Genomic DNA, 230,686 nt, shown 5'->3' on the forward strand with positions numbered 1-230,686 from the left:
GATTTCCAGTATATCCAGCCAGGGAAACCCACACAGAATGCTTTTATTGAACGATTCAACGGCACCTATAGAAGAGGAGTTTTAAATAAATACATTTTTGAAGACTTGAATCAGGTAAGAGAACAAACTCAAATCTGGATGGATGATTATAATAATCAAAGACCACATGATGCATTAGGAAAAATGGCACCAATAGAATATGCTGAATTTAATTCTCTATTAGCGACTACAGATAAAACCAAAAACAATAATTTTATCCCATCAAGCAGTTCTAATTAGGGGAAGCTTACACGTCCTTCCATAAATTATTTTTTAAGTATAAAGTTGTACAAGAAACAACGGGAAAAATAAGGATTGAAAACAGTGGTCTTTGATGCCAAAGAGCACATTATTTATTTGATTTTTGCCAACGGGCCGCTTAAGCAAGTGCGGAGTTGGAACGGAATTAACTTCTAATTTCTTTTTTGAAGGTACTCAAAAGTGGCATTTTCCGTTCATCTTTTCATAAAGCTCTGGTAATTGTTCTTTGAATGAAAGTCTACAGTCACAGGATCTAAGCTGTGACTTCCCTCCAGAAGCTCAATGATCTACATTTTTCAGACAAATTTGTGCTTCTGTTCGAGTTTCGAAGTCGTCGTGTCACTTTTTTCTGAATCTACCTTAGACCTTATTGCACAGGAAAAGATTTAAACATATTCTTGAGCTGTTTCTTCCAGGATTTCTACTCCTGTTTAGCGCGAAAAAATGAGGATTGGTTCAAACAAAGATAGAATCTTAATTCGAACAGTTAAAGATCAACCTTGCAACGTAATTGGTTCGATCTCTAATCACCATTTCAAGATCATGGGAGAATACGAATAGGTCGTTTTATTTCAAGAATCTAACCAGGCTTTAAAAGAGGACACTCTCTTCGCACTCACTATTTGTTGAAAATCAAGAGGTGGAACCAGTCTGACTAACAGACGATTTTGAAAATATTGCTCAACGACAAGTACAGCCTTTATATTGACGATAAATTTGCGGTTCAACCTAAAGAATTCCTGCTTGTCAAGCTGTTCCTCAAGTTGATCTAGAGTTTGATTTATCAATAATCTTTTATTCTTAAGTGTGTAGAGGAGTACAACTCCCTCCTCTGCTAAAAAGCCAGCAATATCTTCGGTTGGTACGGTTAAGATTGTCTGGCCCTGTTTTACACTGAATCTCCTTCTAGTACCATTCTTGCCTCCTATTTTTCCGATTAGCGACTGCAGATTGCTCAAAGATGTCTCTAAGCTTTTTGCATTTAATTCCTCATACTTATGGAATGCCTGCTCCAAATCCTCTTTGATCACAGGTTTTAATAAATAGTCCACGCTATTCACCTTGAAAGCCTCTAGAGTGTGTTGATTATACGCCGTCGCAAATACTACTGGAATTCTCAGAGGAACATTTCGGAATATGTCAAAACTACTTCCATCTCCCAGCCGAATGTCTGAAATAATGAGATCAGGATCGGGATTGGCCTCAAACCATCCGATAGATTCTTTTACTGATTTTAGCACCTTCAAAATTCTCGCCTCCGGACGTATTTGATGAACAAGATCAGTAAGGCTTTCAGCAGCTAGTTCTTCGTCTTCAATGATCACGATGTCCATTCTTCTTCTAGTTTTAGCAATGGGAGTTTTACTTCAAATTCGTCAGGCGATTCTTTTACTATCACCTCCTTATCAGTCGCCGCCCTATATCTACTAATAGTGTTGTCAAGACCAAATCCTAGAGATTCAATTGGATCGATTTTTCGCTGGATCTGATTTCGGACGACAATGTGTTCTCTTTCAACCAGAACCTCAATGATAAGAGGTTCTTCGGACGAAAAAGAATTATGTTTGATGGCATTTTCTACAAGGACTTGAAGAGCAGTTGGCATTATCCCAGACTTCAATTCATCAGCCGGAATGTCGAACTTGAAGATGAGACCTTTACCGAATCTGGTCTGCATCAAAAAGGCGTAAGAAGTCAGAAGCTTCATTTCTTCCTCAACTGATATGACCGTTCTCCTACTACTTTCGAGTATCACGCGATAAACCACGGAAAGCCTATTAATGAATTCATACGCCTTTGTCGGATCCTTGAAAACGAGCGAACGCAGAACATTCAGACTGTTAAATAAAAAATGAGGATCGATCTGATTTTTTATGGCCTGAAGTTCAGATTTCAAATTCTCCTTCTGTAGCTTCTCCGTCTTGAGAAGCTCTTCACTGAGTCTTTTTCTTGAACTTTGTCTCTCGATAAAGTAGTAGATAAACAAAGACAAAAAGGCTGCCATAGTGAGATTCAGCCTAACCCCTTGAGGAGTGAATTCAACAGTTGGAATAAAAAGGTATTGAGGGATAAAAGTAAAGATAACACTGTACGCTATACTGATAAGTACTACACTTGATGCCTCCAGCAGTAACTTCCAGCCTGAAGGAATTTTCAACCCATTCGAGTTAAAAAAAGCGGCGATTTTTTCATGAGTCCAGAAAGTGAAAAGAAGAAAAAGAAAGAAAAAAATTAGTTCCTTCATTGCCTCAATCTGAAAAAAGAAAATCGTCCCAAGTTTTATAAAAACTAAAACGTAGAACAGTAGAACTGCGGCCAAGGCGGATATCGTAACTCTTCTTAACATTATCAATTAAAATTCATTTTCAGTAGTTGGGGAAGGAGTAGTTATATTGAATTCCCGGTCTGAAATTCAGCTTTGGACATTCATCCCTCATTTTCTTTCATTCATTGAGCCTTTTTCTTCGTTCAACATTTTTTCTTTTTAAGAACCAACATTGCAATTGATCTTTGTTGAATAATCGCTCTCGAATCATGAGCAAAATTTAAAAAAAGAAATTATGAAAAAAATTCCATCTTTCTGTCTACTAGTGCTATCGACTATGATAATGGCAGGGCAATCTGGGAACGTTCCGAAAATAGCAATAAAGAACGTAAATATTATGAACACTAAAGAAGGTACTCTCCAACCAGATCAAACAGTGATAATCCAAAATGATAAAATTTCTGAAATAGGACCAACGGACTCTATGGAAATAAAGGACGGATGGAAAATTATCGATGGAAATGATAAATACCTGATTCCAGGTCTTTGGGATTCTCATGTGCATTTGAGCTATTTAGGCCCTGAAGTTTTACCCGTTTTAGTAGCTCATGGGATAACAGCAGTTAGAGATTTGGGGAGCATTCTACCTGAAGTACATCAATGGGAAAAAAGAATAAAAGATGGCCAGCTTTTAGGCCCTCGAATAAAAGCTACAGGTTATAACATAGAAAGTGGAGAATGGTTAGATGCCGCTAATAAGATTATAAACTCCTCTGACCTCTTGAGGAGCTACGGAATTTTCGAAGCCGCTCCACGGCTGAGGGTCGAAAATTCCCAAGATGCTCAAAGAGCAATAGATTCGCTTATTGATCTCGGCAGTGATATCATCAAATTCCGAAATCTAAAAAGAGAAAATTTTATTGCACTTGCGGCATATGCTGAGAAAAAAAATATTCCTTTAGTAGGTCATTCTCCTAAAGAAATAACCTTAGGGGAAGCGGCAAAGGCTGGCTTGGCAAGTGTAGAACATAGCGAAACCATTCTAAACAGCTTTCAAGGAATGGATAGTCTTCAAAGGTTGGAGGAGTATCAAAAAATAAAAGAAGCGGGAACTATGTTTTCTCCTACTATGATTGCAGACTACAAGACAAAACTGTCTACTGGAGAAGAGATGTTGGAGGCCATTACTGATACAATAGGAGAAAAAGATCCAAGAAATAGATTGATAACTCCGCCTCTAAGAAAGATGTGGAAATTTGCCTACGAGACCCGCTCTCTAGGCAGCTCAACGGACTGGGGCCCTTTCTTTGAAAAATCTGAGAAGTTATTAAAAGAATCAGCTCAGTCAGGAGTGGAATTTTTAGCTGGAACTGATTTAGGAGTTGTGCTAGTTTATCCAGGGAGTTCTTTACACGAGGAAATGATACTGATGCAAGAAGAGCTGGAAATGTCCCCAGGAGAAGTGTTGAAATCAGCAACCCTAAACCCTGCAAAATTTTTTGGAATGGAGGATATTTTGGGAACCGTAGAAGCTGAAAAATACGCTGATCTGGTCATTCTGTCCAATAATCCTCTAGAGGATATTAAGAATGTCAAGGAAATTGATGGGGTCTTTCTGAGAGGCAAATTTTTTTCAAGAACAGAATTGGATCAGATTCTGAAGAGTTCTGAGGAAGACATAAGTAATGAGATTAAAAATTAGGCAACAACTGAATCCCACAACAAAAATAAATCCAATGAAAAAATTATTTTGCCTATGGTTTGTCATTTTTGCTGTCAACCCTAGTTTCACGGCCCAGGAGATTTTGACTGAAAGAAAAGAGAAAGTTATTGATTCTCTGATGACGATCTACATGACAAAGAACAAAATTCCCGGTGCCTCGGTGTCTGTAGTGAAGGGGGAGGAGATTCTCCTTTCGAAAGCTTACGGAATGGCTGATATTGAAAACTTTGCACCGGTGACACCAGGAACTTTATTCAGATTAGCTTCTGTTTCCAAACCCATCACTGCTGTAGCAGTAATGCAACTAGTGGAACAGGGGAAAATTGATTTAGATGCACCTGTCCAAAAGTATGTTCCCGATTTTCCTCAAAAGAAACATCAGATTACCGTTAGACAGCTTTTGGCACACACTAGTGGGATACGCCATTATCAAGGGGACGAATTTCTTTTTAACAAGGTTTACAGTTCACTGAAAGCTGCACTTGACATCTTCAAAAATGATTCGCTACTTCATAAGCCTGGCGCCCAACTGACTTATAGCACCTATGGATATACTCTTTTGGGAGCCGTTATAGAATCGGTCTCAGGAAGAAAGTTTACAGACTACCTGCAAGAGAAGGTGTTTATTCCTGCTGAAATGTCCAGAACAATGGAGGACAATCCCAGAGCGATAATTTTCAATCGTTCCGAAAATTATGACACAATTTCTGGGGGTATAGTCGTGAACTCGGATCCTATCAATTCTAGCTACAAAATTCCCGGTGGAGGATTGATCTCTAATGTTCAAGATATTTCGAACTTTTTGATAGCTCTAAATATGAATCGCTTATTAAGTAGAGAAACATGGGAAAAGATGACTACAGAAACCGAAACGTCTAACGGGATATCAACTAGTTTTGGCCTGGGCTGGATCCTTGGTTTTCCACCTTTGCCAGGCTTCCCTCATTTACCTGACGCTGTCTGGCACGGAGGCGTTCAGCAGGGATCTACTACGGCAATTCTCCTTCTGCCGAAGGAAGATCTCGGTATAGTTATTCTTTCCAACTCTGGAGGGTTTGGAGATGAGGTTTCTTACGCTATAGCACAAATCGGCGATATGTTGAAAAAGGGGATCTAATGACTAAGGAGGGTTTGATAATCCAGAGGTTATGGAAGTCGTAGATACCCGTACATATCCCGCAATTGTGATCAATGAAATGGGAAAAAGGAAGGTGAAGCTCTTTCTTTACAACTTTGACTGAAAATTCATGTGTCAATATTTGCCGAACTTAATCTGAAGCAAAAAATGGTGAAGCAAGATTTATCATATATTTTGTCACCTTTCACGGTTCTACGGGAACATCTCAAAAGATCTTTATTTAAACAGGAATTTTAAAACTGAACACGAAAAGAAAATTATCAAATGAAAAATTACCAAATAAAAAATTATCTCTTGGTTTTTATAACTGGATTCATGGTACAATCCCTGACTTCACAGGAAACTGAAGAAGATTTCATTAGGATAGCAGGAAAAATAGCATCTGCGTCAGATGATATTCAGAAAGTCTGGCCAGATTTCTGGTCAGAAGATGAGCCTTTCTTGTTTATGAAACACGATAGTATTGTGCATGTTTATAATGTTATCAATCCGGAAGGGGACTATGAAAAAATAAAGGCTGAAAAATTACCACAGTCACTGAAGGATAAGGCTTTTAGAAAAAAAAGTTATCTGCCTGAGTATGTGGATTTAAAACATACCTTCCCCGGCCAATATAAGGTCGGGAAAGTAGAGGTATACGCGCTGGAGCCGAAAGGGAGTGATGATTTCCGAAAAATTGATTTTTACCTTCATGAGTCTTTTCATTATTTTCAAAGACCTAATTGGGAAAAAACTGTCGGAGATACAGTCAGCATAAGAATGGGGCAACCCATTCTTGATACGATTGTGCAGGTTAAAAATGAAAAGTTCATAAACCTTTTAAACCTGGAAAGGAATCTTCTTGCTCAAAGCTTAGAAACATCTTCAGAAGACAGCATAAAAGAAAACCTAAAGAAGATCATGATCATCCGCGAACGCAGGGATGCTATGATTCCTGCAAGGGCTAAGGATTTAATGGAGCGGTATATAAGAAGGGAAGGAAGTGCTACATATACCGGCTTACAAGCTTCGGCAATGGCCAACAATTTTCCAAAGGACAGCGTTTATGCGGAAATAAAGCAAGGGCTTTTAAAACCTTTTTCAGAGTTTCCTTCTTTTCCTATGGAAGAACAGCGGTTTTTGAGATGGCCGCATTATGCTATTGGTGCCTCAATTGCTCTCCTAATGGACAAAATTGAAATTCCGGGTTGGAAGAAAGAATTAGCCGAAGGAAAAACTTTTTACCAGATTCTTCAGGAGAACTTGCCCATATCCAAAAAAGAGCGAAATACTCTGGAAAAAGAAGTCACCAGGAACATAAAAAGCTTCTAATCCGGAAGCGGATCGGTAAATCCCCAGAGATTCTATGGCTTCTTAAAACAAATTGAGAATGAGAAGAGGAAATTCATCTTAGTCAGATGGCAGCCTTGTATACCACAGAAGTAAAAATAGCAATATTACTTGTTTAAGAGCCACAAAAAGTGACACAGTCAAAAATGAAAAAACCGTAACTACTTGACTACAAGCTATGTTACGGTTTATTTCAGTGGTCCCACCTGTACACCACGTATTTTTATTCTATTTTACTCTATTTTCTTTGTTTATGCAGGTCGATGGCAGTATTTACAGGGGTAAACCTAACAAGGCAAAACAGGTAAAACAAGATCAAATCAAATTTATTCGTCCCCCCATTCGTCCCCTAAAGGATTTTTGGAATATATTTGACCTATGGCAAATGCAAAATTTATCCTCAAAGAACCAAAGTCAAAAGAAGAGACTTTGATCTATATGCTGTTCAGGTATCAGTATAAAAGATTTAAATATTCCACAGGTGAAAAGATTCTTCCTAAGTTCTGGAATGTAGAAAAACAGAGAGCAAAAGAAACAAAACAGTTTAAGGAATATCCAGAATTTAATGCTCGTTTAAATAATTTTGAAACTGCTATTAATACCGCTTTTCGAAAACTTCTTAATGACGGGGTTCAGCCTAACAATACAATTCTAAAAGAAGCATTTGAAGCAGAATTATCTGGCAACATTCTACAAGGAAGAAAATTAACTCTTCTAAAGTTCATCGAAAATTATATAGAAGAAAGTAAAGCTCATAAAAAAGAAGGCACAGTAAAAGTTTATACTACTGCCTATAGGTACTTAAAAAAGTATTCATCTTACCTGAATAAAGAAATTGACTTTCATTCTATAGATCTGGAATTTTACAATAATTATATTTCGTTTCTATCTCTGGAACATAAATTAGCAGCTAATACGGTTGGCAAACATATCAAGACGCTAAAAACATTTATGAATGAAGCGACGGATAGAGGTTATAATACAAATTTGGAGTTCAAGAAAAGGAAGTTCAAAACAGTTCGAGAAGAATCAGATTCAATTTATCTCACTTTAGAAGAACTGGAAAAATTTGAAAAGCTTGATCTCTCTGCCAGTCCTCGATTGGAAAAAGTAAGGGATCTGTTTCTTATTGGTTGTTATACTGGTTTAAGATTCTCGGACTTTACACAAATAAAGCCTGAAAATATAATAGTTGAAAAATCCATTATACAGGTAAGAACACAAAAGACAGGAGAAAGAGTTTCTATTCCTCTACATAAAACTGTAAAAAAGATCCTAGCTAAGTATGATAATATATTACCTAAAGCCTATACAAATCAGGTAATGAATAGATATTTAAAAGATGTCGCTTCTTTAGCAGGATTAAAAGAAACAGTAGAAACAACAATAACCAGAGGTGGAAAAGTAGAAAAAATGCCTTCTAAAAAATTTGATCTTGTTTCCACTCACACAGCGAGAAGAAGTTTTGCAACAAATCTTTATTTAGCAGATGTACCCAGTATCTCTATTATGAAGATTACCGGTCATAGATCGGAAAGATCATTTTTACAATATATTCGTGTAACCCAAGAACAAAACGCAGATAAATTAGTAAATCACCCATTCTTTAATTAATGAACTTAACCACATTATCAGAACTTAAAAAAGCTTTTCATTCTGCCCTTGAAGAAGCAACAGACAAACAATATTTAATTGAAAATGAACTAAGGGAAATAAACAATTTTATTAGTTATGTCCCAATTCCAAAAGTTCAAAAAAGGCTTTATGTCAAGTATCATTCCGTTCAAAAGGGAACAGAAATTTTTGATTTAAATATTCCCCAGGCACAACGAAAAGATTTTACTGAAGCTTTTAATTCTATCTTAAGAACTGGAGAATTTCAAATTGAAAAAAGTTTTCACGAACCTAACGAAGCATTTGAAATAAGGCTAAATATAAAAAAACAGGCTTTTGAATTTGCAGAATATTACAGGTGGTTGAATGAATTAAAAAGTTCACCGCAAAAAGCAAGTAAGAAAAATGTTCTTACCCATAAACAAAAACTTCTTGCTTTGCATTATTTGGGATTAGATACGAGTAAATTTGATAACTCCGCAGTTGCCAAAATACTCTCCGAAATTCTTGAACTAAGTGAAGATAATACAAGACAGTATCTCTCATACATCTCGGCAGGAAGAAATAATGTTAGAACAAAAACAAATCTTGAAAAAGTTAATCAATTATTTGAAGAACAAGGATTAACAGACATTTCTAAAAAGATCAAATCTGATATAGAAAAAATTTAATCTCAGGTTGTAGTTACTACACTACTTACTACACGCACCACCTCGCAACATATTTGCGCCATTAACAAATCAAATAAGATTAAAAATGGCAAAAGTATTATTGCACACATTCGAACTCTCCGATATAAAAAAAGTCGTTGAAGAAGTTCTAGAAAGAAAACTAAAATCTTTCATTCCTCAAGAGAAAGAAAAACTTACTCTCTTATCTCGAAAAGATACTGCAAAGCTTCTTTGTATATCTCTTCCCACTCTTCACGATTGGACTAAGAATGGCACTATCAAAGCTCACAGGATAGGGAACAGAATTCTCTATAAACTGGATGAAGTGAACGAAGCTCTTAATCAGATTCAATCATCTAAAACAGGAAGGGGGTTCAGATGTTAAAAAAGAAAAACGATTATTCGGTTATAGTCTATTTTGAAGAAGGTACTAAACCTAAGAAATGGACTTATGTACACAAGCTGAACGGGTTTAAAATGTTTCTTACAAAAGAACACCCAACTTGGCAGTATATGAATGTCTACAACAGAAGAACACGTGCTTTTATGCGTCGGTTCCAGAGAGATAGTTTCATTCCGCCATTCATTCAAGAGTAGTTCTTTTTTTTTAACCTTTAAATACAGCACCCTTAATATCTACCCTCGATTAAAAACCTTTAAATGGTATTTATTAATGTGCAACGATTCAGATTATGATAGTTAAGAATACTTATGGAACTAGTGTTGCTTTTTCAACTCGTCAATTCGGAGTAGTGCCTAAAGATGAATTTTCAGGATCAGCATTACAGCGCAAAAAACCAGATCCCGAGAAGAAACCAGAAAAGAAAAAAGTAGTGAGTACGGAGAAAAAAGAAATTAAACTCCGTACTCTTTCAAGAAGATCAAAACAGAAGATCAGGAAAAAAATTACCTGCTTTGCCAGATGTTATAAGCGTCTGAGTTTTGTTACTCTAACTTTCTTAAATAAAGTTTCAGATGAAGAAGCGGTAAATATTCTTAGAAAGTTCCTTGATAATGCCAAAAAGAGAAGTAAAGATTTTGAATATGTCTGGATAGCAGAACGGCAGACTAAAAATGATGCTTTCAAAGGGAATGTTCACTTTCATATGATTACTAACAAATATTGGAGAGTTGAAAAGTGGTGGAACTATTGGATAGAACTTCAGATAAAAAACGGAATTAAACCAAGAAAGAAAGATTTCAAACCCTCTTCAGCCTTTGATGTGAAGCAACTAAATTCGAGTAATATTAGATCCATTGCTTCGTATGTAACTAAGTACGTCACAAAGAATGATGCAAAGTTTAAATGTCAGGTCTGGAATTGTTCTAAGCGCGTTTCAGAGCTTTACACAGACTTCTATACAACTACAGAGTTTACGGATCAGTTTAAGCGTTTAAATGCAGTCCTGAAAGAGTTTGAAGTGAAAGACCATATAGAACGACCCTTTTTAAATGTGAAAATGATAGATCTCAATAGAAAAACATTGCCGCTTTATAGAAGACTAGATGAAAAAAACAGAAAGATTTAGTACTTTCTTTTGGAACTGTAGTCTGCAACAAATAAACTGATTAAAAATATTCCACATAACGTCTCAAATATTTTAAATACAATTTGCTTATCCTCCAAGTTTTCCAAATCATACCTTCCAATAAAATTTAGGACATTATGAAAAATTAAATTCTTAGAATCAAAATCCTCAAGAATCATCATATCGACTAAAACAAAAAATAAAATAAGACAAATTGAAGTCAATACAATCCTGAAAGGCTTTTCTCCAAATCCTCTTATCAAAAAATCTAAAATTTGAACTGTTAAAGTAAAATAATGCTTAATTAAAAGAATAAAGTATTTTGGAGTCAAAAGTGTTTTTATTCGGAAAAACAAAAGTTGGAGAAAATCTAATGAAGCTTTAAAGTTGTTTACCTCTTTACTTTTAAACTTGTAAAAATTAGAGGTAAAATTATGGGAAAACCTGGCATTCCTTGGCAGTGGTAATTGATCTTTTAAATATGTGAAGAAGTTTAGCTTTGAATAAATATTGGCTAATTTTTCCAGATAGTAATAACGTCCAGAATTTTTAAAATCTCCTTGAGTTGAATACATATGCCTAATATTCCTGAACTCTTCTTCTTTATCTTTTTTATAAGCGAATGTGGAATCAAGTACTTTTAAAGAGGAATAATGCTGGACAAAAGGCGTATTAATTAATTTCCAAGAGTGAAGTTGAGAATTAGAAATTAATCCTTTGCCCTCTATACTTTTAACATTACATTCTTTAAGACTCCAATGGGATAAAGAAGAATTTTCTACACTCAATCCTCCAAATGAAGTTTTGTATGCGGAGACAGAAAAACCAGAATTTTCTATTTTCATTCTCTCTGCAGAACCGAAATCCAATCGCATTGAACCTCCAGCTCGAAAATTGAGTAAATGCAAATAATCTAAACAAATAAATTCAAAATTTTTGTTTTCTATATTCCACCCACCCCCTCCTAAATAAGCTCCGTATTCTAGTGTCAAACCTCCTAAATGGAGTAGCTTCAATTTTCTCATTACAAATGCTTCAACATCTTTTGTTTTACTGTTATAACTCTTGCTATCAACAGATAATACAAAGGCAGAATGTTCTAAATTAGAAGGAATAATCTTTTTTATTTTCGCCCAATTATAATATGGTGTCACTTCCTTCTGAATTTTAAAAGAGCCATAAAAATGTTCATTGTTGACCAGAGATTTAAAAAGTTTTTCATCTTCAATTATTCTCTTCGGGTCTTCCATATTTTCCTTCTCAAACAAGACTATTTTAACCTTACCCGAATTAAATTTTAAAAAACGTGCAGGACCAAAAAAAATTAAATCTTCATCGGATAGCCCCTGTTCCTTCTGCCATTCATCAAACTTTTGTAGGTTCTCTTTTAGAAAACGAACAATTCGAGGAAAGTCATAGTGCCTTCTCCATTCATTAAAATAAGCAGGTTTTAATTTCCATAGTTCCATCGGATCTATAACAGGAAAAGTTGTATTATCAGTGGTCTGGAAAGTGGGTGTTAATTCTGGAGGTAAATTCATAGAGGAAATTTACAAAACTTTAACAAATCTAAATCAATTAATGTTCTGTCAAAAGAAATACATTATAAAAGCACATCTATTCGTCCCCTTATTCGTCCCCTGAAATAAAAAAAGCCCCACAAACGTACTGTTTGCAGGGCTTTTCAGAGCTTAAAAGTGGTCCCACCTGGGCTCGAACCAGGGACCACCTGATTATGAGTCAGGTGCTCTAACCAGCTGAGCTATAGGACCGGCTCATTGGTGTTATGAGGGCGCAAATTTAGAGATTTGCCTAATACCTAACAAGCATTTTGAAAATATATTTTTGAGCAGGCTATAAATCCTCCCACACCTCATCTCCAATAGGAATATTCTCCTCCCCTGCCTTAATCTCCTCACATAACTCAACTAACACTCCATTAGCCGATTTTGGGTGTAGAAAGGCAACCAACTTATTGTCCGCGCCCTTTTTTGGTCGTTTGGAAATAAGTTCAAAACCTTCTGCTTTAAGCCGCTTCATTTCAGCTTTAATATCATCAACTTCAAAGGCAATGTGATGAATGCCTTCTCCCCTCTTTGCAAGGAACTTTGCAATGGCACTATCTTCCGAAGTTGCAGCCAGCAATTCAATTTTACTCTCCCCCGTCTTGAAAAAGGAGGTTTCCACGCCTTCACTTTTTACCTTTTCAGTTTTGTAACTTTCCGTCTGCAGTAGTTTAGTATAAAGTTCATTTGCCGCTTTCAGGTCTTTTACTGCAATCCCTATGTGTTCTATTTTATTCATTGATTCTAATTTTGTTATTAAAAAAGCAATTAGCTATTGGCTATTAGTCTTTAGCTTAGTCAATTTGTCAACGGTCAAAGGCTAAAAGCCAACGGCTATCTTTGACGAATTTAATAATTATCATTTTTAAAAATCCTAACTTTGTGTTATGGAAGAAACTAACAGACAGAAAAAAATAGGGGGCGTATTACAGCAGGATCTGGCAGATGTGCTGCAGTCCCATTTGAGGGATGCGGGAAGAACAGGAATTTTGATCTCTGTTTCAAAAGTTACAGTAACCACAGATCTTTCGCAATCAAAGGCTTACTTAAGTATCTTTCCGGCGAAAAATGCACAGGATATATTGAAAGAACTTAATATTCTTAAGCCCAAAATAAAGCATGAACTGGCCATGCGTACGAAAAACCAATTGCGAAGAATGCCCAATCTTGATTTTTACATCGATGATTCCCTGGATTATATCGAGAACATCGAAAAATCCATTAAAGGTGAAGATAATCCCATTGAGCAGCCCGATTTACTTTCGAGGCGGAAAAAATCTTAAGGCTTGAATTTCCCCTTTTACATAGCCCGCAGGTATTTGTTCTCTAAAAGCAGTAACAATGCTATCAACATTATTACCATCATTGCGGGACTGGGGGTTTTTGCAGGGGCTTTCGCCCTGTTCATTGTTCTTTCGGGCTTTACCGGGCTCAAGGACTTCAGTCTTTCCTTTTCAAACGAATATGACCCCGATCTAAAGGTGCTTCCGGCAACGGGAAAGACTTTCAATTTTTCGGCGGAAGAAAAACAGGAGCTAGAAAATATTAGCGGAATTTCAACTTTTTCAGAAGTAATTGAGGAACGGGTTTTTCTGGATTTCAGATCGAAAAATAAGACGGCCTATATCAAAGGCGTGGACGAAAATTTCCTGAAGGTGAACAAACTCGACAGCGCTGTAGGTATGGGTACCTGGTTTCATCCCGAAGAAGCCCAGGTGGTCATTGGAAACACTATTTCACACGAGCTCAACCTCGGTACTTTTGATTATATGAACCTCCTGGAGATCATGGTACCCCGCCCGGGTACCGGACAGATCCTCGATCCCACCCGGGCCTTTAATTCCAAAAGCACAGTAGTCTCGGGCATTTACAGCATCAACGAAGAACTTGACGGTAAGTATGTTTTTTCTTCTATCGGGTTCGCAAGGGGTCTCCTCGACCTCAACCTCAATGAGGTCACAGGCCTCGAACTAAAATTGAAATCCGGTGCAGATCCCGAAACAGTGAAATCTGCTGTACAGGCAGTCATTGAGGATGGAGTGGAAATAAAGAACAGAGCACAATTGAATGATGCTCTTTATAAAATGCTGAATACCGAAAATCTGGCTGTCTACCTCATCTTCACGCTGGTATTGATTATTGCCCTTTTTAATGTTGTTGGTTCAATAATCATGGTGATTCTGGATAAACGGGATAATATTAAAACCTTGCATAGTCTTGGTGCTACGCCGGGACAGATCAAGAATATTTTCTTTGCACAAGGTGTTTTTATGACCTTGCTGGGCGGGAGCACAGGACTTATTTTTTCAATTGTGCTGGTCTTTTTGCAGCTGCAGTATGACCTGGTGATGATCACTCCCACCCTGCCCTATCCTGTTGCGATTACGTGGGAAAATATTGTTGTAGTCCTCCTAACCATCTCGGCCCTTGGAACTATTGCTTCCTATATTGCGGCAAGCCGAAGTAAAAAGGCTTTGAGAGCTTAGAATAAAAAGGTTCTAAAAAAAGTTCTTCAAAATTGCCCCTTTTTGACACCTCTGTAAATCCGGATTTTAGACAAACTCGTAACCCGAGAATTCCTTTTCCACTTCATCAAAGGCAGCAAAGACATCGGCAGCATCGTCACTGGTCACCATCTTTTGTCGGTAATCCTTAAAGTGCGGAATTCCCTTAAAGTAGTTGGTATAATGCCTACGGGTTTCGAACACACCCAGTTTTTCACCTTTCCAGTCAATAGCCATTTGAAGGTGACGTCGTGCTGCGTCAAGACGCTCTTCCATTGTTGGAGGATCAAGATGTTCCCCGGTTTTGAAGTAGTGTTTCACTTCCCTGAAGAACCAGGGATAACCAATACTGGCCCGTCCTATCATAGCACCGTTAAGACCATATTGGTCACGCATCTCCACAGCTCTTTCGGGCGTGTCTACGTCCCCGTTTCCGAAAATAGGAATATGCATGCGTGGATTGTTCCTAACTTCGGCAATTGGCGCCCAGTTGGCTTCGCCCTTGTACATCTGCACACGGGTACGGCCGTGAATGGAAATGGCACTTGCTCCCACATCTTGTAATCTTTCGGCCACCTCGACGATTTTAATGGAATCCTGATCCCAACCCAATCGGGTTTTAACTGTTACCGGAAGTTTTGTATGCTTCACCATGGCTTCAGTAAGAGAAACCATTAGCGGAATATCTTTAAGGATCCCTGCACCGGCACCTTTTGAAACTACCTTTTTGACCGGACAGCCATAGTTGATGTCAATAATATCGGGACCCGATCTCTCTACGATTTCCACCGATTGCAGCATGGATTCCAGGTTGGCTCCAAAGATTTGAATACCAACCGGCCTTTCTTTTTCGTAGATATCCAGCTTCATGACGCTTTTTGCAGCGTCGCGAATTAGCCCTTCTGAAGAAATAAATTCGGTATAAACCACATCGGCACCCTGTTCCTTGCACAACGCACGAAACGGGGGGTCACTCACATCTTCCATTGGTGCTAACAACAAGGGAAATTCTCCTACATCTATGGTTCCAATCTTTGCCAAAACAAATGTTTTTCAGGCTGCAAAAATAATCAAATTAATTCAGTTCGAAAGATAATTGGTTGAATGTCTGGTGGTGCACAGTCGAGACCTCAATCATCTTTAGTGATCCTATAAAGAGCACTTTTACACAAAGCTCACAAAGACAAAAAATTGGATCAGGAAGAATATTGTCACAAATTGGATTTTAGAATTTATCCACCGCTACCTGAAAATCCTGAAGATTTACGACTTATTACATCCTGTAAACTCAATTAGAGAAAAAATTTTCTAAGCACTAAACATTGAAGATAACTGCCAACTGAAAAACTTTAAAATGTTTACTTTAATAAACATTATTCAATAAATAATATACATTTTTCTAAAGTCTGTCCCTCTCCGCTGCTTCTATAGCTCTCTGGTTATCACTAAGCCTGAAATTTCCGAAATTGTATTTAAATCCTACCCGTACGTACCGAGATTCTGGCTGGGCAAAGTAGCCATTGTCCTGGTTGAGGTACCTGGACCTGAGCCAGGTGTTGGTTTCATCCAGAATATCTTCAAAGTTGACGCTAAGTTCGGCCCGGTTGTTCCATAAAGTCTTCCTGAATCCCATAGAAAGTGTAGTAAAAGGATCCATGATGTAGGAACCGCTAAGGAATTTTGAGACATAAGTAAGACTTAATTCCCCAGTGAAAGTGCCGTCTTTTGAAATAATAAAACTATTGTACAGACTTCCGTAGAAACCATCTATTTCAATGGTTACAGGTACGTCTCCGCTTTCAAGGGCAAGAAAAGTTCTTTTTTCATTGAAGCCATTGACATAGGCATAAGTGTACCACCAGTTAAAAAGGTTCCTTCCGTGGCTAAACTGCATTCCGTAGGTTGTGCTTTCCAGCAAATTCACACTAACTCTTCTAATGATGAGAGCCTCATTATCCTGAAAACTCAGTGTCTCAGGGGTATTCCCACTATCAGAATAATAAAGGTCAAGGAAATACTCATTTTTCAGGGCATAACTGAGAGAGAAATTATTGCTTATAGATGCCCTTAGGTCTGGATTACCCGCGTTAAAGTCAAATTCGGTAAGGTAATATCGAAATGGATTCAGGCTTTCATACCGCGGCCGCTGAATCCTTCGGCTGTAATCAAAACCAAGGCTGTGGCTGTCACTAAAACTGTGCAGCAGGTAAAAAGTAGGAAACAATCCAAAATATTCGCGGTTGTCGATTTGTTCCATTGATCGTGAATCCCCCATGCGATCTGTGAATTCCCCTCTTAATCCACCTTTAATGCTCCATTTCTCCCAGTCCTTCGCGAGGGAGAAATATGCCGCATAGATATTTTCATCATAGAGAAAAAGATCCGACTGGTCTCCATCAAAGTAGAATTCACCGGTACCTGGGTACATTCTATAGTAGTCTATTCCACTTTCAGAACTAATAATCGAAGCTTTTAAACCGCTCTCAAAACTGGTTCCTCCAATGGGGGTAACATAATCTAATTGAGTAGTGAAAATATCTATTTTCTGTTTCGCTTCGGTAGTAAAAGCATAATTAAAAGCGGTATTTTCAGAATCTACTATTAAGGTATTTATCCCTTGATCCCTACCCTGATCATAACGGGTATAATGTGCTTTAGCCGAGATTTGCGCACCCGGATTCTCCAGTAAATGCTTATATTCAAGGTCAAAGGCTGCATTGGAAACATCCTCTTCCAATTCCCCATCGGTGATTAGGTTTCCTAACTGATTACTTCTGCCAAAAACCCTTGTAAAAACGTCATTGTCAAAGGTCTTATTTGGTGAGTAAGTAAGGCTGGAAGAGAAATTAAGAATATTGTTATCGTCGAAATTATAATCCAGCAGTACATTAGCACTATGGGCATTTGAGCGGGTGGTGCGTTCAAAATCTGTTTCCCAGCGGCTGAAAATACCTGTGCCATCCCTAAAGTTTATATAGCTCTCATCCTCCTTAAATTCCTTTCGGGGAGAGAAGGTGTAATTTCCAAAGACATTTAGCTTCTCGGTCTTGTAGTAATGGCTGGTCCCTATTTGAAACTTAGGATAGACTGCCTGCGTCCATGCACCGTTAATATTCCCTTTATAACCCGGTGCGATGCTTTTAGTGGTGACAATGTTCAGAATAGCTCCCCCTTCGGCATCATATCGGGCGGGCGGTGTGGTGATCACTTCAACTGATTTTATATTTTCTGCGGAATAGTTCTCTAACAGTGTTTGTAATTCAGAAGCTGTAAGCTGCACCTTGCGATCATTGATATAAACCTGAACGCCCTGGTTTCTCACCATTAAAGAATTTCCGGAAAGAATCACCCCGGGAGTCTTTTTGAGAATATCCCAGGAATTTCCTGTAGAAAGAGTTGTATTTTCCACACTAAAGACGAGACGGTCAACCTCTCTTTTGACTGAAGGGTTTTTATAATTGATCGAAACTTCATCCAATGTAGCTGTGTCTACCTGCAGGACAAGATTACCTAAATCTTTATTTTTCGAAACCTCTATTCTTTGCAGCAGGTCTTCAAAACCCACATAGCTTATTTTGAGCAGATAACTATCTTCTTCTATATTATTTATAACAAATTGTCCGTTTTCAGAAGAGACTGCACCTTTATATACGCTGGTAGAATCCTGCGCATTGAGCAGGATGACATTGGCAAATGCCACCGGCTGCCGTGATGAATTTAGTACGCGACCTCCGACAGAATGTTGCGAGAAACCCGAAAAAGAACATACAAAAAAGAGCAGGAACAGGGAGGAACGGGATATGATAATCATGCAAATTGGTTGGTTAGTGCTTGATAAGATTAAGAAAATCAAACAAATATAGTATTTCTGCCATTATTGTAAAATTTTCTGCAGTAACAGTCTCTAAAAAATAATTAATCTTTTGGGACTCTTAAATAAAAAATTTTCGGCCTTCTTTTTTGAGATTTTTAAAAACAAACGAGAGTTCTTTTATGAAAATATCATTAAACTTTTTTTGATTTGAAGCACGAATATGATTCCGAAATACTATATTCGATTTTAGATCTAAATCTAATTATATGTTTTTGAACACCTTTAAGAACCTGATTTTGTTTTTATTTGTTATAACAACAGCCTCTTGTAGAAATCAGGATGCTAAAGACAAAAATGTTGGTGCACAAAATTCAGAGCCCCTGCATGACCCTATAGTTTTAGGTGCCAACAGGACTGAAGCTTACCTGCCACAGTTGGAAAATAGAAAAGTAGGAATCATTGGCAATAATACAACGGTAATAAAAAAATCTCTGTCGAAATCTCCAGAAATAGAAGAGCAAGAGAAATATACACATCTCGTCGATTCTCTGGTTTCTCTCAATGTGAACGTGGTGAAGGTATTTGCACCAGAACATGGCTTTAGAGGGGTTGAACCGGCCGGCGCGAAAATAACTGACGGGGTGGATTCTAAAACTGGTCTCCCTTTATTGTCATTGTATGGCAGCAATACGAAACCTTCTGACGAACAACTTGAGGATGTGGATGTTCTTATATTTGACATTCAGGACGTGGGGACCAGGTTCTACACCTACATTTCCACACTTCACCTCGTGATGGAAGCCGCGGCTGAAAATAAAATTCCTATCATCGTTCTTGACCGGCCTAACCCAAATGGCAGTTACATTGATGGACCTATACTAGAGGCTGCCCATCAAAGCTTTGTTGGTATGGACCCTGTCCCCGTAGTTCACGGCCTGACGATTGGCGAGTACGCCCAAATGTTAAATGGAGAGAAATGGATGAATAATGGTATTCAGGCAGACCTTACAGTCGTAGAAATGGAAAACTATAATCATAACCTACAATACGCACCGCCTTTCAAACCTTCTCCCAATTTACCTAATGCAACAGCTATTAATCTTTATCCCAGCCTATGCTTTTTTGAAGGGACTAACGTGAATGCGGGAAGGGGAACTTCGAATCAGTTCCAAGTATTTGGTTCCCCTTTTTTAAATCCTGAGGTATATGATTATACCTATGTACCCCGACCAAATGAAGGTGCAAATGACCCAAAACACAATGGCGTCACCGTCTATGGTAAAAATTTGACAGATCATCCAAGTATTAACGAAATTAATCTGGACTGGTTGATCAATGCCTATAATAATACTTCAAATAAAGAAGATTTCTTCAGGGAAGGCTTCTTTACTAAGTTGGCCGGAACGAAAAAGCTGCAGGAACAAATAGAATCCGGAATGACTTCACAGGAAATAAAAGCTACCTGGAAAGAAGGTCTGAAAGATTATGCTCAAATTCGTGAGAAATACCGGATCTATGAATAGATTTCAATGACTTTTCCGCGCATCGGAGAAGTTCTATTATAAGAGCAGGTAAAGTATATAAGGCGCCGAAAAAGCCGTGATAATTCCGTTTAAGCACATGGCAATTCCACTATAGACTCCCGAAGTTTTTCCTTCCTGTAGCGCACGGGCTGTACCAATCCCGTGAGCAGCTGTTCCAAGGGCTGCACCTATTGCTCTTTTATCTGTTATTCCTAATTTCCTAAGAAATATGGGGCCAATGACATTCCCGAAAACCCCAACTGCAATCACAATTCCGGCAGTGATATCAGGTATACCTCCAATTGTTTTGGTGATTTCAATAGCAATGGGGGTAGTCACAGATTTTGATGCTAAAGATTTTATGAGGAATAGGGGCATTTCCAGGAGGAGCAGAAACAAAACCACACTCACAATTCCACAACTCCCCCCTATAATTACAGAAATAGAGAATAATTTCAAATCCCGCCGAAGCTCTTCATATTTTTCATAAAAAAACGCTCCAAGTGCAACCACTGCGGGACCTAGAAAATAGGTGAGGTACTTACCTCCTGCGTTATAATTTTCAAACCTTACATTAAAAATTTTGAGGAAGAGAATGATTCCCACAACAGTTAGTAACACGGGGTTCAGAAAAAACAGGCGCAGCTTCCCAAGCTTTCCGCACAGAAGATAAAACAATATGGTAATTCCTATTCCGAAGATTGGTAACTGCAAAAAGTTGTTCATTTTCCGAATTTTTGGAGAATGATCGCAGTGACATATAAAGTCAAAAGTGTACTGGCTATAATTGCTATTGAAATGGGAAGCCAGTAATCTCTAATGAGGTCAAAATAGACCATAAGTCCCACTCCATACGGAATGAAAAACAAAACTAAAAATTCCAGAAGTTTATCTGAAGCAGGTTTGATCTTATCAAGATTAATCCATTTCTGCTTAAGGGCGATAAACAGAAAGAGCATACCAATAATATTCCCGGAAATTGGTAGTTTAAAAACAAATCTCACTAACTCACCTATTCCAAGAAAAACCAGAATATAAAGAAATGCTTTTAGCCTTTTCAATGACACCAGGTCTTCTATATAGTGTCTAATGTTGTTCAAAAATTTGTACCTGCTCAATGGAAAAAATTTTATTCCTTTTTATAAAGTGCGTGGACAATAATACTTCCCAACCAGGAATCTATTGCCAATCCTTTTTCTATTGCTCCTTTATTGCATCGTAAAGCACCTGGTGGATCTCTGTCCTGGTATTGAGAGAATACAGCCGGTGGTTGTCTCTGGTGGGATGAACTCTGTTGGAAAGAAACAGGTACAATAAATCTGTTTCGGGATCCATCCATACCATTATACCTGTAAAACCGGTGTGGCCAAAACTTGCCGCCGATGCATCCTGTGCGGTATTTCTACTTTCTCCTTCCTCGTTATAATAAGGTTTATCAAATCCAAGGGCGCGATGGTTATCTGAATCCGTAAAGGTTCGTGCGGTAAATTTTTGAAGTGTTTCTTCTTCCAGATATCGCTTTCCGCCGTATTCACCCCCATCAAGGTACATTTGTAACAGCTTCGCAAGGTCATTGGCGTTGGCAAATAGGCCTGCATGCCCGGAGACACCTCCCATCATAATCGCTCCTTCGTCGTGTACCGTACCGTGAATAGGTTCCTGTCTAAAAAGAAAGTCATGCTCTGTAGGCACAATTTTATATGGAGGCAACTGCGGATTAAAACCCACAGAACTGGCTCCTAAAGCATCATAGAAATTTTCCTGAAGAAATTCCGGAAATGAAAGATCTGTTCGACTTTCCACTACCCTGGGCGCAAGAATAAAAAAGAAATCTGAATATCGATATTCCTTCTTCTCCCTCAAAGGAGAATCTCTAATTGCTTTCACAATTTTGTCGGGATAATCCTTCTGCAGGTACATCCCTTCACTGATCTTTATCGGGTAATCTTCTGAAGCAGTACTCTTGATAGTCCTACGTTTAAAGCTGCCGTCCTCTTTCAGAATGTTTCGCCAGAAGGGAATCCAGGGCTGGAATCTGGCCTGGTGCGTAAGTATATCTGAAAAAGGAATATCGGCCTTATTTGATCTTCTGAATGATGGAAGGTGATCGGCCAGTGTTCCGTCCAGTTCAAATTTCCCCTCCTCATACAATTTCATAAGCGCTGCCATGGAAGCTGAAATTTTTGTTACTGAAGCCAGGTCATAAATATCATCTTTTTTAACTTGTATGGTATCAAAGTAAGTATGTTCCCCATAAGCTTTATGAAAAATTACTTTCCTGTCCCTCGCCACAAGGATCTGTGCTCCCGGAGTGGCTTTCATTTGCATTGCCAGGTTCATCAGGGAATCGATACGCTTGTTGAGGATCTCAGAATCCATTCCTGCAGCTTCGGGTAGAGTATAACTAAACCGGATTTCTCCCTTCAATTCCATACCTTCCCCCGCTTTAAACTTTTCTCCCACACTTACCGGAAGTTTTCCATTGGCGCCTATACCGCCAAATATGAGTTGAGCCGCAACTTCCTGGGTTTCCTTACTATCCTGGTAAGCAACAACAAGACCTGCCGCCTCTTCGATCCCTTCTATTTTATCCATCACATAAGGATTCTTGAAAAAGGCAAAAATCGCGTTGTCTTTTTCCGCAAGTTCTTCTATCAGCAGCAGCACATTTTGATTTAGCCGTAAAGTGTTCCGTGGAAATTTACTCTGGTCATGGATCCCTGCAATTATCAAATCATAATTTTTTAATTGATTTCTAAGGGTTTTAACCATAATTTTTGAAGCGTTTACCGGCAGGTAAAAATGTGTCATTCCCGCATAAAGATCAAGGTTTTCCTGAAAGACTGTTTTATTTCCCATTCCAAAGGATACTGAGGCTATGCGTAGCGTGTCAAGATCCTGTACCGGCAATAGGCCTTCCTTGTTTTTTAATACAGTAAGGGAAGCTTCTGCAAGTCTGCGGTTAAGATACTCAGCTTCGGGAGTATTGAGTTCATCTAAAATATTTTTTACTGGCGTGGGTTCATAATGGTCTAATCCCACCCATTGCTTAACTGCCAGTATCTTTCTTACCCGGGTGTCAATCTCCTTTTGAGAAATTAAACCCTGGTTAACAGCCTTTCTTATTTCGAGTATTGCCCGGGGCACATCTTCTGTAAATTCCAAAAGATCATTCCCGGCGAGAATAGCATCTTTATCCACAACTCCGGGTTCATTGCCTTCGGTCACTCCTTTCATGTTCATTGCGTCTGTCACAATCAGACCTTCAAAACCCAATTGCTCCTTTAACAAACCAGTAATAATAGGTTTGGATAAAGTAGACGGTACTCCTGTAGAATCCAGGGCAGGGATGTTGAGATGCGCTACCATTACGCCGCCTATTCCTGCTTTAAGAATTTCTTTAAAAGGGTAAAGCTCAAGAGAATCGAGCCTTACCGTAGGATGATTTATTTGTGGTAGTGCGTAATGAGAATCTGTATCTGTATCTCCGTGACCCGGGAAGTGTTTTGCAGTGGTGAGTAATTGCTCGTCCTGCATCCCTTTCATGTATGCAGTGGCCTTTCGGGCAACGTTGTATTTATCTTCACCAAAAGAGCGATAATTAATTACCGGGTTGTTAGGGTTATTATTTACATCAACCACCGGGGCAAAATTTAGGTGCAGCCCTGTTCTTTTGATCTGCCTGGCAACTTCGGTTCCAAGTTCATACAATAGATCTTCATCCTGTATTGCGCCTAAAGCCATTTGGAAAGGGTAACTTATGGTATTATCCAACCGCATTCCCAATCCCCATTCGGCATCAATAGCTCCCAGTAAAGGCACTTCTGAAGCCTCCTGATATTCATTCATCAACTTCACCTGACTCGCGGGATCTCCCTGGAAGAAGATAAGTCCGCCAATTTTCTGCTCATTAATGAGCTCAAGGATCTCCTGCCTGTGTTCCTCTCCCCTGTTAGAATAAGCTGCTACCATGATAAGCTGCGCAATACGCTCATCGGGCGTGAGACTTTTCATAATTGAGTCTACCCATTTACTCTTGGTGTATTTTAAAAATGGAGGTTCAGTATTTTGAGCCTGCATTGGCAGGTTTATCATTATTGTAAGTAGTAGAAAAAGGGAAAAGAAATTTCTCATTTTTGAGTATTTATACTATTTATATTTTTGAAGCATACATTTACACCTTGATATAGATTCGTTTTTTATCCATCGAGTAGCCCATAAGCCACATGAAGAGCAAATATGTAACGGCAAAAAGCAGGGATGCATTATATGGATCAAGCCAACTAAGGAAAAAATTATCATATAACCAGCCTTTCATCGAGACACCATCTATCCAGATCACATTCATAAGCATTACGACAAGCCCGGACATGACGAAAATAAATAAAGGGTTCTTTCCAAAAACCTCAAAAAAATAAGTCCAACGCTTTAGCTTTATCACTTCAATTAGCCAGATTAAAATTCCTATAAGCACAAGGCTCCACCCGGTGGTGAGCCCAACATAGGAGCTGGTCCAGAGAGGTTTATTTATAGGAAACACCATATCCCAAACTTCTGCTAATAAAACAGAAATCAAGCCGGCAATTATCAGTTTCATAACCGTAGTGAAGTTGTTACCTGATTTCTGAATAAAAATTCCGGCGAAATATCCTGCGATAACATTTACAATAGCAGGAAGTGTGCTTAAAAGACCTTCAGGATCAAAAGGAAATCCAAAACCCTTCCACAAATTTTCCGAAGGAATAAATAAGAGGTCGAATTTTAAGGCTGCATTTCCTTCTTTAGAATATGGTTCCCCTGTATCTCCAAAATAATACATCAATCCCCAATATAGGAAAAGAATGATTACACATATTATGGCAGATCCCTTCAGCTTAAAATATTTTATAATTAATGAGGCGAAGAAATAGCACAATGCGATACGCTGTAAAACTCCCATAGTACGAAGGCTAGTAAGATCTTTGAGCAGTAATTCCCCGCCAGACCTGTAAACAAAGGGGAAAGCACTTAAAAAAAGACCAATAAAAAATATTAAAAAGGTCCTTTTTAAAATCTTTTTCCAAACGACAGCATCTGGTTGTGCGTCAAATTTTCGCATGCTAAAACTCATGGCATTTCCAACTACAAAGAGAAAGGCAGGAAAAACCAGATCTGTAATGGTGAAGCCATGCCAGGCAGCGTGTCGAAAAGGGGCGTATATTGTACTCCAGCTACCCGGAGTGTTTACCAAAATCATTAAAGCGACCGTAAGTCCACGCAATACATCAAGAGCGAGATACCTTTTCCCTTTACCGGACAATATTGCTTTTGTTTGATTACCCATGCTTATTTCCGAAATACTGCCCATTACTCATAAATTGTCAAAAAACCAATTCAAAAAAAATTTTATAAATAATCCGAATTATTTCCAGATCTAAAAATATAAATTTTTATTAAACAAAATATCTTTTATAAAAATTTAAGTAAAGTTCTTGGCGGTATTCTCTTTTTGTCCTATTTTTAGAGCTCATAAACCAGAACCGTATTAAAAGCGGCTAGAAAATAATGGATATTCAAAAACTACTCCTTAAAACCGAGCAGCTCAAAACTAGCAGTAATGTAGAGCAAAAAAAGCACCTGCAAAAGATAAAAATCATTGAGAACCTTTATTTCCAGGGTCCAAAAACGAATACAGATATCTGTGAACAATTTGGTATTAGTTCACCAACGTCCATAAGGCTACTTAACCAGTTAATAGATGAAGACTGGATAAAGAAAGAAGGGCAAGGAAAATCTGCCGGGGGAAGGAAACCAGATCTTTACAGGCTTAAAGAGGATAGCTTTTATGTGATGGGTATACAACTGGAGCGGTCTAGGATCAAAATGGCCATTTTTGACAATCATAATAAAAAAGTGGCCGAATTTGAAGGTTTGTTTCAGCTGGAGAATGAGAATGGCCTCGTGGATCACCTTTTTGAGGAAGCAAGTGAACTTTTAAAAAGTTCCAAAATTAATTTGGAAAAGCTTCTGGGAATTGGGGTTAGCATGCCCGGACTTGTTTCTTCTCAGGAAGGAAAGAATTTCACTTATTTTATCAAGGAGGAAGAATCGGAATCCCTGGAAATTATCCTTAAGCGAAAGTTTCAAAAACCGGTCTTTATTCTCAATGATGCAAAGAGTGCCTGTTTGGCCGAATTAAATTTTGGGCTGGCAAGTAAAAAAGAAAATGTGCTGGTCATTTCAATGGATTGGGGAATAGGTCTAGGGATAATCATAGACGGGAAGGTTTATCAGGGCTCCACAGGTTTTGCGGGAGAATTTGGACATATCCCGATGGTAGATGATGGTCTTCTTTGTCACTGTGGAAAAAGAGGATGTCTTGAGACAGTATCTTCGGGGCTAGCACTAACCAGAATGGCTCAGGAGGGTATCAAGGCAGGAGAAAGTACCAGTTTAAGCCTTTTATCCAGGAAAGAAATTGAAGGCCTGCAGCCACGAACTATTATTGAGGCTGCAAACATGGGCGATCAATTCTCTATTAATATCCTGTCGAAACTGGGGATCAACCTTGGAAAGGGTCTGGCGATTCTCATTCAGATTTTTAACCCGGAACTGATTATCCTTGAAGGAAGATTTTCACGCGCAAAACAATTCATTACTGTTCCTATTCAGCAGTCTATAAACACCTACTGCATGGCTCAACTAAGAGCCAAAACAAGGATTTCACTTTCTAATCTGGGAGAAGATTCGGTTTTATTAGGATCTGTAGCAACAGTGATGGAAAACATCTTTGGGAAACAAATTTCCCTCATAAATAAAAATTGAACTGAAGAAGCATAATAATTATCACCACTACTATAACTATGGCAAGATTAAACCTTCTCGAAGAAACACGTTTCGAAAAAGTACCTGTAACTGTTTATGAAAATGCTCAGATCGCTTCTCTTAAGGTAGCCGACCGTATTGCAAATCTCATAAAGAGAAAGCAGGATCGGGGCGAAATGGCGGTATTGGGTCTGGCAACCGGGGCCACTCCTGTGCAGGTTTACGAAGAGCTGGTGCGTCGTCACAAGGAGGACGGCCTTAGCTTTACTAACGTGATTACCTTCAATCTTGATGAATATTATCCTATGAACCCCGATTCAAGGCAGAGCTATGTGACTTTCATGAAGGAGAATCTTTTTGATCATATCGACATCAAAAAAGAGAATATTCACATTCCCGACGGCACCCTTCAAAAAGAAGATATTGCGCCATTTTGTATTGCCTATGAGAATCAAATAGAAGCTCTGGGAGGTCTGGATTTACAGATCCTGGGTATTGGTAGAACAGGTCACATTGGTTTTAATGAACCGGGATCTGCTCCAAACTCGGGTACCAGATTGGTAACTCTGGACGATCTCACAAGGCGGGATGCCTCCAGAGATTTTGGAGGAAAAGAGAATGTCCCTACCAAAGCTATCACCATGGGGATCGGAACAATATTTAAGGCAAGAGAGATCATCCTTATGGCCTGGAACAGGAAAAAGGCAACGATTATAAAAAAGGCCGTAGAAGGAGAAATTTCCGGGGAAGTGCCGGCCACATATCTTCAACTTTCAGAAAATACAGAATTTGTTCTGGATGAAGACGCAGCCGCAGAGTTGACCCGTTTCAATACGCCGTGGCTTGTCAAAGACTGTATTTGGGATGATGATCTTATTAGAAAAGCAGTTATATGGCTTTCACATGAAGTTAAAAAGCCAATCCTTAAACTTACCGATGAGGATTATAACAACCACGGAATGGCTCAGCTGGCCACAGAAAAAGGTCCGGCATATAATATCAATATTAACGTTTTTAATCAGCTACAACATACCATCACCGGATGGCCTGGTGGTAAGCCCAATGCCGATGATTCACAGCGTCCAGAAAGAGCCGAACCCGCTCAAAAGCGTTCCCTCATTTTCTCCCCGCACCCAGACGATGATGTTATTTCAATGGGAGGAACTTTTATAAGACTGGTAGACCAGGGACATGAAGTTCACGTTGCTTATCAAACATCAGGAAATACAGCTGTATGGGATACCGATGTACTGCGATATGTGGAATTTGCTATTGACTTCAATAAAAGTATTGGTGAAGACAGCAGTAAGCTGGAGAGCATCTATGATAAGATGCGGGAGTTTCTTAAGACTAAACAACCAAATCAACTTGACCTTTCAGAAATAAGGGATGTAAAAGGATTTATTAGAAAAACTGAAGCTATTGCCGGGGCTCGTTTTGCAGGATTATCAGATAAGAATATCCATTTCATGGCCCTTCCGTTTTATGAGACAGGAAAGACTATGAAAAATCCTCCAACAGATAAAGATGTTGAAATTACTATGGAACTGCTAAAAGAAATAAAACCTCACCAGGTCTTCGCAGCAGGTGATTTTGCAGATCCACACGGTACGCATCTGGTATGTTTTAATATTGTGTTGGAAGCCATGAGCCGTCTTAATGAGACAGAAGACTGGATCAAGAATACCTGGTTATGGATGTATCGTGGAGCCTGGCATGAATTCGAAACTCATGAGATCCAGATGGCTGTACCTCTTTCTCCTATGGAAGTGCAAAGAAAACGCAACGCTATTTTCCAGCACCAGTCACAAAAAGACAGGCCTGTTTTTCCAGGAGATGATGAAAGAGAATTCTGGCAAAGGGCCGAAGACAGGAATCGCGAAACAGCCAGAGATTATCACAAGTTAGGTTTGGCAAATTATGAGGCTATGGAAGCATTTGTTAAAAGGAAATATTAGATGAGAACCTTTTCAATAGTGTGGGTAGGTGCGTTCGTGTTAGCCATATTGGTTGGCTGCAGCGCCAATCCCTATTCAAAAACCAACCGGGATCATAAAAAACAAGCCCGGGAGTTTGCAAGGGAATTAAAAGCTTTTCCCCAGCAACACCTGGATGATACACTGATCAATTATGGCCCCTACCCTGTAGGCACAACTAATTTTAGCCTGCGCAAACCCAATTACGTGATCCTGCATCACACTGCGCAGAATTCTGTTGAGCATACATTAAACACATTTACACTACCCCGCACTTCAGTTAGTTCTCACTATGTGATTGGAAAGGATGGAGATATCTACCAGATGCTCAACGATTACTACCGTGGCTGGCATGCGGGAGCCGGAAAATGGGGAAATAACACCGACCTTAATTCTTCTTCTATAGGGATTGAGCTTGACAATAACGGTTTTGAACCTTTTGCTGAACTCCAGATGGAAAGCCTTCTGGAACTTCTTAAGGTGTTGAAGGAAAGACATTCCATCCCTACCGCAAATTTTATTGGCCATTCAGATATTGCACCCTCCAGGAAAGTGGATCCCAATCCTACTTTCCCGTGGGGAAGACTGGCCGAAGAAGGTTTCGGCTATTGGTATGATGAAATTGAAGCCAATCCAAAAGTGGTAGGTGATAGTATTGTTCCTTCTGAAGCTATTAGGGAAATTGAAATTGCCGGAAATGAAATTCACCAAGGCGGAAGTGCTTCAGACAGTATTCACCTCACTATAGATCCAAAGCTTGCACTGCGGGTAATTGGATATGATGTGAGCGATCTTGACGCGGCAATCAAAGCCTTTAAATTACACTTTATTCAGAAGGATATAAATTCTGAATTAACAGATGAGGATCTTAAAATCCTGTATAACCTTTATCTCAAATACCTTTAGAAAATGCGACTTCTACCACTCTTTTTCGCCTTTGCAGTTCAACTTCTCCTAAGTCACACCGCAAATGGGCAGGTCGAGGTGGAAGAAATCGATATGATCGCCCGTGAGGAATGGCAGGCAGAACCTCCCAAAATGGAAGTTACGAGGCATATTCCGCGCATGATCACCATTCACCATACAGGAACATTTAAGAATAAAGATCGAAGCATTAAAGAAAAGCTGCAGGCACTTCAAAAATTTTCTTATAGCGAAGGAGCTCTGGGCGACGGAACTCCAAAAAAACCATGGCCGGATGTCCCTTACCATTTCTATATTGCGGTTGATGGCAGTGTAGCTGAAGGTCGGGAATTGCAGTATCAGGGAGATTCAAATACAGATTACGATCTTGACGGTCATGCGCTTATTGTGGTGGAAGGAAACTTCAATGAGGAAAAAATAAATGAAGCCCAGGTAGATAAGCTTGAAAAACTGGTGCTGGCTTTAGCTGAAAAGTATAAGGTCACTGCAGAAGCTGTCTCCGGACATAAAGACCAGGCCAAAACCACCTGCCCCGGTACGGAACTTTACCGCCTGCTGCCAGGAATTCGAAAGAAAGTCGAAGAATTGAATAACCCGCGGGTGAAGATTGGCGCCGAACAACTATTATCACCAGCCTTTGCACATTTGGTGGAAGGAAAACGTGTGGGTCTGGTAACCAATCACACGGGGATATTGCCCGATGGCACTCACCTCATCGACCTGCTAAACAACAACCCGCATGTTGATCTTAAGTTGCTCTTTGGACCCGAACATGGTTTAAGAGGCGAAGAAGACACTCATGTTGCCGATGAAACAGATCAAAAAACTAAACTCCCTATTATTTCTCTTTACGGAAAAACACGAAAACCCACTCCCGAAATGCTGGAACAAGTGGATGTGCTGGTTTTTGATATTCAGGATGTTGGAGCACGCTATTACACTTATATCAAGACTATGCTCCAGGTGCAGGAAGCAGCCGCCGAAAATAATATTCCTTTTATTGTACTGGATCGTCCTAACGCTCTTTCTGCTAATTATGTGGATGGCCCGGTGGGAAGAGCATTAGATCCGGAAACTGGAGTAGGAGTAATTCCTGTTACTCACGGTATGACAGTTGGGGAACTTGCATTGATGTACAATGGTGAAAGAGAACAAAAACGACTTAAAAAGGCAGATTTGACTGTGATTCCAGTGCAGAATTACAAAAGACATCATTGGTATGATGAAACGGGACTTCCCTGGATCAAACCTTCTCCCAACATGCTCAGCCTCCAGACAGCGATAGTTTATCCCGCTACCTGTCTCCTCGAAGGCACAAATTATTCTGAGGCAAGAGGAACTATGTATCCTTTCGAACATTTTGGTGCCCCATGGGTAAAAGGGCACGAATTAGCTGACCAACTCAACAGTTATAAAATGGAAGGTGTGGAATTCCGTCCGGTTACTTTTGTTCCTGATAGTATTGTGGATGGTATTAAGATTTATCCTCCAAAATTTTTAGGCGAGCAGGTGAATGGAGTGAAAATGATGGTTACTGATCGTGACAAATTCCAATCGGCTGAGGCCGGGATCTACATTCTTCATGCATTGAAAACCCTTTATCCTGAAAATTTTAAGTGGCGACAGGCCCGCATCGATGGGCTTTTAGGAACTTCTGAAGTTAGAGAGTTGTTGGATGCAGGAAATTCCCCCGAAGATATTATCTTGAAGTGGAAGACCGACCTCGAAAGCTTCAGGCAAAAAAGAGCCCGGTTTCTCCTATATTAACCTAAAACATACCGGAATGAAAAAGGTCTTTTTCGCAATCCTGTATTTCATAAGCATCACCCTGCAGGCCCAGGAATTTAAATTCGCGTTTGTCACAGATACTCACATTGGTTCTCCAAACGGAGTGGCCGAAGAAGATCTGCAAAGAACGGTAAATGACATCAATGCCCTGGAAGACCTGGATTTCGTTCTGCTCACCGGCGACATTACAGAGATGGGAACCGATGAAGAAATTGAACTGGCAAAACAGATCATTGATCAACTGGATATTCCCTGGTACATTCTTCCCGGCAATCATGACACCGGGTGGTCTGAGTCAGGTGGAGTTAGTTTTATAAGGGAATTCGGCTATGACAAATTCGCTTTTGAACACGAAGGTTATAAATTCATTGGTTGTGCTTCCGGGCCTTACGTAAGAATGTCCGACGGTCATATTCCGAGGGATGCGATCGTATGGCTGGATGAGGTGCTTGCAGCAACTCCTAAAGAACAACCCATAATTTTTGTTAATCATTATCCACTGGACAATAGTCTAGACAACTGGTATGAAGCTACAGAACGGCTAAAAAATTACAACACCCAATTTGCCATTTGTGGTCACGGCCATAGAAACAAGGCTATGGATTTTGAAGGAATTCCCGGCAGCATGGGAAGATCCAACTTGCGTGCAGGCGACTCAGTTGGCGGATATAATATCGTAGAAATAACTCCCGAAAATGCCATTTTTAGAGAGCGTACGCCGGGAGGAGAAACTGCAGAAGCCTGGAGAAAAATTACGTTGGGAAAAAGAAATTTTGAAAATGACAGCATCTACGAAAGACCTTCCTATGCAGTAAACGATTCTTTCTCTCAAGTTGAAAAGAAATGGGAATATCATTCAAATGCTAATGTGATCTCCACTCCGGCTTATGTTGACGAATTGATAATTTTCGGTAACAGCACTGGCCTGGTGGAGGCGCTTTCCTCAGAGTCAGGAGAAGTTGTTTGGACTTATGAAACTCAAGGTGGGATATTTTCTTCTCCTGCCACGTTTAAAAATTCGGTAATCCTTGGGTCGGGGGATGGAAATATCTATTCCTTTGATGCAGCTACAGGAAAATTAAATTGGAAAACAGAAACAGAGCATTCTGTATTAGGATCTCCGGTAGTTCAGGACAGCATCGTGTATATAGGTGGAAGTGACGGAAAATTCCGCGCTCTTGATGCTGAAACCGGCAGTGAAAAATGGACTTTCAAAGGCCTTGAAGGACCTGTAGTTTCTACTCCACTTTTATATGAAGATCAGGTCATCTTTGGAGCATGGGATAGACATCTCTATGCACTGGATAAAGAAACCGGAAGTCTAAAGTGGAAGTGGAACAACGAATCTCCTAACCGCATGTTCTCACCTGCCATGGTTATCCCTGTCGCTAATGAAGATGTGGTCTATATAGTGGCACCGGACAGATATCTTTCTGCCATCGATGCCAAAACAGGAGAATCCCTCTGGAGAACAAATGAAGCTACCGTAAGAGAATCCCTCGGAATTTCTGAAGACGGAAACCGGCTATTTGGTAAAACCATGAACGATGAAGTGGTAATCTTTGAGACCAACAAAAAGGAGCCAAAAATACTGAAAAGGATCAACAGTAATTTCGGTTACGATCACGTGCCTTCCATGCTGTATGAGCAGGACGGGCAGGTACTTTTCGGCACCAGGAATGGAGTGATATACAGCATTGATCCGGCAACCGAAAAGATAAATTGGAAATTCAAGATTGACCATTCAATGGTCAATACCATAAGGATTATTGACAGCAATAGTTTAGTCGCTTCCACAATGGACGGTAAAGTGATACTTTTAACCTGGAAATAGTAAATTATGTACAAAAGAGTCTTTCATCTTCTCCTTTTCTTCTCGTTAGGAATAAATTGGTCTTTTGCACAGGAGATCAATATCCAATGGCAGCCGAGAGAAGACCTCAACATCCTGCTACCGGCTTCGGTGCAGGTTTATGATGGCTTCGGAAGTTTGGTAGATGGCGAACCTGTAAGAGGAGTTTATGCAAAAATTGACCTGGCTGATAAAAACCTGAAGTTAAGAGCCATTGGCAGCAACACCCATCGCGAAACCACAGAAGAAACTCACCTTCGAAATAATGGAATTCTCTCCATCAACGGCGGATACTTTGCCGCAACCTCTTCTGTAAGCCTTTTAATCTCTGACGGCGAACTGGTTGCTTCCGGAAATGCCGTAGACGTTCCCAGAGGAGCTTTTGGGATGATTAATGGAAATCCCGAGATCACCTGGACAGGAACTTCAGAAGATAATAATGTTCTGATTAACTACGAGACACCCGGAGCAAAAAACGGACAATCTTATTCCGCAGCTCAGGCTGTAGGTGGTGGACCTGTTCTCTTGACGAATGGAGAAATTAATGTTACTGCTAAAGAGGAAGGTTTCGGAGGCAGTCATGTGATGCGGCATCCCAGGACAGCAATTGGGTACGACGCCAATGGAAATTTGATCATGATGGTCATTGACGGCAGACAAAAAGCCAGTGCAGGAGTAACATTACCCGAACTTGCTTTTCTCATGCAAACGGCGGGAGCCAAAGAGGCGCTGAATCTGGATGGTGGCGGCTCTTCAGCAATGATAGCTGCCAGTGAGGTGGTGAACATACCTACGGACATTCCCGGCGGAAACCGCAACAGTCTCAGAAATAATGCAAGTGCCCTCGTACTTTCAGAATATATTCCTTCCGAAGGAAAAGAAGTGGTTTATTATGATACTTCAGATGATAATTATAAAGAATATGGGCTTTGGAAGAACTCTAATTCAGTAAATTATTACGGTGATACTCCCTCCCGCAGTACATCCGCAGGGCAATTTTATAACAGAGCGATCTATAAATTCAAGGATCTTCCGCAGAAAAATTATCAGGTGGCGGCATGGTGGGCAGTAAACGATGATCAAAATACTTCAAAGGCGGCTTACGTGGTGCATAGGTACAAAAGTAGTGACACCATTTACGTGGACCAGAGCAACCTGCATACCGATGGAAAATGGAACATTCTGGGTAACTTTAATGTCGGCCCCCGGGATTCTTTGGAGATCCTAGGAGGCGGTCAGGATGGCAATTTGGTAACAGATGCCATCAGGCTCGTGCCAACACAAAATTCACCACAACTTCCTGTGCGTGGAGATGTGAGGATTGCAGTGATTAGCGATTTGAATTCAGGATTGGGAGCTGCAAAATACGAGTGGCAGGTAGATAGCATAATTAAAAGGATTCCGCGCTTGTGGAAGCCCGATCTTGTAGTAAGTGGCGGGGATATGGTGGCGGGAATGGGCATTGATGATACCCTGACGTTACAAAAGATGTGGGCGGGCTTTGATGAACATATTGCCACACCTCTCAAAAATGCCAATATTCCGTTTGCTTTTACGCTTGGGAATCATGACGGCCCCCGCTCTTATGAACTGGAAAGAAAAATGACCGCTCAATATTGGAATGAAAATTTGCCAGACCTCAATTTCGTTGACAGCACACATTTTCCACACTATTACTCCTTCGTGCAGGATGGTATATTTTTCGTTTCCTGGGACGCCTCTTCTTCAGAAATAACTTCTGAGAATTTAAAATGGATGGAGGAGCAGTTTCGCACTCCTGAAGCAAAGAATGCCGACTATAGATTCGTGTTGGGTCATATGCCGCTTTACAGTGTGGCGCAGGAAAGAGACTCTAGAGGAAATGTTTTACAGGAGCCGGAAAAACTACGTAAGCTGCTGGAACAAAACAATGTCCATACCTATATAAGCGGGCACCAGCACGCCTTTTATCCAGGAAAAAGAGGATATCTTAAGCTACTCAACACCGGTGCGGCAGGCTCAGGTCCCCGTGGCTGGCTCACCTTAGAGGATCCGCCGGTAAATACGGTGACAATTATGGATATTTTTAAGGATAAAGATTCCATCGCCTACACCACTTATGAGATCAAGACGAAGGATGCGGGAGATATGAAACTGTTTGATGAAAGCAGATTACCATCTTCGGTCTTTGGAGTCAATGGACATATTTTAAGACAGGATATTCCTGTTATTACTGAAGCCAGTGGCACTTTCAATCCGGTTAACGATAAGGAAAAAGGCAGCGGTACTTTAAAAGCAGAAATCAAAGACGGAAAGCTCATTTTTAAAGGTAAATTGGGTGAGCTCTCAGGAAAACCCTTGGATGCAGGCCTCTATAAAGGCAGAAATACAGAATCTGGTGAATTTCTTACTTCCTTAAATCTAAAATCAAGGCGAAGAACTGGGACCCTTACCGGAAGTTTTACTTCAAACAGGGATCTAAAGGAATTTTTATCGGCAGGTGCTTTGCATGTAATTGTAAGGACAAAGGCAGGAGAACTCCGTGCGCAGTTATATCCCAAAAACAATAGATTCCCGCCTGCCCCTAATATTATTTCTCATGAAGAAAAGAATATTTACGGAGTACGGGACCTTCAAGCCCTGTACGAGCTTGAATGGGAAAAGGTCAACGATCCCGATGGGGATTTTGTCTCTTATCAATATGAACTGGCTACAGACAGGGACTTCAAAAATGTCATTTTCAAGGAGCTTTCCGGGCGCAGCAACAGCATCAAACTTACAGAAGAGGATTGGTTTAGTTTCCTCGGAAATGCTTCGGAAGGGCAGCCGGTAACTTTTTACCACCGCGTGACAGCAACCGACGGTGAAAACACCACACAAGGACCGGTAACTGCTCTAAGACTGATAAAAAGCACTCAGCCCCTTGACGATTTCATCGAAGTTCCCGCTCCAGAAATAAAATTTACCGGCAAGATCCATGCTTCGGGAGCCGGCTATGGTGCAGAATGGGATAACGAGGGAAAAATTTGGCTGGCCGACTATAATAATGGTTTGATCGTCAAAAACAAGGATGGAAAAGAGGTCTCTTTCTCCCCTTTAACTCATGTAAGCATAAAGGGTCAGGAATTCAGCCTGAGGCCAGTCAACGGCATTGGAGTTGACCTCGACGGAAATATTCTCGTAGGCAGAAACCGTCATCTCCTTAAGATCGACGCCAAAACTGGAAAAGGCATTGCTGCCTGGGAAGTTCCCGAAGGAGAAAGAGCCATTACTGCTCCCCGGGCATCAGCATCGGGAGAAATTTATGCCATGTCACTATTTGGGGATGATCCAAATTATGTGCTCAAGCAGAGCACAGAAGATCCTTCTTCCTTTGAACTGGTAAGAACCCTGGATCTTAACGATCGCATTCTTTCCCGGACTTTTGATATGACAAGGGATGGAAAAATACTTTATTTCCCCGATCCGGGAAGTCCGGTAATCCAAAAATATACTTCAGATGACGGAATTCGTTATCAGCGGGAAAAGGATATCAGCAGTACAGCATCCGGTTCCAGCGCCATCCAGGTAATGGAAGACGGCCGGCTCTTTGCTGCAGTGCGGGCAAGTGGCATCTCCCCTTCAACCTTTCATTTTCGGGATGAAAACGAGCAGAGAATGTGGACTGTAGAACTTCCGGAAGTTAATGGTGCAGAACCCCGGGGAATCGGCGTTTCTCCCGATGGTAAGACGCTCATCTTTGGAAGCTGGGATAAAGGAGGAGGATTTTATATATACAAAATGGAGTAAAGAGTTTTGTTTATTGTTTGTAGTTTAAAATGAAAGCTTTATCCCTCACTCTATCTTTTATTTTTCTACTGATCTTCACATCAACTGTCAGGTGTCAGGAGATCCGGGAGGACCGTAATATTATAAGGGTGCTTACCTATAACATCCTGCATGGAGCGACTACAAAAAGAGACAATGATCTGGATATAGTAGCTAAAGTAATCAACGATCTTAAACCCGATCTTGTGGCACTTCAGGAAGTGGATTTAAGAACAAATAGGGCGCAGAAGCGGGATATCAATACAGAACTGGCGCTAAAAACCGGTATGTCTTCCATTTTCGCCAAAGCAGTGGATTTTGACGGAGGAGAATATGGACAGTCGCTGTTTTCCAGATGGACCTTTCTAAAAACAGGGAAGATCGAGCTGCCCGGCTCTCCAGACAAAGAGCCGCGGATCGCCGCTACAGCCACCATCATCCTTCCTGCAGGAGATACCATAAGGTTACTTGGTACGCATATGGATCACCTTGAAAAAAGCCCCGACAGATTAGCCCAGGCAAGAAAGATCAATTCCTTTATAGAAAAAAATACAATTCCTACCATCCTGGCAGGAGATCTGAATGATGTACCGGGCAGTGAGGCTATCGGGATATTGGAATCCATGTGGATTTCCACTTATGACAAAGTAGCTCCCGAACCCACTTTCCCTTCCAATGCTCCCGAGAAAAAGATCGATTACATTATGTTCTACCCTGCAAACCGCTGGAAGATCCTGGAGAAAGAAGTGCTTTGCCACAAGATAGCATCAGATCATTGTGCCTATTTTGTGGTACTGGAATTACTGGCTGAGAAACGATTTTAAATTCTTTCTCTAAATTTTAATTTGAAAGATTGGGATAATGTCCTTTTTTATATATATCCTGTACCTCCGACTAAAGCTAGAGACAAACCATTTTTTGAAGTAATTGGTGATTAATGGGTTTTAAGAATAGTCCGTAGCTTCAGCCGTGGGTTAAGGGACCCATATTCCATCGAGCTTTAGCCCAAATCTTCACCACCCCCTTAAAAACAAATGATTTTACTATAAAAAACATATTTTAGACTGGTATTATTTCTTCGGTTTGGGATCAACATAAGTGCCGTATTCACTGGCATTTCCCATTCTCCAGAAATAATTGTACAGAATCTTAGATACGTCTTCCATGACTTCTTCGGCTTCACCACTAACTTTGTGACTTTCCATAATGGCTACGGCATAAGGGCGCTGCTGCAGATTAACAATAGCCCATTCTACTGAAACTCCGTTAATAAACCCCGGCTTAAAAGCTATATCAACATTTTCGGCTATCCCGGCAGCAAGACGGCTGTCCTCTCTATCGGTCATTTTAAGGATGTCAACAATTTCTTTGGAGACATTGGGATTAATAAATTCACCTTTGTACAAAAGCTGAAGAATCTTAGCCGCTTCTGCAGGCGTTGCAAGATTCTCCTCTCCTCTCGCAGAAGCCGTAGAATTCATCATTTCCCGCTGTAGCAATGTTTGTTTCATTCCTAGGCTTTGCAGAGTTTTATTGACTTTTGGAATCCCTACCAGATCAATAAGAGAATTTGTAGCCGAATTATCGCTCAGGGCAATCATTAAAATTCCGAGATTTTTAATACTTAAAGGTGCAGGATCATCAAGATTTTTAAGGATGCCGGTACCTCCCACTAAGTTGGTCGAATTGACAGGCAACCGATCTGAAAGAGAATATTTCCCTTCACTGGCCTGCTTAAAAACTTCAATTAAAATTGGAATTTTAATTGAACTGGCCTGCGGAAACTGCACATCGGGATTCCAGGATATCTTTTCACCGGAAGTGAGATCAACTGCTACCAATCCTGTGATTGCAGGAGAACTTTGAAAAATCTCCTGAAGCTTTTTTTCTGTTTTCTGCTTCAGCATTTGCGCATTATTTTCCTGGGAGAAAAGAGCTGTAGAAGAGCAAAGGAATAGAATTGCTAAGAAAGGTCTTAATGTATTCATTGTAAGTTAAGTTTTAAACTTCAGATCTTCCAGGGATTACCAAGATGAGAGTTAGTGTACTTCGAGGGATTAAATTAAAAAGCGGCCGAAAAGCCGCTTTTTGAAGATCATTCTTTGAAGTCTGTATTGCGATCTGTAAAAAGATTGCTTTCTGCCAGCCGGATTATCTTTTCGTCATCGTGACCCAATACTCTTTTGGTTCGCAGGTACCTGTTATAATTATATTCGTCAAAATCTTCTGCTGCAGTATCCATATTACTTATGTGCACCTCGCCCATGGAATGGATGAACTTATTGTCTCCAATCCACATCCCTACGTGTATAATACGTTCTGAAGTTGTATCTGTTGCTTTTCTTCCGAAGTATAGCAGATCTCCAGCAGCAAGATTTTCAAAATTCTTTGTAGAATCAACCACCACTCCGGCTCTTATTTGCTGAGAAGCATCCCGCGGAATCACCATTCCGTTAAGGAAATAGATCGTTTTTGTATAACCGCTGCAATCCACTCCTTTTGGAGAAGTACCGCCCCACAAATATGGAAGACCTTTTAGTGTTTTGGATGTTTCAATTAAGGATTCTCCAGTAGGATCAAGAGAGGCAAGCCACTGCTCGTATGGCTGCGCTTCCTGTTTTTTAATAAATGCTGATTTATCACTCGGATATTTTACCTCGTAAAATCCTGATTTTTCCCCCACCAGTTCCAGGACATTGCCCGCTACAAGATCTGAAACTATTCCGGCTTCAGCGTTCGGCTCTTCATAAGAAGAACCTGCAGTATGAAGATACATTACCTTATCTGTAGCTTTCCATTGGGCCAGTTCTTCCGGAGTCATTGGGGTGATACCACCATAATCTACCCATGCGAGATAGCCCTCGGGTGTTTGGACATAATACCAGCCACCGTCTTTCTTGTAAACTTTTAAAGGCATTCCTAAGGTCGCCTGGGTAACAAGTTCGGAAGAATGGGCCGGCTTTGATCGTAGATTAGCCACAGAAATTTTTACCACTCCCTCTGTTTTTCCTTCAAGATCGGCAGAAGGAAGAAGAGCAATGCTATCTTTATAAGAGATATTCTGTGCTTCAAGTTTTTGTTTTAAAGAAGAAACAGCCTCTGGCATATTAGATTCTCCCTTTAAGACATATACTTCTCCTTCATCATTTGCTTCCACATCAAAAAGAGCAATTCTGGAATCGGGAGCGTATTCATCCCTAACTTCTGTAATATATGGGTCTACTTCATTTTCTGCAGAAGTTTCTTCCTTTTCGGTTTTACAGGAGTAAAGAGACACCAAAAGGAGGAGTGCCAAAAAGGTCAAATTTTTAATTGATTTCATTATTTATCTGTTTAATTCTTAACTAAATATAGGTAATTATTTTTCTTAAATCCTTTCGTAAATGACGGTGTTTACTAACCCTGCTGTTTAATGATTTTCATCACAGCATCAAGATCTGCATTTTCTATTAACTGCAAATCTTCTTTTTCAAGGCAGGTTAATCCTTTTGTGTTTTTTATTGCCTGTTCTTCTGTTCTTATCCCCGGAATGACCGTTGATACTTCAGGATAGCTGAGAATATAACTTAGCGCCAGCTCAGTCTTAGTTAAGCCATATTTTTCACATAACGGCCATATTTTCGTCACCGCTTCTTTATATGCTTGAATAACTGCAGGAGTTAAACGATTATTTCTATGATCGTTATCTGCAAATTCTGCACCGCTATCAAATTTCCCGGTAAGAAGCCCGAATTGCAAAGGCATGCGTGCAATTATTCCATAACCCGCCTCTGATGCTCTTTTAATGAGCGGAAGGGCTGTTTGATTAAGGATGTTCAAAACAAGCTGAAAACCATCTACAAGCTTATTTTCGATAAGGTATTCTGCTTCAGGAAAAGGTTCGTATGTGTTAAGGGATATACCCCAGTTTCTTATTTTTCCATGCTTTTGAAGCATTTGCATTGCTCCTATACAATCTTCCTGCTGCAAATGAGTTAGACGTGCCGTGTGCAGCTGATAATAGTCAATCGCATCCCGGCGGAGTCTTTTTAAACTGGCATCACAGGCTTCTAGGATATGCTGTTTTGAATAATCTACACCAAATTTTCCTTCTCGTGCTACATTCCCCACTTTAGAGGCCACAATTACATCCTCTCTGTTTCCAAGCATTTTTCCAATTAATTCCTCGGAGTGTCCTAATCCGTAAATATCGGCTGTATCAAAAAAATTAATTCCCTGGTCCAGGGCCTTAAAAATGGCATTTTGAGAGGTTCTGTCATCTGCCTCTCCCCAGCCAATAGCTGTATCGCCTACCATGGCACCACCACCAATGGCCCATGCTCCAAAACCTACTTCGCTGACAAATAGATCTGTTTTTCCAAAACGTCGTAAGTTCATAGTTATTAATTTTTAATTTTAGAGTATAACTCTGCACCGGTCCCATTTCTATCAGGAAAATGTATTTTTTCATCATATACCTTCACCCCATCTGCAATATCATTCTTGATGAGCATACCACCGTCCATATCCACGTAATCCAGTAAAGGAAGAAGATGGCCAATTGCCGAAAGTCCTACGGTAGATTCTGTCATACAGCCAACCATAACTTTCATTCCTAAACTAGTCGCTTCGGCAATCATTCGACGTGCGGGAGTAAGACCTCCGCATTTTGTAAGTTTAATATTCACGCCATGATATAATCCGGCACATTTGGCTACATCAGCTTCTGTAATGCAGCTTTCATCAGCTATGACCGGAAGAACAGAGTGCTCATATACTTCCGCCATCCCTGCTGTATCTGTAGCCTTAAGAGGTTGTTCAAGAAATTCAACCCCCAGATCTTTCATTAAAACCGAATAATCGATCGCCTGCCGCGCCGTCCAGGCTCCATTCGCATCAACCCGGAAAACGGCTTTGCTGTGTTTTCTCAATTCACTTACGATCTCCACGTCTTCGTCGGTACCCAGCTTAATTTTATAAATTGGCCAGGGAAATTCTTTCATTTTCTGAAGCATTTTTGAAATAGAATCTATTCCAATCGTGTAGTTCGAAAGCGGAAGGTCCTTTAACTCCAGTCCCCATAATTTATATAAAGGCATACCCATTCTTTTACCATGAAAATCATGCATGGCGATATCCAGGGAACACTGAGAGAAAGATTTGTTTTTAAAATGTGGTTTTAGAATTTCCCACATTTCCTCGGGGGTTAAATGCAGATTTTCGTCAACTATTGGCGCCACGGATTTTATGTCTTTAGCCATTCCCTCCACAGTCACCCCATAATAAGAAGTGGCAGCTGCTTCCCCGTAGCCGGTGAATTTACCATCGGAGAGTTCTACTATCAATGTTGGCTGTACATCACGGCTAATGTGGCTAATCCTGAAAGTATTTTTGAGTTCGAGGTTGTAGCTGTGAGTTTTCAGTATCATTCCTGTAAATTTTTATTAGTTGAGACTTCCCTGAATAAAGCCATCATAACTTCTGAAGCATCTATTTTTTCACGGGAAATTTTTAATAATATCCTTCAAACCAAATTTAATTCTATTCCTAATTTACACCCCCTTCCTCAATAGAAAAAGACCAAGACAGGTAATAGCAGCATTTACTAAAAGTATTTCAAAACCAAATTTATAACCGTTGAACCAAACTGTGGAATTGATATCCAGTAATACCGAAATAAGCGGAGAAGCAATACACACCAGGGGCACGAATTTGTCCTTAACTTTTACTTTTGACAGTAATCCAAAGGCGAAAAGACCGAGAAGCGGACCATAAGTGAACCCGGCCACTTTAAACACCGAATTCACCACACTACTGTCATTGATCTCATTAAAGATCACAATAACACAAAACATAAGAAGTGTAAATCCAATATGTACCATTAAGCGGGTTTTCTTCTGATTTTCCTGTTTTTGCTTTGGTATGTCCAGAATATCCACGCAAAAGGAAGTGGTTAAGGCCGTCAAAGCGGAATCTGCACTGGAAAAAGCAGCGGCAATAATACCCAACAGAAAGACAATCCCGGCGAGAATACCGAAATGATTTAGAGCCAGAAGCGGATAGAGATCGTCTGTACTTCCGGGAATTTCAATCCCCTGATCCATGGCAAATTTATAAAGCAATACGCCGAGAGCAAGAAAAAGCATAGTAGAAAAGAAGAAGGTAAGAGAGAACCAGAAAATGTTCTTTTGAGCATCCCTTGTCTTTTCAATTGTAAGGTTCTTCTGCATCACATTCTGGTCCAGCCCGTTCATAGCGATGGTGATAAAAATACCGGCAAGGAATGTTTTAAAGAAGTTCCGGTCAGACCTCCAGTCCCAATCAAAAATTCTGGACATATCACTTTCGGCAATAACATTTACCACATCTGGCGCACTTAAGTTCATTTGAGCGGTGATCATGTAGATGCTAATTAGTACAGCAAGTAAAAGAAAAGTGGTTTGCAGCGTATCTGTCCATACGATGGTTTTGATCCCGCCTCTAAAAGTGTAAAGCCAGATAAGAGCAATTGTAACAAACACTGTTACATAAAATGGAATTCCAAAGGCGTCAAAAAAGGCAATTTGGAGTACCAGTGCTGCGAGGAATAACCTGAAGGAAGCTCCAATAGTTTGCGAAACAAGAAAGAAACCTGAACCTGTGAGGTATGAATTTTGCCCAAATCTGTTCTGTAAATACTGGTAAATAGAAACTAGTTGTAGCTTATAGAATAAAGGGATCAACACCAGAGCAATAACTGCGTAACCTACCATATTTCCCATTACGAACTGCAAATACGTCCATCCCGAATTCCCAACTTCCCCCGGAACTGAAATAAAAGTTACTCCCGACAAAGTGGCCCCCACCATCCCGTAGGCCACAAGGAACCAGGGCGATTGGCGGTTTGCAGTAAAGAAGGTTGAATTATCGGCTTTCCGGGAGGTAAAGTGACTTATTGCCATCAAAAGGAGGAAATAACCCGCGATAATACCAAAGACCAGTAATGGAGTCATAGGTTTAATTTCAGAATTATTGAGAAATTATAATTTGCTGTCTATTAGGATCTCTTTAAAACCACTTTCATTCCCTGTCCTATCTACTGTGGTCACTGCAAGAGCTTTTAAATATACTTTGTCTCCATTCTTCCTTTCTACAAAACGACTGAATTTAGTTTCTATAGTGTTTCGATCAAAAATCTTATAGTCCCAAATTTCTCCATATCGAAAATACACTACATACCTGAACCCGTCTTCTGCATTTGCCGGCGCTATCCATGTGAGCTTTACAGACTGCCCATCTACCATGGGCACAGCTACTGGACTTTCAGGAGCTTTATTGTCAAGCCATGGACTGGCGGGAACCAGAGCCGGTTTTTTATAAGGTCCCTCAAGGATTGCAGTAGCAAGTTCCTTGCTCTTCACCATCGGGGCAATGCTCCAATGCACCACACCGGGGCTTTTTGGCAACATTCCCCGTGTGATCATAATTTGATTTATTACTTCATCCTCGCCCAAAGCAGCATTTATTCCCGGCCATAAATGCCTTTTTTTAAGGTTTTGTTCAGACCACCATCCCAAAAGAACCGGGAAACTCTGTGGAATTTGATTTATTTTCCAATAAAGCTGTGGGGTGTAATAATCTATCCAGCCTTCATTCAACCAAAGCTTTGCATCTGCATAAAGTTTATCGTATTGATCGTATCCAGCAATAGATTTGGGATAGCCAGGCCTCCAGATTCCGAATGGGCTCAACCCAAACTTCACATGTGGCTTTTTAGCTTTAATTTCTTCATACAAATTCTCAATAAAGCTGTTCACACTTTCCCTGCGCCAATCACCACGGCTAAGTTCCCCTCCCCCGGTCTGGTAGGCTTTCCAACTTATGTCATCGGGAAAATCGCCGCCGTGGTAAGAGTCATAAGGATAAAAGTAATCATCAAAATGGATGCCGTCAATATCGTAACGCTCTACAACATCCATTACCACAGCTGTGGAATGATCTTGTGTGCCCTTTTGTGAGGGATCCATCCAATAGTGTCCATCTTTTAATTTCACCACAAGTTCAGGATTTGTTTTGATGATGGATTGTTCGCTAATGTTTTTTCCCGAAGTATGGTGTGCCCTATAAGGATTAAACCAGGCATGCAGTTCAAGGCCACGATCATGAGCAGCTTCGATCCAAAAGTGCAAGGGATCATAAAAAGGATCTGGTGCTTTTCCCTGTTCGCCGGTGAGGAAATAAGACCACGGCTCCAGCTTGCTCTCATAAAGAGCGTCCGTTTGCGGACGAATTTGCAGGATTACCGCATTAAAGTTATGTTTCTTTAAAAGGTCCAGCAGGGCTATGGCTTCCTGTTGTTGTTCTTTGGAACTCAACCCTGGTTTGCTTGGCCAGTTAATATTTGCCACACTGGCAACCCACGCCGCCCGGAATTCTCTATTGGCCTGGGGGTGATCTGCAGGTTCTTCAATAACATCCTGGACAATTGCCTCCTCTTCAATGGGAGGAACAGGGGTTGTTTGAAGTTCAGCAGGCTCTTCAGACACAGCAGGCGCTTGGCTATCTTCGGCAGGTTCACTCGAGGGAGTGGTAGTGTTCTGTTGGGTTTTACAGCCTAATAACAAGAGGAGGAAACACAAAAGTATAAAACAAGGGGTGCGAAAAAATGTCATTTTTATGAGGTGTATGGGATAAGAATAAGCGACACAAAAAAAATATAAAAAATTGCCCCCAAGGCTTTCACCAAAGGGGGCTAACTTTACTTTCCACGGATCTGGGAAAATTTACCAGCCCGGATTTTGTTCTAAATCTACCCCTTGATCTTCATAAAGTTTTATTTGATCAAGTGGGATTGGTGCAAGATATACTCTTGGATCTGTAAATTCTCGCTGCAACTCTTCTGCCGCAGCTGGAACAATATAACCTTGAGTCGCATCTGCCGGTAAGTAGATTCCATTTTCGTCTGCTAATTGCACCGCACTCAAGTCGGCGTCAGGATAATCGGTTTTATCTATCCATGCTCCCATATTTATTTCAGTAGCATTTTCAAAACCATCTGTTGTGTCAAGATCCTCAAATTGAGACCATCTTCTCAAATCATCATACCTGAAGCCTTCCATCATCAATTCGATTCTTCTTTCTCTCCTTACTTCCCAAATAAAAGATGGAACACTTGGATCTCTTTCAGGATCATCATAAACGACTCCATCAACAGCAGGTTGACCACCAATAATTTGCAAGTGTGGCAGATCTATTCCAGGACGGGATCTCAGGACGTTGACTGATATGTCAAGATCTTCCTGGGTGACCTCAGGTCCCCCCAAAGTAGCCAATTCTGCAACGGCTTCAATGTAATTCAACAGGACTTCTCCATATCTAATAATAGGTGCATCAGTAGGGTTAAGATTAGAGCTACCAATAGGTTCATCTGCGATTTCCTCATTTAAGAACTTATGAATTGCATATCCCGTTGTAGAATAATTCGATGATACTCCGTCCAATCTTAATTCATAGGGAACCACAGTTTGGTATAAACGTGGATCCCGCGCTGCCATCACAGCCTCGATCCCATGATCGTCATAAGTGGCCGGATCAATTGGAAGACCTTGTGCTGTCAAATAAGCTTCAACGGCTTCTTTTGACATTCCTGTTTGAGGTTCTTTATTCACATAACTATTTAAAGAATGAGTAAGCATTCCCGGTTCATATTCACGGAATAAAATAACTTCAGGATTTCCTGCAAGACTTAAAGAGCTAAATACATCCCGATAGTTACCTAAAGAAAATTCCCCGGATTGGATAACTTCTTTAGCAGCCCATTTTGCAGCTTCAAGATACTCTCTTGCTTTTTCAGGATTCTGAGCGTGATATTTTTGCCAGGTACCTTCGAATAAAAATATGCGGGACATATATGCAAGGACAACACTACGATCGACCATTTGTTGCTCATTGGCGACATTTTCCCTAACATTCTCAGCGGCATATTGAAAATCCTCTAAAACCTTATCCATAACAAAAGTTCTCTCATCGCGTTTTTTATAGAGCATTTCGTTATCATTTTCAGTCAATTCAGCACCATACCATGGCACATCACCAAATTGTTTTACCAGATCAAAATACTCCAGCCCACGGAAAAATCTTCCTACGCCAGTCCAATGCTCAACAGCTTCCTCTGGCATTGGGACATCTTGTACTCTGTCAATGAAGATATTCGCTTTTCTCACCCAGGCGAAAGACCATCCACCTCCCGAAACTGGTACATTTTTAAGGAAAAGTGGTGGTGCAGTTGGTGCAAAGTCGTCATTGAAGGATTCTCCCGAGAAATAATCGCCCCATGAGTAACCTGATCCATAACCTACGAAGTACGCAGGATAGAACCCATAAGAAAAAGTTTCTACATTCTCTTCGGAAGTCCAGTAAGTTTCATCTGTAAATCGATCTAACGGAGGCGTTTCAAGAAAATCTTTCTCACAACCTGTCAACCAAAGAGACAGAAAAACAATTGTTAATAATTTTGAAGTTTTCATATTCTATTTTTTTATATTATAAAGAAACCTGCAGTCCAACAGAAAGTGATCGTCTAAAAGGATACACCCTTCCAAAAGTGTTAGGATCGTTCCTTCCAGAAGGGGTTAAATCAATTTCAGGATCTACAGGAACATGTAAGTTTGTGAATTCGAATAGGTTTTCCCCACTAAAATATATTCTGAATTTATTAAATCCTAGACGGTCGATAACATTTTCTGATAACGAATATCCAAAAGTTATATTTTTCATCCTTAGATATGACATATCTAGTAGATACTTCGTCTGGGGCATAAAGTTCCTAATCTGATTGGACTGAGACTGGTCTGTTGGACGTGGATAAAAAGCATTAGTGTTTTCGGGTGTCCAGTAATCGAGTTGATGTGCGTACCAACCCTCAGCATATCTGTATCCCGGAATGACTACGGGTCCATTTGCCCACATGTCCCTTTTCCCAACACCTTGCATAAATGCGCTTAAGTCGAACCCTTTCCAGTCAGCACCAAGTGTAAAGCTATATTGATACCTTGGCGTGGTATTTCCTATGACTCTTAGGTCCCCATGATCATCAACGGTATTTGCACCATAAGTTATTACTCCATCTCCATCAAGATCAGCATATCGAATATCTCCGGGGCCGTATACAAACCAACTATTCTCATAAAGCGCCTGGGAAGGAATTCCTTCTACAAGAGTACCATCTGGATTAAAGTCATCTTCAGAAAAGAATCCGACAGTTTCATATCCCCAGATTTCCCCGAGCTCCTTACCTTCATAAAATGAATTGATACCCATTGTTGTGTTAGCAAATTTTGTTATTTCTTCTGTGAAATCTGAAAGAGTTGCTCCAAAGGTAATATTTAACCCATTGTCAAAAAGATGCCTATAAGAAAGGGCCGATTCCCACCCTGTTGTAGTTAACTCTCCAAAGTTCCTAACTGGCGACCCGGTTCCAAAAGTGCTCGGGAGAGTGACACCGGCAGTGTGCATGTCACTCACAGTTCTTTCGTACCAGTCAAAGGTGAAAGACAACTTATCGCTAAAGAATCGGGCATCCACACCAAAATCCAGCGTTGTAACGGTTTCCCATGTGAGATCTGCTGGTAAAGCTCCTGGAGTACCTGCGGTGACCATTTCCTGACCCCCTATTAACCAGTTGGAGCCGTATGAACTCATAATTCTATAGATATTACTCATATAGGAGTTCTGGTTTCCAATTGATCCGTAAGAGGCTCTCAATTTCAAGAATGAAAGGGTAGGATTTGCAAATTCCATATAGTTTTCTTCTGTAAGAATATACCCTACAGATCCTGATGGAAAAAATGCCCAACGATCCGTCGCCGATAATTTCGATGAACCGTCGTAACGGCCATTCAACTCAAAAAGGAATTTTTCCAGGTAAGCGTAATTAATTCTACCAAAGACTCCTAATGTTGCCCATTGATCCCGTGCCCCATTGACAAACATATCTCCTGTAGCCAAGTCAATTTCTCCCATTGATGGATCCATTAACTCCCTTTTCTGTGAGCTGTGGTACCAGTACTCATAATCTACCATATCTCCACCGGCCATTACTTTAATAGAGTGGTCTCCTATTTCATTTTCATATGTAGCAAAAACTTTGGCAGTATTACGGAGACTCCATGCCGAACTATACTGCACCCGGTCATAAGATGCACTACTGTAGGGGCCATACTCAAGATCTGGTCCGGTTGCCCAGAAGTTGTAGGCGTAATAAGTTCCACCCACCTCATGAATATGTTCATTCATCTTGTCATGCGTATAATCAAAATTTACTTCCAAACCTTCTAAAGGTGTTAGAGTGGCGCCCAGTCCCAGTCGAGCAAGAGCACTTGACTCTTCTGTCATAGTACCCTGAGCTACTTCAGAAATATGATTTCTAAAAGGATGGCCTTCATACGTTCCATAAGGGTAAGTTCTGGGCCAACGAGTAGTATAGTACCAGGCATCATAGGTCCTGTTTGCATCAATGGGGTATGTCCGGTAAGTATCGGAGTATAGAAGATTCGCACGGGCCTCAAACCAATCAGTTATATTTGAACTAACATTCAAGTTGAGGTTATACCTGTCATATTGATCAGGGTTTGCCGCCAACACACCTTCCTGACCTAGATAACCAAGACCAAGATAATAATTAGTATTCTCACTTCCACCAGAAACTGACAGATCATGCTTTACTTGTGGTGTCCATTCTCTAACAAATAATTCCTGAGCATCCCATGGTCTGTAAAAGAAGAGGCGGCCATCTCTAATTTCGAAATCCCTTCCCAATACCATTTCTGGTCCTAAATCCTGATCTCCATAAAGTTCTTCCCATTCGCGCATTTTCTCAATGGCCAAATCGTCAAAATACATTCCCACAATACCGTATGAAGGAAGGCCTGGTATTCTTCTTCTCACAGCAGCCAAAGACATTTCGGCACCTTCTGCAGCCGGCGCAAGCTCTGGCGTCTCTGTAGGAGTAGCCCATGAAAAGTTGTTCGAATAGGCAACTACGGGATTTGTATTTCTAACTCCTTTCTTTGTAGTAATAAGAACAACCCCCCAAGCGGCTCTTGATCCATAAATGGAAGTTGATGCCGCATCCTTCAAAACCGAAATTGATTCTATGTCTTGAGGATTAACCATATTAAGGTTATCTATCTCCACGTTATCAACAAGAATTAGCGGTTCTGCCCCCCCACCGGTACCTAGTGTACCAATATTTCCTCTCAATTTTATCGATGGAGAAGTTCCAATTCGTCCACTGGGTGAGGTAATCGTTAATCCTGGCGTCGTTCCCTGAAGTCCACTTGCAACATCTGTAATTGGACGAGCTTCCAAAATTTCAGTATCAATCGTGGATACTGCTCCCGTCAGGTTTGCACGTTTTTGACTTCCATAACCAACAACAACAACCTCATCAAGTCTTTCTACATTAGGAGAAAGAATGATTTCTTGAAAATCCTGATTATCAATAATGATTTCTTTTTCCAGAAAACCTACATAAGAAATAACCAAAGTAGCATTTTCTTCTGCGACTGTAAGGCTGAACTCTCCGTCAAAATCTGTTGTTGTACCAATTGAAGTGTTTTTGACGTATACCGAAGCACCAGGAATTGGCATTCTTTTTTCATCAATTACTCGTCCGGTTACTTCGCGATCCTGCGCAAACGTTTGCGACACGATACCCAGAAACAGAAGGACAAGAAGTAGCTGTAATCTTCTCATAATTATAAATTTGATTAATTAGGTCAATTTTTGATCTGATTATAAAATAAGTGGTAGCAAGATAATGCAATTTATTCTAAATATAAAAAACTTTATTAAAATTTCTCAGTATTATTTGAAAGACTTTTATAAAATTTTCATATAAGTTTATAAAAAGTAGCTTCAAACTTACTCCCTACTTCGGGAAAATTTTAAAACTTTCCTAACACTGCGGTACTCCTCAAGCAACCTCCTGGCTTCATCTTCATTGATGTCAAGTTCCTCCATAATCATTTTAATTCCTCTATGAACCAGTTTCTTATTAGAAAGCTGCATATCCACCATCTTATTACCTTTTACCCTACCCATCCTGATCATACTTGCAGTCGAGATCATATTAAGAACAAGCTTTTGAGCAGTTCCAGATTTCATCCTGGTGCTGCCGGTGACAAATTCCGGTCCCACCACGACTTCAATGGGGTATTCCACTTCCGCGGCCAATGGACTATTTTTGTTACAGGTAATACAACCAGTAGCTATTCCCATTTCCCTGGCTTTTTTTACTCCTCCTATTACATAAGGAGTAGTTCCCGAAGCGGCTATTCCTACAAGCACATCCTTATCGCTAATATGAAATTTATCCAGATCTTTCCAGCCCTGCTCAAGGTCATCTTCGGCATTTTCCACCGCATGTCTTAAAGCATTGTCACCACCTGCAATTAAACCTATTACCCAATCTTCGGACACCCCAAAGGTTGGCGGACATTCAGAAGCATCAAGAACTCCCAACCTGCCACTGGTTCCTGCTCCAATATAAAAAAGTCTCCCTCCTTCCTGCATCCTGGAAACCACCACATCCACAAGTTTTTTAATGGAATGAATCTCCTTATCCACTGCAAATGGTACAGTTTGGTCTTCCTTATTAATATTGTTGAGCAACTCAAGGCTGCTCATCTTCTCGAGATGATCGTAATTAGAAGCACTCTCGGTAGTTGATTTATTTTCCATGACTATTTATATTATTCTGATGAAGGTCTGAAACTGGAAAAGACTCCCGGGATGGTCTTTTCGGGACCCCAGTCTATACCCGGAGTTCTGAAGAAGTTAATATCCAATGCTCTTAAGCGGTCACCGTGTTTTCCTAGTCTTTGTTTAAAGGATTCAAAATTTCTTTTTTCTCCTGGCGTCCAACCTACTTCGGCAGCTGCCATGGCACGGGGCCAAAAGCGGTTATCCATCATTTCATCGCTTAGCACGAATTCACTCCAAACCGGAGCCTCAACCCCAATTACATTAGGATTATCATTTATAAAACTATAATTGTCTTCAAGGCTTACTCCATCCTTTTTGCACCAATTATTAGTGTTCTCCTGTCCCGGTACATTTGCATGGTCAAAATAGAATTGAGAACATAAGGAGTGGATCACCTTAAGTTCTTTCACAACACTTTCCACAGTTCCTCTCCAAACCTGACTGATAAGATTAGAACTTACTTTCGCTTTGGTCACTTCTTCCCAACCAATAGTGGTTTTTCCATAAGTTTGGACTATAGAATCTGCCTTAACCACAAATTCCTTATACCTTGGATCTTCTATTTCATCTCCACCAATATGTATCCACGGACCCTTTGTGATCTCTGCCATCTCCCCTATCACATCTGAAACAAATTGATAAATTTCTGGATTTTCCAGGCAAAATTTACTCCAGCCAACATTGTAATCCTGAAACATTTCTGGTGGGGTTGCACGTTTTGGAGTGAGATTGGAATATTCTTCACAGTTCAATTCAGGATATGAGGCCAAAGCCGCATAAATATGGCCCGGCATATCTATTTCCGGAATAACTATAATGTTTCTTGCCAGTGCATAGTCCTGCAGTTCCTTATATTCTTCTTGTGTCAGGAATCCAGATCTTCCTCTTCTCACAGAACCTTTAGAACCTATTTCTGTTAGCTTAGGCCAATCCTTGATCTCTATTCTCCAGCCCTGGTCATCGGTAAGATGTAAATGCAGACGGTTCATTTTATAAAGAGCCATCCGGTCCACATGGCGTTTCAGGTAGTCCAGACCAAAAAAGCTTCGGGCGACATCTACCATCGTTCCTCTCCAGGAAAACTCCGGTTGATCAATTATACTGGTCTGCCTTAGCACAATTTGTCCATTTAGTTTCTCATTTTCAATTGCAGCGGGAAACATTTGCCTAAGCGTTTGGATACCGTAGAAAAGCCCGGCTTTTGAAGCAGCTTTAAGGTGAACTCCTTCAGCTGTTATATCTAATTGATATCCTTCTTCACCTAAAGCATTTGCTAATGAGGCATCTTGTTCTATTTTCCAGTTTCCGCAGTTTCCAAAATTCTGAGTAGAAACTGCAAAGCCGGCTTTTGATAGCAGTTCGTTCAACCATTGAGAGGCTTCCAATCCTTCTCCCTGGTAACAAATCGTATTTTGTGAAGGAATAACGTACACTCCATTTTTCCAGGTCACCTGTGCAGGAAGAGGGATTAAAGCGGGCTCTTCAGCAAGAGCAACAGGTTGTGGGGTTTCAATAATTTCTGTTCCCCCACAGGACAAGACGACTATGGCAAGAAGTATGAAACTAAAGCCTTTAAAAATGTATTTCATGATGATATTTTTATTTGACGTGATGGAGGGGGCGGGAAAAAATTTAATTCCCATAACGATCTATATTCTCAATTTTATCCATATCTAAAAGTAAATTTGCCACTTGACGGGTAACTGCCTCAAAAAATTTCTTCCCTTTTTCTTCGGACGCTTTTTTTGGATTTCCAATACCGGTATCTGCCGAAACCATATGCCACTTACGTTCGGACCAGGCCCAGCCTTCTTTTATTGCAGTGAGTCGGGACTTTTTCTCTTCCCCATTTCCTGCTTCTTCCAGTGGAAGCACAAGATCTGGTATTAGATGCAGCATGAGGCTGGTCTCCATCTCATCTGCATGATCGCCTGCTTCTTCAAAGTACTGTTTCCGGTCTACTGCTTGAAAAAAATTTGTGGTTATAAGAAGCATTTTTGGATACCTTGCTCCCACTTCTCTCAGGAGTGCCTTAAAATTATTTCCGCCGTGACCATTCAGTAAAAGAAGTTTATGAATTCCCTGGCGGTTTAGAACCTCCACAATATCATTCAGGATGGCCAGTTGCGTGGTAGGATAAAGATTTATGCACAAATCGACATCTGCCTGACCGGTATTAACTCCAAAAGGAATATTGGGAAGTACCAGCACTTTTGCGCCGGCATTCCAGGCTTTTTTAGCAGCTTCTGCTGCTATGGCTTCAATCTGATAATTATCTGTAGCGTAAGGTAGATGGTAATTATGAGCCTCTGTGGCACCCCAGGTGAGTACCGCTACTTCAGTTTTTTGTTCTTTTATTGTTTTCCAGTTAGATTCAGCTAGAACATAAGGTCTCATGTCTTTCTTATTTTATGTCCTGCGACGGCGTAGTAAAGAATGAACAAATAAAGGGGAATGGCTACCAAGTATGCATCCTGCTTATCCAGGATCTCTGCCAGGCCTCCGTAAGCAAGGGGGATAATAGCTCCTCCAGCAATTCCCATTACCAGCAAAGAGGAAACGGCCTTTGTAAGCTTCCCTACATCTGCCAGGGCTAAAGGCCAAATTGCAGGCCACATTAGGGAGTTAGCCAATCCTAATAGTGCGATAAAAGCTACAGATAGAAAGTCTGAAGTAAATATAGCCCCCAGTGTAAATAACACTCCCAAAATTGCACATACTTTTAAAGCATTTTCCTGCTTGATATACTTCGGAATAGCCACGATACCTATTAAATAACCTACTATCATTGCTACCATTGTACCGGTGGTGAAACCTTTAGCTGTCTCAAAATCGAATCCCTGAAAAATTCCATAATCAATAATAGTATCGACAGAAATTACTTCCACTCCCACATATATAAAAAGAGTAACAACACCTAATATGGCGTGTGGATAATCTGAAACCTTTTTAGTCGTCTTTTGAACAGCATTGCCCTCGACTTCGTCTTCTGCCTCCACTTCGGGAAGACTTGATTTATACACCCAAAGAGCCAAAAGAAGTAGCACTACAATAATTCCTATATAAGGAGGAATTACCCTAAGAGCCATTTCATCCAAAGCCGATTCATTGGTGGTTCCAACAAGTTCCTCAGCTTTGTCTAATTGTAAAAAGAATCCTATGATGATGGGAGCCGCCGCACCTGCAAGTTTATTGCAAATTCCCATGATGCTTATTCTTTTTGCAGCACTCTCTGCCGGTCCCACTATAGTCACATAAGGATTTACAGCAGTTTGAAGAATGGCCAATCCACCTCCCATAACAAATAATCCTAAAAGAAAGATCAAATAAGTGCGATTCATCGCCGCAGGAATGAATAGGAAGGCTCCAACAGCCATTACCCCCAAAGCGACTGACATTCCTTTTTTGAACCCGAAATGATTTAGTGTTCTGGTAGAAATAGGTGCCATAACTACATAGGCGATGTAAAAAGCAAAGGTTACAAAATAGGACTGGAAAGTCGTTAGTTCACACGCAATCTTAAGGTAAGGAATCAGGAGGGCATTAAGCCAGGTAACGAATCCAAAGATAAAGAATAAGACTCCGATGATAATTATGGAACGTGTGGTGTTGCCGGAATCTTTAACGGCTGAATTATTTGAAGTAATAGTTGATTCTGCCATATTTATTGTTTAAATCCTGCCGGTTCAGGTTGATCAGCCAAAATGAGAGCCGCAGCTCCTAAAAGGGCAATATTTGGAATGTTTGAAGGTTGTATTACCAGTTGTTCCCTCACTTTCTTAAAAGGAAAACTTTTCATTGTAGTTTGCATTGATTTTTCAAAAAATGGATAAGCCTCACTAATTGAACCACCCAAAAGAATGGCCTGTGGAGAAAGCACATTTACAATAAGTTTGATCGCATTTCCTAAGTGTTCTCCATACTCTTTAAAAAGCTTAAGGGCGACTTCATTTCCTGTTTTTGCTTTATCAAAGGCAGTGCTACCAGTCATTCCGTGCTGCTGAAAAAATTTACCGCTGCAGTAATCCTCAATAGTCTTATCCAGATAAGCCAGGTTTCCAAATTCCCCGGCACTTGAAAATGCTCCGGAATAAAGTTTGTTGTGGATAATTACTCCGCACCCAAAACCGGTCCCCAAGGTAACTCCTACCAGATTTTTAAACGGTTTCCCCTCTCCAAACATTTTTTCACCAACTGCAAAAACGTTTGCGTCATTGGTTATGCGAACGGGTTTTTGGAAATGTCGCTCCAAGTGGTCTTTAAGATGAACCTCCTTTAAAGCAGGAATATTGAGCAGGTCGAACAAGACCCCATTCTCCTCATCTATGAGACCTGGTACTCCGATTCCTATTCCAGAAAAGTCACTGCCAGCCATCTTTTCAATTTCAAGAGTTAGATTTTCTAAAATCTGTTGTTTTGAAGCTGTTGATGAGGTGGGGAATTCAGCTTCATTAATAACACGTGCATCCTGAATAACACCAATTCTCGTTTTGGTTCCTCCTATGTCTACACCTACTACTATTTTGTTCATACAAGGATATTTACTGGCTGAAAATGTTGTAAATTATCGCATCCATTCTCCCAAATTCCTTAACTTTTCCTCAATTATGAACGGAAGACACACAAAGTAGCTCCATTTTTTTGTCACATGCAAATACTTTTATAATTTTTTAATAAAAGATATGAACAAAAATATCGCTTTTGCTCTGATTCATGACTCTTTGCGCTTTCTTATTAAATTTTCTTTTGAACTTTTTAAAAAACTATATTTGTATCTTTTAAACAGAAAGGTTTTCTGCCAAGAAAAATACATTTGAATTTGACACATGAAGAACATTCGCAATTTTTGCATTATAGCCCATATTGACCACGGAAAAAGTACCCTGGCCGACCGCCTGTTGGATTCTACAGGATCTGTCACAGACCGCGAGAAGCAGGAGCAACTTTTGGACAGTATGGATCTTGAAAGAGAAAGAGGGATCACGATAAAAAGTCACGCGATCCAGATGGATTACACTTATAAGGGAGAGCAGTATATTCTTAACTTAATAGATACCCCGGGGCACGTCGATTTCTCCTACGAAGTTTCCCGTTCTATTGCTGCCTGTGAAGGAGCATTACTCGTTGTAGATGCAGCACAAAGCATACAGGCACAGACAATATCAAATCTTTACCTGGCTTTGGAAAATGACCTGGAGATCATCCCGGTTCTTAATAAAGTGGATTTGCCAAGTGCAAATCCCGAAGAAGTTACAGATGATATTGTAGATCTGTTGGGCTGTGACGCATCAGATGTTATTCCTGCCAGTGCAAAGACGGGGCTTGGAATCGACGAGATCCTGGCGGCCATTATTGAACGCGTACCACCACCAAAAGGAAAAGTAGATGCACCACTTAGAGCACTTATTTTCGATTCTGTTTACAATCCTTTCCGTGGAGTTGAGACATACTTCCGGGTGATCAATGGTTCGATCAAGAAGGGACAACATATTAAATTTGTCGCTACAGATAAAGATTATTACGCCGATGAAGTCGGAACTTTAAGACTGAAACAGTTCCCCAGGCAGGAGATTAAAACCGGAGATGTGGGTTACCTCATCACCGGAATTAAAGAAGCCAAGGAAGTTAAAGTTGGGGACACCATTACTGATGCAAAAAATCCTACGACTGAAGCAGTTCCCGGTTTCGAGGATGTGAAACCCATGGTTTTCGCCGGAATTTATCCTGTAGATACCGAGGATTATGAGGATCTGCGGTCTTCTATGGAAAAACTGCAGTTAAACGACGCCTCATTGGTCTTTATTCCTGAAAGTTCTGCGGCACTTGGTTTTGGTTTCCGATGTGGATTCCTCGGAATGCTGCATTTGGAGATCATTCAGGAGCGTTTGGAGCGGGAATTTGATATGACGGTAATTACTACTGTTCCTAACGTTTCTTACCATGCATACACGCACAAGAACAAGGAAGATGTAATCCTGGTAAACAATCCGTCCGACTTGCCGGAGCCTTCGAGCCTGGAAAGAGTTGAGGAGCCTTATATTAAAGCCACAATCATTACAAAAGCAGATTTTGTTGGCCCTGTAATGTCGCTTTGTATCGAAAAAAGAGGAGAGATCACTAATCAAACCTATCTGACTACCGAAAGAGTTGAGTTAAGTTTCGATATGCCTTTGGCTGAAATCGTTTTTGATTTCTATGATCGTCTCAAGACAGTATCAAGAGGCTACGCTTCTTTCGACTACTCACCTATTGGCATGCGCCAATCCAAACTGGTAAAAGTTGACGTACTGCTTAATGGAAATGTAGTGGATGCACTTTCTGCCCTTTTGCACGTTGATAATGCGTACGACATTGGGAAGAAAATGTGTGAGAAGCTGAAGGAATTGATCCCGAGACAGCAATTCGATATTCCAATACAGGCTGCAATCGGCGCTAAGATTATTGCCAGAGAAACTGTAAAAGCATTGCGTAAAGATGTTACCGCCAAATGTTATGGGGGAGATATTTCCCGTAAAAGAAAACTTCTTGAAAAGCAGAAGAAAGGTAAAAAGAGAATGCGCCAGGTTGGGAACGTAGAGATTCCGCAGGAAGCATTTATGGCTGTTTTAAAGCTGAACGACTAAGAATATTAAGAGTAAAAATCTATAGAAAAGGCTATTCAAAAGCTGTTAAACCGTCATTCTGAATTTATTTCAGAATCTTATTGATCTGAGTGCGGAAATCAACAGAACCTGAAACAAGTTCAGGATGACGAACTTAACTTTGAGACAGCCTCTTTTTCTACTTCTCTTCAGGATTGGCATCTTCTACCATTTCTTCATAATTCTCCTCCATTTCCTCCTCTTCCTTCTGGATCTTCTTACCAAGATAAACTAACTGGTATCCACTATTAATTTCCACTTCGGCACTATGAGAAGGAATTATCATGAGTTCGCCCGCACCCTTCTTTACGAACAGAGGAACAATATCAGGATCGGTTTTGGAAATTTCCAGTAACCCTTCATAATGGGCCCTGCTGTTGAGTACCACCTCATGAATTGTAGGAAAACTCCTGGCCACTTCAGATAATTTTATGTAATCATCTGTATGGGAGAATAAACCTTCTGAAGGATTTGTTTCAGGATCATTCATCTCATCGGAAGATATTAACCTGAAAGAACCTTTTTCACCATATTGGCTGGTAAACTTCCTGATGGCAGTTTTATTAATATCGCTATTTCCGGTCATAGCCATTAGGTAACCCACATCATTCAGTTCAATATTATTAAACAGATCATCTTCATAAACACTGCCTGCAATGGCATCCAGCCCGAGATCTTTTGCTTTCATCACATTATCACCGTTATTATCCATAAGCACCACATGACGTTTATTGTCCTGTAAGTATTTCGCGATAAGTCGGGAAACTGAGGATGCTCCGATAATTAGAATTCCCTCGGCATCCTTTACAAAAACACCTACCATTTTTGCAAAAATTCTGGCCGTAGTGGCATTAAGGAGAACGGAAAGTAGAACCATCATAAAAACCAGCGGAGTGATATATTCTGCCCCGGGCACCCCTTCGCGGGCAAGTCTGAGACCAAAAAGCGATGCGATACCGGCCGCTACTATCCCACGTGGTCCAACCCAGCTTATAAAGGCTATTTCATTCCACTTAAGGTTTGATCCAAGGGAACTGAGGACTACACCTATTGGTCTCACTAAAAACATCACGACAGCAAACAACAGGACAGCTTTCCAATTGAAAATAAGCATGAGCTCTTCAATTTCTATATTGGCAGCTAAAAGAATAAAAAGGATCGAGATGAGTAGGACACTAAGAGATTCTTTAAAGTAAAGTAGTTCTTTAATATTTGGAAGATCCTTATTTCCCATTACCATTCCCATAACGACAACTGCCAAGAGTCCGCTCTCATGGGCAAACGTTTCTGCCAACACAAATACTCCCAGTACCGTCGCAAGTGTAAAAACGTTTAGCAAATAATGAGGAATAAAATTTCGCTTGATGAACAAGGCCAGAATATGGGCGAAAGTGAATCCAAATGTAAAACCGAACAGGATAATTTTTCCAAATTCTGTTAAAGCTGTCATGGTAAAGTTCTGTCCCCCTTCTACACGAATGAATTCATACATCAATACAGCGATAAGAGCACCAATAGGATCTATTAAAATACCTTCCCATTTTAGGATGGAGGACACATGTGTCTTGAGAGGAATATTACGCAAAATGGGTGCAATAACGGTAGGGCCTGTGACTATAATAAGGGAGGAGAACAAGAAAGAGATCTGCCAGGAAAAGCCGTAGATAAAATGAGCTGCAAGGCCTGCACCAAAAAATGTGACTACGACCCCAACGCTAATTAATTTGACAATCACGGGACCTATATTTCCTACCTCACCCCTTCTAAGGGTTAATCCTCCTTCAAAAAGTATAATGGCAATAGCCAGGGAAACAAAATAAAACAGGCTTTCACCGGGAAATACTCCTTCTTCTCCATTCCAGATAGGTTCCAGCCATTTTGTTCCGTCATCGGACAAGAGCGTAGAAACAGGACCTACAAAAAGACCAATTAGTATAAGTGGTAGGATTGCCGGAGTTTTGGTTTTCCAGGCAACCCATTGGGCCAGTATCCCCAGAATTACTAAACCTGCAAGTTCTAACATGTTTTTTAACCTAAATTGGCCGCAAAGTTAACTTTTTACGCGTTAACTGAAGAACTTCTATAGAATTGTCTGGTATTACCACTAATTTCTTCCGAAGATTCTAAGGATACACTATGATACGACTCTTATCATAGAAATACTTTTCAAGCTTTGCAGGAATAGAAGACAGGATATTTTGATAGGATGGGGAACCTTTTCGGGCAGATACAAGTATCACAATATCCTCTTCCTGCATATCTCTCCCCAGAATAAGAAAATCATCCCATTCAGAAAAGATCTTGTAATTGACAGGAGTATCGGTCTTTAATTTTTTGAATTCTTCCGAAATCGCCGTTTTAGTTGTTTCATTACAGTTGATAAGGACAGGTACACTGAGTTCCTTTGAAAGTAAGTCTATCTTTTTTAGCCATAGCAGAAAACCTGCCTCCTTCTCGGCAAGTGCCGGTACTACTGCAAAAATCCTTTTATGTGTAGCTAAAGGCTGTCCAAAATGAGTAATAAAGGAAGTTTTAGTGTTGGCCGCGATAATGCGCTCCATCTTTTTTCCTATTAATTTGTCCATTAAACCTTTATCTGAGGGCCATCCAAAAATGACAAGATCGGCAATAATTTCTTTGGCTTTTCTGGAAATTCCCTGGGCAACATTTTGATCGATGGTGGCATGAATAGTAACTTCGGCTTCGGCGGCAGATGCTTGTGAAACAAAATCTTCAAGCTTTCCGGTAGCCCGTGCGATATTAACTTCGGCTTCGGCATTATTGGGAACTACAGATAATATGGAAATAGGGTTTGGTGAGGTTTTGTCTTTAATTAAAATAGCAAATTCCAGGAGTTTATCGAAATTGAGGATGTTCGCTAGTGGTAAAAGAATGGTTTCATTTTTAAAGGAGTCGGTTTTTTGTACTTCGGAGGTCATGTTCTTTTCTACTTCCACCTTTAATTTTGTAGCTGCTCTTTGGGTGGCGAGAGTAGCCACAATGGAGGTAACCAGAATAAGGATTATAGTTCCATTAAGGATATTTTCGTCTATAATACCTGCATTATACCCCACAATGATAACCGCCAGAGTGGCTGCGGCATGACCGCTGCTTAAACCAAAGATCACCTTTCTCTGTGCTGCTGAATACTTAAAAGTTAATTGGGTGAAGAAAGAGGCAAGCCATTTACCAAGTACGGCCACAGCACTTAATGTCCCTGCCACGATTAGTGCGGTAGGACCACTAAAAATGACACTTATATCCACCAGCATTCCAACACTTATAAGGAAGAAAGGGATAAATAATGCATTCCCGATAAATTCAATTCGATTCATTAAAGCCGAAGAATGAGGGATCAATCTGTTCAGGGCAAGACCGGCAAGAAAGGCTCCAATTATAGGCTCTACACCCGCAAGTTCGGCAAGAAAAGCAGCAATAAAAACTACGGTAAGAACAAAAATATAATGTGAGTGTTTTTCATTCTCCATTTTGGTGAAGAACCACTTTGCTATTCGTGGTACAACCCAAAATAGGATAGCGGAAAAAATAGCCAGTGAAATTCCCAGCCTTTGCCAAAAAGCAGCATCCAAAGTTCCCTCGTGGTTACCCATAATAACAGCAAGAACTATAAGTACAGCAGTGTCTGTAAGAATAGTTCCTCCAACTGTAATAGCCACAGCTTCATTTTTTGACACCTTCAGCTTACTCACAATAGGATAAGTAAGTAAGGTATGAGTGGCGAACATACTGGCAGTCAAAAAACTTGCATTAAAATCGTAATTCAGCAGGTAAAAACACACCGGAAAACCAATTCCCAACGGAATAATAAAGGTAAAGAACCCAAAAAGAAAGCTTTTGTTACGATTAGCTTTGAATTGATTCATATCGAGTTCAAGACCGGCAATAAACATTATGTACAACAACCCAATGGTCGAAAACAGATCTATGGCCGAATTCTGCTCCAGAATCCCTGTCCCATAGGGGCCAATAACTATCCCGGACACGATTAATATAATAATTCCCGGAATATTCAACCTCCGCAACACAATGGGAGATACAAGAATAATGAGAAGAATGAGGGAAAATACCAGAACAGGATTTGTTAGCGGCAATTCAAATTCGTGGTGCAATATCTCCAGAAAGTCATTCATAATTTTTGTTATATAGAGGCTAAAAATAATAGATAATATGAGCCTGAAAATAGAAATCTACTAAAAATGCTATTTTTAAGGGATTTTTGGGAAAATGCAGGCTATAATAATATCATGATTTTATAAAATTTTTCTATTTTCTGCACCCGTTCAAAATGCAAAATATAAACCTGTCATTTTTAAACGCTAAATATTATCTAAATACAGTTGTTTATGGAAGAATTTAACATTCTTAATTTACTCATTATTCTGGCAGGAGCATGGGTTGGAGGTGCTGCGGCAAAGAAATTGGGTTATCCTGCCATTCTCGGAGAATTGGTTATAGGTATTATTCTAGGTCCGGCCATATTGGGGATGCTGGAAACTTCTGAAATGATAAGTGTACTCGCCGAAGTTGGGATTATTCTTCTCATGGTTTACATTGGAATGGAAATCAATTTCAGAGACCTTGGAAAGGCGTCCTGGCCGGGACTACTGGCAGCTATTGGTGGGTTTATTGTGCCTTTTGCCCTGGGTTACTACACGATAATCTACTTTGATGGAACACAAATGGCAGCCATATTCGTAGCCATTGCGGTGGGCGTAACCTCCCTGGCCACAAAGAGTCGTATTCTGGTGGATCTAAAGCTGCTAAATACAAGAATTGCCTATGTGCTAATGGCGGGAGCACTGATATCCGACACTTTGGCTCTAATCATTTTTGCCGGTCTTATGAGCTTCGTAGATGCCGGAAATATCGATACCTGGGGATTAATATGGGTAGCCGGTAAAGCCATCCTGTTCTTTATTTTCACTGCTGTAGCGGGAATATATCTTCTCCCGTTGCTGGGTAAAACTTTAAGTCGGGCAAAAATTAAGGATCGTACTTTGCATTTCACCCTAATCCTCATAATAGTTTTTGGTTTTGCTGAACTCGCCGAACTGGCAGGTCTCCACAGCATTCTTGGAGCATTTATGGCAGGACTATTTATAAGAGATGGGGTTTTCAACAGGCAGATCTCCAAAGAAATCAATGATATTTTTCACGATGTTTCTATTGGATTCCTTGCTCCAATATTCTTTGTTTCAGCAGGATTCAATGTAACTCTGGAAATCTTCCAGACCAACCTTTGGATGTTAATTGCAGTTACCGTAGTTGCCATGGTGGGAAAAATCGGTGGTACGGCACTTTTTTATCTTCCCAGTGGTTATGGCTGGCGGGAAGGGATCACAGTTGGAACAGGAATGAATGGGAGGGGAGCTGTTGAAATAATTATAGCCGGGATCGGTCTGGAAATGGGAATAATTTCACCCGAAATTTTTTCTATTCTGGTATTCATGGCGATTTTTACTACCCTCACTGTACCACTATTTCTTACCTGGACCACCAAATGGCTTAAAACCAGAGGTGAGCTTATCCATCAGGAATCCAGGAAAGGCTTTCTTATCCTGGGGGCAAATCCACTCGGAATCTACCTTGCCAAACACCTGAAGGAGGAAAATGACGTAACCTTAGTGGATGCAAACAGGGATATGGTAGAATTGGCGAAGAAAGAAGGTTTAAGTGCTGTTTTCGGAAATATATTAAAAGAAGAGACCATGGAGCAGGCTAAAGCTATAGATAAAGGAACTTTTATTGCTCTTACGGCAAACAGTGAAATCAACCTATTAGCAGCACAGCTGGCCAATGATTCTTTTTATATTCCTAAGAAAATTGTTCTTATGGACCCCAAAGAATCGGGTGCGGGAGTAGACCTGTTGGACAGGATTGATGCTTCCTCAATGTTTGCCGGTAAGACAAAACTCGAACCATGGGTTTATAAAATTACCACTCGGGAGGCTATAGAGAAGACAGTACTTGTAGAAGAGGAAATTTCAACCCGGCAGTGGGTGAAAGAACAAAAAGAACAGAATAAAGAATTCCTTCCTATATTAATTGTAAATCCCGAAGGCCATAAAAGACCATTCCAGTACCACGATACCATTAGCCCCGGTGAAAAAATAATATATTTACAATGAATTTATCAGGAACTTTAAAATCACTTTAAATTCATGAAAATACACACAATTGAGGCCGGTAATTTTAAATTGGACGGAGGGGCCATGTTTGGTGTTGTACCTAAATCTATCTGGAACAAAACAAATCCTGCCGATTCGAATAATATGATCGATATTGCCGCCACCTGTCTGCTTATAGAAGATGGAAACCGGCTTATTCTCATAGACACAGGGATGGGAGATAAGCAAAGTGAAAAATTCTTTGGGTACTATTATAAATGGGGAAATGACAATCTTGAAAAGTCTTTGAAGGAAAAGGGTTTTTCCAGGGAAGACATTACAGATGTTTTTATGACTCACCTGCACTTTGATCATTGTGGCGGAAGCATTCAATGGAATAAAGATCGTACAGGCTATGAACCTGCATTCAAAAATGCAACCTTTTGGAGCAATGAAGAGCACTGGGAATGGGCAACTAATCCCAATGCAAGAGAAAAAGCTTCTTTTCTAAAGGAAAATATCCTCCCAATGCAGGAAAGCGGGCAACTAAAATTTATAAAAAGACAGGGAGAAACCTATCAGGATTCATCTGAAATGGACTTTGGAATCCTTTTTGTAGATGGTCACACCGACAAGCAAATGATCCCTCACATTAAATACCAAGGAAAAACATTAGTGTTTATGGCCGATCTTTTGCCAACCGCCGGACACATTCCGCTACCATTTGTAATGGGATATGACACAAGGCCTTTGCTTACCCTTCCTGAAAAGAAAACGTTTCTAGAAAAGGCTTCAAAAGAAGATTTTTATCTTTTCCTGGAACACGATGCTCACAACAAGCTTATAACTTTAGAGGAAACAGAAAAAGGACCAAGATTAAACGAAGTATTTAAATTTAATGAAATATTTAATTAGAAATAAAATTATGAAAATACCTATTTACAGGCCTTTGCTAATAGCCGGATTGGCAGCTGCAATGGCATCCTGTGGAAGCTCGGCTCCCGCAATTGTTTCTACCCCTATTGAAAATATTGATGAGATGCCACTCAAAGTGGATGAACTTACCGAAGTAGAACTTCAGGGTTGGGGAGGTGCCGATCTTGTTTCAGATACTATTCCGGGAATGAGTGTTCAAAAGGCTTACAACGAAATCATAAAAAATAATAAAGGAAAAAAAGTAATTGTAGCAGTCATCGACAGTGGAGTTGATATTGAGCATGAAGATCTTGATGGAGTAATATGGATCAATGACGATGAAAAGCCGAATAACAACCGGGATGACGATAACAATGGCTATGTAGATGATATCTATGGATGGAATTTCTTAGGAGATGTAGTGGAGGAAAACCTTGAGTATACCCGAATCTATAAAAAACTAAAACCAAAATACGGTAGCATACCTACAAGTGCCGTAAAGCCAGAAGACCGTGAGGAATTTGAGCGGTACCTTGAAGCAAAGGCCGAGTATGAAAAAGAGTATAATGAGACTCTTGGTATGAAAAACCAATATGAAGGAATTGTACAGCAATTAAAATTGTCTCACGATGCTGTTTCTACCCAACTGGGGAAAGAAGATTACACTTTAGAGGAATTACGAGAAATGCCTGCAAATACAGAGGAAATGCAGCAGTATAAAGGTTTCCTAAGTCAGGTGATGAGCAATGTGGAAGGGACAATCCCGGAGGCTATAACGCAGTTGCAGGAAGCTATAGACTATTTTGACGGTCGTCTTTCTTCTCATTTCAATCTTAACCTTGATGCCAGGGCAGTAGTGGGTGATGATGTTGATGACATTACAGATACCGACTACGGAAATAATAACGTGATGGGTCCTACTCCAGACAAGGAGGATATCAAACACGGAACGCACGTAGCAGGAATAATTGCTGCGGAAAGAGAGAACAATATGGGAATTAACGGAGTTGCCAATAATGTGGAGATTATGGCAATTAGAGCCGTGCCTGACGGTGACGAATACGACAAAGATATTGCCCTGGCTATTCGTTATGCAGTAGATAATGGTGCAAGCATCATTAACACCAGCTTTGGAAAATATTTTTCTACTCACCCCGAATGGGTAAGAGATGCAATTCGATATGCAGATGAAAATGACGTCTTGATAGTAAATGCAGCCGGAAATGAAGGACTAAATCTTGATCAAAAAGCTGTTTTTCCAAATGATCAGGATCCTGAAAATCCGAATGAAATTTCAGAAAACTTCCTAACAGTTGGAGCTCTTAATTATGAGTATGGATCTGGGTTGGTGGCAGGTTTCTCCAACTTTGGTAAAACTAATGTGGACGTTTTTGCACCGGGAACCAAGATCTGGTCTACAACGCCAAATAATGAGTACGAATTTTTACAGGGAACATCCATGGCAGCACCCGCAGTTGCAGGAGTTGCAGCTATGATTCGCTCCTATTACCCAAAACTTTCAGATGAGCAGGTAAAAAGAGTTATTATGGAGAGCGGACTTACAAGTAATGCAACTGTGATCATTGGGGGAGACCCTTCAAATACAATAAAGTTCAGCGAATTATCAACTTCAGGAAAAATGGCAAATCTGTATAACGCACTTATAATGGCTGATAAAATTTCAAACTAAGATTATGAAGAAAGGAATAATAACACTGGCATTTTTTACATGTCTGACAGTAACTGCCCAAAATAACACGTCCTACTGGCAACAGGAGGCCAATTACGAAATGAACGTGGATATGAATGTTGAAAATTTCCAGTACACCGGGGATCAGGAACTGGAATATACCAACAATTCCCCGGATACTCTGAAGAGAGTCTTCTTTCATTTGTTTTATAATGCTTTCCAGCCGGGAAGTGAAATGGATGTGAGATCACGTACCATTGCTGATCCTGATTCTAGAGTAGGGGATAGAATTTCTAACCTTACTCCGGCACAGCAGGGATATCTTCGGGTAAATACCCTTACCAAAAACGGGAATTCTCTTGAATTTGAAGAAGTAGGAACTGTACTCGAAGTAGACCTTGATGAGCCAATTCTACCGGGTGAAACTGTAAATTTTGAAATGAAATTTGCAGGTCAGGTTCCGGAGCAAATTCGCCGGGCAGGAAGGAATAGTAGTGAAGGCGTAGCACTTTCCATGGTCCAGTGGTATCCCAAAATAGCCGAATATGATTTTGAAGGCTGGCATGCAGATCCTTATATAGGCCGCGAATGGCATGGAGTATGGGGAGATTATGATGTAAAAATCAACATAGACAGGGATTATATTCTCGGAGCATCCGGAGTGCTTCAAAATGCCAATGAAATTGGTTACGGTTATGAAGATGAAGGCGTGAAGGTAAACCGCAAAAGAGGAGACAAACTTACATGGCACTTTATAGCCGAGGATGTTATTGATTATGCCTGGGCTGCAGATCCCGAATATATTCATGACAAGCGCACAGCACCTGATGGTACCGTGCTGCACTTCCTTTACAAAGACAATCCGGAAATATTGGAAAACTGGAAAAACCTTCAGCCGAAGACTGAAGAGCTACTCCTGTACTTTAACGAAAAGATTGGCCCTTATCCTTGGCCTCAATACTCTGTTATCCAGGGAGGTGACGGCGGAATGGAGTATGCTATGCTAACGCTCATTACAGGAGAAAGAAACTTTGGAAGCCTGGTAGGAGTGACCGCTCATGAATTGGCACATGCATGGTTTCAGCATTTATTAGCGACTAATGAAAGTAAGCATGAATGGATGGACGAAGGATTTACAAGTTACATTGCAGATCTTGCCATGAATGAAGTAATGGATATGAATGAAGAAAATCCTCATACTGGATCTTACAGAAGTTATTTTAGACTGGCAGGTTCAGGAGTAGAGCAACCTCAAACCACTCATGCCGACAGGTACACTTATAACGCAGCGTATGGCGCTTCAGCTTATTCCAAAGGTGCAGTCTTTCTTTCCCAACTGGGTTATATAATTGGAGAAGAGAATTTGGAAAAAACCCTAAAGAGGTACTATGATGAATGGAAATTTAAACATCCAACTCCAAATGATTTTATAAGAGTGGCCGAAAAAGTTACAGGTGCAGAACTCGATTGGTATCTAACCGATTGGACTCGAACCACGAACACTATAGATTATGGAATTCAGGCAGTAGAAGATGCAGGCAATGATACTCGTGTGATCCTTGCGAGAAATGGCGTTATGCCAATGCCCATAGATGTAAAAGTCACCTATAATGATGGTACTTCAGAAGAGATTTACATTCCCTTACAAATGATGCGCTGGGAAAAACCAGGTTTCGAGGAAGATCAGATAAAAGAAGATTGGGCATGGGCATATCCTACCTATTCCTTTACTCTTGAGAAGCCAAAATCACAGATTTCCTCTATTGAAATCGACCCAAGTCAAATGATGGCCGATGTCAACAGGGAGAACAATGTTTTTTCTGAAGAACAACAATAGGTTCTAAAAATGACATTCTTGAGCCCCTTCTTTTGGAGGGGCTTTTTTATTGTCCTGTTCTGGTCGCCATAGTATTCAATAGTTTAATGTTTCAGGTCATCTCCATTTTTCCTACCAAAAACTTATTTATAAATGATAATTTTACCACATGGATGAAAGCTTCGGAAAGAAGGAAAAGCTTAAGAGCAAGATTATAATTGACAGATTATTTGCTGAAGGTAATTCTGTGAAAAAGTATCCCTTGCGTCTCATTTATCTTCCGCTGGAGAAGGCACCCGAAAAAATAAATAAAGTTGCAGTATCCGTTCCGAAGAGAAGTTTTAAACGTGCGGTAGACAGGATCAAATTGAAACGCCTATTGCGGGAAGCATATAGAAAAAATAAGTATCTTGTAACCAATAATTTACCCGGTCAATATGCGATAATGTTCATCTATACAGGTCGTGAGATCTGGAGTTATTCAGAGCTTTTCCGCAGCAGCGAGGAACTTCTTAAAAGATTTGTGGAGCAAGAAAAAATGAAGGAACATGAAAAAGACATTCTCTAAAATAGCATTTTTAGCAGCCATTCCCGTGCTGTTCTTTACTACCGTTAGTTATAAAGCAGATTTCTTCGAGATCGCAAAGCAACTGGAGATATTTACTACACTCTTCAAGGAACTTAACATGAATTATGTTGATGAAACCAATCCTGCAGAATTAATGGATACGGCTATTAATTCAATGCTTGAAGATTTAGATCCATACACTCACTATTGGAATGAACAGGAGGTACAGGCAGCAAGAATAGACAATGCCGGCGAATATACAGGAATAGGTGCCACTGTGGGTATAAAACCCGATAAAATTATCATTATAGAACCTTATAAAGACTATCCTGCAGATGAAGCCGGTTTAAAAGCCGGAGATGAGATCATTAAAATAGGCAATGTATCTATAGCCGATTTTAGTGAAGGGGCGGGAGAACTGCTAAAAGGTGCTCCAAACAGTACAGTTGAATTAACCTATAAACGTAATGGCCAGACAGAAACCACCACCCTTACCCGTGGTGCAGTGGAGATCAAAGCTGTGCCTTATTACAAGCTGCTTGAAGATAAAACCGGTTATATAGTTTTGTCCCAGTTTAACCGTAACGCTTCTGCAGAAACTATCCAGGCTCTTAAAGATCTAAAAGAAGAAGGAGCTGAAAAGATCATTCTTGATCTTCGCGGCAATCCCGGAGGCTTACTTTCTGAAGCTATTAATGTTGCTAATATTTTTGTGCCGGAAGGAGAATTGATTACCAGTACAAAATCGGCAGTTGAAAAGTACAATCAGACGTTCTCTACAACCCGCAAAGCAATTGATACTGAAATTCCTCTTGCAATTTTAATAAACGGCCGAAGTGCTTCTGCCAGTGAGATTGTTGCAGGATCTCTGCAGGATCTTGACCGGGCAGTCATTCTTGGTGCCCGAAGCTTTGGAAAAGGTCTTGTACAACGGCCTAAAGATCTTACTTATGGCACTCAGTTGAAGGTTACTATATCAAGGTATTTTACCCCCAGCGGTCGTTGTATTCAATCCCTTAATTACCGAAAGCGTGATGAGGATGGAAATGCTGTGCGTTATACTGCGAGTGATTATAATGAATTTGAAACCCGTAATGGCAGAAAAGTCTATGACGGTGGAGGTATCTCACCCGATGTAAAACTGGAAACATCAGAATTTAGTGACATCACCAATGCAATACTGCAGGAAAATGCCATTTTTGACTATGCTACAAAATATTATTACACTCACGATTTAAATTCTCCAGAAGAATTTAATTTAACAGAAAAGGATTATTCTGAATTCCTCAGATATTTGGACACTTCAGGGTTTGAATATAAGACCGCCACAGAAAAGGAACTGGAAGATGTAATTTCTGCAGCCGAGAAAGATGGTTATCAACAGAATTTATCTTCAGGTTTTGATGAAATAAAACAAACTATTTCCAGGTCAAAAGAAGAAGCTCTTACTGCCAAAAAAGCTGAAATTAAAGGTCTGCTTTCTGAAGAGATCATAAAAAGATATTTCTATAAGGAAGGTCTTTATGATTATTACGTAAAGCAAAATCCTGAAATATTAAAAGCTAAAGAAATTTTGCAGAACAAGGACCGGTATCAGGGAATCCTTAAAGGTTAATTTTTTACCATGGCGATGTGAGGAATCCCATCTTCCAGGTATCCTTCACCAATCTGTTCAAAACCATGGCTTTCGTAAAAGGTCGTGAGATATGTTTGTGCAGATAATTTAATCTTTTGAGTATGGAATTTTTCTTCTACAGCTCTTATTGAAGCTTTTAATATCTCGTGACCGTAGTTTTTCTTTCTATGTCCCTCCTTTACCACCACCCGGCCTATAGCTGCTTCACTGAAGTAGATCCCGGGAGGAAAAATTCTGGTGTAGGCAACTAATTCATCATCTTCAAATCCTAATATATGAAGGGCTTTTTCGTCCTTTCCATCTATATCCTGATAAACACAATCCTGTTCTACTACAAAAACTTCCGCCCTAAGCTGAAGTACCTTGTATAGTTCCTTAAGATTTAATTCTTCAAAAGTGGATATTTTTATCTGCATTAATTACAAGCGATCTTTTCAACACGACGGCTATGGCGACCACCGGCAAATTGAGTATCAAGGAAGACCTGCACCATTTCTACAGCCTGTTCTTTTGAGGTATATCGCGCAGGAATACTTAAAATATTGGCATCATTATGTTCTCTTGCCAGGGAAGCGATCTCTTTGGTCCAGCAAAGAGCAGAACGAACGGGCTGATGTTTATTCGCCGTCATATTGGCACCATTGCCACTACCACAGATGATAATACCAAAATCTGATCTTTTGTTAACCACATCTTCTGCAACAGGATGAACGAAATCTGCATAATCAACACTTTCTTCACTGTCGGTTCCGTGATTGGTCACTTCTATGTTCCGGGATTTAAGATAATCAACTACAGCTTTTTTATAAGTAGTACCGGCGTGATCATTACCAATGGATATTTTCATAACTCGACTTTATATTGAGCTACAAAGGTAGAAATTTGGCTTATTAACTTCTATTTTAGTCTTTGTTAATTAAATGTTACAATACCTTTAAAATTAAGGTTTTACTAAAGTTGATATTTTGTTCATAAATGAGATTAAAAAAATCAAAATCAAATTTGGTAATATGCCTAAAATTACCAATAGCAAAGAATTCCCGACACAGAGAAATAATTAATTCACTTTTTTAGACAAAGTTTTCAGCACCATTTTTTCAGTTCTACACATTAAAAAATGGTTAAGTTATTAAATCCTGGTATTCACATTTTCTTATGAACAGTTGTTAAGAAAAACAAAACTTTCAGTATTAATCAAGGCCTTAAGATCATCTGCTGCTGTTCATAAGTTGTTACCTGTATACTTCTAACTTATTTTCCAAAAAAGATTCAAAAAAGTTATTGTACATATCAACAGACTATAATACTCCAACATTTTAATTTTTTAAAAAAGAAAGAAAAAGAAATATATAATATAACTGTTGACAACTATACGATCTTAAGGGGTGCTGAATGATCATTAAAACTGTCCAGGATTTCCTGCGCCCTTGTAATATCAAGACGATGTACTTTTAAATGAATTCCCCCCAGGGCGTTGGAATAAAAAGGGAATACCCCAATCATTGTCTCATTTTGAAAAAAATATTGAATTTGTTCCTGTTCCAGTAAAAGCTTTAGAACCTGATATTCGTGAGGGTAAGTAAAAATTGCAAGAGTGATAAATTTTTCCATAGCAAAAAGCTTGCTATTAAGATACTATATTTTAGATTGAAAAAGAAGAAGTATCTACCGGTAAAGATGAAGAGTCCGGATTATTAAGTGATTTATTTATAGAGGCTACAAGAGTTAGTATCCCAACGACGAAAATCAAAACGAAAATAATTGTAATTCTGGTTGATTTACTCATGTTGTAGCTCTGTGATGATTATGAACAAAATTAATATAATTTTAAGATTAATGAGATTTTAATGTTAATTTTTTCTTATTAAAAAATGAACTTATGGTAAAGAATAAGCTATGAAAATGGGAAAAACTTCTGATTTCAGGTAGATGTTAATTATAAGGCTTAATTTTATAGCTTAATTTTAGAAATGAGTAAACAGAATAAAAAGAACAAATCAACCAATTCCGAAAGTTTTACCCAAAATATCCTCGGCATTATGCGCAAGGAATCGGGAAAGGATTTTAATTACAAACAAATTGCTGCAAAAATGGGAGTGGATGATCCTACCAATAGGAATAAGATCATTCGCACTCTTTCTCAGCTCGCCGCCAAAAAGAAAATCGAAGAAATTGATAAAGGAAGGTTCCGTCTTAATGCCAGTGTAGACCGCTACCGGGGATTTTTAGACATGACAGCAAAAGGTAGTGGTTATGTGGTAGTAGAGGAACTAAATGAAGATGTATTTATTCCTTCCAACAATATCAACAAAGCTTTTGATGGCGACGAAGTTGAAATATATGTTTATAAAAGACGGCGAAATAAAAAATCTGAAGGAGAGATTACAAATATTCTTACCAGAAAGAAAACCCAGTTTGTAGGCGTACTACAACTTCAGGAAAATTTCGGATTTGTTGCCATTCAGGATGGAAAAATGTACACCGATATTTTTGTTCAGAAAAATAAGATCGGGGAAGCTAAAAATGGTGATAAAGTGGTAGTCGAAATGGAAGAATGGCCCGAAAAGGCAGATTCACCTTTCGGCCGTATTGTCCAGGTTTTGGGTAAGCCGGGAGAACATAATACCGAGATTCATTCAATTTTAGCCCAATATGGTTTACCGCATGAATTTCCGCAGGAAGTGGAAAATTTTGCACAGGGAATAGATACCAGCATTCAGGAAACTGAAATAAAAAATAGACGGGATATGCGGGAAGTCTTGACTTTCACCATAGATCCAAAAGATGCCAAAGATTTTGATGATGCCTTAAGTTTCCGTGAACTGGAAAATGGTAATTATGAAATCGGGATTCACATTGCCGATGTTTCCCATTATGTGAAGCCGGGAACTATTCTTGATGAAGAAGCTTTTAACCGGGCCACCTCGGTTTATTTAGTTGATCGGGTGGTACCTATGTTGCCCGAAATTCTTTCCAACAATGCCTGTTCACTAAGACCGAATGAGGAAAAATACACTTTTTCTGCAGTTTTTGAAATGAACGGAAAAGGGGAGGTTAAAGATCAATGGTTTGGTAAAACTGTCACCTATTCCGATGCACGATTTGCTTATGAAGAAGCACAATATGTCATTGAAACTACAGGTGGCGATATTCCTGAAGATATCTCAATAACTGGCAAAAGCTATAGAACAGATGATGCAATAGTTACAGCTATTCTTAAGATGAACGAAATCGCTGAAATAATGCGGAAAAAGAGGATGGGCGAAGGAGCAATTTCATTTGATAAGGTAGAGGTTAAATTTGAGCTGGATGAGAAAAATGAACCCATCGGTGTTTTCTTTAAAACTTCAAAGGAAGCTAATAAACTTATTGAGGAATTTATGTTGCTCGCCAACAAAAAAGTAGCTGAATTCATTGGGAAACAGAAGCCTAAAAAGACTTTTGTTTACCGCTGCCACGATGAACCGGATACCGAGAAGTTGAATGCTCTGCAATCTTTAGTAAGCAAGTTTGGACATAAATTGAATCTGAAAGATCAAAAACAAATATCTCAATCTCTTAATAATTTATTGAGCGATGTCCAGGGAAAGAAGGAACAGAATCTTATTGACACCCTTACCATTAGAACGATGAGTAAGGCCTACTACAGCACAGACAATATTGGTCATTACGGGCTCGCCTTTAGTCATTATTCTCATTTTACCTCACCAATAAGGAGATATCCAGATGTTATGGTCCATAGATTACTACAGCATTACCTTGATCAGGGTAAATCTGCTCCCGAGGAGGAGTACGAGGCTAAATGCCAGCACAGTAGTAATATGGAAGGTTTGGCCACAAGTGCCGAACGGGATTCTATCAAGTACATGCAAATTAAATTTATGCAGGAACACAATGATGAAGAATTCCTCGGCGTTATTTCAGGTGTTACCGAGTGGGGAATCTATGTTGAAATCATTGCCAATAAATGTGAGGGCATGGTGAGGCTGCGTGATATAAGAATGGATCACTTTGATTTTGATCCCGAACAATATGCTATCATTGGCCGTAAAACAAAAAAGGTTTACCAGTTAGGTGACGAGGTTTATGTCACAGTTAAAAATGCCGATCTTGTTAAAAGGCATTTGGACTTTAATTTAATTGGAAGCAAAGATGATGTCGAAAATCAAAATTAGTAGAACCCTTTTTACCTGTTTATTTATTTTCATAGCAATTTCTGCCAAAGCGCAGGATGTAGAGGAGGATCTGGAAAGCTTTTCAGAGTTAAAAACATTTAATGCAGTGGAAGTGGAAATCATTCCCTCTACCGAAAACCGCATCGTGATCACTGGACACAGTAAAAATGATGTGAAGTATGAAATTGATGGAGACCGACTTGAAATAAGGCTCTCTCTCGACAATATCTGGTCAGAAAATAACACTCTAATCACTTTGTACACCAAAGATTTAAATACAATAGATGCCAATCAAGCTTCTATTATTGAAATTACGGACGAATTAAGGGGTGAAGAATTAACTTTCCGGGTGCAGGAGGGTGCTGTTATACTTGGCAGGGTGAAAGGCCGTAAAATCAATTCAAAATCTATTACCGGGGGAAGAATAACCATTGAAGGAGAAGCTGAAGAACAGGTGGTTGAAATTAACACCGGGGGACATTACTACGGAAAAAACTTACGTACTGAAGTAACTGAAGTTAGTGCGGGTACTGCTGGTAAAGGAGAAGTTTATGCCACAGAATATGTAAAGGCCACTGCCAGGCTTGGCGGAACTGTAGAGATCTTTGGTAGACCTGCCGAAGTTGATAAAAAGACCAGCCTGGGCGGTAGAATTTTGTAAGTAAAGTAAAATCCTATCTTTGTGAAACTAAAAGAGCTGAATGTTTCAGGATATACTGGCTGCAATACCTTTAGGATTTTTTCTTGCTTTTTTACTGGGGCCGGTATTTTTCGTACTCCTGGAAACCGCTGCTATTAAAGGTTTTAGAGCTGCAATCTCATTTGATCTCGGAGTTGTTTTTGCTGATATTGTTTTTCTTATAGTAGCTTATTTAAGTACCACAAAACTATTGAACAGGATCAAGGATGATCCGGCGCTTTTCATTTTTGGAGGAGGTATTTTGATTACCTACGGAATCATTCAATTTGTGCAGAATAAAAAGATTTTACCGCACGAAGAAGTTCCTGAAATCCAGAAACTCAACAAAAGAGATTACTTGGGACTGGCAGTCAAAGGATTCCTGCTTAACTTTATTAACATCGGGGTTCTTGGGTTTTGGTTGGGACTTATTATTGTTTTTGGTCCTCAATTGGAAATGGAAACCAACAGAATGGTCGTCTTCTTTGGAACTGTCCTGGGGACGTACATCATAATTGATATTTTTAAGATCCTGGCGGCTAAAAAGCTTAACCAAAAGCTTACTCCCGACCGCATTTATAATATCAAAAAGATAATTAGTATAATTCTAATAGTATTTGGTGTATTTTTAGTTGCTCAGGGCCTCGTTCCACAGGAAATGAACCAAATCCAGGATCAGATTGATAACATTACACCTGAATCTGGTGCTTATATTCAATACTTAGAATAAAAGAATCCAAAAATGGTATTTTTGAGAGGTAATTAGGGAAACTTCAAAAAATCAAGCACCAAATTCCAAAGGAAATTTACCAATGGGCGAATGACCAAAAATACTTTCCTAATATGGCATTTTGAAGAGGTAACTTCGAATTTCCGACCTATAATATAATGCCAAATAAGATTTTAAAATAAACTCAAAAGAAAAAGGAAGTCTTTGACTTTAATAATCCAGTCTTGCCTCTGAAACCTTCTTCCTTTGTTAAAGACAAAAACGCCCTTTAAAAAAGGAGCTTTTAGAGAGGCATCGAGCGTCACGATGCTTCGGGAGAACCGCTGTACGCCGTTAGTAAATTATTATAAATTCTTTTTAAATAAAAAAGCCCCTTAAAAAAGGAGCTTTTAGAGAGGCATCGAGCGGATTCGAACCGCTGTACGAGCTTTTGCAGAGCTCTGCCTAGCCACTCGGCCACGATGCCGTTTTTGTTACGGAAGGCAAATGTAATAAAATTTCTTTTTTCATAGGCCTGCCTTTTCGCCTACTTTGGCAATTTATAAGAAATTATCTGCTTTTACTTCTTCTTACGGTGACCATAGCTACGTTACCACCTATGGGAGGGTTTATTTTTGACACATCAACTGTTACCTTTTGCACTATGATAAGTTCCTCAAGAACCCGATTAAGGATTCTCTCAGCCACCGTTTCCAGTAATTTTGATCGTATCGCCATTTCTTCCTTCACGATCTTGTTTAAATGCACGTAATCAATAGTGTCTTTTAGAGCATCGGTTTTCGCAGAAAGTGAAAGATCTCCGTTCACTTTAAGGTCCACTCTGTAATCACTGCCTATCTGCTCCTCTTCCTTCAGGCATCCATGATAGGCGAAAACTTTTATGTTTCTCAGCTTTATACTTCCCAAAACTAATTTTTTGCGAAGATAGGAACAATTCAGAAGACAGGCATCTAGCGGCGGAATTGATGTTTATTTTCTTTAATTTTGCCTCCTTAAGATGATTCCAGAAACTATGGCTGAAGAAAAACGATCCCTCAATTTTATTGAGCAAATAATCGAAGAAGACTTAAAAAATGATTATAAAAAAGAGGAACTCCAATTCAGGTTTCCACCAGAACCAAATGGGTATCTTCATATTGGCCACGCTTCGTCTATATGCCTCAACTTCGGGTTGGGAGAGAAGTACAATGCACCGGTGAATCTTAGATTTGACGATACCAATCCAATTAAAGAAGAACAGGAATATGTTGACGCTATTAAACACGATGTGGAGTGGCTTGGCTTTAATTGGGCAAAGGAATGTTATGCTTCAGATTATTTTCAGCAGCTCTATGACTGGGCGGTGTTAATGATAAAATCCGGTGATGCTTATGTCGACAGTCAGCCTTCCGAAGCTATTGCCGAACAAAAGGGAACTCCTACTCAGGCGGGAAAAAACAGTCCTTACCGGGAGAGATCTGTAGAAGAGAACCTTGAACTCTTTCAGAAGATGAAAGATGGAGAGACAAAGGAAGGAGAGCACGTATTGAGGGCCAAAATAGATATGGCTGCGAAGAACATGTTGATGCGGGATCCTGTCATGTACAGGATTTTGCATCGAAAACATCATCGTACGGGCAATGACTGGATGATTTATCCGCTATACGACTGGGCTCACGGGCAAAGCGATTTCATTGAAGCTGTTTCTCACTCTTTTTGTACACTGGAATTCTTGCCACACAGGGAACTTTATAACTGGTTTCTCGAAAAGGTTAGTTTTGCGGAAGATTTTAGACCAAAACAACGAGAATTTGCACGTCGTAATCTTAGCCATACTATAGTAAGTAAAAGAAAGCTTCTACATCTTGTGGAGAAAGGAATAGTGAAATCCTGGGATGATCCCAGAATGCCTACTATTTCCGGACTTAGGAGAAGAGGATATACTCCGGAATCTATCCGGAAATTCGCTGAAACAATTGGAATTGCAAAAAGGGAAAATATAATTGATGTTTCTCTGTTAGAATTTTGTATTCGGGAAGATCTTAATAAAACGGCACCTCGGGTAATGGCTGTTTTAGATCCTGTAAAGGTGGTTATTACTAACTATCCTGAAGGGGAAGAGGAATGGCTCGAAGCCGAAAACAATCCTGAAGATGAAAGCGCAGGCTCAAGAGAAGTACCTTTTTCTAAAGAATTGTTTATTGAGCAGGAAGATTTTAAAGAAGAAGCTAACCGTAAGTTTTTTAGGCTCACTCTTGGAAAGGAAGTAAGGCTTAAGAACGCTTATATTATTAAAAGCGAGAAAGTGATTAAAAATGATGCAGGAGAGATCACAGAGATCCACTGTACCTACGATCCAAAGAGCCGAAGCGGCAGCGGTACCGAAGAATCCATGCGCAAGGTTAAAGGAACCTTGCACTGGGTTTCCGCAAAACATGCAATTGAGGCAGAAGTAAGGCTGTACGATAGATTATTTAGTGTAGAATCACCCGATGCCGATAAGAAAAAAGATTTTCTGGATTTTCTTAATCCTGAATCCTTGAAAGTTATCACCGCATTTATTGAACCCAGCCTTAAAAATGTTGAACCTTTGGATAATTTTCAGTTCCAAAGATTAGGATATTTTAACGTTGATAAAGAAAGTTCAGAGCAGCATATTGTCTTTAACCGTACGGTAACATTGAGGGATTCCTGGGGAGGCAAAGAATAATGTCCGTAATTATGGTATTTCCAATTAAGAATAATTTAGCATAGGATTTTAGATATTAACCGGTTATTAACAGCGGTACAGCCCTCATTGAAGTATATTTGGTTGTAGTATTAATCTTAATAACAACGAATATCATGGCAAAATCAGGAAGTACATTTTTAGCATTGCTAACAGGGGCAGCAATTGGAGCCGGCCTTGGAATGTTATATGCCCCTGAGAGTGGAGAGGAAACCAGGAGAAAACTTGGTGATAACGCGAGAAGAACTCAGGATGATTTAAATAAGCGATATAAGGAGACCTCTTCAAATCTCAGTCAAAAGGCAAAGAAAGCAAAATCAGATTTTGAGCAGAGACTTGAGGAAACTTTATCTTCAGCAAGTTATAAAGCGGATGAAATTCTGAGCAGCCTTGAAACTAAGCTTGATGAGCTTAAAAGACAGAACGCTAAATTTCAGAAGGATCGACAGAGTCTTTCCGATTCCAACACCAATACTGGAAGTGGATCCAAAGCTAACAAAGACAATGCTGATATTGATTCGTCTGTAGCATCCAAAGGAAGTAAGAACACAGGTAGTGCTACAGTCTAAATCTTATGGCATTCGAAAGAATATCTGAAAATTTAAAGGAATTAAACGAAAACATCAAAAACTTCGCACAAAGTAGTGCGGAGTATTATAAGCTGGATTTGTTTAATAAAACCATGAAAGGAGCTACTGCCACCATTAAAGGTGTGGCAATAGCTTTTTTTGGTTTATTTTTTTTACTTTTCCTGTCCATTGCTATCGCTATAGCTTTAAGCAACTGGCTGGATTCTCCAAGTAGCGGATTCTTTATTGTAGCGGGACTATATCTTCTTTTCGCTCTTTTCTTCGTTTTCTTTGGCAGTAAATTACTTATGAAAGCATTATTGCCACCTGCCTCTAAAAAATTCTTTGAGGAGCCCAAAAAAAGACCTAAAAAGACTCATCCCGAATTTACTGAACAGGTAGATTACAAGACAGATGAGGTCATAATTAAAGAAAAAGAAAAAGTCTCAGTTCAGGAAGAAGATACGGTCATTATTGAAGAAAAAGACGGAATTACAATTAAGAAAAAATAATGAGAGAATATAAAAATTTTAAGGAAATAGAAAGAGACCTTAAGCTTCTTGAGCTCCAAAAGGAGATTGATAAAGAAAAGGTATTCCTTAGCTATAACATGACTAAAGAAAGCCTTTCCCCTAAACGTATTCTCAAAAGTGCGGCTGGCAGTATCTTCAAAAATTCAATGATTCTAAAAGGAACCACCTCTGTTCTTGGTTATATTGGTGATAAATGGAAATAATTATTCCTCCACATTGTCCTCATTGTTCTCCTGTTTAGGAAGTTCCGGAGGTATGTGTCTGTTCTTACGTGCTTCTTTTTCCTTTCTTTTCTGCTCCCTGAGAGCATTTTCTTTTTTCATAGCTTCTCCAATTTGATTTGAAGCAGTGAAAGATGCGATCATATTATTAAGCATATCGCTTCCCGTTTGAGGGGAATTAGGTAATAAAATAAGGTTACTTTGTGTTTCCTCTCCAAGAGATTGTAGAGTGTCGTAATGTTGGGTAACTACAATAAGGGCAGAGGCTTCCTGTGAATTGATTCCTACATTGTTTAGTACATCCACACTTTCTTCCAAACCTCGGGCGATTTCACGACGCTGGTCTGCAATTCCCTGACCTTGAAGACGTTTGCTTTCTGCTTCTGCACGGGCCTTGGCAACGATCTTGATCCTTTCTGCTTCGGCTTCATATTCTGCAGCTACTTTTTCCCTTTCTGAAGCATTAATGCGGTTCATGGCCGCTTTTACCTGTACATCGGGATCAATGTCGGTTACGAGAGTCTTAATGATGTCGTATCCATATTCTTCCATGGCTTCATTTAATTCCCTTTTTACCGCTATTGCGATATCATCTTTTCTTTCAAAAACATCATCCAGTTTCATCTTTGGAACTTCCGCACGAACAACGTCAAATACGTAGGAGGTTATTTGATCATGGGAGTTTTCAAGTTTGTAGAAAGCGTCATAAACCCTTGCTGCGATCACCTGAAATTGGACGGAGATCTTCAGTTTTACGAATACATCATCTTTTGTTTTTGTTTCTACCAGTACATCCAGTTGCTGTACCTTTAAGTTAATTCTACCTGCTATTTGGTCTATAATTGGGACTTTAAAATGCAGTCCGCTGTTACTTATACGCTGGAATTTTCCAAAACGTTCAAGAATTGCTGCAGTTTGTTGTTTTACTGTGAATACTCCGGAAAAGAGTATTATTAACCCAAAGACTACGAAAAATGCGGTTAAAACTGTGGCTATCATTTGGTGAAGATTAATTTTAACGAAAGATATAAAATTAATCTCCTACATTTAGTCCCTCAAAAATAAATTCCTACTTATGAATTTGAAGAAAATCTTCTTTATGGCAGGTGTGGTGTTATTCTCCTTTCAGGCGAATGCTCAACGTGAAATTTGGGATGGACAGTATAACAGGCTGGGATTACAGGCTGGTGCCAATTACTTTAATATAGCAACAAATGACCTGCCGGTGACACCTAAGGTGAGCTGGACAGCGGGTTTTACTGCCCGGGCCTCTTTTTATGAGGACTTTCAGTTTATATATGGGATCAATTTTTATGATTTTCAGCTGGACATAGACGGCAGGAAAAAAGTCGAACTTACCACGCCTTTGCAGGCTATAGAGTATAGTATGGTTGGGGTACAAGGTAGTTTTCTGGGAAGTTATAAGCTCCTTGACCACCACCTAAGCATCGAGGCAGGACCGGTATTACAGGTGAATGGAAGGCTTGAGCCAAGACAGGATAAAGAACTTTGGTATCTGGCCAACTATAATATTCAGGCGATTGAAATTGAAAAAGTGACCCCCGTTAATGTAAACTTTGCGATTGGAGTTAGCGGCGGATTTGAAAAAGTGAAGTTCTGGCTACAATATCAATACGGGCTTAATAATATGCTGAAAGGTCTTGAAGATGAAAATCTCCAGGAAAAAGATGCGGGATTTACAAACCCAAAAGGCCATCTGAGTATAGTTGCTACCGGTATTACAATGTTCCTGTAGTCTGGTAGAAACTAAAATGAGAAAAGCCATTTTTGAAACCTTTCAAAAATGGCTTTTTTTATTATACATTCTTTAAAACTATAGTTTCTCTTGCGCTGTTCTTAATCTGGCAATGGTTTCATCCTTTCCAATAGCGGCAGCAATGTCAAATACATCGGGACCCTGCATTGCACCAACAAGAGAAAGCCTGAAGGGCTGCATTACCTTTCCGAAACCTATTCCTTCGGAAGTTATCCACGATTTCACCTTTTCCTGAAGGTTTCCTGCACTAAAATCTTCAGTTTCTTCCACAATCGAAATAACAGAATCCAAAACTTCAGAAGTATCTTCTTTCCAGGCCTTTTTTACAGCCTTTTCATCATAGTTTTCGGGTGCAGTGAAGAAGTAGCTCCCCAATTCCCAGAAATCGCTTAAAAACGTCACTCTTTCCTTTAGAAGGGCAATTACCTTGGCAACATATTCTTTATTTGAGTTCACACCTTGTTCTTTTAACAGCTCGAGGAAATCACCGGCCAGTTCCTGATCCTCGGCCTGCTGCATATAATGATGCTGAAACCATTTTGTTTTTTCTGGATCAAATTTGGATCCGCCTTTAGAAACATGCTCAAGGGTAAAGGCTTCTGTAAGTTCTTTTAAATTATAGATCTCTTTTTCGGTTCCGCCGCCGGCATTCCAGCCTAGAAGGGCAAGCATATTAATTACAGCTTCAGGAAAATAATCTTCTTCCCGGTAGCCGGTAGAAATGGCACCCGACTTTGGATCTTTCCATTCCAGCGGGAAAACGGGAAAGCCCATTTTGTCTCCGTCACGTTTACTTAATTTTCCTTTGCCCTGGGGCTTTAGAATAAGTGGGAGGTGGGCAAATTTAGGAGCAGTCCAGCCAAATGCTCTATACAAAAGGACGTGCAATGCAAGGGAAGGCAGCCATTCTTCTCCGCGTATCACATGCGTGATCTTCATGAGATGATCATCCACAATATTTGCCAGGTGGTAAGTGGGCATCCCGTCACTTTTAAAAAGCACTTTATCATCAAGGATTTTAGTTTCAATAGTCATTTCGCCGCGAATCTCATCCTTTAGATGAAGCGTTTCATCTTCGGGACTCTTAAATCGTATAACGTAAGGTTCTCCTGCTTCTATTTTCTGCTTTACTTCAGCCTCAGAAAGCGAAAGTGAATTCTTCAGCTTTTGGCGATTGTGCCAGTTGTAGATAAAAGTCTTTCCTTTAGCCTCATGATCCTCCCGGTGCTTGTCTAATTCTTCGGTCGTATCAAAAGCGTAGTACGCATTTCCGGAAGCGAGAAGTTTCTCAGCATATTCCCTGTAAATATATTTGCGCTCACTTTGACGGTAAGGACCGGCATCTTTTTCCTTTCCGGGGCCCTCATCAAAAGGAATGTTGCACCAGTTGAGGGATTCGATGATGTATTTCTCAGCTCCTTCCACATAACGGGCCTGGTCTGTATCTTCTACGCGAAGAATAAAATCTCCGTCGTGTTTTTTTGCAAACAAGTAGTTAAAAAGAGCGGTTCTAACTCCTCCAATATGTAACGGCCCCGTAGGACTCGGCGCAAAACGCACCCTTACTTTTTCTGTAGACATAACGCTGGTTTTATTATGCAAAGATAAAGGATTCTTTAGGTTATCGAAATGGCACTGAATATGTGGAGGTTGGAATACAATCTCGAATAAAATTGTAATTTTATGAGATTGAAAAAGGGGATGAGCATGGATAATTTTGAGATTTTACGAAAGAAGCTGGAGGCGTTCATAAAGAAGTTTTATCTCAACGAACTTCTAAAAGGCTTCATATTTTTTGTAGCCATTGGGTTGCTGTATTTTATTCTAACACTTTTTATTGAGCACTTGTTCTGGCTCAATTCTACGGGCCGTAGTATTTTGTTTTGGAGTTTTGTGGCGGTAGAGGTCTTTCTCTTCGGAAGGTTTATCGTCTATCCACTGCTGAAGTTGTTCCGCATCTCCCGAGGAATCGATTACACCGATGCTTCAAAAATTATTGGCCGCCATTTCCCCGAAGTCAATGACAAACTCCTGAATTTACTGCAGCTCAACAACAATGATCGAAAAACAGATCTGCTTATTGCTTCTATTGATCAAAAGGCCGGGGAATTACGCCCTGTACCTTTTTCTATGGCTGTAGATCTGCGGAAAAATGTACCATACCTTAAATATGCTGCCATTCCTTTGATCATTATTATACTCGTGGTGCTTTCGGGAAGAACTGAAGTCTTTTCGGGGAGTTATGAGCGGGTGGTTAATTATAAAACGGCTTATGAACCGCCTGCACCTTTTTCTTTTCAGCTGCATAACGATCAATTGCAGATCAAAGAAAATGAGGCACTAACCATCCAGGTGAGTACCAATGGAAGAATCGTTCCCGAGGATGCCTCTGTGCAATACAACGGACAAACTTATTTTATGAAGCGGGTTTCTCCGGGCACCTTTGAGTATTCTTTCGAGCCGGCTCAAAATTCTTTCGACTTCAGTCTTTCCGCAAACAAAGTTAGCTCGGGGACCTATGAAGTTGAAATTGTAGAGGTTCCAAAAATGCGGAATTTGAGGATGATTTTAAAATATCCTGCACATACGAGGTTAGGGGAGGTGATAGTTGATGGTACCGGAAATGCTACCGTGCCCGAAGGCACATTTATTAATTGGGAGCTTGAAACCTCGACGACTAAAGAAGTTGAAATGCAATTGAATGATACTCTACAAAGATTCGAAAAACAGGGAGACCTTTTTAAACTGGAAAAGCGACTGAATTCTTCGGTAAACTATGAGATAAGTACTTCGAATGATAAAGTAAAAAACTATGAAAATCTGAACTACCAGATAAGAACCGTAAAGGATGAATATCCCGAACTTGTTCTTGAACAGCAGGTGGATTCTTTAGATATGGAAATCCAGTATTTCTTCGGAAAAGTTTCTGATGATTACGGAATTTCTGCTGTTAACCTGGTAGTACAGCCAACAGAATCTCCGGGAGAGGAGAGATTGGTGCGTCTCCCTTGGGGCAAAGGTAACATTGGTGAGTTTGTCACCAGTTTCCCCGATACTCTAAACCTTGAAAAAGGTAAAGCCTATCAGTTTTATTTCGAAGTTATTGATAATGACAGGATTAACGGTTATAAAAGGGTGAAAAGTAATCTTTTTACTTACCATAAGAAGACAGATTCTGAGGAGAAGCAACAAAGACTTCAGGAACAACAAGAAGCAATTCAGGGTATGGATGGTTCCCTGGAAAAGATGAAACTTTCGGAGAAGGAATTAGAGGAATTGTCAAGGCTTCAGAAGGAAAAGAGGGAGCTTAACTACAACGACCGCAAAAAGCTCGAAAATTTTCTTGAACGCCAAAAGCAGCAGAACCAGCTTATGGAGAATTTTACGGAAAAGCTTAAACGAAATCTGGAAGAAGAATCCACGCCTCAAAATGAAGATCTAAAAAAGAATCTCGAGGAAAGACTTTCCAACCGTGAGGAAGAGTTGGAGGAAAATGAGAAACTTCTTGAGGAGCTGGAAAAATATTCAGAGAAAATACAGGAGGAGGGACTTCAGGAAAAATTAGAAGAGCTTTCTAAAAACAACAGGAATCAGGAAAGAAGTTTGGAGCAACTTCTGGAATTGACTAAGAAATATTATGTACAGGAGAAGACTGCCAGGGTAGCAGAGAAACTGGAAGAGTTGGGAGAAAAGCAGGAAGAATTAGCCGAACAAGAAAAGGCGAATACGGTGAGTGCGCAGGATTCCATTTCAAAAGAAACGGAGGAAACTTTTGAAGATCTTGAAGATCTCCAAAAGGAAAACAAGGGGCTTAAGAAGCCACTGGAAATACCTGAAAGTAAGGAAGAACAGCAGGACATTAAGGAGGGACAACAAAAAGCGGAGGAAGAACTAAAAAAACAGAATAAGCAAGGTGCGAAAAATGAACAAAAGAAAGCCGGAGAAAAACTCCAGGAAATGAGTCAAAGGATGAAACAGCAAATGCAACAGGGAGGAATGCAGCAAATGCAGGAGGATGTTGCAATGCTGCGGCAAATACTTGATAACCTTGTAACCTTTAGTTTTGGACAGGAGGAACTTATGGAAGATTTTAAAAAGTTAGGTAGTGATAATGCTTCTTTACCGGGGAAGTTGAGGCGACAGGATCTTTTGAGAGAAAATTTTCGTCATGTTGATGATAGTTTGTATGCCCTGGCGTTAAGGAATGAAATGATAAGTGAACCAATTATAAAAAATCTTGTTGATGTAGATTACAGTCTTGATCAGACTCTGGATCGATTAGCCCAAAATGATATTAGAATGGGAGTGAGCAGTCAGCAGTATGTGGTAACAGGTGCTAACGATCTTGCCTACTTATTAAGTGACATCCTGGGTAACATGGAAGACATGTTAAGTTCCTCGTCTTCCGAAGGACAGGGGCAAGGCCAACAACTTCCTGATATTATAAAGACGCAGGGGGAACTCAATGAGAAGATGCGGGAGCAAATGCAGAAGAATGAGCAAGAACAGAAACAGGGAAAGAGCGGAGAATCAGGTGAAGAAAGGAATGGAGAGTTATTTAAAATATACCAGGAACAACAAATGTTGAGACGGGCTTTAGATGAGAAGCTAAAGGAGGAAGGAAAAGATGGTCAAGGCAACGGAGTTAAAAAGGAAATGGAGCAGATAGAAAAACAGCTTCTTGAAAAAGGTTTTGATCCCGGGGTGCTACAAAGAATGCAGCAATTGGAACACAAATTGCTTGAACTGGAAGAGGCAAAATTACAGCAGGGTAGAAAACCGGAAAGGGAATCTACAACCGGTAAGGATGAGTATATTAATGAGACTAATGCCGCCAGAGATCGAGCTAAAGAATATTTTAATACCACTGAAATTTTAAACAGACAAACCTTACCTTTGCGCCCCATTTATAAGCTTAAAGTAAAAGAGTATTTTGAACGACGAGATAATTAATTTTTATTCCGAAAATGATTTTGAACTGGAGAATATTCCTGCTCATGAAAATTGGGTGAAGAAAGTGGTGGCATCTGAAGGTAAGAAAACTGGTGAAATTAGTTTCATTTTCTGCGGTGATGAATACTTGCTGGAGATGAATCAGAAGTATCTTAATCACGATACTTATACTGATATTATCAGCTTTGACTCTTCCGTGGGCAATATCCTCAACGGAGATATTTTTATTAGCACCGAAAGAGTAGCAGACAATTCTGAATCTTATAATGTGGATTTCTCTGAAGAGCTTAAGCGGGTAATCATTCACGGAGTTCTTCACCTGTGCGGATATAAGGATAAATCCGCGGAAGAAGAACAACTAATGCGAACTAAAGAAGAGGAAAAAATGAAAATGTTCCACGTGGAACAATAGAAGGAAATTTATGTTTCAGAACGAATATGATGTTATTGTTGTAGGAGCCGGTCATGCCGGAAGTGAGGCCGCAGCTGCGGCAGCCAATATGGGCGCCAGTACACTTTTGGTGACCATGAACCTGCAAAATATAGCCCAAATGAGTTGCAATCCTGCCATGGGCGGAATTGCCAAAGGTCAAATCGTAAGGGAGATTGATGCTCTTGGAGGTTACAGCGGACTCGTAAGTGACACCAGTGCGATTCAGTTTAAAATGCTGAACAAATCAAAAGGACCTGCAATGTGGAGCCCCAGGGTGCAGAGTGATAGAATGATGTTTGCAGAGCATTGGCGTTTACGACTTGAAGCAACAGCAAATCTGGATTTTTATCAGGAGATGGTCTCTGGACTTCTTATAGAAGGAGAGAAAGTTGTAGGGGTGAAAACCTCGTTGGGATTGGTGATTAAAGCTAAAAGTGTAATTCTAACCAATGGTACTTTTTTAAATGGTTTGATCCACATTGGAGATAAACAATTTGGAGGCGGTAGGGCAGGAGAAAGAGCTGCAACCGGAATTACCGAGGAACTTGTACAATTAGGTTTTGAAGCCGGAAGAATGAAAACCGGAACACCACCCAGAGTGGATGGACGATCTTTGGATTATTCAAAAATGATCGAACAACCCGGGGATGATGTACCTTCAAAGTTTTCCTATTTAGACGAAACAAAACCGCTTACAAAACAGCGATCGTGTTATATGTCTTACACCTCGCCCCAGGTGCACGAATTATTAAAAGAAGGTTTTGATCGTTCTCCAATGTTTAACGGAAGGATTAAAAGTATCGGTCCGAGATATTGTCCTTCAATTGAAGATAAGATCAACCGTTTTGCCGAGAAAGACAGACATCAACTGTTTATTGAACCTGAAGGTTGGAATACTGTGGAGATGTATATAAATGGATTTTCCACTTCGTTACCCGAGGATGTTCAATTTAAAGCGCTTCGTTCAGTTGCAGGTTTTGAAAATGTGAAATTCTTTCGACCAGGTTATGCGATCGAGTACGATTATTTCCCGCCGACACAATTGAAGCACACCCTCGAAACAAAACTGGTTAACGGACTTTATTTCGCCGGCCAAATTAATGGAACTACAGGTTACGAGGAAGCCGGTTCCCAGGGATTGATGGCAGGAATAAATGCCGCTCTAAAAGTGAAGGAGAGAGAAGAATTTGTATTGCAAAGGAGTGAGGCCTATATAGGAGTTCTTATTGATGATCTTATCACAAAAGGAACTGAAGAGCCATATCGCATGTTTACTTCAAGAGCTGAATACAGAACTTTATTGAGACAGGATAATGCCGATTTCAGGCTGACCGAAAAATCATATAAAATTGGTTTGGCTTCTGAAAAAAGGATGCAAAAGATGGAGGAAAAGAAAACAAAATCGTACGCTTTTGTAAACTTCCTGAAAGAGACCAGTGTAGCTCCGGATGAGTCTAATCTTGTTTTGGAAGCAAATGATTCTGCGCCCATGAAGCAAAGCGATAAGATCTTCAAAATATTTTCCAGACCTAATATTGCCATGCAGGATGTGCGGACTTTTAGTGGAGTAGAGGAGTATATTCAGGAGAATGATTTGAATGAAGAAGTACTTGAGCAAACCGAAATTCAGGTTAAATATTCGGGCTATATTCAGAAGGAAAAGAACAATGCCGATAAACTTCACAGACTTGAAGGAATAAAAATTCCGGGGGATTTTGACTACTCCAGGATCAAATCCATGTCCTATGAAGCACGTGAAAAACTGAAGAAAGTAAAACCAACTTCTGTATCACAAGCTTCAAGAATTAGTGGGGTGAGCCCAAATGACATTTCAGTTTTGCTGGTTTATATGGGAAGGTAAAAATGTAATAGTTCCACGTGGAACAACTGCTAATAATTTTAAATGTTTCCAATAGAATTTTCTGAAGAACCCTTCCTCGTATGTAAAGATCACACAGTAAGTGGAGAGTCTTTTGAATTGAGAAAGGCAAATGATCTTGAACTCTTAGCTACTTTTCCCCGCCCTAATCTTGATAAGCTACCAGGTTATTATAAGAGCGAAGAATACATTTCACATACCGATTCAAAAAAGAGATTTCTGGATAAAATTTATCAGCAGGTAAAAAGCCTGATGCTAAAAAAGAAATTAAACTGGATCCAAAAAGGAAAAACTTCCGGAGGGAAAATTTTAGATATTGGTGCCGGAACGGGAGATTTTTTACTGGCAGCAAAAAGACGTGGTTGGAAAGTTTTTGGAGCTGAACCCGATTCAGGAGCCAGAGAACTTGCTTCAAAAAAAGGACTGGGCCTGCAGAAAGAAACTTCTTCTTTTCAAGATAATAGTTTTGATGTAATTACTATGTGGCATGTTTTGGAGCATGTGCCCGATCTTCAGGAACAGATAACAGAATTGTATCGGCTTTTAAAACCTGATGGTCTTCTGGTCATCGCGGTTCCTAATTTTAAAAGTCATGATGCGCAGAAGTATAAAGAAAACTGGGCAGCTTATGATGTGCCCCGACACCTGTATCATTTTTCCCCTTCGGCAATTAAAAAAATATTTGCCGCACAAGGTTTTTCTCTTAGCTCTCAAAAAGGACTTTTTTTCGACTCGTTTTATGTTAGCCTTCTTTCTGAAAAATATGCTTGTGGTTCGGCAAACCTTCCTCGGGCAATAATGAGAGGGGCTACTTCAAATTTTAAAGCCAGGACCACCGGAAACTTCTCTTCCCTAGCCTATTTTTTCAGGAAAACCTAAAAAACACCTTTTACAGACGTTTTAAGCCTATTCTAGACAGTGATTGGCTCTTGGGTCGGGTTTTTCCTTTTATAGCTTCATTGGGGCTCAAAAATGACATTTTTTAATAGATAATCTACATTGTAAAGTATTTAACCATATTTTATTCCTATAGTATGAGATTTTTGCCATTTTTGAAAAGGAATAGAATTGCTTTCTTACTTTTGCTACAAACTAAATAAAAATTAAAAATGAAGAAATTAATAATGGTCCTTTCGTTAGGGGCTATGTTTACAGGATGTAACAACGAAAAAACTGCGTATGTAGATACTACTGTTTTAATTCAGGAGTATTCAGAAATGAAAGAAGTGGAAGCAGATTTCAATGTGAGATCGGAAAGTTTGAAGAGAGAACTGGATTCTGCTGCACAGGCTTTTCAGCAGGAGGTAGTGGAATTCAGAGATAACATGGCAACAATGTCTGAAGCTGAAAGACAAGCTGCCCAGGACGAGTTAATGCGCAAACAACAAATGCTTCAGCAACAACAGCAAATGCGAAGTGGCCAGTTGAGACAGGAAGGGGATGTGGTTATAGATTCTCTCATCACAAAAGTAAAGGATTTTGTAAAGGCTTATGGTGAAGAGAACGACTACACCTATATTTTTGGTTCAAATGAATCTGCAAATATTATGTACGCCGAGGAAGGTCTTGATATTACTCAGGAAATCCTTGAAGAGCTAAATGAGAGTGCTGGAGTGACCAAAACTGATGCTGCGGTTACGGATTAAGAAATACATTTCTTAAGATATAAATAAAGGGTTCCACATGGAACCTTTTTTTATGCCGTTACCAGAAAGATTCCAAAAATAATGACAATGAAGTATCCTACTATGGTAAACGCACCGGCATAGTCATTTGCTACCCGTTGTCCAAACAGGAGCATAAGCAGGGTTACTGCTGCAAGAACAAGTGCCCAAAGTGCCAGGCTTGGATTGTCATTCATATAAAGGGTAAATATAGCTATTAGGGCCAGCAGTCCTGTAATGATTTCCAGGAGAAGAATAATTCCCAAAAGCAAGGAAACCATTCCTCCCATAAAAGTGCCTTTAAAGTGGCCGGTAAGCCATTCATAATTACCACTCCAGTTCATCATCTTGTCAAGACCCGACTGGAGAAAGGTAATAATGGTAAAAACCAAAATGAGGTAAACAGGGATATTTGGAATTAAATGGTCCATAAGGAACTAGTTTTTGTGAATAAGTCGGGTTAGTTTTATAGATAGGTCTGTGAGGATGATTTTGGCATTTCCATTTCTCTCGATATGGTAGACGGCATCTTCCAGTTCTTTCGTTATGCCGGTAATATTATTCCCGGTTATAAACGGAGCAAATTTGTCTAATTTAAAGCCTTTAGTTTGCGGCTCCATAAACACGAGATCTTTTGCCTTGTAATTATACATAAGAGCCTGCCTGAAAAAATCCATACAGTAGAGCAGGAATTTTTTCTGTGGCTCTCTGCCCGTTCCGGCGATCATTTCACTCCAGGCAATTAGTTCGGCTAGAGCAGTTTTATCTCCTTTAGCTTTGAAAGCTGTTCTTACCCAGGAAATAAACCATTCCTCAAATTGCTCGTCCCCCGAGTTATGTTTCAGGATGTGGAGAGCACTATTGAAGTTGCCATTAGCGCGGTGAGCAATAGTCATCGCTTTTGGCCTATCACAGTGTTCTCTAGCAATTAAACCTTCAGCAATTACTGCTTCATTAAGGGGAGGAAAGTGCAATGCCTGACATCTTGATCGTATAGTCTGTATGATATTCTCTTCTTCTTCGGTAATGAGTAGAAATAGAGTTTTTTGCGGAGGTTCTTCTATAAGCTTTAGTAATTTGTTAGCGCAGCTATCATTCATCTTTTCGGCCATCCAGATGATCATAACCTTATAGCCTCCTTCGTATGATTTAAGAGAAAGGGATTTTACAATGTCATGGGCTTCATCCACACCAATTTTGCCCTGCTTATTTTCTATTCCCAATTTCTGGTACCAGTCAAAAAGGCTGCCGTAGGGCTCCTGTTCAACAAACTGCCGCCATTCCTCGCTAAAATGAGAAGCAACAGCATTCTTTTTGACTTTATCATTATTGGCAACAGGAAAAGCGAAGTGCAGATCGGGGTGAGCCAATTTGTTCATCTTTATGTTACAGGCTTCCAGTCCGGTATTATTCTCTGAGCCCGTATTGCCGCAAAGGACGTATTGTGCATAGGCGATCGCCATAGGGAGCGTTCCGCTTCCAGATGATCCTATGAATAATTGAGCATGAGGAATCCTGTTGTTATCTACCGTTGTAGTAAGGTGATTCTTTATGTGCGGAAGGCCTAAAACTTCAGAAAATAGCATAAGCAAAGATAGAATTTCTTCACACTTTATTATCTTAGGGAAAAATTTAATTTAAGCTAAAACCAGCTATATGAAAACTATTAGCGATTATAATTTTAAAGATAAAAAGGCCCTTATAAGAGTAGATTTTAATGTTCCTCTTAATGAACAACAGGAAGTAGGTGATACCAGCCGGATTGAAGGAGCCAAGCCCACAGTCGATAAGATTTTGAATGATGGCGGCAGCGCTATTCTCATGTCCCACCTGGGGCGTCCAAAAGGAGTAGACAAAAAAAATTCGCTACGGCACATCGTAGCTAAAGTTTCAGAAATTCTTGGCGTAGATGTGCAATTTGTAGATGAATGTGTAGGGGAGAAGGCTCAACAGGCCGCTAGAAATTTGAAACCCGGAGAGGTGCTCCTATTAGAAAATCTTCGCTTTCATGCAGAAGAAGAGAAAGGAGATGTAGGATTTGCTAAAAAACTTGCTACACTGGGAGATATTTATGTAAACGATGCTTTTGGTACTGCACATCGTGCACATGCTTCCACCACTATTGTGGTTAATTATTTTAAAGAAAAAGCAGTGGGTTCTCTACTGGGAAAAGAAATTGACAGTCTTGAGAAAGTGTTGGGAAGCTCAGAAAAACCTGTGACCGCAGTTTTAGGTGGAGCAAAGGTTTCAACAAAGATCACCGTTATTGAAAATATTTTTGATAAGATCGATCACCTCATCATTGGCGGTGGAATGACTTATACTTTTACTAAAGCGCAGGGAGGTGAAATTGGAGACTCTTTGGTAGAGGAAGACAAATTGGAACTGGCACTTGAGATCCTTAGGAAAGCCGAGGAAAAAGGGGTTAAGATACATCTTCCAAAGGATTCGGTAATAGCCGATTCTTTTTCGGAAGATGCAAGTACCAAAATAGTTTTGGTAGACGAAATCCCGGATGGATGGATGGGACTTGACATAGGACCCGAGACCGTTAAAAAATATGGAGAGGTTCTTGAGAAATCTAAAACAATTCTTTGGAATGGACCTATGGGAGTATTTGAAATGCAGCCTTTTGCAAAAGGAACGATTGCTGTTGGAGAACATATTGCTGCAGCCACGAAAAAAGGTGCTTTCTCTCTTGTAGGAGGAGGAGACTCTGTTGCAGCCGTTAAACAATTTGGTTTTGAAGATAGAGTGAGTTACGTTTCTACCGGGGGTGGAGCTATGTTGGAAATGTTGGAAGGTAAAAGTTTACCGGGAATTGAAGCCTTGAAAAGGTAAAGAGGTACGATAATTGAAGGAGAAAATCACCGCTTGTTGAGAAATGACTTTATGATGAAACAAATTTTGCCAATTTTGATGCTGCTCATGTCTGTAGCTGCATTTGCCCAGGAGGTTAAAACTGAGGCAAAGAATGTTGAAGGACAGGAGTATGGAGAAACAGGCGATACCATAAGGCTTCCCGAGCAGGATTTTTTCCTTTTGCTCGATAGTGATGATGTAGATCTTGCCAATAATGTCCCCGTTCATAAGATCGTCAAAGACTCTCTTATTTTTGCCCTTTTAGATGATCCGGGGGCAGCGATGATAGATTCCCTTTGGCAACAGGAACTTTTTGAATCCAGTTTATATATGGATCTCAGAGATTCCCTGTTAAACCAGGAATACAATGATGTAGTTTTTGATGATCTACCCACAGATACGCTGAAATTAAGACTTCAAAGGCTCAATGCTAAAACACCATTTAATGTTGAATACAATCCATTGCTTGAGAACGTCATCAAATCTTACCTAAAGAGGAATAAGAAGGGAATGGAGCGGTTAATGGCTCTGAGCACTTATTATTTTCCTCTTTTTGAGCAGAAACTTGATATTTATAATATTCCACTTGAGATAAAGTATCTCGCCATAGTTGAATCGGCTCTTAATCCCCGCGCAAGATCCCGCGTAGGGGCTACTGGTTTGTGGCAGTTTATGTATCCAACAGGCAAAATGCACGGTCTGGACGTGAGTTCTTACGTAGATGAACGAATGGATCCCGTATTGGCTACTGAAGCCGCGGCTCAGTATCTTTCAACTTTGTATAGAGTTTTTGAGGACTGGGATCTGGTTTTGGCCTCCTATAATTCTGGACCGGGAAATGTTTCCAAGGCTATAAGACGGAGTGGTGGTTCTACCAACTACTGGACTTTGAGGTCTTATCTTCCGCGTGAAACTGCAGGGTATGTGCCGGCTTTTCTGGCCACCATGTATATTTTTGAATATGCTGAAGAACACGGTTTTCAGCCACCACATCCAAGAACGACGTACTTCGAGACCGATACCATCCATCCAAAGAAGATGCTTACTTTCGAAGAGATCTCACAGGTAACAGGTGTGGAAAAAGAGATGTTACAGTTCCTCAATCCCAGCTACAAACTGGATGTCATTCCTTTCCTGAAAGATGAGAGGTATAGCCTTAGATTACCCCGAAACAGGACTGGACTTTTTGTAAATAATGAAGAAGCTATTTATGGTTACACCAAGGCCTTAAAGGAACAAAAAGAGGAGAGCGAAACGGACCTTGTACAACCGGAATCTACTATAAGATATCGAGTAAGACGTGGAGATTATCTTGGAAGAATTGCCGAAAGACACGGAGTAGGAGTAAGCCAGATTAAACAATGGAATAACTTAAGAAGCAATAATCTTAAGATTGGACAAAGGCTTTTAATCTATCCTCAGAAAAATTCAGCAACAGCCGAGAGTTCCACTTCATCTCAGATTTACACTGTGAAACACGGTGATTCTCTATGGAGCATTTCCAAAAAGTTTCCGGGGGTAACCGTACAGGAGATCAAAAATTTAAACAATATGAACAGTAACCGGTTAAAGCCGGGGATGAAACTTAAACTTTCCGGCGGATAGTCTTTCCGCCTTAAATTTTATCTATGAAAAAACTTTTAGCATTCTATTCCGTTCTTTTTATTTTAACAGGATGTGGTGATGGCCAGAATGACCCGGTAATAGTATCGAACTCCTCCGGAAATATTAATAATGTTACAGTGGTCATGGAAAACGAACTTTGGACAGGTGAAGTAGGAGAAGCAGTACGACGCCATCTCGCTGCCCCTGTTGATGGCCTGCCACAAGAGGAACCGTTATTTTCTCTGAGTCAGATGCCGCCTGAAGCATTCTCAGGTTTTGCCAGAAAGAACAGGCTCTTTTTACAGGTTCAAAAAGGACAGGAGCCGGAAATAAAAATGGCAGATGATGCCTATGCCAGGCCTCAAAAAGGGGTTTTGGTCACCGGGGAGACAAATGATCAGATCATTTCCCTTATTGATGAAAATGCAGATAAGATTATTTCTACCTTTAAAAGAACTGAACTTGCCGAGCAGCAACGTCGGATCAAAAAATCCTTAAAGAACGATGAACAGCTGGAAGAGAGACTTGGGGTCTCGTTGAAATTCCCTACTGCTTACAGATATGCTAAAGAAACGGATGACTTCTTCTGGATACGAAAGGACATACCTACAGGTAGTATGGAAATTCTTGTTTATGAGGTGCCAAGACACGTTATTGAAAAGGATACCAATATTATAGGAAACATTATTGAAATGCGGGACTCCATTGGGAATACTCACATTCCCGGAAGAGTGGAAGATAGCTATATGATAACTGAAGCTGCTTATGCGCCTTACCTCTTTGAATCTCAAATCGACGGTAAATTTGCATGGGAATCGAAAGGAATGTGGGAGGTTAAAGGAGATTTCATGGCCGGACCTTTTATCAACTACGCAGTACTTGATGAAGAGAATGACAGATATGTGATTTTAGAAGGATTTGCGTTTTCACCTTCGGCAAGAAAAAGGGAAAATATGATGGAACTTGAAGCCATTCTTAGATCTGCCAAAATTCAATAGAGAACTAAAAAACCCAACTCTTGAGTTGGGTTTTTTTAAATATCAGAAAGACGATTTTTTACAATCTCTTCTTGTCTTCTTCAGATTTACTGGCAGGAGCGTCCTCTTTGGAAGCGTCTTTAAATTCTTTAATTCCGCTGCCTAAACCTCTCATTAATTCAGGGATCTTTCTTCCTCCAAACAACAACAACACAATGACCACGATTAGTATAATTTGTGGTGCTCCAATCTGTAACGGTATAAAAACTGCACTCATAATGATCAATTTAATGTGGCAAAGTTACTAATAAAACTTTGATTCATTTGTTTATGAAAGGATAAAACCTCTTTAAAATATCTTTATTATATCTTTGCCCAAGGCAGCACGTATGACCAGAAACACCGAACATAAAAGAAATTTCAGGCAAAAACTCCTGCACAAATACCGACTTGTTATTCTTAATGAAGACACTTTTGAAGAAAAAGTGTCTTTTAAACTTACTCGTCTAAATGTTTTTGTGGTGGTAACCCTGTCGGCAATATTGTTGATTGCAGGTACAACCGTGCTCATTGCCTTTACAGGCCTTAGGGAATACATCCCCGGCTACTCCTCCACCGAGCTACAACAAAGAGCTTTGCACCTGGCTTATAAAACAGATTCCCTTCAAACTGTGGTAGAGCTTAATAACCAATATCTTGGTTCCATTAAACAGGTACTTTCGGGAGATGTTAAGCCTGCAGAATTTAACCGGGATTCTTTAATGGAATCCCACAGGTTAAATGCCGAAGAGGTAAACCTGAAACCTTCAAAAGCAGATAGCCTGCTTAGGGAAACCGTAGTGCAGGAGGATAAATATAACTTTCTTGAAACTGCCACCTCCCGAGCCAACTACGCCTTGTTTCCTCCTTTAAAGGGTCCTTTTTCGGAAGGATATAACATTAAGGAGAAGCATTTCGGAGTAGACATTGTTGCTTCTCATAACGCTCCTGTAAAATCTGTGGCCGATGGGACTGTAATCTTTTCAGGATGGACTGCAGAGACAGGGAATGTCATTATCGTGGAGCACAGTTACGGGCTAATTTCTATTTATAAGCACAATTCTTCTCTCACTAAAGAGCAGGGGGACAGAGTGCAAAGAGGTGAAGTTATAGCAACAGCCGGCTCTACAGGAGAATATTCGACAGGACCTCACCTGCATTTTGAATTGTGGAGTGAAGGACGCCCCGTAAATCCAACAGATTTTATAGATTTTGAATAAATTTTATGTCAGTTAAATCATTTGCAGCCAAAATATTCGCAGCCTACGTTCGACGCCAGATTGATGTCTGGGCTACCAAACCGGTAGAGACTCAAAAAAGGGTTTTTGAAGGCCTGTTAAAGAAAGCAGCCAATACAGAGTTTGGTAAAGATCATGGATTCAGAAACATTTCGAGCTATAGGGAATATGCAGCCCGGGTGCCGGTGAGAGACTATGAAGACTTGAAACCATACGTTGAAAAGGTGGTGGCCGGAGAAAAAGATATTTTATGGCCGGGAAAACCTATTTTCTTTGCCAAGACTTCTGGAACTACCAGTGGGGCTAAGTACATTCCGCTTACAAAGGAATCCATGCCCACTCATATTGATGCAGCCCGAAATGCCATTTTGTGTTATATCAACGACACGGGGAATTCTGGCTTTGTAGACGGGAAAATGATCTTTTTACAGGGTAGTCCCGAGCTGGACGAAAAGAATGGAATTAAACTTGGAAGGCTCTCCGGCATAGCTGCACATTATGTTCCCGGTTATCTCCAACGCAATCGCATGCCGTCCTGGAAGACTAATATTATTGAAGATTGGGAAACTAAAGTAGAAGCAGTTGTTGATGAAACCGTTAAGGAGGATATGACCGTGATAAGCGGGATACCATCATGGGTTCACATGTATTTTGAAAGACTACAGGCAAGAACCGGGAAAAAAGTAGGAGAAATTTTTCCTAATTTCAATCTGTTTATTTACGGTGGTGTAAATTTTGAACCGTATCGTGCTAAATTTGAAAACCTTATTGGTCGTAAAGTTGACAGCATAGAGTTGTTCCCGGCGTCTGAAGGATTTTTTGCCTTTCAGGACAGGCAGAATGAGAAGGGAATGCTTCTGTTATTGAATTCCGGAATCTTCTATGAGTTCATAAAAGCCAATGAATTCTATTTAGATAATCCCCGGCGATACACAATAGGAGAGGTGGAACTTTACAAGAATTATGTGATGATCATCTCTACTTCCGCAGGATTGTGGGCGTATGATATTGGAGATACCGTACAATTTACTTCGCTGGTTCCGTACAGAGTGATCGTTTCGGGAAGGATTAAGCATTTTATTTCCGCTTTTGGGGAGCACGTGATAGCCAAAGAAGTGGAACAGGCGATGCAGGAAGCTACTGCCGGTACAGGAGTTCAAATCGCGGAGTTCACTGTCGCACCGCAAATAACTCCCGAAGGTGATCAATTGCCTTACCACGAGTGGTTCATAGAATTTGAAGAAGAACCCGAAGATTTGAATATTTTTGCAACAGCTTTAGACCATTCGCTTCGGCAGCAAAATTCATATTACCTGGATTTGATCGAAGGAAAGATCCTTCAGCAGTTAAAGATAAGTCGGGTTTCCGCAAACGGTTTTCATCAATATATGAAATCTATTGGAAAACTGGGCGGACAAAACAAATTACCAAGGCTCTCAAATGATCGCAAGATTGCCGAAGCTTTGGAAAATATAAAAAATAGAAAATAATTTATGGGTAATTTAAAATTACAGGGACGCACAAGGGCTCAGGAAAGTTCTAATGCAATTGAAAGAATGTATATCACGATGCGTCATCTTTTTAACCGTGGGTTCTACAAACCTATGGGAGTGTCCGGTGAAACTTTGCGCGAATCCTTACTAATACTTAGGCCGGAGATATATGGATCTGTAGCCGAAGAAAAAGTGGAATTGCACGGTCTTTTATACGTGATGGACAGGCTCCCGTTAGGGATAGAGGAATGTCGTTTTATTAATCTTACCAGCGATGAAGGCTATGGTAATTCTCATTTTAAACCTATTGTGCCGCCAAAGAGGCGCAGGAACTGCTACAGGATTGATGAGGAGCAAATGAATATTGAGATCACCCGTGGACGATCAGAAATATATGATATTCTTACCCACTTAACTTTTCTATTTATCGAATCTCATAAGGTCATGAGACGGATTCTTATAGATGAGGAAGGAGAAGTTTCCCGGGATTGGCAAAAGCTGGAGATTGCTGTGACTCAAATGGAGCCTCTTAACCAGGCACAGCGGGAAGTTGCTCTCACTCACACAGCAAATATTTTGGGTCGCACCTTTCAGGAAGTGAGCACGATTTATCCATTTTTTAGTACCCCGTCCAGTCCCGAGAGGTTTCTGGATATCATCTATTATTTAGGTAAACTGGCAATAGATGAGATGGTCAACAACAATAAACGGATTGTGACTTTTAGTCCTGTTCTACGAGAACGTTTGGGACATCATATTCACGGCGAAATCTGGGCAAATAAGGTGAAGGAGGTCCTCTTGGAAAAAAATCTTATGAACCGTCCTCTACATATAATTAGTGCAAATATGCACAGTGTCATGAACACATTATATGCTTCGGAATCTTTAAAAACCGAACTGAAGAAAAAATCGCTTTCAGGAATTTACGAGGATCTTAGCAACAACGCCAACGGCCAGCTAAGGATGAAGGTGATGAAAAATGCAGTTTCTGAAGGAATGGTTTTCATAGAAGATACCAGCGGCGCCAATATTGATGTTCAGATATTTGACTCGGCGAAAATGTCTGAAGTTAATTCAAAGTTTAAGCTGGATCGAAAAATGAAGGACGACGAGAAGCCGGTGATCATGGTGATGGATTACGCTTTTGGAGAACAGGCTTATGAAACCATGGACGAAATGCTAAAACCATACGAATCCGAGCATGGAAAAATCCACCTCAATGTAGCCTCCATTTCGATTATGGGAAAAGCCGGAATTCTGGTGGGTGGCAAGGGAGATATTATGATTCCGTCAGCTCACTTGTTTGAAGGAACGGCCGATAATTACCCTTTTCACAATGAATTGTCAAAAGAAGATCTTGAAGGTAACGGAATACATGTATGCGACGGCTCAATGATCACTGTTTTGGGAACTTCCCTTCAGAATAAAGATATTCTTAAGTTTTTCCATGAATCCACATGGAATGTGGTAGGATTGGAGATGGAGGGGGCACATTACCAGAAAGCGGTACAGGCAGCAGCCCGTTTGAGAAAAAACATCAGTGAAGACGTCAAGGTGAGGTATGCCTATTATGCTTCAGATAATCCTTTGGAAACCGGAAGCACTCTTGCTTCAGGGGGATTAGGAACAACGGGAGTGAAACCTACTTATTTGATCACAGAGAAAATCCTTGAGCAAATATTTGAAGTTCCGAAGGAATCAGATAAAAAGAAAAATTCAGAAAAAAAGGAAACAGTAGATGGAGAATAAAAAATACACGCTGATAACAGGCGGTGCCGGTTTTATAGGTTCAAATTATATTAATCTTTTTATCGAGAATAAAGACACTCATATTGTAAATCTCGATTTGCTTACTTATGCCGGAGACCTGGGTAATCTTGAGGTGGAAGGACAGGAGAATTATACGTTCGTAAAGGGAGACATAAGTGACAAGGAACTGGTAAAAAATCTTTTCAAAAAATACCATTTTTCGCAGGTGATAAATTTTGCAGCCGAATCTCATGTGGATAATTCTATTAAAAATCCCGCTGCCTTTGTGGAAACCAATATCAACGGTACTTTTAATGTTCTGCAAACTGCCTATTCTCTATGGATGGATGGACCTTTTGAACTGAAAGATGAGTACAGGGATGCTAAATTTCTCCACGTCTCTACAGATGAGGTCTATGGAACTTTAGGAGCCGAGGGTTTATTTACCGAAGAAACTCCTTACGCTCCTAACAGCCCGTATTCAGCTTCAAAAGCAGCCTCAGATTTCCTGGTGCGCAGTTATTTCCATACGTATGGACTTCCGGTTTTGACGACCAACTGTTCCAATAATTACGGTCCGCATCAGCATGATGAAAAATTGATCCCAACGATTATTCGCACGGCACTTAAAAAGCAACCTATTCCTATTTACGGGGATGGAAAGAATGTACGTGACTGGCTTTATGTTGCCGATCATTGCAAGGGCATCAAGCTGGTGCTTGAAAAAGGTAAATTTGGAGAAACCTATAACATAGGAGGGCGGAATGAGAGAGAAAACATTTATATCGCTCAAAAGATCTCCGAAATTTTAGATAAATTAAAGCCCCGGGAAGACGGCAAGAGCTATAAAGAACTTATTACTTTTGTAAAAGACAGACCCGGTCATGATCAACGATATGCTATTGATGCATCCAAACTTGAATCGCAGCTAGGCTGGAAAGCCGATGAGAACTTTGAATCGGGCATTGAAAAAACGGTACAGTGGTATCTTGAAAAGTATAATGCATGAAGGGTATAATTCTGGCAGGAGGATCGGGCACAAGGCTTCACCCGTTGACGCTTACGGTGAGTAAACAGTTAATGCCTGTTTATGACAAACCTATGATCTATTATCCGCTGTCAACCCTCATGATGACCGGAATTAGAGAAATCCTCATCATCTCCACTCCAAAAGATTTACCGTTATTCAAGGAATTATTGGGCGACGGGAGTCAGTATGGATGTGAATTTCAATTTGAAGTGCAGGACGAACCCCGGGGATTGGCTGAAGCTTTCATTATTGGAGCAAATTTTATAGGAAATGATAAAGTGGCTCTTATTCTTGGAGATAATATCTTTTATGGATCGGGACTGGACAAGCTTCTTCAAAACAACAGCAATCCAGACGGAGGGATGATTTTTGCATATCATGTTCAGGATCCACAGCGATATGGAGTTGTTGATTTTGATAAGACGGGAAAAGTGATCTCCATTGAAGAAAAACCGGCTTCTCCCAAATCAAATTTTGCTGTTCCCGGAATATATTTTTATGACAATGAAGTAATTACTATTGCCCGCAACATAAAGCCCTCCGGGCGGCAGGAACTGGAAATTACAGATGTTAATAATTCTTATCTTCAACAAGGAAAGCTGCAGGTAAGCATTCTTGATAAAGGTACTGCGTGGCTTGACACAGGAACCTTTGATTCCCTGATGAAAGCTGCCCAGTTTGTGCAGGTTATTGAAGAAAGGCAGGGACTGAAGATAGGATCCATAGAAGAAACAGCCTATAAAATGGGTTACATTGACAAACAACAACTTCACCGGCTGGCCGAACCTCTGGTCAAAAGCGGATATGGAAATTATCTATTACAACTTGATTAAAATGCTAGAACTGGAACAAACACCTCTAAAAGATTGTTTTTTACTGAAGCCATCAGTCTTTCAGGACCACCGCGGCACCTTTCTGGAAAGTTTCAGCCAAAGGAGATTTGAAGAAGTTACAGGCCTCCAAATGGAATTCGTGCAGGACAATCAATCGTCTTCCAAAAAGGGTGTTTTAAGAGGACTTCATTTTCAGAAGGGAAAATATGCACAATCGAAATTAGTGAGGACCGTGGCGGGGAAGGTTCTTGATGTGGTAGTAGATTTAAGACCGCATTCTCCTACATATAAAAAATCATATAAAGCCATCTTAAGTGACGAAAACCATCACCAGCTCTTTGTGCCTGCGGGTTTTGCCCATGGTTTTCTTACCCTGTCAGATAAATCTGTATTCGCATATAAATGTGACCAGTACTTTCACAAGGAAGCAGATGCCGGGGTATATTTTAATGATCCCGAATTCGGTATTGACTGGGAATTTCCCGAGGAGCAACTAATTCTTTCTGAAAAGGATGCAAATCTTCCAACTTTAATGGAATTAGGCTTATGAGAATTTTAGTTACTGGTGCAGGAGGACAGTTGGGAAAGTGCTTTAAGCAGGCTTCCCAGAACTATCCCGAATTTGATTTTACCTTCAAAACATCCGATGATCTGGATCTTTCTCAATTTGCTGTTATTGGAGCTTATCTGCGAAGAGAAAAATTTGACATCTGTATCAATTGTGCAGCCTATACAAATGTGGAAAAGGCAGAGAAGGAACAGGAGATGGCTTACCTCATTAATGCAGAAAGTGTAAAAAATCTTGCACAGGACTGTGATGAAACAGGGTGCACACTCATCCATTTTTCGACCGATTATGTTTTTAACGGTAAGAAGAATTCCCCCTATACTGAAGAAGATCCTACCGAACCGCTGAACGTTTATGGAGCCTCAAAACTCCTCGGGGAACAGTATATTCAGGAAGCGGCAAAAAAATATTTGATCTTCAGGACTTCCTGGTTGTATTCAGAGATTGGAAAGAATTTTTTTAATACGATTCGAGCCAAAGCCGAGGCCGGAGAACCCCTTAATATCACAACTTCCCAAAAAGGGACTCCTACAAATGCTCACGATCTGGCTGCTTTTGTCCTGGAGCTCGTGGCAAAAAATAAAATGAAGTATGGTTTGTACCACTACAGCAATCTGGGGGAAGCCACCTGGTATGATTTTGCTAGAGAGATCCTAAATTTGATGAACTCCGACACAGAACTGAATGAAAACAATGACTTTACAACCCTGGCTGTAAGACCAATCTATAGTGTTTTAAACAAACAGAAAGTACAGGATGTTTTCGAGCTGCCGGTTCCAGGTTGGAGAGAGAGTCTTAAAGAGCTTTATCAAAAAGTATAATCTCTTTCAATAAACCATTTAAAGTTTCTTACATCCTCCTCAACCATGTCTTCGAACATGGGATTCAGAATACGTGCGGCACTTTCTCCGGCAATTCCACCTGGAGCGTGATAAGAAATGATTACATGTAATTCGGTTCCATTTTCCACATCGCGAAACTCTACTTTCCCGGCATTTTCAATGGATGAGCCTGGCAAAGATTGCCAGCCGAGCAATTCATAAGGTCGCTCTTTTACTATCTCACTTTTCCAACGCAGTGTTCCTACATGTCCCGGTAAATTTGCCTCCCAGACAGAAATGCTGTCATTGAGGCTTTCTACACTTTCCAGGTGCTCCATGAACAGAGGAAGATTCTCCAGATTCCGCCAGAAGGTGTAAACCTCTTCGCGGGGCTTGTCAACCAAAATTTTGAGCTGAATATTTACATTGCGGCTGCGGTTATCGGGTTTTGTTTTTCCAATCGCATTGTACAGAAAACAGTTCCCCGAAATTCCCCTATAAAGCAAATATCCGGCAAGAACAGCTTCGAGACTGCTTTTCTTTTCTTTTCCCAGGGCATCATAAAGAAAAAAAGCTCCCGCAAGTAAAGAGGCACCTCTTTCTGCCGGGCTAACATTAGTATATAAGTGACGTAAAAAATTCCTCATAGATGTTTTATTTTCTGTTCTTCAGCCTAATTTACTGATATTGCGATCAAAGCTTAGTTTTAGTTTTGCTTAAATTGGGTTAAATTATTCTTAAATGGGGCAGAAACGGGAGCAGCCGGTACCTTCATCAATGGCTTAAAGGGTTAATTTTATTATTTTCGGGGTAAAATCAATTAATGAAGAAAAGAATACTCATCACCGGCGCTGCCGGTTTTCTCGGTTCTCACCTCTGCGATAAATTTATCAACAAAGGTTTCCACGTGATTGGAATGGACAATCTCATCACGGGTGACAAAAGAAATATCGAGCATCTTTTTAAACTGGAAAATTTTGAATTCTACCACCATGACGTAACCACCTTTGTGCATGTACCGGGAAATCTCGACTATATACTGCATTTCGCCTCTCCTGCCAGTCCTATTGATTACCTGAAGATCCCTATTCAAACCCTTAAAGTTGGTTCACTGGGAACCCACAACCTTCTCGGGCTTGCCATGGTGAAAAAGGCGAGGATCCTTATAGCTTCTACTTCTGAAGTTTATGGCGATCCACAGGTGCATCCGCAAACCGAAGATTACTATGGAAACGTTAACACCATTGGCCCCCGCGGAGTCTATGATGAAGCCAAACGTTTCCAGGAATCAATAACTATGGCTTATCACCGCTTTCATGGCCTTGAAACCCGAATTGTGCGGATCTTTAACACCTATGGCCCCAGAATGAGATTGAACGATGGAAGAGTTATTCCTGCCTTTATCGGCCAGGCCTTAAGAGGAGAGGATCTAACTGTCTTTGGTGACGGTTCACAAACCAGGTCCTTCTGCTATGTGGATGACCAGGTGGAGGGGATTTACAGGTTGCTTCTCAGCGATTATTCAGATCCGGTTAATATTGGAAATCCACATGAAATAACGATCAGGGAATTTGCACAGGAAATCATTAATTTAACTGGTACAGACCAAAAAATCATCTATAAACCTTTACCCGAAGATGATCCAATGCAGCGTCAACCCGACATTACCAAAGCTAAAGAAGTTTTGGGATGGGAACCTGAAGTCTCCCGAAGTGAAGGCATGAGAAAGACATACGAATATTTCAGAAGTCTTGGTGAAGAAGAACTTTACCGAAGTGAGCATAAGGATTTCTCAAAGCACATTCGAAAATAGCATTTTTGAACCCATTTTTTTTGGTTGTTGGCCGGGATTTTTTATAATGACTAAAACCTGTTAATGAAGAATAAATCTTTGGTTTCAGTCATCATGCCGGTATACAATTCTGCCGGTTTTATAGCGGAAAGTATTCGCTCTGTACAGAAGCAAACTCATAACGACTGGGAATTACTGGTAATTGACGACGCTTCCAGTGACGGTACTCTTGAAGTCGTGGAAGAACTTAAGACCAATGACGACCGAATAAAGCTTCATGTACTTCCAACCAACCAGGGAGCCGGTTTTGCCCGGAATATCGGTATAAAAGCTGCTACCGGTGACTTTATTTCCTTTCTGGATGCTGATGACCTGTGGAAACCACACAAGCTGGAAAAGCAGCTGAAATTGATGCAGGAGGAAAAAATTCAGGTGTGTTACAGCAGTTATGAACTTATAAACGAGGACGGGCAAAGCTTAGACAAACAAATTAGAGCCCTAAATTCACTTTCTTTTGATAAGCTGAAAAAAGCCAATTACATTGGTAATCTTACCGGCATTTACAATGCCGGGGCACTGGGGAAAGTTTATTGTCCGCTTATCAGGAAGAGACAGGATTGGGGGTTGTGGCTTCTGGCGGTTCAAAAAGCTGGTGGGGCTATAGGTATTCAGGAGCCACTGGCCATTTATCGTGAACGTAGCGGTTCTATTTCTCAGAACAAAATAGAAATGCTACAATATAACTACAGGGTCTATCGAAAAGTGCTGAAATATTCTGCCTCAAAAAGCCTTCTTTGGATGGTTTTATTCCTTTGGGAACAATTATTCATAAAAAGAAGGCGAAAAGTAGCTTTAAAGTAGTGATTCAAATTGCTTAAGTTTTCCTCTTTTGCTTCTATTAAGGATTAGTTTATGTTCGAAGCTCAGGTTTAGTCCTTTTTCAAGGTAAACCTCCATAGCTGTCTCGATATTTTTCTTTTGTGCATCCTTCAGTGCAACTTCAGAAACATAAATGACTGTAAAAGATCCGGGCTTTGTCTGTTGTACAACGAATTCTTTTACCTGTCCGTCATTTTCAATTACGGTTTTTGTGACGTAGTAGAAGGTAAGGCCTGGAACCACTTTTCCGCTGGGCAGGACAGCAACATCATTTGTTCTTCCTAAAAGTTTCTTCAAAATGGGCTTTTTGAGACTACTGTTTTCAGAAAGAGATCCGGTGTCGCCAATATCATAGCGAATAAACGAGTGCGCCTTGTTGTAAAGTGAAGTGATCACTATTCTTCCTTCTTCTCCTGCGGGAACCGCTTTACCTTTTCCATCCAGTACTTCCACAAACATGGTTTCGCTGTTGAGTATCCATTCTTCGTCAGGATTTTGAAATGCCAGCAGTCCCAGTTCGCTGGCACCGTATTCATTTACCACGGGTACTCCAAAAGTCTCTTCTAAAAGTAACTTGTCTTCTTCAAAGAACATTTCACTGGTGACTATACACAGCCGCAGGTTAGGACAAATATCTTTTAATATTAGGTTCTTCTTTTTCAGGAACTTGGCGAAAAGCACAATAGAGCTAGTGTAACCATTAATGTACTCAAAACTTTTCTTCCTAAATTCCTGCAGGAATTCATCCATCTTCTTGTCGCTGAGGTCAAAAATTGGAAAACGATATCTAAACCCAAAGCGGTCTTTAATGCGTTCCTTATAATAACCAAAGCGATCAAGTGGTATTCCATAAAAACGTGCCTGGGCAGACCTGTCCAGATCAATGCCGAACCATTGATAGCGGTCATTAAATTCTGCCCATGAAAGGGCATGACAAAACCTGTCTTTTGCGAAGATAAAAGGATGACCGCTGGAGCCGGAGGTTTTACCAATATAGCTGTTTCGGGCATTATATCCTTTGCTGAAGCGTTCCTCAAGTGGCCTTTGCAGGTCTTTTTTCTGCATGACAGGTACCTCCTCCCAACTACTGAATTCCCGACTTCCAAAGAAATCCTTATAAAAAGAATTATTTTCTCTATGGTAATTAACGATCTCCTGCCTTTTCCACTCTACATAAGCCTTGTACTCCGATTCTGGAATATTTTTGATTTCCTCCAGGGCATTTTTGGCCTTTTTGATGGGGAAGCGGTTAAGTTGTAATGAGAGGCTAAACCAGTTCAAGAGATAAATTAAAAGTGTTTTTTACACCAATTAATTGGTGCTTCAATGTACAAACAATTATTTTTGAGGCAAGAAAGAAAATACACGTCTTATGAATATTCTCATCCTTGGCTCCGGTGGCCGCGAGCACACATTTGCACATCAGCTTTCACAAAGCCCTAACTGCAGCAAACTTTTTGTGGCTCCGGGAAATGCAGGTACCGCAAAATTAGCAACAAATAATCCTCTAAGTGTGACCGACTTTGAGGCTGTAAAAGAACTGGTGCTAAGTGAAAAAATCGAGATGATGGTAATCGGTCCCGAGGATCCTCTTGTTAATGGAATAGTTGATTTTTTTAGTCAGGATGAGAAGTTGAAGAATGTGGCAGTAATTGGTCCCTCTAAGCGTGGTGCATTGCTGGAAGGAAGTAAGGAAAGAGCCAAGGAATTTATGTCGATGTACAATATTCCTACTGCGGCTTATGAAAGTTTTACCAAAGAAAGCCTTTCCGCCGGCAAAGAATTCCTTACTACTCTTAAACCTCCATACGTTCTAAAAGCCGATGGCCTGGCTGCCGGAAAAGGTGTTTTGATCCTCGAATCCCTTGAGGAAGCTCAGCAGGAACTGGAAAATATGCTTACCAACGATAAATTCGGAAGTGCAGGAAACACTGTTGTGATTGAAGAATTTCTCGATGGAATTGAACTTAGTGTTTTTGTACTTACCGATGGAAAGGATTACAAGATCCTTCCCACAGCCAAGGATTACAAAAGAATAGGGGAAGGGGATACCGGACTTAACACCGGCGGAATGGGGGCAATTTCTCCTGTTCCTTTTGCAGATGAGGGTTTCATGAAAAAGGTGGAAGAAAGGATAGTAAAGCCGACCATTTCGGGCTTGGAGACTGAGGACATCGACTACAAAGGTTTTGTGTTTATTGGACTCATTAAAGTAGGAGAGGAGCCGTATGTGATCGAATACAATGTGAGAATGGGAGATCCCGAAACTGAAGTTGTTTTGCCTCGAATAGAGTCAGACCTTGTTGAGGTATTTCAGAAAGTCGCCAGCGGAAATTTAAGCGAGTTAAAGCTAAAGGTGAAAAATGAAGCAGCTGCTACCTTGATGCTGGTTTCCGGCGGTTATCCTGAAGCCTATGAAAAAGGGAAGGAAATCACAGGACTGGATGAGGTGGAAAACTCAATAGTTTTTCATGCAGGTACTGCTGAAAAGAACGGGAAAGTAGTAACTAACGGAGGCAGGGTTCTTGCGATCACCTCATTTGGAAAAGACTTCCCGAAGGCCATAAAAAAATCTTATCAAAATGCTGAAAAAATTCATTTTGATAAGATGTATTTTAGGAAGGATATAGGTTTTGACCTCTAGTCGAGGAAAGAATGTGCGCTGGTTTCGCGTTTTTCTTCGTTACGGTCGTTAAAAATTTTAAGCTGTTTCATCCAGTAAGCAAAAGCTGCAATTGCAATAATAATAAAGATCCAGTTTACAGCGTTTGCCAGCCACCAGCTGTCCAATTCCATATCGGCCAGGCTGTTGAACGGTGCGAACAGGTAATCTTCAAAAATGGTCTGTATCCCCTCAAAAAAATCCCTCATAGTAGTTATATTTAACTCCACAAAAATATAAAAAACCCTAATGCTAACAAGCTTTTTTAGCAATTCCCGGCCAATCAATTTTATTATAGTGGCCGTATATATTCTTATTTTTTATCTTTTTGCCAATCTCAATATCCTGTTTACAGCACCTTTCTGGATCATCCTACAGGAATTGGGCATGTTAGTCGTACTGGTATTAAGTGTTTTTTTACTCAATTTTATTTCGGGCAGAAATGAGTTAACTGGACGTAACGCATTCAAAAGTATCTTATTTGCCGGTTTTCTTTGCATGTTCACAGCTGCCTTGCAAAATAATGATATCATTCTTGCTAATTTGTTCCTGCTGCTTGCACTTCGACGGATATTATCACTTAGATCTCAGCGTGAAACAATAAAGAAGATCTTCGATGCTACTTTTTGGGTTGGGGTAGCTTCTCTATTTTATTTTTGGAGCATTCTGTTTCTGTTTGTAGTTTTCTTCGGAATACTAGTACATGTGGGACATAGATTTAAGAACTGGTTGGTTCCTTTGATTGCTCTTCTCACTTTGTTTTCGATCGTTACCAGTGTAGATCTCTTGGTCACAAATAGTTTTTACACTCTAAGTGATTGGATGCAGACCAGTAACTTTGACTTTCAGAATTTCCAGAATCCTGAGCTTCTTCTACCTGCCGCCTTTTTATTGGCTCTTACTGCCTGGTCTTCATTTTTCTATATATTGATCATTCAAAAAGTAAGTGCTAACGCCAAATCTTCGCTGTTCCTAATTTTATTATGTGCAGGAGTGGCCTTAACTGTTGCAGTTCTGGCACCTACAAAAGATGGTAGTGAACTCATGTTTTTCTTTGCACCACTGGCCATTGTGGTGACTAATTATTTTCAAAACATGAATGATAAGTGGTTCAAGGAAATACTGCTAATGTCAATAATACTCCTGCCGGTATTGCTTCTGCTGCTGTTCTAGAGCTTCAGAAGTTTGGGAATCATCCTTCAAAAAAGCCAAAAATCCGGTACCTTTGCTAAAATTGTTAATCGACATTTCCCATTCGGGAAAAGCTGTAAAAATTTCAGAAGTATGTTTTCAGATAAAGCCAATAAGATTTTCCAGGAAGTAATAGAAAAATATCACGAAATCAATACTGTTGGACAGGAATTTGAAAATCCTTACAATGAGAAGGAGCAGTTGATTGAGCACCTGTTGTTTCGAAAGTGCTGGATTGATACAGTACAGTGGCACTATGAAGACATTATTCGCGATCCAAATATTGATCCCGTTGCCGCTCTTAAGCTAAAAAGACAAATTGATGCCTCAAACCAGGATCGTACAGATATGGTTGAATATATCGACAGCTATTTTCTTGACAAGTTTAAAATCGTGGAGCCAAAGCAGGATGCCAAAATTAATTCTGAAAGTCCTGCCTGGGCTATTGATCGGCTTTCTATTTTAGCACTCAAGATCTACCACATGGATGAGGAGGCAAATCGTGTAGAGGCCGGGCAGGAGCATATGATCAAATGTCAGGCAAAGCTGGACGTGTTACTTGAGCAGCGGGTTGATCTTTCAACGGCTATAAATCAGCTAATAGATGATATCGCTACCGGAGACAAGTACATGAAAGTTTACCGGCAAATGAAGATGTACAACGACGAAGAACTAAATCCTGTTCTAAGAGGGGCTAAAAAATGACATTTTTGGATGGAGAGACCGCGCCACATTTTAGTTATACGTCTTTCGGCCATGGGAGATGTGGCAATGATGGTGCCGGTACTTAAAGCTTTTTCTGAAAATTATCCCGATGTAAAGCTAACTTTGCTCACCCGCAGATTTTTTGTGCCACTTTTTAAAGATCTTCGAAATGTACACGTCTTTGAGGCTGAAGTCAAAGGGAAACACAAAGGCATCACAGGACTCAAAAAGCTTTCTTCTGAACTTCTCGACCTGAAAATTGACGCTGTAGCCGATCTTCATAACGTATTGCGATCTAATATTTTAAAGCTGTTTTTTAAGCTGAAGGGGCTTCCGGTGCGACAAATTGACAAAGGCCGCAGAGAGAAAAAAGCCCTCACCCAAAAGACAAACAAGAGCTTTAAACAGTTGAAGTTTACTCATCAACGATATGCCGAAGTTTTCGGGAAGCTGGGATATCCTGTAAATCTCGATATGGTAGAGGTACTTCCGAAACAAGATCTAAATTCAACAGTATTAGAGGTTACTGGAGAACCTCAAGGAAAATGGCTGGGAATAGCACCTTTTGCGCAACATGCTGCCAAGGCCTATCCTGAAGATCTTATGAAAGAGGTTCTACTGGGGCTCCAAAAAGAGCAAAATTTAAGAATATTTTTGTTCGGTGGTGGCGCAGTGGAAAAAGGTAAACTTGCTGCCTGGGAAAAGGAATTTTCTAATGCCATTTCTGTAGCCGGGAAATTATCTTTTGAGGAAGAACTAGCCTTGATCTCCAATCTTGATCTCATGCTGTCAATGGATAGCGGCAACGGACATTTGGCCGCCAATTATGGCGTGCCGGTGATCACTCTTTGGGGTCTCACTCATCCCTACACCGGATTCGCACCCTTTCGCCAACCGGAATCTAATTTCCTCTTACCCGACCTTCAGAAATATCCCGCTATTCCCACTTCCATTTATGGTAAAGATGTGCCGCAGGGCTACGAGGAGGTGATGAGGAGCATCCCGCCGCCACAGGTGGTGGATAAAGTTAAAGAGTTATTGACAAAATAAAACCTCAAATACCAAGCACCAAATCCCTAAAAAGTTAAGGGTTAATGGTCTGAGACATTTATAATTAAAGAGGCTCCAAAAATGTCATTTTTGGAGCCTCTTTGTTACAAGCGATCTAAGATCTCACGTCTACAATCTTATATCTATACATCATCATAATCCACCTTTAGCGTACCTGAAGTCGGGTGTGCCTGGCAGGTAAGAATTAGCCCTTCTTCGATCTCGCTGTCTACCAGAATGGAGTTCTTTTCCATTTCGGCAGTACCTTCGGTGATGCGGGCTACGCAGCTACTGCAAATTCCGCCCTGGCAGGAGTATGGAACATCGATATCATTATCCAGAGCCACCTCCAGTACAGTTTTGTTCCTGGGCATGGTAAGATTGATCTCCTCATCATCAACTGTAATAGTAAGCTGGGTGTCTCCTTCAAGATCTGACTTAACTTCGCCTTCAACCTCGGTGTTGAAAAGTTCAAAAAGAACCTGCTCTTTTTTGATGTTATTCTTGAGAAGTACTTCAGAAACTTTGTTGATCATTTCTTCAGGTCCGCAAAGGTAGAAGCGGGTAAAGCTGGTATCTTTAAACCTGTTTTTCAGAACATAATTTACCGTGCTTTCGTCTATCCTTCCGTAGTGGCAATTCTCTTCGTTGCACCGGCTGTAAACGAATTCTATAAAAAGCCTGTCCGGATGCCCGGCCTGGAGTTTCAGTAGTTCTTTGAAAAAAATAGTCTCATCGGGAGTGCGATTTCCGTAGACCAGTACGAAACGGCTATGCTTTTCTTCCTTCAGCACGGTTTTGAGGATAGATAGCACCGGAGTAATCCCGCTACCGGCTGCAAAGGCAGCATAAGTATGTAGATGCCCGTCCTGCACCGGTTCAAAGACAAATTTGCCTTCGGGAGGATGTACTTCAAGCATATCACCGGCCTGCAGTTTGTTGTTTGCAATCACAGAAAAAGTCCCGCCTTTTACTTCCTTTACAGTGACCTTAAAGGTCTCAGCTGCTGGAGGGGTACAAAGAGAGTAGGCGCGGCGGACTTCTTTTCCTTCTATTGTGGTTCTTAACGTAACGTATTGTCCGGCCTTAAAGGAAAATTCGGTTTTTAACTTCTGTGGTATTTCAAATTCAAGGCTTACTGCCTCTTCTGTTTCCCTTATGATATTTTTGATCTTTAGCGGAAAGAATTTGCTCATTATTTGACTTTTGTCCGCAAAAATACAAAGTAACTGCGGCAATTTTTATAACAATTATTTAAAATAAATACCTAGGAGTCAAAGGTATTTTATATATATTTGATCATAATTCGTAGTAAATGGCTGATTCTGGTCTTTTTAAAGGTAGCTTGATAACTATAATCCTGAAGCTTTTGAAGGAGGATGGTCGCATGTATGGCTATGAAATTACACAGAAGGTCAAAGCTGCTACAGAAGGCAAATTCACAATAACCGAAGGGGCTTTATATCCTACCCTGCACAAACTTGAAGCCCAGGGTATCCTGGAAGTGGAGGTCGAAAAAGTAGATAACCGGCTAAGAAAATATTATAAGCTTACTGAAAAAGGAACTACAGAAACTGCCACCAAAATTTCTGAATTGGAAGAATACATCAAGACTTTACAGGAAATAATACAACTCAAACCAAATCTCGGCTAAGATGGAAAAGTTAACTACGGAAGAAATAAACTTCATAGATAATTATCTAAAAAAACTCAGGCGTGGATTTTCTCGATGTCCGGCTGGAAATGGCAGATCATGTGGCCAGTGTAATTGAAAATGAACTTGAACAGCAGAAAGGTTTGACTTTTTATGATGCCTTCAAATCTTACATGGTTCATAATAAGAAGAGCTTATTGAACAATGCCAATAGATACAGGTGGACTGTTGATTTGAAGATCTTGAAGAGAGTAGGTAAAAACCTTATTCATCCATTTATTATGGGTGTGATGACAATAATCCTGCTCACCATTTACACTTTTCAATTGCCTGAACCGGACAAAAATTTTCTCATTCCTGTTCCTTTTTTCATAATTTTTTGCGGTTATTTTGTTCCCTTTATACTAACCTACAAAATCAAAATCTCATTTCTAAAAAGAATGACAACCGTTAGTGATCTACTTAATTACATCTTTTTCCAGATATTGATTCATATCGAATTTTCACATGCCTGGCTCTATATTTTTTATGGAGCAATTTTATGGGTAAACCTTAGCGTAATTAAAACCGCTTTTGAAATGGCAGCTTATTATAAAAAGAAATATGTCGTTATATGAAAAAGCTGAATTCTTTCCAAATTGACAGCCTTTATAGCTTTACTCAGCAGCATTATGTGGACTATTATGACGTCCAAACAGAGCTCGTAGATCATCTCGCCAGTGGAATTGAAGAACAGTGGCAGGAAGATCCAGATCTTCCTTTCGAGCAGGCTCTGCAAAAGGAGTTTAAAAAGTTTGGTGTCTATGGGTTTTCAGATGTGGTGGAGAAAAGGGTGCGGACAATGGAGAAAAAATATTTCAAGCTTATCCTAAAGGAGATTTCTACTCTTTTAACCAAACCGTTTGTTGCTTTTCCTGTTATTCTGTTGTTTTTAGCTTGTTATTTCGTTCTTAAATTGGAAAACGGATTTTATTATATTACCTACGCCACCTTTGCTTATTTCCTGGTGCTGATAATTTATGCTACCAGAAAATCATATTCCTTAAAGCAGAAAAAGAAATCCGGAAAAAAAATTCTTTTACTCGAAGCTGTAATATGTAATGCAGGCAGTTATTTAGTATTTTTTTATTTACCCTTTCAAGTGGTTTCCTCTGGTTTGGATTCAGGGAGGGTAGAGAATGTTTATATTCAGGTTCTTTTATCTGCACTTATTTCGTTCCTGGTTTTGGCCAGTTATGTCTGCTTCTACTACTTACCAAAAAAGAAAGATGAAATTCTGCATAATGCTCATTCCGAAATAAAGTTTTTGCAATAGGTTTGTAACAATTTCTGTAAAGTATCACTAATACTGCTAAAGTTCTGGCCGTATGTTTAAATACTTTATTTCTCTACAGTGGAAAGCCTTTTACCGCTCGGCCAGTTTTGGTAAGAGTTTGGGGCTGAAGATTTTCATGGCATTTATTGCCATTTATTTCTCCCTGGTTTTTTTGATCTTGGGAATTGGTCTTCACCCTTTATTAAAAGAAGCTTTTCCTGCCGAAGAGCCCTTACAGATCGTTAACCGGTTTTTACTGGTTTATCTTGTGCTGGAACTTGTAATGCGCTTTATGTTGCAAACCCTTCCGGTGATGACCGTAAAACCTATGTTGTCTCTTCCCATTCCAAAAGGGAAGGTGGTGAATTATGTGTTGTTACGGTCACTTTTTTCCTTTTTCAACTTTTTGCCTCTACTGTTGTTTGTGCCTTTTGCCGTATTTACCTGGTATGAGACCAGATTACCTCTGTTATCTATGACAGCCTGGACCGTCGCTGTTGTTGGGCTCATTCTATGTGTAAACTATATCAATTTTCTTCTGAAAAAGAAATTTGCAGATGATTTAAAGGCTCTGCTTCCTTACCTGATAATTGTTCTTATTTTCTATGGGCTTGAAAGATTCCGTGTTTTTAGTATCACTGAAGTTTTTGCAACCGGACTAAATTACGTGATTGAAATGCCCTTTTTGACACTTCTGCCTTTACTGCTCGTCTTTGCTCTTTTCAAGTGGAACCAGAAGGTGCTAAAGAGTAGATTCTATTTAGATGAATCCCTTAAAGGAAAAGTCATTGAAGCCAGGTCGCAGGATTTTGAATGGCTGCGAAGATTTGGAAGTATTGCACCATTCCTGCAGCTAGACCTTAAATTAATTTGGCGCAACAAACGACCAAAGACGCTAATTTTCATTTCTCTGCTAATTATGGGCTACGGAATGATCTTTTACCCGCAGGAAAATTATCAAAATATGCAGTTCGTTTTTGTTTTTGTGGGGATCTTTATGACCGGGATTTTCATGATCAATTTCGGGCAGTTCATACCCGCCTGGGATTCATCATACTACTCCATGATGATGGCTCAAAATATTCCGCTGAAGCAATATCTCACGGCCAAGGCAGCTTTGATCACCTTCAGCATTGTTTTACTTACCATCCTCACTACTCCTTACGTGTATTTTGGTTATAATATTCTTCTCATAAATATTGTATGCGCTCTTTACAACATTGGGATCAATGTGCCGGTACTGTTATTTGCAGGATCCTATAATCGAAAAAGAATTGATTTGGAAAAAAGCCCTTTTATGAACTATCAGGGAACGGGAGCTGCACAATGGCTGGTCGGACTGCCATTACTTATTGTGCCCATACTGGTTTTTTGGCTGCTTGATAAATTTGTTTCCTTTGAAGCTGCAATCATTGTCCTGGCATCTCTTGGACTGCTGGGAATAATCTTTAAAAAGGCCATTATGGAACAGGTGACACAATCTTACAGAAAAAACAAATATGCCATGATCAATGGCTTTAAACAAACAGGAGAATAGGATGATAACAGCAACAAATCTTTCGAAAGTTTATGGCGGTACCCAGGTGCTTAATATCGAACATCTTGAGATCCCGAGGGGCCAGAGCTTCGGATTGGTGGGAAACAATGGGGCCGGAAAAACCACCTTTTTCAGTCTTTTGCTGGATCTTATCCAGCCTACTACCGGTAATGTTTTCAACAATGATATCACGGTGAGCCAAAGCGAAGCATGGAAACCTTTCACTTCTTCCTTTATTGATGAAAGTTTTCTCATTGGCTATCTTACACCGGAGGAATACTTCAATTTTGTTGGGGAACTTCGTAACCGCAATAAAGCCGATGTCAATTCCTTTCTTCAAAAATTCGATGAGTTTTTTAATGGAGAGATTCTTGGCAGGAAAAAATATTTGCGGGATCTATCGAAAGGAAACCAGAAGAAAGTGGGAATAGTTGCTGCTCTTTTAGGAGATCCTGAAGTTGTGATCCTTGACGAACCTTTTGCCAATTTGGATCCCAGTACTCAAATTAGACTTAAAGCACTTATTAAAGAATTAACGGATAATTCTGAAATAACAGTTTTAATCTCCAGCCATGATCTTATTCATGTTACCGAAGTTTGTGAGCGCATTGTAGTGCTGGACAAGGGACATGTGGTTAATGATATTAAAACTTCTGAAGCCACCTTAAAAGAACTGGAGCAATATTTTGCAGGAGCAGCGGTAAAAGTTAAAGAAGTGAATGAATCTTCTGAAAACATTTTATAAGATGATTGCACGAATATGGCACGGCACCACTACAAAAGAGAATGCAAGTGCATATGAGCAACTGGTAACTACCAAAATATTTAGGGAAATTGAAGCCAAAACAGGTGAAGGTTTTCACGGTGTAGAGTTATTTAAAAGAGAAACGGCCGAAGAAGTAGAATTCACAACAATGATTTGGTTCAAAGATCTTGAGACCATAAAAAAGCTTACAGGCGAAGATTATGAGACGGCTTATGTTCCTGAAGAAGCCAGAAAGATTCTTTCTCATTTTGATGAAAAGGTCATTCATTCTCATCTTCTTTATTCTACTCGCCAATAGTTTAGTTTGAATACCCGTTCCCGGTATAGTTCCACAAAAAATTTAACTATTTTTACCCTCCACTATAATAATTACGGCACTTATAAGTTATTGCTAGTAAGAAGAATCAGCTGATTTGAAATTATTTATAAAGGCTACTGCCATTCTATTCCTGTTAATTTCAATAACAGGTTGTTCGAGGAAAAAAAATACATTTCTCAACCGTAACTGGCATGCCGTCACAGCCGAATATAACACCCTGTACAATGGGAATTTAGCGCTTGATTTGGGAATTGAAGCCCTTAATGAGCGTTATCTTGATAACTATTGGCATGTACTGCCGGTAGAGCGTATGGAGATTAGGGAAGAGGTGTTGGCTCCAGGAGAAAATATTAATCCAAACTTTCTGGTAGCCGAAGAAAAAGCGGTGAAAGCGATTCAGCGACACTCAATGTTGATCGAAGGAGGAGAGAAAAATCCGCAGATAGACGAAGCATATCTGTTGCTGGGAAAAGCCAGGTATTATGATCAACGTTTTGTGCCGGCGCTGGAAGCGTTTAACTACATCCTGCACAAATATCCACTCAGCAATACAATTAATGAGGCTAGAATTTGGCGGGAAAAAACAAATATGCGTCTCGAATTTGATCAATTGGCCATACAGAACCTAAAAAAGATCCTGGAGAGTGAGCGTCTGGAAGAGGATGATAGAGCAGAGGCTTCGGCCACACTGGCCCAGGCCTATCTGAACATCAATGCTCCCGATAGTGCTGTGGCACATATTCACCATGCAGCTCAAACTACAGATGTAAAAAATAAAGAAGGTCGGTACTGGTACATTACCGGTCAATTATATGATGTCGTTGGGAAACCCGACAGTGCTTCTTACGCATTTGACCAGGTGATAGATCTTAATCGCAAAATCCCCCGCATCTACCTGGTGAACGCGATGATAAGACAAATAGAATTTGCAAATGCCACAGCAGGAGAGAAAGCATTGATCCTTGATCAGCTTAATCAACTTGCAGAAGATAGAGAGAACAGGCCTTACCTTGATAAAATTTACTTCCAGCTCGCAGAATTTCATTATCAACAGGATTCTGCCAGCCTGGCCATAGATTATTATAATCGGTCTCTTCGAACTCCTTCCAATAACGTTTACCTGCAGTCCCTGGATTATCAAACTCTTGGAAATATATATTTTGATGCTGCCCGTTACGAAGTTGCAGGGGCATATTTTGACAGCACCTTAACAAAACTTCCTGATAATAGCAGGGAGTACAGGCTCATCAAGAGGAAAAGGGATAATCTTGACGATGTGATCTACTATGAAACCATGGCACGTAAAGCCGACAGTATCTTGTATATAGCTTCACTTTCCGAAGAGGAACAACTGGAATATTTTCGAAATCACACAGGGAAATTAAGAGAACGAGCGGCTGATAATGCCCAACGTCCCGAACAACAACAGGCCGTACAAAATTTCTTTGAAACGAAACGTCCTGCCATGCCCGGCGTACCGAATCCCGGTTCCTCCTTTTACTTTTATAATCCTACGGTAGTTTCCTTTGGAAAACAGGAGTTTTTTAGGTTGTGGGGTGACAGGGAGTTGGCGGATAATTGGCGTACGCGACGAATAAGTGGAGGCGGCGAAGATCTCGCTACTGAGGGAATAACTGAATTGTTAGACAACGATCCAAAATTTGATCCTCAAACTTATATGAATTCTATTCCTGCAGACCCTGCTGTTTTGGATAGTATAAAGGGAGATTTAAATTTTGCCAGTTACCAACTTGGTTTGATCTACAAGGATAAATTTAATGAAAACGAATTGGCAGCCGATAGATTGGAATTTATGCTTGGAAATGAACCCGAGGAGAGACTAGAGTTGCCGGCAAAATATAACCTCTATAAAGTGTACGTGGATCTGGGAATGACTGCAAAAGCGCAATCTCTCAAGATAGATATTTTAGCTGCATATCCTGAATCGAGGTATGCGGCAATTTTGTCGAACCCTGAAAATCTTTTGCGGGATGAGAATAACCCCACAGCTATTTATGAAGAGCTTTATCATAAGTATGATGAGCAGAGATTTACTGAAGTTATTGACCAAATTAACCGGCTCACAGCTGAACTTACAGGAGATGAGATCGTCCCCAAACTGGAGCTTCTAAAAGCAATGGCCGAGGGAAGACTTTACGGCTTTAATTCATATAAAGAAGGTCTCAATTATGTTGCACTTAATTACCCGCAGTCCATTGAAGGAAAGAAAGCCCAGGAAATTTTGAGTAATGCTTTGCCCTCTTTGGCGGGAGCTGAATTTGCACCAGATACTTTATCTAATTCTTTTAAACTGGTCTATTCTTTTGAGAAAGAAGAACGTCAGGGAGCAAGCGAATTGCAGCAGAAACTTGAAGAAGCCCTGCAGGAATTAGGTTATTCCGCTGAAATTTCGAAAGATGTGTACAATCAGGAACTGGATTTTGTTGTGGTGCATGGCTTTACTACCGCAGCAGGGGCTAATTCTTTTGCTCAACGGCTGGCGGATGAAAAGAAATACGCTATTGATAAAAAATATTTTTATATTTCGACCCCAAACTACAGGATCGTACAGATCCATAAAAATATTGAAACCTACTTAAGTTCATTAAACACCCCCTACAACAATGTTCAAAAACGATAAGGCAAAATCGACAACAGAAAATAGTAAGGAGCAAAATAAGATCGCTCCCGGCACAAAGATCACCGGAAATATTGAAGCTAAAGGTTGTTTTCGAATTGACGGCTGCGTGGAAGGTACAGTCAAAACACCAGGAAAGGTTGTAATAGGAAAAGATGGCTCTGTTAACGGAGAACTTGAATGCGAAAATGCCGATATAGAAGGTAAATTTTCCGGCAATCTGAAAATATTGGGAACTTTGAGCTTAAGAAGTACTGCAGTAATTGAAGGAGAAGCTATAGTTTCAAAACTTGCTGTGGAACCCGGAGCTACTTTTAACGCCACCTGTACGATGCGCGGTGGAGTCAAAGCCATCCACAATGAAAGAGGAGAAAGAAAACAGCAACAACAAGAGAAGTCAGCTTAAGAATTGGGCGATTTTTTCCGGAATTGCTTTTCAAATGGGTGCAACTATTTTTATTTGCGCCTGGATCGGGAAAAAACTAGACGAAAATTATCCTATGGAAAAGAACTGGTTTACTATTGGTTTTGTCCTCTTTGGTTTAGTTGTATCTGTTTACGTAGTTCTACAACAGCTTAAACGCTACAATAATTGAATCCCATTTTACTAAAAGACCTCCTTAGATTTTCATTACTGCTATTTGCTGTGGCCGGGGCAAGTTACGGTTTGCATTATACTTTTTTTAATTTTCAAGATCCTGATGGAACTCAGGACCTCATAAATTTTTCCTATAAATTTAATGTTGGAATCACGCTGCTTTTTACCTCCACAATAATTTTATCCAGTGAACACCTAAAGGAACAACTGGGCTTTATTTTTCTAATTAGCGGAATGGTAAAGCTGGGAATCTTCTTTTATTTGAGCAAAACTTCCGGGTTTGTTCTTGACAAATCTGTATTTCTACATTTCTTTGTTCCTTACGCTCTCTGTATCGTGGTAGAAATCATCTACATCTCAAAAATTCTAAATCGCACTAACTTCTCGAAAGACAAGTAATTACAGCTCTTTTGCTGTAAAAAAACTATTAGTGTATATAGACTGCTTTTTTTTATAGAATTATGTACATTTGCAGCCGAATTAAAGGACTGTAATTTACCTGAAAATGCAAAAGGAAAACGTTGCGAAGTTTTTATTAGCCTGTCTTTTAATGTTTGTGAGCGTTAATTCACAAGCATTTACTGCAAAAGAGCCTCAGGAAGGAGGCGATGCAAAGGTCAATACCGAAGAAGAAATCGGGGAATATATTGATCATCACCTTGCCGACTCACATTATGTCAATTTCTTTTCTGACGGGGAAACCGGAGCACATTATGGCTTTCCGCTGCCGGTGATCATCTGGGATGATGGTTTGAGAGTATTTTCTTCCGGAGGATTTCACCATGGAGAAGACCTGGTTGAGATTGATGGGCAGCATTACCGTCTTTATCATTCAAAGATTTACAAAACAGACGCTGAAGGAACTATAACTTATGGTGAAAATGGATTCCCTTCAAATGAACGGCCTCTCGATTTCTCTATAACCAAGAATGTACTTTATATGCTTTTGGTGAGTTTGCTGATGCTGGTTATGTTCCGCGCCCTGGCACAATCTTATAAAAAGAGACCTATCCCTAAGAAATTCGGAAGAGTGCTTGAGCCGCTTGTACTTTATGTACGGGATGAGATCGCTAAGCCAAATATTGGAAAAAATTACAGGAAATACACAGGCTTCCTTTTGACAGTTTTCTTCTTCATCTGGATTCTCAACTTGCTTGGAATGACTCCCCTGGGAGTGAATGTAACGGGAAATATTGCTGTTACTATGGCGCTGGCCCTTGTCACATTTTTTATAGTTCAGTTCAGCGGAAATAAAGATTACTGGAAACATATTTTCTGGATGCCTGGCGTGCCGTGGCCAATGAAGATTATTCTCGCGCCAATAGAAGTACTTGGTATGTTTACGAAGCCTTTCGCTCTTATGATTCGACTTTTCGCGAACATTACTGCGGGACACGTTATCATTATGACCCTTCTCGGTTTTATTGTGATCTTCCAAAATTGGATTGCAGGTCCCGCATTTTTTGGATTTACAATTTTTATTGCAATAATTGAATTACTGGTGGCTTTCCTTCAGGCGTATATTTTCACTTTGCTGAGTGCCCTTTATATTGGGATGGCTGTAGAGGAACACGATGATCATCACCCTGCCGATAATGAGGATATTCCGGTATTATAGTATAAACATATTTAAGAGTAAGTTTAATTTTTAATAAATAAGTAATGGAAGAAGTTTTGAATTTAGATTTGATTGGAGCTGGTCTAATTATTATCGGAGCCGGTTTCGGTCTTGGTAAAATTGGAAGCGCTGCAATGGAAGGAATTGCTCGCCAGCCAGAAGCTGCCGGAAAAATCCAGACTGCAATGATCATTATTGCTGCACTTTTAGAAGGTGTTGCTTTTGCTGCACTTTTCGCAGTTTAATTGATCAAACAAAAATCTCAGGTCTTGCAGCGGTTGGCTGCAAGACCCGATTTATTACAAATTAAACGATAGAAGAAATATATAGAATATGGAAAAGTTAGTCAACGATTTTTCTTTTGGATTATTTTTCTGGCAGATCATTATTCTGGTCACGCTGGTAATATTATTGGCAAAGTTTGCATGGAAACCAATTTTAGATGCTCTTAATGAAAGGGAGCAGGGGATCCAGAACGCACTTGAATCTGCAGAGAATGCCCGTAAAGAAATGCAAAACCTGCAGGCAGATAATGAGAAGTTGTTACAGGAAGCACGTGTGGAGCGTGACAACATGATCAAGGAAGCAAGACAGATCAAGGACAAGATGATCGCTGAAGCTAAAGAAGATGCCCAGAGAGAAGGAGAGAAAATGATCCAGCAGGCTAAGACTACCATTCAAACTGAAAAGAATGCAGCACTTGCCGATATAAAGAATCAGGTAGCTACATTATCTGTTCAAATCGCTGAAAAGGTCATTAGAGAAGAACTTTCTACAAAGGCTAAGCAGGAAAGACTGGTTGAGGACATGCTTAATGACGTTACTTTAAATTAAGAAGATGCAGGGAAGCAGAGCAGCCGCAAGATATGCCAAAGCCCTTTTGAGCCTGGCAAAAGATAAGAAGGTCACCCGCGAGGTGAATGAGGATATGTCCCTCATCAACGAAACTATTAAGAATAGTGACGACCTTAAAGCTTTTCTTAAGAGCCCGGTGATCAAAAATACAATGAAGAAAAATGCCCTTTTGGAGATCTTCAAATCAATTAATGGGGTGACTTCAGGATTGTTCGCTATTTTAATTGAGAACAACCGTCTTGATATTCTTCCATTAGTAGCAAAGGAGTATAACCGCCTTTTCAATGAAATGAATGGCGTACAGGTAGCTAAAGTTACGACTGCAATTCCACTTACTCCTGTTCTTGAAATAAAGATTCAGCAAAAGGTAAAAGAGCTAACAGGAAATGAGGCTAAGATTGAAAACATTATCGATGAGAGCATCATTGGCGGATTTATCCTTAGAGTGGGTGACATTCAATATAACGGCAGTGTCAGCGCCCAGCTTACAAATCTTAATAGGGAATTAAAGAACAATACACACGTTTCAAAATTAAATTAAAACCGTTGTGCCCTGGTGCAACTTTTTATTCTAAATAATTATGGCAGAAATTAATCCGGCTGAAGTATCAGCGATATTAAAGAAACAGCTTTCCGGGTTTGAAGCTAAGGCTTCTCTTGACGAAGTAGGTACCGTACTGAATATTGGTGATGGTATCGCAAACGTCTACGGACTGGCAAATGCGCAATACGGCGAGTTGGTAGAGTTTGAAGGTGGACTTGAAGGGATCGTTCTTAACTTATTGGAAGATAACGTTGGGGTGGTACTTTTAGGGCCTTACAAGCAGGTGAAAGAAGGAGCTACAGTTAAGAGAACCCAGAGAATTGCTTCTATAAAAGTTGGTGAAGGAATTGTAGGCCGTGTTGTTGATACTCTTGGAGCGCCAATAGACGGAAAGGGACCTATTGAAGGTGAAACTTTCGAAATGCCACTTGAGCGTAAAGCACCGGGAGTTATTTATCGTCAGCCTGTAACCGAGCCACTTCAGACGGGGATCAAGTCTATTGATGCCATGGTACCAATTGGACGTGGACAGAGGGAGCTCGTGATTGGTGACCGTCAAACAGGTAAGACTGCCGTGGTTATTGACACCATCCTGAACCAGAAAGAATTTTATGATGCAGGGGAACCTGTTTATTGTATATATGTAGCTATTGGGCAAAAAGCCTCTACAGTAGCTGGAATTGCAAAGACTCTTGAAGATAAAGGAGCACTTGCTTATACCACTATTGTTGCTGCAAACGCATCAGATCCTGCGCCAATGCAGGTTTATGCACCATTTGCAGGAGCTGCGATCGGAGAGTATTTTAGAGATACAGGACGCCCTGCATTGATCGTTTATGATGATCTTTCAAAGCAGGCTGTTGCTTACCGTGAGGTGTCATTGCTACTAAGACGTCCACCGGGACGTGAAGCATATCCTGGAGACGTTTTCTTCCTTCACTCAAGACTTCTTGAGCGTGCAGCAAAGATCATTAACGATGATGAGATTGCAGCAAGTATGAATGATCTTCCAGATGTACTTAAAGACAAAGTAAAAGGTGGTGGGTCGCTTACAGCACTTCCGCTTATCGAAACTCAGGCGGGTGACGTATCAGCATATATTCCAACGAATGTGATCTCGATCACCGATGGACAGATATTTCTTACTTCCGATTTATTTAACTCTGGTGTGCGTCCTGCAATTAACGTCGGTATCTCGGTATCTCGTGTTGGTGGAGCTGCTCAGATTAAGTCAATGAAGAAAGTAGCAGGTACCTTAAAACTTGATCAGGCTCAATATCGTGAACTTGAAGCATTTGCTAAGTTTGGATCTGACCTTGATCCTGCAACCCTTAACATCATTGAAAAAGGTAAACGTAACGTGGAGATCCTTAAGCAGGCAGAGAATAACCCTTATCCTGTAGAGAACCAGATCGCAATTATCTTTGCCGGTGCAAAGAACCTGTTAAGAAATGTTCCTGTTGACAGGATTAGAGAATTTGAAAAAGAATACCTGGAATATCTTGATGCCAAGCACAGAGATGTACTTGATCAATTGAAAGCCGGTAAACTTACAGATGAGATTACAGATACACTAACTCAGGTGGTTAAAGAACTTTCAGCTAAATACAAGAAATAGTATTGAATATAGAGAATTGAGTATTGAGAAACTCATTTTCTGTTTTCAAAGTTGAATAAAAAGTATTGGGATTTAGATCTAACATCTAATATCTCGATACTTAATACTAAAGAAAAATGGCCAATTTAAAAGAATTACGAAGCAGGATCACATCGGTTTCTTCAACCATGCAGATTACCAGTGCCATGAAAATGGTATCGGCTGCAAAGTTGAGCAAGGCCCAGGATGCCATTACTGCGATGAGACCTTATTCCGAAAAGCTTTCTGAATTACTGCAGTCGCTCAGCGCTACCCTTGACAGTGACCAGAGCAGCAAGTATTCTGAACAGCGGGAGGTGAACAATGTACTTGTAGTCTCAATTTCTTCTAATCGTGGGTTGGCAGGTGCCTTTAACTCCAACATTGTTAAGGCTTCTAAATATGTTGTGAACCGCGACTATGAAAACAAAAATGTTGAATTCTTGACCATTGGTAAGAAGGCAAACGACATTTTAAAGAAGACCCACAAGATCTTCAGGAATGAAACCGAAATCTATGATGATCTTAGTTTTGAGAATGCAGAAGCCATTGCGCAGGAACTAATGAAGATGTTTGTAGAGGGTAAGTACGATAAAATTGTACTTATCTATAACCAGTTTGTTAATGCGGCCACTCAGAAAGTTCAGGTAGAACAGTTTTTACCTATCGTGCCGGTTGAAAAAGATGAGAATGTAACTCTTGATTATATTTTTGAACCTTCAAAAGAAGAGATTGTACTGGAATTAATTCCGAAGTCTTTGAAAATGCAGGTTTATAAAGCACTCAGAGATTCTTTCGCTTCGGAACATGGTGCGCGTATGACTGCCATGCATAAAGCGACAGATAATGCTACTGAACTTAGGGATTCTCTTAAATTATCTTATAACAAGGCACGTCAGGCTTCTATTACCAACGAAATTCTGGAGATCGTGGGTGGAGCCGAAGCTTTGAGTAGCTAAAGACTGAGCTGGAAATAATTAGCTTGAATAGTTAATAGAAATTATAGGCTGAAAATGCCCTTTTTGAAACTCCGTATCGGTTGATGCGGAGTTTTCTGTTTTAAATCGATTAAACAAATTGTTCTGAAATATGCACCACTTTAAATTATCCTTAACCAGTCTTGGATCTTGATTCTTGAAGCGAAGCGGTCTTAAATCATGAAAAAATTAATTGGTATTAAAATTGAAGTATACCTACTGAACAATAAACAATATCGCCATGAAAATATTTCTACTTTCTTTTTCAGCTCTATTGGTAATCTTCAGCTTTAGCAATTGTGCCAACGGGAAACAAGTTCAGGAAAAACCACCACAAGCCGTAGGGCAGGCATATTACACTACCTGGACAGGTGGTGTGAAAGGAGCAGGATCGGGATATAATTTATTCATTCCGGTGGAGGCAGATGCAGATATGCAGATGGATACCGTTTACTTTAGAGGGAGAAAAGCTGTGCTGGAACAAGAAATCTCAGCACCTAATCTTTATATAGCACGTTTTAAAGATCCCGGGGCAGACAAGGATTTTGTAATGCATAAAGATCCAAAAATGGAATATGGGAACCAGGTTCCGGCGATGATCGAAAAAATTCCCTTTGAACTTGAAGAAGGGGAAGCGATTGTGCGCTACACCAGGAATGGTAAGGAAAAATTCTTCAGGCTTAAGGATATTCAGAAAAAGGATTCAGAAGAAGTGCGGTTAAAAAACCCTCAAAACATTCGGCATTAATAGTACATTTGTGAGGAATTCACAAGTAGGAACTATTGGCGCTTTTTCAGAAGCTATTTAAACAAACCTTTATTTACGGAGTTGCCACAGTGGTACCCAGGATGTTGTCTTTCCTGCTCACACCGCTGTACACCGAATATCTTCCAAAAGAAGAATATGGTGAAGTTTCCATTGTTTTTGCCTGGATCGTTTTTTTTAACGTGGTTCTGGCCTATGGAATGGAAACTTCTTTTTTCCGGTTTTTTCATAAAGAAGAACATCGGGAAAAAGTTACCGCGACTTCCAGTATTTCAATTCTTGGATCTACAGCAGTCTTTATTGTTCTTGCTTTCCTATTCCGGGATTCCATAGCGGCCGCTACTAATATTGGCGCCTACTACCTCAATTATGTTATCCTTATTCTGGCGCTCGATGCTCTGGTGGTAATTCCCTTTGGCTGGCTTCGCGCAAAGGAAAAGCCTGGCGTCTATTCGGCCATTAAGATTGGAAATGTAGCGGTAAATCTCGCGCTGAACGTATTCTTTATTGTATTACTGCCTAGACTGGCAGGAGATGGAGGTTTTTTCGACTCCATATACAAATCAGATTTTGAGATCGCCTACATTTTCATTGCCAATTTAATTGCGAGCGCTCTTACACTGCTTGTAATGCTACCTTTCTATCTTAAGTTGAAATATACTTTTGATGCAGGATTGTGGAAACAAATGATGAAGTATGGAACTCCAATTCTTTTGGCAGGTATTGCTTTTGCAATTAATGAAGTAGTGGACAAGATCCTTTTAGGTAGCATTTTGCCAGAAGGGATTGCCAAAGCCGAAGTCGGTGCATATGCCGCCTGCTACAAACTGGCACTTTTCATGACGTTGTTTGCCACCGCTTTCAGGATGGGAATAGAACCATTTTTCTTTAGCCATGCAAAAGAGAAGAATTCGGCTGAAACATACGCTAAAATTACTAAATATTTTGTCATTTTTGGAGCCCTTATTTTATTAGTAGTCATTGTTTTCTCCGATCTTTTAAAGATTATTCTTATACAGGATGAGTCATATTGGGAAGCCATGGTGGTGGTTCCAATGATCTTACTGGCCAATTTTTTCCTTGGAATTTACCACAACCTTTCTGTGTGGTACAAAATAAGCGACCGCACCCGTTTTGCGGCATATATTTCGGGAGTTGGAGCTATTCTTACCCTGGGGCTTAACTTCTGGCTCATCCCACATTACAGTTACGTAGGCTCGGCTATAGCTACTCTTGCGGCTTATGGCAGTATGATGCTGCTTTCCTTCTACTTCGGAAGAAAATATTATCCCATTCCTTACGACCTGAAGCGAATAGGAGGATACCTGCTGGTTTCAATTGGCTTTTCGGCAGTTTACTTCTACCTTTTTAGAAATAATTATTACCTCGGGAGTATATTAATCCTTATCTTTTTTGCCCTTGTTTATTACGCTGAAAAAGATCAATTAAAACAACTTCTGAAGGGGTCTTAAAAATGACATTTCTGAAGTAAATTTTTTAAAAATGAACGTAAAAATAATTAATAAATCCCAACATGAACTGCCGTCTTATGAGACCGGCTCTTCTGCAGGCATGGACCTGCGGGCAAATATTCCTGAAGCTATTAAATTAAAGCCTCTCGAAAGAGCTATTATTAAAACCGGACTTTTTATTGAACTACCGGTTGGCTACGAAGCACAGGTGCGTCCCCGCAGCGGATTGGCTGCCAAAAAAGGCATTACCGTCCTTAATTCTCCCGGAACTATCGACGCCGATTATCGGGGGGAAATAGGCGTTATCCTCGTGAACCTTTCTAACGAAGAATTTACTATTCAAAATGGTGAAAGGATTGCGCAAATGGTAATTTCCCGACATGAACATATCACCTGGAAAGAAGTGGATAATCTTGAGGAAACCAGTCGTGGCGAAGGTGGCTTTGGGAGTACGGGTGTCCAGTAAGCAGTGTTCAGTACTCAGTATTCAGATGGTTATTTTTTCCATTAGCATTGAACAATTATTAATTAAAGGCATTTTTTATAATTGAAAATTCTCCCTTTCCTTCGAAGAGGGGTCGGGGGAGAGGATGAACAACAAACTAAAAATTAAAACAAACAGAGCAGAGTGAGATCTTAAATCTCACGTCTCAAATCTAACATCTAAAACATGAAAATTATAGTTCCCATGGCGGGTCGCGGTTCGCGTCTTCGCCCACATACCTTAACAGTTCCAAAACCTTTAATTCCCATTGCCGGAAAGCCAATTGTGCATCGTCTTGTGGAAGATATTGCAAAAGTGCTCGATGAAAAGATCGACGAGATCGCTTTTATAATTGGAGAGGATTTTGGTGAGAAGGTCGAGACCGATCTTAAAGAAATTGCTAAAACTTTGGGTGCAAAAGGCACTATTTACTATCAGGATAAACCTCTTGGTACCGGCCATGCTATCATGTGCGCAAAGAATTCACTGGAAGGATCTGCGGTTATTGCTTATGCCGATACACTTTTTAAAGCCGATTTTACGTTAGATAAGGAAGCTGATGCGGTAATATGGGTAAAACAGGTAGAAAACCCTTCAGCTTATGGTGTAGTGAAGTTAAATGAGAAGCGTGAGATCACCGAGCTTGTTGAAAAGCCAAAAGAATATGTTTCAGATCTGGCTGTTATAGGAATTTACTATTTCAAAGATGTAGCGGTTCTAAAAAAGGAACTGCAGGGCGTGCTTGACAACAACATAATACGTGGTGGTGAATATCAGATCAATGATGGGATTGAAGCCATGAAACAAAAAGGAGCGAGGTTCGTTCCCGGAAAGGTAGATGAATGGATGGACTGCGGAAATAAACAAGTGACGGTAGAAACCAATACCCGAATGCTGAATTTTCTTCAGGAAGATGGAGAGGATCTTGTAGCTTCAGACGTGGAAATGGAAAATTCTGAAATAATAGAGCCTTGTTTTATCGGGGAAAATGTGGTGCTGAAAAATGCCAAAATAGGACCCAATGTTTCCGTAGGTAACGGAACAAAGATCAGCAACTCAACCATAAAGAACAGCCTTATTCAAACCTTCGCCGAAGTAGAAAATGCAAATTTATACAATGCCATGATCGGGAACTTTGCCAAATTTAATGGTGAGTTCACAGAAATAAGCATCGGCGACTATTCTGTGCTGGAATAGGTTGCGGCGCAGTTAAAAAGCATGAAAAAAAATCTTTACATAATCCCCTTTTTGGCCCTGCTACAGGTGGGAAACATTTCCTATGCGCAGGAAGTAGAAAAGCCGGTAGTAGAGATGGCGCAGGATGAATTGGGAAATGTAACAGATGCTTTTCAGGAACATTTTTTTGAAGCTCTTAAACAAAAAGCAATCGAGAACCATGAGAAGGCTATTAATTCTTTGGTCCAGAGCCTCGCATTAAAGCCAGATGAGCCAGTGGTTTACTTGGAGCTTGGAAAGAACTATAATGCCCTTGGCCAATATTCAGAGGCTGCAGTGTATTTGGAAAAAGGCCGGGAAGCAGTGCCTAAAAATGAGGGAATGCTCGAAGAACTTTATACCACCTATTTTGAAAGTAAGAAATATGATCGTGCCCTGCCGGTAGTAAAGGATCTTGCAAAGCTTAATCCTGCCTTTTCAGAGGACCTGGTGAATCTCTATATTCAAATCGAAAAATACGATGCTGCTCTAAGTTTACTGGATTCTCTGGACAGGACTAAAGGTTCAAGCACTTACCGGGAGAGCTTGAGGCGGCAGGTTTATGCACGCACTAACAATGTGGAGGCGCAGATTAGTGATCTACAGGAGAATATTGATGAGAATCCAAAGGATGAGAAGGATTATCTCAATTTAATCTTCGTCTACAGTGAAAATGATCAGGTAGAAAAAGCTTTCGAGACGGCAAAAGAACTGCTGGCAATGAATCCCGAATCTGAGCTTGTACACCTTGCATTGTATAAGTTCTACATGACCGATAATGAAGCTGAAAAAGCAGTTAATTCTATGAAGGTCCTGCTAAACAGTACTCAAATAGATGAGATTACAAAGTATCAGGCACTGAATGATTTTTTAATTTATGTAACCGAAAACCCTTCTTTGGAAGAAGATTTGATACAACTGGTACAGGTGTTCTCCGAAAAGGAAAATAATCTGAAGGTTTATAAGCAACTGGGTACCTTCTTCGAAGAAAAAGGAAATAATGAAATAGCCATTGAATATTACAGGACAGCTCTGGAGCATGAAAAGGATGATTTTGGGCTATACCGGAATATCATCAATTTAGAGGCTGAAGCGGGAAATTATGAGGAGGTAAAACTTCTTACTGAAAAAGGACTCGAAATATTTCCAACACAAACCTGGTTGTTTCTAGTGAAAGGAAGTGCACATAATGGACTAAAGGAATTTGATCAAGCTGAAAAAGTCTTGCTTACCGGCCTGGATTATCTCATTGATGATCCTGTTACTGAAAAAGAGTTTTACAGTCAATTGGCTGTCGCTTATCGAGGGCTCGATAAAACACAAAAAGCTGAAGAAGCTTTAAAAAATGCTGAAAAATTAGAAAACTAAATCTGAATGATCTACAAACGTATTTTTCCCCTAATTCTTTTATCTCTTATTTTTTTCTCTTCCTGTGGGGGAGCCAGAAAGGCTAAAATGGGTACTACTGCGCCCGAAGATGCTGCTGTTGCCGCCGTCGTAAATCAACATTACCACAATGAGGTGGAATTTGAAACTTTACAGGGGAGACTTAGTTTGAATTATCAAACGGAAGAAAGGAGCCAAAGCGTTACTGTGAATTTCAGGATGAAAAAAAATGATACGATCTGGATGAGCGGGCAGTTGCTGGGAATTCCACTGGCCAAAGTCATGATAACTCCAAATTCGGTCCAATTTTATGAGAAGATAACCAAGACTTATTTTGATGGGGACTTTAGCTTGTTAAGCGATCTATTGGGAACACCCCTGGATTACGAAAAGGTTCAGAATCTTTTGCTGGGACAAACTATTTATGATCTGCGGGATGAAAGATATAAGTTAACGGAATCTGCCCGCGGGTACCAGCTTGAGCCTGAAAGGGAGAACTTTCTAAAACGCTTGTTCCTTCTCGATGCCGGAAACTTCAAAGCCCTGGCTCAACAATTGGGACAGGAGCGGGAAAACAGGAGCGTGACAGTCACTTATCCCGACTATCAAAAGGTGCAGGGGCAACTTTTTCCTTTACAAATCCAGATCAATGCCACTGAAGGCGCGGAAAATACACGCATTGATATGACTTTTAGAAACATTGAATTCAATGTTCCGGTTTCATTTCCTTTTTCAATACCTTCGGGCTACGAAGAAATTAGCATAGAATGAAGATAAGGGTTCTACTACGGCATATCTTTTTTACAGGATTTTTATTATTGAGCCTTCAGGGTTTTTCTCAGGAAAAAAATCGGGAAGAGCTCGAGCAGCGAAGATTGGAATTGCAGGAAGAGATTAAGAGGATCAATTCTCTTCGTACTTCCAATCTTAAAAAAGAAAAATCTATACTTACAGAGGTTGAAGATCTCGACCAGCAAATTCGTACTACAGAAAACCTTATCCGTGTCACAAATCAGCAGGCGAATCTTCTCACCCGCGAAATCAACACAAACCAGAACAAGATTGGAGAGCTTCGCAAGGAGCTTGAACAACTTAAAGAAGACTACAGCAAAATGATTCGCCGGTCTTATAAAAGCAAATCCCAGCAAAGCAGAATTATGTTCCTGCTTTCATCAGAAAACTTTCTTCAGGCGTATAAAAGGCTTCAGTATATGAAGCAGTACGCCAATTACAGACATGACCAGGGAGAAGAAATAAAGATTCGTACAGAAGAGCTTCAGAAATTAAATCAAAGTCTGGCAGAACAAAAAAAGACAAAAGATCAGCTAATTGTTGAAAATCGTGAGACGCGGGCGCAACTTGAAAAGAGTAAAAAGGAACAGCAGGGACTAATTGCGGAGGTTCGAAAGAAGGAGGGGCAATTTGCTTCGCAGTTGCGCAAGAAACAACAGGAGATAAATGCTATTGACCGTGAAATCGAAAGGATTATTGAGGAAGCAATAGCGGCCAACAATAAAGCCGAAGGTTCTACTTCCCGCAGTGTTTTCAAACTAACTCCTGAAGCAAAAGCACTGGCAGCCGATTTTGAGAAAAACAAAGGACAATTGCCCTGGCCGGTAAGAACGGGAACCGTAGTATTGCGTTTTGGAACTCAGCCGCACCCTATTGTAAAGACTGCTACTATGAACAGTAACGGAGTAAGAATAGCTACCGATCCAGATTCCAAGGCCAGAGCAGTATTTGGAGGCACTGTGAGTGAGATTATTGCAGTAAGAGGTTCGAGTCTCATGGTCATGGTGAGACATGGCGATTACATCACAATTTACAACCATCTTGAATCTGTCGATGTCCGCAAAGGACAACAGGTTTCCCTGGGCCAGGATCTTGGTGATATTGCGATCAACAAGACCGATGGAAGAACTACTCTATACTTCGTGATGTACAAGAATAATCAGAAGCTAAATCCCGAAGAGTGGATCTATCAAATGTAGTTATGATTTAGTGAAAAGTGCTTTTAATTCTGTAGCGTCGGCCGGTTTCATTTTTCCCGCGAGTACAAGGCTCAATTGTTTACGACGCAAAGCAGCCTCATAACGTTCCTTTTCCAGTTCAGTTTCTGGTTCTAAAGCTGGAATCCGAACAGGGGTACCGGTTTCATCTACGGCAACAAAAGTATAGATAGCCTCATTGGCTTTGCTGCGTTCCCCGCTTTCCCGATCTTCTACCCAAACATCTATAAAGATCTCCATTGAAGACTTAAAAGCGCGTGAGACCTTTGCTTCCACTGTAACCACGCTTCCCAGGGGCACTGCTTTATTGAAAGCTACATGGTTAACTGAAGCTGTAACTACTATCCTGCGGCTGTGCCGGCGTGCGGCAATACTGGCAGCACGATCCATTCGGGCAAGTAATTCCCCTCCAAAAAGGTTGTTTAACGGGTTTGTTTCGCTTGGTAGAACAAGGTCTGTAAGGGTGGTTTTTGATTGCTCGGCAGTTCTGGCTTCCATTATTAAAATTTTCGGCAAAGGTAATGTGCTTTAACTAAAGTAAGGCGTTAAGGAGGTATTAAAAGGTATGCAGTGCACAAGTATTCAGCAGGCGATCACGGATCAGTGTTTAGAAGAATGAAAAAAGGAGTTGTCCCTGGAATTTAAAATCTGATGTTTTGAACTTCGTACTTCTAAACTCTTAATTCTAAATTAGAATTACAGTTCCTGTACAAGAAGCCAGGCTCCCGGATTGCTCTTTTTGACCCTGTAAAGCTCATTGATAGCATCTCTGCGCGATTCGTGACTACTTGAAATGACCTGGTGCAGGCCAAACCTGTTTTCGCCAATTTGACGGGCTTTAAATCCCTGGGCTTTCAATTCCTCCACAGATTTAGTCGCATTTTCGGCTTCTCTAAAGGCACCTGCAACAATGTGGTAATTTCCGGTCTGTTTTGAGACTTTTAAAGTAACCGCAGGAAGCGGATTGTCTATTACAAAAGTAGCTTGCTGAATTTGGCTTTCAAGTTTATTTACAGCTTTCTGCTGTTCAGCAATATTGTGTTCGTTAATCTGGTCGTTATAAATATTTAATCCGGCAGCGCCGCTAAGCCCAAAGGCGACAAGTCCAACAGCTGCGTATTTTAACCAGCGCCCCGATCTTCTTTCGGGAGTAAAGGCAACAGGAGTTTTCTCTTCAAGTTCCTGAGCTTTTTGTTTATATACTTCTCTTGAAACTTCACTTCTGGTAAAGGAACTTAGACCAAATGCCTCCTTTAGGAAATTGGACTGGGCAGCTGGTTCAAATTGAAGTTTTTCATCTTCGGTCAATGTGAAAGTACCAACATTTGATAAGTTCACCATCCTGTTTTTTTCAAGGATGAGATTGAGGTCGTGAACAAATAAATTGATCTGTTCAATAGCATCATCATAAGAAATCTTTTCCGCTTCAAGGATGTAGTTTGCCAAAAGACCGTCATTTTTAGCCAACTGCCGGTTAAAGGAAACGGTTTTTTTAGGCGGATAAAACTCCTGAGTAGATGGATGTATTCCTGCCGAGTGCTGGTGAGTGATAAAAGCTCCAAATCCCGGTAGGATCACGCACTCGTATCGGTATAATAGATCTTGGATGTAATTTGCTACTGCCATTGAAACAAATGTAGAAATTTTATTTTTCTGAAAAAATAGCCTTCGCTAATTTTATTAACAAATTTTTATTCTATTTTTCAGCCTTTGTTTTAGCCATGGAAGTTTCTGATTTACAGTTTGTTTTAGCCTTACAGCATGTCCCAAATCTTGGAGATGCTTCAGCTAAAAAACTTATCAGGCACACCGGTTCTGCCGAGGCTGTTTTTAAGGAAAAAAAATCTGCTTTACTCAAAATTGATGGCATAGGCAGTACAAAACTCAATGATCTTTTCTCTACTAAAAATCTCCAGGCAGCCGAGAAAGAGCTCGAGTATATCTCGAAAAACAACATTGAAACTTTATACTATAGAGATAAAGATTACCCCGAAAGATTAAAACATTGTTTGGATGGTCCCATTCTGCTTTTCAAGCGGGGAAATATCAATCTTATCAACAGAAAGCTTATCAGTATTGTCGGAACACGTAAAGCTACAACACAAGGCATTTCTTTTTGTGAAAAATTAATCGAAGACCTGGCGCCGCTGGATCCTGTCATAGTATCTGGTTTTGCTTATGGGATAGATATTGCAGCACAACGGGCTGCCATTAAGTATAATTTGCAAACTATAGGATGCCTGGCGCATGGCTTAAACCAGATTTATCCCGGGGTGCATCAAAAATATGTAGCAGGAGTACAGGAAAATGGAGGGTTTTTAACCGATTTTTGGAGTACAGATACATTTGATCGTAACAATTTTCTCAAAAGAAATCGCATAATTGCCGGTGTAAGCGAGGCTACTATTGTTATAGAAAGTGCCGAAAAAGGAGGATCTCTCGTGACTGCAGATATTGCAAATTCCTATAACCGGGAAGTATTTGCAGTTCCCGGTCGCCCTACAGATCTGCAGAGTAAAGGCTGTAATATGCTTATTAAATCCCAGCAGGCCCACGTGCTAACCTCCGCGGCAGATATTGTTTACATCCTTAACTGGTTACCTGATTCTAGTTTAAAACCGGTGCAAAAGCAACTTTTTGTAGAGTTGGAAGAGGAGGAACAGGCACTTTATGGTTATTTGAAGGATAAGGGTAAGGAGCAACTGGATCTCATTGCTCTTAACTGCAGCATCCCGACTTTCAAGGCCGCAACCCTTTTGCTCAATATGGAACTAAAAGGAGTAGTTCGACCCTTACCGGGGAAACTTTTTGAAGTGGTTTAGTACCCTAATTTTTCTCTCACCCGCAACAGCACCTCATCGGCTACTTTTCTCGCTTTTTCGGCTCCTACAGCAAGTGCTTCTTCAACCTTTTCGGGATTCTCCATGTAGTAATTGTATTGGGCCCGTTCTTTTTCAAAACGGGTGATCAACAAATCATAAAGCGCCTGCTTGGCATGGCCATAACCGTAACCTCCGGCCTCATATTTCCGGCGTATTTCGGCTGTTTGCTCTTTAGAAGCTACTAATTTGTAAATATTAAAAACATTATCTGTATCAGGGTCTTTTGGATCCTCCAGTGCTGTGCTGTCGGTTTGAATGGTCATGATCTGTTTTCTAAGCTGCTTATCGGGCAGAAAGAGGTTGATGATGTTTCCTTTAGACTTACTCATTTTCTCGCCGTCTGTACCCGGAACATACATGGTTTCTTCAGAAACCTGAGCATCGGGCATTACAAACGTTTCGCCCATTTTTGCATGGAAGCGTGAAGCTACATCTCTGGTCATTTCCAGGTGTTGTAGTTGGTCTTTCCCAACCGGAACAATTTCAGCGTCATATAAAAGAATATCTGCAGCCATTAAGATAGGATAATCAAAAAGTCCGGCGTTTACGTCTTCAAGTCTGTCGGCTTTATCTTTAAAAGAATGGGCAAGAGTTAGCCTTTGATAGGGAAAAAAACAATTGAGATACCACGTAAGTTCTGTTACCTGCGGGATATCGCTTTGTCTGTAAAAGACTGTCTTTTCCACGTCCAGACCAAATGCCAGCCAGGTCGCTGCTGTTGAGAGGGTATTCTCCCTGAGAATTTTAGGATCCTTGATTTGGGTGAGGGTATGAAGATTTGCTATAAATAGAAATGAATCATTCTTTGGGTTGTTCGCCATTTCTACAGCAGGGATTATAGCTCCTAAAATATTCCCAAGGTGAGGAGTGCCGGTACTTTGTACTCCCGTAAGAATTCTTGACATTGGCTTTCTGTATTTTTCTACAAAGGTATCTTTTTTAAGGAATACCTTCAATTCAATTCCTTACTTTTGGCCACATGCACATACTTAGGTCTTTCCTGGTTGTCTTGTGGAGAATATGGTTCTACATTTTAATGGCCATTCCCATAATTGTATTTTTTCCTTTTTTGCTGCTGTTTACTTCCCAAACAAAATTCTATCCTCAATTTTTTATGATCGCTCGCTGGTGGGCGTTGTTCATTTTATATGGAATGGGATTTTTTCCAAAAATAGAACGCGAGCAGAAATTTGTTAAAGGTAAGAGTTACATGTTGGTAGCCAATCATACTTCAATGACCGATATTATGCTCATGCTTGCAGCTGTAAAGAGGCCTTTTGTTTTCGTCGGAAAAAAAGAACTGGTTAAAATCCCCCTTTTCGGATACTTTTATAAACGCACATGTATTCTCGTTGACCGCGGAAATCAAAGAAGCCGGAAAGAAGTTTTTGATAGCGCCCAGCGTCGTTTAAATAATGGTACCAGCATTTGTATCTTTCCTGAAGGCGGCGTTCCCGGTGATACTTCGGTCCTACTCGATTCTTTTAAAGATGGAGCTTTTAGACTTGCAATTGCTCACCAGATCCCTATTGTTCCTTTGGTATTCCACGATAATAAAAAACGGTTCCCTTACATTTTTACAAAAGGAAGTCCGGGAAGGATGCGGGTAAAAATCAAAAAATTTATACCTACAGAAGGCTTAGGACAGGAGAATAAAAAGGAAGTCCGGGAAAAGACGCGGGAGGTGTTCCTGCAGGAATTGAAAGCTCATTAGGGTGCTTAAAACTTGTAGCTGAATCCTGTATAGACGCCCAAAAAGTAAGGTTGTACATCTCCCGTTGGAGTTTCAAAAGTCCTTATTTGATATTTAAACATGGGCTCAAGATTAAGCTTAAATTTTTCTGAAAGATTATAATCCAGGCCAAGACCAAGGTTGGCACTAAAGCTCAAATCACTTAAATTATCAGCTTTTCCTGCAGCAGAGGTGTTGCCAGAGTAAAGAATAACTTCGTTTTCTTGCAAAAAAAGTGTACTACCCCCTCCAATAAGATTTAGTTCAAAGTTTCTTTTAAAAAGATTTATTTCCAGTTCTACGGGAACCTCAATATATCCCATCTTCTGGTTTAGATTCCCTTGAGTAAAAATTCCTGAAGGTGTACGATTTGCACTACTACGAGTCCTGTTATTGAAAGTACCTGTGACCATTTTGATCTCTTGGCCATTTACTTTATTCATGGAAACATTCCTCACAAGGTAAACTCCCGATGCCGAGCGATACCCGTTACCGCTGGCACTGTAGCTAAGGTCTACGCGGCTCACACCCGATCTAATTTTCACTTTGTTTGTAAGGTTCAAAGCCAATTTTACACCGTATGAATAAGTCACCTCTGCCTCTCGATGGTCATTAATGCCTACATCTAATGGATTTGAATTACCCATTTTCCCGTAGTAGATAGGCGTGGCATGAGTAGAGACTTCAAAATAATTTTCGGACTGGTTTAGCGCAATTTCTGTTTCTTCGGAAGTTTTTAAGGCGTCGAAGATCGAAGGCTTAAGGTCTTCGGGAATGGAATTCTGTTTTTCTTTCTGAAGCGGAAGTTCGGCTACCGCAACCGGGATTTCAAAAATTGCCTTTTTGGAACCAATTTGTGAAGCGGTTTCTTCAGTAGATCTTTGTTCTTTCCTGTCAGTATTAAGAGTAATTACCTTGGTCGATGTGGTATTCAATCCCTTGTCAGGCCGGGCATTATTAACAATAGCCGTTGTTGCTTCTGAAGGGATTAATACCTCTGTAGAAGTTGGGCGCGCAATAACAGGCGAAGTAGCAGGTTGTAAAGTTTCTTCTGTCTCTTCATTCGCTACCGCCGAAGAAGATTGTGCCGGAAGGATCCAGTCGCCCAGCATAAGTAGAAATGCCAGAAGTGCAGCAACACCTGCGTAACGGTACCACAGAGGCACGACTGCTCTGCGCTTTTTCTTTTCCTGAAGCTTAGCTTCTATAGATTTCCAGACAGCCTCGCGCGGTGCCGCTTCAAAATCCCGAAACTTCTCCTGATAGAGCCGGTCTATGTATTTTTTTTCTTTCATTATACAGAGCGGGCGGCTATTTTATAAAAACTGGTTTCAATTTTCTCTTTCAGGATCATTCTTGCCCTTGCCAGGTTTGATTTTGAGGTTCCGGTTGAAATATTTAGCATTTCAGCAATTTCTTTATGAGAAAATCCGTCAAGTACATAAAGGTTGAAAACCTGCCGGTACCTATCGGGTAATTGTTGTATGATTTCCAGTAAATAATCTACAGATACTTCATCTTCTTCAACTTCAATTTCAGGTTCTTTAAAATCATCTCTAATAATCTCAAAGACTGTTTGTTTTCGATATTTTTGAAGGGCGGTGTTGATAACAATTCTTTTCATCCAGCCTTCAAAGGAACCTTTGTTTTTATATTGAGGCATACTTTTAAAAATCATCAAAAATGCATCCTGGAGATTATCTTCTGCTTGTTGATAGCTTGAAGAATACTTAAGGCAAACAGGAAATAATTTGTGCGCAAACATCTTGTAAAGCTGCTCCTGCGCCTTGATGTCCTGCTTTTTGCATTTTAGTATGAGTTGCTTGATGCTCAATATTAAGATATTTAAGTGCTGTTGAAAAATGGAAGTTTAAAAACCATTTTTGGATAGCTATCCTGTTGTTCTTTAAGAATTAAAGGAATTTTAAATATAGGAATTTCAGGTGGTTCTGCAACACAAAATACTACCGGAAGGTGTTTTTGTGATCGTCTTAAATCTTGAGGGGGGAATATTATTGTAAAAAAGGAAGATCGGGAATCGTGAGAGGATTCCCGCCTTCCGGAGGAATTAGCCTTTAAAATTTCCCTCTTTACATTTCCATTATCAAAGTATGAGTCGCAGCTATTAATCTGGTATCGATCTTTCATAATGGCGATGGTAGGTTGGGTCTCTATAAAAGAGATGCACAAAACAACAAATGGTTGCGTATGAAAAAGAAAAAATCCCGAAATTTTCGGGATTTTAATGGTCTTTTATGCTTTTGCGACTTTCATTGCTGCCACAATTTTAGTTTCGAGCTCTTCCATAAGATCGGGATTATCTTTCAGCAGTATTTTAACAGCATCGCGACCCTGCCCCAGTTTTGTGTCTTCGTAACTAAACCAAGAACCACTTTTCTTGATGATCTCGTAATCTACTCCTATATCGATGATCTCCCCAATTTTTGAAACTCCTTCGCCGTACATGATATCAAATTCGGCTGTTTTAAAGGGAGGTGCAACTTTATTCTTAACCACCTTCACTCTAGTCTTGTTTCCCTGAACTTCGCTATTGCTATCCTTGATCTGTGTAGAACGACGAATATCAAGACGAATAGAGGCGTAAAATTTAAGAGCGTTTCCACCTGTTGTAGTTTCAGGATTCCCGAACATTACCCCAATCTTCTCTCTCAACTGGTTGATGAAGATCACCGTACAATGAGTTTTACTAATTGAAGCTGTAAGCTTTCGAAGTGCCTGGGACATAAGACGGGCGTGTAATCCCATTTTTGAATCCCCCATTTCTCCTTCGATCTCACTCTTTGGAGTTAAAGCAGCAACAGAATCGATTACAATGATGTCAATTGCTCCTGAACGAATCAGATTATCAGCAATTTCCAGTGCCTGCTCCCCATTATCGGGCTGTGAAATGATAAGATTTTCAAGGTCGATCCCTAATTTTTCAGCATAAAAACGATCAAAGGCGTGTTCTGCATCTATAAATGCAGCTATACCTCCGGCTTTTTGAGCTTCGGCAATTGCATGTAAGGTGAGGGTCGTCTTTCCCGAAGATTCCGGCCCATATATTTCGATAACTCTTCCTCTTGGATATCCTCCAACTCCCAGCGCAAGATCAAGACCTAAAGATCCACTGGGGATCACATCTACATCCAGAACACTCTGGTCACTCATCTTCATTACGGTCCCCTTTCCGTAGGTTTTATCCATCTTGTCAAGGGTGAGTTTGAGGGCTTTTAATTTTGCTTCTTTTTCTTTCTCGTTGCTCATTTAATTCGGCTTCTTTAATATGATATTGCTGCTAAAATACTATAAGTTTTTAATAGTGCATAAAATTAATACGCAACCTTTTCTCCTTTTGTGCATCTATTAGGTAAACCAACTAATAACTATATGAAATTTTTAAAACGAAATATTATTTTAAGTATTTCGGGCAGTTCAGCAGTAGTTAATCTTAGCTGCAGCTGCCGGATGGACGGTGGCTAACGTTATTCTTATTTTTAGTTGAAGAATTAAAAGTATTAATAACGAATTAGCCGTTCGAAAAAAATGCCCCGATACGACATCCGGGCATTTTTTCATTTAAACCCTTATCTTTGCGCAAAATTTCTTTAACCTTAAATCATTAGTATAGCATGCAACTGTACAATAAATTAAGCTCTAAAGAAAGGGAAGCACTACTTGAGGAAGCCGGGGAGGACCGGCTCACGCTCTCTTTCTATCAATATGCTAAAATTGGGAATCCGGAACTTTTCCGGAACCATCTCTTTATTGCCTGGGATCAAATGGAAGTCCTGGGAAGGATCTACGTAGCTCATGAGGGTATTAATGCGCAGCTCTCTGTTCCTGCCAAGAACTTCGGAAAATTCAAGGAATTCCTAGACGGAATTTATTTCCTCGAGAATGTTCGCCTTAACATCGCCATTGAACATGATATAAAATCTTTCCTGAAGCTGAAAGTGAAAGTCCGCGACAAGATCCTTGCCGACGGACTCAACGACACAACCTTTGATGTGACCAACAAAGGAGTTCATGTCGATGCGAAAAAATTTAATGAACTCATAGATGATCCAAACACGATCCTTGTGGATATGCGCAACCATTATGAAAGTGAAATTGGCCATTTCCAGGGAGCGATGACGCCCGATGTGGATACTTTTAGGGATAGTCTTGACGTAATAGAAGAAGATATTAAAGATCATAAGGTAGATAAGAATCTTGTGATGTACTGCACCGGCGGAATTCGCTGTGAAAAGGCCAGTGCTTATTACAAGCACAAAGGATTTAAGAAGGTTTATCAACTGGAAGGCGGAATTATCGAGTACGCACGTCAGGTTCAAAACCTGAAACTGGAAAATAAATTCCTCGGAAAGAATTTCGTTTTTGACCACCGGAGGGGAGAGCGTATAAGCGAGGACGTTATTTCTAATTGTCACCAATGTGGAAAACCTTGTGATACGCATGTCAACTGTGCAAATGAGGCATGTCACCTTTTGTTTATACAGTGCGAGGAATGTGCTGAGCAAATGAACACCTGCTGTTCAGTGGAATGTAAGGACATTGCTGCCCTGCCTTATGAAGATCAAAAAGCCATGCGAAAAGGCAAAGGGAACAGCAACAAGATCTTCAAAAAAGGCAGATCTGAAGTGCTTAAATTTAAAAGCTGACAATTAGTTGCTCAAGAGTGCGTTCCATAAATATTGGTATATTTACCTCAATAGTTTTTAATTAAAACACAATTCGGGAACAGGATTTTCTGAGCCCAGAATTTCAATATATAAAGTATGGGATGTAGTAGTTGTGCTACCGGCAAGGACGGGCAGCCAAAAGGATGTAAGAACAACGGGACCTGCGGGACAGATGGCTGTAACAAGCTTTCTGTTTTCGACTGGTTATCAAACATGGAACTTCCGCAGGGAATGGAGCCATTCAATATAAGTGAAGTCCGTTTTAAGAATGGGCGGAAACAATTTTTTAAAAATACAGAGAATTTAAGCCTAAGTATAGGTGACGTGGTAGCTACAGAAGCCGCCCCGGGGCACGATGTAGGAGTTATTTCCCTTGTGGGAGAATTAGTGCGCGTGCAAATGAAGAAGAAGAAAGTGCGGCAGGATAGCCCTGAAGTACTTAAAATCTATAGAAAAGCCACTCAGCGCGATATAGATATCTGGCAGGAAGCCAGAGACCGGGAAGAGAAAATGAAGGTCCGTGCGCGTGAGATAGCGATAAGACTGAATCTTCAAATGAAGATAAGCGACATTGAATTTCAGGGGGATGCTTCAAAAGCCACCTTTTATTACACTGCTGAAGAAAGAGTTGACTTTAGGCAACTCATTAAAGAATTTGCACGGGAATTCAATACCCGTATCGAAATGCGGCAGATAGGCTTCAGGCAGGAAGCTTCCCGTCTCGGCGGAATTGGTTCCTGCGGAAGGGAATTGTGTTGTTCGACATGGCTTACCGACTTCCGAAGCGTAAATACTTCCGCAGCAAGATATCAGCAACTATCTTTAAACCCGCAAAAGCTTGCGGGACAGTGTGGAAAACTGAAATGTTGCCTTAATTACGAACTTGACACTTATCTTGATGCTCTCAAGGATTTCCCAAAGACTGAAGTGAAACTGTACACCAAAAAAGGTACAGCAGTGTGTCAAAAAATTGACATTTTCAAAGGATTCTTGTGGTATGCTTATGAAGGCGACTGGAGCAACTGGCATACGCTTACTGTAGACCAGGCTAATACTATTATTAAAGCCAATCAAAAAAAGGAGCCGGTAAACAGTCTTGAAGAATTTGCCGTAGAACTGCAGCTGGAAGAAAAGCCAGATTATCATAATGTAGTTGGACAGGATAGCCTTACCCGTTTTGACTCAAAAGGCTCCGGAAAGAAAAAGAAAAAAAATAAACGCAAAAAGAGAAAACCTCAGAAGAATGAGTAAGGCATCTGTTTTTTTTCTCATTTTAGGAGTTTTATTTTTTTCTGGTTGTGATAAGACCCGTGTTTTTGATGAATACCAGTCTATTCCGGGAGAATGGCACAGAGATTCGGTTGTAGCAATTAATTTTGAGGCACCGGATACCCTGAATAATTACAATCTTTTTATCAATCTTCGGAATAATTCAGATTACGACTTCAGTAATATTTATTTGATCACAGAACTTAATTATCCAAGGGGTAAGGTTATAACCGATACCCTTCAATATGAAATGGCTGCGCCTTCAGGAAAATGGCTTGGCACGGGCTTTGGTGATGTAAAAGAAAGCAAGCTTTGGTACAAAGAAAATTTTCGATTTTCTGAGCCCGGGGAATACCGGGTAACAATACAGCAGGCAATGCGTAAACGGGACAGTATCCATGGGATTGAAACTCTTGAAGGTATAACCGAAGCAGGTTTTAGAATAGAAGATATTAAACAACAACAATAATAGATGGCAAAAACATCTGGAAAAGCAAAAAAAGAGGCTGAGAAACAGAATACCTATAGTCGATATAAATCCTGGTTCTGGGCCATTTTTGCAATAGGAATTTCGGCGATTGTTCTTTTGTTCCTGCTTGCGAGTTGGGGCGTATTTGGAACTATGCCTACTTTTGAAGAACTGGAGAACCCCGAAACCAATCTGGCAACAGAAATTTTTTCATCAGATGGGGAGACTCTTGGGAAGTACTACAATGAAAATCGTACTCCGGTAAAGTATGAGGACCTGCCTCAACATTTGGTAGACGCTCTTGTTGCTACCGAAGATGAACGTTTTTATGACCATTCGGGAATAGATGCCCGGGGGACTTTACGTGCCGCTGTTTATCTTGGGGAAAGAGGTGGCGCAAGTACCATTTCGCAGCAGTTAGCTAAACAACTTTTTACACAGGATGTTTCCCAGAGCTTCGTAGGACGGGTTATGCAGAAATTTAAAGAGTGGATCATAGCCACCAGGCTTGAAAGACAGTATACCAAAGAAGAGATTATAACCATGTATCTCAATAAGTATGATTTTATTTATCAGGCTGTGGGAATAAGATCGGCTGCAAAAATTTATTTTAATAAAGAACCAAAAGACCTCACCCTCGAAGAATCGGCTGTACTGGTAGGAATGTTAGTTAACTCAGCATATTACAATCCCGTGCGGCGACCTGAGCTGGTAGAGCAGAGAAGAAATACTGTTTTGGGGCAAATGGAGAAAAATGACTATATCACCGAAGAAGAAAAAGATTCCCTTCAACAAATCCCAATGGAGATCACTTTTACTCCACAAGGTCATGATGAGGGGATTGCCACTTACTTCCGGGTTTATCTTCAGGGATTCATGAAAGACTGGATTGAAAAGAATCCAAAACCCGATGGTGGAAAATATAACATCTATCGCGACGGACTAAAGATCTACACCAGCATTGACAGTCGTATGCAGGAATATGCAGAAGAGGCAGTACATATGCACATTGCTAATCTGCAAAAGGAATTTGACAAACAGAACAAGAACAATAAGACCGCTCCTTTTAGGGACATATCAAATGAAGAGATCGAGAAACTCGTTACAGATGCAATGCGTCGTAGTGAACGCTGGAGGATTTTAAAAGACAAGGGTCTTTCTAATGAAGAGATTATTAAATCTTTTGATACACCGACACAAATGGAGGTGTTTTCCTGGAAAGGAAATATCGATACCCTTATGACCCCCAGAGATTCGATCTTTTACTATAAATCTTTTTTCCAGGCCGGGATGATGTCTATGACTCCGCAAACAGGAGAGGTAAAAGCCTGGGTAGGAGGAACCAACTTCAAGCACTTTAAATATGACCACGTAAAACAAGGGAAGAGACAGGTAGGTTCTACCTTTAAACCTTTTGTTTATGCAACGGCTATTGATCAGCTACACCTTTCTCCTTGTGATACGCTGCCAAAGAGCCTTCATACTATAGAAGCAGGTAAACATGGGAATCAAAATGACTGGACCCCTAAGAATAGCGGGGGAAAGGACGATGATTACGTGGGAATGGTTAGTCTTAAAAGAGGTCTTGCAGAATCGATTAATACCGTAACTGCAAGATTAATTGATCGTACGGGGCCTAAGCCTGTAATTGACCTGGTCGGGCAGCTTGGGATTGACACCGAAAATATTCCTGAGGTTCCTTCTATTGCCTTGGGCACGGCAGACCTTAGTGTTTTCGAAATGGTTTCGGCTTACAGTACTTTCGTAAATGAAGGTGTTTACGTGAAGCCGGTGATCGTGACCAGGATTGAAGACAAAAATGGAACTATTCTCTATCAACATGTGCCTCAAACCCGGGACGTTCTTAGCCAGGAGGCTGCATACGTTACTCTTAACCTTCTGGAAGGAGTAACTCAATACGGTTCGGGGACCAGGTTGAGAGGTGACTGGGCTGTAAACGATCCTTATTATAAAAGTGTGGTCACGGGTTATCCCTACAATTTCCACCGGGAGGAAATCCCTATTGCTGGTAAGACCGGAACTACTCAAAATCAAAGTGACGGCTGGTTTATTGGGATGGTTCCAAATCTCGCTACTGGCGTATGGGTGGGGGCCGAAGACAGAGCCGTTCACTTTGGAAATATTAGATATGGACAGGGAGCCGCGATGGCTTTGCCAATATGGGGAGTCTACATGAAGAAGGTATATGCCGATAAAGATTTGACGGTAGAAAAAGGACCTTTTCCGCGTCCCGAGGTACTTACTATTCAAACAGATTGTAGTTCTTATGGTCTAGATGATAGTAATGAAGAAGATCGCCTGCCAGACGAACTGGATTTTTAAAAATTACAGGAAATTTTTTCGAAATAGTTAGTAGAGGGTCCTTTGTATTGCGAAGGACCCTTAATTTTTTGTATTTTTCGAAATAAAATTACCAACAATGATTAATAAAACTGTACGGGATGTTTCTGAAGCACTTGAAGGGGTTCATGATGGCATGACTTTTATGCTCGGCGGCTTCGGATTAAGCGGGATTCCCGAAAATGCTATTTCTGAACTCGTGCGTCTCAACCTGAAAAATCTTACCTGTATTTCCAATAATGCGGGTGTTGATGATTTCGGACTGGGCCTGCTACTTCAAAAGAAACAGATCAATAAAATGATCTCTTCCTATGTGGGAGAGAATGCTGAATTTGAGCGGCAAATGCTCAGCGGCGAGCTGGACGTGGAATTAACGCCACAGGGAACGCTTGCGGCCAAGTGTCAGGCTGCACAACAGGGATTTCCTGCTATTTATACACCGGCTGGCTACGGGACCGAAGTTGCCGAGGGAAAAGAGACCCGGGAATTTAATGGGAAAATGTATGTACTTGAGGAAGCTTATAAAGCGGACTTTGCTTTCGTTAAAGCATGGAAAGGAGACAAAGCCGGAAATCTCATTTTTAAAGGAACAGCCAGGAACTTTAATCCCGTGATGTGCGGGGCTGCGACCATCACAGTGGCCGAAGTGGAGGAGCTGGTAGAGCCGGGCGAACTTGATCCAAATCAAATCCATATCCCGGGAATTTTCGTTCAGAGGATTTTTCAGGGGAAGGATTATGAGAAACGCATTGAACAAAGAACTGTAAGACAAAAGTAATTTGAGAATGAGCTAATTTGAAAATTTGAAAATTGAAAAAAGTGTAATATGAGAGATGATAAGGACAATCTTATAGTGAAGAAAACATTTGACTTTGCTCTTGAAACAATTGATTTTACTGAAAGATTGAGAACTCTTCACAAGTATGAAATGTCATCTCAATTGTTCAGAAGCGGAACTTCAATTGGCGCAAATGTCCGGGAAGCACAAAATGCAGAAAGCAATACCGATTTTATACATAAATTTAAAATTGCCGCTAAAGAGGCAGATGAAACAAATTATTGGCTGAGGTTATGTAAGGCTTCTTCTCATTATCCTGACCCTAAACCAGAATTATTTTCGGAACTTCAATTAATCTCCCGAATCACCTCAAAAATTATCAATTCAAGTAAAAGAAAAAGAGAATAGGAAGATAGGCTGCACTTAAAAGGGCTCATCTTCAAATCCTCAAGTTCACAAATCTTCAAATCAATAAAATGTTAGATAAAAACGGAATTGCAAAACGCATAGCTCAGGAAGTCAAAGACGGTTACTACGTTAACCTCGGAATTGGTATCCCAACTTTGGTAGCCAATTTTGTGCGGGATGATATAGAAGTTGAATTCCAGAGTGAAAATGGAATTCTTGGAATGGGGCCATTTCCTTTTGAAGGAGAAGAGGATGCCGATCTTATAAACGCGGGAAAACAAACTATCACAGCCTTACCGGGTGCAAGTTATTTTGATTCGGCTATGAGCTTCGGGATGATTCGGGGTCAGCATGTTGACCTCACTATACTTGGCGCTATGGAAGTGGCGGAGAACGGCGACATTGCCAATTGGAAAATTCCGGGGAAAATGGTAAAAGGAATGGGCGGTGCTATGGACCTTGTAGCCAGCGCCGAAAACATTATTGTAGCCATGATGCATACCAACCGTGCCGGAGAATCCAAACTGTTGAAGAGATGCACTTTGCCACTAACAGGGGTAGGATGTGTTACAAAAATTGTAACCAATCTTGCCGTACTTGAAGTGACCGACAAAGGTTTTAAGCTCCTGGAAAGAGCGCCGGGCGTAGGTGTTGAAGAAATAAAAGAAGCTACTGAAGGAACTTTGATTGTAGAGGGAGAAATTCCGGAGATGCAGATTTAAATTAGGGCGGACCTGCAAGGTTTCCAAAACCTTGTAGGTCTTTTTATTCCATAATGAAGACCTGCAAGATCGAAAAAAGACCCTGCAAGTCTGCTGCAGGGTCTTTTACATTTTACTTCTGAACGAAGATTTTAATCCAGAATAGAAGTAGAATTTTTCTCTAAATTCACCAGAAAATCAATTGCCTCATTAAATGGGATGATCTTCCCTCTGGAGTTCACTTGGGAAAAGTACTTGTGCCAACCGGCTTCTTCAATTCCTTTCTCTAATTCTTCTACCGCTTCCAGGGAGGGAAGTTTCCATATCGCGAAATATCTGTAATCACTTCTATGAGGAGTGTGTTCATCATTCAATGCCCAACCCAGATTTTCCAATCCCGCACGACTCATTTCCTGTATTCCGTCCTTAACTTTGTTCATATAAGAACGCCGGTCTTCTTTTGAAAGATCCATCCATTCCTTGGTTACATTCCATTGTTCAACGTATAAGTACATAATTCTCTTATTAAATTACACAAACACGAGTCTCAAAAATGGTATTTTAGAGATCTCTTTCTTAAATATACTAAAAGTTTGGAAGGCAGTAGGATAAATAACAGTTCCTTAAGTAATCTCTATGTGCATGATCTCGTGATCTTCAAGAAGTGGCTCTTGTCTTAGTCTAAGGATGACCTGGGCTATAGCTACCACGTCCCTCTCACAGTACGAAACAATCCTGTCAACATTTCCTTCCTCATAGAAGACTTTGCAGACTTCACTTCCATCAATATCCTCTTTTGGTGAAGGTATACCGAGAACATTGCAGAGTAATTTTAAAGAAGTATAGTGCTTGTAATCTCCAAACTTCCATAACTCTAAGGTGTCAAGGTGAGGAACTTCCCACGGCCTTTTCCCAAAAAGATTCAGCTTGTTTGGAAGTTCTATGTTGTGGATGAGCATTCTTCTCGCGATGTATGGAAAATCAAATTCTTTCCCGTTATGCGCACACAGCAGGTGTTGAGGCCCTCCAAAATGGCTTTCCAGAAGGGATTTAAAAGCTATAAGCAGCTCTTTTTCTTCTCCACAAAAAGTAGTCGTCCTGAATGTCCTCTTCTCTCCCTGAAAAGCAAAATATCCTACCGAAATACAGATGATCTTTCCGAACTCTGCCCAAATCCCCGCCCGGTCATAGAATTCTTCGGGAGTAAATTCTTCCTTGCGTTGATATTGAGATTTTGCTGCCCATAATTTCTGCTTCTCTTCAGAAAGTTCGGCAAAAGTGGCATTTTCGGGAACTGTTTCAATGTCGAGGAACAGCAGATTGCGTAATGCGATTTTCTTGATCATGTGCTTCAAGAGTTTTTAACACCTCCTCAAGATAAACATAAAAATCATTTGGATGTTCTTTGTCATCGGGAACTTCACCTCCTTCTTGCCCCAGCCGCACAATAATTACATCTTTCTGCGGAAGTACAATTACATATTGGCCCAGAATTCCGCGGAAGTAAAACACTTCCTGCCCCTTAAAATCCTTCAGCCAAATTCCCAATCCGTAATGAGGATAATCCTCCAGTTGCGGCCGAATTGATTGGGCCACATAAGCTGAATCAAGCAGCTGTTTCCCTTGCCATTTTCCGAAGTTATTGTATAGCTTCCCGAAACGGGCAAAGTCCCGGGCATTAGAGGCGATGCAGCAAAAGGCTTTTTCCATGCCGCTTTCCTCACTGTCCAGCTGCCAGAAGGCATCCTCTTTCATGCCCATAGGTTTCCAGAAGCTCTCGCTCATATATTCCGAAACATTCTTTCCCGTCGCTTTTTCCAGAACCATCGCCAGGAGCTGGGTGTTGCCACTCAGATATTTAAACTCTTCCCCCGGCTCCTTTACAACTTCAAGATCCATGATCATTTCGCGTATATCATCATCGAGATAAGCTTTGATCGTCATCGAAAATGGATTGTAGTAGCTTTCGTCCCAGTTAAGGCCGGAGAACATGGAGACGAGGTGGCGCAAAGTCAGCCGTTCATCAAACTGCGGAAAAAAATCTGCCACAGCCTGATCCAGGTTTTCTATATGACCTTCAGCAATAGCTTTTCCAAGTAGAGCTGCCACGAAACTCTTTGCCATTGAAAAGGAATTGGTGTGCGAAGTGGAGCCATAACCTTCAGAATAGCTTTCATACCAAATGCTGTCATTTTTAATAATCAAAAAAGCCACTGTTCCTGCCTCTTCGTTCTTTTCCTGAAGTGCTTCTGTAAGCGAAAGTTTGTTGTAGTTCTTATGCTGTGGCCAGGGTTGTGGCTGTCCGGCTTCAATTTTTCGGTTGTCGAAAAACCTGTGGTCATCTATATGAGCACTAAGGTGCCCTTGCAGATAGCTGGACTGGATCCCTTTGAAAATATAGTCAAAGTTGAAAAGAAATGCAACCCCCACGAATAGGATCAAAAAAAGAAACGTTCCAAAAATGGCTTTTTTGAGACCTCTCATTGAAACAGGCTTTGTTGTTTGTGAGGCTGTTCATGGTCGAGCAGCCATTTTTTTCGCCATAATCCGCCGGCATATCCGGTAAGATTTCCGTTGCTTCCAATAACCCTATGACAGGGAATAATTATCCAAAGCGGATTCTTTCCATTAGCTGCTGCCACAGCCCGTATCGCGAGTGGATCTCCGAGATTTTTTGCCAGATCCATGTATGAAACTGTTTTTCCATAGGGAATGTTTTGCAGTGCCTGCCAAACTCTCTTCTGAAATTCTGTTCCCTGGGGATTTAATTTTAAGTCGAACTCCTTCCGTTCTCCTGAAAAATACTGCTGCAGCTGTTCGATTGCTTCCTGAAGTTCCGGTGCTGAGGAGGTAGAGGACTCGGCTGCTTCTTCAGTAAGAAGTAATTTAGAGATCCCACTTTTATCCCCCTCTAAAATGGCATTTCCAAGAGGAGTTTTAAGGAAAGTTCTATTCATTACTTTTTTCCTTGTCACCCGGTTGATCCTGCTTTAAAAGTCCCAATTTCTTGGCTCTTTTTTCCCAGTTCTCCCGCGCCAGTACCTGCATATTCTGGACGTTGTCACTTTCATCCATAATCTCCAGTCCCATAAGAGTTTCAATAATGTCTTCCATGGTAACAAGACCTATTGTGTTTCCATAATGATCAACTACCATTGCAAGATGTGTTCTCTCCTGAATGAACCTGTCAAAAAGTTGTGGGATGGGTGTTTCCTCAGGAGTCATAAGAATTTCTCTTTTTAAGATTTTTAGAGGCTCAGGTCCTTTCTGATCCAGCATTTCTTCAAGGATATCATCTTTTAAAACGAAGCCCGTAATGTCATTCACCTGTTTGTCATAGACCGGGATGCGGGAAAATCTAAGGTTACGGTGCTGGCTGTGAAATTTTTCAATGCTGGTGTTTTCGTCTTCTGTTATGGCGACGGAAAAAGGGGTCATCACGTCTTTGGCTTTTACTTTTTTGAAAATTAGCATGTTCTTGATGACCGTAGTTTCCTGCTCTTCGAAAACTCCTTCTTCTTCGGCTACATCGGTTATTGCGATGAATTCTTCCCTGCTCATGGAGCTTACATGAGCCGATTTTCCAATAAGTCGCGTGGTGAGCATCATAAGCCATAGAATGCCGGTGTACTTCAGCGGAAAAACAAACGCTTTAAGCGATTGTGCCGTAAAGTTCCCCAAACTTTTCCAGTAGGTGGCCCCTATTGTTTTCGGTATTATTTCAGAAATAATTAAAATTGCAAGAGTCATAACTACCGAAACGATCCCAACTGCATTACCGCCGTCACCAAACACCTTCTCTGCCTGTACTCCCACCAGAATGGCCCCAACTGTGTGAGCTATGGTATTTATGCTTAGGATAGCGACTAGGGGTTTGTCAACGTCCTGCTTAAATTTCGTCAGGGTGTGAGCATAAGCTTTGCCCTCCCTTATTTTGATCTTCAAATGAGATGGGGTAAAACTAAGAAAGGCTGCCTCTAAAATCGAGCACATGAAGGAAAAAAAAATGGCCAGTACGGCATATAAAATGAGTAATTCCATTCGGGTCTTTAGGTTTCAAAGATGTTTAAAACATGATCGCGACAAGATCATCTTCTGTAATTTTACTGAAATATTCTTTAAGGTTGAATTGGGACAGTTTTTCCCTTATCATTTTTTCTTCATGACGGGTATTCTTCAGCGCCTGTTCAATTGGACCAATATCCTTGAGGTGAAAAAAGTCACCGGTGATCTTTACCTCCTGGATGATTCCATTTGTAACATTCATGTTCATTTCAACGGTTCCGCCCGGCGTACGCGCACCCTGCCTGAAGTTGTAGTCTGGGGAATAGCCGAAGTTCCATTCCCAGGTGCTGTATTTTTCATCCCTTATTTTTTGAATTGTCGCCAGGTCCTTTTCGGTAAATTCATACATACGGGCATCTGCAAAAGTGGAGGTGATATGGTCCATCACCCGGTCTGTGAATTCATCGAGTGTGATCTTTTTGGGCAGGTGGTCGCTGATATTGGTTACCCGGTTGGGTACAGATTTCACTCCCCGATCCTTGTACTTCAAAGGATTAATCTTTAAAGCGCCACTTATATCTTTCATTTCTGAAGAAAACAAAAGTGTACCGTGGTGTAAAACCTTGTTTTTAAAGACATGTTCTGCATTACCAGAAAATTTTTTACCGTTGATAGTGAGATCATTTCGGCCTTCAAATTTTGCATCCACTCCAAGCTGTTTAAGAACCTCAATAATTGGTTTGGTGTAGCGTTCAAAATCGATCATCTCATAGCTGTCGCCGGTTCGGGTAAATGAAAAGTTGAGATTTCCCAAATCATGATAAACTGCACCGCCGCCAGACAAGCGCCTAACAACTTTAATTCCTCGTTCTTTTACGTACTCATGGTTAATCTCTGCCTGGGTGTTCTGATGTTTTCCTACTATGATTGCATTATCGTTTCGCCATAGCATAAAACAATCTTCTTCAATATGTTTGAAAATATATTCGTCTGTCGCGATATTAAAATAAGGATCTGTAGAATGATGTTTTATGCAAAGCATGTTCTGGTCTATTTCTCTCAAAAATAATAAAGCCAAACCGGAAACTTCCCAAAAGAGAATTAATTCTGCATTTTTCAATAGATAAACTGAAAAGATTAGGCGCGATCAATCCTATTAACCGCGCCTTTTCCTATTAACATTCTTTCCCGTCTATTCTTTACTGGTTTTCTTATCTACCTCCTCTTTCCAATCCTTGCCCACTGCCGATAGATATTCCGAATAGTTCCAGGTGTCAAGGCTGGAGTGAAGGTCAGGATCTTTTTGAGCGACATAAGTTTCATCTTCGGGCGTTGCGGTAACTTTGAGTCCGCAGCTTTGGAGCATGGAGATAATTCCCTGGTGGTTTGGAGCCCACCAGTTGGTAGGATCTCCTGCAAGTTTGTGCTCAATAAATGCCATTTTTGGCCAGGCGTTTTCTTTCATGATCTCCCGCTTGTGGAATTCGACATCTTCCGGAATTTCCATTTCCTCCTGTCCCGGCAAGGAAAGCGTTTGGAAGACCATCATTTTTTTGACCTTTTGAGAGAGTATATCCATGGCAAGCATAGGATATCGCAAGTGATAAAAAACTCCCATGAACCACACCAGGTCAAACTGTTCTTCGGTATGGGCAAGATCGTAAACCTGCATTTGCTTAAATCTTATTTTGTCATCTAACTCAAATTCTTTGGCGGCCCATTTTGCCTGTCTCAGGTAATGTTCGTCAAGATCTATGGCCAGCACCTCTGCGCCACGTTTTGCTAGTTCCAAAGAGTAAAAGCCGGCGTTGCAGCCTATATCAAGCACCTTCCAGCCTTCAAGATCTTTGGGGATAGCATCTTTGATCTTTTCCCATTTAAATTTCGGAAAATCCCCAAGAAAATGATCGGGTGCGGTTTGGGTGCCGTCGGGTAGGTGGATATTATGAAACCAGGGTTCCAATTCTTTTATTTCTTGTTGGGTAGACATAAATTTTATACCTTTTCTGAAGGTTTGAGTACCTCCTTTACGTAATTAATCAATTCTTTCGCTCTTGCACGTGCCGTGTGATATTTTAGAACTTTTTGCCGTGCATTTTCGCCTATCTGCTTTCTCTCCTCTTCAGAAATGCTTCGGAAGTATTCTTCCGCTTCTTCGCTGTTGCGGGCAATTAGAATTTCCTTTTCCTGCTCGAAAATACTGTGGATCCCATCCCAATAATCTGAAATAATCGGTACCCCGCAGGCGGCGGCTTCAAAAAGTCTGACGCTCGGGGAATAGCCGGCTTTGATCATATCTTCCCGGGTCACGTTTAGTGTGAACTCCTGAGAGTTGTAAAAATCCCGGTGTTCAGCCGGAGGCAGGTGATCTATTCGCTCCACGTTTTGGGACCAGGGAAAATCTTCGGGATATTGAGGACCTGCCACTACAAATTTTTCAGAAGGGAATTGTGCTGCCGGTTTATTCAGTAGTTCCTGTACTGTGGGTTGCCTGTCATCACTGTAAGTGCCGAGGTAGCCCATTTTCCATTTTTTTTCCCGGTCTTCAGGATAATAGAGATCGGGATCAACAGAGCAATAAAGGGCTCTTGCCATTGGGGAACCGTAGTGGTTTTCCAGATGCCGGAGAATGGGACCTCCCGAAAATGACAAATACATGTCATATTTCGGGATAATTTCAGGATCCAGGTATTCGTAATCTTTTCTTTCAAGTTTCGCCAAAGTAACCGGAGTATCGATATCGTAAAAAGCGGTTACTCCGTTGGCTGTTTCTATCGCCCAGTTTCCAACTTCCACGCCTTGCTGCACATAAGAGCCAACGATCACCACATCGGCCGCTTCTACTTCTTCTTTATAATCAGATTTCAGCTCTTCATTGGTTTTGTAAAGGCCAACCCGACAAAAATCGGGATTGGGCATATCACGATGTGGAGCGTACCACGGCACATCTTTCTCCAGGAACAGGATATCATGTCCCAGCGCCTTGAGCTCCTTAAGAAGCGCCCGATACGTTGTGGCATGGCCGTTTCCCCAGGATGAAGTAACCGAAAGTCCTATAATTACAAATTTCATTATTTAGTGTTTTTGTTCTTCAGGTTGAAGTTTTTCAGAAATAACCGACTCCAGCAATTCTGCACGGTGTTCGTATGTGTGTTCAGCTAAAACTTTTTCATAAGCGGCTTTTCCTATTTTTTCGGCTTTTTCCGAAGTAAGGCCGGTAAGGATCATTTGTACTTCTTCGCCGCTGTTGGCAACCAGGATTTCTTTTCCGGGTTCAAAAAAGGTTTCAATTCCTTCCCAATAATCTGTGATTAAACAAGCTCCGGCACCGGCGGCCTCAAATACGCGGGTGGCAGGAGAGAAACCATATTTTGCCATACTGTCCCGGCTTATATTCAGAACGGCTTTGGGCGTGCAGTTAAAGGCGTTGTGATCTTTGGTGTAGACGTGCCCAAGATAATCTATGTTTTTAGGCATCTTTTTATCCCCCCAGCCGCTGCCTCCCAGGAGAAACTTATCATCGGGAAGGGTTTGTGCCGGCTTGATGAAAAATTCTTCTACTCGTTTTTCGCGGTCGGGGAGACGGTTACCTAAAAATGCCAGAGTGCCGTCGAATTTTGAATTTGGATCTACAGGAAAATGTGTGTCTGTATCTAAAGCGTTATAAATGGGAACACATCTTTTTGCGCCATTTCGTTCGTAGGCATCAATGACTGGTTGGCCGCCGCCATAGGTAAGGACGAAATCGTATTTTGGCACCAGTGCATTAAACGGATCTGAAGGATCGGACTCAATACGATCCAAGGTTGCCGGCGCATCAACATCCCAAAAGATGATGAGGTTGTCCTCCTTCTTTAACTGTACTACAGCATCTTCAAGAAAATCATCAAAAGCGCCAACACCGCTGGCTTTAATAATAACATCTGCTTCTGATGCTTCCCGGAGCAGCCCCTGTAGGGTTACTTTATCTTCAGGATAAACTTTTACGGTGCACCATTCGGGATCTTCTATGTCCCTATGTTCCTGTCTCCCGTAAATATCGGGTTCGTAAAATGTCACTTCATGCCCCATTTTGTGTAGAGCCTTAACAATTCCACGATAATATGTAGCCGCCCCGTTCCAATAAGCAGATACTATACTGGATCCAAAAAAGGCGATTTTCAGGTTTCTTTTCATGCTTCCTGGTTTTTGTGGTTGATAGGAAAGATCTTGTCTTGGGGCAGGCCAAGCTCCTGTAATATTCCCTCAAGAGCATTGACTCTGTGGGCACAGGTGTGTTTTTCAAGGATGGTCTTGCGGCCGTTTTTTGAAAGACTTCGGGCAAGCTGTGCACTTTTAATTACTTCAGCAAGCTTATAGCCCATGTCATTTCCATCTTTAGCGATTAAGTAATCTTCTCCCGGTGTGAATAAATTTTCTGCATCATCCCAGGGAGAGCAAATTAATGGAATGCCGCAGGATAATGCTTCAAATGGCCGGATAGTAGGGATTCCCGGCAACATTTCCACATATGGCCGTCGTGGCACATGTACTGTAACTTTATATTTGGCAAAAACCTCCGGCACTTTGTAATTTGGAAGCCATCCGCCGTATTCGATCCCGGCATCTTCCAGTGCTTTCCTGGCTTTTTCGGGATAACGTACGCCGTAAACTTTTGCCTTCAGCTTTAGTTCTTTTATGGGTTCAATAAGAAACTCCATGAGTTCCTCGGTTCTTTCCCCATCGCCCCAGTTTCCTATCCACACAAGGTCTCCTTCTTTCTCTTCATCTCTGTTCGGACTAAAGAAATCGGCATCGGCAGCTTCGTGCCACGTCCAGACTTTATCTACCCATTTTCTCTCCTCATAGATCTTCTCAATCACATCACCAAAGACAAGTGCGCCATCAAAGTGTGAGAAATCAAATTTTTTCATCTCTTTTTCTGCTGAAACAGCACGGTGATGGGTATCGTGAAAGAGCAGTTTAAAACCGAATTTTTCTTTCTGCTTTCCTATTTCGGTGATAAAATTGGGCTCATTCCATTCGTGCACGAGCACAAGGTCGGCCTTACCAAGTATATTTTGATAGTTCAGTTTTTTCTCGGGATTGTAAAACTGCGGATTCAGTGACGGATAATACTGCCGGAATTCATCCAGCCGCTCGGCACCGTGATCCTTCAGCAGGTTCTTGAGGCTCCAGCCACCTTCGGGTTCATAGACATCAACGTCGTGCCCCCGCTTTTGAAGTTCCTTTACAGTTCCCCTCAAAAAATGCGCATTCCCATGATTCCAGTCGGAATAAAGAGAATGGTAAAACATCACTATTTTCATACACTCATCAATTTTTCTTCTTTTTCCAGGATTTCCCGGTAAAGGTCATAGTAAGCCGTTCCCATTTTTTCTGCGGAATATTCTCCTGCCCGGGCTCTGGCTTTTCCTGAAAGTTCTTCCAGAAATTGAGAACTTTCGAGAAGATGGGCTATTGTTTTTTCTGCTTCGGCTTCATCTTTGGGATCGAAGAAAAGAGCTGCATCATGCCATAATTCTTTTAAAGTTTCCAGCTCGCTCAGGACCAGCGCACAGCCATTCCCTGCAGCCTCAAGAATTGCGAGGCCAAATGGTTCATAGCGGGTTGGGCTAACAAAAATGCTCGCCCGCTGCATCCATTCCTGAACTTCTTCAGGAGATAATTTCCCCAGAAATTTGACATTTTTGAGACTACATTCTTTTCCTGTATTAGGATTTACAGCGTCACCGGCCACATATACCGGCCACGGTAAGCGTTCTGCAATATTTGAAAGCAGGGAGAGATTTTTGGCTTCATCCCACATCCTGCCCAAACAGAGAATGAATTTCTCCTGAGGTTTTGTAACTTCCGAAGGGAGGATTCGTCCGTTGTGGATCACCATAGTTTCCGAAGTAAAAAGATGAGCATCCTGCGCACTCTTCAAAATTGCTTTTGTAGGTGCAACTACAATGTGAGATTCTTCAAGAGATTCCTTAACGATTTGGGAATATCGATCCCAATCTTCCGGAGCATTTTTTCCTTTTACAGCCTGCCACCAGGTGCGCACACAGGAGTGGAAAACCGTAATCACTGGGGCCGTCCACTCTTCTTCTACGTGAGCGTAATTGTTGAAGTGCACCAAATCTGGTTGTGCAGTCTGGTAAATGCTGTTAATCCATTTTCTTGACTGCTCTACATCTTCCCATGGATCTTCCATCCATTCAAGCTTGTAATCGCTTTTATAGCAGGTCACATTCGGAATTTTCTCGGCCTCTACCTGCTGTGCCGGCGAAGGCCAGCCACCAAGGGCTACTAAATGCACATGCACATCATACTGCGCCAGAGCCCTGCAGAGTTCGAGTGAATACACCCATACTCCTCCTACCGTATCGGTAGTCATCAACACCTTCATCTTCTTATCTCCCATATATGCGGTCTATTACTTCGGCTGTTTTTATAAATTCGGTGGCTGATTTTTCATCGAACCGGTTGTTCTCTAATAAGTTTTCTACCCAGACTACTCCGGCCCGTCCACTCCATTCGTCGGGAGGGGATTCGAGAGTTTCAGTTTGGGTGCCGTGATATTTTTCGGCTTTAAAATCGTAAAATGAGCCATTGATATTTTTGAAAGAAGCTCCACCTTTAGTTCCGTAAAATGTGGCTTCTATTATGGCGTCTTTTCCTGCGGAAACATGCCAGGAACATTCCAGGTTGATCACCTGATCTTTTTCTGAAGTGAGGTTAACACTGGCGAAATCTTCCACGTGCTCCTCAAAAGAAGTCAGTTTTTGTCCCTTATGAAAAAGGTGGCTTCTTACATCCTTTATTTCCGGAAAATCAAGGCTCCACAGCGCGAGATCTACCAGATGAATTCCCAGGTCCATTACACAACCACCTCCGGATTTTTCAATGTCGTAAAACCAATCCTTATCGGGCCCGTAGGCATTGTGAAAAGTGAGATCTACAGCATAGATATCTCCTATTTCCCCTTTTTGGATGGTATCATACACCGCTCTAAAAGCTTTTGTGTAGCGATATGAAAGATCAACGGCCAATAGTTTGTCTGCCTCCCTGGAGGCTTGAACGACCTGCTTTACTTCTTCGGCTGTACGTCCTAAAGGTTTCTGGCAGAAAACTGCTTTTCCGCGTTTTAGAGCTTCCATACTTTGATTCGCATGCATGGCACTGGGCGTGGCAATGACGATACCGTCGAGGTTTTCTTCAGCAAAAAGTTCTTCGGGAGAGGTCTTCAAAATGGCATTTTTGGCACTCTTTTTAGCAGCATCCGAATTTTCAGAATTTGGTTCTGTGATCGCTGTCGCCTGGGCACTCGTATTGTTTAGAATAGCTTCCATTCGGTTGCGGCCAATCCAGCCCACGCCCAGAAAACCCAGGGATAATTCTTTATTGGTTGGTTGAGTCGTAATCATTCTTAATTGACAATTAATGCTTTTATAAAGCCGTCGGGTCTTTCGGTCAAATGTTTGTACGCCTTATCCATTTCTTCTATGGAAAAGCTATGGGTAAAAAGCGGATAAGGATCCATTTTTCCTTCTTCCACTGCTTTTACAGCGGCCTTAATTCCTGAAATGTATTGCTGAGGGTCCCTCTCATGTGCACTTATCATGTCTATTCCTCTCCAGTTGAGCATTTGCACATTTAAACTGCGCATCCCGTCCTGATGGAATCCTGCAACAATAAGTTTTCCTCTTGTGCCTGTAAGTTCAATTGATAGATTGAGCGGCCATTCTTTTCCCGTACATTCAATGACTCGTTCGCAGAAATCTCCTCCTGTGAGCTCGTTTACCTTTTCAATAATTTTGTAGTGATCATCCATTTCAACAAGATGATCTGCTCCCGCTTTCTTTGCAGTTTCCAGAGAAAATTCTCTTCTGGAAACGGCAATAACTTCGGCTCCTGCAGATTTTGCCAGCTGAACAAGCAATGTTCCTAAAAAGCCACTACCAACGATAGCCACTTTTTGCTCTTTTTGGATGTCACTGCGGTCAAAAATATTCATGGCACAGCCCAATGGTTCTCCCGGAAAGGCTTTACCAGCGAAAGAGTCAGGTAATTTCACCACGCTTTCCTCTTTCGCAATGTCATGTGTAGCGTAAGCTTTATAAGTCAATGCTGTAACCCTGTCGCCTTTTTTAAGATCCTTTACTCCGTCGCCAACGACATCAATTATACCCCAACCTTCGTGGCCCGGCTCTCCGGCTGTTACAGGATAATCGAACCAGTCTCGACCTTCCCAAACCGGAATATTGGATGCGCAAACCCCCGATCCTTCCAGTTTAATTCGCACCTCTCGGTCTCCCGGTTCCGGAAGATCAACCTCCTTTACGGTAACTTTTTGAGGAGCTTCTACGACTGCTGCTTTTCCTACAGTTGCTTTTTCTGAACCAGGACTTTTTTCTTTTACCGCTTCGGCTGAACTCATATGGCGACCTGTTTTTTAGAATTCAAATTTTCGGGCAATTCGATGTTTCGATTTTCACAAAGCCATCTTACCAGCTGCTCTACACCTTCATCTACTTTGTATTGTGGTGCCCAACCCGTTGCTTCTTTAAATTTATTGGTGTTAGATACATAATAGAATTGGTCACCTGTACGCCAGTCTTCAAAGCTTACATCCATCTCTTTCCCTGCCTTCTCCCGTATGGTATCAAGAATTTCAAGAAGGCTTACTGTGTTTTCAGGTCCGCCGCCAATGTTGAACGCTTGCCCCGCAAGTTTGTCAATGTTCTTATGTGCCAGCATAAAAGCATCAATCAGGTCTTCAACAAAAAGTATATCTCTTACCTGTTTACCATTGCCGTAGATGGTTATTGGCTGGTCTTCAAGTGCACTAATCAAGAAATGTGCAACCCATCCCTGATCCTCGGTTCCAAACTGGTGAGGTCCGTAAATACAGCTCATTCTGAAAACTGCTGTTTTCAAGCCATAGGTTCGTGAGTAATCAAGAATGTATTGATCTGCGGCACCTTTTGAGCAACCATAAGGACTGTGGAAGTCCAGCGGAATTTGCTCATTGATACCAAATTTCTTGATCTTATCATCGGAAGGATAAAACCTGGTTTCATTCTCCACCATTTCCACATCCTGAAGATTTCCATATACTTTATTGGTAGAAGTGAAGATCAACGGTGGTTGATGTTTACTCTTTCTTATTGCTTCCAGCAAGTGGAAAGTACCTTTGAGATTCACATTGAAATCGTGGACAGGATTTGTTACCGATGAGGTTACTGCAACCTGCGCGCAGAGGTGAAAAACTTCGGAAGCATTATTCACGCATTCCTGAAGTATTCTTTCCTCATTAATGTCTGAGATCTGAATAAGCAGTTTATCACCATATTCCTGCTGAAGCCACTGCAGATTTTCTTCTACTCCATCCCTAAAAAGGCTGTCATAGATCATCACCTTTTTTTCTTCCGAAAGGAATCTTGAGGCCAGATTGGTGCCAATAAATCCGGCACCTCCTGTTATAAGAGTATATTTTTCTTTTTCAGAAATTTTGTATTGCTTCTGGATGTAATCCTGCTGTCTTACTTTTTCAACACCGGCATTTTCAAGAAGTTTATATAGAAGTTTTTTAGTGCCATCGGTTTTCTTAAGTCCAAAATGATATTCTCTTTCATCCAGGTGAAATCCTCCTACAGTAGAATTCTTTGGGTCCAGATCTTTTAGGGAATACCAGTAGATCCTGTCGGCATTGGCATTAAGCACATTTTTAAATTCCTGATACTGTTTTACTTCGTCATTCTGCCATGTAGAAAATCCGACTTCAGAGATCCATATTTCCTGTTTATGACCAAACTTCTCCAATACTTCCCTTACCGCTTTAATATTGACCTCCCAGCCTTTCCATTGTTGATCGAACACATGGGGAAAACCATGGATTCCCACAGCGTCAATATAATCCAGCACCTTTTGTTCAGCCATCATTTGCAGCCAGTTGGGATCTATAGGACTCATACCGCCAAGCAAAGTCTTTTTTCCTCTTTTTTGCGCCCAATGTGCAGCCATTCCTATCATGGTGGAGAATTTGTTCCAGGAATAGTCAAGTGTGAAGTCATACTCCACCTTATTATTCGGTTCATTCCATAGTTCCACCCATTCAAAATAATCCCCGTAACGGGTGATCATAGCATCAATAAAATCGGCATAGGCCTTTAAATCTTTAGGTGGAGCCGATGTTTTAGACATTTCCCCAATCGATGGAGGGGTATAGAGAAAACATGGTAATATTTCTACGTGCGGGCTAAGCTCGGCAAAAAGCCAGTCGTACCATTCTTGTGTACCTTCTACGTACCAGTCTGCCCAGGAAATTCCTGTTCGTAGGTGCTTAATTCCCAGCTTATTTAAATCTTTGATTGCAGCTTTTACCTCCTCATACTCTCCCGGTCTAAACCATTCGAGAATTCCAAGAGTCGGCGTATCTAGATCTGTATTATTCTTTACATTCATAGTTCTTCTTTTATACGGTGAGACCTCTGGAGGATAATTCATCGCTGGCCTGACTAACATTGTCAGTAGCTATCTGAGTTTTCAGCCATTCGGCCAGCTCAAATAATCCTTCTTCGAAATTCACTTCAGGTGAAAAGCCGAGCTTCTCTCTGGTCTTGGTGGTATCGGCGAAACAATGTCTTATATCCCCAACTCTGTATTTTCCGGTTACTTCAGCTTTAATGTCTTTTTTGCCCATTACTTCTGCAAGTTTATCGGCAATTTCAAGAATAGTATATTTGTTACCGCTACCAACATTAAATACCTCCCCATTTGCTTCCGGCTTTTCCATAGCCAGCCTTATCGCCCGCGCTACATCTTTTACGTGGATAAAGTCCCTTTTTTGCATTCCGTCTTCGAAAATCATAGGCGGATTGTTATTCAACAGGCGCGAAGCAAAGATTGCAAGTACGCCGGTATAAGGATTGGAAAGCGCCTGGCGGGTCCCATAAACATTAAAGAACCTTAGAGCGGTGGCAGGGAAGTTATAAGCCTTTCCTGTTATAAGCGTCAATCTTTCCTGGTCATACTTTGAAAGTGCATAAACCGATGACAGGTTTGGAGTTTTAGTCTCGGGGGTAGGAACAGGTTCCAGCTCTTTACCATTGCTGTCATACATTTCCCAGTTGCCTTCCTTAAGATCTGAAAGTTTTCTATCGCATTGCATGCGTTTTTCACCTTTCTCGTCCAAATAAAGACCTTCGCCATAGATGCTCATACTGGAAGCGGTTACCAGTTTTTCAACGGGATTTTCCATTAAAGCTTCCATGAGTACCGCAGTTCCTACATTATTAACATCTGTATAATCTTTTATTTGATACATGCTTTGTCCCACTCCAACCATAGCAGCAAGATGTATTACGGCATCAACACCTTCAAGGGCTTTTTCAACAGCCGCTTTATCACGCACATCGCCGATTTGCAGCTCTACATCTGGGTTTAGGTAATCGGGTCGGGAAGCATCCTTCCCGTGAACCTGTTCTGAAAGGTTATCAAGCGCCCGCACCTTATAGCCTTTGTTTAGAAGTTCATCTGCGAGATGCGATCCTATGAATCCTGCTCCTCCGGTTATTAGTACTTTCTTCTGCATCTGTTATTTTTTGGTTGGTTAGAAGTTTTGTAAAGTTGGTCTTGTTATGATCTTATTTATGCTTGTTCCTTTTTTCTTGTTGAGCGCATACCACACATCATCTGCAATCTCTTTTGGATCTATAGCGCCCATTTCCATCTGCTCCACCGTATTATTTCCTGAAATCTGGTGCTTATAAAAAGTAGTATCTACTATCCCTGGACTAACAACTGTGACATTTATATGCGGGAGTGTTTCCTGCCTTAAAGTCTCTGCAATTACCTCAAGTGCTGTTTTAGAAGCGGCATAAATTCCTCCATAGGGGTGGGGCTGATTTGCAGAAACTGAAGAAATAAACACCACATTCCCGCTTTTTTGAGATAACATATGAGGTGTAAAAGCTCTTATGCATCTAAGGGCGCCCATGACATTGGTATCAAGGACTTTTTTCCATTTTTCCGGATCTCCTTCGGTCAATTTTTCCTGAATCCCCTGGCCTGCATTAAGAATAAGAAAATCCGGGTGCCCTACATTTTTTATGATCCAGGAGTAAAGATCATTAATATCTTCTGCCTTAGTTACATCACATTTTTGGAATAGAATATCGCTATCCTGTTCCACGGCTTCTGCGAGATCAGCCACGACAACTGTTACATGTTGGCTGTTTAATTTTTCGGCTATTGCTTTTCCTATTCCGTTACTGCCACCGGTCACTAGCGCTATTTTAGAAGAAGCATTCTGGGCCATTTATTTCATTTTTTTACTTCATAATGGAAGCAACTTTTTATAAATTTTTTCGGCAGGAAATCAAAAAGGGGAGGTAGAATCCTGTAAAAAAAAGGCTGAGATAACTCGCCGATCATTTATTCAAAGGTACATGAGGAGCCTGTGAAATTATACTAAAGCAAACTTAAAAGATTCATAAAGACCTATATTTTACTGGGGGTTTCGAGAAGGATCAGCAACCCCGCCTTACAAAATGTGCGTGAGAGAATTCTTAATAAATTCAGAAATAACGGTGTGTTGAAGAAGCTCATAAAATAAAGAACAGGAGGCCGGTGGCTCCTGTTCTTTACTTCTTCTTTGGGAAATTTTTATGAGTGGGAGTATTTCTGAAGGGTTTTTCCCCAATATATTGCTCTGTCCAGACGTTCAGCTTTTTGGGTCACCGGGTCTTCTTCCTCTGCGTAAAAAATTAGTTTTTTTTCTGAATGATCTTTGGTTATTACCACAAGGGAAATTTCTCTCATCTCATCTAATGAGGATGTCATTTTGCCATCTTCGTCAGCTTTGTGTAACTTAATTTTTAAGATATTCTTGAGATCAATAACCTGTAACTTAGCCTCCTCACCAGATCTCAACAGGATAAATTTCTTTGCTGTTTTGTCCAGGGCCAGAGACAAACCAAGAACACTTTCGGTTTCGTCCAGTTTGTATCCTTTCTCACCTGCCAAAAAGGCCAGTTTCTTTGCCCTTTTTTTGTCTTTAGTAGACTGGGTGTAAACCAGAAAACCAACGGGAGCTATAAACAAGAGTAGTAGTCCCAAACCCATAAGGGTTGATGCTGTATCCATTTTATATATTTTTAATTGTGAATTCGTTTAATTTAATTTTCAAGGTTCTGCAAAAGGTTTGCAGCGCAATTCACAAGAAAAAATGTTTCGGGAAAAGTTGGATTTGAAGATACTTCCGTAGATCTCTTCTAAAGTCCAGGTAAGAACCTTCAGAATAGACAAACAGGATCGCATCAAAGGAATGAGGAATGACGGAAGTACTTCCATAAAGAAGCCTTTTTAGAAGCTCCGGAATCTCCTGAAATTGATTTTCGTGATAAGTAACAGAAAGAGGATGAGCAGGTACGATTTTTTCAGAAGAAAAGGGCTGCTCTTTCCGCACTTCCGGAAGACCTGAAGCATGAGCTAATCCCCCGCCAATGCTGAAAAATATCAGCGCGAGGACCAGTTGACTAATGAATATTTTTAGCTGCTGCACAAGCTAAAAGAAATCAAAAAGTGGTTCCTTAAAGTAATTTAACAGCGTCTTTTGCAAAATAACTGGCGATCATTTGGGCACCGGCTCTTTTAATGGCAGTCAACTGTTCAAGCATTACCGCATCGTGATCCAGCCAGCCTTTTTCGGCCGCCGCTTTCAGCATGGAATACTCGCCGCTTACCTGATAAACTGCCACCGGCACGTTCACTGCATTCCTGATATCCCGAACAATATCCAGGTAACACAATCCAGGTTTTACCATTACGATATCTGCGCCTTCTTGCACGTCCTGCAGCGTTTCTTTAATAGCTTCCTCCCGGTTCGCAGGATCCATTTGATAAGTCTTTTTGTCGCCAAATCCCGGTGCAGAATCCAAAGCATCTCTAAACGGCCCGTAAAAGGCCGAAGCGTACTTAGCACTGTAGCTCATAATCCCGGCATTCGGAAAGTTCTCCTGCTCCAGTAATTCCCTAATTGCTTTGATTCTGCCGTCCATCATATCGCTTGGAGCGACAAAATCGGCACCTGCCTGCACGTGCGAGAGAGACATTTTAGCTAATACTTCTTTAGTAGAATCATTTACAATTTGCCCGTCTTCCACAATTCCGTCGTGTCCATAAGAAGAATATGGATCAAGAGCGACATCTGTCATCACCAGCATTTCTGGTACCGCCTCCTTAATTGTCTTTACCGCCCGCTGCATAAGACCTTCCGAATTAACAGCTTCGGTTCCCTTGTTGTCTTTCAAATTATCCGGGACTTTTACAAATACCAAAACAGATTTTAGCCCAAGATCCCGAAGTGCTTTTACTTCTTTTTCTAAGAGGTCAAGACTATACCTGAAGTAATTGGGCATTGATGCGATCTCTTCCTTTACATTTTTTCCTTCCACCACAAAAAGAGGCACAATAAAATCATTCGGAGTAATAATAGTCTCCCGCACTAAGCTTCTTATGGCTTCGTTAGTTCTAAGTCTTCGGTTTCGTATCAACATAATTTAAGATTCAATATTTATAATGCAAGATTCTCAGGTTCAGAGGTGAGGGAAATAACTGAATACTGACCACTGACCACTGATTACTAAATCCATTCCCTCGGATTTTCCAGTACCTCTACCAGTTTCTCTTCTTCACTTCCCGGCTCGGGATGATGGTCATAAACCCACTGTACGTGTGGTGGCAGGCTCATTAGAATACTTTCAATCCTGCCATTGGTTTTTAAACCAAATAAGGTACCCTTATCATGTATTAGGTTAAATTCTACATATCGGCCACGTCTTATTTCCTGCCAGTTGCGCTGCTGCGGAGAATAAGGAAGGTCTTTTCTTTTTTCCACAATGGGAAGATAAGCTTTTAGAAAGCTATCACCTACATCGCTAACAAAAGCATACCAGTATTCGCTACCCATACTTTTGGAAGGTCTTAAATAATCAAAAAATAATCCGCCAATGCCACGGGCTTCGTCGCGATGAGAATTCCAGAAATATTCATCGCATCTTTTTTTATAATCGGGATAAAAACTTTGATCATGTCTGTCACAGGCTGCTTTACACACCTGATGAAAATGTACAGCATCCTCTTCAAAAAGGTAATATGGAGTAAGATCTTGCCCACCGCCAAACCAGCTATCTACTGTTTTCCCGCTCTTGTCGTACATTTCAAAATAACGCCAGTTGGCATGAACCGTTGGCACCATCGGATTTCTAGGATGCAGAACAAGACTTATTCCACAGGCGAAGAAATCAACGTCTCCCACGCCGAAATGTTTTTGCATTGCCGGTGCCAGAGGTCCATAAACTTTAGAAATATTTACCCCGCCCTTTTCAAAAACAGCCCCGTCTTCTATCACCCGGGTGCGGCCACCCCCTCCTTCTTTTCGTTGCCACAGGTCTTCTTTAAAGACTGCTTTCCCATCAACAGCTTCAAGATTGGCAGTAATTCTATCCTGCAGGTCCTGAATATATGCGTAGAATTTTTCTTTCATAATGGAGTTTTCAGCTTTTCGATAAAAACTAGATTTTTTTTCACTTCCTGAATTTCTGCTAAACTTGACACTTTTACTGCTTCCGAAGTTATCTGTTTCAGAATTGATGTAATATCTTCTTCATTTACATCTGCATCAAGAAATAATTCTCTTCCTATTTTGTTGTTATGGAGGTCCATCATTTTTTCAAGACCATCATTTGGCGAAAGCCGCTCATGAAGATCTGTGATTTTTTTGCTCCAGTTCATCGCATTTTCAGGGGTCCGGGCAACCTGCAGACAATATTTACAGATCAAATAATTCCAGAGGGCATGTCGAAAAGCATTTGTCCTGTTGTTCTTATGATGTAATTTTCCATACAGGCGATTGCTTATTGCTACTGTAATTTTAGTTGCTTTATATGTAGGATGAAGGTATAACGGACTTTTTAAAAAAACTTTACAAAGAACGAAAAGTTCCCTGAAGTTAAAGGCAGCTATTCTCCTTCCTATTACCACTTCTAAATAGTCTTATATTCTTTTACGGCTTTAACAAAGGCAATAGCATTTTCCACAGGAATATCCGGCAGTATGCCATGTCCAAGGTTCACGATGTATCGGTCTTTGCCAAATTCGTTAATCATGTGGTGCACCATTTCCTTGATCTGGGAGGGTGGAGAATACAGACGGCTGGGATCGAAATTACCTTGTAATGGTATTTCTCCACCTGTTAGTTTTCTCGCCATTTGTGGAGAGCAGGTCCAGTCAATGCCCAGGGCCGAAGCACCTGATTTCGCCATAATATCCAGAGCAAACCAACAGCCCTTTCCGAACGCAATTACAGGAATTTCAGATTTCAATGCATCAATAATCTGCTGAATGTATTTCCAGGAAAATTCCTGATAATCTTCAGGAGATAGCATCCCGCCCCAGGAGTCAAAAATTTGAACCGCATCTACTCCCGCATCAACTTTTGCTTTTAAATAAGCGATGGTAGTATCGGTGATCTTTTGTAGCAGCGTATGAGCCGCCTGAGGATTTGTAAAGCAAAATTTCTTGGCGATATCAAAGTTTTTGGAGCCCTGTCCCTGTACCGCATAGCACAAAATAGTCCAGGGACTTCCCGCAAAACCTATCAAAGGCACCTCGTCATTGAGTTCCTTTTTAGTCATTTTTATGGCTTCCATTACATAACCTAATGTTTCATGCACATCGGGTACAATGACTTTTTCAACATCGGCAGATGTCCGCACAGGGTTTGGAAGCCATGGACCTAAACCAGGTTTCATCTCTACTTCAATATTCATCGCTTGAGGAATCACCAAAATGTCGCTAAAAAGTATAGCGGCATCTGTTCCTACCTGGTGAATAGGCATAACTGTTATTTCTGTAGCTAGTTCAGGGGTTCGACAGCGTGTAAAGAAGTCGTATTTCTCCTTCAGCTTCATAAAATCGGGCAGGTATCTACCTGCTTGTCGCATCATCCATACCGGTGGACGTTCCACCGTTTCACCTTTTAAAGCTCTAAGGAAAAGATCATTTTTTATCATAATATTAATTATTCCAGTGTTAGTTGTTCAGATAGTGAAATTCTTCTAATATCATGAACTTGTTTAAAGTTTACAACACCTCCAAAAATGTTACAAATTTCATTGATTTTCAGAATTTTAGAAGAACCGTCCAATACTCCTTTATAGGAAGAAAAAGAATAGTTTTCGAAATCAACTCCAAAATGGATTTGAGGATTTAAGTTTACGTAGATAATCAGTTGTTTCAGGTATATTTCACTATCTATTTTTATTCTCTTGAAATGTTTTTCAAATAAACTTCCACTTCTTTGCTCCATCTTGTTATATGCCTTAGCATAAGAATTAAAGAAATTAGAAAAGGCTTGAGTGACTTCCTTTGGTTCATCTCCAATTCTCACCACAAGATGGAAGTGGTTTTGAAGAAGGCAATATGCAAAAGTGGAAACTTTTTGAGATAAATGTTTGTTGTACTGCCTAAGGAAATAAAGTTTGTTTTCCTCATTAGAAAAAATGTTAGATTTATTTATCCCTCTATTGTAGATGTGGTAAAAAGAATCTATTTCTAATACTTCGAGTTTCATTTTTCTCTTTTTCCAGACCTGCAAGGTCTTTTTTTTTGACCTTGTAGGTCTTGGTTTATATTCCTTAGAGAGACCTACAAGGTTTTGGAAACCTTGCAGGTCTAAGGTTGGTTTATGTAAATGTTTTCACCACTTGTACGATCACATTTTCTATGGATGGCGTTGTGGCGATGACAATATTGTTTGTAAGTTTCCTTGCTTCGGCGGCAGTTGTTGTCCCTATACAAAAAGCTATGCTGTCCTGCATTGCATTCTCAGAACAATAGCTTCTCACCGCACTGGGGCTAAAAAATAATACTCCGTCAAAGGTACGATCTATTTTTTTTGACAATTCGTGAGTATCGTAGACTTCAACTTCAATAAAGTTGACGCCGGCCAGGTTTAGTCTCTCGGGAAGATCTGGGTTCCTCTTTTTTCCGCAGAAGAACAAAAATTGATCAATCCTGTGGTTGTTGATTATTTCTGAAGCAAGATTTGCTCCGTAATTTGCCTTTTTTGAGACTTTAAAACCGTTCTGTTTCAAAAATTCTGCTGTTTTTTCTCCTACGCAGAAAATATTCTTTTCCTGAATTTCTTTTTTAAGTGGATGGTTCAGAATGGATTTTACAGAATTTTTACTGGTGAAGATGAGGTTTGGGGGTAAATTCTTTATCTGGAAATTAATGGGCACCACAGTGATAAAATCCATTTCTACCAGTCCAAAGCCACGATTAAGAAGCAATTCCCTCTGTCCCGGACTCAGTTTTTTTGTCGACAACACAGAGGCTGTCCTGCCCCTGTTAGAGAGCTGTTTTGGAAAACCGTCGCCATCTTCTGTTTTTGACAAATCAATTCACTTTAACGGTAAATCAGCCTTTGGTGTTACTAACCTCTTTTTTGATCTTTCGCATGAGTTCTTTTCCACCGGCCTCTAGCACCTCCTCTGCACAAGCTCTTCCAAAGCCTTTATGATCTGAGACAGGTAATTGTTTTTCTACTCCAATTCTCTGCTGCCCGTCCAGGCTGAAAAGTGCAGCTTTGAAATAGATCTTATCGCCCTCAAACGTCGCCAGAGCCCCAATAGGCGCGGTACAACCTCCTTCCAGAACTCTAAGAAATTCTCTTTCAATATGTACGCAGATCTGGGTTTGCTCATGATTTAAGGCAGTCAAAGCTTTTCTGCAAAAGTCATCTTCTTCTTTTGCTACCACAAGCATGGCGCCCTGTGCCGGGGCCGGGATCATCCAATTAAGATCAATAAAAGAATCTGGTTTCAGGTTGATGCGTTCAAGACCTGCTGCCGCGAAGATAGCCCCGTTCCAGTTGTTGTCCTGCAACTTCTGCAGGCGGGTATTGACATTTCCTCGAAGATCAACAATTTCGTGGTTTGAATATTTGTGGAGCCATTGAGCCTGGCGTCGAAGACTTCCAGTTGCAACTATTCCTTCATCATTAAGAAAATCTGTGCCTTTATGAATCAAAATATCCTGAGTATTTGCCCTTTTGAGAACCGCAGCTTCTACAATTCCTTTGGGCAGGGCAGTGGGCACATCTTTCATGGAGTGTACTGCTATGTCAATTTCACCTGTGATCATTGCCACATCAAGGGTTTTTGTAAAGATCCCGGTGACCCCAAATTCATATAGGGGTTTGTCAAGTACCAGGTCACCCTGAGATTTAACAGGGACCAGTTTTGTATCATGCCCCAGCTTTTCCAGGGCATTCTTTACGGAATTTGCCTGCCAAAGAGCCAGTTCACTGTCGCGGGTACCAATTCGGATCACCCGGCTCATCTCTTAATAGTATCTTCGAGTTGAAAAACCTTTTGGATCAACTCCAGGCTTTCATCTGTAGAATTCGAATCTCCCTTAAGGTGATTGGCAAATTGGTTCATGATCTTCTGAATAATTCGATCTCCCAAAACTTCTGCCTGGCGGTCATTAAAATTTTCAATTTTTCGGCGTTGAAAATCCACTTCGGCATCTTTCATTGTCCTGAGTTTCTTTTTCAAGGCTTTGATAGTAGGTGCGAATTTTCGGGTTTCCAGCCAGGAATTAAAATCATTTTCCATTTCGGCAATGATCTTGTGCGCGTGCGGGATAGCTGCTTTTCTTCGCTCCAGGGTCTCATCTGTCATCTGTGAAAGGTGATCAAGATGTATCAATTTAACTCCCGGAAGATCTGCCACCTCATCTGAAACGTTCTTTGGAATAGAAAGATCCAGGATCAACAGGTCTTTCTTATTGTAGATACATTCTTTCGATATAGTTGGATTTTGTGCTCCTGTTGCAACGATTAAGATATCAGCTTGTCTTATTTCTGCCTGTAGATCTGCGTAATCTTTAACAGTGAGGTCAAATTTTCCTGCTATTCTTTCAGCTTTATCTTTTGTCCTGTTGATTAAAGTTATCTGACTGTTTTTAGTATGCTTTACCAGGTTTTCACATGTATTTCTACCTATTTTTCCGGTTCCAAATAAAAGAATTTTCTGCTCTGCCGGATTTTCGTAATTCTTTAAAATGAACTGAACCGAAGCAAAACTCACCGAAGTAGCCCCAGAAGAAATATCGGTCTCATTTTTAATCTTTTTACTTGCCTGGATTACTGCATTTACCAACCGCTCTAAAAAGGGATTTGAGACTCCTATATCCTTTGACTGGCTAAAGGCCAATTTGAGCTGACTAATAATTTCAAAGTCTCCCAAAATCTGGCTGTCAAGGCCTGTTCCAACCCTAAACATATGAGAAATGGCATCTTTATTCTTGTACACATAAGCCACCTTTTCAAATTCCTCAACTGTACCATGAGTATGTTCACAAAGTAACTTGATCAATTGGAAAGGGTGCTGGGCGAAACCGTAAATTTCGGTCCTGTTGCAGGTAGATGTCACGATAAGTCCGTCGATACCTTCAGCCTTTGCCTGCTCAAGCAAATTCTTCTTGCCGGTTTCGTCCAAACTAAAATGACCTCTTACTTCTGCATCAGCCTTTTTGTAACTAAGGCCTATGGTATAAAAATGTTTTCCTCTAGAAATGTTGTAATCTTCCATGTACCTGAATAGGATTCTAACGAGCAAATGTAAGATAAGGTTAAAGTAAAAAACAACGCTCAAAGTACATTTTTTGTCGCTGCACGTGATTTTGATCCAAAAACTGATCAAAATCATATTTTTGAGCTACTTTTACCTATGAACTGTGGAAACACAACAAATTTGTTTAGAACGTTTCTAAATAGATGCAGATAAAAAATTCATTTCACTATGCAGGAAAATGTCGCTCAAAGTACCTTTGAAAAATCCCGATTAGAGGAAGGGTTTTATTTGCTCCGGTTTCAAAATGCTTCTAAGGAGCCGGTGAAGATCCAGAGAAATATCAATAGCAATTTTATTCAGTTTCACTTTTCAGGGAAAGGAGAAGGGAGATTTTTCTTCAATAACGGCAATTATAAGATTCCGTTGTTAGAAGAGAATGCGCTACTATTGTACAACCCAAAAAGAGACCTGCCTATAGATTTGGAACTGCAGCCCGGCAGCTGGGTGATCTCCATTGTGATCTCCATTAAAAAGTTTCACGCCCTGTTTTCTGAAGAGGCTGGATACATAAGTTTCCTTAGTCTTGAAAACCGCGACAAACAATATTATAAAGACAGTCCTCTTACTCCGGGAATGGTGATTGTCCTCAACCAGGTAGTGAATTATAACGTGGTTCCCTCTATTAAAAACCTCTATTATAAAGCCAAGGCTTACGAATTGCTAAGTCTTTACTTTAATCGTTCTGAAGAACCCGATATAGAACAATGTCCTTTTCTAAGCGACGAGGAGAATGTGCTGAAAATAAGAAAAGCTAAAGAAATTGTTATAGCCAACATGGCCGAACCGCCTTCCCTGCAGGAACTGTCGCGTGAAATTGGCCTTAGCTTAAAAAAACTCAAAGAAGGGTTCAAACAAATATATGGAGATTCTGTCTTCAGCTTTTTGTTTGATTATAAAATGGAATATGCACGAAAATTACTGGATTCGGGGGAATATAATGTAAATGAAGTAGGGCTGAAAGTTGGTTATAGCACTTCCAGTCATTTTATTGCAGCTTTTAGAAAGAAATTTGGCACTACTCCAAAGAAGTACCTTATGTCACTTTCTTCGGAAGCTTAAACCATAAATTCCTTCAATGGAACCATTTTTCTAAAGCTTCCCTGATGCTTTTTGGACCGAACTTAATAATTGTATTTTTGCATCAAATTTAAATGATGAGTAAAGGAGTATTACTGGTTAACCTTGGATCACCCGACAGTACAGACCCTAAGGATGTAAAAAAATATCTCGATGAATTCCTGATGGATGAAAGAGTTATTGATGTTCCTTATTGGGCACGTACTCTTTTAGTGCGGGGAATAATTCTCAATACCCGTCCGGAAAAATCGGCAGAGGCTTATGAGAGGATCTGGTGGGAAGAAGGTTCTCCGTTAATTGTTCTTTCTGAAAGGCTTCAGGAGAAAGTTGATTCTCTTACCTCTGTGCCAATTGCTCTGGCTATGCGCTATGGAAAGCCCTCGATAAAAAGCGGTCTTGAGGAGTTGCAGGCAAAAGGTGTTGATGAGGTGCTTATCTTTCCGTTGTATCCGCAGTTTGCCATGGCGACTACAGAAACCATTCTGGTTCTAGCCGAAGAACTTCGGAAAGAGCATTTTCCGCAAATGCAGTTTACGTCTGTTCCCGCCTTCTATAATCACGCAGATTATATTCGGGTGTTAGGCACGAGTATTTCCGAAGCATTAAAAGGAGTGGAATTCGATCACCTTTTATTTTCCTATCACGGGGTTCCAAAAAGGCATATAAGAAAGAGTGATATTACAAAATCCCATTGCAAAATTGACGGCAGTTGTTGCCAAACTGCTTCTGCGGCGCATCAATTCTGTTACCGGCACCAGTGTTACGAAACCACAAAACTTGTAGCCGAATACCTTGGACTCGAAAAAGGGAAATTTTCGGTGTCTTTCCAATCAAGGCTTGGTTTTGATCCATGGTTACAACCCTATACCGACCGGACTATTGAAAGAAAAGGGCTTGAAGGCGTGAAAAATCTTGCTATTGTATGTCCGGCATTTGTTTCCGACTGTCTGGAGACGCTGGAGGAGATTGCGATGGAAGGAAAAGAGATCTTTGAAGAAGCAGGCGGTGAGAAATTCACAGTAGTACCATGCCTTAATGATCGTGAGGACTGGGTGAAGGTATTGGCGCGTTGGATCGATGAATGGGCTCACCAAAATGTGGCTGTATAAAACCATTTTTGACCCCTTATCACAGTTTGGTTTAAAATAAAACCTTCAGTATAAATTGGAATACTACAATTACATCAAAGCCCTTCATCTTATTTTTGTAATCACCTGGTTTGCGGGTTTATTTTATATTCCGAGGTTATTTATATATCATATTGAGGCTACAGAAAAACCTGAACCCGCAAAAACCATCTTGAGCGATCAATTGAAGATCATGACCAGAAGGCTGTGGTTTATTATTACCTGGCCGTCGGCTATTCTGGCAACTTTGTTTGCAGTTTGGCTGCTTATCCTGGTACCGGGTTGGCTGGAAATGCCATGGATGCATGTGAAACTGGCTTTTGTACTTCTCCTGTTTGCTTACCACGGAAAGAGCCACCACATCTTTAAGCAGATGCAGCAGGACAACATAACCTGGACCTCCAATCAAATGAGGCTGTGGAATGAAGTCTCAACATTAATTTTATTTGCAGTAATTTTCCTGGTGATCCTTAGGGATGCATTGAACTGGATCTATGGTGTAATAGGAATATTTTTACTCGCTGCAATGTTGATGCTGGGAATCAAAATATATAAAGGTGTTCGCACCAAAGATCAAGATATTTAGAATGGTTTAATAATTGTTGGTTATTTTGCCATCTTAAAAATTACCCTTTTGAAATTTTCCTTAAGAACCCGAATTTTTCTGTCCATGATTGTGCTGGTCTTACTGGCATCAATTCTAATTGGAGGAATTACGGTACTTCAATATAAACAAGAAGCCAAGGAGTACCATACCGAAAGACTTGAGCGAAAAGAAGAGGCTATAAGGGAACATATAAAATTTGTTGTGGAGAGCACCACATACGAGGTGAGCGAGGAGAATGTCTATCTCATATTAAAGGAACGGGATAAGATTCATGAGATCTCCCAGGTGCACAATATGCCGATTAATGTTTATAGTCTTGATGGGGATCTCATTTTGAAATCAAATCAATCTTTTTTTCCCGATACTACAGATCTAAGACTGGAAAGATCGGTACTTGAGCAGCTGCAGTCTTCTTCAAGAAAGCGAATAATTAAGCAAACCATTAAGAACGATAAAAGATTTCAATCCTCTTATACTTTTATAACAGACAATAAATTCAGGCCGCTGGCTATCCTGAATCTTCCATACCTCGAAGACGATTATTTTATTACCCGCGATCTTCAAAATTTCCTGGTAAAACTCACCGAGGTTTATCTCTTTATGCTGGTACTGGCAATCCTTCTGGCATATTTCCTTTCCAAGTATATTACCCGAAGCCTTAAAACAGTTTCCGAAAAGATCCATCAAACCCGTCTGGATAAGAAGAACCAGAAAATTGAAATTGGCAATGTAAGTGAGGAGATCTACACCCTTGTAACTGCATATAATTCCATGATAGATGAGCTGGAAGAAAGTGCCGTGAAATTAGCCACAAGCGAGCGAGAGCAGGCCTGGCGTGAAATGGCGAAACAAGTAGCTCACGAAATTAAAAATCCGCTTACCCCAATGCGTCTCAGCGTGCAGAGTTTCCAGAGGAAATTCGATCCCAATGATCCGCAAATGCAGCACAAGGTGGATGAATTCAGTGATACGCTTATCACCCAGATCGATACTATGAGTTCAATTGCCTCGGCTTTCTCCAATTTTGCCAAAATGCCTGCCCAGCAAAATGAAACGCTGAATGTTCCAAAAATAGTAAAACTGGCCCTTGATATTTTTAATGAAGAATATATTCTTTTCTCTTCAGAAAAAGAGGAGATTGTAGCTAAGTTCGATCGTACACAGCTTATTAGGGTGGTAACAAACCTGGTAAAAAATGCCGTACAGGCGGTGGAAAGAGAAGAGAACCCTGCAGTCCTGGTATCGGTAACCGAAGAAAATGGCCGTGCCTGCTTAATAGTTTCAGATAATGGCGTGGGAATTTCTGAAGAAAATAAAGACAAGATCTTTGAGCCAAAATTCACAACCAAATCCAGTGGAATGGGTCTGGGACTTGCGATGGTTAAAAATATTGTGGAGAGTTGCGGCGGAAGCATCCAGTTTTCCTCCAAATTAAATAAAGGCACTATCTTTAAGGTACATTTTCCAAAATAACTAAAAATGAATTTCGAAAATATTCTGTTTGAAGAGAACGAAAACATAGGCTACATTACGATTAACAGACCTAACAAACTCAATGCCCTTAACAAGGCTACCATTGCCGAACTTAACGAAGCATTTGAATCTGCCCGTGAAGATCATGATATTAAAGTGGTGATCCTCTCAGGAAGTGGTGAAAAAGCCTTTGTGGCCGGTGCGGACATTAGTGAATTTGCCGATTTTTCAGCTGAAGAAGGAAGACGGCTTGCTGCTGAAGGGCAGGAGAAACTGTTTAATGTGGTTGCCAATTTCCCGAAACCGGTGATTGCAGCCGTCAACGGATTTGCCCTCGGCGGCGGACTCGAACTTGCTATGTCTGCACACTTTAGAATTGCAAGTGACAATGCAAGAATGGGTTTACCTGAAGTTTCTCTTGGCGTAATTCCCGGGTACGGTGGTACTCAACGGTTACCGCAGCTTGTGGGTAAAGGAAAGGCCATGGAAATGATCATGACTGCCGGAATGATCGATGCAAAAGAAGCACTTGAATACCGGCTCGTAAATCATGTCACTGCGCCAGAAGATTTAATTCCGTTGGCTGAAAAGATTGCAGCGAAAATCATGAACAACTCCATGACAGCTATTGCTGCGGCGATCAAAGCAGTAAATGCTAATTATGAGGCAGGAGTGAATGGTTTTGAAGTGGAAATCGATGAATTTGGGAGCTCCTTTGGTACTGAAGATTTTAAGGAAGGTACTTCCGCATTTCTTAATAAACGAAAGGCCAATTTCTCCGGAAAATAGGAAATTTTCCTTTTAATAGGAAAATTTCCTATTTTTGTTCCTTATGAAGAGGAACGATTTTATAAAAGGAAGGGGAGCGCAGCACCAGGTAAAGAACAGGTTTGATGCCCTGTCCTATGAAATGAGAGATGATTTCCTCAATTATTGTGCCGCCGAGGGCGAGGAGGCTACCTCTTCAAGAACAACCTTGATTGACACCTTTCCTAAAACTATAGTGAATAAGGTCACCAGCCCCGATGTGGGTCTGGAATACTCCCTTAATCCATACCAGGGCTGTGAACATGGATGCGTTTACTGTTACGCCCGAAATTCTCATGAATACTGGGGCTACGGTGCCGGACTCGATTTTGAGCAGAAGATCCTTATAAAAAGAAATGCGGTTGAGCTTCTGGAGCAGAAACTTCGCAGTAAAAGCTGGAAAGCTGTGCCTATTGTTCTTTCCGGAAATACAGATTGTTATCAACCAATTGAACGAAAACTGGAGATAACAAGAAGGTTACTTCAGGTATTTTTGAAGTACAGGCATCCTGTTGGGATTATAACCAAGAACGCCTTGATACAGCGCGATATTGACGTTTTGCAGGAACTTGCACAAGATAATCTAGTGAGGGTAAATCTATCTATTACCTCCTTAGATGAAAAGACCAGGCAACTTCTTGAACCAAGGACTGCCAGCATAAAGAAAAGGCTGCAGACAGTGGAGCTTTTAGCTTCAAAAGGTATACCCGTGAGCGTGATGATGGCACCAATTATTCCTTCTATTAATAGCCATGAAATCCTGCCGCTCGTTAAAGAAATTTCTGAAAGAGGAGCCTGTGGAGTAGGTTATACTGTGGTAAGGCTGAATGGTGCCATAGGTGAGGTGTTCTCAGCATGGATTCGGAAAGCTATGCCGTCTAAGGCGGAAAAGGTCCTGAACCAAATAGCGGAATGTCACAACGGGAATCTTAACGACAGTCGCTTTGGCACCCGAATGAAAGGAGATGGGAACATTGCAGAACAGGTCGCCCAGCAATTCACAATTGCAAGAAAGTTATACCTCAATGATCGGCAAAGATCTTCTCTTAACTGCGAACTTCATGAGCAATATAAGGATGGCCAAATGAAACTCTTTTAGAAATTCCGGTTTCGGGGGGGAATTCCCCATTCTTTATAAAACTGTTCCATAAATTGCTCCATGAACAGATGCCTTTCTTCTGCCAGTTTTTTCCCGGTTTTGGTGTTCATTCTGTCTTTTAAAAGAAAAAGCTTTTCGTAAAAATGATTTACGGTAGGCGCTGTAGATTTTTTGTATTCTTCCTTGCTCATGTTGAGGTTGGGAAGAATTTCGGGATCGAAGATGGCTCTTCCCTTGAAACCCCCGTAGTTAAAGGTGCGTGCAATACCAATGGCTCCCAGTGCATCTAGTCGGTCGGCATCCTGCACTACCTGAAGCTCAGGAGAATTAAATTCCTGTTTTTCATTTCCTCCTTTGAAGGAGGCCCAGTTGATTATATTTACTACATGTGAAATAATCTCTTCCGGAACTTTTTTTTCAAGCAAAAAATTTCTTGCCATTTTTGGACCTAAAGTTTCATCCCCCTTGTGAAACTTATAATCGGCGATATCGTGGAGCAGAGCTCCCAGTTCTACCACAAAAAGATCGACTTCTTCGCCTGCCGATATTTCGCGTGCGTTCTTTAGCACCCTTTCAATATGAAACCAGTCGTGGCCACCTTCAGCATTTTGTAATTTCTGCTTTACAAATTCGGTCGTGTGGGCAATGATTCTTGTCTTATCCATGGGTTTCAAAAATGTCAAAATCCAGACTAAATTATGTCGCGGGTTATGATTCGTTCTACTTTTGCTATGAGGGCTTCGGGATCTTCAGAATTTGCCAAAATAGGGTCGTGAACCTTGAGCTTGAGATGAACTCCTATTCCCATAGGAAAGTTTCCGTAGCGAAAAAGTTTCCAGCTGTTGTTTATTGTAACAGGAACAATTAATGACTCGGGCATTTTATTAATTAGAAGCTGTAAACCTTTTCCGGCGAATTTTTTCGGTGCTCCAGTACGACTTCGAGTGCCTTCAGGAAAGATGACTGCCGAACGGTTATTCTTGTTAAGATAATCGGCAAAACGGCTCATTTTCACTAGTGCTTCCCGGCCGTTCTTCCGGTCAATAAGGAGATGACCCCCATGCCGAAGGTTAAAGGAAATACTTGGAATTCCTTTTTCCAGCTCCTTTTTGCTCACAAACTTTGGATGCTGCCTTCGCATATACCAGCCAATGGGCGGGATATCAAACATACCCTGGTGATTCGCAACAAAAATACAGGGCCTGTCGGTGGGTAAATTGTATGGATTCTCAACTGAAAACCGGCTGCCAAGAAGATTTAGGCAGCGCAGAAGAAAGAAATTGAAAATGTCCACGCTCTTCTTGTGAGCTTTGTACCCACCCAACTTTAATGAGAGCCACTGAATGGCATGAAAAATCAGCAGCGTGAGAAAAAAGAAAAAATAGAATACTACTGTAAGGGGATAGGAAAGGATTTTTTTAAAGCTCTTCATTTTTACTTCTTGCAAAAGGCTGCAATTTCTGCAAATTAATCCTGTTGTGCAAAATAGTATAGTAAGGAATGTTTTTGAAAAGATTTACCGAATTACCAGTCCAGGCAGGATTTCAGAAAAATGCTGTTTTTGTATCAATTATTGGAAACTTTGGTAAATCTTAAACTTCTTGAAGTTGCCACAAAAAAAGCTGCCAAAATCTCATTTTTGACAGCTTTAGTATAGTAAAAGGCGTTTTTATGACTGAGTTCTTAGCAAAACTCGTTATAAGCTTCTGTAAGGTTATCTGCAATAATTTCTGCAGGTCGGCCTTCAATGTGGTGCCTCTCGAGCATGTGAACTAATTCCCCGTCTTTAAAAAGCGCCATAGATGGTGAAGATGGAGGAAAAGGAACCATGTAATCACGGGCCTTGTCTGTTGCTTCTCTATCTACTCCGGCAAAAACCGTTACCAGGTGATCTGGCCGGTTAGAATTTTGTAAAGACATTCTTGCTGCAGGACGGGCATTGGCAGCGGCACAACCGCATACAGAATTCACCACTACCAGGGTAGTTCCTTTCCTGGCAATTGCCTCATCAACCTGCTCTACTGTATGTAATTCTTCAAACCCAATACTGGTGAGATCTTCACGCATTGGCTTCACTAATTCCGGTGGATACATATATCAATTATTTATAATTAGAACTAAAGATGCAAAGATACCAAATAAAACTTAGAGCATAAATTATGGAAAGTTAAAGCCTTGAATGGCTCCTCTTTCACAAAAAACCCGTGTAAAATACTATCTTTGCAGCCCAAACTTCTGGAATGATTAAATGGTTTGCCGCTTTTGTCGGTTATATGTTTTTTGGATTACGGGGCGCCATCCTTGGATTTATCATAGGTAGCCTTATAGATTATCTTACTTCTGCCGGCCGAGGGGGATCTAGGATTTTTGCTGAAGAGGAACGGGTTACTCCGGGGGATTTTGAACTTCATCTTTTGACGCTCTCGGCTATTGTAATAAAAGCCGATGGACAGGTGAGTCAGAAGGAGATGGACTACGTACGGAATTATTTTGTGCAGGCCTATGGAAAGGAACGGGCAAATGCTGTTTTTCGCACCTTTAATGATGTGGTAAAAAGCAGGGAATTGGACGAAGCGAGAATTGCACAATTCCTGGTTGTTCGCACAAAATACGCGGCAAGACTTCAAATTGTTCACTTCCTGTTCAGTATTGCAAATGCAGATGGAAGGGTGAGTGAGGCCGAAGCACGAAAAATAAGACAAATCGCAGGGCATTTGCGCATTGGGGTGAAAGATTTCGAAAGTCTTTACGCCATGTTTTTTAAAACTACAGATAATTCCTATAAAATCCTGGAGATTGAGAAATCTGCTACCGATGCCGAAGTGAAAAAAGCTTACCGGGAAATGGCAAAAAAATATCATCCGGATAAATTGGGACATATGGATGAAGCTTACCGAAAAGGTGCCGAAGAGAAATTCAGAAGAGTACAGGAAGCTTACGAACAGATTCAAAAAGAAAGAGGGATCTAATTAATATATATTTTCGAATCCTTATTTCCAAAAAAGGGCATTTCAGGCATCTTATCTGAAAGCCCTAAATATTATTTAAAAATTTAGGCAGCCCTAAAAATTTAATTATATTTGCCTTAATCATTTTTTAAAGATTTCCAATTCTATGACCAGTTTTTCTGAAGAAAATTATCTTAAAGCAATTTTTCATTTGGAAAAGACGAGCACCGGCGGGGTGAGTACAAACGCCCTCGCCGAAAAACTGGAAACTAAAGCCTCTTCTGTGAGTGAAATGGTAAAAAAGCTTTCCAAAAAGGAACTGGTAGCTTATAGAAAATATCAGGGAGTGAGTCTAAGCGACAAGGGAAGAGAAGCTGCCGTAGAAATCATACGGAAGCATCGATTATGGGAGTACTTTCTTGTGGAAAAATTAAATTTTAGCTGGACAGAAGTTCATGATGTGGCTGAGCAGCTTGAACATATCCAGTCGGAGAAACTGGTTCTGGAATTAGATAAATTTCTTGGATTTCCACGCAAAGATCCACACGGAGATCCCATTCCCGATACTCAGGGAAATTTTCAGTCACTGGAAAAGGTGCTTTTGGCAGAGGTCGAGCCGGGACAACAGGGCCTTTGTGTTGGTGTGAGGGATTCTTCAAGGGAATTTCTGGAATATCTCGATAAGAATAAGATTGCATTAGGTAAAACCATCGAAATCATTGAAAGGGAAGAATTTGACCAATCACTACTAATTCGACTTGAAAACGAAGAACTCCATATTTCCAAATCAATTGCCAATAATCTCTTTATAAAAATTATATAGTATGAACTCCATTATAGAATACTTTGAAAGTATAGACCCTGTACTGGCTGCGTTTTTAGCAACTCTTTTCACCTGGGGCCTCACAGCATTAGGGGCCTCACTTGTATTCTTTTTTAAGAAAATGAACAGGGCGTTATTTGATGGGATGCTGGGTTTCACAGGTGGAGTCATGGTAGCGGCAAGTTTCTGGAGTTTGCTGGCACCCGGTATTGAAATGAGTGAGGGAGAAGGATTCGTTAAAGTTATTCCGGCTGTGGTGGGTTTTGGTTTTGGGGCCCTTTTTATTTTTGGCCTTGACAAAGTCCTTCCACACCTGCACGTAAATTTTAAAATGGCCGATAAGGAAGGAGTGAAAACTCCCTGGCACAAATCTGTTCTGTTAACTCTGGCAATCACTATGCACAATATTCCAGAAGGACTCGCGATTGGAGTTTTGTTTGGTGGTGCTGCAATGGGACTTGAGGGAGCAAGTATTGGAGGTGCAGTTGCTTTGGCTATGGGAATTGGCTTACAGAACTTTCCTGAAGGTTTTGCGGTAGCCATGCCATTGCGAGGACAGGGGATGAGTAGATGGAAAAGCTGGAATTATGGACAACTTTCTGCTATAGTGGAGCCAATTTCGGCAGTTCTAGGAGCCTGGGCAGTTATGACCTTTGAACCTATATTACCTTATGCGCTATGCTTTGCCGCAGGGGCGATGATCTTTGTCGTTGTTGAAGAGGTAATTCCCGAAGCTCAACAGGATCGATTTACCGATATTGCTACTATGGGATTCATCGGCGGATTCATGGTCATGATGACGCTGGACGTTGGGCTGGGTTGATTGTAAATCATTAATCTACCTTTTACTCACAATCTATTGCTTTTCCAGGAGCATTAGAAAAAATACCTGGAGCGGAATTTGCTACACCTGTTATTCTCAGCGGTCCTTATAGTATGAAAAATAAAATAATAATTTCCTGCCTTTTAATATTTCCCATCCTGCTTTGTGCTCAGGAAAAATCGGGAGAAAAAATTTCCCGGGTAAATTTTTATCTTGAAGCGGGTCATAAATTCAAATTGGATCAGACTTCCGTCAGGTTTTTAAATGTAATTTCCGATTCGCGTTGTCCGCGGCAGGTCACCTGCATCTGGCCCGGGGAAGCGAAGGTTAAGCTGGGAATAACACTAGACGGAGAATATTTTGAAAAAGAAGTGGTGGTAGGAACCGGGGGAGCAGACTTTTCACTTTCAGAAGCTCTCCAACTACAGGTCTCGCACTTGCTGCCCTATCCCGAAACAGGAGCAGGAATAGCTCCGGAAGAATACAGTATTAGGTTTGCAGCACTTGTTTCTGAATAGGATTAATGACAGCTTCCGCAGCTGGTTTCACAAGTCTTATTGCTTTTCTTTTTACTTCCGAAGATAAATTTGGGCTTATAAACAAACTTGGTGAACATATATCCTACTGCTAAAGCAAAGGTTATAAAGACCAAGATTTCCTGAAATATTTCCATAATTATTTTAATATCTGAAATGCGAACAATGCTGCGATGTAAGCAATTGCCGTCATAACTATTAATTGTAACACCGGCCATTTCCAGGTGTTGGTTTCTCTTTTTACGATCGCGAGGGTACTCATACATTGCATTGCAAAGGCATAAAATAAAAGTAAGCTTACCCCACTTGCAAATGTAAAGAGAGGCCCCCCCAGAATATGATTTGTTTCCGATGCCATTCTTGATTTAATGGTTTCTTCTTCGTCACTCCCTACGCTGTAAATTGTGGCCAGGGTACCCACAAAGACCTCCCTGGCAGCAAAGGAGCTTATGAGGGCAATACCAATTTTCCAATCATAACCCAATGGTGCTACTGCGGGTTCTATAGCTTTTCCAAGATTTCCAATATAGGAATGCTGAAGTTTATAGGATGCTACCAGTTCATCGACTTCTGCTTCGGGAAGATAGGTCTCACTATATTTAGCTTCTACTATTTCACGGGCATTACTAAAATTCTCGCCGGGACCGTAACTCGCCAGGACCCAAAGAATAATTGAAATGGCCAGAATAATCTTTCCGGCGCCGAGAACGAAAGCCTTTGTTTTCTCGACCACATTGATTCCAACATTTTTAAACATTGGCAGCTTGTAATTAGGCATCTCAATTACAAAGTAGGAGCGGCTTTTTATTTTCAGAATCTTGTGCAGCACCCACGCAGAGAAAATAGCCATTCCAAAGCCAAGCAGGTAGAGTAACATGAGCGTAAGCCCCTGTAGATTTAAACTCATAAAAGTTCGCTCCGGGATTACAAGTGCAATAATAATAAGGTAAACCGGGAGCCTGGCAGAACAGGTAGTGAAAGGCACCACAAGAATAGTGATCAACCTTTCCTTCCAATCTTCGATGTTTCGGGAGGCCATTACTGCCGGAATAGCACAGGCAGTGCCCGAAACCAGTGGAACCACACTTTTTCCACTAAGACCAAAGCGCCGCATGGTTCTGTCCATTAAGAAAACTACCCTACTCATATAGCCGCTTTCTTCAAGAATGGAAATAAATAGAAATAGGAAAGCAATTTGAGGTATAAAAATTACAATTCCCCCCAGCCCGGGAATGACGCCCTCGGCAATCAAATCGGTAAATGGTCCTGCCGGTAAAGTAGCACGGGATATTTCACTCAGCTTTGCAAAAGAAGCATCAATAAAATCCATGGGATAGCTAGACCAGTCATAAATCGCCTGAAATATGAGTAGCAGGATTGCAAAGAATATTACATATCCCCAGACTTTATGGGTGAGGATCCTGTCCATTCCAGCCCTTAAACCTTTGGCGGCATTGACATCTACAGTCATTGCCTTTTTAAGGACATTGTTAATGAACTGGTATCTAAGGATGGTTTCCTTCTGCTGCATCCTTTTAAGGGTACTTTCATCCTTGGTTACAAAACCTTCACTGAGGGAGACGTTTTGGCGGTTAACATTTCCAAAATTTACATCCTGGGTGATTACCAGCCAAAGTTTGTACAGGGATTGGTTTGGAAAAGCATTTCTCAACCTGTTGAAATAATCCGGATCCATCGAGGATGCGTTCAAACACGGTTCTGTAGAGATATGCCTGTAATTTACGATGTACTCCTTAAGCTCCTCTATCCCGGTGCGTTTTCTTGCACTCACCAGCACCACCTTGGTCTTTAATTCGGCTTCGAGAGCGGGAACGTCAATAGAAATTCCCTTGCGTTTCATCCTGTCGGCCATATTGATGACCAATATGGTCGGGATCTCAAGATCTTTGATCTGGGTGAAAAGCAGCAGGTTTCGCTTTAAATTTTCCACGTCACTTACTACTACCGCCACATCGGGATAATCCTTGTCGTTTTTATTGAGCAGGAGTTCAATGACCACATTTTCATCAAGAGAAGATGCATTAAGGCTATAAGTTCCCGGAAGATCGAGAATGTGCGCCTTGACGTTCCGCGGAAGTTTACAAATTCCTTCTTTTTTCTCTACCGTTATTCCGGGATAATTCCCCACCTGTTGATTTAATCCCGTAAGCTGATTAAAAACAGAAGTTTTCCCGGTATTAGGATTCCCTATTAATGCGACATTTATCTGTTTGGCCATAATCAGGGAATAATTTCAATTTCAATTTGCTGGGCAGTTTCTTTTCTTATTGCCAAATGGCTGCCGTTTATGTTGAGGTAAAGCGGATCTCTGAAAGGAGCTGTTTGTACCAGCTCAACTTCATTCCCTGGCAGGCATCCCATCTCAAGAAGTTTTAGTGGAATAACTTCTGCAGAAATATCCTTGATTATGCCTCGTTGGCCCCTTTTAAGATCGGCAATTGTAGTGGTCAATATTTATTTAGATTGATTTTAAACAAGGCAAAAATAAGGCAAAAACTACTATTAGAAAAACCTGCATTCACAAAAGAAAATTTTAAATGTATTTCCTTCTTCAGATTCAGTTACTGGTATTCTTTTTTCAGGATCTCAATATCCTGCATAAGGTCGTCAATTGCGTTACTATCTGTACCGTCGTAAAAACCTCTTATTCTGCTTTTCTTATCGACAAGAACAAAGTTTTCGGTATGGATCATATCAAATGGTCCACCATCTCCATCACTCTTTGCAGCCAAATAGGATTTTCTGGCAAGGTCATAGATCTCCTTTTTGTCTCCGGTGACGAGGTTCCATTTCTCATCATTTACTCCTTTTTCATTGGCATATTTACGTAATACAGGCACACTATCATGATTTGGAATCACTGTGTGAGACAGTAGAAGTACCTCCTTATCATCTTTTAACTCCTCCTGGATCTTGAGCATATGCTCTGTCATTATTGGACAAATAGTTTGACAGGTAGTGAAGAAAAAATCGGCTACATAAATTTTATCTTTATAAAAATCCCGGGTTATTGTATCTCCGCTTTGATTGTAAAGCTCAAAATCCTCAATAGTATGATATTTCCTTACTTCCTGCATGGTGCTGTCAACAAGTTCAGCATTAACCATATCGGGTTGGAAAACCGGAAGTCTTTTCTCGGGTGTCAGGATGTTATAAATAATTATAATGATGATCGCCGACAGCACAAAGAGAAAGATTCCGAAGAACTTGTATTTCGCAAAAAATTGGAGCATAAAATTTATTTCGTACAAAATTACGATTCTAATTCGTATTTTTTGGACCCCAGGCTACTAAAATTGACTGATCCTGAACCTACTGAATTTTAGACTTTTTTGAGAACCTTTAAAAGTTTACTTTTGTGCGATTTTAATTTACCTAGATTGCTATGGATCCCTTTTTTATAAAAGCACTTCAATTAATACTAAGTTTATCAATTCTTATCGTTCTGCACGAGCTTGGACATTACTTACCAGCGAAAATGTTCGGGATTAAAGTGGAAAAGTTTTTCCTGTTTTTTGATGTGAAATTTGCTCTTTTTAAAAAGAAAATAGGAGATACAGTCTATGGAATTGGGTGGCTTCCGCTGGGTGGTTATGTGAAGATCGCCGGTATGATAGACGAGAGTATGGATAAGGAGCAAATGGCACAAGCGCCAAAACCCTGGGAATTCCGCAGCAAACCTGCCTGGCAAAGACTTATTGTGATGATAGGAGGGGTGACCGTGAATATTGTTCTTGGATTTTTTATCTATATGATGGTAGTGTTCACATGGGGTAGTCCTTATATTGCTCCCGAAGACATGCCAAACGGTTTTGCCGTAGATGACACGTTCAAAGAATATGGATTTCAGGATGGGGATAAGGTTCTGGCAGTAAATGGAGAGGAACTTAAGAATAGTATTGATATCAACAAATACCTTTTTTTACGGGATGTCAATAATATTACTGTAGAACATCAGGACGGGCAAAGAGAGACTATTTCTGTGCCCGAAGAAATAGGATCTCAAATGTTTGAACAGGGGGTGATGCAACCCTTTGTGCCTATGACAATTCCAATATTGGATTCTGTAGTGGCGGGAAGCCCTGCAGATCTTGCCGGTTTAAAGAAAGGGGACAGGATCATTTCTATCAATGATATTGAAATTGGATACTGGCATCAATTGACCCGACAGGTTGAGGCAAGTAAGGATCAGGAATTAAGGCTGGTCTACAGCCGTGAAGGAGAATTTGAAAGTGTAGAACTGGATGAAGTTAACGCAGAAATCCTGGAAAATCACCTTCAAACGGTTTCTCTTACTCCAAATGAGGAAGGGAATTTGGGGGTGTATGTATTCCCACAATCTTCTATCAAGGTTAGCAGGGAGCATTTTTCATTTGCTGAAAGTATTGAAAAGGGATTTGATTTGGCTTACTGGACGCTGCACGATTATGTAGCCCAGTTCAAATATGTATTTACCAAAAAAGGAGCAACCCAGGTAGGGGGATTTGGTGCCATTGGTGGCCTTTTTCCCGATGCATGGAACTGGCAGGCCTTTTGGATGACTACCGCCTTTATTTCCATAATTCTTGCTTTTATGAATATCCTGCCTATTCCGGCTCTTGACGGTGGGCATGTTGTATTTCTTCTTTACGAAATGGTAACGGGCAGAGCTCCAAACGAAAAATTTATGGAATATGCACAGCTCGTTGGTTTTGTGATTTTGATCGCGCTGGTGTTGTTCGCTAACGGCAATGACATTTACCGCTGGCTGTTTGAATAAAATTTTAATTAACTGATATTAAGTGAGGCCGGAAAGTGATATTTTCGGCCTTCATTTTTATCCCTCGTTATGAAAGCATTTTTTATCTCTGCTCCGGAATACCTTCGGAAAATGACCTTTTTGACAGGTATTATTTTATTGATGTCCTGTTCTTCAGAAAGTCCCGATAATCCTGCTCCGCCTGAAGTTGAGCCGCAAGCCGAGAACATCGTTATTTACTCCATCAATGATCCTCACGGAAAGATTCAGAATTTTGGCAGGATCAAGGCTATTATTGATAAAGAAAAAGAAACTGAATCGCAGGTTTTTTTCGTCTCTGGTGGAGATATCTTCTCCGGAAATCCTATTGTAGACTATCATCCCGAAAAAGGCTTTCCTATTGTTGACTTAATGGGAAAAGCCGGTATGGATGTTAGTGCTCTTGGTAACCATGAATTTGATTACGGGCAGGAAGTGCTCCAAAAGAGAATGTTGGATGCCACTTTTCCGTTCCTGTGTGCAAACCTGGAAAAGAGTTCAGGAGGTTTTACGATTCCGCAGGGAAAGGTGATCCTGGAAAAAGACCGATTTAAAATTGCGTTTATAAGTGTAGTTGAAACAGGTTCGGCAGATAATAAGCCGTTGTCTCATCCTAAAAAGCTTCAGGGACTGGAATTTACTGAAGGGGTGAACGCCATGCAGAAGTATCAGGATGATTCTGAAATAATGGCAGCCGACCTGGTGGTGGCCCTGACCCATTACGGGAAAAATGGCGACAAAATGATTCTTGAGCAGCATGATTTTGTCGACCTGGTTATCGGAGGTCATAATCATGCCATTTATAGCGAGCAGGTGGCGGGAAGATATATGGTGCAGTCGGGATCAGATCTCAAACTTCTCACTAAATTGAGTCTTACCGTTCAGAATGGAGAAGTCACCCGCTACACCCATGAACTCATTTATCTTGATGAAGTTACTGAAACTGATAATGCAATGGAGCAGTTAATCTCGGAGTACAACAATAAACCTGAATTTTTTGAAGAAATAGGCACCTCTTTAAAAGATCACAATACTCCTGAAACGGCCTGCTTCTATACAGATGCCCTTCGCACTATTACCGGTGCCGATATTGTTTTCCAGAACTATGGTGGAGTTAGAGCAGGATTGGAATTTGGCAGTATCACACCTTTTGATATTTACACGATTGATCCTTTCCAGAATGGGCTGGATTCTTTCAACATGACTGTAGAACAGCTGGAAATTTTCCTTAATGCTTCTTATGCTCCCTCCCTGGCATATTCCGGAATAAAGATGGAGCAAAGAAATGGAAAGGTTGAGCTTATTGCAGATGATGGAAAACCGTTACCCAATTCTACAGAAATAACCGTAGCTTTAAATGATTACCTGTCGAATGTTTACATGCAGGATTTCCGGGAACCCACCAGTACTTATGAAAAAACTACTGCCGAATATCTAATCGATTACCTGAAGGAATACCAGTCTGTAATCGATAATGATGGCTGTAACCGCGGAATTTAATTTCTTACAAAAATATCATTTTTTAAGAGAGAGATTAAGAAGAGCCTGAATATTAAGAACCACCCGAACAGGTGGTTTTTTGCTTCCCTGGATCCAAAAGTAATGAGAGTCGGGACAGATTTCCCATCCAATGAATATTTAGAACTAGAAATGCCATCTAAAAAAAGGCAATTACAAAGAAAGCTTCTCCTCCTGGGCTTTCCTTGACTTTGTTGCTCTTCGCTCGGGACAGGCTTCTCGCCCAAATGTATTCAGAAACAAAAATGCCATCTAAAAAAGATGGCATTAACAAAGAAAGCTCCTCCTCTTGGGCTCGAACCAACCCCGATAGCTATCGGGGCTCTGATTAACAGTCAGGAATATTTTGCTCTTAATTTTGTAATCAACTCGGGAAATTTCTTGAGATTTTGAATATAGACTTTACTTTTCATTTGCTTTACGTGCCTCTCAATGGCAAGTGCCTGCCGTTTATTATCGCATTGAAAGTGAAGGAAAACCTCCCAATCATCTGTTTTGCCAGTAAATTTGGTGGTGGGTGCCGTTATATGAAAATCCATTCTACGGTTTAAATTGGAAGTCACACCTGTATAATGTCGACTAAGCTTTTTAGAGAATAATATGTATACCCAGTAGTTCATTTTAGAAATAAGAAAGGCCACCTTTTCAGATAGCCTTCCATTGCTCCTCCTCTTGGGCTCGAACCAAGGACCCTCTGATTAACAGTCAGATGCTCTAACCAGCTGAGCTAAGGAGGAATTTCAATATGTCTTTAGTGGAATATTAAGGTCACTAAAACCCCTTTAAATCTTGCTCCTCCTCTTGGGCTTCCCTCGATCCCGAAGTATCGGGACTCGGGATAAACTTCTCGCCCAAAGAAAATTCGTTTCAAAATCTTGCTCCTCCTCTTGGGCTCGAACCAAGGACCCTCTGATTAACAGTCAGATGCTCTAACCAACTGAGCTAAGGAGGAATGTCGCAACCATTTTTGCGGTTGCAAATATAGTTGAAAATTTCTATTTCACTAAAGAAAGAGCCAAAAAAGTACTTTCAGAAGAAAATTTTTTTATTTGTTTTTCCTGGTTTCTAAATAACCGAAAATCTCATGTACAATAATCTTCTTAATTATAAATAGCCTGGATAAACTCCTGATACTTCTCTACAATTATTTTCCGTTTTAATTTAAGGGTGGGAGTCAATTCCCCCCCTTCAATCGTCCATTCGTTCGGGATCAAGCGAAATTGTTTCACCTGTTCTACCGGATTAAAGTTCAGGTTATATTTTTTGACAGATTCACTTATCAATTGTCGGGCTTCGATGGCATGCAGAACTTTGTCATTACCGGGATACGGAATTTCCTGTTCCAAATACCATTTTTTAAGGGCTTCAAAGGCCGGAACAACAAGAGCACCAACAAATTTCTGAAGTTCCCCTACGACCATGATCTGTTCGATCCAGGGACTCTCGACCATTTTATTTTCAATGGGTTGGGGAGCCACAAATTTTCCGCCACTGGTTTTGATCAGCTCTTTTTTCCTGTCGGTGATTTTTAAGAACTTACCGTCTATAAATTTACCGATGTCGCCGGTTCGCAGCCAGTCGCCTTCCATAACTTCTTCGGTAAGATCGGGACGTTTAAAGTAACCTATCATCACGTTAGGACCTTTACAGAGGATCTCACCGTCTTCTGCTATCTTTACCTCGACATCCTTCAGCAGTGGACCAACGGTACCGAACATCCTGTTCTTTTCATTATAACGATTTCCGCTAATGATGGGTGATGCTTCAGTTAAACCATAACCTTCCTGGATCACGATTTCAGCTGCAGTGAATATTTTCAGCAGACGCACCTGGCATGCAGCCGCCCCTGTAATGATCGATTTCACTTCCCCTCCCAAAGCTTCTCTCCATTTACTGAAGATTAGCTTGTTGGCCAAAGCGAGCTGTACTTTATAGCTTAAGCTTTGTGGTTGATTAATTTCAAATCGTTCTGCCAAATCCAGAGCCCAGAAAAAAAGTTTTCTTTTGACACCTGTAAGTTCATTTCCCTTAGCAAGTATACCTTCATAAATTTTTTCCAGTAGCCGTGGGACCGTAGTAAAAAGAGTGGGTTTTACCTCTTTAAGGTTTGCGGCTATTGTATCCATGCTTTCTGCATAATAAACAGCTGCACCGCTGTAAAAGAAACAGTAGGTGGCCATACGCTCAAATGCATGATTGAGGGGGAGAAAACTTATCACTCTCTTACCTTGAACTCCTACTTCCTGAATAACATCGGCAGCTCCAAGGGAATTACTGACAATATTGCGGTGTGACAGCATTACACCTTTTGGAGTTCCGGTTGTTCCCGATGTATAGAGAATGGTAACGAGGTCTGTTTCTTTAATGACAGTTTTGGACTCATTTACCCGCATTTTTATTTCGGAGGTGGGGTCAATCATCAATTCTTTAAGCATAGGGATTCCTTCTACCTTTTTGAAGGAATAGACCTGTTTTAGAGCCGGTAATTCATCTTTGATCTCGATTATTTTTTGATAAAGAGCTTCATTGCCTACAAAAACGAGTTTAACGCCAGCATCTTTAAGAATGTATTGTAATTCGTTATTGGTAATATTTGGATATACCGGAACGGAAACAGCACCAATCTGCTGAATTGCCAAATCCACCATCATCCATTCGGGGCAGTTTTGGCTTAGGATTCCAATTTTGTCTTTATCTTCTATGCTGCCGTCACCTCCAGAAACCCCCATTTGTAAGAGTCTGGCACTTATTTGATCCACTTTTTCACTTACTTCAAGAGTGCTGTATTTTCTCCATTCTCCTTTTTCTTTGGCAGCAAGCATATCGGATAAGGGAAAATTTTCAAGCTGGTAATTAAGGCAATCAAAAAGCCGCTTTGGATTTTGTTTTGGTGACATGGATCCTTTTATCTAATGATTTAATAAAACTTATATTCTCCGGATTGATTGAAGCATCACCCGGAAGTGCAAAAATATTATATATTAAAATTAATAGGCATAAATCTTTTAAAATTAAGAAAGCCGGCAATGTGTAAAACTCTGCCGGCTCAATAAATTTCTCCAAAGACTTCTAACTCTCTTCTCCCAGCTCGACTGCCCGGTCGAAAGCAGCGTAGGCTGCATCTTTGATCAATTCCTTTACATTATTGTCATCCATTGAATCCAGTGCTGCACGAGTAGTCCCCCCTTTTGAGGCGACACGATCCATCCATAGCGTAGGTGACAAATCATTTTGATTGAACAATTCTACCGCTCCCTCGAAAGTCTGGCTTACAAGTACACGGGAATCGTTTTCCGAAAAGCCCATTTTTAATGCTGCTTCCAGCATAGAATTCATAAAGTAAAAAACATATGCGGGACCACTACCCGAAATCCCCGTGGAAGCATCAATAAAATTTTGATTTTTTACATGAATGGATTCTCCTGTAGTATCCAACAGGTTTCTTATCATAAGCAGCTCCACTCTGGAAACTTGTTTACTTTCGGTATATGAGGTAACTCCTTTCCCTACCTGTGCGGGAAGATTTGGCATCGCTCTTACCACTTTTTGTATTCCAAGTCCTTCCTGTATACGACCAATGGTGACTCCGGCCATCAGGGAAACAGCGATTTGTTCCTTATGCATCATCGGTTTCATTCTTTCAAAAAGTTCTTCACTGTGGAAAGGCTTTACAGCAAGAAAAATAACATCGGCTTCGGGTAAAGCATCTTCGAGTTTTTCATGTACATCAAAGATCCTCATATCCTTCAGTAAAACAATTTTATCCGGGGAAACATCATAAACCATGAGTTTCCGCCGGTTTAAAAAAGTTGATGAGGCCATGCCTTCAGCATAAGTGAGACCCATATTTCCTGCTCCAATAACTAAAACTTTCATTACTTCAATATTTTCAAGGTTTTGTGCAAAGACTGTACAGGACCGGCTAGAATTTAATTTTTTTATAAACTTTCTGCAAAAATATCCACTAACACCATTAATAATCAACGATCTACAGGATATATAAAATTTAGGTAATGACCGCCATTTAGTCAACAACCTGAAAATCCGTCAGTATCCGAAAAAAACAGCAGGAAAAGCAATGGGTTTAATTGATATATTTGAGCATAAAAGATTTAAACATCAAATCCCATGAAAAAAATTTTAGGATTATGGACTCTGTGTCTGCTCCTGTCCCTGCAGTTTTCTTTTGCACAAAGCAATGATGAGATCATTCAGAATATTATTCAGGAAGCTGAGCAAAACTCCAAACTTGAAGAATTGGCGCATCAGTTGCTTGACAGCATTGGGCCAAGACTGGTTGGAACTCCTCAAATGAATAATGCACATAACTGGGCAGTAGAAAAATTTAAAAGCTGGGGCATTCCGGCCGAGAAGGAGAAGTGGGGCGAATGGCGCGGCTGGGAACGTGGCATAACTCACATAGATATGATTGAGCCGCGTGTGCAAAGTCTGGAAGGGAGACAACTTGCCTGGAGTCCTTCTACCGGAAAGAAACCTGTGACCGCAGAGGTGATTACCCTACCTGAAACAGTTTCCGATTCTATGGCTTTTCAGCAATGGCTTCCAAATGTCAAAGGAAAATTTGTCCTTATATCAATGCAGGAGCCTACCGGAAGACCAGACTACAACTGGGAAGAATTTGCGACCGAAGCTTCTTTTGAAAAGATGAAGCGTGAGCGACAGGTGCAGAGTGAAGCCTGGAGAGATAAATTTCGCACCATGGGATACACTTCCCGCACTTTGCCCGCTGCCCTGGAAAATGCCGGAGCTGTGGGGGTGATCACTTCCAACTGGTCTGAGGGTTTTGGTGTGAACAAGATCTTTGGTGCCTATACCAAAAAAGTACCAACTCTGGATCTTGCTCTCGAGGATTACGGCTTGCTGTACAGGCTCGCAGAAAATGGCAGCAAACCTAAGATTAGAGTTACTGCGGAATCAAAAGAGCTGGGAATGGTGCCAACTTTTAATACCATCGCCACGATAAAAGGCACCGAGTTGCCTGAAGAATATGTGATACTCTCTGCCCACTTTGATTCCTGGGACGGTGGTACCGGCGCGACAGATAATGGAACCGGTACCATTGTCATGATGGAGGCGGCAAGAATTCTTAAAGAACATTATCCAAATCCAAAGCGAACAATTATTGTAGGTCTATGGGGTAGTGAAGAGCAGGGGCTTAACGGTTCCCGTGCCTTTGTAGAAGATCATCCTGAAATAGTAGAAAATACACAGGTTGTTTTTAATCAGGACAACGGAACAGGAAGAGTTGTAAGAATTTCAGGGAATGGACTTTTACATGCCTATGACTACCTGGGAGACTGGCTTTCAAAAGTACCCGATACGGTGGCAGATCACATTGAAACCGATTTTCCCGGAAGACCCGGTCGTGGGGGATCTGATTATGCTTCCTTTCTTGCAGCGGGAGTTCCTGCATTTAACCTTAGCTCCCTTAACTGGTCCTACTGGAATTACACCTGGCACACCAATCGGGACACTTATGATAAGATTGTTTTTGATGACGTAAGGAACAACGTGATCCTTACTGCAGTATTGGCATATATAGCGAGTGAAGACGAAGACATTACTTCGAGAGAACAAATTAAATTGCCCGACAATCCGCGCACGGGGGAGAAGGAAACCTGGCCGGAGCCGCGCTCTCCCAATCGAAGAGGCGGAGTTGAATAAATAAAGAACCTAGAGTCAAGAGCCAAGAATTAGGACTCTTAATAAAGCTGCAGAAAGAACCTGTCACTAAAGTGTCAAAAAAGGGATTTTCTGCAGCTTTTTATTTCATATTTAAAACTCTTTTGCCTTCTGCAACTTCTCTTCTGGCTTGCTCAAAGAGGGTTTTATCGCCGCCCACCAAAACGCGGGTGAGCCTTTCCATTTCAAATAGGTATTTTCGGCCAAAACCGGGATCATTCTTTACAATATCGGGCGTATTGTCAATTACATCGGCCAATTTAATAGTCTTCGCCTCTTTGCTAATGTTCGCCTGCCGTTCGACTTCCTTTTCCTTCCGGTCTTTACGGTTAAGGTGTGGGTGTTTTACCTTAATAAATTCATCTGTAAGTTCCTCTACCAGTTTGGCAATTTCCTTTCCGAAGTTATCTTTAATTTCTTCAATTTCTATCGGGGTATCTTCCACCACATCGTGCAGGTAGGCAGCGCAAATCATTTCTGGAGTATGAGGGACTGTGCGAACAATTTCTGCTACACGTTTGGGGTGTTCTATGTAAGGCTCTTCACTATATTTCCGCATTTGATCCCCATGTGCCTTTTGTGCAAACTCTAAAGCTTCTTCTTCCATTCCATTTTTTATTAAAATAGTAATTTCTTCTGAAGCAAAGAAAAAGCCATAAAAAAAGCTGCCCGTAGGCAGCCTCTAAAATGTTATTTTTGAAACCTATTTGTTAAGCGGTGCTCCTACAGGAACCGCGCAATCATGGCCTGGTTCCCCGTGCGGAGGATTGACATTTGGCGTTTGATCTACCCTAATCGGGGAAACCGAAGTTGAAGGCAACTGGCTGGTGGGTGTAGGATTGGGAGTGTTGCCGGCAGTTTCATTGAGAGGAGCTCCCACAGGAACCGCGCAATCGTGACCCGGAAGACCATGTGCAGGATTAACCTTTATTTCTTCATTGCCTGCGGCCTGGGTGCTGGTTTCAGAAGTTTCCGGCGGAGTAGAAACAGCTTTAGCAGTTTTCTCTTCGTCCTTGCAGGAGACCACCAGGATCAATCCCAGAACGATTATAATGTAATTCAACTTCAATTTTTTCATTTTCAATTATTTTATAAGGTTTAGCAATTCATCTTGTGGAATATTCAGGAGGCCTGAAGTGGGTAATCTTCGGGTCATTTCCTTCCAGTTTTCATCTTCTTTAAATATAGCCTCAAATAATGGTTTGGCTTCGTCCGTCCAATATTGCATTTCCAGGTTTTCGGGGAACAGCTCCATGGCATTACCATATTCTTCCAAGGCTTTTTCTACATTATTGGCTTCCATAGCCAAATCACCCCGATTCATAAATTCATAGGCCCGGGCAACTTTCAGCAGGCGCTCAAGCTCTACCAGGGGTTCCTGGTGGTCGTCCACGCGCAGATCAATTTTCTTTTCTTCCCATGGATTTTCTACCTTTTCGGGACCAACGACAAGGAGAGCAGCTGATTGACTTCCCCGTAAATCTCCGCCAGCAGCCTCGGCAGCCTGTAAGACTTTCAGAACTCTTTCAGCTAAAGGTAATCCGGTGTTTTCAAGAAAAGCTTTTTGCATAGCAGGTACTACAGTGGCATTGAGCATCATATTTGCCTGGACAGAATAATTTTCCCCGGTGATATGTTCTGCGACTTCCACACATAATTCCCCTGTATGTGCCGCGGTATTTCCCGAAGTATCCAAAAATGCAACCTGCCGGTACTCTTTCCCTTCATCCTGCGCCAGGAGGATCCCTAAAGCTTCAGAAGGATTTTTACCCTGTTCCATAAGTTCCAGCCCTTGTGGACCATAGGCGGGGTTGACAAAAGATTGGGTTGCCACCACTCCCACGCCCGATTTCCCCCAGGTAACAATTGACCCAACAGAAAACCAGTGGCTTTGTACTCCTACGGCCATTTCCCCGGTTTCGGCATCCCTGGCAACTATAGAATAGGTATGTGCAAAGGCATCTTTCATTACCTCCGGGTTTTGGGCCGATACCTGAGCTAAAGAGATCAGGGCCAAAAGAGTAAAAAAATATTTTTTCATATTCGAGTTTCGAAACTCAAATATAAGGTAACTTCTAAAAAGTATGATGTAAACTTACCTGTAATTGACCTTTGTTTAAATTATCGGTGGTTTGCTCCATGTAACCCAGTTGTAGCTTTAAATTATCCCTAAGGGAATAACCCAGGGCTCCATAAAGTCTGTTTCTGTCAAAAAGCTCCACCGTTCGGCCTTCTCCAATATGCCGTTGGCCGTTTATAAAAAGTTCATTATAGATCGCCAGATAAATGGCATTTTTCGATAGATCATTTTGGTTTAGTGGAAGGGTTAGTGATAGGTTGTACCTGTACCGGGTGCGAAAATCCTGAGTCTCAACCCACCGCTGTTCATACCTGAATCTATGGTTCAGGAAAAACTTATTTCCAAGTTTCTGCGGTAGGTTGGCCTCCTGGTAAACCCTGTGTTCCCCTGAAGTAGCATCACTTTCTCCAAAAGCTCCCGAGGTAATGTGGCCATAGCCCAGAACAAATTTTACATTGGCGGCCGAAGGGCTGTAGGTAACCCCTCCTCTAATGAGCAACTGCTCCAAATCTCCTCCCAGATTCCAGTTTCGGTACTGGATATCCCCCTGGGCACCAAACCTGCTCTCACCAAAACCTGTTCCCCAGTTATAAATATACCAGGCACCGGTCTGCTCTTCATCTACTTGTGCCTTAGATTGCGAAATAGTCAATAAACAAAAGGTTAAAAGGAAAAAATATCTGATATTCATAATTTTCATAACTTTTTTGTGCAAATATAACGGTGAGAAGTCTTGATTCCCACTGAATAGGGTTTTTTAACTAAGGAGTAGAATCATATTGTGGAGAGGCAGATGAACTTTTGATCTAATAAGCCCGTAAATTGTAGAAACATTTTTATTTTTGTCATCTTTTTAACGGAGACTGGTTTTAATGGAAATTCTTGGCCTCGTAGTTCAATGGATAGAATAGAAGTTTCCTAAACTTTAGATCCAGGTTCGATTCCTGGCGAGGCTACTTATGACGGTTTAAAAGAGTTACAAAACCCTGGGAATCAATTAGATTTTCAGGGTTTCCATTTTATTAGTGTCAATCGATTACATATGATGTTAGAGAAAATAGTTCACAAATTGTCAACATAATTTGTCTTATTTTTCTATCTCAATGGTCTTGTGTATGGATTCATCTGGTGATTGGATTCTCGTAGTGTCTAATCAAAAATTTGAATTATGCGAACAGATACAACTTTTTCAGTTCTGTTCTGGATCTATGCGAAGCGTGCAAAAAATAATTGCATCCGTCTTTTGCCAGGATTAACGCTAACAATAAGTAAATCACCAACGGCCTTAAGGGGGGTTATTACAGAATTCAAAATTTCTACAAAAGAAGGGTTCTGCAACTTCAGATGCCTGAGGCTACTTTAACATTTGTGCAACTTATCAAAATCCCGGTTGTATTAACGGTGTTTTTATTATTCTTAGATAAAGAAGCTGTTGCTTAAGGTTTGGAACTTCCTTTTAGGAATAAGGTCGTCAATGTTATTGAAGAAGATGAGTTTTGTAATACTTTGAAGGATCCTTCCGATTTCCAGTAGAGAAAAATTACGTAAAACAAAAATTACTTTCAGTAAAGATGTCGCCTTGAAAGCAGTAATTGTGGAAAGAAAGAACCTGCCTAAATATCTCATTTTGAAATGGTAATCACGGGTCTTACAAATACTGAAATACCACTTGATGACTATAAAAATATGGTGTTGCTCGAGAATCTTCCTGCAGGACTTAAAAAAATCCGATGCCCAATCTGATCTTTTTTATTCTGTCTCTAATGATTAAACTGATTCTATAAAATTAGATATTGCGGTTATTAAAATTTAGATGTAATCGATTACAACAGGTCATTAAGATGTTAAAATAAAGTGTATAGTTTAAGGGAATATCGAAGTAGTAACTCCCTTTTAAGGAAAGACTTCCTTTGAATTAACGAAGTATTAATTTTTTCTATCCAAAAATTTGTTTTATTGATTCTTTTTAATAGGTTTGTGTAATCGATTACATTCATGAATTTAATAATTGAAGGTGTAGTAAATTGCCACTTTATTAAAAAGATTCATTAGGAAATAAGTAATTATCAATTAAGTTTTTTTGAAAAGGAGCATCTGATCAAAAAAGCTGTGATACTCATAGGTTACGAAAACGATTTAGTTTGTACGTCCCCTGTTTTACTCTGGCTTTTGTGCTGGATAATTTTTTTCATCTTGTAAAGTAATAACCAATTTTAGTTTTGAATTATGAACATGAAACCTTTTGATCTCTCTTCAAAAATCTCTCTTTTCCTGCTCGGTCTTTTCCTTTTTATAGGAGGTGGTGTATGGGCTCAAGATGGGATTATTGTAAATGGTGTTGTAGTCGATTCGGACACCCATGAACCTCTCCCCGGTGTAAATATTATTGAAAAAGGAACTATTAATGGTACAATGACCGATTTGGATGGGGAATTTACTATTGAAGTTTCAGGCCCTGATGCTGTATTGGTATTTACTTATGTGGGATTTGAACCTCTCGAAGTGGAAGTAAATGGGAGAACCAATATTGAGGCGATTCTTCAATTAGATTCAGCTTCTCTAGATGAGGTTGTCGTGGTTGGGTATGGTACTGCTAGAAAATCGGATTTAACTGGATCTGTTGTGTCGATTTCCGGAAGTGATATTCAAGAGCAGGCAAAAGCCAGTGTAGCAGATGCTTTAACAGGTCGACTTGCTGGTGTACAGGTGATGGCTACCGAAGGGTCACCTGATGCTGAAATAAATATCAGGATTCGTGGAAACGGTTCTTTAACTCAGGATAGCTCCCCTTTAATCATTGTAGATGGTTTTCCCGTTGGTAGTATGAGCGACATAAGTCCAACAGATATAGCAAGTATTTCTGTGCTTAAAGATGCTTCCTCTACCGCTATTTATGGTTCAAGAGGAGCAAATGGAGTTGTTATTATTACCACTAAAGACGGAGTGCCTGGTAAAATTTCTGTGAATTTAAACACATTTTATGGTTTTCAAAAAATTGCTAATACTATTGATGTGCTTTCGCCAGAGGACTTCGTTAAATGGCAATACGAATACGCCCTACTCAGCGATCCGGAAAACTTAGATTCTTATGAACGATATTTTGGATTGTGGCAAGATTACGATCTATATCAAGGTGTAGAGGGAAATGACTGGCAAAGACAAATTTATGGTAATATGGGGGAAGTTCAGAGTCATGACCTAGCAGTTAGGGGAGGTTCTGAGAAAGCAAATTACAATTTTAATTATGCCCATTATGACGTAAACACCATAATGGTGGGTTCTGAATACACGCGGAATAACCTGTCTTTGGCCCTTAAAAGTGAAATTAACGAAAGATTAGATTTGTCCTTTACTGTCCGGTATTCTGATACAGAGATCACCGGCGGTGGTGCCAATGAGCAGAATGAGATTTCTTCTGCCGATTCACGATTGAAATATAGTGTTCAATATTCTCCAATTCCAATCTCCGGACTTACAACTACAAATACTGATGAAGCTTTAGCTGGCTATCTGGTTAATCCATTTGTAGCTACAGATGACAACCAAAGACTTCAACTACGGAAGAACTTTAATACATTAGGAAGTTTTGGTTGGGAAATACTTGATAATGTGAGATTTCAATCTGACTTTGGTTTGGATTATCGTACAGATCAAGATTACCGCTACTATGGACGTTCAACTTATTATTCAAACAATAGACCTTCAGCAGATAATCAAGGATTGCCTTCTCTCGTTTACAGAGATCGTACCCGTGAAACTTTTAGGAATGCTAACACTATTAATATTGACTTTAATAAGTACCTTAATGAGGACCATGGATTAAAATTACTTTTAGGAGAAGAAATGATTGTGACTGAGAGCAACATAGAAACTTCAGAGATTCAGGGTTTTCCAAAGGATTTTGACTTTGGAACTACAAGAAGGTTGACTACCCAGGGAACTCCCCAGAGCGTAGATAATTTTTACAGTCCTGATGACAAACTATTATCATTCTTTGGGCGTGTTAATTATGAATTCAAAAATAAATATTTATTGACGGCTACTTACAGAGCCGATGGTTCCAGTAAATTTTTGGGAGAAAACCGTTGGGGTTATTTCCCCTCTGCAGCAGTAGCATGGAAATTAAAAGAAGAAAATTTCCTGAAAGATGTAGATTGGCTTAATGCTCTTAAGTTAAGATTTAGCTATGGTGAAGCCGGTAACAACAACATACCATCTGGCCAAACAGTACAAAGTTTTCAGTCAAGTACGACAACTTATCTAAATGAAATTCCTACCTACTGGGCAGCTTCCAGAGTTTTGGCTAATCCCGATCTTAGGTGGGAGACTACCGTTACACAAAATGTTGGTCTTGATTTTGAAGTTTTCAGAGGGGCAGTCATAGGTAGTGTTGAAGCGTACAAAAATTTAACTACAGATTTATTGCTTGCATTTCGTACTCCTGGATCGGGATATGAATATCAATATAGAAACCTGGGAGAGATCCATAATTCCGGTGTAGAAGCTTCATTAAATTTTTATCCTATTACTAAGGAAGATTATGGTCTGAGTTTCTCCATAAATACATCAGCAAATAGAAATAAAATTAATTCTTTAGGAACATTAGAAGATTATCAGGAGTCTTCCGGATGGGCTTCATCTCAAATTGGCGGAGATTATGCAATTTGGGTTGGAGAACCAGTAGGAACGATGTATGGTTATAGAAACGATGGGCGTTATGAGGTGTCTGATTTTAACTTTGATCCCGTGACGAATTCTTATATCCTAAAAGAAGATGTGGTCGATGCCAGTGATGTAGTGGGGGAATTAATGCCGGGAATGTTGAAGTTAAAGGATATAAATGACGATGGTGTAGTAGATATAAATGACAACACAATCATCGGAGATGCTAATCCTGATTTCTCAGGTGGATTCGTTTTAAATGCTTATGCCTACGGATTCGACTTTTCAGCAGCCTTTAACTATAGTCTGGGAAATGATGTTTATAATGCAAATAAGATTCAATTTACCACATCCAACGAAAATAGCAGGTATAGAAACTTAAGTTCAGCAATGGCTGATGGTGCAAGATGGACGTACCTCAACCCGGAGACAGGACAGCTTATAAACGATCCTGAACAGCTTGCAGCTGCAAATGCAAATACAACTATGTGGTCCCCTTATATGCGGAGTTACGTATTCAGCGATTGGGCAGTAGAAGATGGTTCCTTTCTTAGGTTAAACACAATTACTTTAGGTTATACAATTCCTAATTCGCTAATGGAGAAAGCTAATATTTCTAAATTGAGACTTTACGCCACGGCAAATAATGTTTTTGTACTTACGAATTATTCCGGTCTTGACCCTGAAGTTTCTACCAGGAGAAACACACCACTTACTCCGGGAGTAGATTATTCTCCATTTCCAAGAAGTAGACAAGTGGTGTTTGGTCTAAATATGAATTTTTAAAATTGATGAAAATGAAAAATATAATTAAAGTCTGTTCGGTAATTATTTTGATGAGCCTGGTAGTATCCTGCGAGGAAGACTTTTTAGGCGATGATTTTCTGGAAGCTCCGGCCAAATCAACTCTGGACGAATCAACTATTTTTTCCACCGTTGACTTAGCAAAGGGAGCTGTAGATGGAATTTTGGAACCCATTGGGCAGACAAATTCTTATCGAGGCCGCTTTATTCCTTATTACGGTTTTAATACTGATACCGAATACAATTATAGCGCAGGAGATGAAGGTTCGGATGCAGACCTGGTTTATTACGATGCGAAACCTAATAATTCCAGGATGAATACCGATAATAATGTCTGGGCAATGATGTATCAGGGAATTGAACGTGCAAATATTGTTATACGAGGCTTGAGAAATTATGGTAATCCTGAACCTGGAACCGAATTTGGACAGTTACTGGGAGCAGCCCTTACTTATAGAGCTGTTTATTATGCAGACCTTATGAAAGCCTGGGGAGATGTGCCTGCACGTTTTGAACCTATTACCTCTGAAACCCTTTATTTGCCAAAAACAAGCAGGGATACCATATATAAACGACTCATTGCAGATTTAGGAGAGGCTGCTACGTTGGTAGCCTGGCCTAATGAAACCGCGGCTACCACTTCGGTAGAACGTATTAATAAAGCATTTGTAAAAGGATTTAGAGCACGCCTTGCGCTGGTTTCGGCAGGCTTCCAACAATATCCTGACGGAGTACGAAGAAGTAACGATCCAGATCTCTCTGTTCAAAAGATGTATCAGTTGGCGCTGGAAGAAAGTCGTGACGTGATTAATAGTGGTACAGTTTCCCTGATTCCTTCCTTTGAAACTTTGTGGAGAAATTATAATCAGGAAATCACGACTGCCGGTCGTGAATCATTGTGGGAAATTCCCTTTGCGGATGGCCGTGGTAGGGTTTTATTTTCTTTTGCCGTTCGTCACCGTAGTGTAGATCAGTTTACCGGTCAGCCGAGAGGTGGTTCAGCGGGACCTACCCCAACAGTTTATTATGATTTTGATGAAGATGATACTCGTAGAGATGTAACCGCTGTACCTTATCAATGGGGTACTGCTATAGAAGGTATTGCTCAGCAGGAACTTACCGGGATCGATATGTGGTATTTCGGTAAATATCGGTATGAATGGATGAATCGCTATGTTACCTCTACAAACGATGACGGAGTCAATCTAATGTATATGAGATATGCTGAAGTTCTATTAACTGCTGCTGAAGCGGCTAATGAACTGGAAGGACCGGGAGCGGCGGCACCATATCTTAAGGAAATTCGCCGTAGGGCTTTCCCTACCGAACTACATGCGGAAAAAGTAGATGCCTATGTTGGGGCGCTTGGTTCTAAAGATGAGATGTTCAATGCCATTGTAGAAGAATATAAATTTGAATTTACAGGGGAAATGGATCGGAAAATGGATCTTATTCGCTGGAACCTGCTAGGCGAAAAACTGGATGAAGAAAGGGAGGAATTGGAAAACCTGGAAAATAGAACGGGAGATTATGCCAATGTGCCAACCACGCTTTATTACAGATATGCAGACGACGGTTATACACTCCTTGTCTATGGGCTCAATAGAGGAGAAACCGGAAATCCGGGACCGGAATGGTCAGCACACCCATGGGATCAGCCACTGGATGAAATAATAAACACCCTTTACAAACCGGGAGTAGACCCGGATAACAGACAGTTTTGGCCAATTTGGCAAGTCTTTATTGATGCCAGTAATGGTATGTTAGTTAACGATTACGGTTACTAGAACCCAACAAATCAGATTTAAATTATTAGTTATGAAAATAAGAGATATCTTAAAAAGTTTACTTATAGCTATTCTTCTTGCAGGTACCTTGGTAGGTTGTGATTATGATAAGGAACTTATCGAAGAGCTTCCTATAGAAAGGGAGTTTGCGCCGGTAGCTTTAACTGCACATGTAAGAAACCAGGTGAACGTTGAATTAAACTGGACAGTCGAGGAAGACCATCACAGTTATATCGTGGAGATTTCAAATGATTCAACAAGCTTCGATAATATTGTAAGAACTATTGAAGTTACTCCAGATGAATTGCCGGTTCTTATACCGTTAGAAAGTGAAACTTTTTATTCTATTAGAGTAAAAGCTATTAGTGATGATGGGCTCAACGATTCCTCCTGGGCAACTACCAGAGTGCGTACCTTAACCGAACAAATTTTCATAGAAGGTGAGGATGGTGACATCAAAGCTAAAGAGGTAACCCTAAGATGGGTGCCTGACAGCCAGGTAACTGAAATAAGCCTAAGCCCTGGTGATATCACTTACACCATAACGCCAGAAGACATGGCCAGCGGTGTAGCAACCATAACAGGCCTTACTTCAGAAACTGAATATACTGCCACTCTGCTTAACGAGGATCAAATTAGAGGTCTTAAAACATTTACAACCGGAATTGACATTGGTGATGGAATATTAGTTACTCCAGAGGACGATTTATTACAAATGATCGCAGATGCCGAAGCAGGTGCTATTCTTGTTCTCGAGCCCGGTGATTATACAGAGCAAACAGGAACTGTTACTCTGGACAAATCTTTAACCATTAGAGGTTTGAGGAGTTACGATAAACCTCTGCTCCAATTGAATTTTGAAATTGTTGGCGGAGCTGAAGTTGTAGAATTGATTGATCTTGATCTACAGGGACTTGGGGCAGGATCCTCAGATCTACAGGATGTTGTGAGGTATACAGGTGCAGGGAATTACAACTCGCTTTTAGTTAGTGGTTGTTATATCCATGATTATGCACGTTCTTTTATTGCAGGAAATGAAACCGATGCAATCCTTCAAAGCCTCACTGTGGAAAATTCAATTGTTTATGACGTCTTTACCTCAGGTGGTGACTTCATAGACTTCAGGAATTCTGATGTACTTAATGTAAACCTGTTAAATAGTACGTTCTATAATGTTGCTCCAGATCGTGACTTTATACGAATGGATGCGAGCGGCACTTCCAATAATAGTGGGGTAACATCGAATATTGTAATCGACAGTTGCACTTTTTATGCCGTTGCAGATGATGATAGTAGAAGATTGCTATATGTGCGATTTGTATCGAATGACGTAACGGTGAGAAATACTTTGATCGTTAACACTGAATCAGAAGGATTTGCAGATAGAGAAGGAATAGATGAATCTCCATCTTTTAGTAATAACAATTACTTTAATGCTCCTGGGTTCTACGATTCATCTCAGTATATTTTTGATAACAATAATTACACGACTTTAGATCCGGGATTTGTAGATCCAGCTTCAGGAGATTTTACTATTACAAATCAAGCTTTAATAGATAATAATGTGGGGGATCCCCGCTGGAGATAATATGGAAGTTAACAAGTAATATCAATAAAAGGGGTATGCATTGTAATGATGCACACCCCCTTTTTATTTCCTAAAGCAGGAAACAATTTAAAGTTTTAATTCCTGTCTAATTACTAATAAGGCTTTCTGTACCTATTAATATCAAATTGTTTTTAGATAGAATAGCAGTATGCATTCCCTGAAACCAGGGTATAGTTCATTTAATTTAAATCCTAATAGCATGATGAAACAACTACACTTCTTATGCCTCTTCCTCTTTTTGGGGATTCTTACGGGGTATTCCCAGGACCAAACGTCAAACCTGCCCGACGTCTGGGATTTTGGTGCAACTCAACTCGACGAGGCTCAGTTCGACAATATGTTGACTGAAGATATCATCAACTCATGGTATGATGAATCCATTACTCCGGGAACCGCAGGTCATAATCTGCCGGATTTTACATCAGGTGATCTTAGTTTTGTTGGAGGCGGAAGTGACCGTTTACGAACCTCCAATACGAATTTGACACGATATGATGATGACATTGATGATTACGAGGAGTTCAAAGGAAGAGTTTATATCAATTCATCTGGGGCTACCGGCAGGTATTTCAGTCTTGAATTAGATGAGGGTGACCAGGTAACCATCTATGCCCTTACCCAAAATGGTAACGGCAATATTCATTTTGAATATATGGCTGATCCAACCCTACAAGATGATGTAGTAGCTGTAGGAGAAGAACTAACGGAATTAAATTTCACAGCAAAGGCCGCAGGAACATACAAAATTTATGATGATACCGATAAACCCAGTTATTTTAGGATTGTACGGGAAAGTGTTGCCCAGGAAGTTGGAAGCGGTGGGAGCAGTGGTCTCAGTGACGTCTGGGATTTTGGTGCAACTCAACTCGACGAGGCTCAGTTCGACAATATGTTGACTGAAGATATCATCAACTCATGGTATGATGAATCCATTACTCCGGGAACCGCAGGTCATAATCTGCCGGATTTTACATCAGGTGATCTTAGTTTTGTTGGAGGCGGAAGTGACCGTTTACGAACCTCCAATACGAATTTGACACGATATGATGATGACATTGATGATTACGAGGAGTTCAAAGGAAGAGTTTATATCAATTCATCTGGGGCTACCGGCAGGTATTTCAGTCTTGAATTAGATGAGGGTGACGAGGTAACCATCTATGCCCTTACCCAAAATGGTAACGGCAATATTCATTTTGAATATATGGCTGATCCAACACTACAAGATGATGTAGTAGCTGTAGGAGAAGAACTAACAGAATTAAATTTTACAGCAAAGGCTGCAGGAACGTACAAAATTTATGATGACAACGATAAACCCAGTTATTTCAGGATTGTTCGGGAAAGTTTTACTTATACTACACTAACCGGTAATATAGATGTAGCCAATGCTGAAGGAATACCTTCAGATTACACTATTGTTTTTACCAATGAAGCCGGTGACACCTGGAGTTCTTCAGTGTCCGGGGGTGCCTATAGTGTTGATCTACCTGCAGGTTTTACATACGATATTTCGCTTGAAGGAGCTGAGGGTTATTCTATTAGCAGTGAGTCTAGTCTGGAAGTAACAGAAAGTACCGCTTCATTTGACATCGACATAATGAAAGATGGAGCCTATAATAAGGATCTTGCCGATGTGTGGGATTTTGGAGCTACCCAGCTGGACGAATCTCAGTTCAACAATATGTTATCCAAAGAGATTATTAACTCCTGGTATGATGAATCTATTACTCCGGGAACTGCGGGACATACTATGCCCGACTTTACAGCTGGTGATCTTAGCTTTACCGGAGGGGGAAGTGACCGTCTAAGAACCGTAAATACGAATTTGACACGATATGATGAGAACATCAATGATTACGAGGATTTCAAAGGAAGAGTTTATATAAACTCCAGAGGCGCTACAAACCGGTACATGAGTTTGAATCTTAATGAAGATGATAAAGTAAGCCTTTGGGTGCTTGGACAGGATGGTGCTGGTGAGCTTCATTTTGAATATGTCGCGGATCCTGAACTACAGAATGATGTTGTAAATGTGGGGGGGGAACTTCAGGAAGTAAGTTTTGTTGCAAAGGCTAATGGAACCTACCACATATATGATACGGCCGACAAACCCAGTTATTTTAGAATTGTTCGTGAACCTGCCACTTATGTCAACTTATCTGGTAATGTTGATGTTGCAGATGCTCCGGGAATTCCTGAAGACTATTCAATAGTATTTTCTATTGAAGAAGGTAAAACCTGGAACGTTAAGCCATCTGCCGGTTCCTATCAGGTTGACCTGCCAATAGGTTTCGACTATAATATTTCCCTGGAAGGAGTTGATGGTTACATAATTTCTAATGGTACTTCCTTAGAAGTTACTGAAAGCACAACTACCTATAATATCACTATTGAAAAAGTTGAAATTTATTCTGTTACCGGATCAATTAGCGGCCTTGGGGAGAATATTGAAGATTTAAATTTAATATTTACTCCAGATCCTGATGCTGATGCGGTTTATGTTCCGCAACCAATAATCGATATAGATGCGGCCACATATTCTGTAAAACTGGAACCCGGTATTGCATATACCATAACCGGAGAAGGAGTGGATGGATATTATATTCCTGACAATATTTTACAAATAACCGGTGAAACTGCCAGCAATATAGTTTTTGAAGCTGAACCGGATGGGCCTTATGGCGATATCGACGATGACGGAATTTTGAATGGAGATGATAATTGTGTCTCTATCCCTAACCCTGATCAGGCAGATGCTGATAATGATGGGATCGGAGATGTATGTGAAGACGATGATGGAGACGGTATCATAAATTTTGAGGATAATTGTCCAGATTCTCCCGAAGGTGCCATTGTAGATGTATTTGGTTGTGAAATATTTAACCTGGCGGCAGATAATTTTAATATATCTGTCCATGACGTAAGTTGTAATGGAAACGGTGACGGTTCTATAAGCGTCAGTGCAGAAGATACAAGTTATACTTACAATGTTTCATTATCCGGTGCAGGTACGGGATCTTCAACCTTATTATCTTCCAATGAATTTTCAACAGAATTTGAGAGTTTAGCGGCGGGAACCTATGATATCTGTATTACAGTAGATGGACAAGCTGGGTATGAGCAATGCTTTGAGGTAACCATAGAGGGACCGACTCCTTTAGAAGCTTATTCTTCTGTAGATTATTCAAATAATACTGTGGCCTTTTCCTTAGATGGGGCCGATCTTTACAGGATAGAGCACAACGGCAAAATAATCACCACAACCCAATCAAGAGTGGTTATAGATCTTGAAACAGGTACCAATAAGTTTTCTGTTTTCACAGATTCTGAATGTCAGGGTGTTTTTTATGAGGAGGTTCTAATGTCTGAAGAGGTTTTATTGTTCCCAAATCCAACCCGGGGTGATCTTAAAGTATACATTAATGGGATAGATACCAAAATAAATGTTGTCCTGACCGGTCTTAACGGGAATACATACATTTCTGAAGAAATGGAAATTCCTTCAGACAGAGTAATTCCACTTGACCTTACCAATTTTAGACAAGGAGTATATTTTCTTCAATTAAAATCTGCCACGGTAAGTAAAACTATAAAAGTCATTAAATCATGAGAAATTCAATAAATATATACTCTGTAAAACTGCTTCTCATTTTTCTTATGGGTTCTCTAACAATTTCGTGCTCCAAGGATGATGATGCTGAGATCATTGCACCTCTAACTCCCGGAGAGGCAGAACTTGTACTTCCGCTGAACAATACACAATGTGAAATAGGGGATGTTATAGCCAATATGGCCGAGGTGGCTTTTGAATGGAATGAAGCAAGCGATGCTGAAATGTATGATCTTGTGATCACCAATTTGAATACTCAGGAAGTCACACTTCGTCCTAATCTTACCACTACCTCGCTGGTGGTAAGACTTGAGAGAGGGAATCCATACACATGGAACGTTGTCTCAAAAAATTCAGGAGAAGAAACCACTACCTCAGATTCTCATAGGTTTTATGTAGCCGGGGAACCAGGAACTAACAACGCACCTTTTCCGGCTACACTGGTGTCACCTGCTTCAGGTGTTACAGTATCTCCCGTTGATGGTATGGTTACCTTAAATTGGGAAGCTGCTTCAACAGATATAGATGGAGACCCATTAACTTATACCCTTTTTGCAGACAAAGTAGATGGTAACCAGGAACCACCTGAAGAATGGAAAGGTCTTACTGTTTCTTCTATGGAAGTAGAAGTGGAACCTAATACTATTTACTACTGGCGCATTGAAACCAGTGACGGTAAGAACACAGCATTCAGCAACACGCTTTCCTTTAGAACCGGAGAAAATACTTCCTCAGTAGAAGGTACAGTGGTAAGTACTTCTCAAGAGATCTTAGATGCTATCTCTGCAGCCGTTCCTGGTGAAAATATTTATATCCGTGGAGGTGATTATATTTTTGATTCTACCATAGAAATTAATACTAGTGGTAGTGCAGGTAATGTAATCTCATTGTTGGCTCATCCTAAGGATGACACGAGACCAAAATTCGATTTTTCCTCTATGTCAGAAAACTCCTCCAATAGAGGAATCCAATTAAATGCCAGTTACTGGTATATTAAAGGGATCGATGTTTACAAAGCCGGCGACAATGGATTAAATATTACCGGTAATAACAATATGATTGAATTCTGTACTTTTTCAGAATGTGCAGATACCGGGCTTCAGCTGGATAGTGGTGCATCTGACAACACAATTTTAAATTCCGATTCATATTTTAACGCCGACTCTACTCTTGAGAATGCCGACGGATTTGCAAGTAAATTAGACGTGGGTACCGGCAATAAATTTGTGGGTTGCAGGGCGTGGCAAAACCTTGATGATGGCTGGGATGGCTACTTAAGGAATGCAGATAACGTTACTACAATCTATGAGAATTGCTGGGCCATAGAAAATGGGTTTTTAAAAGACGGTACCCCGAGCGGTGGTGACGGGAATGGATTTAAAACCGGAGGAAGTGATGATAAGGATTTAAAACACGACGCTATTTACATCAACAGTATCGCAGTTGGTAATGCATCTGATGGTTTTGATCATAACAGCAACAGGGGTGAGGTGATCTTATATAACTGCATAGCCTACGATAATGGCAGGAATTATGCCTTTGGTAGTACAAATCCCCTTGAAAACCTGGTCATAAAGAACAGTGTTGTCCTTGGAGAAGTGGGAAGCATAAATGCAACAAGTCTCGATGTTACAAACAACAGCTGGATGGAAGGTTTTGAGACTACCCCTGATGATTTTGTAAGCATAGATTATTCAGAGATGACAGGCCCGAGAAAAGCCGATGGAAGTCTTCCTGATGTTAGTTTTTTCCATCTGGAGGCAGATAGTGATTTAATTGACAATGGAGTTGATGTAGGCTTGCCGTACAACGGTTCAGCACCAGATCTTGGAGCATTTGAATATTAAGCTGTATAGTTAGTTAATAGGAAAAGCTTTTAGTTTAATGTATGTATTATACTAATAGGCATTATCAATTGGATTTTTAATGATTCGGTTGATTTTGCCTATTAAATTTAAGTTGCTGGTGTTCCTGAAAGCGAAAAGGTCTGTATTATATCAGTCTTTTAAAGTCTTCCAGAATAATTTCCGAAGAGAAAAAAATTAAAAAAAGTATGCAGATTTCGTTTCAGAAAATAAAAATTTTGTTTGCCGTTCTACTATTGAGCCTGCCGGTGCAGGCCCAGCAGCTGGCTTTTCCCTCAGCCGAAGGGTTTGGCCGTTATGCCACAGGTGGTAGAGGCGGAATAGTTTACACTGTAAATAACTTAAATGATGATGGTGAAGGCAGCCTTAGAAAGGGCATTTTAAAGGATGGACCCCGTACCATAGTTTTTGCTGTTTCAGGAACTATAGAGCTGGAGAGGCCGTTGGATATTAATAAAGGAGACCTCACTATTGCAGGACAAACCGCCCCTGGTGATGGAATAACTATCAAAGGCTATCCTTTGGCTGTAAAAGATGATAATGTTATCATTCGTTACATGCGCTTTAGGATGGGAGATGTCAAAGAAGTTGCCGATGATTCCTTTAAAGGAAGAGGTGTCAAAAATGTCATTTTAGACCATTGTTCCGTCAGCTGGGCAACAGATGAAAATGCTTCCTTCTATCAAAATAAGGATTTGACCATGCAGTGGTGCATTATTTCTGAAGCACTAAATAGTTCTGTACATTCCAAAGGAGATCACGGTTACGGCGGAATCTGGGGAGGTGAAAATGTTTCCTTCCACCACAATCTTATTGCCAGCAACTACAGTAGAAATCCGCGCTTCAGCGGATCAAAGACTACAGAGAATCTTGAAGGTGAATTCGTTGACTTCAGAAATAATGTGATCTACAATTGGGCAGACAATAGCATTTACGGAGGTGAAAATGGCCGTTATAATATCGTCAACAATTATTTCAAGCCGGGTCCCGCAACAGAAGATCCTGAAAGAATTGTTGAACCCTACGCTCCTTACGGAAAGTTCTATGTCCATGGAAATGTTGTTGAAGGCTCAAAACAGGTGACAGAAAACAATTGGAACGGCGGAGTGGAGGGGGATGATCCTGAAGCAGCACGTGTTCATGAACCTTTTGACTTCAACAGTAATGTCGACACTCAGAACGCTCGTACTGCCATGGATTTGGTAATGAAGAAGGCCGGTGCAAGTTTAAAAAGAGACGCGGTAGATATTAGAGTGATCAATGAAACCAGAAGCGGGAAAGCCACTTACGGCAACGGAATTATAGATTCCCAGGAGCAGGTGGGAAGTTGGCCAAAGCTGAAAAGCGGAACTGCACCAGAAGATACCGATAAAGATGGTATGCCCGATGCCTGGGAAAAAGCAAAAGGTTTAGATCCTACTGAATTTAACGCTAATGGCCACCAGCTTGACGATGGTTATACCAACCTGGAGGTTTATTTAAATGATCTCGTTGATGAGGATTCAGAAACTGCAGCGGTTGTAGCCCCAATTTATGATTATGTAGTGGCTGCCGATGGATCGGGAGATTTTGAGACGGTACTGGAAGCTATCGATGCAGTGCCCGATTTCAGAAAAAAGAGAACAAGGATCTTTATCAAATCCGGGACTTATAAAGAGAAACTGGTGCTTCCAGCTTCCAAAACCCATGTAACTTTTATTGGTGAAGACAAAGATTCCACCATTCTTACCTACGATGATTTTGCACAAAAACTGAATTCTTTTGGAGAAGAGATAGGTACTACCGGTTCTACTTCTTTCTATATTTTTGGAGATGGGTTCCACGCTACCAATCTTACTTTTGAAAACAGTGCAGGTCCTATTGGACAGGCTGTCGCAGTACGAGTGGATGGAGATAAGGTCATTTTTGACAACTGCAGGTTTCTTGGGTATCAGGACACGCTTTATCCGCACGGTAGGAACAGCAGGCAATATTATCGCAACTGCTACATAGAGGGAACTACAGATTTCATTTTTGGATGGTCTACAGCCGTGTTTGAAGATTGCGAGATTTTCTCAAAAGAAGGTGGGCATTATATAACTGCGGCATCTACTGAAGAAGGTGCAGAATTTGGTTTCGTTTTCCTTGACTGTACCCTAACGGGAGATGCGCCCAAAGAAAGCGTTTACCTGGGAAGACCTTGGAGACCCTTTGCACAGACCGTTTTTATTAACACAAGTATGGGCGATCATATAAAAAAAGAAGGATGGCATAACTGGAATAAACCTCATGCTGAAGGAACTGTATGTTATGCTGAATTCGAAAATGCAGGACCGGGATGGGCACCATCAGAACGAGTTGACTGGGCTATTTTGCTTACTCCCCAGGCAGCCAAAAAATATACTGTAAAAGAAATTCTTGGAGGATCAGACAACTGGGATCCTTCAGAAATTAAGAACCTCTAAATAGAATAAAATGATGAATACTTTAAAATCGGGAATCTACTTATTTTCTTTGTTCATGGTTCTTGGAGCCTGCAAAGGGACCGAAGAAAATACACTTGCCACCACATCGACTCTTGAAGACGAAGAGCAAAAATACTCTACCTGGATGGCCAATTCAGAAATTAAAAGAAACCCCAAAGGATGGACCCTGGACTTTAATGAAAAACCTAAATGGGAATATACCCACGGGCTCATCATGACTTCCATGGAGAAACTGCATGATGCTACAGGGGAAGAAAGATATCTTGACTACATCAAGAACTTTGCAGAATTCATGATCAATGAAGATGGGGAAATTAAAACCTATAAGCAGTCCGATTATAATATTGACCGCGTACAGGGAGGAAGATTCCTTATTGGTTTATATGAAGAAACCGGGGAAGAAAGGTATCGCAAAGCAGTTGAGATTCTAAGGGAGCAGATGAGAGAACATCCAAGGACTTCGGAAGGTGGTTTTTGGCATAAGAAAATTTATCCTTCTCAAATCTGGTTGGACGGGTTATATATGGGTTCTCCATTTCTCGCCCGTTATGCCGAAACCTTTGATGAACCGGAACTTTTCGATGACGTGACTAACCAGTTTGCATTGGTAAACAAATACCATTATAGCGAAGAATCTGGTCTTTTCCATCACGCCTGGGATGAAAGTAGAGAGCAGCGTTGGGCAGATCCTGAAACCGGACTTTCTTCAAATTACTGGGGAAGAAGTATTGGTTGGTTTGCTATGGCCGTTGTGGACGTTTTGGATTTCCTTCCGCAAGGTCACCCCGATAGAGAAAATATTGTAGACATAGCGCAAAAACTGGCCGAAGGAATTGTGAGGTATCAGGATGAGACCGGGGTTTGGTATCAGGTGATGGATCAGGGAGAGCGGGAAGGAAATTATCTGGAGGCTTCAGCGTCCAGTATGTTCGCATATTTCCTCCTTAAAGGAGTAGATGAAGGTTATCTTGATCCTAAATACAGAGAAGCCGGAATCGAAGCTTATGAAGGAATTCTCGACCAGTTTATTGAAGAAAATGAGGATGGAACCATTAGTCTTACAGATGTAAATGGAGTTGCAGGCTTGGGAGGAGATCCTTACCGCGACGGCTCCTATGAATATTACATTAATGAAATTATACGAGATAACGATCCTAAGGGAGTGGGGCCATTTATTCTTGCTTCCCTGGAATATGAAGAACTTGAATAATAAATAATAGAATCAGTCAATATGAAGCTTACATCAAAATACTTAGTTTTTTCATTTATTCTCGCAGTTATAGTAGGCTGTAAGGAAAACAAAGAAAACGAGGAGAATCTTATTGCAGAAGATATCGCTGTCGAACAGCAGACTTACGCTGAACTTTCCGTAAAAACCGGAGGACAATGGGAAGGCCGGGAATACGTCGGCGGCACCTTTGAAAATGTACAGGAGTTAACTTTACCCGAAGACCATACAGATCATTCATACTACATTAGGTATGAAGGCCCGGGTTGGGAAAATCCACAAGTGGGATACCGCCTGTACCTTGACTGGAGAAATGCAATAGATGTTTTCGGAAAGAAAACAGACACAATGGTCTTGCCACAAGTGGGCCAGGACGGTTTCGATTCTTACCACGAGGAAGCTCCCTGGGGTATGGATATTCTGAAAGCAGGAAAATCTCTCGGAATTGGGAGCTACGGAAGATTTATGAACGATACTGTGGCACATTTCAGGAGCGTTGGCAACACCCGCGCACAGGTTTCTAATTCTGAAGCTTCTTCTCAAGTGGAAATTGAATATTCAGATTGGGCAACGGGTTCAGACACCGTAGATCTCACTACAACCCTTACAATTTTCCCTGAAGGTAGATTTACAAAAGCGACTTTAGATCTATCTGAACCTCTGGAAGGTTTAACAACGGGGATCGTAAAATTTGAAAATATCGATCTGCTTCAGAAGGAAAGTGATGGAGGAGACTGGGCGTACATCGCAACCTATGGAAACCAAACTCTGGTAAACGATCAGGATAAACTTGGGATGGCACTTTTTTATAAGACAAATGAGGTTAAAGAAGTTAAAGAAGGTCCGCATGACCACCTCGTTATCTTTAACGAAACAGCAGAGCCTGTAACATATTACTTCCTTGCAGCCTGGGAACAGGAGCCGAGTGGGATCACTACGCAAGAAGCATTTATGACCGAACTTGATGAGCACCTGAATACCCTACAGAACGCAGGAAAACTGGAATAGCATGAAGAAATTGAGAATAATATCAGCAGTATTGATTTTTTCTCTTTTTGGAGGATCTACAGCCACTGCTCAGGAAAATGAAAATTTTACGTCTGAGGTTTGGGTGTCAGATCAGGGGGATAGTACTTATAAAAATCCGATTCTCCATGCAGATTATTCAGATCCCGATGTGGTGCGGGTGGGAGATGATTTTTATATGACTTCCTCTTCCTTTAATGCTGCACCGGCTTTGCCAATCTTACATTCTAAAGATTTAGTGAACTGGAAGCTGATTGGCCATGCTTTGGAACGTCAGGTACCAGATGAGCATTTCAGCACTCCGCAACATGGGAATGGCGTTTGGGCTCCGGCTTTTCGTTATCACGAAGGTGAATACTACATCTACTGGGGAGACCCGGATTTTGGAATTTACATGGTAAAAACAAAAGACCCTGCGGGGGAATGGGAGAAACCCGTCCTGGTTGAAGCAGGAAAAGGACTAATTGATCCTGCACCACTATGGGATGAAGACGGGAAAGCTTATTTATCTCATGCCTTTGCAGGAAGCCGTGCAGGAATCAAGAGCATTCTGGTGGTGAAGTCCATGAACTGGGAAGGCACTAAAACCACAGGAGCCGGAAAGATCGTTTTTGACGGTCATGAAGATCATCCAACAGTTGAAGGAACCAAGTTCTACAAAAAGGACGGTTACTACTACATTTTTGCTCCGGCTGGAGGTGTTTCCACCGGTTGGCAGCTCATTTTGCGCTCTAAGAATCCATATGGCCCTTATGAAGAGCACGTTTCTTTAGCACAAGGCGATACCGATATTAATGGCCCTCACAAGGGAGCATGGATTGAGCTTGAAAACGGCGAAGACTGGTTTCTTCATTTTCAGGATAAAGACGCTTATGGTCGAATAGTTCACATGCAGCCTATGACCTGGAAGGATGGCTGGCCCACGATGGGAGAAGATAAAGACGGAGATGGCACCGGGGAGCCGGTTATGTCTTACCGTAAACCAAATGTGGGGAAAACCTATCCTATTGTCACTCCAAAAGATTCAGATGAATTTGAAGGCAATGACATAGGTCTTCAATGGCAGTGGCAGGCAAACCCGAAAGCTACCTGGGCGTTCGCCAATCCTTCAAAAGGACAGTTGCGTTTGTATACTCAGCTTTTGCCTGAAGGTGCGTCAAATCTCTGGGATGCTCCAAGCCTGTTGTTGCAGAAATTTCCTGCAGAAGAATTTACAACCACTACAAAACTGACTTTTAATCCTAATGAAGATCTGGAGAATGAAAAAGCCGGACTTATAGTAATGGGAAGATCGTATGCCTATGTTGCTTTGGAAAGCAGAAAGGACGGAATTTATGTTGTTTTTGCTGAAGCAGAAAATGCAGATGAAGGAAATCCGGAGCAAAAGAAACGGCTGAAAAAGCTTTCCGGCAACGAAGTTTATTTCAGAGTGGAAGTGGATAAAGGAGCCAGAACTACTTTCAGCTTTAGTGAAAACGGAAAGAACTTTTCAAAAGTAGATGAAGATTTTACGGCAAAAGAAGGGAAGTGGGTTGGTGCCAAAGTGGGATTATTTGCTACCAAAGAAAAAAAGATCAACGATTCCGGTTATGCCGATTTTGATTGGTTCAGGTTTTCCAAAAAGTAATTAAAGAAAAAGTGATGAAAAAACACATATTTAGAGCCTTAGCTGCAGTTTTGCTCCTGATTTTTGGAACACACTCAGCGGAGGCGCAGGTAAGTCTTCAGGAGATGTATGAGGGGCTGGAATTCGACATGCCCCGGGTTAAGGAAACTTTTTTTCCCGATTATTCCAGGCCTATAACCGATTTCGGTGCGCAGGATGGAGGCATCGTTAAAAATACTGAAGCCTTTAAAATGGCAATTTCAGAAGTAAATTCTAAGGGAGGAGGACGAGTGGTTATTCCCCGCGGAATCTGGTTAACAGGTCCCATAGAACTTAAGAGTAATATTAATCTTCATCTCGAAGACGGAGCACTTCTATTATTCAGCAGGGATTTTGACGATTATTTCCTCATCAGCACAAGCTTTGAAGGGCTTAATACAATGAGAAATATTTCTCCCATTTATGCCAACAATGTGGAGAACATCGCCATCACCGGGAAAGGAACTATTGACGGAAACGGAGATGCGTGGAGACCTGTCAAAAAGGGCAAAATGACGGCTAAGCAATGGAAGACCCTTATAAATTCCGGCGGAGTCCTTTCTGAAGATGAAAAAATGTGGTTTCCTTCAGAAAAATCTAAGCTTGGTTACGACCTCTCTACAGACCAGAATGTTCCCGATCTGGAGGGAATAGAGGCACATCAAAAAGTAAAAGATTATCTAAGACCGGTAATGGTAAGTATTGTGAACAGTAAACAAATACTTCTTGACGGTCCTACATTTCAGAATTCACCTGCCTGGAACATTCATCCGCTCATGAGCGAAGATGTCATCATAAGGAATTTAAATGTTCGCAATCCTTGGTATTCCCAAAATGGAGACGGTCTGGACGTGGAATCCTGTAAAAATGTGCTTATCTATAATAACACATTTGACGTGGGCGATGACGCCATTTGCATTAAATCGGGCAAGAATAAGGACGGCAGAGACAGAGGCATACCAACAGAGAATGTGGTGATCAAGAATAACATAGTATACCACGGCCATGGAGGTTTTGTAGTAGGTAGTGAAATGTCCGGCGGAGTAAAAAATGTGCATGTTTCCAACTGTACCTTTATGGGTACTGATATTGGCTTAAGATTTAAAAGTACCCGCGGAAGAGGCGGAGTTGTTGAGAATATCTACATTTCTGATATTGATATGATCAACATTCCTGCTGAAGCTATAAGATTTAATCTTTTCTATGGCGGAAAATCCCCTATTCTGGATGACGACGAGGAGGCAAAGGAAGAAGTCCGTGATGAAACTCCTATGCCGGTAACCGAAGAGACACCCTCCTTCAGGGATATTTTTATGAAAAATATCAGAGTTGTAGATTCTCAAAAAGCTGCATTTTTTATGGGATTGCCCGAAATGAATGTGAAAAACATAAGGCTTGAAAATTCTGTTCTTGAAGCAGAAGAAGGAATTACTGTTATAGATGTAGAGGGGCTTGAATTGATCAACGTGAAAGTGATAACTACCGGAGATGATGCGGCACTCACGCTGTATAACACGAAAAATGTAAATGTAAAGGATCTTTCTTTTGTTGAAAATGGCCCAACGCCTGTACGCATTCTGGGAAAGCTAACTAGTAATGTGAAGTTAGAAAAAGACGATTTTACAGCTGTAGACACGCAGATTCAGAAGGCTAAGGAGCTTCCGGAAAATGCACTAATTCTCAATTAAAAACTATGAGTTTCAAATCCTATCTCTTCTTGATACTTTTTCTTCCGCTTGTGTGGTTTCAGCAGGAAGAACCTACCACAGTGTACCTTATAGGCGACTCCACCATGGCCGACTATAGTGGCGACTATGACAAGGACAAAGATTATATGAAGACCCGCTATCCCTTAATGGGCTGGGGGCAGGTGTTTCAGGAAAACATGAGCAAAGAACGGCTACAGCCTTTGTCGCACATAATAAAATCAGATTCAGTAATAGTTGACGATCGCGCACGGGGCGGTAGAAGTACGCGAACATTTTTTGAAGAAGGAAGATGGTCTTCTGTGTATAAAAATCTACAAAAAGGGGATTTGGTGCTAATGCAATTTGGTCATAATGACGCGGCTGAAAACAAACCTGAACGCTTTGTTACTGTTGAAGGCTACAAGGAATACCTGCGGCTTTATGTCAATCAAACCTGCCAAAAAGAGGCTGTTCCCGTTATTCTTACTCCGGTGAGCCGGAATTATCCATGGGAAGATGGGAAATTAGGAAATGTGCATGGGGAATACTACACTGCCGCTGTAGAAGTAGCAAAGGAGCTGGATGTTCACCTCGTAGACCTTACACAGAGATCTATGGATCACTTTACTGAAAAGGGTAAAGATTATGTAACCGAAAACTATTTTATGAATTTCGGGCCCGGAATTTATGAGGCTTATCCTGATGGCAGCAGCGATAACACCCATTTTCAACCTGAAGGTGCTAGGGCAGTAGCCCAATTGGTTTACGAGGGTTTATTGGACCTAAAAGATTAAAAAAAGATTTCCCAAAAATGACATTTTTGGGACGTAATATTTAACTTGTTTGTGGGATTTTAACGCGGAAGAAAACCTTTTGGCTAAAAAAATTTTATATTTGTGTAATCGATTGCACAAATGAAAATCCTGCAAAGGATGGAGCTGAAATTAAATCTTCAGTTCCTGAAGTGAAAATAAAGTTGAACAGCAAAAAATATACATCAAATGACTAATTCAGAATTGCGTTATGCGCATCATCCAAATGACGTTAAACAATATACAACCCAGGAACTAAGGGAGCACTTCCTTATTCCGGATCTCTTCAAAAATGATGAAATCAACCTTACATATTCCATGTATGACAGATTCATTGTTGGAGGGGCTTTTCCTGTTAATAAAGACCTGAAACTTGAAACCATCGATGATCTTAAAGCTGAAAACTTTTTAGACCGCAGGGAATTGGGGGTGATCAACGTTGGAGGAACAGGTGTGGTTGAAGTTGACGGCAAAGAATATCAATTAGCTTATAAAGAAGCTCTTTACGTAGGAAAGGGCACCAAAAATGTCATTTTTAAGAAATCAGGCGGTGACCAGCCGATTTTTTATCTGAATTCTGCTCCCGCACATAAAGAATACCCGACCAAAAAAGTTGGAAAAGAAGATGCTGAAGTAGTACATCTTGGAGATGAGAAGTACGCCAACAAAAGGATCCTGAACAAGCTTATTGTAAACAGCATTGTGGAGACTTGTCAATTGCAGATGGGAATGACCGAGCTTGTTGAAGGTAACGTTTGGAATACAATGCCTCCACATACACATGAGCGCCGTATGGAAGCCTATTTTTACTTCAATCTCGAAGAAGGGCAAACCATCAGCCACTTTATGGGGCAACCCGATGAAACATGGCATATTTTTATGAAAAATCATCAGGCTGTATTATCTCCTGAATGGTCGATTCACGCCGGAGCGGGGACTTCCAATTACACTTTTATCTGGGGAATGGCAGGGGAAAACCTGGATTATGGAGATATGGACAAAGTTGATCCCGATAACCTGAAGTAATATGAAATTATTTGATCTAACCGGAAAAACAGCATTGGTTACTGGTTGTAGCCGTGGTATTGGCTTTGCAATGGCTCAGGGTCTTGCAGAAGCAGGAGCAGATATAATAGGAGTTTCTACCAGCCTGAAGTCAGAAGATTCAGAAATAGGAAAAGCAGTAAAGGCTGCAGGAAAGAAATTTTCAGCTTATCAATGTGACTTTTCAGATAGAAAAAGCCTCTATGCTTTTATTGAAAAAGTGAAATCTGAAAATCCAGCCATAGACATTCTGGTAAATAATGCCGGAACCATCATGAGGAAACCTGCCGCCGAGCATCCCGATGAATATTGGGATAAGGTTATTGAGGTGAATCAAAATTCTCAGTTCATTTTAACCCGCGAGATCGGGAAGGAAATGATCAAGAGAGGAAGTGGGAAAATTATTTTTACAGCCTCCCTTCTCACTTTCCAGGGTGGAATTACGGTTCCTGGCTATGCGGCCTCAAAAGGTGCCATAGGACAGCTGGTAAAAGCTTTTGCCAATGAGTGGGCATCTAAAGGAGTTCAAATAAATGCCATTGCTCCGGGATATATTGCTACAGATAATACTGCAGCATTAAGGGATGACGAAGATAGAAGTGCTTCAATTTTAAGCAGGATTCCCGCAAATAGATGGGGACAACCCGAAGATTTTAAAGGACCAGTAATTTTCCTGGCATCAAAAGCCAGCGATTACATGAATGGTTCTGTAGTACTGGTTGATGGCGGTTGGATGGGGCGCTAACACCACCAAAATTTGAATAAATATTAGAGAATGAAATCCAATAAATTTATTTCCGAAGACTTTTTGCTTTACAGTAGTCAGGCGAAAGATCTATATGACAATTACGCTAAAGAGCAGCCAATAATAGATTATCACAATCACCTTTCTCCGAAAGAAATTGCGGAAGACAGGAGGTTTGACAATATTACCCAGGTTTGGATTGCAGGAGACCATTACAAGTGGAGGGCAATGCGTACCATGGGTGTAGATGAAAAATATATTACAGGTGATGCATCCGATAAGGAGAAGTTTATGGCCTGGGCAAAGACAGTTCCTCATACTTTGAGAAATCCGCTTTACCACTGGACGCATCTTGAGCTTAAGAGATACTTCGGAATTGATGAGCTTCTGAATGAAGAGTCAGCCGAAAGGATTTATAATGCGGTTAATGAAAAACTTCAGCAACCTGAATATTCCTGTCGCGGACTCCTGAAGAAAATGGGAGTGGAGACACTTTGTACTACCGAAGATCCTCTGGATACTTTGGAGTTTCACAGGCAATTGGCAAATAATGATTCCGGAATAAAAGTTAGTACAGCTTTCCGTCCGGATAAGGCCGTTCTTATAGATTCTCCTTCTTTCAATTCATACGTTGATCAACTTGGAAAAGTTGCCGAAACTTCAATAGGATCATATAAGGATCTGCAAAATGTTTTGAAAAAGAGAATAGAATTTTTCCACGAGAATGGCTGCAGGTTGTGTGACCACGGATTAAATGCTATTTCTTTTGAAGAATTTACAGATTCTGAAATTGAATCAATTTTTTCAAAAAGGAGAAAAGGTGAAGAATTATCTGAATTAGAGGCAGATAAATTCAAGACTTCCATTCTTACTTTTCTCAGTGAAACTTACCATGAACTCGGTTGGGTACAGCAGTTTCATTTAGGAGCATTAAGGAACAACAATAAACGGATGTTAGATGAATTGGGCCCCGATACAGGTTGGGATTCAATAGGAGATTATTCGCAAGCCGAAAAAATATCTCAGTACCTCAATCACCTTGATGGAAAGGACAAGCTCACCAAAACGATTTTATATAACCTCAACCCGGCCGACAACGCTGTTTTTGCCAGCATGATTGGTAATTTCAACGATGGCAGCATAAAAGGAAAAGTGCAGTTTGGCTCCGGCTGGTGGTTCCTTGATCAAAAACAGGGAATTATCGACCAACTCGATGCGCTTTCAAATATGGGACTGGTAAGCGTTTTTATTGGGATGTTGACAGATTCAAGAAGTTTCCTTTCATTTCCGAGGCACGAGTATTTCCGCAGAGTTTTGTGTAACTTGTTCGGGGAAGAAATGGAAAAAGGAGAATTACCTCAGGATATGGAACTTGTGGGGCAAACTATTGCCAATATAAGTTATAAGAACGCAAAGGAATATTTTAATTTTTAAAGCAGCTTTGCCGCGTTCTTCATCACGGGATACAAAGCTGAAATATTGATTTATAAAATTTAGATTTATGAAAAAAGTAGTGACTTTTGGAGAAATAATGTTACGCCTGGCCCCACCGGAACACCTTCGGTTTTCCCAGGCATCAAGTTTTGATGTAGTATACGGAGGGGGTGAATCCAACGTGGCAGTATCTCTTGCCAATTATGGAGTGCCGGTAGATTTCGTTACCCGTTTGCCTAAAAATGATATTGGGGAATGTGCTCTTATGGAAATGCGCAAAAGGAACGTTGGAGTTGATAAAATTGTTTTTGGTGGAGACCGTCTTGGAATTTACTTTTTAGAGACCGGTGCAGTTAGCCGTGGAAGTAAAGTAGTTTATGACCGGGCGCACTCGGCTATTTCTGAAATTAAAAAAGGAATGATAGACTGGGATGACGTTTTTGACGGTGCAGAATGGTTCCATTGGACAGGAATTACTCCGGCTATTTCCCAGGGAGCAGCCGATGCCTGCCTTGAAGCTGTAAAAGCTGCAAGTGCAAAAGGTATTACGATCTCAACCGATCTTAACTATCGTGCAAAGTTGTGGAAATATGGAGTAGAACCGGAAGCTATTATGACCGAGCTTACTTCTTATTGTGATATTATTCTCGGAAACGAAGAAGATGCCGAAAAGCACTTCGGAATTAAGCCTGAAGGATTGGATATTACTACCCAGGGGCAACATGTAAAAGCTGAAGCTTTCCTTTCTGTTTGTCAGCAGATGATGGAGAAATTTCCAAATGCTAAAAAGGTAATTACCACATTAAGAGGATCACTTTCTGCTTCTCATAACACCTGGGCGGGAGTTCTTTATGATGGGAAGACTATGCTAAAATCCCCGGAATATGATATCACGCACATCGTGGACAGAGTAGGAGGAGGAGATTCCTTTATGGCCGGATTGATTTACGGGCTTCTAGAATATCCTGAAGATGATCAAAACGCTTTGAATTTTGCAGTAGCTGCATCAGCATTGAAGCACACCATCAAAGGTGACGCGAATCTGGTGACGATAGATGAGGTTAAAAAATTAATGGGTGGTGACGCCTCTGGTCGTGTGGCCCGATAAATATTATAAGGTATGGCTCAATATTCAAGAATAGAAGTGGCATCTGTAATGAAAGAACAGGGGATGGTTCCCTTGTTTTTTCATTCTGATGTTGAACTGGGGAAAAAAATACTTAAAGCCTGTTACGATGGTGGGGCACGTTTACTGGAATTTACCAGCCGCGGAGATTTCGCTTTTGAAGTTTTTGGTGAACTTAATAAATACGCGATCAAGGAACTTCCCGGAATGATCATGGGAGTAGGTTCTGTCACGGATGCCGGTGCTGCCTCGTTATACATGCAATTGGGAGCGAATTTTATTGTTACTCCGGTTTTAAGAGAAGATATTGCGGTAGTTTGTAACCGCCGAAAAGTGCTTTGGTCTCCCGGTTGCGGATCGCTAACAGAAATTACACGTGCAGAGGAACTGGGCTGTGAAATTGTGAAGCTTTTTCCTGGAGGGACTTACGGACCTAATTTCGTAAAAGGAATAAAAGGACCACAACCATGGACCAGCATTATGCCAACAGGTGGTGTTTCCCCAACAGAAGAAAATCTGAAAGGCTGGTTCGACGCTGGTGTGATCTGTGTGGGAATGGGATCTAAATTGATTTCCAAAGAGGTTATTGCCAATAAAGATTATGATGGACTTGAAAAAATGGTTAAAGAAACTCTGGATCTTATTAAAAGTCTCAGAAATTAATATAGAAATAAAGGCTACGGGTAAACTTTATTCGCAGTCTTTTAATTTTTTGCTAATGCAGGAAGAAGCTTCAGAAATTAAAAAGATCGTCACCTTTGGTGAGGTTTTAATGCGTTTGTCACCATCAGACAATCGGAAGCTTTTGCAGGCAACGCAAATGGATTTCTTTTTTGGAGGTACCGAGATGAACGTGGCAGCTTCCCTGGCTAACATGGGAATTGAAGTTCATCATGTGACCAACGTCTCAAACGATATAGTAGGGGAGGCGGCTTTATCTACCCTCCGTAAGTACGGTATTGGAATATCGGCAGTCAAAAAGGTCAATTTTCCTTTGGGTTTATATTTTCTCGAGGTGGGTTCCGCTATGCGTTCCAGCCAAATCGCCTACAACCGGTTAAACAGCTGCTTTGCCAATATCAACCCAGATCAGGTAGATTGGGAAAAGGTTCTGGAAGGTTGTAATTTCATGCATTGGAGCGGAATTTCCCCGGGAATTTCAGAAGGAGCTTATCAAACCTTAAAGGCAGGTTTAGAAGTAGCGCGGGATAAAGGAGTAATAGTAACGGCAGATCCTGCATACAGGAGTAACCTGTGGAAATATGGCAGGAATAGCCATGATGTTCTTAAAGAGCTAGTTTCTCTATCCACAATTTTTATTGGAGGAGTACGCGAAATTAACGAGATCCTGAAAACAGAATTTTCAGAGGATGAAGAAGGTTTCATCTCAGCCAGTAAGGCCCTAATTGCAGAATTTCCGAAGATTAAAAAAGTATTTGACAAAGTACGAACCAGTGTAGATGCTTCCTGGCAAAAGATTTTCGCCCAGGCCTGGAATGGAGAAAATTTTCTTTCAACTACAGAATTGGAAATAACTAGTGTAGTGGATCGAATAGGTACGGGAGATGCTTTTGCGGCAGGTCTTCTTTATGGTCTTCAGCACTTTGATGATGAGGAAGCTCTTTCTTTTGCCAATGCCGCCTGCGCTCTCAAACACACACATGTTGGGGATGTAAACCTGGTGAGCGTAGAGGAAGTTATGGAAGTTGCCAAAGGAAAAACCGACGGAAGAATAAAAAGATAATATAACAACTTACCGGGATTTGCCTTGTTAGTTTTATAACATCAACAATACTATAAAAATGAAAATCCTTTTTAACAGAAACAGAATTTATTCTTGTTTTTTTCTTGTTCTCCTACTATCGCTAGCCGGATGTGATGAGCAAACCGAGACAAAAATAATCAAACTGGGCCACGGGTTGGACACTGCACACCCGGTGCACAAGGCTATGGTCTTTATGTCCGAACGTCTTTATGAGAAATCGGGAGGAACGATGGTGATTGATATTTATCCTAATCAGCAATTAGGTTCCGAAAGAGAAACTTTGGAACTTTTACAAATAGGGAGTCTTGGAATGACTAAAGTGTCTACCGGTGTTCTTGAAAATTTCGTTCCGAGCCTGCAGCTGTTTGGTTTACCATTTCTGTTCCGGGACCGGGAACACCGGTTTGAAGTGCTGGAAGGCGAAATAGGAGAAGAATTCCTGAATAAAAGTATTGATAAACGTTTAAAAGGACTCACTTTTTATGACGCGGGCAGCAGAAGTTTCTATAGTAAAACACCTGTAGAAACACCCGAAGATCTTGAAGGGTTAAAACTTCGGGTTATGGAAAGCAATACTGCCATTAATATGGTAAAACACCTGGGAGGTTCCCCTACACCAATTGCCTGGGGAGAACTTTACACCGCCTTGCAGCAGGGAATCGTAGATGGAGCTGAAAATAATTTGCCAAGTTTTTACCTCTCACGGCATTATGAAGTGACTAAATATTTTGTTGTAGATGAGCATACTGCACTTCCCGATGAGTTATTGATAAGCACCGTTGTGTGGAATGATCTCAACCCGCAACAGCAAAAGTGGCTAAAAGAGGCAGCTATGGAATCTTCAGAATTTCAAAAAGGAATATGGAAAGAAGCAGAAATGGAAGCCATGGAGGAGATACAGAAAGCAGGAGTAAAAGTCACATATCCAGATAAAGAACTTTTTCGGGAGAAAGTGAAACCTATGTATGAGGAATTTTTTCGGGATCCTGAGATGAAAGAATTAATCGAAGCAATTCAGGCAATCAAATAAGCATGAGAAAAAAAATAGACAGAGTCCTGGGTAGCTTTTTGGTGGCACTTCTTGTCCTTATGGTGTTAGCTGTATTGTGGCAGATCTTTTCAAGATATCTTCTAAA

Annotated in this window: 201 protein-coding genes and 5 tRNA genes (1 of these 206 cut by a window edge); 119 read left to right on the forward strand and 87 right to left on the reverse strand. The window is 40.6% G+C overall.

Going from position 1 to position 230,686, the window contains the following annotated elements:
- Positions 1-279, forward strand: a 279-nt coding sequence (locus H148_RS0107350; protein ID WP_029034226.1) for an integrase core domain-containing protein, incomplete at its 5' end; no start/stop codon positions are given.
- A 593-nt stretch (positions 280-872) separates the two neighbouring features.
- Here H148_RS0107350 and H148_RS0107355 read toward each other — a convergent pair.
- Both H148_RS0107355 and H148_RS18305 read right to left on the reverse strand, forming a co-directional pair.
- A complete protein-coding gene (locus H148_RS0107355) occupies positions 873-1,634 on the reverse strand; it encodes a LytR/AlgR family response regulator transcription factor (RefSeq protein ID WP_029034227.1) in 762 nt (253 codons plus the stop codon).
- The gene (locus H148_RS18305; RefSeq protein ID WP_211222980.1) at positions 1,622-2,458 is read right to left on the reverse strand and encodes a sensor histidine kinase; all 837 of its coding nucleotides are present in this window, start codon (positions 2,456-2,458) and stop codon (positions 1,622-1,624) included. The genes H148_RS0107355 and H148_RS18305 overlap by 13 nt, the downstream gene beginning before the upstream one ends.
- Before the next feature lie 403 nt (positions 2,459-2,861).
- On the opposite strand from H148_RS18305, the gene H148_RS0107365 reads away from it, so the two are divergent.
- The 7 genes from H148_RS0107365 to H148_RS0107400 all read left to right on the forward strand — a co-directional run bounded on the left by H148_RS0107365 (position 2,862) and on the right by H148_RS0107400 (position 10,570).
- Positions 2,862-4,268 carry an amidohydrolase family protein gene (locus H148_RS0107365; protein WP_083961607.1) on the forward strand — a complete coding sequence of 469 codons (1,407 nt, stop codon included), beginning with the start codon at positions 2,862-2,864 and terminating at the stop codon, positions 4,266-4,268.
- Positions 4,269-4,302: 34 nt separating this feature from the next.
- On the forward strand, positions 4,303-5,406 hold the full coding sequence (locus H148_RS18310; RefSeq protein WP_169578554.1) for a serine hydrolase domain-containing protein: 1,104 nt from the start codon (positions 4,303-4,305) through the stop codon (positions 5,404-5,406).
- Positions 5,407-5,691: 285 nt separating this feature from the next.
- Positions 5,692-6,738 carry a hypothetical protein gene (locus H148_RS0107375; RefSeq protein WP_029034230.1) on the forward strand — a complete coding sequence of 349 codons (1,047 nt, stop codon included), beginning with the start codon at positions 5,692-5,694 and terminating at the stop codon, positions 6,736-6,738.
- 396 nt (positions 6,739-7,134) lie between these two features.
- Entirely contained in the window at positions 7,135-8,370 is a 1,236-nt protein-coding gene (locus tag H148_RS0107380; protein WP_029034231.1) for a site-specific integrase, read from the forward strand.
- The gene (locus tag H148_RS0107385; protein ID WP_029034232.1) at positions 8,370-9,041 is read left to right on the forward strand and encodes a hypothetical protein; all 672 of its coding nucleotides are present in this window, start codon (positions 8,370-8,372) and stop codon (positions 9,039-9,041) included. Before H148_RS0107380 ends, H148_RS0107385 begins: the two co-directional genes overlap by 1 nt.
- Positions 9,042-9,126: 85 nt before the next feature.
- Positions 9,127-9,426 carry a helix-turn-helix domain-containing protein gene (locus H148_RS0107390; RefSeq protein WP_029034233.1) on the forward strand — a complete coding sequence of 100 codons (300 nt, stop codon included), beginning with the start codon at positions 9,127-9,129 and terminating at the stop codon, positions 9,424-9,426.
- Between the two features lie 307 nt (positions 9,427-9,733).
- Positions 9,734-10,570 carry a rolling circle replication-associated protein gene (locus tag H148_RS0107400; RefSeq protein WP_029034235.1) on the forward strand — a complete coding sequence of 279 codons (837 nt, stop codon included), beginning with the start codon at positions 9,734-9,736 and terminating at the stop codon, positions 10,568-10,570.
- Here the strand turns inward: H148_RS0107400 and H148_RS0107405 are convergent.
- The 3 genes from H148_RS0107405 to mce all read right to left on the reverse strand — a co-directional run bounded on the left by H148_RS0107405 (position 10,567) and on the right by mce (position 12,874).
- Positions 10,567-12,111, reverse strand: a complete 1,545-nt coding sequence (locus tag H148_RS0107405; protein ID WP_029034236.1) for a hypothetical protein — start codon at positions 12,109-12,111, stop codon at positions 10,567-10,569. The two genes, H148_RS0107400 and H148_RS0107405, sit on opposite strands and share 4 nt — an antisense overlap.
- Before the next feature lie 157 nt (positions 12,112-12,268).
- A tRNA-Ile gene (locus H148_RS0107410) sits at positions 12,269-12,342 on the reverse strand.
- 82 nt (positions 12,343-12,424) lie between these two features.
- Positions 12,425-12,874, reverse strand: a complete 450-nt coding sequence (mce, locus tag H148_RS17445; protein WP_051286287.1) for a methylmalonyl-CoA epimerase — start codon at positions 12,872-12,874, stop codon at positions 12,425-12,427.
- A 148-nt stretch (positions 12,875-13,022) separates the two neighbouring features.
- Between mce and rbfA the strand changes: the two genes are divergently transcribed.
- Positions 13,023-13,418, forward strand: a complete 396-nt coding sequence (gene rbfA / locus H148_RS0107420; protein WP_029034237.1) for a 30S ribosome-binding factor RbfA — start codon at positions 13,023-13,025, stop codon at positions 13,416-13,418.
- Between the two features lie 3 nt (positions 13,419-13,421).
- Positions 13,422-14,621, forward strand: coding sequence for an ABC transporter permease (locus tag H148_RS0107425; protein ID WP_029034238.1), 1,200 nt, complete (start codon positions 13,422-13,424; stop codon positions 14,619-14,621).
- 66 nt (positions 14,622-14,687) lie between these two features.
- Here the strand turns inward: H148_RS0107425 and dusB are convergent, their stop codons facing one another.
- Both dusB and H148_RS0107435 read right to left on the reverse strand, forming a co-directional pair.
- Positions 14,688-15,680, reverse strand: coding sequence for a tRNA dihydrouridine synthase DusB (gene dusB, locus H148_RS0107430; RefSeq protein WP_029034239.1), 993 nt, complete (start codon positions 15,678-15,680; stop codon positions 14,688-14,690).
- A 358-nt stretch (positions 15,681-16,038) separates the two neighbouring features.
- A complete protein-coding gene (locus H148_RS0107435) occupies positions 16,039-18,450 on the reverse strand; it encodes an outer membrane beta-barrel protein (protein ID WP_037324809.1) in 2,412 nt (803 codons plus the stop codon).
- Positions 18,451-18,719: 269 nt separating this feature from the next.
- Here H148_RS0107435 and H148_RS0107445 point away from each other — a divergent pair, with 269 nt between their 5' ends.
- Positions 18,720-19,976 carry an exo-beta-N-acetylmuramidase NamZ family protein gene (locus tag H148_RS0107445; protein ID WP_029034241.1) on the forward strand — a complete coding sequence of 419 codons (1,257 nt, stop codon included), beginning with the start codon at positions 18,720-18,722 and terminating at the stop codon, positions 19,974-19,976.
- A gap of 36 nt (positions 19,977-20,012) precedes the next feature.
- Here the strand turns inward: H148_RS0107445 and H148_RS0107450 are convergent, their stop codons facing one another.
- From H148_RS0107450 to H148_RS0107465, 4 genes are all read right to left on the reverse strand, one after another.
- Entirely contained in the window at positions 20,013-20,702 is a 690-nt protein-coding gene (locus H148_RS0107450) for an LrgB family protein (RefSeq protein WP_029034242.1), read from the reverse strand.
- On the reverse strand, positions 20,699-21,094 hold the full coding sequence (locus tag H148_RS0107455; RefSeq protein ID WP_245583398.1) for a CidA/LrgA family protein: 396 nt from the start codon (positions 21,092-21,094) through the stop codon (positions 20,699-20,701). The genes H148_RS0107450 and H148_RS0107455 overlap by 4 nt, the downstream gene beginning before the upstream one ends.
- A 79-nt stretch (positions 21,095-21,173) precedes the next feature.
- On the reverse strand, positions 21,174-24,110 hold the full coding sequence (locus H148_RS0107460; RefSeq protein WP_029034244.1) for a serine hydrolase domain-containing protein: 2,937 nt from the start codon (positions 24,108-24,110) through the stop codon (positions 21,174-21,176).
- Between the two features lie 40 nt (positions 24,111-24,150).
- Entirely contained in the window at positions 24,151-25,323 is a 1,173-nt protein-coding gene (locus tag H148_RS0107465; protein ID WP_245583399.1) for an acyltransferase family protein, read from the reverse strand.
- Between the two features lie 197 nt (positions 25,324-25,520).
- Between H148_RS0107465 and H148_RS0107470 the strand changes: the two genes are divergently transcribed.
- The 7 genes from H148_RS0107470 to H148_RS0107500 are packed head-to-tail and all read left to right on the forward strand — an operon-like array spanning position 25,521 to position 37,930.
- Positions 25,521-26,780 (forward strand): ROK family protein, encoded by a 1,260-nt coding sequence (locus tag H148_RS0107470; protein WP_029034246.1) that lies wholly within the window; start codon positions 25,521-25,523, stop codon positions 26,778-26,780.
- 38 nt (positions 26,781-26,818) lie between these two features.
- The gene (nagB, locus tag H148_RS0107475) at positions 26,819-28,738 is read left to right on the forward strand and encodes a glucosamine-6-phosphate deaminase (protein ID WP_029034247.1); all 1,920 of its coding nucleotides are present in this window, start codon (positions 26,819-26,821) and stop codon (positions 28,736-28,738) included.
- Complete coding sequence (locus tag H148_RS0107480; RefSeq protein WP_037324812.1) at positions 28,739-29,662, forward strand: N-acetylmuramoyl-L-alanine amidase; 924 nt, start codon at positions 28,739-28,741, stop codon at positions 29,660-29,662.
- A gap of 3 nt (positions 29,663-29,665) precedes the next feature.
- Positions 29,666-31,447, forward strand: a complete 1,782-nt coding sequence (locus tag H148_RS17450; protein WP_051286289.1) for an exo-beta-N-acetylmuramidase NamZ domain-containing protein — start codon at positions 29,666-29,668, stop codon at positions 31,445-31,447.
- A gap of 16 nt (positions 31,448-31,463) precedes the next feature.
- On the forward strand, positions 31,464-33,302 hold the full coding sequence (locus H148_RS0107490; protein WP_029034249.1) for an outer membrane protein assembly factor BamB family protein: 1,839 nt from the start codon (positions 31,464-31,466) through the stop codon (positions 33,300-33,302).
- A 6-nt stretch (positions 33,303-33,308) separates the two neighbouring features.
- Positions 33,309-37,088 carry a phosphodiester glycosidase family protein gene (locus tag H148_RS18320; protein ID WP_051286290.1) on the forward strand — a complete coding sequence of 1,260 codons (3,780 nt, stop codon included), beginning with the start codon at positions 33,309-33,311 and terminating at the stop codon, positions 37,086-37,088.
- A gap of 29 nt (positions 37,089-37,117) precedes the next feature.
- On the forward strand, positions 37,118-37,930 hold the full coding sequence (locus tag H148_RS0107500) for an endonuclease/exonuclease/phosphatase family protein (RefSeq protein WP_037324815.1): 813 nt from the start codon (positions 37,118-37,120) through the stop codon (positions 37,928-37,930).
- 246 nt (positions 37,931-38,176) lie between these two features.
- Here H148_RS0107500 and H148_RS0107505 read toward each other — a convergent pair whose 3' ends face one another.
- The 13 genes from H148_RS0107505 to H148_RS0107565 form a co-directional block, all read right to left on the reverse strand.
- The gene (locus H148_RS0107505) at positions 38,177-39,094 is read right to left on the reverse strand and encodes a serine hydrolase (RefSeq protein ID WP_083961609.1); all 918 of its coding nucleotides are present in this window, start codon (positions 39,092-39,094) and stop codon (positions 38,177-38,179) included.
- A gap of 107 nt (positions 39,095-39,201) precedes the next feature.
- A complete protein-coding gene (locus H148_RS0107510; protein WP_037324817.1) occupies positions 39,202-40,428 on the reverse strand; it encodes a C40 family peptidase in 1,227 nt (408 codons plus the stop codon).
- A 74-nt stretch (positions 40,429-40,502) separates the two neighbouring features.
- Positions 40,503-41,483 carry an aldo/keto reductase gene (locus tag H148_RS17460; RefSeq protein WP_051286292.1) on the reverse strand — a complete coding sequence of 327 codons (981 nt, stop codon included), beginning with the start codon at positions 41,481-41,483 and terminating at the stop codon, positions 40,503-40,505.
- A gap of 5 nt (positions 41,484-41,488) precedes the next feature.
- Complete coding sequence (locus tag H148_RS0107520) at positions 41,489-42,514, reverse strand: dipeptide epimerase (RefSeq protein WP_029034253.1); 1,026 nt, start codon at positions 42,512-42,514, stop codon at positions 41,489-41,491.
- A gap of 123 nt (positions 42,515-42,637) precedes the next feature.
- Complete coding sequence (locus H148_RS0107525; protein ID WP_029034254.1) at positions 42,638-44,077, reverse strand: sodium:solute symporter; 1,440 nt, start codon at positions 44,075-44,077, stop codon at positions 42,638-42,640.
- Between the two features lie 27 nt (positions 44,078-44,104).
- Positions 44,105-45,736 carry a glycoside hydrolase family 10-like protein gene (locus H148_RS0107530; RefSeq protein ID WP_037324821.1) on the reverse strand — a complete coding sequence of 544 codons (1,632 nt, stop codon included), beginning with the start codon at positions 45,734-45,736 and terminating at the stop codon, positions 44,105-44,107.
- A 111-nt stretch (positions 45,737-45,847) separates the two neighbouring features.
- Positions 45,848-47,590, reverse strand: a complete 1,743-nt coding sequence (locus H148_RS0107535; protein ID WP_029034256.1) for a RagB/SusD family nutrient uptake outer membrane protein — start codon at positions 47,588-47,590, stop codon at positions 45,848-45,850.
- A gap of 16 nt (positions 47,591-47,606) precedes the next feature.
- A complete protein-coding gene (locus H148_RS0107540) occupies positions 47,607-50,819 on the reverse strand; it encodes a SusC/RagA family TonB-linked outer membrane protein (protein ID WP_029034257.1) in 3,213 nt (1,070 codons plus the stop codon).
- Positions 50,820-50,987: 168 nt separating this feature from the next.
- Positions 50,988-51,806: an N-acetylmuramic acid 6-phosphate etherase gene (gene murQ / locus H148_RS0107545; protein ID WP_029034258.1), complete on the reverse strand. Its 819-nt coding sequence runs from the start codon at positions 51,804-51,806 to the stop codon at positions 50,988-50,990.
- 11 nt (positions 51,807-51,817) lie between these two features.
- Positions 51,818-53,419: a beta-N-acetylhexosaminidase gene (locus tag H148_RS17465; protein WP_169578555.1), complete on the reverse strand. Its 1,602-nt coding sequence runs from the start codon at positions 53,417-53,419 to the stop codon at positions 51,818-51,820.
- Between the two features lie 43 nt (positions 53,420-53,462).
- Positions 53,463-54,227 carry a creatininase family protein gene (locus H148_RS0107555; RefSeq protein ID WP_029034259.1) on the reverse strand — a complete coding sequence of 255 codons (765 nt, stop codon included), beginning with the start codon at positions 54,225-54,227 and terminating at the stop codon, positions 53,463-53,465.
- Entirely contained in the window at positions 54,224-55,492 is a 1,269-nt protein-coding gene (locus H148_RS0107560) for a sugar MFS transporter (protein WP_051286296.1), read from the reverse strand. Before H148_RS0107560 ends, H148_RS0107555 begins: the two co-directional genes overlap by 4 nt.
- Positions 55,493-55,494: 2 nt before the next feature.
- The gene (locus H148_RS0107565) at positions 55,495-56,361 is read right to left on the reverse strand and encodes an ROK family protein (RefSeq protein WP_051286298.1); all 867 of its coding nucleotides are present in this window, start codon (positions 56,359-56,361) and stop codon (positions 55,495-55,497) included.
- Positions 56,362-56,656: 295 nt separating this feature from the next.
- On the opposite strand from H148_RS0107565, the gene lepA reads away from it, so the two are divergent.
- Positions 56,657-58,453 carry a translation elongation factor 4 gene (gene lepA / locus H148_RS0107575; RefSeq protein ID WP_029034262.1) on the forward strand — a complete coding sequence of 599 codons (1,797 nt, stop codon included), beginning with the start codon at positions 56,657-56,659 and terminating at the stop codon, positions 58,451-58,453.
- A 157-nt stretch (positions 58,454-58,610) separates the two neighbouring features.
- On the opposite strand, the gene H148_RS0107580 is transcribed toward lepA, so the two are convergent.
- On the reverse strand, positions 58,611-60,494 hold the full coding sequence (locus tag H148_RS0107580; RefSeq protein ID WP_029034263.1) for a cation:proton antiporter: 1,884 nt from the start codon (positions 60,492-60,494) through the stop codon (positions 58,611-58,613).
- Positions 60,495-60,594: 100 nt separating this feature from the next.
- Positions 60,595-62,622 (reverse strand): cation:proton antiporter, encoded by a 2,028-nt coding sequence (locus H148_RS0107585; protein WP_029034264.1) that lies wholly within the window; start codon positions 62,620-62,622, stop codon positions 60,595-60,597.
- 213 nt (positions 62,623-62,835) lie between these two features.
- Between H148_RS0107585 and H148_RS17470 the strand changes: the two genes are divergently transcribed.
- The 6 genes from H148_RS17470 to H148_RS0107615 all read left to right on the forward strand — a co-directional run bounded on the left by H148_RS17470 (position 62,836) and on the right by H148_RS0107615 (position 71,203).
- A complete protein-coding gene (locus H148_RS17470; RefSeq protein WP_051286300.1) occupies positions 62,836-64,620 on the forward strand; it encodes a cation:proton antiporter in 1,785 nt (594 codons plus the stop codon).
- Positions 64,621-64,653: 33 nt separating this feature from the next.
- Positions 64,654-65,514 (forward strand): MBL fold metallo-hydrolase, encoded by an 861-nt coding sequence (locus H148_RS0107595; protein ID WP_029034265.1) that lies wholly within the window; start codon positions 64,654-64,656, stop codon positions 65,512-65,514.
- A 10-nt stretch (positions 65,515-65,524) separates the two neighbouring features.
- Positions 65,525-67,204 carry a S8 family serine peptidase gene (locus H148_RS0107600; protein ID WP_029034266.1) on the forward strand — a complete coding sequence of 560 codons (1,680 nt, stop codon included), beginning with the start codon at positions 65,525-65,527 and terminating at the stop codon, positions 67,202-67,204.
- Positions 67,205-67,208: 4 nt separating this feature from the next.
- The gene (locus tag H148_RS0107605; protein ID WP_029034267.1) at positions 67,209-69,041 is read left to right on the forward strand and encodes a M1 family metallopeptidase; all 1,833 of its coding nucleotides are present in this window, start codon (positions 67,209-67,211) and stop codon (positions 69,039-69,041) included.
- A gap of 148 nt (positions 69,042-69,189) precedes the next feature.
- On the forward strand, positions 69,190-69,588 hold the full coding sequence (locus H148_RS0107610) for a ribonuclease P protein component (protein WP_029034268.1): 399 nt from the start codon (positions 69,190-69,192) through the stop codon (positions 69,586-69,588).
- On the forward strand, positions 69,569-71,203 hold the full coding sequence (locus H148_RS0107615) for a S41 family peptidase (RefSeq protein ID WP_029034269.1): 1,635 nt from the start codon (positions 69,569-69,571) through the stop codon (positions 71,201-71,203). The genes H148_RS0107610 and H148_RS0107615 overlap by 20 nt, the downstream gene beginning before the upstream one ends.
- Here H148_RS0107615 and H148_RS0107620 read toward each other — a convergent pair.
- The 3 genes from H148_RS0107620 to H148_RS0107630 form a co-directional block, all read right to left on the reverse strand.
- Positions 71,200-71,640 (reverse strand): GNAT family N-acetyltransferase, encoded by a 441-nt coding sequence (locus H148_RS0107620; RefSeq protein WP_029034270.1) that lies wholly within the window; start codon positions 71,638-71,640, stop codon positions 71,200-71,202. The two genes, H148_RS0107615 and H148_RS0107620, sit on opposite strands and share 4 nt — an antisense overlap.
- Positions 71,640-72,071, reverse strand: a complete 432-nt coding sequence (locus H148_RS0107625; RefSeq protein WP_029034271.1) for an RpiB/LacA/LacB family sugar-phosphate isomerase — start codon at positions 72,069-72,071, stop codon at positions 71,640-71,642. Before H148_RS0107625 ends, H148_RS0107620 begins: the two co-directional genes overlap by 1 nt.
- A gap of 521 nt (positions 72,072-72,592) precedes the next feature.
- Positions 72,593-72,835: a DUF2007 domain-containing protein gene (locus H148_RS0107630; RefSeq protein ID WP_029034272.1), complete on the reverse strand. Its 243-nt coding sequence runs from the start codon at positions 72,833-72,835 to the stop codon at positions 72,593-72,595.
- Positions 72,836-73,194: 359 nt separating this feature from the next.
- Between H148_RS0107630 and rnr the strand changes: the two genes are divergently transcribed.
- Genes rnr through H148_RS0107645 form a run of 3 tightly spaced genes read left to right on the forward strand, consistent with a single transcriptional unit; the run spans position 73,195 to position 76,808 of the window.
- Positions 73,195-75,399 (forward strand): ribonuclease R, encoded by a 2,205-nt coding sequence (rnr, locus tag H148_RS0107635; RefSeq protein WP_029034273.1) that lies wholly within the window; start codon positions 73,195-73,197, stop codon positions 75,397-75,399.
- On the forward strand, positions 75,377-76,060 hold the full coding sequence (locus tag H148_RS0107640; RefSeq protein WP_083961610.1) for a head GIN domain-containing protein: 684 nt from the start codon (positions 75,377-75,379) through the stop codon (positions 76,058-76,060). Before rnr ends, H148_RS0107640 begins: the two co-directional genes overlap by 23 nt.
- Positions 76,061-76,100: 40 nt before the next feature.
- Positions 76,101-76,808 carry a LysE family translocator gene (locus H148_RS0107645; protein WP_029034275.1) on the forward strand — a complete coding sequence of 236 codons (708 nt, stop codon included), beginning with the start codon at positions 76,101-76,103 and terminating at the stop codon, positions 76,806-76,808.
- A 395-nt stretch (positions 76,809-77,203) separates the two neighbouring features.
- Here H148_RS0107645 and H148_RS0107650 read toward each other — a convergent pair.
- Together H148_RS0107650 and folB are read right to left on the reverse strand one after the other, a co-directional pair.
- Positions 77,204-77,274 (reverse strand) — tRNA-Cys (locus tag H148_RS0107650).
- An 83-nt stretch (positions 77,275-77,357) separates the two neighbouring features.
- On the reverse strand, positions 77,358-77,714 hold the full coding sequence (gene folB, locus H148_RS0107655) for a dihydroneopterin aldolase (RefSeq protein ID WP_029034276.1): 357 nt from the start codon (positions 77,712-77,714) through the stop codon (positions 77,358-77,360).
- Between the two features lie 106 nt (positions 77,715-77,820).
- On the opposite strand from folB, the gene H148_RS0107660 reads away from it, so the two are divergent.
- The 4 genes from H148_RS0107660 (at position 77,821) to H148_RS0107675 (ending at position 80,820) form a co-directional block, all read left to right on the forward strand.
- The gene (locus tag H148_RS0107660; protein WP_029034277.1) at positions 77,821-79,497 is read left to right on the forward strand and encodes a glutamine--tRNA ligase/YqeY domain fusion protein; all 1,677 of its coding nucleotides are present in this window, start codon (positions 77,821-77,823) and stop codon (positions 79,495-79,497) included.
- 134 nt (positions 79,498-79,631) lie between these two features.
- Positions 79,632-80,084: a YtxH domain-containing protein gene (locus H148_RS17475; protein ID WP_083961612.1), complete on the forward strand. Its 453-nt coding sequence runs from the start codon at positions 79,632-79,634 to the stop codon at positions 80,082-80,084.
- A 5-nt stretch (positions 80,085-80,089) separates the two neighbouring features.
- Positions 80,090-80,596 (forward strand): phage holin family protein, encoded by a 507-nt coding sequence (locus H148_RS17480; RefSeq protein ID WP_051286302.1) that lies wholly within the window; start codon positions 80,090-80,092, stop codon positions 80,594-80,596.
- Positions 80,596-80,820: a DUF6327 family protein gene (locus tag H148_RS0107675; RefSeq protein ID WP_037324827.1), complete on the forward strand. Its 225-nt coding sequence runs from the start codon at positions 80,596-80,598 to the stop codon at positions 80,818-80,820. Before H148_RS17480 ends, H148_RS0107675 begins: the two co-directional genes overlap by 1 nt.
- Here H148_RS0107675 and H148_RS0107680 read toward each other — a convergent pair whose 3' ends face one another.
- Positions 80,821-81,837, reverse strand: a complete 1,017-nt coding sequence (locus tag H148_RS0107680; RefSeq protein ID WP_029034279.1) for an SPFH domain-containing protein — start codon at positions 81,835-81,837, stop codon at positions 80,821-80,823.
- A gap of 76 nt (positions 81,838-81,913) precedes the next feature.
- On the opposite strand from H148_RS0107680, the gene H148_RS0107685 reads away from it, so the two are divergent.
- Positions 81,914-82,594, forward strand: coding sequence for an outer membrane beta-barrel protein (locus H148_RS0107685; protein WP_029034280.1), 681 nt, complete (start codon positions 81,914-81,916; stop codon positions 82,592-82,594).
- Between the two features lie 78 nt (positions 82,595-82,672).
- Here H148_RS0107685 and gltX read toward each other — a convergent pair whose 3' ends face one another.
- Complete coding sequence (gltX, locus tag H148_RS0107690; protein ID WP_029034281.1) at positions 82,673-84,196, reverse strand: glutamate--tRNA ligase; 1,524 nt, start codon at positions 84,194-84,196, stop codon at positions 82,673-82,675.
- A 102-nt stretch (positions 84,197-84,298) separates the two neighbouring features.
- On the opposite strand from gltX, the gene H148_RS0107695 reads away from it, so the two are divergent.
- From H148_RS0107695 to H148_RS0107715, 5 genes are all read left to right on the forward strand, one after another.
- The gene (locus H148_RS0107695; protein ID WP_245583400.1) at positions 84,299-87,568 is read left to right on the forward strand and encodes a DUF4175 family protein; all 3,270 of its coding nucleotides are present in this window, start codon (positions 84,299-84,301) and stop codon (positions 87,566-87,568) included.
- Entirely contained in the window at positions 87,561-87,980 is a 420-nt protein-coding gene (gene ybeY / locus H148_RS0107700) for an rRNA maturation RNase YbeY (protein WP_029034283.1), read from the forward strand. Before H148_RS0107695 ends, ybeY begins: the two co-directional genes overlap by 8 nt.
- Positions 87,981-87,990: 10 nt before the next feature.
- On the forward strand, positions 87,991-89,862 hold the full coding sequence (mnmG, locus tag H148_RS0107705; RefSeq protein ID WP_029034284.1) for a tRNA uridine-5-carboxymethylaminomethyl(34) synthesis enzyme MnmG: 1,872 nt from the start codon (positions 87,991-87,993) through the stop codon (positions 89,860-89,862).
- Positions 89,863-89,904: 42 nt separating this feature from the next.
- Complete coding sequence (locus H148_RS0107710; protein ID WP_211222981.1) at positions 89,905-90,759, forward strand: class I SAM-dependent methyltransferase; 855 nt, start codon at positions 89,905-89,907, stop codon at positions 90,757-90,759.
- Between the two features lie 230 nt (positions 90,760-90,989).
- Entirely contained in the window at positions 90,990-91,526 is a 537-nt protein-coding gene (locus H148_RS0107715; protein WP_029034286.1) for an OmpH/Skp family outer membrane protein, read from the forward strand.
- A gap of 50 nt (positions 91,527-91,576) precedes the next feature.
- Here the strand turns inward: H148_RS0107715 and H148_RS0107720 are convergent, their stop codons facing one another.
- Positions 91,577-91,975, reverse strand: a complete 399-nt coding sequence (locus tag H148_RS0107720) for a hypothetical protein (RefSeq protein ID WP_029034287.1) — start codon at positions 91,973-91,975, stop codon at positions 91,577-91,579.
- Between the two features lie 6 nt (positions 91,976-91,981).
- A complete protein-coding gene (locus H148_RS0107725; RefSeq protein ID WP_029034288.1) occupies positions 91,982-93,130 on the reverse strand; it encodes a DNA polymerase III subunit in 1,149 nt (382 codons plus the stop codon).
- Between the two features lie 70 nt (positions 93,131-93,200).
- Here H148_RS0107725 and H148_RS0107730 point away from each other — a divergent pair, with 70 nt between their 5' ends.
- Genes H148_RS0107730 through H148_RS0107740 form a run of 3 tightly spaced genes read left to right on the forward strand, consistent with a single transcriptional unit; the run spans position 93,201 to position 97,009 of the window.
- On the forward strand, positions 93,201-94,385 hold the full coding sequence (locus H148_RS0107730; RefSeq protein ID WP_029034289.1) for a phosphoglycerate kinase: 1,185 nt from the start codon (positions 93,201-93,203) through the stop codon (positions 94,383-94,385).
- Between the two features lie 54 nt (positions 94,386-94,439).
- Entirely contained in the window at positions 94,440-96,011 is a 1,572-nt protein-coding gene (locus tag H148_RS0107735; RefSeq protein WP_029034290.1) for a lytic transglycosylase domain-containing protein, read from the forward strand.
- Between the two features lie 23 nt (positions 96,012-96,034).
- A complete protein-coding gene (locus tag H148_RS0107740; RefSeq protein WP_029034291.1) occupies positions 96,035-97,009 on the forward strand; it encodes a DUF4837 family protein in 975 nt (324 codons plus the stop codon).
- A gap of 58 nt (positions 97,010-97,067) precedes the next feature.
- On the opposite strand, the gene tatA is transcribed toward H148_RS0107740, so the two are convergent.
- Positions 97,068-97,265, reverse strand: a complete 198-nt coding sequence (gene tatA / locus H148_RS0107745) for a twin-arginine translocase TatA/TatE family subunit (protein WP_029034292.1) — start codon at positions 97,263-97,265, stop codon at positions 97,068-97,070.
- 112 nt (positions 97,266-97,377) lie between these two features.
- Between tatA and H148_RS0107750 the strand changes: the two genes are divergently transcribed.
- Genes H148_RS0107750 through rfbD form a run of 7 tightly spaced genes read left to right on the forward strand, consistent with a single transcriptional unit; the run spans position 97,378 to position 104,759 of the window.
- Complete coding sequence (locus H148_RS0107750; RefSeq protein ID WP_029034293.1) at positions 97,378-98,247, forward strand: M23 family metallopeptidase; 870 nt, start codon at positions 97,378-97,380, stop codon at positions 98,245-98,247.
- A gap of 5 nt (positions 98,248-98,252) precedes the next feature.
- Positions 98,253-99,755 carry a GH3 auxin-responsive promoter family protein gene (locus tag H148_RS0107755; protein WP_029034294.1) on the forward strand — a complete coding sequence of 501 codons (1,503 nt, stop codon included), beginning with the start codon at positions 98,253-98,255 and terminating at the stop codon, positions 99,753-99,755.
- A gap of 3 nt (positions 99,756-99,758) precedes the next feature.
- Positions 99,759-101,507: a DUF6909 family protein gene (locus H148_RS17485; RefSeq protein WP_156877225.1), complete on the forward strand. Its 1,749-nt coding sequence runs from the start codon at positions 99,759-99,761 to the stop codon at positions 101,505-101,507.
- Positions 101,497-102,516 (forward strand): dTDP-glucose 4,6-dehydratase, encoded by a 1,020-nt coding sequence (rfbB, locus tag H148_RS0107765; RefSeq protein WP_029034295.1) that lies wholly within the window; start codon positions 101,497-101,499, stop codon positions 102,514-102,516. The genes H148_RS17485 and rfbB overlap by 11 nt, the downstream gene beginning before the upstream one ends.
- Positions 102,513-103,370, forward strand: coding sequence for a glucose-1-phosphate thymidylyltransferase RfbA (gene rfbA, locus H148_RS0107770; RefSeq protein WP_029034296.1), 858 nt, complete (start codon positions 102,513-102,515; stop codon positions 103,368-103,370). The genes rfbB and rfbA overlap by 4 nt, the downstream gene beginning before the upstream one ends.
- Before the next feature lies 1 nt (position 103,371).
- Positions 103,372-103,920 (forward strand): dTDP-4-dehydrorhamnose 3,5-epimerase, encoded by a 549-nt coding sequence (gene rfbC, locus H148_RS0107775; protein WP_037324910.1) that lies wholly within the window; start codon positions 103,372-103,374, stop codon positions 103,918-103,920.
- Positions 103,917-104,759 carry a dTDP-4-dehydrorhamnose reductase gene (gene rfbD, locus H148_RS0107780; protein WP_029034298.1) on the forward strand — a complete coding sequence of 281 codons (843 nt, stop codon included), beginning with the start codon at positions 103,917-103,919 and terminating at the stop codon, positions 104,757-104,759. The genes rfbC and rfbD overlap by 4 nt, the downstream gene beginning before the upstream one ends.
- Here the strand turns inward: rfbD and H148_RS17490 are convergent.
- Positions 104,747-105,406 carry an SRPBCC family protein gene (locus H148_RS17490; protein ID WP_037324835.1) on the reverse strand — a complete coding sequence of 220 codons (660 nt, stop codon included), beginning with the start codon at positions 105,404-105,406 and terminating at the stop codon, positions 104,747-104,749. The genes rfbD and H148_RS17490 overlap by 13 nt on opposite strands.
- A 176-nt stretch (positions 105,407-105,582) precedes the next feature.
- Between H148_RS17490 and H148_RS0107790 the strand changes: the two genes are divergently transcribed.
- Entirely contained in the window at positions 105,583-106,572 is a 990-nt protein-coding gene (locus H148_RS0107790) for a UDP-glucuronic acid decarboxylase family protein (protein WP_029034299.1), read from the forward strand.
- Positions 106,573-106,635: 63 nt separating this feature from the next.
- Entirely contained in the window at positions 106,636-107,412 is a 777-nt protein-coding gene (locus tag H148_RS0107795) for a glycosyltransferase family 2 protein (RefSeq protein ID WP_029034300.1), read from the forward strand.
- Here the strand turns inward: H148_RS0107795 and H148_RS0107800 are convergent.
- Complete coding sequence (locus tag H148_RS0107800) at positions 107,404-108,711, reverse strand: phenylacetate--CoA ligase family protein (protein ID WP_029034301.1); 1,308 nt, start codon at positions 108,709-108,711, stop codon at positions 107,404-107,406. The genes H148_RS0107795 and H148_RS0107800 overlap by 9 nt on opposite strands.
- 91 nt (positions 108,712-108,802) lie before the next feature.
- Here H148_RS0107800 and purD point away from each other — a divergent pair, with 91 nt between their 5' ends.
- Positions 108,803-110,074, forward strand: coding sequence for a phosphoribosylamine--glycine ligase (gene purD / locus H148_RS0107805; RefSeq protein ID WP_029034302.1), 1,272 nt, complete (start codon positions 108,803-108,805; stop codon positions 110,072-110,074).
- Here purD and H148_RS0107810 read toward each other — a convergent pair.
- Positions 110,071-110,301: a DUF6341 family protein gene (locus H148_RS0107810; RefSeq protein ID WP_029034303.1), complete on the reverse strand. Its 231-nt coding sequence runs from the start codon at positions 110,299-110,301 to the stop codon at positions 110,071-110,073. The genes purD and H148_RS0107810 overlap by 4 nt on opposite strands.
- Positions 110,302-110,341: 40 nt before the next feature.
- Here H148_RS0107810 and H148_RS0107815 point away from each other — a divergent pair, with 40 nt between their 5' ends.
- From H148_RS0107815 to H148_RS0107825, 3 genes are all read left to right on the forward strand, one after another.
- Positions 110,342-111,265 (forward strand): DUF6427 family protein, encoded by a 924-nt coding sequence (locus H148_RS0107815; protein ID WP_029034304.1) that lies wholly within the window; start codon positions 110,342-110,344, stop codon positions 111,263-111,265.
- A 111-nt stretch (positions 111,266-111,376) separates the two neighbouring features.
- The gene (locus H148_RS0107820; protein ID WP_029034305.1) at positions 111,377-111,988 is read left to right on the forward strand and encodes a DUF4254 domain-containing protein; all 612 of its coding nucleotides are present in this window, start codon (positions 111,377-111,379) and stop codon (positions 111,986-111,988) included.
- A gap of 9 nt (positions 111,989-111,997) precedes the next feature.
- Positions 111,998-113,038: a glycosyltransferase family 9 protein gene (locus H148_RS0107825; protein ID WP_029034306.1), complete on the forward strand. Its 1,041-nt coding sequence runs from the start codon at positions 111,998-112,000 to the stop codon at positions 113,036-113,038.
- 143 nt (positions 113,039-113,181) lie between these two features.
- On the opposite strand, the gene H148_RS0107830 is transcribed toward H148_RS0107825, so the two are convergent.
- A complete protein-coding gene (locus H148_RS0107830; RefSeq protein WP_029034307.1) occupies positions 113,182-114,234 on the reverse strand; it encodes a ferredoxin--NADP reductase in 1,053 nt (350 codons plus the stop codon).
- Between the two features lie 119 nt (positions 114,235-114,353).
- Between H148_RS0107830 and H148_RS0107835 the strand changes: the two genes are divergently transcribed.
- From H148_RS0107835 to H148_RS0107945, 23 genes are all read left to right on the forward strand, one after another.
- On the forward strand, positions 114,354-114,692 hold the full coding sequence (locus H148_RS0107835) for a PadR family transcriptional regulator (RefSeq protein WP_029034308.1): 339 nt from the start codon (positions 114,354-114,356) through the stop codon (positions 114,690-114,692).
- A gap of 62 nt (positions 114,693-114,754) precedes the next feature.
- Complete coding sequence (locus H148_RS0107840) at positions 114,755-115,309, forward strand: hypothetical protein (protein WP_156877226.1); 555 nt, start codon at positions 114,755-114,757, stop codon at positions 115,307-115,309.
- Positions 115,306-116,007 carry a hypothetical protein gene (locus tag H148_RS0107845; RefSeq protein ID WP_029034310.1) on the forward strand — a complete coding sequence of 234 codons (702 nt, stop codon included), beginning with the start codon at positions 115,306-115,308 and terminating at the stop codon, positions 116,005-116,007. The genes H148_RS0107840 and H148_RS0107845 overlap by 4 nt, the downstream gene beginning before the upstream one ends.
- A 52-nt stretch (positions 116,008-116,059) precedes the next feature.
- On the forward strand, positions 116,060-117,544 hold the full coding sequence (locus H148_RS0107850) for a DUF5687 family protein (protein WP_029034311.1): 1,485 nt from the start codon (positions 116,060-116,062) through the stop codon (positions 117,542-117,544).
- Position 117,545: 1 nt separating this feature from the next.
- Positions 117,546-118,289 carry an ABC transporter ATP-binding protein gene (locus H148_RS0107855; RefSeq protein ID WP_029034312.1) on the forward strand — a complete coding sequence of 248 codons (744 nt, stop codon included), beginning with the start codon at positions 117,546-117,548 and terminating at the stop codon, positions 118,287-118,289.
- 1 nt (position 118,290) lies between these two features.
- Positions 118,291-118,608 (forward strand): hypothetical protein, encoded by a 318-nt coding sequence (locus H148_RS0107860; RefSeq protein WP_029034313.1) that lies wholly within the window; start codon positions 118,291-118,293, stop codon positions 118,606-118,608.
- Positions 118,609-118,723: 115 nt separating this feature from the next.
- Entirely contained in the window at positions 118,724-121,270 is a 2,547-nt protein-coding gene (gene porW / locus H148_RS0107865) for a type IX secretion system periplasmic lipoprotein PorW/SprE (RefSeq protein WP_029034314.1), read from the forward strand.
- Positions 121,254-121,673: a bactofilin family protein gene (locus H148_RS0107870; RefSeq protein WP_029034315.1), complete on the forward strand. Its 420-nt coding sequence runs from the start codon at positions 121,254-121,256 to the stop codon at positions 121,671-121,673. The genes porW and H148_RS0107870 overlap by 17 nt, the downstream gene beginning before the upstream one ends.
- Complete coding sequence (locus tag H148_RS18480; protein ID WP_029034316.1) at positions 121,627-121,863, forward strand: AtpZ/AtpI family protein; 237 nt, start codon at positions 121,627-121,629, stop codon at positions 121,861-121,863. Before H148_RS0107870 ends, H148_RS18480 begins: the two co-directional genes overlap by 47 nt.
- The gene (locus tag H148_RS0107880) at positions 121,860-122,264 is read left to right on the forward strand and encodes a DUF6168 family protein (RefSeq protein WP_029034317.1); all 405 of its coding nucleotides are present in this window, start codon (positions 121,860-121,862) and stop codon (positions 122,262-122,264) included. The genes H148_RS18480 and H148_RS0107880 overlap by 4 nt, the downstream gene beginning before the upstream one ends.
- 106 nt (positions 122,265-122,370) lie before the next feature.
- Positions 122,371-123,483 (forward strand): F0F1 ATP synthase subunit A, encoded by a 1,113-nt coding sequence (atpB, locus tag H148_RS0107885; protein ID WP_029034318.1) that lies wholly within the window; start codon positions 122,371-122,373, stop codon positions 123,481-123,483.
- Between the two features lie 44 nt (positions 123,484-123,527).
- Positions 123,528-123,728 carry an ATP synthase F0 subunit C gene (atpE, locus tag H148_RS0107890; protein WP_281169110.1) on the forward strand — a complete coding sequence of 67 codons (201 nt, stop codon included), beginning with the start codon at positions 123,528-123,530 and terminating at the stop codon, positions 123,726-123,728.
- Positions 123,729-123,816: 88 nt separating this feature from the next.
- The gene (locus H148_RS0107895) at positions 123,817-124,317 is read left to right on the forward strand and encodes a F0F1 ATP synthase subunit B (RefSeq protein ID WP_029034320.1); all 501 of its coding nucleotides are present in this window, start codon (positions 123,817-123,819) and stop codon (positions 124,315-124,317) included.
- Between the two features lie 4 nt (positions 124,318-124,321).
- Positions 124,322-124,879, forward strand: a complete 558-nt coding sequence (gene atpH / locus H148_RS0107900; protein WP_029034321.1) for an ATP synthase F1 subunit delta — start codon at positions 124,322-124,324, stop codon at positions 124,877-124,879.
- A 40-nt stretch (positions 124,880-124,919) separates the two neighbouring features.
- Positions 124,920-126,500 (forward strand): F0F1 ATP synthase subunit alpha, encoded by a 1,581-nt coding sequence (gene atpA / locus H148_RS0107905; RefSeq protein WP_029034322.1) that lies wholly within the window; start codon positions 124,920-124,922, stop codon positions 126,498-126,500.
- Positions 126,501-126,616: 116 nt separating this feature from the next.
- Positions 126,617-127,477, forward strand: a complete 861-nt coding sequence (atpG, locus tag H148_RS0107910; protein WP_029034323.1) for an ATP synthase F1 subunit gamma — start codon at positions 126,617-126,619, stop codon at positions 127,475-127,477.
- A 259-nt stretch (positions 127,478-127,736) separates the two neighbouring features.
- Complete coding sequence (locus tag H148_RS17495) at positions 127,737-128,243, forward strand: hypothetical protein (RefSeq protein ID WP_156877227.1); 507 nt, start codon at positions 127,737-127,739, stop codon at positions 128,241-128,243.
- 35 nt (positions 128,244-128,278) lie between these two features.
- Positions 128,279-129,733 (forward strand): oligosaccharide flippase family protein, encoded by a 1,455-nt coding sequence (locus H148_RS0107920; protein ID WP_029034324.1) that lies wholly within the window; start codon positions 128,279-128,281, stop codon positions 129,731-129,733.
- A gap of 31 nt (positions 129,734-129,764) precedes the next feature.
- A complete protein-coding gene (gene dut, locus H148_RS0107925) occupies positions 129,765-130,199 on the forward strand; it encodes a dUTP diphosphatase (RefSeq protein ID WP_029034325.1) in 435 nt (144 codons plus the stop codon).
- Between the two features lie 204 nt (positions 130,200-130,403).
- On the forward strand, positions 130,404-131,414 hold the full coding sequence (locus H148_RS0107930) for a sugar phosphate nucleotidyltransferase (protein ID WP_029034326.1): 1,011 nt from the start codon (positions 130,404-130,406) through the stop codon (positions 131,412-131,414).
- A gap of 21 nt (positions 131,415-131,435) precedes the next feature.
- Positions 131,436-132,800: a tetratricopeptide repeat protein gene (locus tag H148_RS0107935; protein WP_029034327.1), complete on the forward strand. Its 1,365-nt coding sequence runs from the start codon at positions 131,436-131,438 to the stop codon at positions 132,798-132,800.
- A gap of 6 nt (positions 132,801-132,806) precedes the next feature.
- Positions 132,807-133,589, forward strand: a complete 783-nt coding sequence (lolB1, locus tag H148_RS0107940) for a lipoprotein insertase outer membrane protein LolB1 (RefSeq protein WP_037324840.1) — start codon at positions 132,807-132,809, stop codon at positions 133,587-133,589.
- The gene (locus tag H148_RS0107945; protein WP_037324842.1) at positions 133,586-134,809 is read left to right on the forward strand and encodes a murein hydrolase activator EnvC family protein; all 1,224 of its coding nucleotides are present in this window, start codon (positions 133,586-133,588) and stop codon (positions 134,807-134,809) included. Before lolB1 ends, H148_RS0107945 begins: the two co-directional genes overlap by 4 nt.
- Here H148_RS0107945 and H148_RS0107950 read toward each other — a convergent pair whose 3' ends face one another.
- Both H148_RS0107950 and H148_RS0107955 read right to left on the reverse strand, forming a co-directional pair.
- Entirely contained in the window at positions 134,810-135,325 is a 516-nt protein-coding gene (locus H148_RS0107950; protein WP_029034330.1) for an acyl-CoA thioesterase, read from the reverse strand.
- Positions 135,326-135,523: 198 nt separating this feature from the next.
- Positions 135,524-136,453: an HU domain-containing protein gene (locus tag H148_RS0107955; RefSeq protein ID WP_029034331.1), complete on the reverse strand. Its 930-nt coding sequence runs from the start codon at positions 136,451-136,453 to the stop codon at positions 135,524-135,526.
- 95 nt (positions 136,454-136,548) lie between these two features.
- Between H148_RS0107955 and dprA the strand changes: the two genes are divergently transcribed.
- Positions 136,549-137,649 carry a DNA-processing protein DprA gene (dprA, locus tag H148_RS0107960; RefSeq protein WP_029034332.1) on the forward strand — a complete coding sequence of 367 codons (1,101 nt, stop codon included), beginning with the start codon at positions 136,549-136,551 and terminating at the stop codon, positions 137,647-137,649.
- Here dprA and trpS read toward each other — a convergent pair.
- The gene (gene trpS / locus H148_RS0107965; protein ID WP_029034333.1) at positions 137,646-138,614 is read right to left on the reverse strand and encodes a tryptophan--tRNA ligase; all 969 of its coding nucleotides are present in this window, start codon (positions 138,612-138,614) and stop codon (positions 137,646-137,648) included. The genes dprA and trpS overlap by 4 nt on opposite strands.
- A 74-nt stretch (positions 138,615-138,688) precedes the next feature.
- Between trpS and H148_RS0107970 the strand changes: the two genes are divergently transcribed.
- Entirely contained in the window at positions 138,689-139,423 is a 735-nt protein-coding gene (locus H148_RS0107970; protein ID WP_037324845.1) for a lysophospholipid acyltransferase family protein, read from the forward strand.
- Positions 139,424-139,428: 5 nt separating this feature from the next.
- Here H148_RS0107970 and H148_RS0107975 read toward each other — a convergent pair whose 3' ends face one another.
- The 3 genes from H148_RS0107975 to recA form a co-directional block, all read right to left on the reverse strand.
- Positions 139,429-140,736, reverse strand: a complete 1,308-nt coding sequence (locus H148_RS0107975; protein ID WP_029034335.1) for a porin family protein — start codon at positions 140,734-140,736, stop codon at positions 139,429-139,431.
- Positions 140,736-141,275, reverse strand: coding sequence for an RNA polymerase sigma factor (locus H148_RS0107980; protein ID WP_029034336.1), 540 nt, complete (start codon positions 141,273-141,275; stop codon positions 140,736-140,738). The genes H148_RS0107975 and H148_RS0107980 overlap by 1 nt, the downstream gene beginning before the upstream one ends.
- A gap of 419 nt (positions 141,276-141,694) precedes the next feature.
- Positions 141,695-142,708: a recombinase RecA gene (recA, locus tag H148_RS0107990; protein WP_029034338.1), complete on the reverse strand. Its 1,014-nt coding sequence runs from the start codon at positions 142,706-142,708 to the stop codon at positions 141,695-141,697.
- A 365-nt stretch (positions 142,709-143,073) separates the two neighbouring features.
- On the opposite strand from recA, the gene trhO reads away from it, so the two are divergent.
- From trhO to H148_RS0108025, 7 genes are all read left to right on the forward strand, one after another.
- Entirely contained in the window at positions 143,074-144,105 is a 1,032-nt protein-coding gene (gene trhO, locus H148_RS0107995) for an oxygen-dependent tRNA uridine(34) hydroxylase TrhO (protein ID WP_029034339.1), read from the forward strand.
- Positions 144,106-144,222: 117 nt separating this feature from the next.
- Positions 144,223-145,377 carry a PSP1 domain-containing protein gene (locus H148_RS0108000; RefSeq protein WP_029034340.1) on the forward strand — a complete coding sequence of 385 codons (1,155 nt, stop codon included), beginning with the start codon at positions 144,223-144,225 and terminating at the stop codon, positions 145,375-145,377.
- Positions 145,370-145,864 (forward strand): gliding motility lipoprotein GldH, encoded by a 495-nt coding sequence (locus H148_RS0108005; RefSeq protein WP_029034341.1) that lies wholly within the window; start codon positions 145,370-145,372, stop codon positions 145,862-145,864. Before H148_RS0108000 ends, H148_RS0108005 begins: the two co-directional genes overlap by 8 nt.
- 3 nt (positions 145,865-145,867) lie before the next feature.
- Positions 145,868-148,207 carry a penicillin-binding protein 1A gene (locus H148_RS0108010; RefSeq protein ID WP_029034342.1) on the forward strand — a complete coding sequence of 780 codons (2,340 nt, stop codon included), beginning with the start codon at positions 145,868-145,870 and terminating at the stop codon, positions 148,205-148,207.
- A 97-nt stretch (positions 148,208-148,304) separates the two neighbouring features.
- Positions 148,305-149,003, forward strand: a complete 699-nt coding sequence (locus H148_RS0108015) for a CoA transferase subunit A (RefSeq protein ID WP_029034343.1) — start codon at positions 148,305-148,307, stop codon at positions 149,001-149,003.
- 48 nt (positions 149,004-149,051) lie between these two features.
- Complete coding sequence (locus H148_RS0108020) at positions 149,052-149,411, forward strand: four helix bundle protein (RefSeq protein ID WP_029034344.1); 360 nt, start codon at positions 149,052-149,054, stop codon at positions 149,409-149,411.
- Between the two features lie 68 nt (positions 149,412-149,479).
- Complete coding sequence (locus H148_RS0108025; protein ID WP_029034345.1) at positions 149,480-150,133, forward strand: CoA transferase subunit B; 654 nt, start codon at positions 149,480-149,482, stop codon at positions 150,131-150,133.
- Positions 150,134-150,264: 131 nt separating this feature from the next.
- On the opposite strand, the gene H148_RS0108030 is transcribed toward H148_RS0108025, so the two are convergent.
- The 26 genes from H148_RS0108030 to hemA all read right to left on the reverse strand — a co-directional run bounded on the left by H148_RS0108030 (position 150,265) and on the right by hemA (position 174,771).
- Positions 150,265-150,627, reverse strand: a complete 363-nt coding sequence (locus H148_RS0108030; RefSeq protein ID WP_029034346.1) for a DUF6616 family protein — start codon at positions 150,625-150,627, stop codon at positions 150,265-150,267.
- Positions 150,628-150,735: 108 nt separating this feature from the next.
- On the reverse strand, positions 150,736-151,458 hold the full coding sequence (locus H148_RS0108035; RefSeq protein WP_029034347.1) for a 3'-5' exonuclease: 723 nt from the start codon (positions 151,456-151,458) through the stop codon (positions 150,736-150,738).
- Positions 151,412-152,596: a serine hydrolase domain-containing protein gene (locus tag H148_RS17500; protein WP_037324848.1), complete on the reverse strand. Its 1,185-nt coding sequence runs from the start codon at positions 152,594-152,596 to the stop codon at positions 151,412-151,414. The genes H148_RS0108035 and H148_RS17500 overlap by 47 nt, the downstream gene beginning before the upstream one ends.
- Complete coding sequence (locus H148_RS0108045; protein WP_029034348.1) at positions 152,593-153,069, reverse strand: methylated-DNA--[protein]-cysteine S-methyltransferase; 477 nt, start codon at positions 153,067-153,069, stop codon at positions 152,593-152,595. Before H148_RS0108045 ends, H148_RS17500 begins: the two co-directional genes overlap by 4 nt.
- A complete protein-coding gene (locus H148_RS0108050; RefSeq protein WP_029034349.1) occupies positions 153,062-154,153 on the reverse strand; it encodes a CNNM domain-containing protein in 1,092 nt (363 codons plus the stop codon). The genes H148_RS0108045 and H148_RS0108050 overlap by 8 nt, the downstream gene beginning before the upstream one ends.
- A gap of 25 nt (positions 154,154-154,178) precedes the next feature.
- On the reverse strand, positions 154,179-155,237 hold the full coding sequence (gene lplA, locus H148_RS0108055; protein ID WP_245583401.1) for a lipoate--protein ligase: 1,059 nt from the start codon (positions 155,235-155,237) through the stop codon (positions 154,179-154,181).
- A 72-nt stretch (positions 155,238-155,309) separates the two neighbouring features.
- Positions 155,310-156,107 carry a TIGR04290 family methyltransferase gene (locus H148_RS0108060; protein ID WP_029034351.1) on the reverse strand — a complete coding sequence of 266 codons (798 nt, stop codon included), beginning with the start codon at positions 156,105-156,107 and terminating at the stop codon, positions 155,310-155,312.
- A 5-nt stretch (positions 156,108-156,112) separates the two neighbouring features.
- Positions 156,113-157,189, reverse strand: coding sequence for a CgeB family protein (locus tag H148_RS0108065; protein ID WP_029034352.1), 1,077 nt, complete (start codon positions 157,187-157,189; stop codon positions 156,113-156,115).
- Between the two features lie 3 nt (positions 157,190-157,192).
- The gene (locus tag H148_RS0108070) at positions 157,193-158,293 is read right to left on the reverse strand and encodes a CgeB family protein (RefSeq protein WP_029034353.1); all 1,101 of its coding nucleotides are present in this window, start codon (positions 158,291-158,293) and stop codon (positions 157,193-157,195) included.
- Entirely contained in the window at positions 158,290-159,426 is a 1,137-nt protein-coding gene (locus tag H148_RS0108075; protein ID WP_029034354.1) for a CgeB family protein, read from the reverse strand. The genes H148_RS0108070 and H148_RS0108075 overlap by 4 nt, the downstream gene beginning before the upstream one ends.
- The gene (locus tag H148_RS0108080) at positions 159,423-160,529 is read right to left on the reverse strand and encodes a glycosyltransferase family 4 protein (protein ID WP_051286306.1); all 1,107 of its coding nucleotides are present in this window, start codon (positions 160,527-160,529) and stop codon (positions 159,423-159,425) included. The genes H148_RS0108075 and H148_RS0108080 overlap by 4 nt, the downstream gene beginning before the upstream one ends.
- The gene (locus H148_RS0108085; protein WP_037324851.1) at positions 160,519-161,532 is read right to left on the reverse strand and encodes a Gfo/Idh/MocA family protein; all 1,014 of its coding nucleotides are present in this window, start codon (positions 161,530-161,532) and stop codon (positions 160,519-160,521) included. Before H148_RS0108085 ends, H148_RS0108080 begins: the two co-directional genes overlap by 11 nt.
- Positions 161,533-161,534: 2 nt before the next feature.
- Entirely contained in the window at positions 161,535-162,545 is a 1,011-nt protein-coding gene (locus H148_RS0108090) for an MDR/zinc-dependent alcohol dehydrogenase-like family protein (RefSeq protein ID WP_029034357.1), read from the reverse strand.
- Positions 162,542-164,572: a GDP-mannose 4,6-dehydratase gene (locus H148_RS0108095; RefSeq protein WP_029034358.1), complete on the reverse strand. Its 2,031-nt coding sequence runs from the start codon at positions 164,570-164,572 to the stop codon at positions 162,542-162,544. Before H148_RS0108095 ends, H148_RS0108090 begins: the two co-directional genes overlap by 4 nt.
- 10 nt (positions 164,573-164,582) lie before the next feature.
- Positions 164,583-165,701 (reverse strand): NAD-dependent epimerase/dehydratase family protein, encoded by a 1,119-nt coding sequence (locus H148_RS0108100; protein WP_029034359.1) that lies wholly within the window; start codon positions 165,699-165,701, stop codon positions 164,583-164,585.
- 18 nt (positions 165,702-165,719) lie between these two features.
- On the reverse strand, positions 165,720-166,427 hold the full coding sequence (locus H148_RS0108105) for an SDR family oxidoreductase (RefSeq protein ID WP_029034360.1): 708 nt from the start codon (positions 166,425-166,427) through the stop codon (positions 165,720-165,722).
- 347 nt (positions 166,428-166,774) lie between these two features.
- A complete protein-coding gene (locus H148_RS0108115; protein ID WP_029034361.1) occupies positions 166,775-167,254 on the reverse strand; it encodes a hypothetical protein in 480 nt (159 codons plus the stop codon).
- A gap of 70 nt (positions 167,255-167,324) precedes the next feature.
- Positions 167,325-167,672: a hypothetical protein gene (locus H148_RS0108120; protein WP_029034362.1), complete on the reverse strand. Its 348-nt coding sequence runs from the start codon at positions 167,670-167,672 to the stop codon at positions 167,325-167,327.
- A 28-nt stretch (positions 167,673-167,700) separates the two neighbouring features.
- Positions 167,701-168,666 carry a porphobilinogen synthase gene (gene hemB / locus H148_RS0108125; RefSeq protein ID WP_037324854.1) on the reverse strand — a complete coding sequence of 322 codons (966 nt, stop codon included), beginning with the start codon at positions 168,664-168,666 and terminating at the stop codon, positions 167,701-167,703.
- 86 nt (positions 168,667-168,752) lie between these two features.
- Complete coding sequence (gene hemF, locus H148_RS0108130; RefSeq protein WP_029034364.1) at positions 168,753-169,655, reverse strand: oxygen-dependent coproporphyrinogen oxidase; 903 nt, start codon at positions 169,653-169,655, stop codon at positions 168,753-168,755.
- Positions 169,652-170,152, reverse strand: coding sequence for a DUF6973 domain-containing protein (locus H148_RS0108135; RefSeq protein ID WP_029034365.1), 501 nt, complete (start codon positions 170,150-170,152; stop codon positions 169,652-169,654). Before H148_RS0108135 ends, hemF begins: the two co-directional genes overlap by 4 nt.
- 2 nt (positions 170,153-170,154) lie before the next feature.
- Positions 170,155-171,183: a uroporphyrinogen decarboxylase gene (hemE, locus tag H148_RS0108140; protein WP_029034366.1), complete on the reverse strand. Its 1,029-nt coding sequence runs from the start codon at positions 171,181-171,183 to the stop codon at positions 170,155-170,157.
- A gap of 8 nt (positions 171,184-171,191) precedes the next feature.
- Complete coding sequence (locus H148_RS0108145) at positions 171,192-171,743, reverse strand: hypothetical protein (protein WP_029034367.1); 552 nt, start codon at positions 171,741-171,743, stop codon at positions 171,192-171,194.
- A 112-nt stretch (positions 171,744-171,855) separates the two neighbouring features.
- Positions 171,856-172,569: a uroporphyrinogen-III synthase gene (locus tag H148_RS0108150; RefSeq protein WP_245583402.1), complete on the reverse strand. Its 714-nt coding sequence runs from the start codon at positions 172,567-172,569 to the stop codon at positions 171,856-171,858.
- 22 nt (positions 172,570-172,591) lie between these two features.
- Positions 172,592-173,515 (reverse strand): hydroxymethylbilane synthase, encoded by a 924-nt coding sequence (gene hemC / locus H148_RS0108155; protein WP_029034369.1) that lies wholly within the window; start codon positions 173,513-173,515, stop codon positions 172,592-172,594.
- A complete protein-coding gene (gene hemA / locus H148_RS0108160; protein ID WP_029034370.1) occupies positions 173,512-174,771 on the reverse strand; it encodes a glutamyl-tRNA reductase in 1,260 nt (419 codons plus the stop codon). The genes hemC and hemA overlap by 4 nt, the downstream gene beginning before the upstream one ends.
- Before the next feature lie 210 nt (positions 174,772-174,981).
- On the opposite strand from hemA, the gene H148_RS0108165 reads away from it, so the two are divergent.
- The 6 genes from H148_RS0108165 to H148_RS0108190 all read left to right on the forward strand — a co-directional run bounded on the left by H148_RS0108165 (position 174,982) and on the right by H148_RS0108190 (position 181,003).
- A complete protein-coding gene (locus H148_RS0108165) occupies positions 174,982-175,872 on the forward strand; it encodes an AraC family transcriptional regulator (RefSeq protein ID WP_029034371.1) in 891 nt (296 codons plus the stop codon).
- Positions 175,873-175,967: 95 nt separating this feature from the next.
- Positions 175,968-176,999, forward strand: a complete 1,032-nt coding sequence (gene hemH, locus H148_RS0108170) for a ferrochelatase (RefSeq protein ID WP_029034372.1) — start codon at positions 175,968-175,970, stop codon at positions 176,997-176,999.
- Positions 177,000-177,054: 55 nt separating this feature from the next.
- On the forward strand, positions 177,055-177,603 hold the full coding sequence (locus tag H148_RS0108175; protein WP_029034373.1) for a CopD family protein: 549 nt from the start codon (positions 177,055-177,057) through the stop codon (positions 177,601-177,603).
- 39 nt (positions 177,604-177,642) lie between these two features.
- Positions 177,643-179,097 carry a sensor histidine kinase gene (locus H148_RS0108180; RefSeq protein WP_037324858.1) on the forward strand — a complete coding sequence of 485 codons (1,455 nt, stop codon included), beginning with the start codon at positions 177,643-177,645 and terminating at the stop codon, positions 179,095-179,097.
- A gap of 6 nt (positions 179,098-179,103) precedes the next feature.
- A complete protein-coding gene (locus tag H148_RS0108185; protein WP_029034375.1) occupies positions 179,104-179,886 on the forward strand; it encodes an enoyl-CoA hydratase/isomerase family protein in 783 nt (260 codons plus the stop codon).
- Positions 179,887-179,929: 43 nt separating this feature from the next.
- Entirely contained in the window at positions 179,930-181,003 is a 1,074-nt protein-coding gene (locus H148_RS0108190; RefSeq protein WP_029034376.1) for a PA0069 family radical SAM protein, read from the forward strand.
- On the opposite strand, the gene H148_RS0108195 is transcribed toward H148_RS0108190, so the two are convergent.
- The 3 genes from H148_RS0108195 to H148_RS0108210 form a co-directional block, all read right to left on the reverse strand.
- A complete protein-coding gene (locus H148_RS0108195; protein WP_029034377.1) occupies positions 181,000-181,668 on the reverse strand; it encodes an HD domain-containing protein in 669 nt (222 codons plus the stop codon). The two genes, H148_RS0108190 and H148_RS0108195, sit on opposite strands and share 4 nt — an antisense overlap.
- A 26-nt stretch (positions 181,669-181,694) precedes the next feature.
- The gene (locus H148_RS0108200; RefSeq protein WP_029034378.1) at positions 181,695-182,435 is read right to left on the reverse strand and encodes a lysophospholipid acyltransferase family protein; all 741 of its coding nucleotides are present in this window, start codon (positions 182,433-182,435) and stop codon (positions 181,695-181,697) included.
- Positions 182,436-182,686: 251 nt separating this feature from the next.
- Positions 182,687-183,097: a BrxA/BrxB family bacilliredoxin gene (locus tag H148_RS0108210; RefSeq protein WP_029034379.1), complete on the reverse strand. Its 411-nt coding sequence runs from the start codon at positions 183,095-183,097 to the stop codon at positions 182,687-182,689.
- 146 nt (positions 183,098-183,243) lie between these two features.
- Between H148_RS0108210 and H148_RS0108215 the strand changes: the two genes are divergently transcribed.
- From H148_RS0108215 to H148_RS0108230, 4 genes are all read left to right on the forward strand, one after another.
- Complete coding sequence (locus H148_RS0108215; RefSeq protein ID WP_029034380.1) at positions 183,244-183,972, forward strand: TerB family tellurite resistance protein; 729 nt, start codon at positions 183,244-183,246, stop codon at positions 183,970-183,972.
- A gap of 145 nt (positions 183,973-184,117) precedes the next feature.
- Complete coding sequence (locus tag H148_RS0108220; RefSeq protein ID WP_029034381.1) at positions 184,118-184,774, forward strand: metal-dependent transcriptional regulator; 657 nt, start codon at positions 184,118-184,120, stop codon at positions 184,772-184,774.
- A 1-nt stretch (position 184,775) separates the two neighbouring features.
- Positions 184,776-185,597: a ZIP family metal transporter gene (locus H148_RS0108225; RefSeq protein ID WP_029034382.1), complete on the forward strand. Its 822-nt coding sequence runs from the start codon at positions 184,776-184,778 to the stop codon at positions 185,595-185,597.
- 113 nt (positions 185,598-185,710) lie between these two features.
- A complete protein-coding gene (locus H148_RS0108230) occupies positions 185,711-186,115 on the forward strand; it encodes a hypothetical protein (protein ID WP_029034383.1) in 405 nt (134 codons plus the stop codon).
- A gap of 157 nt (positions 186,116-186,272) precedes the next feature.
- Here H148_RS0108230 and feoB read toward each other — a convergent pair whose 3' ends face one another.
- From feoB to H148_RS0108250, 3 genes are all read right to left on the reverse strand, one after another.
- Complete coding sequence (gene feoB / locus H148_RS0108240) at positions 186,273-188,372, reverse strand: ferrous iron transport protein B (RefSeq protein WP_029034384.1); 2,100 nt, start codon at positions 188,370-188,372, stop codon at positions 186,273-186,275.
- A gap of 2 nt (positions 188,373-188,374) precedes the next feature.
- Positions 188,375-188,605 (reverse strand): FeoA family protein, encoded by a 231-nt coding sequence (locus H148_RS0108245; RefSeq protein ID WP_029034385.1) that lies wholly within the window; start codon positions 188,603-188,605, stop codon positions 188,375-188,377.
- A gap of 110 nt (positions 188,606-188,715) precedes the next feature.
- On the reverse strand, positions 188,716-189,387 hold the full coding sequence (locus H148_RS0108250; RefSeq protein WP_029034386.1) for an SCO family protein: 672 nt from the start codon (positions 189,385-189,387) through the stop codon (positions 188,716-188,718).
- Positions 189,388-189,539: 152 nt separating this feature from the next.
- Here H148_RS0108250 and rseP point away from each other — a divergent pair, with 152 nt between their 5' ends.
- Positions 189,540-190,913 (forward strand): RIP metalloprotease RseP, encoded by a 1,374-nt coding sequence (gene rseP / locus H148_RS0108255; RefSeq protein WP_029034387.1) that lies wholly within the window; start codon positions 189,540-189,542, stop codon positions 190,911-190,913.
- A gap of 69 nt (positions 190,914-190,982) precedes the next feature.
- On the forward strand, positions 190,983-192,431 hold the full coding sequence (locus H148_RS0108260; RefSeq protein ID WP_029034388.1) for a bifunctional metallophosphatase/5'-nucleotidase: 1,449 nt from the start codon (positions 190,983-190,985) through the stop codon (positions 192,429-192,431).
- A gap of 353 nt (positions 192,432-192,784) precedes the next feature.
- On the opposite strand, the gene H148_RS0108270 is transcribed toward H148_RS0108260, so the two are convergent.
- The 5 genes from H148_RS0108270 to proC all read right to left on the reverse strand — a co-directional run bounded on the left by H148_RS0108270 (position 192,785) and on the right by proC (position 196,325).
- The gene (locus H148_RS0108270; protein ID WP_029034389.1) at positions 192,785-193,069 is read right to left on the reverse strand and encodes a GIY-YIG nuclease family protein; all 285 of its coding nucleotides are present in this window, start codon (positions 193,067-193,069) and stop codon (positions 192,785-192,787) included.
- 43 nt (positions 193,070-193,112) lie between these two features.
- Positions 193,113-193,186, reverse strand: a tRNA-Asn gene (locus H148_RS0108275).
- Between the two features lie 141 nt (positions 193,187-193,327).
- Positions 193,328-193,401: transfer RNA gene (locus H148_RS0108280), tRNA-Asn, on the reverse strand.
- A 148-nt stretch (positions 193,402-193,549) separates the two neighbouring features.
- A complete protein-coding gene (locus H148_RS0108285) occupies positions 193,550-195,346 on the reverse strand; it encodes an AMP-dependent synthetase/ligase (protein WP_029034390.1) in 1,797 nt (598 codons plus the stop codon).
- Between the two features lie 172 nt (positions 195,347-195,518).
- Positions 195,519-196,325, reverse strand: a complete 807-nt coding sequence (proC, locus tag H148_RS0108295; RefSeq protein WP_029034391.1) for a pyrroline-5-carboxylate reductase — start codon at positions 196,323-196,325, stop codon at positions 195,519-195,521.
- 252 nt (positions 196,326-196,577) lie between these two features.
- Here proC and H148_RS0108300 point away from each other — a divergent pair, with 252 nt between their 5' ends.
- On the forward strand, positions 196,578-198,134 hold the full coding sequence (locus H148_RS0108300) for a M20/M25/M40 family metallo-hydrolase (protein WP_029034392.1): 1,557 nt from the start codon (positions 196,578-196,580) through the stop codon (positions 198,132-198,134).
- 100 nt (positions 198,135-198,234) lie between these two features.
- Here H148_RS0108300 and H148_RS0108305 read toward each other — a convergent pair whose 3' ends face one another.
- The 4 genes from H148_RS0108305 to H148_RS0108320 all read right to left on the reverse strand — a co-directional run bounded on the left by H148_RS0108305 (position 198,235) and on the right by H148_RS0108320 (position 200,884).
- The gene (locus tag H148_RS0108305) at positions 198,235-198,759 is read right to left on the reverse strand and encodes an HD domain-containing protein (protein ID WP_051286310.1); all 525 of its coding nucleotides are present in this window, start codon (positions 198,757-198,759) and stop codon (positions 198,235-198,237) included.
- Positions 198,760-198,855: 96 nt separating this feature from the next.
- Positions 198,856-199,230 carry a hypothetical protein gene (locus tag H148_RS0108310; RefSeq protein WP_029034394.1) on the reverse strand — a complete coding sequence of 125 codons (375 nt, stop codon included), beginning with the start codon at positions 199,228-199,230 and terminating at the stop codon, positions 198,856-198,858.
- Between the two features lie 6 nt (positions 199,231-199,236).
- Positions 199,237-200,193, reverse strand: coding sequence for a DUF1028 domain-containing protein (locus H148_RS0108315; RefSeq protein WP_029034395.1), 957 nt, complete (start codon positions 200,191-200,193; stop codon positions 199,237-199,239).
- Between the two features lie 34 nt (positions 200,194-200,227).
- Positions 200,228-200,884, reverse strand: a complete 657-nt coding sequence (locus tag H148_RS0108320) for a DUF2490 domain-containing protein (RefSeq protein WP_342663245.1) — start codon at positions 200,882-200,884, stop codon at positions 200,228-200,230.
- Between the two features lie 232 nt (positions 200,885-201,116).
- Here H148_RS0108320 and H148_RS0108325 point away from each other — a divergent pair.
- The 20 genes from H148_RS0108325 to H148_RS0108425 all read left to right on the forward strand — a co-directional run.
- Positions 201,117-201,188: transfer RNA gene (locus H148_RS0108325), tRNA-Arg, on the forward strand.
- Between the two features lie 1,276 nt (positions 201,189-202,464).
- Positions 202,465-205,680, forward strand: coding sequence for a SusC/RagA family TonB-linked outer membrane protein (locus tag H148_RS0108335; RefSeq protein WP_037324861.1), 3,216 nt, complete (start codon positions 202,465-202,467; stop codon positions 205,678-205,680).
- 11 nt (positions 205,681-205,691) lie between these two features.
- A complete protein-coding gene (locus tag H148_RS0108340) occupies positions 205,692-207,485 on the forward strand; it encodes a RagB/SusD family nutrient uptake outer membrane protein (RefSeq protein WP_029034399.1) in 1,794 nt (597 codons plus the stop codon).
- 31 nt (positions 207,486-207,516) lie between these two features.
- Entirely contained in the window at positions 207,517-209,073 is a 1,557-nt protein-coding gene (locus H148_RS0108345) for a DUF4957 domain-containing protein (RefSeq protein ID WP_029034400.1), read from the forward strand.
- A 220-nt stretch (positions 209,074-209,293) separates the two neighbouring features.
- Positions 209,294-212,707, forward strand: coding sequence for a thrombospondin type 3 repeat-containing protein (locus tag H148_RS18325; RefSeq protein ID WP_156877228.1), 3,414 nt, complete (start codon positions 209,294-209,296; stop codon positions 212,705-212,707).
- Positions 212,704-214,554, forward strand: coding sequence for a right-handed parallel beta-helix repeat-containing protein (locus tag H148_RS18330; RefSeq protein WP_051286312.1), 1,851 nt, complete (start codon positions 212,704-212,706; stop codon positions 214,552-214,554). Before H148_RS18325 ends, H148_RS18330 begins: the two co-directional genes overlap by 4 nt.
- 206 nt (positions 214,555-214,760) lie before the next feature.
- Positions 214,761-217,016 carry a pectinesterase family protein gene (locus H148_RS17515; RefSeq protein ID WP_037324863.1) on the forward strand — a complete coding sequence of 752 codons (2,256 nt, stop codon included), beginning with the start codon at positions 214,761-214,763 and terminating at the stop codon, positions 217,014-217,016.
- A 10-nt stretch (positions 217,017-217,026) separates the two neighbouring features.
- Positions 217,027-218,247 carry a glycoside hydrolase family 88/105 protein gene (locus H148_RS0108365; RefSeq protein WP_211222983.1) on the forward strand — a complete coding sequence of 407 codons (1,221 nt, stop codon included), beginning with the start codon at positions 217,027-217,029 and terminating at the stop codon, positions 218,245-218,247.
- Between the two features lie 21 nt (positions 218,248-218,268).
- Positions 218,269-219,273 (forward strand): DUF4861 family protein, encoded by a 1,005-nt coding sequence (locus tag H148_RS0108370; protein ID WP_029034403.1) that lies wholly within the window; start codon positions 218,269-218,271, stop codon positions 219,271-219,273.
- 1 nt (position 219,274) lies between these two features.
- Positions 219,275-220,918: a glycoside hydrolase family 43 protein gene (locus tag H148_RS0108375; RefSeq protein ID WP_029034404.1), complete on the forward strand. Its 1,644-nt coding sequence runs from the start codon at positions 219,275-219,277 to the stop codon at positions 220,916-220,918.
- A gap of 14 nt (positions 220,919-220,932) precedes the next feature.
- The gene (locus H148_RS0108380) at positions 220,933-222,624 is read left to right on the forward strand and encodes a glycoside hydrolase family 28 protein (RefSeq protein WP_029034405.1); all 1,692 of its coding nucleotides are present in this window, start codon (positions 220,933-220,935) and stop codon (positions 222,622-222,624) included.
- Positions 222,625-222,629: 5 nt separating this feature from the next.
- Positions 222,630-223,418 (forward strand): rhamnogalacturonan acetylesterase, encoded by a 789-nt coding sequence (locus tag H148_RS0108385; RefSeq protein WP_029034406.1) that lies wholly within the window; start codon positions 222,630-222,632, stop codon positions 223,416-223,418.
- 207 nt (positions 223,419-223,625) lie between these two features.
- Positions 223,626-224,462 (forward strand): 5-dehydro-4-deoxy-D-glucuronate isomerase, encoded by an 837-nt coding sequence (gene kduI / locus H148_RS0108390; RefSeq protein WP_029034407.1) that lies wholly within the window; start codon positions 223,626-223,628, stop codon positions 224,460-224,462.
- Between the two features lies 1 nt (position 224,463).
- A complete protein-coding gene (locus H148_RS0108395; protein WP_029034408.1) occupies positions 224,464-225,225 on the forward strand; it encodes an SDR family NAD(P)-dependent oxidoreductase in 762 nt (253 codons plus the stop codon).
- A gap of 30 nt (positions 225,226-225,255) precedes the next feature.
- Positions 225,256-226,659: a glucuronate isomerase gene (gene uxaC / locus H148_RS0108400; RefSeq protein WP_029034409.1), complete on the forward strand. Its 1,404-nt coding sequence runs from the start codon at positions 225,256-225,258 to the stop codon at positions 226,657-226,659.
- 67 nt (positions 226,660-226,726) lie between these two features.
- The gene (locus H148_RS0108405) at positions 226,727-227,767 is read left to right on the forward strand and encodes a sugar kinase (protein ID WP_029034410.1); all 1,041 of its coding nucleotides are present in this window, start codon (positions 226,727-226,729) and stop codon (positions 227,765-227,767) included.
- A gap of 12 nt (positions 227,768-227,779) precedes the next feature.
- A complete protein-coding gene (locus tag H148_RS0108410; protein WP_029034411.1) occupies positions 227,780-228,448 on the forward strand; it encodes a bifunctional 4-hydroxy-2-oxoglutarate aldolase/2-dehydro-3-deoxy-phosphogluconate aldolase in 669 nt (222 codons plus the stop codon).
- 55 nt (positions 228,449-228,503) lie between these two features.
- Complete coding sequence (locus tag H148_RS0108415) at positions 228,504-229,529, forward strand: sugar kinase (RefSeq protein ID WP_037324919.1); 1,026 nt, start codon at positions 228,504-228,506, stop codon at positions 229,527-229,529.
- Positions 229,530-229,587: 58 nt separating this feature from the next.
- Positions 229,588-230,580 (forward strand): TRAP transporter substrate-binding protein, encoded by a 993-nt coding sequence (locus H148_RS0108420; RefSeq protein WP_029034413.1) that lies wholly within the window; start codon positions 229,588-229,590, stop codon positions 230,578-230,580.
- 2 nt (positions 230,581-230,582) lie between these two features.
- Positions 230,583-230,686 carry the 5' end (the start) of a TRAP transporter small permease gene (locus tag H148_RS0108425; protein ID WP_083961614.1) on the forward strand. The gene runs 364 nt beyond the window's last position, so the window shows 104 of its 468 coding nt (coding positions 1-104); its start codon is at positions 230,583-230,585; its stop codon lies off the right edge, out of view.

This window comes from Salinimicrobium terrae DSM 17865 (assembly GCF_000424665.1).
Taxonomy (GTDB): domain Bacteria; phylum Bacteroidota; class Bacteroidia; order Flavobacteriales; family Flavobacteriaceae; genus Salinimicrobium; species Salinimicrobium terrae.

Excerpts from the sequence above, each read along its gene's own strand:
- H148_RS0107355 (WP_029034227.1), bottom strand. The coding sequence starts at position 1,634 with ATGGACATCGTGATCATTGAAGACGAAGAACTAGCTGCTGAAAGCCTT.
- H148_RS0107365 (WP_083961607.1), top strand. The coding sequence starts at position 2,862 with ATGAAAAAAATTCCATCTTTCTGTCTACTAGTGCTATCGACTATGATA.
- H148_RS18310 (WP_169578554.1), top strand. The coding sequence starts at position 4,303 with ATGAAAAAATTATTTTGCCTATGGTTTGTCATTTTTGCTGTCAACCCT.
- H148_RS0107375 (WP_029034230.1), top strand. The coding sequence starts at position 5,692 with ATGAAAAATTACCAAATAAAAAATTATCTCTTGGTTTTTATAACTGGA.
- H148_RS0107380 (WP_029034231.1), top strand. The coding sequence starts at position 7,135 with ATGGCAAATGCAAAATTTATCCTCAAAGAACCAAAGTCAAAAGAAGAG.
- H148_RS0107385 (WP_029034232.1), top strand. The coding sequence starts at position 8,370 with ATGAACTTAACCACATTATCAGAACTTAAAAAAGCTTTTCATTCTGCC.
- H148_RS0107390 (WP_029034233.1), top strand. The coding sequence starts at position 9,127 with ATGGCAAAAGTATTATTGCACACATTCGAACTCTCCGATATAAAAAAA.
- H148_RS0107400 (WP_029034235.1), top strand. The coding sequence starts at position 9,734 with ATGATAGTTAAGAATACTTATGGAACTAGTGTTGCTTTTTCAACTCGT.
- H148_RS0107405 (WP_029034236.1), bottom strand. The coding sequence starts at position 12,111 with ATGAATTTACCTCCAGAATTAACACCCACTTTCCAGACCACTGATAAT.
- mce (WP_051286287.1), bottom strand. The coding sequence starts at position 12,874 with ATGAATAAAATAGAACACATAGGGATTGCAGTAAAAGACCTGAAAGCG.
- rbfA (WP_029034237.1), top strand. The coding sequence starts at position 13,023 with ATGGAAGAAACTAACAGACAGAAAAAAATAGGGGGCGTATTACAGCAG.
- H148_RS0107435 (WP_037324809.1), bottom strand. The coding sequence starts at position 18,450 with ATGATTATCATATCCCGTTCCTCCCTGTTCCTGCTCTTTTTTGTATGT.
- H148_RS0107445 (WP_029034241.1), top strand. The coding sequence starts at position 18,720 with ATGTTTTTGAACACCTTTAAGAACCTGATTTTGTTTTTATTTGTTATA.
- H148_RS0107450 (WP_029034242.1), bottom strand. The coding sequence starts at position 20,702 with ATGAACAACTTTTTGCAGTTACCAATCTTCGGAATAGGAATTACCATA.
- H148_RS0107460 (WP_029034244.1), bottom strand. The coding sequence starts at position 24,110 with ATGAGAAATTTCTTTTCCCTTTTTCTACTACTTACAATAATGATAAAC.
- H148_RS0107465 (WP_245583399.1), bottom strand. The coding sequence starts at position 25,323 with ATGGGCAGTATTTCGGAAATAAGCATGGGTAATCAAACAAAAGCAATA.
- H148_RS0107470 (WP_029034246.1), top strand. The coding sequence starts at position 25,521 with ATGGATATTCAAAAACTACTCCTTAAAACCGAGCAGCTCAAAACTAGC.
- nagB (WP_029034247.1), top strand. The coding sequence starts at position 26,819 with ATGGCAAGATTAAACCTTCTCGAAGAAACACGTTTCGAAAAAGTACCT.
- H148_RS0107480 (WP_037324812.1), top strand. The coding sequence starts at position 28,739 with ATGAGAACCTTTTCAATAGTGTGGGTAGGTGCGTTCGTGTTAGCCATA.
- H148_RS17450 (WP_051286289.1), top strand. The coding sequence starts at position 29,666 with ATGCGACTTCTACCACTCTTTTTCGCCTTTGCAGTTCAACTTCTCCTA.
- H148_RS0107490 (WP_029034249.1), top strand. The coding sequence starts at position 31,464 with ATGAAAAAGGTCTTTTTCGCAATCCTGTATTTCATAAGCATCACCCTG.
- H148_RS18320 (WP_051286290.1), top strand. The coding sequence starts at position 33,309 with ATGTACAAAAGAGTCTTTCATCTTCTCCTTTTCTTCTCGTTAGGAATA.
- H148_RS0107500 (WP_037324815.1), top strand. The coding sequence starts at position 37,118 with ATGAAAGCTTTATCCCTCACTCTATCTTTTATTTTTCTACTGATCTTC.
- H148_RS0107505 (WP_083961609.1), bottom strand. The coding sequence starts at position 39,094 with ATGAATACATTAAGACCTTTCTTAGCAATTCTATTCCTTTGCTCTTCT.
- H148_RS0107510 (WP_037324817.1), bottom strand. The coding sequence starts at position 40,428 with ATGAAATCAATTAAAAATTTGACCTTTTTGGCACTCCTCCTTTTGGTG.
- H148_RS17460 (WP_051286292.1), bottom strand. The coding sequence starts at position 41,483 with ATGAACTTACGACGTTTTGGAAAAACAGATCTATTTGTCAGCGAAGTA.
- H148_RS0107520 (WP_029034253.1), bottom strand. The coding sequence starts at position 42,514 with ATGATACTGAAAACTCACAGCTACAACCTCGAACTCAAAAATACTTTC.
- H148_RS0107525 (WP_029034254.1), bottom strand. The coding sequence starts at position 44,077 with ATGACTCCATTACTGGTCTTTGGTATTATCGCGGGTTATTTCCTCCTT.
- H148_RS0107530 (WP_037324821.1), bottom strand. The coding sequence starts at position 45,736 with ATGACATTTTTTCGCACCCCTTGTTTTATACTTTTGTGTTTCCTCCTC.
- H148_RS0107535 (WP_029034256.1), bottom strand. The coding sequence starts at position 47,590 with ATGAAAACTTCAAAATTATTAACAATTGTTTTTCTGTCTCTTTGGTTG.
- H148_RS0107540 (WP_029034257.1), bottom strand. The coding sequence starts at position 50,819 with ATGAGAAGATTACAGCTACTTCTTGTCCTTCTGTTTCTGGGTATCGTG.
- murQ (WP_029034258.1), bottom strand. The coding sequence starts at position 51,806 with ATGGAAAATAAATCAACTACCGAGAGTGCTTCTAATTACGATCATCTC.
- H148_RS17465 (WP_169578555.1), bottom strand. The coding sequence starts at position 53,419 with ATGAAATACATTTTTAAAGGCTTTAGTTTCATACTTCTTGCCATAGTC.
- H148_RS0107555 (WP_029034259.1), bottom strand. The coding sequence starts at position 54,227 with ATGAGACCTTATGTTCTAGCTGAATCTAACTGGAAAACAATAAAAGAA.
- H148_RS0107560 (WP_051286296.1), bottom strand. The coding sequence starts at position 55,492 with ATGGCAGAATCAACTATTACTTCAAATAATTCAGCCGTTAAAGATTCC.
- H148_RS0107565 (WP_051286298.1), bottom strand. The coding sequence starts at position 56,361 with ATGAACAAAATAGTAGTAGGTGTAGACATAGGAGGAACCAAAACGAGA.
- lepA (WP_029034262.1), top strand. The coding sequence starts at position 56,657 with ATGAAGAACATTCGCAATTTTTGCATTATAGCCCATATTGACCACGGA.
- H148_RS0107580 (WP_029034263.1), bottom strand. The coding sequence starts at position 60,494 with ATGTTAGAACTTGCAGGTTTAGTAATTCTGGGGATACTGGCCCAATGG.
- H148_RS0107585 (WP_029034264.1), bottom strand. The coding sequence starts at position 62,622 with ATGAATGACTTTCTGGAGATATTGCACCACGAATTTGAATTGCCGCTA.
- H148_RS17470 (WP_051286300.1), top strand. The coding sequence starts at position 62,836 with ATGGAAGAATTTAACATTCTTAATTTACTCATTATTCTGGCAGGAGCA.
- H148_RS0107595 (WP_029034265.1), top strand. The coding sequence starts at position 64,654 with ATGAAAATACACACAATTGAGGCCGGTAATTTTAAATTGGACGGAGGG.
- H148_RS0107600 (WP_029034266.1), top strand. The coding sequence starts at position 65,525 with ATGAAAATACCTATTTACAGGCCTTTGCTAATAGCCGGATTGGCAGCT.
- H148_RS0107605 (WP_029034267.1), top strand. The coding sequence starts at position 67,209 with ATGAAGAAAGGAATAATAACACTGGCATTTTTTACATGTCTGACAGTA.
- H148_RS0107610 (WP_029034268.1), top strand. The coding sequence starts at position 69,190 with ATGGATGAAAGCTTCGGAAAGAAGGAAAAGCTTAAGAGCAAGATTATA.
- H148_RS0107615 (WP_029034269.1), top strand. The coding sequence starts at position 69,569 with ATGAAAAAGACATTCTCTAAAATAGCATTTTTAGCAGCCATTCCCGTG.
- H148_RS0107620 (WP_029034270.1), bottom strand. The coding sequence starts at position 71,640 with ATGCAGATAAAAATATCCACTTTTGAAGAATTAAATCTTAAGGAACTA.
- H148_RS0107625 (WP_029034271.1), bottom strand. The coding sequence starts at position 72,071 with ATGAAAATATCCATTGGTAATGATCACGCCGGTACTACTTATAAAAAA.
- H148_RS0107630 (WP_029034272.1), bottom strand. The coding sequence starts at position 72,835 with ATGGAAAAATTTATCACTCTTGCAATTTTTACTTACCCTCACGAATAT.
- rnr (WP_029034273.1), top strand. The coding sequence starts at position 73,195 with ATGAGTAAACAGAATAAAAAGAACAAATCAACCAATTCCGAAAGTTTT.
- H148_RS0107640 (WP_083961610.1), top strand. The coding sequence starts at position 75,377 with ATGATGTCGAAAATCAAAATTAGTAGAACCCTTTTTACCTGTTTATTT.
- H148_RS0107645 (WP_029034275.1), top strand. The coding sequence starts at position 76,101 with ATGTTTCAGGATATACTGGCTGCAATACCTTTAGGATTTTTTCTTGCT.
- H148_RS0107660 (WP_029034277.1), top strand. The coding sequence starts at position 77,821 with ATGGCTGAAGAAAAACGATCCCTCAATTTTATTGAGCAAATAATCGAA.
- H148_RS17475 (WP_083961612.1), top strand. The coding sequence starts at position 79,632 with ATGGCAAAATCAGGAAGTACATTTTTAGCATTGCTAACAGGGGCAGCA.
- H148_RS17480 (WP_051286302.1), top strand. The coding sequence starts at position 80,090 with ATGGCATTCGAAAGAATATCTGAAAATTTAAAGGAATTAAACGAAAAC.
- H148_RS0107675 (WP_037324827.1), top strand. The coding sequence starts at position 80,596 with ATGAGAGAATATAAAAATTTTAAGGAAATAGAAAGAGACCTTAAGCTT.
- H148_RS0107680 (WP_029034279.1), bottom strand. The coding sequence starts at position 81,837 with ATGATAGCCACAGTTTTAACCGCATTTTTCGTAGTCTTTGGGTTAATA.
- H148_RS0107685 (WP_029034280.1), top strand. The coding sequence starts at position 81,914 with ATGAATTTGAAGAAAATCTTCTTTATGGCAGGTGTGGTGTTATTCTCC.
- gltX (WP_029034281.1), bottom strand. The coding sequence starts at position 84,196 with ATGTCTACAGAAAAAGTAAGGGTGCGTTTTGCGCCGAGTCCTACGGGG.
- H148_RS0107695 (WP_245583400.1), top strand. The coding sequence starts at position 84,299 with ATGAGATTGAAAAAGGGGATGAGCATGGATAATTTTGAGATTTTACGA.
- mnmG (WP_029034284.1), top strand. The coding sequence starts at position 87,991 with ATGTTTCAGAACGAATATGATGTTATTGTTGTAGGAGCCGGTCATGCC.
- H148_RS0107710 (WP_211222981.1), top strand. The coding sequence starts at position 89,905 with ATGTTTCCAATAGAATTTTCTGAAGAACCCTTCCTCGTATGTAAAGAT.
- H148_RS0107715 (WP_029034286.1), top strand. The coding sequence starts at position 90,990 with ATGAAGAAATTAATAATGGTCCTTTCGTTAGGGGCTATGTTTACAGGA.
- H148_RS0107720 (WP_029034287.1), bottom strand. The coding sequence starts at position 91,975 with ATGGACCATTTAATTCCAAATATCCCTGTTTACCTCATTTTGGTTTTT.
- H148_RS0107725 (WP_029034288.1), bottom strand. The coding sequence starts at position 93,130 with ATGCTATTTTCTGAAGTTTTAGGCCTTCCGCACATAAAGAATCACCTT.
- H148_RS0107730 (WP_029034289.1), top strand. The coding sequence starts at position 93,201 with ATGAAAACTATTAGCGATTATAATTTTAAAGATAAAAAGGCCCTTATA.
- H148_RS0107735 (WP_029034290.1), top strand. The coding sequence starts at position 94,440 with ATGAAACAAATTTTGCCAATTTTGATGCTGCTCATGTCTGTAGCTGCA.
- H148_RS0107740 (WP_029034291.1), top strand. The coding sequence starts at position 96,035 with ATGAAAAAACTTTTAGCATTCTATTCCGTTCTTTTTATTTTAACAGGA.
- tatA (WP_029034292.1), bottom strand. The coding sequence starts at position 97,265 with ATGAGTGCAGTTTTTATACCGTTACAGATTGGAGCACCACAAATTATA.
- H148_RS0107750 (WP_029034293.1), top strand. The coding sequence starts at position 97,378 with ATGACCAGAAACACCGAACATAAAAGAAATTTCAGGCAAAAACTCCTG.
- H148_RS0107755 (WP_029034294.1), top strand. The coding sequence starts at position 98,253 with ATGTCAGTTAAATCATTTGCAGCCAAAATATTCGCAGCCTACGTTCGA.
- H148_RS17485 (WP_156877225.1), top strand. The coding sequence starts at position 99,759 with ATGGGTAATTTAAAATTACAGGGACGCACAAGGGCTCAGGAAAGTTCT.
- rfbB (WP_029034295.1), top strand. The coding sequence starts at position 101,497 with ATGGAGAATAAAAAATACACGCTGATAACAGGCGGTGCCGGTTTTATA.
- rfbA (WP_029034296.1), top strand. The coding sequence starts at position 102,513 with ATGAAGGGTATAATTCTGGCAGGAGGATCGGGCACAAGGCTTCACCCG.
- rfbC (WP_037324910.1), top strand. The coding sequence starts at position 103,372 with ATGCTAGAACTGGAACAAACACCTCTAAAAGATTGTTTTTTACTGAAG.
- rfbD (WP_029034298.1), top strand. The coding sequence starts at position 103,917 with ATGAGAATTTTAGTTACTGGTGCAGGAGGACAGTTGGGAAAGTGCTTT.
- H148_RS17490 (WP_037324835.1), bottom strand. The coding sequence starts at position 105,406 with ATGAGGAATTTTTTACGTCACTTATATACTAATGTTAGCCCGGCAGAA.
- H148_RS0107790 (WP_029034299.1), top strand. The coding sequence starts at position 105,583 with ATGAAGAAAAGAATACTCATCACCGGCGCTGCCGGTTTTCTCGGTTCT.
- H148_RS0107795 (WP_029034300.1), top strand. The coding sequence starts at position 106,636 with ATGAAGAATAAATCTTTGGTTTCAGTCATCATGCCGGTATACAATTCT.
- purD (WP_029034302.1), top strand. The coding sequence starts at position 108,803 with ATGAATATTCTCATCCTTGGCTCCGGTGGCCGCGAGCACACATTTGCA.
- H148_RS0107810 (WP_029034303.1), bottom strand. The coding sequence starts at position 110,301 with ATGAGGGATTTTTTTGAGGGGATACAGACCATTTTTGAAGATTACCTG.
- H148_RS0107815 (WP_029034304.1), top strand. The coding sequence starts at position 110,342 with ATGCTAACAAGCTTTTTTAGCAATTCCCGGCCAATCAATTTTATTATA.
- H148_RS0107820 (WP_029034305.1), top strand. The coding sequence starts at position 111,377 with ATGTTTTCAGATAAAGCCAATAAGATTTTCCAGGAAGTAATAGAAAAA.
- H148_RS0107825 (WP_029034306.1), top strand. The coding sequence starts at position 111,998 with ATGGAGAGACCGCGCCACATTTTAGTTATACGTCTTTCGGCCATGGGA.
- H148_RS0107830 (WP_029034307.1), bottom strand. The coding sequence starts at position 114,234 with ATGAGCAAATTCTTTCCGCTAAAGATCAAAAATATCATAAGGGAAACA.
- H148_RS0107835 (WP_029034308.1), top strand. The coding sequence starts at position 114,354 with ATGGCTGATTCTGGTCTTTTTAAAGGTAGCTTGATAACTATAATCCTG.
- H148_RS0107845 (WP_029034310.1), top strand. The coding sequence starts at position 115,306 with ATGAAAAAGCTGAATTCTTTCCAAATTGACAGCCTTTATAGCTTTACT.
- H148_RS0107850 (WP_029034311.1), top strand. The coding sequence starts at position 116,060 with ATGTTTAAATACTTTATTTCTCTACAGTGGAAAGCCTTTTACCGCTCG.
- H148_RS0107855 (WP_029034312.1), top strand. The coding sequence starts at position 117,546 with ATGATAACAGCAACAAATCTTTCGAAAGTTTATGGCGGTACCCAGGTG.
- H148_RS0107860 (WP_029034313.1), top strand. The coding sequence starts at position 118,291 with ATGATTGCACGAATATGGCACGGCACCACTACAAAAGAGAATGCAAGT.
- H148_RS0107870 (WP_029034315.1), top strand. The coding sequence starts at position 121,254 with ATGTTCAAAAACGATAAGGCAAAATCGACAACAGAAAATAGTAAGGAG.
- H148_RS18480 (WP_029034316.1), top strand. The coding sequence starts at position 121,627 with ATGAAAGAGGAGAAAGAAAACAGCAACAACAAGAGAAGTCAGCTTAAG.
- atpB (WP_029034318.1), top strand. The coding sequence starts at position 122,371 with ATGCAAAAGGAAAACGTTGCGAAGTTTTTATTAGCCTGTCTTTTAATG.
- atpE (WP_281169110.1), top strand. The coding sequence starts at position 123,528 with ATGGAAGAAGTTTTGAATTTAGATTTGATTGGAGCTGGTCTAATTATT.
- H148_RS0107895 (WP_029034320.1), top strand. The coding sequence starts at position 123,817 with ATGGAAAAGTTAGTCAACGATTTTTCTTTTGGATTATTTTTCTGGCAG.
- atpH (WP_029034321.1), top strand. The coding sequence starts at position 124,322 with ATGCAGGGAAGCAGAGCAGCCGCAAGATATGCCAAAGCCCTTTTGAGC.
- atpA (WP_029034322.1), top strand. The coding sequence starts at position 124,920 with ATGGCAGAAATTAATCCGGCTGAAGTATCAGCGATATTAAAGAAACAG.
- atpG (WP_029034323.1), top strand. The coding sequence starts at position 126,617 with ATGGCCAATTTAAAAGAATTACGAAGCAGGATCACATCGGTTTCTTCA.
- H148_RS17495 (WP_156877227.1), top strand. The coding sequence starts at position 127,737 with ATGAAAATATTTCTACTTTCTTTTTCAGCTCTATTGGTAATCTTCAGC.
- dut (WP_029034325.1), top strand. The coding sequence starts at position 129,765 with ATGAACGTAAAAATAATTAATAAATCCCAACATGAACTGCCGTCTTAT.
- H148_RS0107930 (WP_029034326.1), top strand. The coding sequence starts at position 130,404 with ATGAAAATTATAGTTCCCATGGCGGGTCGCGGTTCGCGTCTTCGCCCA.
- H148_RS0107935 (WP_029034327.1), top strand. The coding sequence starts at position 131,436 with ATGAAAAAAAATCTTTACATAATCCCCTTTTTGGCCCTGCTACAGGTG.
- lolB1 (WP_037324840.1), top strand. The coding sequence starts at position 132,807 with ATGATCTACAAACGTATTTTTCCCCTAATTCTTTTATCTCTTATTTTT.
- H148_RS0107945 (WP_037324842.1), top strand. The coding sequence starts at position 133,586 with ATGAAGATAAGGGTTCTACTACGGCATATCTTTTTTACAGGATTTTTA.
- H148_RS0107950 (WP_029034330.1), bottom strand. The coding sequence starts at position 135,325 with ATGGAAGCCAGAACTGCCGAGCAATCAAAAACCACCCTTACAGACCTT.
- H148_RS0107955 (WP_029034331.1), bottom strand. The coding sequence starts at position 136,453 with ATGGCAGTAGCAAATTACATCCAAGATCTATTATACCGATACGAGTGC.
- dprA (WP_029034332.1), top strand. The coding sequence starts at position 136,549 with ATGGAAGTTTCTGATTTACAGTTTGTTTTAGCCTTACAGCATGTCCCA.
- trpS (WP_029034333.1), bottom strand. The coding sequence starts at position 138,614 with ATGTCAAGAATTCTTACGGGAGTACAAAGTACCGGCACTCCTCACCTT.
- H148_RS0107970 (WP_037324845.1), top strand. The coding sequence starts at position 138,689 with ATGCACATACTTAGGTCTTTCCTGGTTGTCTTGTGGAGAATATGGTTC.
- H148_RS0107975 (WP_029034335.1), bottom strand. The coding sequence starts at position 140,736 with ATGAAAGAAAAAAAATACATAGACCGGCTCTATCAGGAGAAGTTTCGG.
- recA (WP_029034338.1), bottom strand. The coding sequence starts at position 142,708 with ATGAGCAACGAGAAAGAAAAAGAAGCAAAATTAAAAGCCCTCAAACTC.
- trhO (WP_029034339.1), top strand. The coding sequence starts at position 143,074 with ATGCAACTGTACAATAAATTAAGCTCTAAAGAAAGGGAAGCACTACTT.
- H148_RS0108000 (WP_029034340.1), top strand. The coding sequence starts at position 144,223 with ATGGGATGTAGTAGTTGTGCTACCGGCAAGGACGGGCAGCCAAAAGGA.
- H148_RS0108005 (WP_029034341.1), top strand. The coding sequence starts at position 145,370 with ATGAGTAAGGCATCTGTTTTTTTTCTCATTTTAGGAGTTTTATTTTTT.
- H148_RS0108010 (WP_029034342.1), top strand. The coding sequence starts at position 145,868 with ATGGCAAAAACATCTGGAAAAGCAAAAAAAGAGGCTGAGAAACAGAAT.
- H148_RS0108015 (WP_029034343.1), top strand. The coding sequence starts at position 148,305 with ATGATTAATAAAACTGTACGGGATGTTTCTGAAGCACTTGAAGGGGTT.
- H148_RS0108020 (WP_029034344.1), top strand. The coding sequence starts at position 149,052 with ATGAGAGATGATAAGGACAATCTTATAGTGAAGAAAACATTTGACTTT.
- H148_RS0108025 (WP_029034345.1), top strand. The coding sequence starts at position 149,480 with ATGTTAGATAAAAACGGAATTGCAAAACGCATAGCTCAGGAAGTCAAA.
- H148_RS0108030 (WP_029034346.1), bottom strand. The coding sequence starts at position 150,627 with ATGTACTTATACGTTGAACAATGGAATGTAACCAAGGAATGGATGGAT.
- H148_RS0108035 (WP_029034347.1), bottom strand. The coding sequence starts at position 151,458 with ATGATCAAGAAAATCGCATTACGCAATCTGCTGTTCCTCGACATTGAA.
- H148_RS17500 (WP_037324848.1), bottom strand. The coding sequence starts at position 152,596 with ATGAGAGGTCTCAAAAAAGCCATTTTTGGAACGTTTCTTTTTTTGATC.
- H148_RS0108045 (WP_029034348.1), bottom strand. The coding sequence starts at position 153,069 with ATGAATAGAACTTTCCTTAAAACTCCTCTTGGAAATGCCATTTTAGAG.
- H148_RS0108050 (WP_029034349.1), bottom strand. The coding sequence starts at position 154,153 with ATGGAATTACTCATTTTATATGCCGTACTGGCCATTTTTTTTTCCTTC.
- H148_RS0108060 (WP_029034351.1), bottom strand. The coding sequence starts at position 156,107 with ATGTCTACCCAACAAGAAATAAAAGAATTGGAACCCTGGTTTCATAAT.
- H148_RS0108065 (WP_029034352.1), bottom strand. The coding sequence starts at position 157,189 with ATGAAATTTGTAATTATAGGACTTTCGGTTACTTCATCCTGGGGAAAC.
- H148_RS0108070 (WP_029034353.1), bottom strand. The coding sequence starts at position 158,293 with ATGAAAAGAAACCTGAAAATCGCCTTTTTTGGATCCAGTATAGTATCT.
- H148_RS0108075 (WP_029034354.1), bottom strand. The coding sequence starts at position 159,426 with ATGAAAATAGTGATGTTTTACCATTCTCTTTATTCCGACTGGAATCAT.
- H148_RS0108080 (WP_051286306.1), bottom strand. The coding sequence starts at position 160,529 with ATGGGAGATAAGAAGATGAAGGTGTTGATGACTACCGATACGGTAGGA.
- H148_RS0108085 (WP_037324851.1), bottom strand. The coding sequence starts at position 161,532 with ATGATTACGACTCAACCAACCAATAAAGAATTATCCCTGGGTTTTCTG.
- H148_RS0108090 (WP_029034357.1), bottom strand. The coding sequence starts at position 162,545 with ATGAGTTCAGCCGAAGCGGTAAAAGAAAAAAGTCCTGGTTCAGAAAAA.
- H148_RS0108095 (WP_029034358.1), bottom strand. The coding sequence starts at position 164,572 with ATGAATGTAAAGAATAATACAGATCTAGATACGCCGACTCTTGGAATT.
- H148_RS0108100 (WP_029034359.1), bottom strand. The coding sequence starts at position 165,701 with ATGCAGAAGAAAGTACTAATAACCGGAGGAGCAGGATTCATAGGATCG.
- H148_RS0108105 (WP_029034360.1), bottom strand. The coding sequence starts at position 166,427 with ATGGCCCAGAATGCTTCTTCTAAAATAGCGCTAGTGACCGGTGGCAGT.
- H148_RS0108115 (WP_029034361.1), bottom strand. The coding sequence starts at position 167,254 with ATGGATACAGCATCAACCCTTATGGGTTTGGGACTACTACTCTTGTTT.
- hemB (WP_037324854.1), bottom strand. The coding sequence starts at position 168,666 with ATGTTGATACGAAACCGAAGACTTAGAACTAACGAAGCCATAAGAAGC.
- hemF (WP_029034364.1), bottom strand. The coding sequence starts at position 169,655 with ATGAAAGAAAAATTCTACGCATATATTCAGGACCTGCAGGATAGAATT.
- hemE (WP_029034366.1), bottom strand. The coding sequence starts at position 171,183 with ATGATAAAAAATGATCTTTTCCTTAGAGCTTTAAAAGGTGAAACGGTG.
- H148_RS0108145 (WP_029034367.1), bottom strand. The coding sequence starts at position 171,743 with ATGAAACTCGAAGTATTAGAAATAGATTCTTTTTACCACATCTACAAT.
- hemC (WP_029034369.1), bottom strand. The coding sequence starts at position 173,515 with ATGAGCCGGGTGATCCGAATTGGTACCCGCGACAGTGAACTGGCTCTT.
- hemA (WP_029034370.1), bottom strand. The coding sequence starts at position 174,771 with ATGGAAGATTACAACATTTCTAGAGGAAAACATTTTTATACCATAGGC.
- H148_RS0108165 (WP_029034371.1), top strand. The coding sequence starts at position 174,982 with ATGCAGGAAAATGTCGCTCAAAGTACCTTTGAAAAATCCCGATTAGAG.
- hemH (WP_029034372.1), top strand. The coding sequence starts at position 175,968 with ATGAGTAAAGGAGTATTACTGGTTAACCTTGGATCACCCGACAGTACA.
- H148_RS0108185 (WP_029034375.1), top strand. The coding sequence starts at position 179,104 with ATGAATTTCGAAAATATTCTGTTTGAAGAGAACGAAAACATAGGCTAC.
- H148_RS0108190 (WP_029034376.1), top strand. The coding sequence starts at position 179,930 with ATGAAGAGGAACGATTTTATAAAAGGAAGGGGAGCGCAGCACCAGGTA.
- H148_RS0108195 (WP_029034377.1), bottom strand. The coding sequence starts at position 181,668 with ATGGATAAGACAAGAATCATTGCCCACACGACCGAATTTGTAAAGCAG.
- H148_RS0108200 (WP_029034378.1), bottom strand. The coding sequence starts at position 182,435 with ATGAAGAGCTTTAAAAAAATCCTTTCCTATCCCCTTACAGTAGTATTC.
- H148_RS0108210 (WP_029034379.1), bottom strand. The coding sequence starts at position 183,097 with ATGTATCCACCGGAATTAGTGAAGCCAATGCGTGAAGATCTCACCAGT.
- H148_RS0108215 (WP_029034380.1), top strand. The coding sequence starts at position 183,244 with ATGATTAAATGGTTTGCCGCTTTTGTCGGTTATATGTTTTTTGGATTA.
- H148_RS0108220 (WP_029034381.1), top strand. The coding sequence starts at position 184,118 with ATGACCAGTTTTTCTGAAGAAAATTATCTTAAAGCAATTTTTCATTTG.
- H148_RS0108225 (WP_029034382.1), top strand. The coding sequence starts at position 184,776 with ATGAACTCCATTATAGAATACTTTGAAAGTATAGACCCTGTACTGGCT.
- H148_RS0108230 (WP_029034383.1), top strand. The coding sequence starts at position 185,711 with ATGAAAAATAAAATAATAATTTCCTGCCTTTTAATATTTCCCATCCTG.
- feoB (WP_029034384.1), bottom strand. The coding sequence starts at position 188,372 with ATGGCCAAACAGATAAATGTCGCATTAATAGGGAATCCTAATACCGGG.
- H148_RS0108250 (WP_029034386.1), bottom strand. The coding sequence starts at position 189,387 with ATGCTCCAATTTTTTGCGAAATACAAGTTCTTCGGAATCTTTCTCTTT.
- rseP (WP_029034387.1), top strand. The coding sequence starts at position 189,540 with ATGGATCCCTTTTTTATAAAAGCACTTCAATTAATACTAAGTTTATCA.
- H148_RS0108260 (WP_029034388.1), top strand. The coding sequence starts at position 190,983 with ATGAAAGCATTTTTTATCTCTGCTCCGGAATACCTTCGGAAAATGACC.
- H148_RS0108270 (WP_029034389.1), bottom strand. The coding sequence starts at position 193,069 with ATGAACTACTGGGTATACATATTATTCTCTAAAAAGCTTAGTCGACAT.
- H148_RS0108285 (WP_029034390.1), bottom strand. The coding sequence starts at position 195,346 with ATGTCACCAAAACAAAATCCAAAGCGGCTTTTTGATTGCCTTAATTAC.
- proC (WP_029034391.1), bottom strand. The coding sequence starts at position 196,325 with ATGAAAGTTTTAGTTATTGGAGCAGGAAATATGGGTCTCACTTATGCT.
- H148_RS0108300 (WP_029034392.1), top strand. The coding sequence starts at position 196,578 with ATGAAAAAAATTTTAGGATTATGGACTCTGTGTCTGCTCCTGTCCCTG.
- H148_RS0108305 (WP_051286310.1), bottom strand. The coding sequence starts at position 198,759 with ATGGAAGAAGAAGCTTTAGAGTTTGCACAAAAGGCACATGGGGATCAA.
- H148_RS0108310 (WP_029034394.1), bottom strand. The coding sequence starts at position 199,230 with ATGAAAAAATTGAAGTTGAATTACATTATAATCGTTCTGGGATTGATC.
- H148_RS0108315 (WP_029034395.1), bottom strand. The coding sequence starts at position 200,193 with ATGAAAAAATATTTTTTTACTCTTTTGGCCCTGATCTCTTTAGCTCAG.
- H148_RS0108335 (WP_037324861.1), top strand. The coding sequence starts at position 202,465 with ATGAAACCTTTTGATCTCTCTTCAAAAATCTCTCTTTTCCTGCTCGGT.
- H148_RS0108340 (WP_029034399.1), top strand. The coding sequence starts at position 205,692 with ATGAAAAATATAATTAAAGTCTGTTCGGTAATTATTTTGATGAGCCTG.
- H148_RS0108345 (WP_029034400.1), top strand. The coding sequence starts at position 207,517 with ATGAAAATAAGAGATATCTTAAAAAGTTTACTTATAGCTATTCTTCTT.
- H148_RS18325 (WP_156877228.1), top strand. The coding sequence starts at position 209,294 with ATGATGAAACAACTACACTTCTTATGCCTCTTCCTCTTTTTGGGGATT.
- H148_RS18330 (WP_051286312.1), top strand. The coding sequence starts at position 212,704 with ATGAGAAATTCAATAAATATATACTCTGTAAAACTGCTTCTCATTTTT.
- H148_RS17515 (WP_037324863.1), top strand. The coding sequence starts at position 214,761 with ATGCAGATTTCGTTTCAGAAAATAAAAATTTTGTTTGCCGTTCTACTA.
- H148_RS0108365 (WP_211222983.1), top strand. The coding sequence starts at position 217,027 with ATGATGAATACTTTAAAATCGGGAATCTACTTATTTTCTTTGTTCATG.
- H148_RS0108370 (WP_029034403.1), top strand. The coding sequence starts at position 218,269 with ATGAAGCTTACATCAAAATACTTAGTTTTTTCATTTATTCTCGCAGTT.
- H148_RS0108375 (WP_029034404.1), top strand. The coding sequence starts at position 219,275 with ATGAAGAAATTGAGAATAATATCAGCAGTATTGATTTTTTCTCTTTTT.
- H148_RS0108380 (WP_029034405.1), top strand. The coding sequence starts at position 220,933 with ATGAAAAAACACATATTTAGAGCCTTAGCTGCAGTTTTGCTCCTGATT.
- H148_RS0108385 (WP_029034406.1), top strand. The coding sequence starts at position 222,630 with ATGAGTTTCAAATCCTATCTCTTCTTGATACTTTTTCTTCCGCTTGTG.
- kduI (WP_029034407.1), top strand. The coding sequence starts at position 223,626 with ATGACTAATTCAGAATTGCGTTATGCGCATCATCCAAATGACGTTAAA.
- H148_RS0108395 (WP_029034408.1), top strand. The coding sequence starts at position 224,464 with ATGAAATTATTTGATCTAACCGGAAAAACAGCATTGGTTACTGGTTGT.
- uxaC (WP_029034409.1), top strand. The coding sequence starts at position 225,256 with ATGAAATCCAATAAATTTATTTCCGAAGACTTTTTGCTTTACAGTAGT.
- H148_RS0108405 (WP_029034410.1), top strand. The coding sequence starts at position 226,727 with ATGAAAAAAGTAGTGACTTTTGGAGAAATAATGTTACGCCTGGCCCCA.
- H148_RS0108410 (WP_029034411.1), top strand. The coding sequence starts at position 227,780 with ATGGCTCAATATTCAAGAATAGAAGTGGCATCTGTAATGAAAGAACAG.
- H148_RS0108415 (WP_037324919.1), top strand. The coding sequence starts at position 228,504 with ATGCAGGAAGAAGCTTCAGAAATTAAAAAGATCGTCACCTTTGGTGAG.
- H148_RS0108420 (WP_029034413.1), top strand. The coding sequence starts at position 229,588 with ATGAAAATCCTTTTTAACAGAAACAGAATTTATTCTTGTTTTTTTCTT.